Annotated in this window: 190 protein-coding genes and 4 tRNA genes; 79 read left to right on the top strand and 115 right to left on the bottom strand. The window is 42.3% G+C overall.

Annotated features, from left to right (window positions below; genetic code table 11):
- The 5 genes from J4E06_RS14350 to J4E06_RS14330 form a co-directional block, all read right to left on the bottom strand.
- Positions 1-637, bottom strand: a 637-nt coding sequence (locus J4E06_RS14350; protein ID WP_349524656.1) for a hypothetical protein, incomplete at its 3' end; no start/stop codon positions are given.
- Between the two features lie 141 nt (positions 638-778).
- Positions 779-1663, bottom strand: a complete 885-nt coding sequence (gene fabD, locus J4E06_RS14345; RefSeq protein ID WP_349524655.1) for an ACP S-malonyltransferase — start codon at positions 1661-1663, stop codon at positions 779-781.
- A gap of 129 nt (positions 1664-1792) precedes the next feature.
- Positions 1793-2308 carry a gamma carbonic anhydrase family protein gene (locus J4E06_RS14340; protein ID WP_349524652.1) on the bottom strand — a complete coding sequence of 172 codons (516 nt, stop codon included), beginning with the start codon at positions 2306-2308 and terminating at the stop codon, positions 1793-1795.
- Between the two features lie 58 nt (positions 2309-2366).
- Positions 2367-3098 (bottom strand): LytR/AlgR family response regulator transcription factor, encoded by a 732-nt coding sequence (locus tag J4E06_RS14335; protein WP_349524650.1) that lies wholly within the window; start codon positions 3096-3098, stop codon positions 2367-2369.
- Positions 3098-5314, bottom strand: coding sequence for a tetratricopeptide repeat-containing sensor histidine kinase (locus J4E06_RS14330; protein ID WP_349524649.1), 2217 nt, complete (start codon positions 5312-5314; stop codon positions 3098-3100). Before J4E06_RS14330 ends, J4E06_RS14335 begins: the two co-directional genes overlap by 1 nt.
- 198 nt (positions 5315-5512) lie before the next feature.
- Between J4E06_RS14330 and J4E06_RS14325 the strand changes: the two genes are divergently transcribed.
- Positions 5513-6682 (top strand): vWA domain-containing protein, encoded by a 1170-nt coding sequence (locus tag J4E06_RS14325; protein WP_349524648.1) that lies wholly within the window; start codon positions 5513-5515, stop codon positions 6680-6682.
- A 291-nt stretch (positions 6683-6973) separates the two neighbouring features.
- Here the strand turns inward: J4E06_RS14325 and J4E06_RS14320 are convergent, their stop codons facing one another.
- Entirely contained in the window at positions 6974-7969 is a 996-nt protein-coding gene (locus J4E06_RS14320) for a PorP/SprF family type IX secretion system membrane protein (RefSeq protein ID WP_349524647.1), read from the bottom strand.
- A 124-nt stretch (positions 7970-8093) separates the two neighbouring features.
- Between J4E06_RS14320 and J4E06_RS14315 the strand changes: the two genes are divergently transcribed.
- The 4 genes from J4E06_RS14315 to J4E06_RS14300 all read left to right on the top strand — a co-directional run bounded on the left by J4E06_RS14315 (position 8094) and on the right by J4E06_RS14300 (position 12336).
- Entirely contained in the window at positions 8094-8990 is an 897-nt protein-coding gene (locus J4E06_RS14315; protein ID WP_349524646.1) for a NifU family protein, read from the top strand.
- A gap of 73 nt (positions 8991-9063) precedes the next feature.
- Positions 9064-9264, top strand: coding sequence for a dodecin family protein (locus J4E06_RS14310; protein WP_127136558.1), 201 nt, complete (start codon positions 9064-9066; stop codon positions 9262-9264).
- Between the two features lie 67 nt (positions 9265-9331).
- Positions 9332-11437 carry a thioredoxin domain-containing protein gene (locus J4E06_RS14305; protein WP_349524644.1) on the top strand — a complete coding sequence of 702 codons (2106 nt, stop codon included), beginning with the start codon at positions 9332-9334 and terminating at the stop codon, positions 11435-11437.
- Positions 11438-11508: 71 nt separating this feature from the next.
- Positions 11509-12336: a mechanosensitive ion channel family protein gene (locus J4E06_RS14300; protein WP_349524643.1), complete on the top strand. Its 828-nt coding sequence runs from the start codon at positions 11509-11511 to the stop codon at positions 12334-12336.
- Here J4E06_RS14300 and tsaB read toward each other — a convergent pair.
- The 32 genes from tsaB to ruvB form a co-directional block, all read right to left on the bottom strand.
- Complete coding sequence (gene tsaB, locus J4E06_RS14295; protein WP_349524642.1) at positions 12333-13013, bottom strand: tRNA (adenosine(37)-N6)-threonylcarbamoyltransferase complex dimerization subunit type 1 TsaB; 681 nt, start codon at positions 13011-13013, stop codon at positions 12333-12335. The genes J4E06_RS14300 and tsaB overlap by 4 nt on opposite strands.
- Before the next feature lie 248 nt (positions 13014-13261).
- A complete protein-coding gene (locus J4E06_RS14290) occupies positions 13262-14611 on the bottom strand; it encodes a TolC family protein (RefSeq protein WP_349524641.1) in 1350 nt (449 codons plus the stop codon).
- Between the two features lie 45 nt (positions 14612-14656).
- Positions 14657-15772, bottom strand: coding sequence for an efflux RND transporter periplasmic adaptor subunit (locus J4E06_RS14285; protein ID WP_349524640.1), 1116 nt, complete (start codon positions 15770-15772; stop codon positions 14657-14659).
- Between the two features lie 40 nt (positions 15773-15812).
- Positions 15813-17069: an ABC transporter permease gene (locus tag J4E06_RS14280; RefSeq protein ID WP_349524638.1), complete on the bottom strand. Its 1257-nt coding sequence runs from the start codon at positions 17067-17069 to the stop codon at positions 15813-15815.
- A gap of 2 nt (positions 17070-17071) precedes the next feature.
- Positions 17072-18301 carry an ABC transporter permease gene (locus tag J4E06_RS14275; RefSeq protein WP_349524637.1) on the bottom strand — a complete coding sequence of 410 codons (1230 nt, stop codon included), beginning with the start codon at positions 18299-18301 and terminating at the stop codon, positions 17072-17074.
- On the bottom strand, positions 18294-18995 hold the full coding sequence (locus tag J4E06_RS14270) for an ABC transporter ATP-binding protein (protein WP_349524636.1): 702 nt from the start codon (positions 18993-18995) through the stop codon (positions 18294-18296). Before J4E06_RS14270 ends, J4E06_RS14275 begins: the two co-directional genes overlap by 8 nt.
- Positions 18996-19104: 109 nt before the next feature.
- Positions 19105-20205, bottom strand: coding sequence for an efflux RND transporter periplasmic adaptor subunit (locus tag J4E06_RS14265; protein WP_349524635.1), 1101 nt, complete (start codon positions 20203-20205; stop codon positions 19105-19107).
- A gap of 31 nt (positions 20206-20236) precedes the next feature.
- Positions 20237-21493, bottom strand: a complete 1257-nt coding sequence (locus tag J4E06_RS14260; RefSeq protein ID WP_349524634.1) for an ABC transporter permease — start codon at positions 21491-21493, stop codon at positions 20237-20239.
- A gap of 13 nt (positions 21494-21506) precedes the next feature.
- The gene (locus J4E06_RS14255; RefSeq protein ID WP_349524633.1) at positions 21507-22751 is read right to left on the bottom strand and encodes an ABC transporter permease; all 1245 of its coding nucleotides are present in this window, start codon (positions 22749-22751) and stop codon (positions 21507-21509) included.
- Between the two features lie 282 nt (positions 22752-23033).
- A complete protein-coding gene (locus tag J4E06_RS14250) occupies positions 23034-23246 on the bottom strand; it encodes a CAMCR motif-containing small membrane protein (protein ID WP_349524631.1) in 213 nt (70 codons plus the stop codon).
- Positions 23247-23252: 6 nt separating this feature from the next.
- Positions 23253-23789, bottom strand: a complete 537-nt coding sequence (locus tag J4E06_RS14245) for a DUF420 domain-containing protein (RefSeq protein WP_349524630.1) — start codon at positions 23787-23789, stop codon at positions 23253-23255.
- Positions 23786-24529: an SCO family protein gene (locus J4E06_RS14240; RefSeq protein ID WP_349524629.1), complete on the bottom strand. Its 744-nt coding sequence runs from the start codon at positions 24527-24529 to the stop codon at positions 23786-23788. Before J4E06_RS14240 ends, J4E06_RS14245 begins: the two co-directional genes overlap by 4 nt.
- Positions 24510-25142, bottom strand: coding sequence for a hypothetical protein (locus J4E06_RS14235; RefSeq protein WP_349524628.1), 633 nt, complete (start codon positions 25140-25142; stop codon positions 24510-24512). Before J4E06_RS14235 ends, J4E06_RS14240 begins: the two co-directional genes overlap by 20 nt.
- Before the next feature lie 70 nt (positions 25143-25212).
- Positions 25213-25596 (bottom strand): cytochrome C oxidase subunit IV family protein, encoded by a 384-nt coding sequence (locus J4E06_RS14230; RefSeq protein WP_349524627.1) that lies wholly within the window; start codon positions 25594-25596, stop codon positions 25213-25215.
- Between the two features lie 15 nt (positions 25597-25611).
- Positions 25612-26586, bottom strand: a complete 975-nt coding sequence (locus J4E06_RS14225; protein ID WP_349524626.1) for a cytochrome c oxidase subunit 3 — start codon at positions 26584-26586, stop codon at positions 25612-25614.
- 92 nt (positions 26587-26678) lie between these two features.
- Positions 26679-27260 carry a cytochrome c oxidase subunit 3 gene (locus J4E06_RS14220; protein WP_349524625.1) on the bottom strand — a complete coding sequence of 194 codons (582 nt, stop codon included), beginning with the start codon at positions 27258-27260 and terminating at the stop codon, positions 26679-26681.
- Position 27261: 1 nt separating this feature from the next.
- Complete coding sequence (gene cyoE / locus J4E06_RS14215) at positions 27262-28164, bottom strand: heme o synthase (protein WP_349524624.1); 903 nt, start codon at positions 28162-28164, stop codon at positions 27262-27264.
- 158 nt (positions 28165-28322) lie between these two features.
- Positions 28323-29027 carry an energy transducer TonB gene (locus tag J4E06_RS14210; RefSeq protein ID WP_349524623.1) on the bottom strand — a complete coding sequence of 235 codons (705 nt, stop codon included), beginning with the start codon at positions 29025-29027 and terminating at the stop codon, positions 28323-28325.
- Between the two features lie 63 nt (positions 29028-29090).
- Positions 29091-29414, bottom strand: a complete 324-nt coding sequence (locus J4E06_RS14205) for a VanZ family protein (RefSeq protein ID WP_502877352.1) — start codon at positions 29412-29414, stop codon at positions 29091-29093.
- Positions 29415-29490: 76 nt separating this feature from the next.
- On the bottom strand, positions 29491-29871 hold the full coding sequence (gene gcvH / locus J4E06_RS14200) for a glycine cleavage system protein GcvH (protein ID WP_349524622.1): 381 nt from the start codon (positions 29869-29871) through the stop codon (positions 29491-29493).
- Between the two features lie 103 nt (positions 29872-29974).
- Entirely contained in the window at positions 29975-37078 is a 7104-nt protein-coding gene (sov, locus tag J4E06_RS14195) for a T9SS outer membrane translocon Sov/SprA (RefSeq protein WP_349524621.1), read from the bottom strand.
- 5 nt (positions 37079-37083) lie between these two features.
- Complete coding sequence (gene ruvA, locus J4E06_RS14190) at positions 37084-37665, bottom strand: Holliday junction branch migration protein RuvA (protein WP_349524619.1); 582 nt, start codon at positions 37663-37665, stop codon at positions 37084-37086.
- Between the two features lie 21 nt (positions 37666-37686).
- Complete coding sequence (locus tag J4E06_RS14185) at positions 37687-39984, bottom strand: NADP-dependent malic enzyme (RefSeq protein ID WP_349524618.1); 2298 nt, start codon at positions 39982-39984, stop codon at positions 37687-37689.
- A gap of 124 nt (positions 39985-40108) precedes the next feature.
- Complete coding sequence (locus tag J4E06_RS14180) at positions 40109-41434, bottom strand: MFS transporter (protein WP_502877351.1); 1326 nt, start codon at positions 41432-41434, stop codon at positions 40109-40111.
- Positions 41435-41560: 126 nt separating this feature from the next.
- Positions 41561-42484 (bottom strand): tRNA epoxyqueuosine(34) reductase QueG, encoded by a 924-nt coding sequence (gene queG / locus J4E06_RS14175; protein WP_349524617.1) that lies wholly within the window; start codon positions 42482-42484, stop codon positions 41561-41563.
- A gap of 27 nt (positions 42485-42511) precedes the next feature.
- Positions 42512-42832 carry a GIY-YIG nuclease family protein gene (locus J4E06_RS14170; protein WP_349524616.1) on the bottom strand — a complete coding sequence of 107 codons (321 nt, stop codon included), beginning with the start codon at positions 42830-42832 and terminating at the stop codon, positions 42512-42514.
- 160 nt (positions 42833-42992) lie between these two features.
- Positions 42993-43355 carry a DUF4242 domain-containing protein gene (locus J4E06_RS14165; RefSeq protein ID WP_349524615.1) on the bottom strand — a complete coding sequence of 121 codons (363 nt, stop codon included), beginning with the start codon at positions 43353-43355 and terminating at the stop codon, positions 42993-42995.
- A gap of 88 nt (positions 43356-43443) precedes the next feature.
- Positions 43444-44550, bottom strand: coding sequence for a nickel-binding protein (locus J4E06_RS14160; RefSeq protein WP_349524614.1), 1107 nt, complete (start codon positions 44548-44550; stop codon positions 43444-43446).
- A 540-nt stretch (positions 44551-45090) separates the two neighbouring features.
- The gene (locus J4E06_RS14155; protein WP_349524613.1) at positions 45091-45504 is read right to left on the bottom strand and encodes a DsrE family protein; all 414 of its coding nucleotides are present in this window, start codon (positions 45502-45504) and stop codon (positions 45091-45093) included.
- A 3-nt stretch (positions 45505-45507) separates the two neighbouring features.
- Positions 45508-46188, bottom strand: a complete 681-nt coding sequence (locus tag J4E06_RS14150) for a Tat (twin-arginine translocation) pathway signal sequence containing protein (protein ID WP_349524612.1) — start codon at positions 46186-46188, stop codon at positions 45508-45510.
- A 13-nt stretch (positions 46189-46201) separates the two neighbouring features.
- Entirely contained in the window at positions 46202-47278 is a 1077-nt protein-coding gene (locus J4E06_RS14145) for a c-type cytochrome (RefSeq protein WP_349524611.1), read from the bottom strand.
- A 210-nt stretch (positions 47279-47488) separates the two neighbouring features.
- Positions 47489-48511, bottom strand: coding sequence for a Holliday junction branch migration DNA helicase RuvB (ruvB, locus tag J4E06_RS14140; RefSeq protein WP_349524610.1), 1023 nt, complete (start codon positions 48509-48511; stop codon positions 47489-47491).
- Between the two features lie 128 nt (positions 48512-48639).
- On the opposite strand from ruvB, the gene J4E06_RS14135 reads away from it, so the two are divergent.
- Positions 48640-50892: an acyl-CoA dehydrogenase family protein gene (locus J4E06_RS14135; protein ID WP_349524608.1), complete on the top strand. Its 2253-nt coding sequence runs from the start codon at positions 48640-48642 to the stop codon at positions 50890-50892.
- 3 nt (positions 50893-50895) lie between these two features.
- Here J4E06_RS14135 and J4E06_RS14130 read toward each other — a convergent pair whose 3' ends face one another.
- The 9 genes from J4E06_RS14130 to J4E06_RS14090 all read right to left on the bottom strand — a co-directional run bounded on the left by J4E06_RS14130 (position 50896) and on the right by J4E06_RS14090 (position 63626).
- Positions 50896-51720: a GIN domain-containing protein gene (locus J4E06_RS14130; RefSeq protein ID WP_349524607.1), complete on the bottom strand. Its 825-nt coding sequence runs from the start codon at positions 51718-51720 to the stop codon at positions 50896-50898.
- A gap of 118 nt (positions 51721-51838) precedes the next feature.
- Positions 51839-53662, bottom strand: coding sequence for a cytochrome c oxidase subunit I (locus J4E06_RS14125; RefSeq protein ID WP_349524606.1), 1824 nt, complete (start codon positions 53660-53662; stop codon positions 51839-51841).
- 39 nt (positions 53663-53701) lie between these two features.
- A complete protein-coding gene (locus J4E06_RS14120; protein WP_349524605.1) occupies positions 53702-54829 on the bottom strand; it encodes a cytochrome c oxidase subunit II in 1128 nt (375 codons plus the stop codon).
- A gap of 33 nt (positions 54830-54862) precedes the next feature.
- Positions 54863-56197, bottom strand: coding sequence for a quinol:cytochrome C oxidoreductase (locus tag J4E06_RS14115; protein WP_349524604.1), 1335 nt, complete (start codon positions 56195-56197; stop codon positions 54863-54865).
- Between the two features lie 17 nt (positions 56198-56214).
- Complete coding sequence (locus tag J4E06_RS14110; RefSeq protein WP_349524603.1) at positions 56215-56784, bottom strand: c-type cytochrome; 570 nt, start codon at positions 56782-56784, stop codon at positions 56215-56217.
- Between the two features lie 4 nt (positions 56785-56788).
- Positions 56789-57316 (bottom strand): DUF3341 domain-containing protein, encoded by a 528-nt coding sequence (locus tag J4E06_RS14105; protein WP_349524602.1) that lies wholly within the window; start codon positions 57314-57316, stop codon positions 56789-56791.
- 2 nt (positions 57317-57318) lie between these two features.
- Positions 57319-59070, bottom strand: a complete 1752-nt coding sequence (locus J4E06_RS14100) for a helix-hairpin-helix domain-containing protein (protein WP_349524601.1) — start codon at positions 59068-59070, stop codon at positions 57319-57321.
- A 33-nt stretch (positions 59071-59103) separates the two neighbouring features.
- Positions 59104-62223, bottom strand: coding sequence for a TAT-variant-translocated molybdopterin oxidoreductase (locus J4E06_RS14095; protein WP_349524600.1), 3120 nt, complete (start codon positions 62221-62223; stop codon positions 59104-59106).
- A 32-nt stretch (positions 62224-62255) separates the two neighbouring features.
- Complete coding sequence (locus J4E06_RS14090; RefSeq protein WP_349524599.1) at positions 62256-63626, bottom strand: c-type cytochrome; 1371 nt, start codon at positions 63624-63626, stop codon at positions 62256-62258.
- A gap of 235 nt (positions 63627-63861) precedes the next feature.
- Between J4E06_RS14090 and J4E06_RS14085 the strand changes: the two genes are divergently transcribed.
- Positions 63862-64239 carry an SPOR domain-containing protein gene (locus J4E06_RS14085; RefSeq protein WP_349524598.1) on the top strand — a complete coding sequence of 126 codons (378 nt, stop codon included), beginning with the start codon at positions 63862-63864 and terminating at the stop codon, positions 64237-64239.
- 53 nt (positions 64240-64292) lie between these two features.
- On the opposite strand, the gene infB is transcribed toward J4E06_RS14085, so the two are convergent.
- From infB to rimP, 3 genes are read right to left on the bottom strand one after another with little or no spacing between them, the layout of a single operon-like run.
- A complete protein-coding gene (gene infB / locus J4E06_RS14080) occupies positions 64293-67031 on the bottom strand; it encodes a translation initiation factor IF-2 (RefSeq protein ID WP_349524597.1) in 2739 nt (912 codons plus the stop codon).
- A gap of 42 nt (positions 67032-67073) precedes the next feature.
- Positions 67074-68306, bottom strand: a complete 1233-nt coding sequence (gene nusA, locus J4E06_RS14075; RefSeq protein ID WP_349524596.1) for a transcription termination factor NusA — start codon at positions 68304-68306, stop codon at positions 67074-67076.
- 12 nt (positions 68307-68318) lie between these two features.
- Positions 68319-68780: a ribosome assembly cofactor RimP gene (gene rimP, locus J4E06_RS14070; protein WP_349524594.1), complete on the bottom strand. Its 462-nt coding sequence runs from the start codon at positions 68778-68780 to the stop codon at positions 68319-68321.
- 331 nt (positions 68781-69111) lie between these two features.
- On the opposite strand from rimP, the gene J4E06_RS14065 reads away from it, so the two are divergent.
- From J4E06_RS14065 to J4E06_RS14050, 4 genes are all read left to right on the top strand, one after another.
- Positions 69112-72543, top strand: a complete 3432-nt coding sequence (locus tag J4E06_RS14065; RefSeq protein ID WP_349524593.1) for a PA14 domain-containing protein — start codon at positions 69112-69114, stop codon at positions 72541-72543.
- Between the two features lie 117 nt (positions 72544-72660).
- Positions 72661-73770, top strand: a complete 1110-nt coding sequence (locus J4E06_RS14060) for an adenylate/guanylate cyclase domain-containing protein (protein ID WP_349524592.1) — start codon at positions 72661-72663, stop codon at positions 73768-73770.
- A gap of 88 nt (positions 73771-73858) precedes the next feature.
- Complete coding sequence (locus J4E06_RS14055; protein ID WP_349524591.1) at positions 73859-74461, top strand: YkgJ family cysteine cluster protein; 603 nt, start codon at positions 73859-73861, stop codon at positions 74459-74461.
- Positions 74462-74626: 165 nt separating this feature from the next.
- On the top strand, positions 74627-77083 hold the full coding sequence (locus J4E06_RS14050) for a zinc-dependent metalloprotease (protein ID WP_502877353.1): 2457 nt from the start codon (positions 74627-74629) through the stop codon (positions 77081-77083).
- Between the two features lie 85 nt (positions 77084-77168).
- Here the strand turns inward: J4E06_RS14050 and J4E06_RS14045 are convergent.
- A tRNA-Gln gene (locus J4E06_RS14045) sits at positions 77169-77240 on the bottom strand.
- Between the two features lie 170 nt (positions 77241-77410).
- Between J4E06_RS14045 and J4E06_RS14040 the strand changes: the two genes are divergently transcribed.
- Positions 77411-80767, top strand: coding sequence for a glycosyltransferase family 117 protein (locus tag J4E06_RS14040; protein ID WP_349524588.1), 3357 nt, complete (start codon positions 77411-77413; stop codon positions 80765-80767).
- A 142-nt stretch (positions 80768-80909) separates the two neighbouring features.
- On the opposite strand, the gene J4E06_RS14035 is transcribed toward J4E06_RS14040, so the two are convergent.
- From J4E06_RS14035 to J4E06_RS14025, 3 genes are all read right to left on the bottom strand, one after another.
- The gene (locus J4E06_RS14035) at positions 80910-81209 is read right to left on the bottom strand and encodes a thioredoxin family protein (RefSeq protein ID WP_100817192.1); all 300 of its coding nucleotides are present in this window, start codon (positions 81207-81209) and stop codon (positions 80910-80912) included.
- 86 nt (positions 81210-81295) lie between these two features.
- Positions 81296-82528 (bottom strand): metallophosphoesterase, encoded by a 1233-nt coding sequence (locus J4E06_RS14030; protein ID WP_349524587.1) that lies wholly within the window; start codon positions 82526-82528, stop codon positions 81296-81298.
- A gap of 54 nt (positions 82529-82582) precedes the next feature.
- The gene (locus J4E06_RS14025; RefSeq protein ID WP_349524586.1) at positions 82583-83302 is read right to left on the bottom strand and encodes a copper homeostasis protein CutC; all 720 of its coding nucleotides are present in this window, start codon (positions 83300-83302) and stop codon (positions 82583-82585) included.
- Between the two features lie 40 nt (positions 83303-83342).
- Between J4E06_RS14025 and J4E06_RS14020 the strand changes: the two genes are divergently transcribed.
- From J4E06_RS14020 to J4E06_RS13990, 7 genes are all read left to right on the top strand, one after another.
- Positions 83343-84344: an isoaspartyl peptidase/L-asparaginase family protein gene (locus J4E06_RS14020; protein WP_349524585.1), complete on the top strand. Its 1002-nt coding sequence runs from the start codon at positions 83343-83345 to the stop codon at positions 84342-84344.
- Between the two features lie 229 nt (positions 84345-84573).
- Positions 84574-87408, top strand: a complete 2835-nt coding sequence (polA, locus tag J4E06_RS14015) for a DNA polymerase I (protein WP_349524584.1) — start codon at positions 84574-84576, stop codon at positions 87406-87408.
- A 415-nt stretch (positions 87409-87823) separates the two neighbouring features.
- Positions 87824-88384 carry a hypothetical protein gene (locus J4E06_RS14010; protein ID WP_349524583.1) on the top strand — a complete coding sequence of 187 codons (561 nt, stop codon included), beginning with the start codon at positions 87824-87826 and terminating at the stop codon, positions 88382-88384.
- Between the two features lie 102 nt (positions 88385-88486).
- Complete coding sequence (locus J4E06_RS14005; protein WP_349524582.1) at positions 88487-89671, top strand: MFS transporter; 1185 nt, start codon at positions 88487-88489, stop codon at positions 89669-89671.
- Positions 89672-89769: 98 nt separating this feature from the next.
- Complete coding sequence (locus J4E06_RS14000; protein WP_349524581.1) at positions 89770-90588, top strand: NIPSNAP family protein; 819 nt, start codon at positions 89770-89772, stop codon at positions 90586-90588.
- 24 nt (positions 90589-90612) lie between these two features.
- The gene (locus tag J4E06_RS13995) at positions 90613-90882 is read left to right on the top strand and encodes a thioredoxin domain-containing protein (RefSeq protein WP_349524580.1); all 270 of its coding nucleotides are present in this window, start codon (positions 90613-90615) and stop codon (positions 90880-90882) included.
- A 104-nt stretch (positions 90883-90986) separates the two neighbouring features.
- The gene (locus J4E06_RS13990) at positions 90987-92486 is read left to right on the top strand and encodes a serine hydrolase (protein WP_349524579.1); all 1500 of its coding nucleotides are present in this window, start codon (positions 90987-90989) and stop codon (positions 92484-92486) included.
- 48 nt (positions 92487-92534) lie between these two features.
- On the opposite strand, the gene J4E06_RS13985 is transcribed toward J4E06_RS13990, so the two are convergent.
- Positions 92535-93098 carry a hypothetical protein gene (locus tag J4E06_RS13985; RefSeq protein ID WP_349524577.1) on the bottom strand — a complete coding sequence of 188 codons (564 nt, stop codon included), beginning with the start codon at positions 93096-93098 and terminating at the stop codon, positions 92535-92537.
- Positions 93099-93278: 180 nt separating this feature from the next.
- Here J4E06_RS13985 and J4E06_RS13980 point away from each other — a divergent pair, with 180 nt between their 5' ends.
- Positions 93279-94016: a sulfite exporter TauE/SafE family protein gene (locus J4E06_RS13980; protein WP_349524576.1), complete on the top strand. Its 738-nt coding sequence runs from the start codon at positions 93279-93281 to the stop codon at positions 94014-94016.
- Here J4E06_RS13980 and J4E06_RS13975 read toward each other — a convergent pair.
- On the bottom strand, positions 94004-94459 hold the full coding sequence (locus tag J4E06_RS13975; RefSeq protein WP_349524574.1) for a MarR family winged helix-turn-helix transcriptional regulator: 456 nt from the start codon (positions 94457-94459) through the stop codon (positions 94004-94006). The two genes, J4E06_RS13980 and J4E06_RS13975, sit on opposite strands and share 13 nt — an antisense overlap.
- A 176-nt stretch (positions 94460-94635) precedes the next feature.
- On the opposite strand from J4E06_RS13975, the gene hppD reads away from it, so the two are divergent.
- From hppD to J4E06_RS13940, 7 genes are all read left to right on the top strand, one after another.
- The gene (gene hppD / locus J4E06_RS13970; RefSeq protein WP_349524573.1) at positions 94636-95769 is read left to right on the top strand and encodes a 4-hydroxyphenylpyruvate dioxygenase; all 1134 of its coding nucleotides are present in this window, start codon (positions 94636-94638) and stop codon (positions 95767-95769) included.
- A gap of 80 nt (positions 95770-95849) precedes the next feature.
- Positions 95850-97007 (top strand): homogentisate 1,2-dioxygenase, encoded by a 1158-nt coding sequence (locus J4E06_RS13965; protein WP_349524572.1) that lies wholly within the window; start codon positions 95850-95852, stop codon positions 97005-97007.
- Between the two features lie 100 nt (positions 97008-97107).
- Positions 97108-98331, top strand: a complete 1224-nt coding sequence (gene fahA, locus J4E06_RS13960) for a fumarylacetoacetase (RefSeq protein WP_349524571.1) — start codon at positions 97108-97110, stop codon at positions 98329-98331.
- Positions 98332-98429: 98 nt separating this feature from the next.
- Positions 98430-99299, top strand: coding sequence for a flavin reductase family protein (locus J4E06_RS13955; protein ID WP_349524570.1), 870 nt, complete (start codon positions 98430-98432; stop codon positions 99297-99299).
- Between the two features lie 70 nt (positions 99300-99369).
- Complete coding sequence (locus tag J4E06_RS13950) at positions 99370-99594, top strand: type II toxin-antitoxin system ParD family antitoxin (protein WP_349524569.1); 225 nt, start codon at positions 99370-99372, stop codon at positions 99592-99594.
- The gene (locus tag J4E06_RS13945) at positions 99591-99887 is read left to right on the top strand and encodes a type II toxin-antitoxin system RelE/ParE family toxin (protein WP_349524568.1); all 297 of its coding nucleotides are present in this window, start codon (positions 99591-99593) and stop codon (positions 99885-99887) included. The genes J4E06_RS13950 and J4E06_RS13945 overlap by 4 nt, the downstream gene beginning before the upstream one ends.
- Positions 99888-99901: 14 nt before the next feature.
- The gene (locus J4E06_RS13940; RefSeq protein ID WP_349524566.1) at positions 99902-100996 is read left to right on the top strand and encodes a pyridoxal phosphate-dependent aminotransferase; all 1095 of its coding nucleotides are present in this window, start codon (positions 99902-99904) and stop codon (positions 100994-100996) included.
- 302 nt (positions 100997-101298) lie between these two features.
- On the opposite strand, the gene J4E06_RS13935 is transcribed toward J4E06_RS13940, so the two are convergent.
- Positions 101299-103950: a DUF5916 domain-containing protein gene (locus tag J4E06_RS13935; RefSeq protein ID WP_349524565.1), complete on the bottom strand. Its 2652-nt coding sequence runs from the start codon at positions 103948-103950 to the stop codon at positions 101299-101301.
- Positions 103951-104198: 248 nt separating this feature from the next.
- On the opposite strand from J4E06_RS13935, the gene rplM reads away from it, so the two are divergent.
- The 10 genes from rplM to J4E06_RS13885 all read left to right on the top strand — a co-directional run bounded on the left by rplM (position 104199) and on the right by J4E06_RS13885 (position 114871).
- Positions 104199-104654, top strand: a complete 456-nt coding sequence (gene rplM / locus J4E06_RS13930; protein ID WP_349524564.1) for a 50S ribosomal protein L13 — start codon at positions 104199-104201, stop codon at positions 104652-104654.
- Positions 104654-105040 carry a 30S ribosomal protein S9 gene (gene rpsI, locus J4E06_RS13925; protein WP_100817171.1) on the top strand — a complete coding sequence of 129 codons (387 nt, stop codon included), beginning with the start codon at positions 104654-104656 and terminating at the stop codon, positions 105038-105040. Before rplM ends, rpsI begins: the two co-directional genes overlap by 1 nt.
- Positions 105041-105268: 228 nt before the next feature.
- A complete protein-coding gene (rpsB, locus tag J4E06_RS13920) occupies positions 105269-106423 on the top strand; it encodes a 30S ribosomal protein S2 (protein WP_349524563.1) in 1155 nt (384 codons plus the stop codon).
- Positions 106424-106502: 79 nt separating this feature from the next.
- Positions 106503-107327, top strand: coding sequence for a translation elongation factor Ts (gene tsf / locus J4E06_RS13915; protein ID WP_349524562.1), 825 nt, complete (start codon positions 106503-106505; stop codon positions 107325-107327).
- A 132-nt stretch (positions 107328-107459) separates the two neighbouring features.
- Positions 107460-108167 carry a UMP kinase gene (gene pyrH / locus J4E06_RS13910; RefSeq protein ID WP_349524561.1) on the top strand — a complete coding sequence of 236 codons (708 nt, stop codon included), beginning with the start codon at positions 107460-107462 and terminating at the stop codon, positions 108165-108167.
- A gap of 42 nt (positions 108168-108209) precedes the next feature.
- Complete coding sequence (frr, locus tag J4E06_RS13905; protein ID WP_349524560.1) at positions 108210-108764, top strand: ribosome recycling factor; 555 nt, start codon at positions 108210-108212, stop codon at positions 108762-108764.
- Between the two features lie 75 nt (positions 108765-108839).
- Positions 108840-111239: an efflux RND transporter permease subunit gene (locus J4E06_RS13900; RefSeq protein ID WP_349524559.1), complete on the top strand. Its 2400-nt coding sequence runs from the start codon at positions 108840-108842 to the stop codon at positions 111237-111239.
- Positions 111240-111329: 90 nt separating this feature from the next.
- Entirely contained in the window at positions 111330-112763 is a 1434-nt protein-coding gene (gene asnS, locus J4E06_RS13895; RefSeq protein ID WP_349524558.1) for an asparagine--tRNA ligase, read from the top strand.
- Between the two features lie 48 nt (positions 112764-112811).
- Positions 112812-114269 (top strand): RNA polymerase factor sigma-54, encoded by a 1458-nt coding sequence (rpoN, locus tag J4E06_RS13890; RefSeq protein ID WP_349524557.1) that lies wholly within the window; start codon positions 112812-112814, stop codon positions 114267-114269.
- Complete coding sequence (locus tag J4E06_RS13885) at positions 114269-114871, top strand: hypothetical protein (protein WP_349524556.1); 603 nt, start codon at positions 114269-114271, stop codon at positions 114869-114871. The genes rpoN and J4E06_RS13885 overlap by 1 nt, the downstream gene beginning before the upstream one ends.
- On the opposite strand, the gene J4E06_RS13880 is transcribed toward J4E06_RS13885, so the two are convergent.
- The 8 genes from J4E06_RS13880 to J4E06_RS13845 form a co-directional block, all read right to left on the bottom strand.
- Complete coding sequence (locus J4E06_RS13880; protein WP_349524555.1) at positions 114866-115567, bottom strand: porin family protein; 702 nt, start codon at positions 115565-115567, stop codon at positions 114866-114868. The two genes, J4E06_RS13885 and J4E06_RS13880, sit on opposite strands and share 6 nt — an antisense overlap.
- Before the next feature lie 71 nt (positions 115568-115638).
- A complete protein-coding gene (locus J4E06_RS13875; RefSeq protein ID WP_349524554.1) occupies positions 115639-116121 on the bottom strand; it encodes an ExbD/TolR family protein in 483 nt (160 codons plus the stop codon).
- A 12-nt stretch (positions 116122-116133) separates the two neighbouring features.
- Positions 116134-116739, bottom strand: a complete 606-nt coding sequence (locus J4E06_RS13870; protein ID WP_349524552.1) for an ExbD/TolR family protein — start codon at positions 116737-116739, stop codon at positions 116134-116136.
- Between the two features lie 14 nt (positions 116740-116753).
- Positions 116754-117191 (bottom strand): hypothetical protein, encoded by a 438-nt coding sequence (locus tag J4E06_RS13865; protein WP_349524551.1) that lies wholly within the window; start codon positions 117189-117191, stop codon positions 116754-116756.
- A 26-nt stretch (positions 117192-117217) separates the two neighbouring features.
- Positions 117218-117946, bottom strand: a complete 729-nt coding sequence (locus J4E06_RS13860) for a MotA/TolQ/ExbB proton channel family protein (RefSeq protein WP_119607592.1) — start codon at positions 117944-117946, stop codon at positions 117218-117220.
- A gap of 77 nt (positions 117947-118023) precedes the next feature.
- Positions 118024-118111 (bottom strand) — tRNA-Ser (locus J4E06_RS13855).
- A gap of 66 nt (positions 118112-118177) precedes the next feature.
- Positions 118178-119209, bottom strand: a complete 1032-nt coding sequence (locus J4E06_RS13850) for an asparaginase (RefSeq protein ID WP_349524550.1) — start codon at positions 119207-119209, stop codon at positions 118178-118180.
- A 4-nt stretch (positions 119210-119213) separates the two neighbouring features.
- Positions 119214-119981: a TatD family hydrolase gene (locus J4E06_RS13845; RefSeq protein ID WP_349524549.1), complete on the bottom strand. Its 768-nt coding sequence runs from the start codon at positions 119979-119981 to the stop codon at positions 119214-119216.
- A gap of 101 nt (positions 119982-120082) precedes the next feature.
- On the opposite strand from J4E06_RS13845, the gene J4E06_RS13840 reads away from it, so the two are divergent.
- Positions 120083-120523: a retropepsin-like aspartic protease family protein gene (locus J4E06_RS13840; protein WP_349524548.1), complete on the top strand. Its 441-nt coding sequence runs from the start codon at positions 120083-120085 to the stop codon at positions 120521-120523.
- A 214-nt stretch (positions 120524-120737) separates the two neighbouring features.
- Here the strand turns inward: J4E06_RS13840 and odhB are convergent, their stop codons facing one another.
- Both odhB and J4E06_RS13830 read right to left on the bottom strand, forming a co-directional pair.
- A complete protein-coding gene (odhB, locus tag J4E06_RS13835; RefSeq protein ID WP_349524547.1) occupies positions 120738-121958 on the bottom strand; it encodes a 2-oxoglutarate dehydrogenase complex dihydrolipoyllysine-residue succinyltransferase in 1221 nt (406 codons plus the stop codon).
- A gap of 22 nt (positions 121959-121980) precedes the next feature.
- Positions 121981-124779 carry a 2-oxoglutarate dehydrogenase E1 component gene (locus J4E06_RS13830; RefSeq protein ID WP_349524546.1) on the bottom strand — a complete coding sequence of 933 codons (2799 nt, stop codon included), beginning with the start codon at positions 124777-124779 and terminating at the stop codon, positions 121981-121983.
- A gap of 209 nt (positions 124780-124988) precedes the next feature.
- Here J4E06_RS13830 and J4E06_RS13825 point away from each other — a divergent pair, with 209 nt between their 5' ends.
- Positions 124989-126089 carry an acyltransferase family protein gene (locus J4E06_RS13825; protein WP_349524544.1) on the top strand — a complete coding sequence of 367 codons (1101 nt, stop codon included), beginning with the start codon at positions 124989-124991 and terminating at the stop codon, positions 126087-126089.
- 7 nt (positions 126090-126096) lie between these two features.
- Here the strand turns inward: J4E06_RS13825 and J4E06_RS13820 are convergent, their stop codons facing one another.
- From J4E06_RS13820 to J4E06_RS13805, 4 genes are all read right to left on the bottom strand, one after another.
- Entirely contained in the window at positions 126097-126429 is a 333-nt protein-coding gene (locus tag J4E06_RS13820) for a hypothetical protein (RefSeq protein ID WP_349524543.1), read from the bottom strand.
- Between the two features lie 65 nt (positions 126430-126494).
- A complete protein-coding gene (gene galE / locus J4E06_RS13815) occupies positions 126495-127511 on the bottom strand; it encodes a UDP-glucose 4-epimerase GalE (protein WP_349524542.1) in 1017 nt (338 codons plus the stop codon).
- Entirely contained in the window at positions 127511-128986 is a 1476-nt protein-coding gene (locus tag J4E06_RS13810) for a hypothetical protein (protein ID WP_349524541.1), read from the bottom strand. Before J4E06_RS13810 ends, galE begins: the two co-directional genes overlap by 1 nt.
- 64 nt (positions 128987-129050) lie before the next feature.
- Positions 129051-130208, bottom strand: coding sequence for a DegT/DnrJ/EryC1/StrS family aminotransferase (locus J4E06_RS13805; protein WP_349524540.1), 1158 nt, complete (start codon positions 130206-130208; stop codon positions 129051-129053).
- An 83-nt stretch (positions 130209-130291) separates the two neighbouring features.
- On the opposite strand from J4E06_RS13805, the gene J4E06_RS13800 reads away from it, so the two are divergent.
- The 3 genes from J4E06_RS13800 to J4E06_RS13790 all read left to right on the top strand — a co-directional run bounded on the left by J4E06_RS13800 (position 130292) and on the right by J4E06_RS13790 (position 133212).
- Positions 130292-131533, top strand: a complete 1242-nt coding sequence (locus tag J4E06_RS13800) for a 3-deoxy-D-manno-octulosonic acid transferase (protein ID WP_349524660.1) — start codon at positions 130292-130294, stop codon at positions 131531-131533.
- Between the two features lie 32 nt (positions 131534-131565).
- Positions 131566-132957, top strand: a complete 1392-nt coding sequence (locus tag J4E06_RS13795; protein WP_349524539.1) for a sugar porter family MFS transporter — start codon at positions 131566-131568, stop codon at positions 132955-132957.
- A 105-nt stretch (positions 132958-133062) separates the two neighbouring features.
- Complete coding sequence (locus J4E06_RS13790) at positions 133063-133212, top strand: hypothetical protein (RefSeq protein ID WP_349524538.1); 150 nt, start codon at positions 133063-133065, stop codon at positions 133210-133212.
- Here J4E06_RS13790 and J4E06_RS13785 read toward each other — a convergent pair.
- The 6 genes from J4E06_RS13785 to J4E06_RS13760 form a co-directional block, all read right to left on the bottom strand.
- Positions 133193-133834 (bottom strand): hypothetical protein, encoded by a 642-nt coding sequence (locus J4E06_RS13785; protein WP_349524537.1) that lies wholly within the window; start codon positions 133832-133834, stop codon positions 133193-133195. The two genes, J4E06_RS13790 and J4E06_RS13785, sit on opposite strands and share 20 nt — an antisense overlap.
- A 43-nt stretch (positions 133835-133877) precedes the next feature.
- Complete coding sequence (locus J4E06_RS13780) at positions 133878-134177, bottom strand: HPF/RaiA family ribosome-associated protein (RefSeq protein WP_349524536.1); 300 nt, start codon at positions 134175-134177, stop codon at positions 133878-133880.
- Between the two features lie 77 nt (positions 134178-134254).
- Entirely contained in the window at positions 134255-135574 is a 1320-nt protein-coding gene (locus J4E06_RS13775) for an ATP-dependent 6-phosphofructokinase (protein WP_349524535.1), read from the bottom strand.
- 13 nt (positions 135575-135587) lie between these two features.
- On the bottom strand, positions 135588-137204 hold the full coding sequence (pckA, locus tag J4E06_RS13770; RefSeq protein ID WP_349524534.1) for a phosphoenolpyruvate carboxykinase (ATP): 1617 nt from the start codon (positions 137202-137204) through the stop codon (positions 135588-135590).
- An 18-nt stretch (positions 137205-137222) separates the two neighbouring features.
- Positions 137223-139058, bottom strand: a complete 1836-nt coding sequence (locus tag J4E06_RS13765; RefSeq protein WP_349524533.1) for an SLC13 family permease — start codon at positions 139056-139058, stop codon at positions 137223-137225.
- Between the two features lie 19 nt (positions 139059-139077).
- On the bottom strand, positions 139078-139869 hold the full coding sequence (locus tag J4E06_RS13760) for a universal stress protein (RefSeq protein WP_349524531.1): 792 nt from the start codon (positions 139867-139869) through the stop codon (positions 139078-139080).
- 196 nt (positions 139870-140065) lie between these two features.
- On the opposite strand from J4E06_RS13760, the gene J4E06_RS13755 reads away from it, so the two are divergent.
- The 3 genes from J4E06_RS13755 (at position 140066) to J4E06_RS13745 (ending at position 142692) form a co-directional block, all read left to right on the top strand.
- Positions 140066-141028 carry an ROK family protein gene (locus J4E06_RS13755; RefSeq protein WP_349524530.1) on the top strand — a complete coding sequence of 321 codons (963 nt, stop codon included), beginning with the start codon at positions 140066-140068 and terminating at the stop codon, positions 141026-141028.
- Positions 141029-141290: 262 nt separating this feature from the next.
- The gene (locus J4E06_RS13750; RefSeq protein WP_349524659.1) at positions 141291-141851 is read left to right on the top strand and encodes a DUF2490 domain-containing protein; all 561 of its coding nucleotides are present in this window, start codon (positions 141291-141293) and stop codon (positions 141849-141851) included.
- Positions 141852-141963: 112 nt separating this feature from the next.
- Positions 141964-142692, top strand: a complete 729-nt coding sequence (locus tag J4E06_RS13745) for an energy transducer TonB (RefSeq protein ID WP_349524529.1) — start codon at positions 141964-141966, stop codon at positions 142690-142692.
- 51 nt (positions 142693-142743) lie between these two features.
- Here the strand turns inward: J4E06_RS13745 and J4E06_RS13740 are convergent, their stop codons facing one another.
- Together J4E06_RS13740 and J4E06_RS13735 are read right to left on the bottom strand one after the other, a co-directional pair.
- Positions 142744-143946 carry a M14 family metallopeptidase gene (locus tag J4E06_RS13740; RefSeq protein ID WP_349524527.1) on the bottom strand — a complete coding sequence of 401 codons (1203 nt, stop codon included), beginning with the start codon at positions 143944-143946 and terminating at the stop codon, positions 142744-142746.
- Between the two features lie 4 nt (positions 143947-143950).
- Positions 143951-145795 carry a glutamate-cysteine ligase family protein gene (locus tag J4E06_RS13735; protein WP_349524526.1) on the bottom strand — a complete coding sequence of 615 codons (1845 nt, stop codon included), beginning with the start codon at positions 145793-145795 and terminating at the stop codon, positions 143951-143953.
- 185 nt (positions 145796-145980) lie between these two features.
- Between J4E06_RS13735 and hemN the strand changes: the two genes are divergently transcribed.
- Together hemN and J4E06_RS13725 are read left to right on the top strand one after the other, a co-directional pair.
- Positions 145981-147339: an oxygen-independent coproporphyrinogen III oxidase gene (gene hemN, locus J4E06_RS13730; RefSeq protein ID WP_349524525.1), complete on the top strand. Its 1359-nt coding sequence runs from the start codon at positions 145981-145983 to the stop codon at positions 147337-147339.
- A 17-nt stretch (positions 147340-147356) separates the two neighbouring features.
- Positions 147357-148181 (top strand): universal stress protein, encoded by an 825-nt coding sequence (locus J4E06_RS13725; protein WP_349524524.1) that lies wholly within the window; start codon positions 147357-147359, stop codon positions 148179-148181.
- Between the two features lie 90 nt (positions 148182-148271).
- Here the strand turns inward: J4E06_RS13725 and J4E06_RS13720 are convergent, their stop codons facing one another.
- From J4E06_RS13720 to J4E06_RS13680, 9 genes are all read right to left on the bottom strand, one after another.
- Positions 148272-149540, bottom strand: coding sequence for an acetyl-CoA hydrolase/transferase family protein (locus J4E06_RS13720; protein WP_349524523.1), 1269 nt, complete (start codon positions 149538-149540; stop codon positions 148272-148274).
- Positions 149541-149555: 15 nt separating this feature from the next.
- Entirely contained in the window at positions 149556-150266 is a 711-nt protein-coding gene (locus tag J4E06_RS13715; protein WP_349524522.1) for a sulfite exporter TauE/SafE family protein, read from the bottom strand.
- A 2-nt stretch (positions 150267-150268) separates the two neighbouring features.
- A complete protein-coding gene (locus tag J4E06_RS13710) occupies positions 150269-150715 on the bottom strand; it encodes a FixH family protein (RefSeq protein WP_349524521.1) in 447 nt (148 codons plus the stop codon).
- 11 nt (positions 150716-150726) lie between these two features.
- On the bottom strand, positions 150727-152136 hold the full coding sequence (gene ccoG, locus J4E06_RS13705) for a cytochrome c oxidase accessory protein CcoG (protein ID WP_349524520.1): 1410 nt from the start codon (positions 152134-152136) through the stop codon (positions 150727-150729).
- 46 nt (positions 152137-152182) lie between these two features.
- The gene (locus J4E06_RS13700; RefSeq protein WP_349524519.1) at positions 152183-153157 is read right to left on the bottom strand and encodes a cbb3-type cytochrome c oxidase N-terminal domain-containing protein; all 975 of its coding nucleotides are present in this window, start codon (positions 153155-153157) and stop codon (positions 152183-152185) included.
- 4 nt (positions 153158-153161) lie between these two features.
- Positions 153162-153350, bottom strand: a complete 189-nt coding sequence (locus J4E06_RS13695) for a cytochrome C oxidase subunit IV (protein ID WP_067037876.1) — start codon at positions 153348-153350, stop codon at positions 153162-153164.
- A gap of 102 nt (positions 153351-153452) precedes the next feature.
- A complete protein-coding gene (ccoN, locus tag J4E06_RS13690) occupies positions 153453-155639 on the bottom strand; it encodes a cytochrome-c oxidase, cbb3-type subunit I (protein ID WP_349524518.1) in 2187 nt (728 codons plus the stop codon).
- A gap of 2 nt (positions 155640-155641) precedes the next feature.
- A complete protein-coding gene (gene ccoS / locus J4E06_RS13685) occupies positions 155642-155851 on the bottom strand; it encodes a cbb3-type cytochrome oxidase assembly protein CcoS (RefSeq protein WP_014033097.1) in 210 nt (69 codons plus the stop codon).
- A 59-nt stretch (positions 155852-155910) separates the two neighbouring features.
- On the bottom strand, positions 155911-158295 hold the full coding sequence (locus J4E06_RS13680) for a heavy metal translocating P-type ATPase (protein WP_349524517.1): 2385 nt from the start codon (positions 158293-158295) through the stop codon (positions 155911-155913).
- Positions 158296-158414: 119 nt separating this feature from the next.
- Between J4E06_RS13680 and J4E06_RS13675 the strand changes: the two genes are divergently transcribed.
- From J4E06_RS13675 to J4E06_RS13665, 3 genes are all read left to right on the top strand, one after another.
- On the top strand, positions 158415-159104 hold the full coding sequence (locus tag J4E06_RS13675; protein WP_349524516.1) for a Crp/Fnr family transcriptional regulator: 690 nt from the start codon (positions 158415-158417) through the stop codon (positions 159102-159104).
- Positions 159105-159184: 80 nt separating this feature from the next.
- Positions 159185-160090 carry a universal stress protein gene (locus J4E06_RS13670; RefSeq protein WP_349524515.1) on the top strand — a complete coding sequence of 302 codons (906 nt, stop codon included), beginning with the start codon at positions 159185-159187 and terminating at the stop codon, positions 160088-160090.
- A 55-nt stretch (positions 160091-160145) separates the two neighbouring features.
- Complete coding sequence (locus J4E06_RS13665; protein WP_349524514.1) at positions 160146-161081, top strand: threonine ammonia-lyase; 936 nt, start codon at positions 160146-160148, stop codon at positions 161079-161081.
- A gap of 3 nt (positions 161082-161084) precedes the next feature.
- Here J4E06_RS13665 and J4E06_RS13660 read toward each other — a convergent pair whose 3' ends face one another.
- The 4 genes from J4E06_RS13660 to J4E06_RS13645 all read right to left on the bottom strand — a co-directional run bounded on the left by J4E06_RS13660 (position 161085) and on the right by J4E06_RS13645 (position 164020).
- The gene (locus J4E06_RS13660; protein WP_349524512.1) at positions 161085-162545 is read right to left on the bottom strand and encodes a sensor histidine kinase; all 1461 of its coding nucleotides are present in this window, start codon (positions 162543-162545) and stop codon (positions 161085-161087) included.
- A 62-nt stretch (positions 162546-162607) separates the two neighbouring features.
- A complete protein-coding gene (locus J4E06_RS13655; RefSeq protein ID WP_349524511.1) occupies positions 162608-162997 on the bottom strand; it encodes a response regulator in 390 nt (129 codons plus the stop codon).
- A gap of 389 nt (positions 162998-163386) precedes the next feature.
- Positions 163387-163842, bottom strand: coding sequence for an IS200/IS605 family transposase (gene tnpA, locus J4E06_RS13650; RefSeq protein ID WP_349524510.1), 456 nt, complete (start codon positions 163840-163842; stop codon positions 163387-163389).
- 96 nt (positions 163843-163938) lie between these two features.
- Positions 163939-164020 (bottom strand) — tRNA-Leu (locus tag J4E06_RS13645).
- 97 nt (positions 164021-164117) lie between these two features.
- Here J4E06_RS13645 and J4E06_RS13640 point away from each other — a divergent pair.
- Positions 164118-165506: a dipeptidase gene (locus tag J4E06_RS13640; RefSeq protein ID WP_349524509.1), complete on the top strand. Its 1389-nt coding sequence runs from the start codon at positions 164118-164120 to the stop codon at positions 165504-165506.
- On the opposite strand, the gene J4E06_RS13635 is transcribed toward J4E06_RS13640, so the two are convergent.
- Both J4E06_RS13635 and J4E06_RS13630 read right to left on the bottom strand, forming a co-directional pair.
- Positions 165503-166081, bottom strand: coding sequence for a PhnA domain-containing protein (locus tag J4E06_RS13635; protein ID WP_349524508.1), 579 nt, complete (start codon positions 166079-166081; stop codon positions 165503-165505). The genes J4E06_RS13640 and J4E06_RS13635 overlap by 4 nt on opposite strands.
- A gap of 227 nt (positions 166082-166308) precedes the next feature.
- On the bottom strand, positions 166309-167511 hold the full coding sequence (locus J4E06_RS13630; protein ID WP_349524507.1) for an NAD(P)/FAD-dependent oxidoreductase: 1203 nt from the start codon (positions 167509-167511) through the stop codon (positions 166309-166311).
- Between the two features lie 160 nt (positions 167512-167671).
- On the opposite strand from J4E06_RS13630, the gene J4E06_RS13625 reads away from it, so the two are divergent.
- The 3 genes from J4E06_RS13625 (at position 167672) to J4E06_RS13615 (ending at position 170963) form a co-directional block, all read left to right on the top strand.
- A complete protein-coding gene (locus J4E06_RS13625; RefSeq protein WP_349524658.1) occupies positions 167672-168037 on the top strand; it encodes a BlaI/MecI/CopY family transcriptional regulator in 366 nt (121 codons plus the stop codon).
- Positions 168038-168039: 2 nt separating this feature from the next.
- Positions 168040-169758, top strand: a complete 1719-nt coding sequence (locus J4E06_RS13620) for a M56 family metallopeptidase (RefSeq protein WP_349524506.1) — start codon at positions 168040-168042, stop codon at positions 169756-169758.
- A gap of 104 nt (positions 169759-169862) precedes the next feature.
- Positions 169863-170963 carry a DUF4407 domain-containing protein gene (locus J4E06_RS13615; protein ID WP_349524505.1) on the top strand — a complete coding sequence of 367 codons (1101 nt, stop codon included), beginning with the start codon at positions 169863-169865 and terminating at the stop codon, positions 170961-170963.
- Between the two features lie 379 nt (positions 170964-171342).
- Here the strand turns inward: J4E06_RS13615 and J4E06_RS13610 are convergent, their stop codons facing one another.
- The 15 genes from J4E06_RS13610 to J4E06_RS13540 all read right to left on the bottom strand — a co-directional run bounded on the left by J4E06_RS13610 (position 171343) and on the right by J4E06_RS13540 (position 185059).
- Positions 171343-173112: a MutS-related protein gene (locus tag J4E06_RS13610; protein WP_349524504.1), complete on the bottom strand. Its 1770-nt coding sequence runs from the start codon at positions 173110-173112 to the stop codon at positions 171343-171345.
- Between the two features lie 8 nt (positions 173113-173120).
- Positions 173121-173480 (bottom strand): MmcQ/YjbR family DNA-binding protein, encoded by a 360-nt coding sequence (locus J4E06_RS13605; RefSeq protein ID WP_349524503.1) that lies wholly within the window; start codon positions 173478-173480, stop codon positions 173121-173123.
- Entirely contained in the window at positions 173477-173881 is a 405-nt protein-coding gene (locus J4E06_RS13600; protein ID WP_349524501.1) for a Dabb family protein, read from the bottom strand. Before J4E06_RS13600 ends, J4E06_RS13605 begins: the two co-directional genes overlap by 4 nt.
- A 2-nt stretch (positions 173882-173883) precedes the next feature.
- On the bottom strand, positions 173884-174507 hold the full coding sequence (locus J4E06_RS13595) for a DUF4230 domain-containing protein (protein WP_349524500.1): 624 nt from the start codon (positions 174505-174507) through the stop codon (positions 173884-173886).
- Position 174508: 1 nt separating this feature from the next.
- Positions 174509-174859, bottom strand: a complete 351-nt coding sequence (locus J4E06_RS13590) for a DUF4260 domain-containing protein (RefSeq protein WP_349524498.1) — start codon at positions 174857-174859, stop codon at positions 174509-174511.
- Positions 174860-175612, bottom strand: a complete 753-nt coding sequence (locus tag J4E06_RS13585; RefSeq protein ID WP_349524497.1) for a cyclase family protein — start codon at positions 175610-175612, stop codon at positions 174860-174862.
- Positions 175613-175812: 200 nt separating this feature from the next.
- On the bottom strand, positions 175813-176955 hold the full coding sequence (gene hemW / locus J4E06_RS13580; protein ID WP_349524496.1) for a radical SAM family heme chaperone HemW: 1143 nt from the start codon (positions 176953-176955) through the stop codon (positions 175813-175815).
- Positions 176956-176997: 42 nt separating this feature from the next.
- On the bottom strand, positions 176998-177354 hold the full coding sequence (locus J4E06_RS13575) for a four helix bundle protein (protein ID WP_349524495.1): 357 nt from the start codon (positions 177352-177354) through the stop codon (positions 176998-177000).
- A gap of 53 nt (positions 177355-177407) precedes the next feature.
- Complete coding sequence (gene ruvC, locus J4E06_RS13570; RefSeq protein ID WP_349524494.1) at positions 177408-177959, bottom strand: crossover junction endodeoxyribonuclease RuvC; 552 nt, start codon at positions 177957-177959, stop codon at positions 177408-177410.
- A 1-nt stretch (position 177960) separates the two neighbouring features.
- A complete protein-coding gene (locus J4E06_RS13565; protein ID WP_349524493.1) occupies positions 177961-178440 on the bottom strand; it encodes a hypothetical protein in 480 nt (159 codons plus the stop codon).
- 44 nt (positions 178441-178484) lie between these two features.
- On the bottom strand, positions 178485-179633 hold the full coding sequence (locus J4E06_RS13560) for a tetratricopeptide repeat protein (protein WP_349524492.1): 1149 nt from the start codon (positions 179631-179633) through the stop codon (positions 178485-178487).
- Positions 179614-181626 carry a TonB family protein gene (locus tag J4E06_RS13555; protein ID WP_349524491.1) on the bottom strand — a complete coding sequence of 671 codons (2013 nt, stop codon included), beginning with the start codon at positions 181624-181626 and terminating at the stop codon, positions 179614-179616. Before J4E06_RS13555 ends, J4E06_RS13560 begins: the two co-directional genes overlap by 20 nt.
- On the bottom strand, positions 181623-181985 hold the full coding sequence (locus J4E06_RS13550) for a BlaI/MecI/CopY family transcriptional regulator (RefSeq protein WP_349524490.1): 363 nt from the start codon (positions 181983-181985) through the stop codon (positions 181623-181625). Before J4E06_RS13550 ends, J4E06_RS13555 begins: the two co-directional genes overlap by 4 nt.
- A gap of 231 nt (positions 181986-182216) precedes the next feature.
- On the bottom strand, positions 182217-184442 hold the full coding sequence (locus J4E06_RS13545) for a TonB-dependent receptor (protein WP_349524489.1): 2226 nt from the start codon (positions 184440-184442) through the stop codon (positions 182217-182219).
- A 176-nt stretch (positions 184443-184618) separates the two neighbouring features.
- The gene (locus J4E06_RS13540; RefSeq protein WP_349524488.1) at positions 184619-185059 is read right to left on the bottom strand and encodes a hypothetical protein; all 441 of its coding nucleotides are present in this window, start codon (positions 185057-185059) and stop codon (positions 184619-184621) included.
- Between the two features lie 114 nt (positions 185060-185173).
- Between J4E06_RS13540 and J4E06_RS13535 the strand changes: the two genes are divergently transcribed.
- On the top strand, positions 185174-185686 hold the full coding sequence (locus tag J4E06_RS13535) for a DUF456 domain-containing protein (RefSeq protein WP_349524487.1): 513 nt from the start codon (positions 185174-185176) through the stop codon (positions 185684-185686).
- Here the strand turns inward: J4E06_RS13535 and J4E06_RS13530 are convergent.
- The gene (locus tag J4E06_RS13530; RefSeq protein WP_349524486.1) at positions 185683-186237 is read right to left on the bottom strand and encodes a nitroreductase family protein; all 555 of its coding nucleotides are present in this window, start codon (positions 186235-186237) and stop codon (positions 185683-185685) included. The two genes, J4E06_RS13535 and J4E06_RS13530, sit on opposite strands and share 4 nt — an antisense overlap.
- 190 nt (positions 186238-186427) lie before the next feature.
- Positions 186428-187315, bottom strand: coding sequence for a LysR family transcriptional regulator (locus J4E06_RS13525; RefSeq protein WP_349524485.1), 888 nt, complete (start codon positions 187313-187315; stop codon positions 186428-186430).
- A 244-nt stretch (positions 187316-187559) separates the two neighbouring features.
- Between J4E06_RS13525 and hutH the strand changes: the two genes are divergently transcribed.
- The 8 genes from hutH to J4E06_RS13485 all read left to right on the top strand — a co-directional run bounded on the left by hutH (position 187560) and on the right by J4E06_RS13485 (position 200772).
- Positions 187560-189137 carry a histidine ammonia-lyase gene (gene hutH, locus J4E06_RS13520; RefSeq protein ID WP_349524484.1) on the top strand — a complete coding sequence of 526 codons (1578 nt, stop codon included), beginning with the start codon at positions 187560-187562 and terminating at the stop codon, positions 189135-189137.
- 1 nt (position 189138) lies between these two features.
- Positions 189139-190365 carry an imidazolonepropionase gene (hutI, locus tag J4E06_RS13515; RefSeq protein ID WP_349524483.1) on the top strand — a complete coding sequence of 409 codons (1227 nt, stop codon included), beginning with the start codon at positions 189139-189141 and terminating at the stop codon, positions 190363-190365.
- A gap of 10 nt (positions 190366-190375) precedes the next feature.
- Complete coding sequence (hutU, locus tag J4E06_RS13510) at positions 190376-192379, top strand: urocanate hydratase (protein WP_349524481.1); 2004 nt, start codon at positions 190376-190378, stop codon at positions 192377-192379.
- A gap of 4 nt (positions 192380-192383) precedes the next feature.
- The gene (hutG, locus tag J4E06_RS13505; protein WP_349524480.1) at positions 192384-193352 is read left to right on the top strand and encodes a formimidoylglutamase; all 969 of its coding nucleotides are present in this window, start codon (positions 192384-192386) and stop codon (positions 193350-193352) included.
- Between the two features lie 411 nt (positions 193353-193763).
- Positions 193764-194978 carry a DNA polymerase IV gene (gene dinB, locus J4E06_RS13500; RefSeq protein ID WP_349524479.1) on the top strand — a complete coding sequence of 405 codons (1215 nt, stop codon included), beginning with the start codon at positions 193764-193766 and terminating at the stop codon, positions 194976-194978.
- A 79-nt stretch (positions 194979-195057) separates the two neighbouring features.
- Complete coding sequence (locus J4E06_RS13495; RefSeq protein WP_349524478.1) at positions 195058-198057, top strand: DNA polymerase III subunit alpha; 3000 nt, start codon at positions 195058-195060, stop codon at positions 198055-198057.
- The gene (locus tag J4E06_RS13490; RefSeq protein WP_349524477.1) at positions 198041-198466 is read left to right on the top strand and encodes a DUF7009 family protein; all 426 of its coding nucleotides are present in this window, start codon (positions 198041-198043) and stop codon (positions 198464-198466) included. Before J4E06_RS13495 ends, J4E06_RS13490 begins: the two co-directional genes overlap by 17 nt.
- A gap of 5 nt (positions 198467-198471) precedes the next feature.
- The gene (locus J4E06_RS13485; RefSeq protein WP_349524657.1) at positions 198472-200772 is read left to right on the top strand and encodes an FdhF/YdeP family oxidoreductase; all 2301 of its coding nucleotides are present in this window, start codon (positions 198472-198474) and stop codon (positions 200770-200772) included.
- 6 nt (positions 200773-200778) lie between these two features.
- Here the strand turns inward: J4E06_RS13485 and J4E06_RS13480 are convergent, their stop codons facing one another.
- A complete protein-coding gene (locus tag J4E06_RS13480; protein WP_349524476.1) occupies positions 200779-201957 on the bottom strand; it encodes an acyl-CoA dehydrogenase family protein in 1179 nt (392 codons plus the stop codon).
- A 43-nt stretch (positions 201958-202000) separates the two neighbouring features.
- A complete protein-coding gene (locus J4E06_RS13475) occupies positions 202001-202711 on the bottom strand; it encodes a tRNA1(Val) (adenine(37)-N6)-methyltransferase (RefSeq protein WP_349524475.1) in 711 nt (236 codons plus the stop codon).
- Positions 202712-202900: 189 nt separating this feature from the next.
- Between J4E06_RS13475 and J4E06_RS13470 the strand changes: the two genes are divergently transcribed.
- A complete protein-coding gene (locus J4E06_RS13470; protein ID WP_349524474.1) occupies positions 202901-203488 on the top strand; it encodes an outer membrane beta-barrel protein in 588 nt (195 codons plus the stop codon).
- Positions 203489-203545: 57 nt separating this feature from the next.
- Here the strand turns inward: J4E06_RS13470 and rimM are convergent, their stop codons facing one another.
- Positions 203546-204073, bottom strand: coding sequence for a ribosome maturation factor RimM (gene rimM, locus J4E06_RS13465; RefSeq protein WP_349524473.1), 528 nt, complete (start codon positions 204071-204073; stop codon positions 203546-203548).
- A 13-nt stretch (positions 204074-204086) separates the two neighbouring features.
- Entirely contained in the window at positions 204087-204662 is a 576-nt protein-coding gene (locus tag J4E06_RS13460; protein ID WP_349524472.1) for a 30S ribosomal protein S16, read from the bottom strand.
- 263 nt (positions 204663-204925) lie between these two features.
- On the opposite strand from J4E06_RS13460, the gene J4E06_RS13455 reads away from it, so the two are divergent.
- From J4E06_RS13455 to J4E06_RS13385, 15 genes are all read left to right on the top strand, one after another.
- Positions 204926-205381, top strand: a complete 456-nt coding sequence (locus J4E06_RS13455; protein ID WP_349524471.1) for a ferritin-like domain-containing protein — start codon at positions 204926-204928, stop codon at positions 205379-205381.
- A gap of 149 nt (positions 205382-205530) precedes the next feature.
- Positions 205531-209916 carry a DNA polymerase III subunit alpha gene (dnaE, locus tag J4E06_RS13450; RefSeq protein ID WP_349524470.1) on the top strand — a complete coding sequence of 1462 codons (4386 nt, stop codon included), beginning with the start codon at positions 205531-205533 and terminating at the stop codon, positions 209914-209916.
- Positions 209917-210018: 102 nt separating this feature from the next.
- Positions 210019-210336 (top strand): thioredoxin, encoded by a 318-nt coding sequence (trxA, locus tag J4E06_RS13445; protein ID WP_321414742.1) that lies wholly within the window; start codon positions 210019-210021, stop codon positions 210334-210336.
- An 82-nt stretch (positions 210337-210418) separates the two neighbouring features.
- A complete protein-coding gene (locus J4E06_RS13440; protein WP_349524469.1) occupies positions 210419-211348 on the top strand; it encodes a DUF58 domain-containing protein in 930 nt (309 codons plus the stop codon).
- Positions 211349-211474: 126 nt separating this feature from the next.
- Positions 211475-211548 (top strand) — tRNA-Asp (locus J4E06_RS13435).
- Between the two features lie 247 nt (positions 211549-211795).
- The gene (locus J4E06_RS13430) at positions 211796-212299 is read left to right on the top strand and encodes a pyridoxamine 5'-phosphate oxidase family protein (protein WP_349524467.1); all 504 of its coding nucleotides are present in this window, start codon (positions 211796-211798) and stop codon (positions 212297-212299) included.
- Between the two features lie 377 nt (positions 212300-212676).
- On the top strand, positions 212677-213120 hold the full coding sequence (locus tag J4E06_RS13425) for a GNAT family N-acetyltransferase (RefSeq protein ID WP_349524466.1): 444 nt from the start codon (positions 212677-212679) through the stop codon (positions 213118-213120).
- An 8-nt stretch (positions 213121-213128) separates the two neighbouring features.
- A complete protein-coding gene (gene rpsU / locus J4E06_RS13420) occupies positions 213129-213326 on the top strand; it encodes a 30S ribosomal protein S21 (protein ID WP_224835634.1) in 198 nt (65 codons plus the stop codon).
- A 34-nt stretch (positions 213327-213360) separates the two neighbouring features.
- Positions 213361-213552 (top strand): hypothetical protein, encoded by a 192-nt coding sequence (locus tag J4E06_RS13415; RefSeq protein WP_349524465.1) that lies wholly within the window; start codon positions 213361-213363, stop codon positions 213550-213552.
- Between the two features lie 39 nt (positions 213553-213591).
- On the top strand, positions 213592-214398 hold the full coding sequence (gene proC / locus J4E06_RS13410; protein ID WP_349524464.1) for a pyrroline-5-carboxylate reductase: 807 nt from the start codon (positions 213592-213594) through the stop codon (positions 214396-214398).
- Between the two features lie 3 nt (positions 214399-214401).
- Complete coding sequence (proB, locus tag J4E06_RS13405) at positions 214402-215178, top strand: glutamate 5-kinase (RefSeq protein ID WP_349524463.1); 777 nt, start codon at positions 214402-214404, stop codon at positions 215176-215178.
- Positions 215178-216377: a glutamate-5-semialdehyde dehydrogenase gene (locus J4E06_RS13400; RefSeq protein ID WP_349524462.1), complete on the top strand. Its 1200-nt coding sequence runs from the start codon at positions 215178-215180 to the stop codon at positions 216375-216377. The genes proB and J4E06_RS13400 overlap by 1 nt, the downstream gene beginning before the upstream one ends.
- A gap of 182 nt (positions 216378-216559) precedes the next feature.
- The gene (locus tag J4E06_RS13395) at positions 216560-216886 is read left to right on the top strand and encodes a YegP family protein (RefSeq protein WP_349524461.1); all 327 of its coding nucleotides are present in this window, start codon (positions 216560-216562) and stop codon (positions 216884-216886) included.
- Positions 216887-217380: 494 nt separating this feature from the next.
- Positions 217381-219543: a DUF5723 family protein gene (locus J4E06_RS13390; protein WP_349524460.1), complete on the top strand. Its 2163-nt coding sequence runs from the start codon at positions 217381-217383 to the stop codon at positions 219541-219543.
- 362 nt (positions 219544-219905) lie between these two features.
- Positions 219906-222666, top strand: a 2761-nt coding sequence (locus tag J4E06_RS13385) for a DUF8202 domain-containing protein (RefSeq protein ID WP_502877350.1), incomplete at its 3' end; no start/stop codon positions are given.

Below are 222666 nucleotides of genomic sequence, written 5' to 3'. Positions count from 1 at the left end.
TGTCCCAGTTCCCGTTGGTGAAGGTCAGCGTAGCCAAGTCAACGGTGCCCTCGTTCGTGTCGCCGGACACAACGTCAAAAACAACGTCTGTCGCAGGCTGGGTGTCCAGAACGACCGTAAAGGTATCCGTGGTGCCCGTCTCCGAGGTGGCCGTGGCACCGCCCTCCTCCACAATGGTGAACCCGGCTATATCGTCGTCCGCGTTGTCGACGGATACCGTTTGGGGGGCCAAACCATCAAAGGCATCGTCGCTGTTCGCGGCATCAACGCTTATCGTTATGTCATAGGTCTGGGTGCCGTCAACTATAATATCGTCAACGCCCGTGACCGTGACCGTCTGCGGAGTGTCCCAGTTCCCGTTGGTGAAGGTCAGCGTAGCCAAGTCAACGGTGCCCTCGTTCGTGTCGCCGGACACAACGTCAAGCACAACATCAGTTGCTGGTTGTGTGTCCAAGACTACCGTGAAAGTGTCGGTAGTGCCTGTTTCAGATGTATTGACACCATCTCCATCATCTATGACCATATCCTGCCCAAACCCCACACCAATACCAAGCAGTAAAAAAAGAACAAACAATAGTCCACCACGACCTGTGGTGGTCCTGGGTTTATTTGGGGCATTTTTATATAAGGTTGACATCACCAATTCAATCAGTTTCAATTAGTCCAAAAGCTACCTATAGGTCGGTGATTTGGGGCTACCAATATTACAAAAAAGGCAAGGAACATCCTTGCCTATTAGTTTAAATCTCAATTTATTCGGATAAAGTGTTTTCCCCTTTTAGGAAACTGCCGCAGAACTGGTTTCCGCCTCACGGTGGATTTTTTTCACTAAACCTTGCAACACCTTGCCAGGCCCCACTTCTACAAAAGAAGTGGCTCCATCTTTTACCATTTGTTGTACGCTTTGCGTCCATTTTACCGGAGCCGTTAATTGGAGTATCAAATTCTTTTTGATTTCCTCGGCATTGGACACGGCCGTAGTGGTCACATTTTGATAAATGGCGCAGTTCGGGGTCTTAAATTCCGTGGATTCAATGGCTGCTGCCAATTCCTCTCTTGCGGGTTCCATCAAAGGGGAGTGAAATGCGCCGCCAACCGGCAACAACAAGGCTCTTCTGGCCCCTGCTTCCTTCATTTTTTCACAGGCGACGTTTACGGCATCCACTTCACCTGAAATCACTAGTTGACCTGGACAGTTATAGTTGGCCGGCACCACAATGCCTTCCACTTCGGCACAGATTTTTTCCACCACCTCATCTTCCAATCCCAAAACAGCGGCCATAGTGCTAGGTTGAACTTCGCAAGCCTTTTGCATGGCAAGGGCACGTTGTGATACCAATTTTAAACCGTCCTCAAAATTTAAGGTGCCATTCGCGACCAAAGCAGAGAATTCTCCCAAGGAGTGACCTGCAACCATATCGGGTTTAAACGAATCTCCCAATACTTTGCTCAAAATAACGGAGTGCAAAAAAATGGCGGGTTGGGTCACTTTGGTCTGTTTGAGGTCTTCAGCAGTGCCTTCGAACATAATGTCCGTAATGGAAAAACCGAGGATTTCGTTGGCCCTTTCAAAAAGTTCTTGTGCTTCGGAGTGATTTTCGTAGAGGTCCAAGCCCATACCTACAAATTGTGCTCCTTGTCCTGGAAAAATATATGCGTTCATAGTTGTCGAGTTTTTTTAGGTGGGACAAAAATAGGGAATATTGGACTTATGGGTTGTTGGATTATTGGAATGTTGGATTTCTTGGATTTTTCGATAGTTCGATCGTCGGACCTATTGGATACTGAATCCTTATCCTTCCTTGAACCAGCTGGAATACTTTACATAATTGTTGGCAATCCGATCTATTTCCCCAGAGGAAAGTTCTGGACTGATGTCTTTGATTTTCTTGGCGGGCATACCGGCATAAATACTTCCAGTTTCAATGTGCGTGCCTTGAGTTACTACAGCTCCTGCCGCGATGATGGAATTGCTTTCCACCACACAATCATCCATTATAATACTGCCCATACCCACCAACACGTTGTCCTTGATGGTACAACCGTGCACTATGGCATTATGGCCTATAGAGACATTATTACCGATAGTGGTCGGGGATTTTTCATACGTACAATGAATTACGGCGCCGTCCTGCACATTGACCTTATTGCCCATTTTTATAAAATGGACATCGCCCCTGATTACCGCATTGAACCATACACTGCATTGGTCGCCCATACTTACTTCGCCCACAATCGTGGCATTTTCGGCAATAAAACAATCCTTTCCAAATTCTGGGGATTTGCCTCTCACGGGTTTGATAATCATAGATATAAAATTTAATTCTAACAAAGAAACGCATCTCGACTGCGCTGGATGTGACAATTTATTTAAAATACGATAATAAATCGGCTTTTTTTGATGCAGAAACCGAAAGTTCCTTACTGTTGGAAAGCACCACACTGCCCCCTTTTCCTTTTTTGTACTTCACTACTTCAGCGACGTTCACCAAATAAGATTTATGGATTCGGGCGAAGGAATAGGGCTTTAGGGCTTCCTCGAAATATTTCAGGGTTTTGCTCACCACTATTTTTTTCTTTTCCAGATAGATTTCTGTGTAGTTGTCGTCTGCTTTGCAGAAATAAATATCGGATACGTCCAGCACTTGAAAGCCATCTTGTTGGGGCAAGGTTATTTTACCTTCTGCACCAACATTTCTGGCTTGGAGTACTTGCCCTTCCAGAGCATTTTCTTTTTCCTTGATGGCCCTTACATAATCCACCGCTTTGATCAATTCGTCGATATTGATGGGTTTCATCAAATAATAGGCTGCATGATGGTTCAATGCATCCATTGCGTATTGATTGTAGGCCGTGACGAAAATAGTCTCAAAGTTTCTGTCTGGAATCCGGTCCAACAGGTCAAAGGCGTTGCCAAAAGGCATTTCTACATCCAAAAATACTAAATCCGGTTGGTACCTTTTGATAGCTTTCAAGCCTTCTTCAATGGTTGCCCCTTCACCTAGCAAGGTGACGTTTTCGCAATATTTGCCCAAATAATTCCGAAGGATTTCCCGACTATTGGCTTCGTCCTCCACAATGACCGCTTTGAGTTCCATTATTGCTTTTTGAGTTTTAAGGATACCCTTGTACCCGTTTGGTCGGAATTTAAATCGGAAATGGATACATCCACCCTGTTTTTATACATATCGTTCAAAATTTGAATCCGCTTTTTAATGTTTCCCATTCCTTTGGATTTCTGTTTCCTTTGATTGGTGGTCTTCAATTCGGCTGATTTTTTTCTGCCGATACCGTTGTCCTCGATACATATTTCGAGCATATCGTTGGTGACCTGTCGCACCTTGATTTTTAAAAATCCTTTCTCCTCCTTGTAGCGCAAACCATGCCAAATGGCATTTTCAATGTACGGTTGTAGCAGCATCGGTGGTATTTGAAAAGCATCAATATCGATTTTGTTGTCGACTTCGATGTTATAATCAAACTTGTCTGAAAACCTTGAATGTTCCAGTTTCACGTATAGTTCCAACAATTCCAATTCTTTGGCCAATGGTATAAAGTCTTCTTCGGAATTTTCCAGCACGCTACGCATCAATACAGAGAACTCGCTCAAAAAGCGGTTGGCACTCCGCTCGTCGCTCTTGGCAATATAATTGTTCACGGAATTGAGCGCATTGAAAATAAAATGGGGATTCATTTGGGTACGAAGCGACTTCAATGCCAATAGGTTGTTCGCCAATTTTTGCTGTCTGTTGCTCCGATAATATAAAAATGCGGTAATCGCCATCATGGCAATCCCAAAAATCAATGAATAAATGATCCATTTTTGGCGCTTGCTGGTTTCTTCGTACAGCTGCTGTTCGGTTACGGCCAAGCTGTACTTGCTTTGACTCAATTCCCTTTCTTGCTCCAAACTGGAAATGCGGTTCTGTGTATTTGCTATTTCCCGGTTAAAACGGGCCGCCCTTGAAATCTCCTGCTCCTTTCGCACATACAAACTGTCCACCACGGCCACATAATCCTGATAGGACTCCAAAGCTTTGGTGTAATCTCCTTTATAGCGATACACTTCGGACAATTTCCGGGTAGCGTCCTTTTGCACTACCAGATCATCGTCCCTGTCGGCCTCAACGATACTTTTTTCCAGATAGGGTATGGCTTCGTCCAATTTATCCTGTGCGATGTAGGCGTTGGCTATTTTATAATTGATACGCTGTGAGGTTACGGTATCCCTTGTGGAGATTCCCTGTCCCGTTGATGCCACACTGCCTCTGGCAAGCATTTCCAGTTCGTTTAAGTTTTTCTTCCGTAGTTGGATCTCATCATCGTAGCGGTTTTTTTTATTGTAAAAATCCGCAACCTTCTCACTTTCTTGAATGAGTCGTTCTGGAGCCACCTCTTTGGAAAGATTCAAGGAATTTTGATAAAACCCTTCGGCCTCCAATATCCGATCCTCTTTGGCAAAAGCTTCCGCTATTTTGGTGCTTAGGTCAATCTCTTTGGGTGAAATCTGGTTCTTTTCGGCGATGACCAGTCCTTGCTGATAATATTCTTCCGCTATTTTTAGCTTGGACAATTCCTTGTTTGCGTCGCCCAAGGCTTCAAAAAGCTCCACACGTTGATAGGGCACCATATTTTTCTCCATTATCAAAGGCTCCAAAATCGAAATGGCACTTTCATAATTTCCGTTCAGTACATACGCCTTTCCCAGCAATACTTTTGTTTTATTGGATTCTTGTGCGACCAAGGCATCCTTAAAATTGGTAATGGCCAAATCGTACTGTTCGTGAAACATATAGATTTCACCCAACATGCGAAGCGAAAAAGAAAGCTCTCGTTTGTTGCCCGCACTGCCAAGAAGTTCCATGGAACGAGCGATAAAATCAATACTTTTCTCCAGGTCGGTCTTTTTATATACATTGGCCGAATCCAAAAATCGCTGGTGGTCCGCAAGGGGGCTCCTTGAACCGGACGCTTCTTTCTTTTGTTTTCGTGAAGACCTGGAACCTCCATAGCCCTCCACCAGAACATCCACATCCTCATCGGATTTGATTCGGTAACGTACGGTTTCCAGTTCGGGACCTTCAACAATAAGTATATCCCCGATGGATGCTTTGATCGAGAATTCCCCCAAAGCATCGGTTCTGGTATATTGGCCTTTATCGGTAGAAACCTGGACCCCCGAAATTGGGGTATAGTTTTCCCTACCCTTCACCGAACCTTTGATTTCCATTTGTCCTTGGGTATTCCCAACCTGTGCCAGGGTACTCCATGTGGTCAACAAAACCAATACTGCTATGTATGCTTTTCGAATCATAACTTAGGTAAACATACTGCTTCCCAAGCATTTTAAAAAATCGACGGTTGCCCAATCAAGCTAAAAAACAAGGCTGTTTAACCCGTTCACGAAGTGTTACGGTCACCTTACTCATTTAAAGTACACTGTTGCTCATTCTGGGTTTTTATTGAAGAAGGTTGCAGATACATTTACCTCAACTTTAAAAATTATTGCATCATGAAACATATGAATTACATTTTGGGCGCAGCACTACTGCTATTTATGACGGGTACAACCTATGGTTGCAACCTAAAAGCACACGGCAAAGAAAGCACAGTTTTGACAACCAACTATACCGGCGAAAAACCTGCGAAACAATACGTGAAAATCGCCCTTTTACTGGACACCAGCAACAGCATGGACGGGCTCATCAATCAGGCCAAAGCCCAATTGTGGGATATTGTAAACGAATTTACCCATGCCAAATGTGGCTCCAATGTTCGTCCATCCCTTCAAATTGCACTTTATGAGTATGGGAATGACAACCTTTCATCACAGGAAGGATATATCAGACAGGTTTTGGGTTTCAGTAATGATTTGGATGAGATTTCGGAAAAATTGTTCTCTTTGACGACCAACGGCGGTGAGGAATATTGCGGGCAAGTCATCCACACCTCATTAAAACAACTGAAATGGGGCAAAAACGCCGATGACCTTAAAATGATTTTTATTGCCGGAAACGAACCTTTTACCCAAGGAAAATTAGATTACAGGGATGCTGCCACTAACGCCAAGGAGAAAGATGTAATTGTAAACACCATTTTTTGCGGTAATTACGACCAAGGGATTTCCACGATGTGGAAAAAAGGTGCTTTGCTAACAGGTGGAGAGTATATGGCCATTGACCACAACAGGCAAGTGGTCCACATCAACACACCGTATGACGATATCATCATCCAATTAAATTCCAAATTGAACAACACCTATATATCTTATGGCTCTATCGGGCGGCAAAAAAAGGAACTTCAGTCCATACAGGATGCCAATGCGGCCGAATTGGAAGAAGTGGTAGCTGTAAAGCGTGCTGTTAGTAAAAGTTCAAGGTTGTACAAAAACTCACAATGGGATTTAGTGGATGCTGCGGAGGACGACGAATCCATTATTTCCGAATTGAAGGAGAAAGAGCTTCCCGAGGAGCTTCAAGGAAAATCTGAAGTTGAGATCAAAGCTTATGTGAAACAAAAGAAAACGGAGCGCGAAGAAATCCAGAAGCAGATACAAGAACTCAATGCCAAGCGCGAAGTTTACATTGCCGAGCATCGCAAAGAAGAAATAGGAGAGCTTGAAAACGCCATGCTATCGGCCATTAAGGCCCAGGCTTCAAAGAAAAATTTTACTTGGGATTAACTCATAGTGTCTTTTGGTAGTTGCTAGTTTTATACTAAAACCGTCAGTTCGAGTTTTTTCAAAATAAAAAAGTATCGAGAACAAGGTTTATGTGTACAAAAATTCTTTTCTCGATACACTTTTTGACCTAAGGTTCAAAAAATCACTCGAAATGACGAATTTTTCATCAAAACCTAATGCGAGGTTTGAGATAAATAGATGGTAAATGTCACATCGAGCGCAGTTGAGATGTCGTAAAAGTTCTCAACTGCGCTCGAACTGACATCTGAACATTCAACAGGCTTCCAGAAATTAATTATTGGCCGCCGGGCAGTAACAATCGTAACGTTTTCCTTGATCGCTTTGACCAAAATCGTAACCCAGGGTAATTTGATGAAAACCGCCATTATCAAATCGAATGTCGCCCGACTGGTACGAATAGTTGTATGAGAACATAAAACGGTTCACATTCACTCCAATGATCGGCGTGAACAACTGTAATCTTTGCTCTCCAAATTCCCCATTGGATTGAAATTGTGCGCCATCAAAACTACGCCGGTACGACAAGCCCGCCCAAACGGTTCCAAAGCTCACATCGCGGTACACTTTCGCATTCAAGTCCACAGTCTTCTCTTGGGTAAAATCCGTCATCTGGAATAAAATCGATGGCTCAATTCGGGTAGTTCTTCCAAAAACATATCCTACCGAGAACAGATAGCGCCTTAAATTATCGAACTCCGCAGCGGTATATAAATCGCGACCGCTACCAAGCACATTTAATACTGCGGCATGGGTATAAAATTCCATGAAATTATAGGAAACCCCTAAATCAACGTTAAAATAGCTGGCCGTATTCTTTACTCCGGAAACGACCGGGTCGGGGATTACAGATACAAATTCGGTTTCGTCCAAACTGCTCAGGATAACTCCAGCACTCAAACCAAAGGACAATTGGTTCAGCGTTCTAAAATCACCTCCCATTTGTAAATGATGTGCGTAGGTGGCCTTAAAACCTGTTTGCGAATGGTAGCCATTGGAATCGTTGAAAAGTATGCCCCCTATTCCGCTGCGTTCACCAACTCTGGAATTAAGGTTCAAGGTTTGCAAACTTGGTGCTTCATCCACGTTGAACCACTGTTTTCGTGCGGTAAGACGAATCTTGGTACCCTCTGCAATACCTGCCATGGATGGGTAGACCAAGTAATAATTGTCCGCCAAGTAATCGAAATACACAGGGATTCCCTCCTGTGCCCTGGCGATGGACCCAAAAAACAGGGTTATGATAATTGAGGTCAAGATACGTCTCATGTGACGATTGGGGCTAATGGTTATTGAATACAATAAAACAATAAGATAACGGAAAGGCCAACACATTATTATAATATTTTGCTGCGCATCCTAACTATTGGTATTTTTGCAACAAAGATTCAAGATGAAAGAGTTCAATATTACGTTGGTTCCTACCAATAACCCCAAGATAATTAAGTTGGAGGCCAACCATTTTTTGGTAAAAGGCAACTACGAATATAAAAACATAGATGAGGCCAAGGATTCTCCTTTGGCGCAGCAACTTTTCTACCTCCCCTTTGTTAAAACCGTTTATATAGCCAGTAATTTTGTGGCTTTGGAACGTTTTGACATTGTGGAATGGGATGATGTGAAGGACGAGGTGGCCCAACAGTTGGTAGAATACCTGAATGCCGGCGAGCCGATCGTAAATGAAGTAGATGTCAAAAAAAAGCAGCCCATAACGGTTTATGCCGAGGTAACGCCCAACCCCGCGGTAATGAAATTCGTCTCCAACAAGAGAATTGTTCCCAACACTTACGAGTTCAAGAACATCGATGAAGCAAAAGATTCGCCCTTGGCCATTGAGTTGTTCCACCTCCCTTTTGTAAAAGAGGTTTTTATGGACGAAAACTATGTTTCCGTGACCAAATATGAGGTTGCCGATTGGGAAGAAATCAATATGCAGCTCCGAGAATTCATCAGGGATTATTTGGCAGACGGCAAGGACGTGGTAACGGCAGAAGCCATTCAAAAAACCAAGGAAACAGTGGAACAAGCTGCAACGCAGACCGATTACGACGATACTTCACAACAAATTATCGCTATTTTGGAAGAATACGTAAAACCGGCCGTTGCAAGCGATGGCGGAAACATTCTTTTTCAATCTTATGAAGAGCAAAGCGGTACCGTGAGCGTTATCCTCCAAGGGGCTTGCAGTGGCTGTCCATCATCTACGTTCACCCTTAAAAACGGTATAGAGACCATGCTGAAGAACATGATGGGCGAAAAAATTAAGGAAGTAGTAGCCTTAAATGGCTAATTAACTTGATTTCAATGTTGCATTCCCATCAAAATTTGTTACATTAAAGGGAAATCAAAAAAATACATTGACCATGGCAGTTTTAAAAGTTATTGAAGTATTGGCGAATTCCAGTAAAAGCTGGGAAGATGCAACCAACAAGGCGTTGGAGCAAGCCTCAAAATCAGTGAAAAACATTCGTTCCATCTACATCAACGAGCAAAGTGCCACGGTAAAAGATGGAAAGATTGACGACTACAGGGTAAACGTAAAGATTACCTTTGAAGTACAGTAACAACATTGAAGAAAATAAAATGCGTCCATTGAGAGACGCATTTTTTTATGTTTAAAATACTCGGTTGATGAAGAAAGCACCTGTCTATTTATTAATTGCCGTGGCAGTCCTGAGCTGCAACCAAAAACCTAAAGAAGTGACTCACGAATATACCAATGCGTTGATAGAGGAAAGCAGCCCCTATCTGCTTCAACATGCCCACAACCCCGTAAATTGGGAGGCATGGCGCCCCGATGTGCTGGAAAGAGCCAAAAAAGAGGACAAACCTTTGCTTATCAGTATTGGCTATGCGGCCTGTCATTGGTGCCACGTTATGGAAAAGGAATGTTTTGAGGATGAACAGGTGGCCAAAGTGATGAACGAGAACTTCATCAACATTAAAATTGACCGTGAGGAACGACCTGATGTGGACCAAATTTATATGGATGCCATCCAAATGATCTCAGGACAAGGAGGATGGCCGCTAAACATTGTTGCCTTGCCTGACGGGAGACCTTTTTGGGGCGCTACTTATGTTCCGAAGGACAATTGGATAAAATCTCTGGAACAGCTTATTGAACTGTATAATGAGGATAGGGCAAAGGTAACCAAGTACGCTACGGATTTGGCCAATGGCCTGCACGCGATCAACCTAGTGGAAAATGATAAGGACACTGATCTCTATTCCTTGAAGCAATTGGATGCCTCCGTTCAAAATTGGACTCAATATTTTGATACATTTTTGGGCGGGCACAAGCGGGCCCCAAAATTTATGATGCCCAATAACTGGGATTTTTTGTTGCACTATGCCAACGCGTCCGACAAGCCTGACATTATGGAGTTTGTGGATACTACGCTTACCCGGATGGCTTACGGAGGTATTTACGACCATGTGGGCGGTGGATTTTCACGATACGCCGTGGACACCAAATGGCACGTGCCCCACTTTGAGAAAATGTTGTACGACAACGGGCAATTAACAAGCCTCTATGCCAAAGCCTATGCCGTATCTAAAAACGAATTGTACAAGGATGTGGTGGAAGAAACCATCGGTTTTGTTCAAGAAGAGCTCTTGGACCCAAGTGGCGGATTCTATTCCTCCTTGGACGCGGACAGTTTAGATGAAAACGGCGAACTTGAAGAAGGTGCTTATTACGTCTGGACCAAAGAAGAGCTTACGCAATTGTTGGGTGATGATTATGAAGTGTTCCAGGAGTATTTCAATATCAATTCGTATGGCTTGTGGGAAGAGGGTAATTATGTTTTGATCAGAGATAAAAGTGATAAAAAAGTCGCTGAAAAGTTTAAGGTTTCCTTGCCCGAGCTGAAAACCAAAATAAACAAGAGCTTGGCACTACTCAAAAAAGAGCGAAGCAAACGCTCCAAACCCCGATTGGATGACAAAATTTTGACCTCATGGAACGGATTGATGCTAAAAGGACTGGTGGATGCCTACCGCTATCTAGGGAACGAGGAATATCTGAGTCTTGCTCTAAAAAATGCTGGGTTCATTGAGAGTCAAATGATAACACAAGACGGCTCCTTATTGCGAAACCACAAAGAAGGAAAAAGCTCCATCAATGCCTTTTTGGACGATTACGCTACAGTAATCGATGCCTATTTCTCGCTCTACGAAGTAACTTTTGATGAGAAATGGCTCAATCTGGCCAAAAACCTGCTCAATTATTCCAAAAAACACTTTTTTGATGATGAATCGGAAATGTTCTTTTATACATCGGACAAGGACGAATCCTTAATCAGAAGAACCATTGAAGTTGATGACAACGTGATATCTTCCTCCAACTCCATGATGGCCATAAACCTATATAAATTCCATAAAATCTACCCTGAGGAAACCTACGGTGATATTTCCGGACAGATGCTCAAAAATGTTCAAAAGGACTTTGACACTAGGGCACAAAGCTTTTCAAACTGGTTGCACCTGGTATTGTTCCAAAACCAAAATTTTTATGAAATTGCGGTCGTCGGCGATGATTATAAAACCCTGGGGCAACAAATCAGCAAGGAGTATGTGCCCAATAGTATTTTGGTTGGATCTTTTGGGGAAGGAAGCATAGATTTATTACAAAACAGGTCGGTACCAGAAACAACTTTGACCTATGTCTGTATCGAGGGAGCATGCAAGCTCCCTGTAACCAGTGCCCAAGAGGTGTTTGAGCAACTGAAACCTTAACATTTGTTTAAAAACCTTTGCTTTTATTTTATTTGAATATTAACTACGTTGTGAATTAAACCAGAACCATTATGAAAGAATTAGAGAATTACCAAGAATATGTAGACCAAGGCGTTGAGTGGGCCGTAAGTATAGTGCCCAATCTTATTACGGCCATAGTCATGTTTTTTGTTGGCCTTTGGGTCATCAAGTTTATAAATAAAATGACGCGTCGTTTCTTTGTAAAAAAGGATTATGATGAAACCTTGGAATCCTTTTTACAGAGTTTTATCAGTATCACGCTCAAGGCATTGTTATTTGTTTTGGTGATTACTCAATTGGGTGTTAAAACATCTTCTTTGGTGGCCATAGTGGGTGCTGCGGGACTTGCCATTGGTTTGGCCCTTCAAGGATCATTGGCCAATTTTGCCGGCGGTGTGCTCATTCTCATTTTTAAACCCTTTAAAGTTGGTGATTGGATATCTGCTCAAGGTGTGGACGGAGCGGTTAAGGAAATTTCAATTTTCAACACCAAGTTGAGCACTTTTGGCAACCAAATTGCCATTATTCCCAATGGACAACTGTCCAACGGAAATATTGTCAACTACAATATGGAAGATACCCGTCGCGATAAAATTGATGTGGGTATAGGATATGGCTCCAACATTAAGGAGGCCAAAGAAATTCTTTTGAAGATATGCGGGGATAACCCAGACATCAATACTGAGCCTGCTCCAGAAGTATACGTGGGTGCCTTGGCAGATAGCTCCGTAAACCTGACCTTGCGCTTTTGGGCAAACAACGATGTATTTTGGCCAGCGCATTTTTATGTAATCGAGCAAACAAAATTACGCTTTGATGCTGCTGGGATTGAGATTCCATTCCCACAAAGGGTTATGCACAAAGCAGAGGAAGATTAATTTTTCTTCTTTTTTTGCTGAAGTACAAAGTCTTTGAGGTAGTAAGGCTCAAAATAGGCCACATCCTCAAATCGTTTGGACTCATATTTCTTAAAGGCTATTGAGACCATATCCTTCGCAGAAGGAACTATAGCTTCATCAAAAATAAAATTGGGGTGTTGCAGAACACCCCTACATTTTTCTGCACCACTGCCCACAACATATACTTTATTATCGGAAACATACTCAGTAAAAGACTCCTCATTGACAATCTCTGCACGGGTCTCCCGTACTTCTTTATACTCCGAATCATAGACACAGGAGTAGACTTCCATGCGTCTGGCATCCAGCACAGGAATCACTACTTCATTAGGTTTTAAGCCTACTTGATGAGCCATACTTTGCAATGTAGGTACGGAAATCAACGGAACATCCAAGGAAAAGCAGAGTCCTTTTGCTGCCGATACGCCAATACGTAGTCCGGTGTACGAACCTGGCCCTTTACTAATGGCAACGGCATCAAGGTCCGAAAATGACAAAGAAGCCTCTTTCAAGGCTTCTTTTATAAATACATGCAATTGTTCGGAGTGCGAATAACTCGCTGCATTGTTCTCTTTTAGGACAACGATTTTATCATCCTTTGAAATACTTACCGAGCAATTGGTGGTCGCGGTTTCTAAATGTAATAGTATGGCCATAGCGGCCATAAAGATACTAGTTTAACCAGTAGTTTTAAAGCAGTACATTTTGATAATATTGCAGTCAACTGTCAGTTCGAGTTTTTTCAGAAGGAAAAAGTATCGAGAACAAGGTTTACACTTAATAAAATTCTTTTCTCGATACAATTTTCTTTGGTTTTGACTTTAGTTTATCCTGAGCATAGTCGAAGGGCTCAACCACCAAAAATTACTCGAAATGACGAATTTTTATCAAAATGCACCACGAGTTAGTTTAATGAAATGGGCAACCCAAAATAGAACTCCAATATTTTCAATCTAAAGATATAATCGTATTTGGTCCTGATCACATCGGCTTGGGCATTCTCCACCCTTGCTTGCGCTTGACTAAAATCGAAAGCATTCATTAATCCAACATCGTAACGCTCCTTGGCATATTCGTAGGACAAACGTCTAGCTTCCAAGGTTTTTTCCGCAGCTTTATATGCTTTCTCAAAAGTACCTACATCCACATATGCTTGTTGAATAGTGTTCTCCAAATCCAGCTTATCTTGTTTGAACTGCAATTTTGCTTTTTCCAGACCAATTTTAGATCGCATCACATTATTGCGAGTGCTCCATCCATTAAAAATGGGAATATTCAACTGCGCTCCATAACTGATACCGTCAAAAATCCATAACTGATCAACAAGACTCGGGGTATAGGGAATTCCATTACCATCTGGTATCTGAGTTACATCAGAATATCTTGTTCCGTACTGGAAAAAAGCGGATAAAGTTGGTAAATACGCGCCTTTTGCAATTTTAAGGTCTTGTTCGGCCAATTCCACATTAGACTCTGAAAATTTAATATCGTTCCTAAAACCCAAGGCTTTATCAAAAATAACCTTAGGGGAGTTTTTAAGGATATCGGAAGGTGGAATTTCAAACTCCTCCTCCGCAATATCAAAGTTCTCGTAATCCGTAATCTGTAGCAACTGGGCCAAGTTTACCCTTGAGATCAAAACCAAGCTTTCCCCATTGATTATTTGCTGTTCTTGATTGGCTGCAGTGGCCTCGATTTCCAAAAGGTCACCACGGGGAAGAACACCAGATTCCACCAACTCCTTGGTTCTTTTCAAATCCTGCTCCGTAACTGCATATTGTGCACGAAAGGTTTTAAGCTGTTCCTTATTGGACACCACTTGCAGATAGGCATTGGCTACGTTCAAGCGTATATCGTCCTTTAGGTTATCCAACCGATACTGGTTGGCAATGGCGTTCATTTTTGCCCTGTTTAATTGATTGATATTTCTTAATCCATCAAACAAGGTTATGCTGGACGTAGCACTAATATTAACATTATTTGCCGTTCTATTGGTAGGCAGGTTGTTCGTTGGATTAATGGAGAAACCCGTGTTACTCGACCCCGATGCATTTCCGTTTAGGGATGGGAGTAAATTTCCCACGGCATCGGATTTATCGATTTTGGCATTTTCCAGATCCAATTCAAATTGTTCTACGGTCAAATTGTTTTCCACTGCATATTCCACACATTCCTGGAGCGTCCATTTACGCATCTGTGCGCTCGAAAAAGTAACGGCAAACAGCAGTAGTATTATTGTTATACTATTTTTCATTCGTTTTTTGATTTTGGTCGTTATACTGATGGTTGGCATGGATTATTAATCGTCAGATTTCTTTTCGAGCTTGTTCCAAACCTTGATTTTATCATCTTCGCCGATGCCAGAAACAATTTCCACATCAATACCGTCACTAACACCCAATTCAAGGTCTTTGCGCTCAAATTCGTTCTCAGCTACTTGCACCTCCACATAGGGTTGCTCCGTCTCTTTATCAAACTGAAGCAAAGCTTCTTTTATGGACAGCACATCCTTTCTTTCCTCCAATACAATGGAAGCGTTGGCACTATATCCAGCTCTTACATAAGAAGTGCTATCACTTGGTTTTACATCCAAATCGCCTTCAATCTTAAACTGAACCGCCCCTTCTTCCTCTACACCTTTTGGTGCGATGAATTTTAGTTTGGCATCGAATTTTTGTTCTTCCAAGGCTCCGAGGCTAATTTCCAATGGCATTCCAACACTTAGTTTTCCAACTTCGGCCTCATCCACTTCACCTTCAAAAATCATTTTGGACATATCGGCGATGGTCGCGATGGTAGTACCTTCATTAAAGTTGTTACTCTGAATTACCTGATCTCCTTCTTTAACAGGAATCTCAAGGATGGTACCCGAAACCGTTGCCCTAATATTGGTGTTGGCACTGGCAGAACCTCCGGCAGAACCTTTTCTGATAATCTGATAATCGGCCTGAGCGTTTTTCAGCTCTTGCAAAGCCTGCTCGTAAGTCAACTTTAGGTTGTTAAAATCCTGATTGGAAATCACGCCTTTATCGAACAAGGTCTTGTTTCTATCGTATTCCAGTTTAGCATTGTTCAGCGCCAATTCGGCGTTACGCACACGACCTGCGGCTTGGTTCATGGATTGTTCGTTGGGCACCACTTTTATTATGGCAATAAGGTCCCCGGATTGTACCCTTACTCCTTCTTCCAAAAGGATCTTGTCGATAATCCCAGAGATTTGAGGTTTGATGTTGATTTCATCCTCAGGAATCACTTTTCCGGTAACGATCACCTTATTTACAATGTCCTTTCGTACTGCTGTTTCGGTTTTATACAGCTCTGTCGGAGTACTGTTCTGCTTTAAAAAGTAGACTACAGCGACCAAAATACCTACGATCACTATCCCTATCAATCCGTATTTTACATACTTGTTCATTCTTGCTTATTTGATTTCGTTATTTAATTGTAATTGATGATTATTCTTCTCTTAATGCATCTATGGGTTTAATTTTTACGGCCCTATTGGCTGGCAACAAACCAATAAGTACGCTCAGACCTATCATTAGAACAAATGATACGACAAACTGAGGTATACTGATCATTGGCTTTACGAACGGAAAATTTTCCCCGCTGCCAAAAAGCGCATCCAAAATAGACAACACCCCAACAGCAATGGCAAATCCTACAAGGCCTGCAAATGCCGTTAACACGATTGCTTCCAAAACAATCTGACGCTTAACAATTTTTGGTGTTGCACCCAAGGCTCTTCTTACCCCAATTTCTTGTGTACGTTCTTTTACAGTGATTAAAAGAATATTGCTGATGGCAATGACACCCGCCAATAGGGTAAAGATTCCAACGAAAAATGAAAATCCTTTAAGAACCGTTGTAAATGCGGTAATATTGTTGAATATCTCTGACATATCGAAGCTGCCAATAGCACGTTCGTCATCAGGGTGTATATCGTACTTGGCCTTTAAAATGCTCTTGATCTGCCTTTCCACAAAAGGAACCGGGGTGTTCTCTTCGACCGCAATGGCCATCCATCCCATCCTGTCCCCTGAATTAAAGGCTTTTTGAAAAGTGCTGAAGGGAATGAACACTGCATTTTCCCCATCAATATTAATATTGTTATTGGGTTTATAAATGCCCACAACACTAAAATAGACCCCGTTGATACGGATATCCTGACCAATGGCCTTCTCGCCCTTATCAAAAAGAAGTTTGTAGGTTTCTTCACCAATAACGCATACTTTTTTTGAACCTTCAATATCGGTCTGGTTCAAGAACCTGCCTTCAACCAGTTTCTTTTTGGTGATATTGTCTATTTCCGGAAAGTCCCCATAAACAGCCGAACCACTGGTTTGTCCATTTCTGTAAACGGTTACTACGCCTCTATGACTGCCCAGTTCAATTCGAGGGGCCAACACCTCGATTTCCGGAATCTGTTTTTTAAGGATATCGGCATCTTCAATTTTGTATCGAATCCTTCTTCCTCGCTCAAAACCTTTGTAAGGTTCTGAGGTAGATTGTCCCCAAACAAACAAGCTGTTCGAAGCTGTTCCCGCAAAAAGCTTGTTAAACCCATTGCTCATACCATTGGCCGAACCCAGTAACAGCACCAAGATGATCATAGCGAAGATTACCCCAAGCATGGTCAGGAAGGTCCTTAGCATATTCTTGCCAAGGGTATGAAAAATTTCAATCCACAAATCCTTATCTAATATCCACATAACTATTTATCGCTTAGTGCAACAATGGGTTTAACATTAGCGGCTTTCATAGCGGGCAACAGCCCTGCCAATACTCCCGCAATTACCAAAATAACTGTCGCTGTAATCACCACAGAAAGGCTTACCGATGGATTGCTAAAGGCCGGTGTCTCGATCATGGGACCAACGGCAGCCAATATCATCCAGGCAAATGACAGTCCAACAAAACCTGAGATTGAAGTAATAAATACCGACTCCAATAGTACCAAGTTCACAATTTGACTAGGTCTTGCACCCAATGCCTTACGCACTCCGATCTCCTTTGTTCTCTCTTTGATGGTAAATACCATTATATTTCCTATACCAACGATTCCTGCAACAAGTATTAAAAAACCGACACCAATACCAATTGCCTTTAAAACCGCGGTAAAACTGCTGATATTGTCAAAGGCCTCCGCATAGTTGAACACATATAAGCCAGATTGGTCGTCCGGGTCAATTTTATGTCGTCTTTTCATTAAATCCTCCAATCTGCTCGAAAATTCCAATGATGTGGCAAGATCATAATTTGGGTTGTATGTAAGGGCGATCATATTGATATCGTTGGTATTCCCATAAATGCGTTGATATGTGCTTACCGGTGCATAAATCCTTCTTTCCGCATTGTCATCGCCATCATCGGTAAAAATTCCAATTACCCGGAAAGGCAATCCATTGAACTCTACAAATTTCCCCAATGGCTCTTCATCTTTAAAAAGATCCTCTGCAACCTTTCTGCCGATTACGGCAACCTTGGACTTATTAATGATATCGGCCTCATTGATGTACCTACCGGCTACTACCAGAGTTTTTTCAATTGCTTGATGGTCGGGATGCGTTCCTTGCACCGAATAAGAACCTGTTTCACTTTTATATCTTGCGGTTGTATTGGCATAATATCTTGCACTGATATACTCAACATCCTCGGGAAAGCTTTGTTTGATGTATTCCAAATCATCATTCTTAAATTGGATACGCCTGCCTGCCTCAAAACCACCATATGCTTTGGAGGTGGTTCCTGGACGAACAAAAATGGAATTGGTTGCATCGTCATTAAACTGACCGGTAAAGCCGTTCTCCATACCATTTACCGAAGCCAACAGCATCACCAAAATAAAGATGGCCCACCCAACGGAGAAACCTGTTAAAAAGGTTCTAAGCTTATTGGTCTTAAGCGTGTTAAATATTTCCTGCCAAACGTCGCGATCAAACATACTGTCCTGCTCTTACTTGTTCGACTTTTTTATCTTCTACGATAACACCATCCTTTAAGTGCACAATTCGTTTGCACATATGTGCAATATCCTCCTCGTGGGTCACCACCAAAATGGTATTTCCATCATCATTGATTTTTTGGATAAGGTCCATCACCTCATACGAAGTTGTACTGTCCAAGGCACCTGTTGGCTCATCGGCCAAAAGCACTTTTGGTTCCGCGGCCATGGCCCGTGCAATCGCAACCCTTTGTTTTTGTCCACCGGAAAGTTCACTGGGCAAGTGGCCGGCCCATGGTTTTAAGCCTACGCGTTCCAAATATTGCATGGCTTTTTCCTGACGTTCCTTTCTGGGAACCTTTTGGTAGTACAAGGGAAGTGCGACGTTTTCGACGGCACTTTTATAATTGATAAGGTTAAAGGATTGGAAGATGAATCCCAAGAACTTGTTCCTATATTGCGCAGCTTTGGTTTCGCTCAAGTTTTTGATCGGCACACCATCCAAGGTATACTCACCGGAATCCGCTCCGTCCAACATTCCCAAAATGTTCAACAAAGTAGATTTACCCGATCCTGAAGACCCCATAATGGCCACAAGCTCCCCCTCTTCTACTTTAAAATTAATACCCTTTAAAACATGGAGGGAATTGCTTCCCATTTTATAGGATTTATGAAGATCTTTGATTTCTATCATGATTGGTGATGTTAGCTATCTTACTTTTGCCTCTGCTAGTAAGACATATAAGTTGTTAAAATGTTACAAGATTTTTTACTTTTTTTTTGCGAACGGTGTTTTTCACTCGTTATTCCTTGGCCAAGGCATTCCACACCTTGACCTTGTCAGTTGCCGCTATGCCTGACTTCACTTCTACAAAAATGCCGTCGCTAACGCCCAGTTCCACCTCTTTTCGTTCGAACTGTTGATCGGCGGTTTCCACCTCTACAAAGGGTTTTTTGGTCTCATCGTCAAATTGAACCAAGGCTTCTTTTACGGCCAAAACGCTATCGGCTCGGGCCAAAATAATGGAAGCATTGGCGCTTAGCCCCGCTCTTATAAAAACGGTGTCGTTCTTCTTTAAAGTTCCTTTTATTTCAAATTGTATGGCGCCGTTTTCTTCTTTTCCTTTTGGTGCGATGTAGTCCAGAACAGCATCAAAAACATGGTTTTCAATCGCTCCGACGGTAATTTCTAATGGCAGGTCTTCTTTTATTTTTCCCACTTCGGATTCATCCACCTTGCCTTCAAAAATCATTTTATCCACATCGGCAATGGCTGCAATCGTAGTTCCCTCGTTAAAGGTATTGCTTTCTATCACCTGGTTTCCTACTTCTACCGGTACTTCGAGCACCATTCCACTTACCGTGGCCCGGATCATCGTGTTGGCAGAGCTGCTGAGTCCGCTTGTGGTTCCCGTTTTTACAATATCGTATCGCTTATTGGCCGCGGCATAAGACTGCTTTGCCTGGTCATAGGATACTTGCGCCCGTTCTAAATCTGTTTTGGGGATTACACCCTTGCCAAAAAGCGTGGACTGACGTTCGTAGTTCCGTTTTTGATCATCCAGGTTGATTTTTGCCTCATCAATGGCATTCTTCGCATCATTTAGGGCAGAAAGGTTGGGCACTACCTTTATTTTGGCCAGAAGGTCGCCAGATTTTACATAATCCCCTCCTTCTACATAAATCTCCTCGATCACCCCGGAAATATTGGGTTTGATCAACACTTCTTCCAAAGGAAGTATGCTCCCTGTGGCCACCGCTTTTTTCACAATGGTCTGTTTGGTAGGTGTTTCCGTCTCATATACCACCGGATCCTCCGCATTTTTTTGGTACAAGTAATACATGGAGCCACCGAACACTACTACGATGAGCAACAAGATGACAATGGTTACCGATTTTTTCATTTTAATTGATGTTAATTGATTGATTATACTTTTATTCTGTTCGCAATGCTTCAATGGGTCTTACCCGTATGGCACTCTGCGCGGGTATGAAGCCGGCCAACAGTCCCGATACCATCAAAATTGTCAAGGCCCCGGTTACAACACCTACGCTCACACTTGGGCTCATAAACATATCCACCGGCCCTATACTTTCCAACAAGGAATTGATTCCAAAAATGACCAACGACCCAAATATGATGCCCACCATCCCTGAAATCAACGTCAGGAAAATGGACTCCATCAAAATTTGTTTTTTTATGGACCACGGTTGTTCGCCCAAAGCCCTGCGTATTCCAATTTCTTTGGTGCGTTCCTTTACCACAATGAGCATAATGTTGCTTACTCCGATAATTCCGGACAGCAGCACCATAACACCCACAATATAAGCGACGGCCTTTAGCGCGCCAAATAGACTCTCCACCCGATTGTATTGTTCGTAAAGATCAAAATAACCAACGGCCCTTGTGTCTTCAGGATGTACTTTGTGACGTTTCTTCATTACATCGACAATTTTATCCTTGAGCTGGGAAATGGAACTGCCGTCGTTTGCCGTAATGGCCATCCACCCCACGTCTTCTCCTCGGTTAAATGCTTGCGAAAACGAAGTGAAAGGCACAAATATTTCTTTTTGACCTTCTTCTCCCCCACCGCTATTGTTCTTTTTATAGGTCCCGATGACCATAAAGTTTACGCCTTGTATTTTGATGTAGGTTCCAAGTGCATCCTCATCCTTGTCGTACAGATCATTTTTTACCCCTTGACCAATAATGGCCACCTTTCGTTTTTCCCTGATGTCGTTATAGTTCAAAAACCGTCCCGAGGTAACCGCCATGGGATCTTGATTGATAATCTCGGGATAATCGCCATACACATTAAACGCTCCTGTGCGAATACCTCTAACTACATTGTTGTTTCCTCCAAAACCTCCCAGTTGGTTCCGGGGTGAAATAAACCGAAGGTTAGGCACATTATCGCGCAGTGCCTGGACATCATTTATTTTAAACTCAAAACTTCTTCCTTTAGGCAAGCCTTCGTAACTTTTTGTCGTAGCCCTTGTCCACATAAACATGGTATTGGTGGCAATGTTTCCAAAATCCTGTTTAATGCCATTCTCCAGCCCTTTGCCAGCGGCCAAGAGCACAATAAGGATAAAGATGCCCCAACAGACCCCAAAAGCCGTAAAGATGGTTCGCCACACATTAGTGGTTAGCACCTCTATAATTTCCCGCCATCTATCTTTATTGAACATATCAGCTTATCTGTTATTCATCTCTTAGAGATTCGATTACTTTAACTTTTGCCGCACGATAGGCTGGAACAAACCCGGCCAAGGTTCCGGCCACAATCAAAACGATTACCGTGGAAAATGCCACATTGAAGTTTACGGATGGATTCATAATATAGTCCACTTCTATATTGGGTCCCGCAATTTCTAAAAGGGCCATACTAAAAATTAGTCCACCAAAACCGGAGATCGCGGTCACAAAGATGGCTTCGTGCAATATCATTCCGATAATGGACCACGGTTTGGCCCCTAATGCTTTTCGTATTCCTATTTCGCGCGTGCGTTCTTTCACTACGATCATCATAATATTGCTTACTCCCACCACTCCAGCTATAATGGTGCATACCCCTACGAACCAAAAAAACAGTTTTATGTTGTTGGTGAGGCCGTAGTAGCGCTTGGCTTCTTCCATAGCGCTCCACACTTCGATGGCTCCTGTATCATCAGGGGCAATGGTGTGGGTTTGTTGTAGATATTGTCTCAGTCCGTTTTTAAAGTCAACTGCTTGGGCAACAGCCTTGTCAAAATTGTCAACGGGCGGTAAGGTAAAGGACATATTGTTTACTCGATTTCCTCCATTAAATGTTCTCTGGGAGGTGGTAATGGGAATATAGATGCGCTCTTCTTCGCGATCTTCCATTTCTTTGTACACTCCGATGACCTTGAAAGGGATGCCTGAGATATCGATGAACTCTCCAATGGGAGTCTCCACATCACCAAAAACGTCTTTTTTTATTTTATTCCCGATGATGGCCACTTTGCCATTGGAAACTTCATCTTGATAATTGATAAACCTTCCCTCGACCATATCGGCATTTTCTATAAATTGAAAGTCCGCTGCCACGCCCTGAACCCCATAAATAAGAGCTTCTTTGCCGTAGTTTACACTTACACCGCGCACAAATATTCTAGCTGAGCCGTGTTCAATATCCTCCTTGAACATGGCACTTGCCTTATCAAAGTTTTCGTTTACCAGTTGAATACGCCTACCTGGATTAAGACCTTTATATTCTTTGGAGGTTACTCCGGGCCAAACCCAAACGCTCGTAGATGCATCTTGCTTGAATTCGTTTTCGATACCATTGCGCATACCTTGGCCAAATCCTAAAAGGATGACCAAAATAAAAATACCAGAGGCTACGGAAAGCCCTGTTAAAAATGTTCGGAGTTTGTTCTTTCGTATGGTGTCAAATATTTCTTGCCACCGCTCTAGGTCGAACATAGGTTAGCGATTTTGATTGATGAGTAACGCAAGCGTACACCAATAAGACCATTAAAACACCGAAATGTTACAGTTTGAAGTAAAAAAATTATTGAATATCCGTTATCTGTAATAATTTCCTTTTGCATGTCATTCCGAATGTATTTCGGAATCTCATTACACTAATAATCAAAAGTCTAATGAGAACTTGGAACCTGTTTTTGCCGTCGGGCAGGCAAGTTCAGGTTGACGAAAGTTTTGTTTATAATAAAACCAGATAATCAAAAAAAATTTAAAAGGGTATTAGCCCCTCATTTTTCTGTAAATAAAGTAAAATAGCCCCGCCACAAGCACATAGGGTATGGCCATTAGGTAAACAATACCGTTGTTTATGGCTTCAGCGGTCTTTCCATCAGATTCACTTTCCACTACTGCGCGGCACATGGCGCACTGCGCTTCCGATACCGCTGGAAACACCAATAAAATGACTAAAATAATTAACAATTTTGTCTTCATAGGTCATTAATATGGATAGTAGGGTGAAATCATTAGATAGACCAAAACCCCTGTTACAGCGACGTACAGCCATATTGGAAAGGTGTATTTGGCCCATTGTCTGTGAGCCTCAAAATCATCGAGATACACTTTTGAATAAGTGATGAGCACCAAAGGAATCACAGAAATAGACAACACAATGTGCGTCATCAAAATAAAATAGTAAATAATTTTAATAGGACCCTCCCCGCCAAAAACAGTCGTTTCCGATGTCATATGATAGGCTACGTACATCACCAAAAACAACGCTGACAACACGATATTAGTCAACATTAATCTTTGGTGAAGGCGTTGCCTTCCATTTTTGATGGCCACTACGGCAATAACCAATAAGATTGCAGTCAAACCATTGATTCCTGCGTAAATGGGCGGTAAAAACGACAGCGGTTTTGCATTTGGAATTTTATATCCAAACAATAGAGCAACCACTAGTGGTACTGCTATTGAAATGACGGTAATCAATCTATTATACCGTTTTTCCTTTAATGTAATTTCCTCGGTCATTCTGCCAATAATTTTTTAATGTCCTCTTTTAAAATGGTAATCTGTTGGCTTTCCCCATCTGAATTCACTTCCTGTTCTTCTGTAATAGTACCTCGATAATAGATCAAAGGATTGCCAAATTCATCTTCACGGGAACGAATATATCCATTTTTATCAACCAATGCGAACATACCGGAATGCTCAAAACCTCCTGGAGCATCATCGTTTTCATTGGTGAATATGTAAAAGCCTTGTTGGGCCAATTCGTAAATCTTTTCTTGATCTCCGGTCAACAAATGCCAATCCGCATCCGTGATTCCATATTTTTTGGCGTACTCCGTTAAAACAGATGGCGTATCATATCTAGGGTTGATGGTAAAGGATGCAACTCCAAAATCCCCATCATCTTTAAAGGTATCTTGCAAGTCCACCAGGTTTTTGGTCATTATCGGGCAAATGGTGGGGCAAGTAGTAAAGAAGAACTCCACTACGTAGACCTTGCCCTTATAATCTTCATTGGTGACCAATACGCTGTCTTGATTGTAAAAAGAGAAGTCGGGCACCTTTCGCTTTTCCCCTTGGTTGACCACGAAGCCCACCTCAGTATTTTTGGCATCCATGCTCATACGATCTTTTTCCACCACCGTTCCGCTTTTTACGCGCTTGGTAATTTCGTAAACGGCAAAAATCCCAAAAATCAGAATGATTGCAGACACCCAAATATAGGTGTGTTTTCTCTTGTTATTTGCTCCTGTCGGCATTGTTCTTTTTTAAGGCCAAGCGATACTCTGCCAAGATTATCTTGACATCGTCCACCATTTTATTGTTAAGTTCCGCTACGGACGAGGTGTCAAATCCATATTTCAGACCTTCATCGTCATCATCTGTTCTACCTCTAAGGGCAAGATCCTTATCAATTATAAATACAAAGGGTGTGGACAAATCGTTGTCCAGATCAATATTGGATTTTAAGGACGTGAACAATGTTTTGATTTCTTCCTCGGAACCATAAACAAAGTGCCATTTATCCACATTGGAGAGCTTACCCAGCTCGTTTTTTAATTCTTCAACTTGCCCCTGTTTACCCTGTGGGACCACCATAACCATTTGAAAGTCATTAAACTCACCGAATCTTTTGTAAATTTTTTGATTAAGGTTGAAAGCATTGCCTTGCATGGCTTCCACATTATTCCCAAAAAAACCTAGTATGGTAATCTTGTTTTTCAACTGGACATTGGTGTCCATTTTGGAAATACCGGAGATACTTTTGGTAAGTATGGGCAAACGTCCAAAATTATTTACCCCGGATGCAAAAAATAAGTAAACCACCACCGGTAGTATAAAAAGGACGGCTAATACGATTTTCTTTTTCATAGTGTTTCAACCCTACAAAAATAAAAAAAGACGGTTGGAAAACCGCCTTTTTAACTTGTTAAATACTTTCTTAAAAGTCCCAGGTTATAAACCCATCGCTGAAAACGCTGTATATATAATCTGCTTCGAAAAGCAATATAAATATCAAATAACAGATCAAGAATATGGGGGTCCACACTATTACCCTTCTCAACGGGGTTTTTTCATCCCTAAGGTGCATAAAGTCCCACGCAATGTAATAGGCCTTCACCAAGGTTAAAATGATAAAAATCCAGTTGAGCAATTTCATGCCCAAAAAGTAACTTTGGGTAAGCGCCTTTGGTTTAATGATACCCAATGCGACCTCAATTGCGGTTACAATGGTCAAGAAAAGAAGTACTCCCCAAATTTTTTGAGTGTTCGACTTAAATTTTACAAGTCCTCTGAAAATCTCAAGTTTATGTTCGTGTGCCATTTATAATCAATGTTTTTATACCAAATAAAAGAATGTAAATACAAATACCCATACCAAATCCACAAAGTGCCAGTAGAGTCCAACTTTTTCTACCATCTCATAGTGGCCTCTGCGCTCGTAAGTACCGAGAATCACGTTAAAGAAAATGATAACGTTGATCATCACCCCGGAAAATACGTGGAATCCGTGAAAACCTGTTATAAAGAAAAAGAAATCGGCAAATAATCGATGTCCGTATTCGTTATGTATAAGGTTGGCCCCTTCCACTACTTGGTTGGCTTCCAAAATTTTCGCCAAGGACTCTTTACGGTCCAAAAGGGTCTTTTCGCCTTCTTCGTTAAGTTGCTCGGTACGAATAAGGATATTTGGTGTTGCTTTGAACCCTTCAACAACTTCGTTCAAGGAGTAAGAGGTTTTGTAACCTTCTCCTTCAAACCAAATACCTTGATTTGACTGGTGTTTTACTCGTTCTTCCGGTAAGGTTTCTGCAAAATCGGCCAAAGCTGCTCTCTCTCCTGTTTCGGCATTTACAAATTGAAGTATTCTGCCTGAGTTTGTTTCCAACGCCCCGTAATCACCTTTTATAAAAGTTGCCCATTCCCAAGCCTGTGAACCAACGAAAATGGCTCCACCGATAATGGTTAGGAACATATAAAGAATAACGCTTTTCTGTTTCATTTTATGACCTGCATCCACCGCCAACACCATGGTCACGGAGGACATAATCAAAATAAAGGTCATAAAGGCCACATAGTACATGGGATAATTTCCATGGAAAAAGGGTACGTGGGTAAATACCTCATCGGCAATTGGCCAAAGTTCAATAAACTTAAATCTTGAGAAACCATATGCTACCAAAAAACCAGAAAAGGTCAAGGCATCTGATATGATAAAAAACCACATCATCAATTTTCCATAGCTAGCGCCAAGAGGTCTATTTCCACCTCCCCAAACGCTGTCTTCTGTACCGGTACTTACCGTTGAATCCATATAAAAGGTCGTTTTATTAAAACTTTCACAAATTTACATTTTTTGATGTATTGTAAAAGACAAACTTGAATGAAAACTGCTCCAATCAAATTTTATTTCACGAAATACATAAATAGAATTAGATATACCCAAAGAAAATCCAAGAAATGCCAGAATGTGGCTCCTAGTTCCATCCCCAACATATTTTCCGGGGTATATTTTTTTCTGATCTGCTGAACCAGAACCACTAAAAGCGATATTAAGCCTGCCACTACGTGTGCAATATGAACGGCAGCAATCAAAAATACGTAGGACATTTTTATATTACTAGTGGGACCGGTAAAATAATAGCCATTCTCCAACATTTGGGAAAAGCCCACAAACTGAAGTGATATAAAGGTAATGCCCAAGACTAGGGTAACCAGCAAAAATACAGTCCCCATCTTTTGATTGTCCTTTGCCACCGCCTTTTTTGCAATTAAATAGGTGATGCTGCTCAAAATTATTATGGCGGTACTCAAAAAGAAAGCACTGGGCAATTCCAGATCACTTACCCAATCTTCCCTCTTACTACTTACAATGTAGGCACTGGTCCAACCGGCAAAGCCCATGATCAAACTCACAATACCGAACCAGAGCATCATCTTTTTTGCTCTTTTGTTCTTTTCTTCCGTTGTTCCCTGGGTTAAATCCATTTTAGCTAATAAACTTATCTATTACGTATACTATTTGAATCAATGATATATAGGTGACACTTGCCAACATCAACTTTCTTGCCGATGCATTGTCCCTGTTTTCATATAATTTGAATGCAAAAAACAACATGACCAACCCGGACAACAATACAATTACTGCCGCCGGTATGGAAAGATGCAATCTTCCTGTAAAACCAAAGACTGGAATTATGGAGATAACGATCATCCAAATGGTATATAAAATAATTTGCAATGCGGTGCCCTTGTCCTTTTTACCCGTAGGCAACATTTTGAAGCCTGCTTGTTTGTAGTCCTCGTCCAACATCCAGCCCAAAGCCCAAAAATGGGGGAACTGCCAAAAAAACTGAATCATGAACAAAGTTCCTGGCTCTATGCCAAAATCATCGGTTGCCGCTACCCAACCCAACATAAAGGGAATCGCTCCCGGAAAAGCCCCAACAAACACCGCGAGCGGCGACTTTGTTTTTAAAGGTGTGTAAACACTAGTGTACAAAAAAATTGATATGGCCCCGAACATAGCGGTTTTGGGACTTAGCGCCAATAGCGATAAAATTCCAAGCACCGTTAACGTCACTGCAACCATCATTGCGGTTTTCACGGACATTCTTCCCGAGGGAATCGGTCTGTTTCGGGTACGCTTCATCAAAGCATCCAGATCCTTTTCGATAATCTGATTGTAAGCGTTGGATGCCCCAACCATACAATACCCCCCGAACATCAACAACAACAGAGAAACTATATCAACTTGGTAGGCGCCCAAAAAATACCCTGCAATGGAAGAAAAAACCACGCTAACAGCCAATCTGGCCTTTGTAATCTCCTTAAAGTCAGAAAATAGCAAGGAAATGGTATTGTTTTTTACGGAACCTACGGCAGACTTCATCCACATCTATATTGGCTGGCAAAGATAACGCCAGCGCGTATCTTTTGCAACCAAAGCTAAAGTTTTATGATTCTTGGGGTTAAATCCACAAAAAAAGCCCGAATGAAATTTCATTCGGGCTTTTCTCATTCCTGCCTCGACAGGAATTTATATAACTTCTACTGCAACTTAAATGTAATTGGAATACTAAAAGGCACTTTTACTGGTCTACCCCTTTGCTTTCCTGGAGTCATTTTAGGTAATTTTTCAATAATACGCAAAGCCTCTGCTTCCAAATTTTTGTCGGGTCCGCGCATTCTAATGTTACCGATACTTCCATCTTTTTGGATAACAAAAATAACGCTTACCCTACCTTGAACACCCATTTCTTGTGCGATTTCAGGATAGCGGAAGTTTCTTCGAATATGGTCTTGCATTTTCTCTTGGAAACATGCTTTTTTATCGCTGGCTCCCTCACAACCTGGAAACACTGGAACATCCTCGATTACAGCAAACGGTACAGATATGTCTTCTTCCACCTCTTCTACTTCAACTTCCTCGATTTCGATAACCTCTTCCTCTTGGCTGGTTTCCGTAGACTCGATAATCGTCTCTTCAACTTCTTCTTCATCCTCCACAACCTCGATTACTTCGGGGGCAGCAGGTGGTGGCGGTGGTGGCGGAGTTTTAATTTGCTCGGTCATTGGCACTTCTTCGTCCAATTGATCTTCAACATTCATAGAAATGTCATAATCATTCGCCTTGTCATATTTTTTCCACTCCATGGCACCGTAGACCAATGCCAAAACAGCAGCCAATCCTATAACAAAATATAGTGTACTGTTTCTTCCTACGTCTGCTTTCGGGTTCTTTTTTGGTTCCATCCTTTTTCTCCTTTTCTAAATTTAGTGTTTGCTAATTTAATTATTAATTGGTTAAATAAACAATTAAAATTTCCATTTTAACGGGTTTTTCTTGGAAAAAACCCACCGAATCAGTGCAATTCCTGTAATTGCTCCTGAAGTATTCGCCAAAACATCGCCAAATTCGGCCATACGGTCCGTAGTGACCGTATATTGCAATAGCTCTATAAGTATACCATATAATATAGCAAAAAACAAGATGTAAATCAAGGTTTTGCCCAACCCTAGGTTTCCCGAGGTTCTTTCCCGTAAACTTAAGCATCCTATAAAACTGAACACCATATAAAATATAAAATGGGTGATTTTATCGGCATACGGAATATTTAAGTTTCCTGTATCCAAATCCATACTTGAGAAAGAAAATAAGCTGAGTATTGTAATTAACACCACCCAGCTTACAAATAATAAGGTGTATTTGTTTTTTCTAAGCACCAACCAATGCCTTGTAGTCGTCGGCACTCATAAGGTCATCAACCTCAGAGGGTTCGCTTATTTTAATTTTCACCATCCAGCCATCACCGTAAGGATCGGAATTCACTTTTTCGGGCTCTTCTTCCAAAGCTTCATTGAACTCTACGATTTCCCCACTTAATGGCAAAAACAAATCGGAAACGGTTTTTACGGCTTCAACCGTTCCGAAAACTTCTTCTTTATCCAATGTTTCGTCCAAAGTCTCCACTTCAACGTAAACGATATCACCAAGTTCGCTTTGTGCGAAATCCGTAATTCCTACGGTTGCGATATCTCCATCTATTTTGACCCATTCATGGTCTTTAGTATACTTTAATTCTGATGGTATGTTCATTATTCACTGTTTGAATTAGTCGATGGACAAATGTAACAGATTGCGGAAAGCTTTTCAAAGAAACTTTACGACAAAATTAAAGAAAAACGAATAAGCCTATAAACTAGTTTCCAAAGTTGTACCGCAAGGTAAAGCCCGCATTGATGGTTGTTTGCGGAAATGCTGTGGAAACCGCGAACTCCGAAAAGGAATGATCATAGAAGAACAATGCGTTCAAACTTTTGCTAAGGGCATAATCGGCCGTGAACTTGATGGACATTAATCTTTGACCGGAAGTAATCTGATTATTGTCAATGTCCAAATTACGGATGATGGTTATGTTATCTCTTAGAGAAAGGTCTGCTTTAAGATTTAAATCTCCTTTTAATCTTGTCTTTTCCCCTCCGATATTGGTCACAAACTTGACATCCTTGAAACGATAACCTAGTCCCAAGGTATACTCATTGCCATTGATTTCGGTCAAAAGATTGTTGTCAAAACTCAAGGATAAGGTTCTACTGGTCCGTACTTCGGCCAAGAAGCTAAAAGAGTTCTGCATTTCAAAATCCACTCGCATCAACGGACTGAATTCATCCGTAAGCACCACATTGTTGATGAGTGTTGCAGGGAGCAAATCCCCGGTTTCAGGGTCAACGGTGGTATTCTGACGCTCCAAATTGGTCTGAAACGAGTTCACACTGTAGGCGGCACGATAGCCATGACTCAATGAAAAGCGTTTGAATTTCTCTTTGAACCATCTACTCTTCATCAAACCTGTGTATTTGATATTCCAGTTCGGAATAGGAATTTCGCGGAAGGCATCCATATTTACACGCTCCACATCCTGCCCGGTATAAGCGGCGAAGAACGCGGGAAGCAACACATCTTGCTGTGTTTTCCCATAACGTTCTGGAAAACCGTCCTCATCCAATTCTCCGGGAGCTTCACCTCTATCGGACACCAATCTGTTGGCTATGGTGATCCTATTTTGTTTGAACTGCTCAAAGGTCTCGGAATCGAACTCATCACTTTTATTGAAAACGGTTCCGATCATCACCGTGGAAATACTAAAATTCCCCATCTCATTGATCAATCCAGGCTGCCCATTCATCCATTCCTCGGGACTGTAACTTTCTCGCAAGGAGTTCATATAGTTCCTATCAGCATTCAAATCTATCGTCAAATCTTGCGTAGGTTGTGCCGTTGCGGTAATGTTAAGCTGTTTGTTGGTGTTTTGCATATATTGGTTGCTGTACTCTGGATAATCGGTCAGCCATCCTCTACGTGCCGCTTCAAAACGCACATCGGCCTGGCTTCCGAACACAAAGCCCAAGGTTGGCCGCATCGTGCCGATAAATCCAACCGACTGGGTGTATCCGGGCAATACGGTTCCATTGTTTTCACTATAGTTAACATTCACCCGCTTCACCATGGTCAATATATCCACCATAGTGTTAAACCCTTTACTGGTCTTCCTTGGTCCATCAGCATCTTCACCATTGGCAGGATTGCCTGCTTTGTCCCTTCGAACAGCAGCCTGGTTTGCGGTTACCTTGCCATCTCTCTTTTTCAAACCAACAAGGTCGTAAAAGCGTTGCATGCTCATATTGGCGGTTAGACTATGGGTGTTGGCGTTCTGTACCGTATTGATGTTCTCCCCGGCCACTTCAAAAAGGGCATCTCCCCCACGCTGCCAATCAAAATTACTGGTGTAGCTGTACTGTGCATTTATAAAACTGAGGAAGGGTATTTTACCAAAGGGCAGTTCGTAATTCAACTGCATTTGTTGTGCATGCCGGTTGGGCTCTCCAAAATCAAAAAAGCCATCCCAAAGATCAAGAGTTTGATCGATTCCAGAGTCTTGGTCATCGTCCACATTGAAATAATTACGGACAATGTTATTGTTGGACCCTGTCAAATTTAACCGTAACGATTTTGTAATGCTGTAATTAAGGGCGTATTGCCAATTAAAAAGATAGTTCCGTTGCTGCAACAAGGGCAATTCCAAGGCATCCACACCGGGCTCCAATACATCCCTAAATCTTTGTTGATTAAAGGAACGATTGTAATTGGCGTTGACAGAAAGGCTTGTGGGCAGGGCATTAAAGTTCAAATCTTTCAACCATTGCCAATATTTACCAGTAAGCATGGAATCTTTCTTGGCAAAAGGTGCCACCGGTGCAGGTTTAAAGTTATGGTTGTAAACGAACCCAGTGGAAACGTTCTGGTCCCTCAGCTCGGCCACTTCAAAATCCCTGTGATTAGTTTCGTTATAGGAATAATTGAAGGTGAAGTTTTCGACATCGAAGAAATTTTCCTCGGCTTCATCCCCCCTGTTTTTTCGTACTCCTATTAAATTGATACTTGTGCGTTTGGTATAATCCTCTGCCTGTTCCTGTATCGTCTCGGCTTCTTCGGCTGTTGCCGCTGCAGCAATTCTGTCATCCAATCGTAAATCATCGTAAACAGGATCGAACTCTGGGGTAATAAGGGTTTCCGAAATTCCATAGTTGAACGGTAGCTGAAGGTTCCATTTTTTTGGAAACAATTGGCCTACATTTACATTGGTCACTACATCATACGAAATAGCATCTTCCAAAGAACGTTCTGTTGGACTCTGATCTATAGATCCAAAACCGGATGTACTTCTATTCCCCGTCGCGGTCACATTGGCAAAATCGGCCATATTCGCGTCCAAAGCGGCGGTAGCTGCCCAACCGCCGTTATTTTCCAAACCTGCCAATCGTAATTCGTTGAACCATACTTCGCCGCGGGCTGGAATGTCATCAATATTTTTAATTCCGACCATTGCGCCGCGTATACTTCCCAAGGAAGGGTTACCTCGAATCCCTATTCGAACCCTGCCCAAAGTGCGCGGAGCAAATTCGTCCACAAGAACAGCTTCCCCATCTATAATTTCATAATAATTGATATCGTTCAAAGTCTGATCTGATATTCCTTTGGATTTTACTTTGTTCAAATCGTTTAAGGCAATATCTATCTCGTTTACATCGGGCCAAACCTCTTCGGGAGATGATGCGCCGAAAGAAGTGAATTGAAGTGGCAGCTCTATCTGATAAAAGTTTTCGGAGAAATCGGTACCAATTCTAAGGAAACCCACCAAAGGCGTGTCGTTATCCGAATAATCCGTATTGAATATTTTTTCGGCATGCATGAACATTTTAATGCGTTCGTACTGACGCACATCAATATTCACATTTTTAAAAACTCCCCTGGCATCCTCAGACTCTAAATTTTCCACCACAAAGGACAAAGATTGTTCGTTCTGACGGATAATGGTGTTGTTGTTGTTCAATTGTTCCCGTACCACTCCTGGGGGCAACACATAAGGAATGGGCTGTCTTCCATAATTTTCTTCAATATTTACCGTGTTGACGTCCACAACGGTTGCATCATCCGAAGGATCGTTATCCACATCGGGCTGTAAAGAGTTGGTGTACGTTCTCCAATCTCCACGCACCAAATCCAAGGTGGCAAAACGTAGCACAACATCGTCCGAGAACCCGGTAAGGTACATACGCATAAAACTAATGGACCTAAAGTCGGAAATTCCACCAACGGCATCAGTAAAATCGCTCAATGGTATTTTATACTGGATCCATCGTCTATTCAGTTGGGTTCCATTGGGCAAGGTTGGCGTCTGCCCTTCACGGATATCCGTCACATATTGATCATCAATAGTGGTATTGGGTTTTATTTGGATACGGTATTCGTAATAACTGTTTACCGTATTCATGGTCAAATCCCTATCAATATCCTCAACATCGGGCAAGGTCGTGGAGCCCCTATTGGTGTTTGTCACGGAAACGGGTGAATTTCCTTGGGTGTTGTTAAAATCAAAATAACGCTCCAAGATGCCACCCTCCCTGTTCAGGTAGTATTGGTAATTATCCAAAGCTGGGTCTTCTGCCGGTCCATTATAAATGGCCGCTTCCGCAGCATCATCATATCCGTCCAATCCAAGATCTTGTGCGGTCCTATTTGCTTCATCGGCATCAAATGCATACACCAAGGACTGTGTAGAAGGCACTTGCCCCCATGGGGTTTCCCTTGGCACTTCGTTATTGGTACTGGCAGGCAATCCGTTTTCATATTGCTTTCTACCATCTTTTAAAATGTCTTCGGAAATGTTGCCCAAGTTGAATACAAGTTCCCCAGCGTTACCATCGGTTGTTTCACCATCGATATAAGGATCCAACACCCAAAACTGAACAAACTCTACATTGGATTGTTCAAAATTTGTACTGCTCAATGGTCGCATAATTCCACCCCACTTGGCATCCGGGGCTTCTGTTTCAAAACTTGGGTTGGCGTTGTAGGGTCCTTTATCGTTTGGATAATACACAATATCCAATGTGCTTTGTACTTGTGTTTGACCTTGTGCAATATCTGTTTCCGTAAAGACCTCATCAATAAAAACCCTACGGGTGGAGTTCAGGGAAATATCGTTGTCCGACATTCCCGATGGCCGCTGATTGGTATAAAAAATAGGGTCGATAGTGTACCAAGCCATTTTTGCGCGCTCGTAGCCTATATCAATCCCTGTTCTATCGTTTAAAAATTCCAACGGCGGGCTTGCCAAGGTCCACCCCAAAGAGGAACGAATATCAATCAAGGCCTGAGCGCCCTCAAAATCATCCAAATAGGTAGTGGTTTCACCTCTAAAATCCGCATTTTTTGGTGAATTGGGTTTCAAGAACGCCACTTCGCCACGTAATGATAGGTTGGACGGAACATCGGTATCAATGTTCGGCAGCTTGTTCGCAAGCCGGGTCAAAAAAGGGATTTCCGTACTAAAGTTTCCGTTCAGTCCAAAAATAGTGTTGTTAACGGGTTCTATCCCGTAATTTGATTTTTGGGTCAGCGGTCGCTCATTTAAATTGAGAAACGTACCGCCCAAAACAAATTTTTCATTGAATTGATGCTCCACATTTACCCCCGCAAATCTTCTGGTCTGTTGTCCGAACACCGCATTGTTCTCCACGGATATATTGATAGGGGTATTGGATGCTTCCAAACTGGGGTCAAGTAGCTGAACAGTTCCTGCTTGATAGTTCACGGTGTAATCGATACCTTCTTGCAACTGACGACCGCCTGCCGTAACCGTTACGGAACCTTGTGGCACATTGAAAGCCCCAATAGGAATCCCGTTATTGGACTGCGAGGTATACTTTCCTTTAATTTGAAAACGGTTTTTTTCCGCATCTTGCAAGGAGGCCGCCTTGGTCTTTGCGTACATATTACGGAACACATAGCGCGCTTGGTTAGGGTTGTAACCCTGATCGTTGTCCACATCATAGGTACCTCCGCCTAAAACGTCAAAAAGATATTCCCCAAAGGGTTCAACTTTTGTAAAGATGATTCGACCTGATTGGGAATCGACCGTAATTCCTTCCACATAATCAAAAAATCCATCCCCGCCAGGCTGCACATCATTATAGGTGTTCAGTCTGTCCAGATTAAAAACATTGAGCAATATCTGGTCCTGTAACCCTTCGGGCCAACCTGCATTGGGGTCCACTGGTGTAATATAGTTTCGTGGTGTTGGGTCGGAATAGAGTATGTTCAGTTTAAAATCCTCTTGGTTCAATTGATAGGCCCCCGTGGAATAGATGTTTTTCATCATCAAATCCCAAATAGGATCTTGAACATTGGTAATGTTACTTTTCAATAATTTTAAAACCAATGCATTGTTCTCTACAAAGTTGTTGTTGGCGGAAACCGTTGTGGCATCCACACTGCCATTGGCAAACTCTCCAACCTGATACACTTCTCCATTAAAGGTGTACTGAAATGCCACCCCCAAAACCTCATCGTTGCTTAAGCTCTGACTCAAAGAGATATACCCTAATTGAGAATCAAATTCATAATCTCTTCCCGCCTCTAGTTTCCTGGCATTCTCTAAAATAGCGTAGTCAAAACCTTGATTTACGGTATACCCAGGAATATTGAAACCAGATTCCACCGTTGCAATATCACGGATGGCCGGTGTTAGTGCACCACTCCCAATTTGATTGGGGTCGTAGGCATTGGCACTGTTCTGAGGAAGTCCTGTTGCCACAGCTTGTGCATTAAAAAAACCTGCCGGGTCTCCATTGTTGACACCGATACGAGTATTGTCGGAGATGCCTTCACCCAAATCCTGGATGGCGACAACATTTCTAACGTTTTGGGTTATCTGGCTTCGGTTAGTAACCCAAACTTCCAAACGTGTAATTTGCACCTGGGTTTGGATAAAAGGATAAAACTCCAGTGCACGATCGTAGTTATCGCGGAAATAATGTGCCAAGAAAAAGTGTCTATCCTCATCATAATCCAAAGCTGTTAAAGAGAATTCACTAACGGTGCCACCTCCTTGGGCGACTACGGTATTGTTTTGCGAACGCTGTTCGGAAAAAACGGCGGTCACCGAGGTTTTTCCAAACTGAAGCTGTGTTTTTACCCCGAACAAACTTTGTGCCCCCGTTATCAAAGAGCTATTGAGCGGCATGCTTACGTTACCTACTTCAATTTTTTGAATGATATCATCCTCGGTCGGGGTGTAGTCCAGTTTTACCAGGTTCTGGAAGTCGAATGTGGCTTCGGTATCATAATTCGCCGTTACTTGAAGACGCTCTCCTACTTTCCCCAATAAACTCAAACTGATACGTTGATCAAAATCAAAGGAAAGATTGGTTCTGTTTCTGGGTGAAAGTGCGGGATTGTCGTTCTTCTGCCATAAAATCCCCAAATCCATCGCTACCGAACCTTGTGGGATCACCTCAATAGTGTTCCCGCCAAAAATGGTCTCAAAAAAGTTACTGTTTACGTAAAAATTGGGCAAAAGATTTTTTCTGGCTTCCTCACTCCCCGCCTTCTTCCCAGCATAGGCATCAGCCTTTTGCTTAAAATAAGCTTTCATTTGTTCCTTTTCGACCAGGTCGTAGTATTGTTCTGGAGTAAGAATTACAGGGTAATTGACATTGAAGTCGCCAATGCTTTCCGTGTAAACGTATGTGTTGGTTTTTGGGTCGTAGGTGTATTTTGCAACAATGCTATCGGGATTTTCCAAGATAAGGCGGCCAAGCTCAACTCCCGTTTTCACAGAATCTTGAGCCTGTTCGTTGGTTTCCTGCGCCATCAGGTTGGAAATGGACAGTAAACAAACAACAAAGAAGATGTACTTAAAACGTGCTCGTTTAAGTATTGGTTTTGCCCCTTTTTTCAAACTAGTTACAAATTTTTCAGCGCCTGTTTTATAATGTTCTCTACGCTTAACGAAGTGTCTTGGGAAAGTACCTTGTCCACCACCTTTTCAGATTGCTTTCTGGTAAAACCAAGAACCTCTAAAGCAGATAACGCTTCTTCTTTATTTGTATTGTTTGATTGTTGTGAAACTTCGCCTATGTCGTAGACTTTTAAAATCTTGTCCTTCAAGTCCAAGATTACTCGCTGCGCTGTTTTGGCCCCAATCCCTTTCACAGACTGGATTGTGGGCACATCGCCATTGGCTATGGCATCCCTTACATCTGATGGTGAAAGCGAGGATAACATGGTACGCGCCGTACTGGCACCGACCCCTGAAACCGAGATCAATAAACGGAACACTTCGCGCTCCGCTCGCTCCGCAAATCCGAACAGGGTATGGGAGTCTTCCTTGACCAATAAATCGGTATAAATAAATATATTTTCCTCATCCGTAAGCAGGGAAAAAGTGTGCAGTGAAATATTTAAAAAATACCCCACCCCATTGCATTCCACAATGGCATATGTTGGATTTTTCTCTACTAGTTTTCCTCTTAAATGGGTAATCATTTTTAATCGATTTGATTTTGATCAATCCCTTTGCATTTTGGCTATTTTCCTTTTCTCCCGTTCTTGGGCGTCTATAACGGCAACGGCAGCCATATTTACCATTTCGTCCACGCTGGCACCCAACTGTAAAATGTGGGCGGCACGGGTCAGCCCTACCATTATTGGCCCAATGGAATCCGCGTTGTTAAGGCCTTTCAAAAGTTTATAGGTGATATTGGCCGATTCCAAGTTCGGAAAAACCAAGGTATTCACTTTTTTACCCGATATTTTGGAGAACGGGAAGTTGTTGTTGCTCAATTCAGGGTCCAATGCAAAATCGGTCTGAATCTCCCCATCGACCACCAAATCGGGGTTTCTTTCGTGCAAGATTCTAACTGCCTCTTTCACTTTTCTCGCATTCGGATGACTTGATGAGCCAAAGTTGGCATACGAAAGCAGTGCCATTACCGGATTAAAACCAAAGGTTTTGGCCACATTGGCCGTCATCTGGGCAATTTCCGCCAACTCCTCGGCATTGGGATCAATATTAATGGAGGTATCCGCCAAAAATAGGGGGCCTCTATCCGTAATCATAATATTGACGGTGCTTGCGTTTTGTACATTTTTGGCTCTTCCCAAAACTTCAAAAACAGGGCGAAGCACCTTGGGGTACGATCTTGAGTATCCGGAAATCATACCATCGGCATCGCCTTCCTTGAGCATCATGGAACCAAAATAATTCCGTTTGCCCATATTCACCCTTGCACTGTACTTGGTCTCACCCTTTCGTTTTCTGAGTTCCCAAAGTTTCAATGCGTATTTGGTTCTCATTTCGCTAAACTCATCGGAACGGGGGTCTATAATGGGCACCTCGGCATCAAATTCGAGTTCTTCCTTTAAATTTTCTATGGTTTCCTTGTTCCCCAAAAGTATAGGGATTGCGATTCCTTCATCATGAACAATTTGGGCGGCCTTCATTACATCCAACAGTTCGGCTTCCGCAAAAACAATACGTTTGGGGTTTACCTTTGCCCTGTTGTGGAGCAAACGGACAACTTTGTTGTCGTTCCCGGATCTTTGGTAAAGTTCCTCCTCATATTTTGCCCAATCCTGTATGGGGAACTTTGCCACCCCGCTTTCCATGGCAGCTTTGGCCACAGCAGGTGGAATTTTGGCTATCAAACGGGGATCAAAAGGTTTTGGAATGATATAATTTCTGCCAAACGTCAGTCTAGTGGCATCGTAGGCAATGTTCACCTGCTCGGGAACCGGCTCTCGTGTTAGATCGGCCAAGGCCCTTACCGCGGCCATCTTCATTTCCTCATTGATCTTGGTGGCTCGCACATCCAAAGCTCCTCTAAATATAAAAGGGAAGCCCAACACATTGTTTACTTGGTTGGGATGATCGGAACGGCCGGTTGCCATGATGACATCCTCCCTTGTTTTGCAGGCTAAATTGTATTCAATCTCTGGATTTGGATTAGCCATCGCGAAAACAATGGGGTTTTTGGCCATGGAATTCAACATCTCCGGTGACACAATGTCGGCAATAGACAATCCAATGAATACATCAGCGTCTTTCATAGCCTCATCCAAGGTATCAATCTTTCGATCGGTGGCGAACTCTTTTTTCTCCGCGCTCAAACTTTCCCTGTCGCTTCGGATTACTCCCTTGCTATCCAGCATTACAATATGCTCTGCCAATGCACCAAAGGCCTTGTAGAGTTTTGTACAGGAGACGGCCGCTGCGCCCGCTCCGCTCACCACAATTTTGACCTCCTCTATTTTTTTCTCGGCAATTTCCAAAGCATTCAACAAAGCGGCCGCGGAAATAATTGCGGTCCCATGCTGATCATCGTGCATAACGGGAATGTCCAGTTCCTCCTTTAACCTGCGTTCTATCTCAAAAGCCTCGGGAGCCTTAATATCTTCTAAATTGATACCTCCAAAAGTAGGCGCAATGGTCTTAACCGTCTCGATGAACCTATCCACATCTTTAGTGTCCAGTTCAATATCCATTCCATCGATATCGGCAAAAATCTTGAAAAGCAAACTCTTCCCTTCCATAACAGGTTTAGAGGCCTCTGGACCTATATCACCCAAGCCAAGTACTGCTGTTCCATTGGAAATTACAGCAACAAGGTTTCCTTTTGCGGTGTATTTGTACACATCATCCTTGTTCTTTTCAATCTCCAAACACGGTTCTGCTACCCCTGGAGAATAGGCCAATGCCAAATCCCTTTGCGTGGAATACGGTTTTGTTGGAACAATTTTGATTTTACCTGGTTGTGGTTTTGCGTGGTAGAGTAACGCTTCCCGTCTTTGCTTTTCCTTGCTCATATAGTCGAAAATGAATTGGTAAAGTTAGGACATTCATTGGTTTTATCTTAAGATCCAATGAATCAATTTAACCATGACCGCAACTAAAAACAAAGAATTGCCCAACCTTTTGCTTTCGCATCCATTAGGAATCCAAGGGATACTCTTTTTTCGCTTTTTTCACATTAAGTCGCATGGCCAAAATAGCGGCTATCGCAAAAAACACGGCAGCAAATAACATCGCATTGACCGAATTGGAGCCCAAGAGATTTTTAAAGATGGGTCCAAATGTGAGTGTTTCAATTCCCATGGGAATCACGATCATCATATTCAATATGCCCATATATACGCCCCTTCGTTCCTGTGGGACCACCTTGGAAACCATACTGTAAGGAATCCCCATCATCGCCGCCCATCCTATTCCAAAAAGTACCATAGGGAAAAGTACGTAGATAGGGTCTTGAATATAGGGAATGGTAAACAGTGCCGCTGCTGTGCCCAACAAGCTCAATGCATACACTTTTTTACCTCCAAATCGCATGGTCAACGGAACAAGGACCAAGGCGACAACCGCAGTAACAATATTGTATGTGGTACTCATTTTTGCTGCTTGTGCTGCGGCCTCAGAAGTATCATAGCCTAACGAAACCCTGAACAAGGGTGTAATAAATTGCCAGTACACAAAAAGTGCATACCATTGAAACAAATACACTGCGGACAACTTCCACATAAATTTGGGCATGTCTTTTACGGCATGGGCTATCTCCACGAAGGGTACTTTGAAACGCTCAATAAACGGGAGCGCTTTATGCTTGTTGATTTCGGCCAACTCCGCATCCGTAGGTGGAATTTCAGGAGTTTTTAAAACAGACCATAAAATGGTGGCTATGGAAAGAAACGACCCAATAAAAAAGGAATAATACAACCATTTTGGAACTGTCCCCTCAACCTCTTGACCTCCACCGAACCAATCCTGAAACAAAAAAATAGAAGCATTGGCCAAAAGAATCCCCGCACCTACAAATAAACTCTGCATCTGATACCCCATACTGAACTGTGATTCGGGCAATTTATCGCCAACAAACGCTCGGTAAGGTTCCATGGCCATATTGTTGCCCACGTCCAAAATCCACAATAAACCTACTGCAAACCAAAGGGCTGGACTTAAAGGAAAGGCAAACAGACATATACTGCCCATTAAGGCACCTATTAAAAAGAAGGGTTTTCTTCTTCCCCATCTCGGGGACCAGGTTTTATCAGATATGGCGCCAATAATCGGTTGCACTATCAATCCGGTTATGGGGCCTGCTATATTTAAAATGGGCAATATTTCTTCTTCCGCGCCCAAAAAGAGGAATATGGGATTAATGGCGCTTTGTTGTAGTCCAAAACTATATTGGATTCCAAGAAACCCAACGTTCATATTAAAAATTTGCCAAAAACTTAATTTGGGTTTTTTAATCTTAATCATGTTGTCTGTTTAGCTGGTCATCAATATTGATGTAGAAAAAATAGGAATCTTTCAAAAAGATGGTTCAATATAGTGTTTTTTCTTTTTGACCAAGACAAACAAACCGAATGAATCTTTACAAGAAACTTATTCTTTTAAGAAATTGACATTTCGTCGAAGCCCTGATAGCTTTGTCCTTTTTACGGCTGATTTCTTAAATATCTTTTTGAAGACATCTTCCGTAATTTCTTCCCAATCTTTTTTGTTGAAAGACAACAACTCTGGATGTGGATTAAAAAGAGGTTCGCTATGCGATTTGGAAAAACGGTTCCAAGGACATACATCTTGGCACACGTCACAACCGAACATCCATTCGTCCAGTTTTCCATCAAATTCAGAAGGGATTTCATTCTTCAGCTCAATGGTTAAATACGAAATACATTTGCTGCCATCCACCACGTAGGGTTGCACAATGGCCTCGGTTGGACAAGCATCAATACAAGCGGTGCAAGTACCGCAATGGTCGGTCACAGGTGTATCGTACTCAAGGTCCAAATCCACGATGAGTTCGGCTATAAAATAAAAAGAGCCTACTTGCTGGGTAAGGAGGTTGCTGTGTTTTCCCATCCAGCCCAATCCGCTCTTGGCAGCCCAAGCCTTATCCAAAACAGGGGCAGAATCCACAAAAGCCCTTCCGTGAACCTCGCCTATTTCTTCTTGAATAAAGTGGAACAAACTTTTGAGTTTGTCCTTTATCACAAAGTGATAATCCATACCGTAGGCATATTTGGAAATTTGATAGGAATCTGGATTTTGCTCTTCGGATGGGTAATAATTCAGCAATAGGGAAATAACGGATTTGGAGCCTTCGACCAACTTGGTAGGGTCCAACCGTTTGTCGAAATGGTTTTCCATGTACTGCATTTCGCCATGCATGTTTTGGTTGAGCCACTTTTCCAGTCGGGGTGCTTCTTCTTCCAAGAATTCCGCTTTGGATACACCACACGACAAAAAACCGAGGCGCTTAGCTTCGGTTTTTATTAGATTAGTATGCTTTTGCTTAGAACCCATCTGTCATGCTGAGCGCAGTCGAAGCGCTTATTTTTTCAACGATTGATATTTAAAGTGCGTTGCATTTCTGCATTCCGATAAAATCTTCAACATATCGTAATCCCCATTTATCAAAGCTAGCTTTTTTGCCCTAGTCCACCACTTGATTTTTTTCTCAAAATAAATAGCCTGTAAAACATCATTGAACTCTTGTTGAAACTTTAATGTCAGGGGTCTCCTTTTATAGGTATAGCAATACTTATCAATTCCATGCTGATGTTGGGCAAGTCGAATGGCAATATTGTTTGTGATTCCAGTATAATATGAGCCATCACAACATTTTAGTATATAAACGTGGTAGGTGTACATGGGAAACCAAATATAGGGCTTTATCTGCTCATGGCTTCGACTGCGCTCAGCCTGACAAAGAAAAACCGAGGCGCTTGGCTTCGGTTTATATGAGTTCTGTATTTTTTTCCTTATTGTACATTTCCTTGTCTATGCAAGGAACGAAATTAACAGATCGGAATCAATTGGCAGTTTTTGGACCAATAACCGATCCTATTTCCATAATCGAAGTAACGGGAAACCCTGCATCTTTTGCGTGTTGATTGATCAGTTCCGGAGTTGTCGCCCTGTACAAACAATATACTTTATTATCCATCACATAACTGTTCACCCATTCTATATCCGTCATTGTTTCAAGAACAGAACAGGACTTTTTGGAAATTCCTTCGAGTTCTTCTTGGTTGAGTTGTCCAGCATTAGGAATATCCCTCTCGATCAAATAGGTTTTTAATTCTTGCTTTGTTTTGGCCTCTTGGGCTTGACCTGAAATTGAACAGAACATCATTACCATTACAATTGCTGCCATTGCTTTTACATCTTTCATAGTTTTAGAATTTTAAATTACACTCCAAAACTACTGATGCCCCGACTGCAGGACTAAAACAAACAAGTTTTAAAATGTAAAAAATGGTTCAAAATGACTCAAGTTGTTTAACATAAGACAGTGGTGCCATACCGAAACGTTCCTGAAAACATTTAGTGAAATATGAAGGGCTTGTAAAACCAACATCGTAGGAGGTCTGCATGATATTTCTTTCCGTTTTTAACAAGTTCAAGGATTTGAGCAATCTGTGTTCCCTGAAAAGTTCGTTAGGCGACATACCAATAACCTGAGTGCATTTACGGTACAGTTTGGACTTGCTCATTGCCATTTTTTGACAGAAATCCGAAATGCCACAATTCGGGTTCTTTAGGTTTTCATTTAGTAAGTCCATCATATTCAAAAGAAAGCTCTCGTCTTCGACCTTGATAGTCTTAACCTTTTCCCCTTGCGAATTCCCATCAATGTCACTCTTATATATTTCAGCAACAAGGGAAGATAAGAACATTGGCCCACCGCTTTTGATATTGCACAGGTATTTCGCCATTTTAACCGTATCGCCGAACAACACATCACTTTTATCCACTGGCATCCCTGCATGCATTCCTATTTTTAGCTGTATTAATTCCCCAGCCACATGTAGTCTTTTTTGAATGGACTTTGCGCAATCAACAGCTTGGGTCACAGAAACAAAAGAAGTAATAAAACCTTGTGCTTCCGACTCTACCTCCCGCCCCTCGAACCGTTGTTGCGCTTCCCTGTAAATCTCTCGATAAAGCGAGAACAGCTGTTCTGCCCTTTCCCTCCCAAATTGCTCTTGGAGCAATACAGGGTTCATGGTCTGGGAAACCAAAATAATCCTAAAAGCAGGATCGTTGAATATCTTAAGGTTGGGGTCATCGGCATCATAGAATCCTTCGGGGTCATTTATTCTTCCCAAGAAGGCCTCGACCACATTGCTGTTTACTTGAACAATTTCATGGGGAACCAAACCATGCGACCTTCTGTGCATTTCCTCCACGGCCTCTTTATTGGGTGCATCTATCAAACAAAAAGCGGAACCATTTTCTTCATCCACCCAATAGGTCATGCACCTGCAACCATATTCTTCCTGAATCAGCAAATCCTCACAATGAGCCTTGGCAGCATGTTTAGCTTCAATTCCCGGTACAATATGTCGGTCCATGTATATGGGCATATATTTCAACTCTCTAGTACAAATAATTCATTATTGATGTTAAACCATTAATAAACAGAACAATATAGTTTCAAAATATAAAATTTGATTCAAAAAATAGCAAAATTGGTTCATTATCAACACCTTCCAATAACCCCATAGGTACCACAGTGTTTATAAATAAACCACTATGGATTTGAAATCCATAGTATTAAAGAAAAGAATAAAATTCTTTGCCATCTGGTATCAGGTCCTCCCTTGATCCCTCCAAAGGAGGGAAACTTCTCTCCTTGGGGGAGACTGGAGAGGAGATAATTTATAGAAACTAAAATAACTGCTATTAAACCTGAATGCCGTCAAGTTTGCAGGCCTGTTGGCAAAGGCAGGGTTTTAAACCTTTAACTTGACAAATAAAGAGGTCTAAAAAGCAACAAAATTTTGATTTTGTCAGGTTGAGCGCAGTCGAAACCCATTGATTATCAAATTGACTTAGGTTCTCGACTGCGCTCGAACTGACAGGTAACAAGCTTTTTAGCCTCATATCCACTAAAGACAAATTGATCACTGAGCTTCTTTAATATAACCCCAGCCTTGTTTTTGCTTTATAATGATTTCATAAATACCATCGGGCACGGAACCTACGCCTGGAATAAGGTCGTCCATGGTCATTTTATGCCGTTTCATGGTCTGTTGGCAAATCACTATGTCCACATTATCTCTGTTTATAATGGCCGACAAGGTTTCACCGGCAACAGATGATTTTTTATCCACCATTTTAAAGGCGCCGCTATAAATCACCAATTCAAACTCCGATTCCGGATACGCTTCGGCCATCAATCTTAAATGTTTGGCTGCTGTCCTGTGTACATCGGGATTACTGCTGGTTACATCAAATACTACTTTGATGGGTTCGTTTTGTGCCAGGATCAATCCCGACACCATCATCATTAAAAAAAATAAAACTGTCTTTCTCATCTTTTAAATGGTATTTCCTGCAAAAATGTAACCGCATCCTTCTTCTTGCGCTCTTCCCAATGCCCACACTCCGGAAGGTACAATCTGAATTCCAGGTAACACAGCTGCTTTCCACTCTTCGTAAACTTCATTCGGGTCCTTGCCCATTTGTTGTGCAACGGCACCACTGTAAACATTTAGTGCCAGATTGCACACGCAAAACATAGCTCCCCTACCTTGCATATCCTTAATTCCCTGGATCATGGGAAGTGGAAAATCACCCTCTTGCGGTTCATAATATGGATTACGGTCGTATGGGGCACCGTCTGCTGTTTTTACATGGAACATTTCTCCCAATGGGTATTTTTCCCATAAATCGTCGTGCAATGCAAAGGGAATGGCATCATGGCGAAGAACGGTCATTGCCGTAACATCATCATCTGGTGAGCCCATTTCATTGTTGGACAAATAATAGGCCCAGTTCCAAATAATTGGAAATCCTTTGTGCGGATAAGAGCCATCATAAACAATGCGGTGTTCTCCCTTAATTGTCTTCATCCAAGCCTCTGCATCATTCATTTCTGAATGTGAAAAATCTGTCATTCCCCCTAAAATAGGGTTGGTAAAAGCCGATAATGTTGATGCAGTTGCACCCAACATCATCGCTCCCATAAACTTTCGTCGCGATGTTGCATTTGTTTCCATTGTTACTTATTGTTTATTTAGATTTACGTATTTGATGTTCCTTTTGGTAGTAGTCCATAATAGGCTGGAACGGGCCCAATTGGTGCTGCTCTATTGTGAAGGGGTCCACGTACGGACCATAGGGGGTAGAAACTGGCTTTTTAACCAGGTCGGGGAAGTCTTTTTCTCTGTTGGGTTTTGTGGGTCGTAGTTTTTGATTGATGTATCCTGCTACATCATAAGCCTCCTCATCGGTAAGTATGGGATTACTATAAGTAGTACCATAGGGCATATTGCCTTTGATGAATTGGGCCGCTGTAATCACACGGGTCATTCCCGCGCCATTATTATAAGAATCCCGACCCCATAACGGCGGGTATAGATAAAGTCCGTTACTATCTTGTTTTTGACCTTGTCCATCAGCACCATGGCAAACAACACAATGCTTGGTAAATACTGCTTCGCCATGAGCTAAATCAACAGCCCTTGGTGGGATTTCCACTTTAAGAAATCCCTGCCCCTCAATTTTTCCGTTGGATGGTGCTGCCCTGCCCAACCAATCCATATAAGCGATAAGCGCTTTCATTTCTAGACTTGATTCCGGCATCATTACCCCGTTCATACTGCGCTCCATACATCCATTAATGCGTTCCTCGATGGTTCCCATTTTGTTTTCGCGCCCTCGAAACTGAGGAAAACGTTTTACGACTCCGATCAAAGGAGCCGCATAGGGCTTGGTTCCACCATTTAAATGACAACTGGCACAAGCCAAATTGTTCCCTGAAAACATTTTTGTGGAATCCTTTTGTTTGGGACCTATGTGCAAGGGTGTATTCCTGAATACCTCGAACCCTAATTTTACTATTTCATTTTTTTTGGAACTGGAGAGATTGTAGACGTTATAGTCCATATAAAATACATCATCCGGATACGTCACCTGATTATGACTCTTTGAGCTGAATCCGAATCCAATTATGACAACGGAAAACGCCAAAGCAATGATCAGCCCCATGCAAATACTTATTTGCGTGCAGAGTTTTTTTATCTGACGAGATAAGGACTGGGCATCGCCGCCTTGAGGTGTAGTTGTCTTTGTAGAACCTTTCTTCATTGTTTCCCTATAATTTACCAATAGCGCAGAGGAGCCTTAAACTATTTCCATGGCAAACATTTGGGCGGTTTAATATATCATCAATGGTTATGCAGGGTAGGGCAATATATTGTAAAAAACCTTTATAATCAAAGAAGCCTTTTAAGTTACGTAAAAGTAATGGAACAGTAAATTTATTATCACCAAGAACCTACAAATAAGACAATACAATTAAAACAATCCTCCTTGCGCACCCCCTTTTACCTTACCCAAATGGGTATACGCGAGTTCAGTTACTTCGCGACCTCTGGGAGTGCGCATTATAAAGCCTTGCTGAATAAGAAAGGGTTCGTATACCTCCTCCAAAGTTTCGGCGCTTTCGGACACCGCAGTGGCCAAAGTGGTAATGCCAACAGGGCCCCCTTTAAACTTGTCGATGATGGTGGTTAGAATCTTGTTGTCCATTTCATCCAAGCCATGGGCATCTACGTTCAGAGCCTTGAGTCCGAATTGGGAGATATCCAAATCAATACTTCCGTTGCCTTTTATTTGTGCAAAATCCCGGACCCTGCGCAGCAACGCGTTACATATTCTGGGCGTTCCCCTGCTACGTCCTGCAATCTCTATTGCCGCATCATTGGTAATAGGTACCTTCAGGATTTCAGCACTACGTTCAACGATGGTGGACAATAATTCGGTATGGTAATATTCCAACCGACTCTGGATACCAAAACGGGCACGCATCGGTGCGGTTAGCAACCCTGATCTTGTTGTGGCCCCGATCAAGGTAAAGGGACTGAGATTAATTTGAACAGTACGGGCATTTGGCCCTGTCTCGATCATAATATCAATCTTATAATCCTCCATAGCGGAATACAAATATTCCTCTACTATGGGGCTCAACCTATGTATTTCATCAATAAAAAGTACATCCCGTTCATCAAGGTTGGTCAAAAGTCCCGCTAAATCCCCGGGTTTATCCAAAACAGGGCCAGAGGTAACTTTTATGTTCACCCCGAGTTCGTTGGCCAAAATATGGGCCAAAGTGGTTTTCCCCAGTCCGGGAGGACCGTGGAACAGCGTATGATCCAAGGCTTCCCCCCTAAGATTTGCAGCTTGCACAAAAATCTTAAGGTTTTCCAATACTCGCTCCTGCCCCGTAAAATCATCAAAACTAATGGGCCGCAAAGCTCTTTCTATATCGAATTCTTCCGGAGAAAGGTTTTCGCCTGTTGGGTCTAAATTTTCGTTCATCGTTCAACAAATATAGTTGAAAACGCAAACCACCTAAACCATATCCACTAAAAATACCATTTGGGTCATTTCTTAAAAATCTAAGCCTTAACTTAGATATGTTTTAAAATTTTTCAATTCATCCTTGTATGATCACCTCAGATTATTCCTTTGGAATTTTACAATACATCCCATTTTTCTATGTTATTTGGTCCGACGACCTGCTCTCTGCTTCCGAAATTTCGGTTGTTCAAAAAGCCATTGCACAGGATGCTTCCCTTACTTCAAACGAAAAAAAGCAATTACAAAAATGGTTGGACCGGGAAAACCCACCTGTTGATGATGAGATAAAAAACTGGAAGCAGACCATCGACCACTCCTACGTGAAACTCATTGAGAGTGACACCTACCCCCTTACTTCGCTGAGCCAACGGTTGGTAAACAATGACAAGCTGAACGAGCAACTAAAACACATTGAGGTCCATTTGGGCATACAGCCCAATCATTACAATCACTTGTTTGACGTGGAAGTGGTCCATGAAAAAACTTCGAATGAATATGATGCCACGATTCTGGATGGCATTTTGAAAGGAGAGCATGGAAAGGTGGTGGATGTCTTCCGAAACTTTGTAGACCAACCCGATTTTGAATGGCAAATCATAAGAAACAAAGAAGATTTTAGAAATCGGATTTTAGAACAAGTACAGCTTTTAGGCAAAAATGGATATGGTGCGATGGCCTATCCTCCCGAATATGGCGGAACTGGAAATATGCCAGCCTACGCCGCTATTTTTGAACACTTGATGTTCGTGGATGGCAGTTTGGCCGTAAAATTTGGTGTTCAGTTTGGACTTTTCGGGGGAAGCATACAAAAACTCGGCACCAAAAAGCATCACGATCAATATTTGACCGATGCAGGAAAAACCAAGTTATTGGGTTGTTTTGCCATGACAGAAACTGGACATGGGTCCAACGTTCGAGGCATCAAGACCACGGCCACCTATGAAAAAGAATCGGACTCCATTGTCATCCATACCCCAGGAAAAAGCGACAACAAAGAATATATCGGAAACGCACTGCATTCCAAAATGGCGACTGTGTTTGCCCAATTGATCGTAAATGGCAAAAATGAAGGTGTACATGCCATTTTGGTTCCTCTAAGAAATGAAAACCATGAAGAGCTGGAAGGGGTGACGGTTGAGGACAACGGATACAAATTGGGGCTCAATGGGGTTGATAATGGGAAAATTTGGTTCAACAATGTAAAAGTACCAAGGGAGAATCTCCTTAACAAGTATGGGGAAATAAGGGATGATGGCACCTACTTTTCCTCCATAAAAAATCCGAACAAACGATTTTTCACCATGCTGGGCACTTTGGTAGGCGGACGTATTTGTGTGGCCCGTGGTGCGCTTGGAGGCAGTAAAATGGCATTGGCGATTGCTGTAAAATATGCGCTCAACCGAAGACAGTTCAATGATAACGTCAAAATACAGGAAGACCTTATTATGGACTACCCAACGCACCAATTAAGGCTCACCCCTGCCATTGCGGGTGCGTACGTGTATCATTTTACGTTGGAGGAACTGATGAAACGCTATAGCGATGATTCCCAAACTGACAAAAGAAAGATTGAGACGCAAGTGGCAGGCTTAAAATCCATAATCACATGGTTTGCCAATCAGACCATTCAAGAATGCCGAGAAGCATGCGGGGGAAAAGGATATCTATTGGAGAACCGAATTGCGGATTTAAAAGGCGATGTGGATATCTTTACCACTTTTGAAGGAGACAACACCGTATTGCTGCAATTGGCAGCCAAAGGCATTCTTTCCGATTTCAGGGCCGAATTCAATAGTGCTGGTTTTGCATCGGTGTTGAAACTGTTGCAAACCCAACTTTCGGACAAGCTTACTGCTATCAACCCATTATATTCCAACAAAGTTGATGCAGAGCATTTGTACAATCCAAAGTTCCATAAGCATGCTTTCAGCTATAGGACGAGAAGATTGACCTATACGTTGGCCATGCGTATCAGAAACTATATTAAAAAGGGAGTTCCGTCCTACCAAGCATTCCTTAAGGTACAAACCCACTTATTGGCCTTGGGAAAAGCGTATAGCGTGGAACTGGCCTATATTACCTTTTGCGATCATTATGAAAATATTATGGACCTAAAATATAGGGGTTTGATGGAGAAAATCGGGTGTCTTTATGCTCTTGACCAAATCAATTCGGATGCCAGATGGTATTTGGAGCAAGGCTACATCGGGAGCACAAAGTCCAAGGCCATTCGTCAACGTGTCGAGCGGCTTTCCACAGAACTGAGACCACACATTGAAGTTTTGGTGGATGGTTTCGGCATCCCGGAACATTGCCTTACCGCACCAATTACGAAGTAATGGTTATTCTTGCTTTTTGATGAGCTGAGCGGTATCCAAAAACTCATCAATCGTAATCTTTGGCGTGCCATAAAGGTAAATAACGGCATCACCGGTAGCATTGATTTGAATATCTCTAAATGCATGGACGCGAGCATTGGCCTTTCCGGTAATCGTAAGTTTACAGGACCCTATTTGCATGGCTTCACCTTTATACTTGGCATCTTCCAACAAATTGACCTGAAAGCTATCGGATGTACCTTCCATGGCCAAGGATGAATTCCCCTCCAAATCCAGAGCTCCCGTATTAATTTGGGCATAGACGTAGGCTTGTGCCCTTTTGTTCAGGTTGACGTTCAAAGAGTCGGCCTCCAAATGAAAATCACCGCTGCTGGTATCTTCCAAATTGATATCCATCAATGCTGCATTGGCCTTAATATCAAATTTGGTATTATTGAACCCGTCCACAAACAATTCATTGGACTCGATGATGTCTTTGGAAACCATGCTTCCGTTTTTTAAAGTTATTGCTTTAAGATCGGTGTAGTTAACGGTGATGTCCAACTGCTTTTTGGCCGTAACGTTGTAGTAAGCGCTTATCACCAAGGTATTGTCTGTGACCTCAAACTTTAGAATGTCAATCAAATTATCATCGGCGATAATATGATATCCTGGTACGGATGATTTTTCAAGTGCAATCTCAAGGTCATCGTTCAGTACAACAGCATTGAACGGGGGTAGCTCTTCGCTCACCTCGGCAACGATACGACTGCCCTTTATTTTGGGTTTACGCTGGGCCGTGGATATAATAGGGGACAATATCAGGACTAGGATAAGTAACTTTCTCATGTTGTTCTCTTTGTGATGGGAAAAAATGCCATTTAAAGATATGCAATTCGCTCCAAAAACGCTTCCAACAAAAAAGCCCATCCTAAGGGACGGGCTTTTCGTTAAGAGAAATGTATTCTTAATGGTTGAGTTCTTCCTCGTTCTCTTGAAGCGGAACGTTTTGCGGAACAAAATCCTGTCCTGCAATTATGTACTCCCCATTTTCGTATGTTTTGCTGTAGTCGTAGGCCCAACGGTAAACATGTGGAATTTTACCTGGCCAGTTTCCGTGCATATGCTCTTGTGGCGTGGTCCACTCCAATGTATTGGAACTCCATGGGTTTACAGGTCCTCTTTTACCGTAGAAGATACTTGAAATAAAGTTGTACACAAATATCAACTGGGCCAAACCTGCGATAATCGCGAATACGGTCATCAATACTTGTACGTTGGTCAACTCATCGAACATTGGGAATGCCGTATTCTGATAGTAACGTCGTGGAACTCCTGCCATTCCAACAAAGTGCATTGGGAAGAACACCCCATAGGCACAAACTGCTGTAATCCAGAAGTGGACGTAACCCAAGTTTTTGTTCATCATACGTCCTTGGAACATTTTAGGGAACCAGTGGTAAACCCCAGCGAAAAGTCCATAAAGGGCCGATATACCCATTACCAAGTGGAAGTGAGCTACCACAAAGTAGGTGTCGTGCACGTTGATGTCCAAAGTACTATCCCCAAGAATTATTCCTGTAAGACCTCCTGTAATAAACGTTGAAACCAAACCTATTGAAAACAACATCGCAGGATTGAGCTGCAAATTACCTTTCCAAAGTGTGGTTATATAGTTAAATGCCTTGACCGCAGATGGTATCGCAATCAAAAGTGTTGTAAATGTAAATACAGAACCCAAAAATGGATTCATACCAGAGATGAACATGTGGTGTCCCCAAACAATGGTAGAAAGGAATGCAATCGCCAAAATAGACGCAACCATTGCCCTGTATCCAAATATGGGTTTTCTTGCGTTTGTTGACATTACTTCGGACGTGATACCCAAAGCTGGCAATAATACAATATATACCTCGGGGTGACCCAGGAACCAGAACAAGTGCTCATACAATACCGGAGAACCTCCTTGATAATGCAAAACCTCACCTTGGATAAAGATATCCGACAAGAAGAAAGAAGTACCAAAGCTTCTATCCATAATCAACAGCAATGCTGCAGACAACAATACCGGGAAAGAGATTACACCGATAATCGCAGTTACAAAAAACGCCCAGATAGTCAAAGGTAAACGTGTCATGGACATTCCCTTTGTTCTTAGGTTGATCACGGTTACAATATAGTTCAACGACCCCAATAATGAAGAAGCGATGAATATAGCCATGGATACCAACCAAAGTGTCATTCCCATTCCGGAACCAGGCTGGGCCATTGGTAATGCACTCAGGGGCGGATAAATGGTCCAACCCGCAGCGGCCGGTCCAGCTTCCAAAAACAAGCTAATCACCATAATTACCGAGGAAACGAAAAACAACCAATAGGAAACCATATTCAAGAATCCCGAGGCCATATCCCTGGCCCCAATTTGAAGCGGAATCAAAAGGTTACTGAAGGTACCACTCAGTCCTGCTGTCAATACAAAAAATACCATAATGGTACCGTGAATGGTCACCAATGCCAAATAAATATCGGCATCCATTACCCCATCTGGGGCCCATTTTCCCAAAACAGCTTCAAAAATTGCAAAAGATTCACCGGGCCAAGCCAATTGCATTCTAAACAACAGTGACATGGCAATACCTATGAATCCCATTATAAGACCGGTAATTAGATATTGCTTGGATATCATCTTGTGGTCCTGACTGAAGATGTATTTTGTTATGAAAGTTTCCTTATGGTGATGTCCGTGATCATCGTGGTGATCATCGTGATTTACATGGGCTACTTCAGACATATTCCAATTAATTTTTCGTTATTCTTTTTTTTTGTTTTTTTATTCTTCCGAAGAGGTTTCTTCCATAGCAACGTCATTGCCATCCTCTGAGTTAAATGCCTGTGCTTCGGACTCATCGACCATTACGGTTTCTTTGAAAGTCTTTTGTTCGGCAAGCCATTTATTGAACTCCTCTTCGGTTTCCACTATAATCTTCATCTGCATGTTATAGTGGGATTTTCCACATATCTTATTGCACAGCAAAACATAATCAAATTCCCATGGATCGGAATTAGGGTCTCCTTCTGCTGCTCTTTGCGCTCTAATGGCATTAGTTCTTTTTACCTTGTCAACCACATCCGGATTTAAACGCATTTCTTCGGTGGTAACGGTAGGTGTGAAGGAAAACTGTGTAACCATTCCGGGAACGCAGTTCATTTGTGCCCTAAAATGGGGCATGTAAGCAGAGTGCAACACATCCTGTGACCTCATTTTAAAGTTTACCTTTCTTCCAACAGGTAAGTGCAGTTCTTTAACAATAATGTCATCTTCGGCATTGGGGTCGGATTCATTCAATCCAAGTACGTTGGCGTTCGCTATATCGATCAATCTAACATTGGCTTCTCCAAGTACGTTGTCGTCTCCTCCATATCTGGCGGTCCAGTTAAATTGTTGTGCATAAAGCTCAACAATCAACGGGTCATCGTCCTCATTGATATCCATTATATTGGTCCAGGTGTACAAGCCCCAAAGAATTAAGCCTGCAAGCACAATCACCGGGATAATGGTCCATATAAATTCCAATCTATCATTATCGGCGAAGAAAAGTGCTTTTCTGCCTTTCTGCCCTCTGTATTTGTAACCGAAGTAGTGCAGCAAGGCTTGCGTTATTGTTTGCACGAAGAATATAATGGCCATGGATACCCACATCAACTGGTCGTACTCACCACCGTGTTCTGATGCAGCTTCGGGCAACAGTACTTTGGTATACTTGGCAAAACTGAAAATAGTGATTCCGTAAATAAAGATCAGAAAGGCAAACAACAGGTAGCCGTTGTTCTTGTTGTCGGAATCGTTCGCAATTTCATCGCGCTCTGTCTTAGTTTGCGATAATTCAAAAATTTTGGTCATTTGCCAAATTGCAATCGCAACTAATACTAAAACAGTAAATGTTAATAATGCAGTCATCGTATATCTATCTAAGACTTAAATCGTATTGTATTAATAATGAAAATGTCTACTCTCCTCAATAAAGGGGTTTCGTTTGGGCTGCAAAGGCGCCTTGGTCAAGGCCGTGAACACCCAATACACAAACAAACCTCCGAAGAACAAAATACCACCAATCTCGGGCAAGCCAATGTACCATTGGTCACCGACCGTTGCAGGCATTATCATATTAAATATATCTAAATAATGGCCAAAAAGGACCACAATACCGGTCATAATAACAAACCAGTTGATTCTTTTGTAATCACTGTTCATCAGCACCAACAATGGGAATATAAAGTTCAAGGCCAACATACCAAAGAATGGCAATTTGTAATCTTGAAAACGAGCAATATAATATGTTACCTCTTCGGGTATATCTGCGTACCATATTAGCATAAACTGGGAAAACCAAAGGTAGGTCCAGAATATACTGATACCGAACATAAACTTGGCCAAATCATGAATATGGCTGTCGTTAACTTGTTCCAAATACCCTTTTGATTTTAGGTAAACCGTAACCATGGCTATAACCGTGATGCCGGAAACGAACATACTGGCAAAAACATACCATCCGAACAGTGTACTGAACCAATGGGGGTCAACACTCATGATCCAATCCCAGGACATCATGGATTCTGTAATTAGGTAAAATACCAAGAATCCTGCTGACCATCTAAAGTTTTTCACAAAGTTGGAGTTATCATCGGACTCGTCTTGAGCCAAGGACAATTTTCTTGAATACTGACGGTAGAAAATCCATCCTCCCAAGAATATGGCCGCTCTAATCAAAAAGAAAGTCGGGTTTAAATATCCAGCTTTACCTTGCAACAGTTTATCGTGCGCTACGGTTTCTGCATCCATCCAAACGAACATATGGTTCATGTGTAATGTGGATAGCAATAAAATTACAAATACAATGATTCCACCTGGCACCAAGTAAGCCGTAATTCCTTCCATAACCCTAAAGAGCAATGGCGACCAACCAGCCTGTGAAGCGCGCTGTATGGCATAAAAGGCCAAAACACCCAACGAAATCATAAAGAAAAAGAATGCAGCTACATAAAGTGCAGACCAAGGTCTGTTCTGTAATTTGTGCAACAAATGAGTATCGTGGGATGCGTCATGCTCCGCCCCGTGAGATGCTTCTGCAGCGTGACCCTGTTCTTCTCCATGGTCCGTTGCCTCTTCTGCATGCCCACCGCCATGACCATCGTCATGTACCGCTACCATGGCCTTGGCCTCTTCCACAGTTGATGGGGCCGATAAAAAACCAATTGCAAGGAAAATAAATCCAAGCCCCATGGCTATGAAAGATCCTATTCTAAGTTTGTTTGAAAAGGTGTACATAGTTTAGTCTTATCCTATTATTTTGTTAGGTCTTCCTTTAACTTCATCACATATTCGGATACTTGCCACATCTCTTTTTCATTGGCGAACTGGGAGGCGTATGAGCCCATAGAGTTCAATCCATAATAAACAGCGTGGTATGTAGTTCCTACCGTAATATTTCTGGCTACATCATCATAGCTGGGAACACCCAATATTTTTTCTCTTTTTACAAGATTTCCTTGTCCATCTCCTTTAGGACCATGGCATATGGCACAATAAATTGCGTAGAGCTCTGCTCCTTTAGCCAAGTTTTCTTCACGGTTCAAAGAGTCCAATGGACTAGTGTTCAATCTTGCTAGTTCTTTACCTTCCGGAGTGTTTTCGAACTCATAGGGCATATATCCTCTAGAGATGGTTCCCTCTGCGGGCAATAGTGCCTCCGTGCCATCAGGAAACAATCCATTGTCCACGCCTTGGTAGGTTTCATATCCTACGGGTTCGTACATGTCTGGCATGTATTGGTAGTTTGGACTATTCTTATCTGCACATGAGGCAGCTAACAGCACCAAGACCAACGCAACACTTATTTTACCTAATTGCTTCATATTATTAAGACTCCTTTTCTGTAACTTTTACTTCTACCGCACCGGTTTCCCACAACAGCTCGGCAAGTTCATTTTCGTTATCGCTCAAGCCAATTTCCATTAAAAAATGGTCGTCAGTTGTACGTTTATCGGGATTTTCCGCTTTTTTAAAAGGCCACATTCTACTTCTTAGATAGAAGGTGATTACCATTAAGTGGGCGGCAAAGAAAACCGTAAGTTCGAACATGATAGGCACAAAGGCCGGCATATTCTCCAAGTAACTAAAACTTGGTTTACCACCGATATCTTGGGGCCAATCCTCGATCATGATATAATTCATCATAACCACGGAAACCGCCAACCCTAAACATCCATATAGGAAAGAGGTAATAGCGATACGGGTATCCGCTAAGCCCATCGCCTTGTCCAAACCGTGAACAGGAAACGGCGTGTACACTTCTTCTATATGATGGTGCTCTGCCCTAACCTTTTTTACGGCATGCATCAACACATCGTCATCGTTGTAAAGTGCCTGTATAACTTTTGATGCCATAATTATTTTTTATTGTTTAACAACTTTGCTTGTCCTGCCCAATCGTCTCTCTGTGCACGACCTGGGAACCTTCCGGTTATAGAATCCAGCAAATCATACTCCTTTTCGGTCATTCTAGCGACTTGGGCATAGGTAAATATGCCAATTTCGTTCAAGGTACGCTCCATTTCGGGACCAACACCTTTTATTTTTTTCAAATCGTCTGGGGTTTCTGTAGCCGCATCGAAAGTACCAATGGAACCAAGCAACTCGGACACTCCCACTTTATCACCAACAGTCGGTTTGGGCTCACCCATCAAAACGTCATCGGTTATAGGCGCATCGTAGCTCACAACTTTGTTGACATTCGTTGGCATTTCATAAAGAGGCTTACCAGCATCCCTTAATTTTTTATATTTCTCACCGGATGCTTTCAAGATGGATTTTACCTCTGCCTGCGCAATTACCGGGAATGTTCTCGAGTACAACAGGAACAGTACAAAGAAGAATCCAATAGTTCCAATAAAGATTCCGATATCCACAAAGGTTGGGGAGAACATCGTCCAAGAAGACGGCAAGTAATCCCTGTGCAATGAAGTCACAATAATCACAAAACGCTCGAACCACATTCCTATGTTCACCACAATGGAAATAAAGAAGGAGAACATGATACTGGTACGCAGTTTCTTGAACCACATAAACTGTGGCGAGAACACATTACAGGTCATCATGGACCAATAAGCCCACCAGTAAGGTCCTGTTGCCCTGTTCAAGAACGCATATTGTTCGTACTCCACACCGGAATACCACGCAATAAACAACTCCGTAATATAGGCACACCCAACGATGGAACCTGTAATCATGATTACGATGTTCATCAATTCAATGTGCTGTACCGTGATGTATGCTTCTAAGCTACACACTTTACGCATAATGATCAAAAGTGTGTTCACCATGGCAAATCCAGAGAAAATCGCACCAGCAACAAAGTATGGCGGGAAGATAGTGGTATGCCATCCTGGAATTACCGATGTAGCAAAGTCAAAGGATACAATGGTGTGTACCGAAAGTACCAAAGGAGTAGCCAAACCGGCCAATACCAAAGAAACTTCTTCAAAACGTTGCCAATCCTTTGCACGACCTGTCCAACCAAAGCTCAACAGGCTATAAATTTTCTTTTGGAATGGTTTTACCGCCCTATCACGAATCATGGCAAAGTCAGGCAGCAGCCCGGTCCACCAGAAGACCAATGATACAGAAAGGTAGGTCGATATCGCAAACACATCCCAAAGCAGCGGTGAATTAAAGTTTACCCAAAGCGAACCAAATTGGTTCGGAACGGGAAGTACCCAGTAAGCCAACCAAGGACGTCCCATGTGAATGATAGGAAACAAACCGGCCTGGATCACCGAGAAAATGGTCATCGCCTCAGCTGAACGGTTAATGGCCATTCTCCATTTTTGACGGAAAAGCAATAGTACCGCTGAAATCAGTGTACCTGCGTGACCAATACCCACCCACCATACAAAGTTGGTGATATCCCAGGCCCAGTTAACGGTTCGGTTAAGACCCCAAACCCCAATACCTGTGGAAATGGTATAAATGATACATCCTAGACCCCAGAGGAATGCCACTAATGCAATGGAGAATACAATCCACCAATGTTTATTGGCCTTTCCCTCAACCGGACGGGCAATGTCCACGGTTACATCGTGGTATCCTTTGTCTCCGACCACTAAGGGCTTTCGAATAGGTGCTTCGTAATGCGACGCCATAATTTATCTTCTAGTTACTTCTTTTTTTATTGATTAAGCCTCGTTGGTATTTCTGACCTTAACATGGTAGAACACGTTTGGTTTTGTGCCCACATGCTCCAACAAATGGTACATTCTGTCATCCTCCTTCAGCTCCGCCACTTTACTGTCGTGATCGTTTATGTCACCAAATACCATGGCTCCACTGCTACATGCCGCAGAACAAGCTGTTTGGAACTCTCCATCTTTAATGACCCTGCCATCTCTTTTGGCATCCAAAATAGTTTTCTGAGTCATTTGGATACACATGGAACATTTTTCCATAACACCTCTTGAACGAACGTTAACATCCGGGTTGATTACCATTTTACCCAAATCGTTGTTCATGTTAAAGTCAAACTCGTCGTTGTTGTTGTACAAGAACCAGTTGAACCTACGAACTTTATATGGACAGTTGTTGGCACAATATCTTGTACCTACACAACGGTTGTATGCCATATGGTTTTGACCTTGTCTACTGTGCGATGTCGCAGCAACAGGACAAACTGTTTCACATGGTGCGTGATTACAGTGTTGACACATTACTGGCTGGAAAGCCACTTGTGGATTGGCAGATGGGTCTTCCATTTCCCTGAATCCCCCGAGAGAACCATTATCTCCCCAAAGACCATCCATTTCTTCCTTCTTCTCGTTATCTCCTTCAAAAGTCTCTTCGGAAGAATAATATCTATCTATTCGCAACCAGTGCATATCTCTGGAACGACGAATTTCGGCCTTACCCACCACTGGAACATTGTTTTCCGCATGGCAAGCGATTACACAAGCACCACATCCAGTACAAGCGTTCAAGTCGATGGACAAGTTAAAGTGATGCCCAATACTTCGATCAAACTCCTCCCAAAGATCGGCGTCAGGTGATGTCACAGGGATTTCCTGATGATTCAAAGACACGTGTGGCATTGGGTTCCATTCCGAATGGTCTTTCGTATTGAAAATCTCCAAGGTAGTTTCCTTGATGATATCCCCTCTACCCATCAATGTTTTCTGTGATTGCACACAGGCAAACTCATGTACTCCAGAAGCTTTTTCCACAGTTACGGATTGCACATTAGAGAAGTTGCCATACAAGGTATAAGCATTAACTCCGGTTGCCATCTCTTCCTGCATCCCAGCTTTTTTGCCATAACCAAAGGATAAACCAACGGTTCCGACAGCTTGACCTGGTTGAACAATAACAGGTACATTTTCCAGAACCTTACCGTCAACAGTCAAGTTTACATAACTACCATTAAGTCCTCCATCGGCCACGATGGTATTTTCAAGTCCCCAAGATTCAGCATCCGCTTTGGAAACGGTCACATAGTTATCCCAAGACACCCTTGATATTGGATCAGGGAACTCTTGCAACCATGGGTTGTTGGCCTGACGTCCGTCTCCCATCCCAACTTTGGAATAGAGCACCAATTCGGTTCCTTGACTTGTTGCATTCACCAAAGAACGAATTGCCGAAGCAATCGGAACAATCTCTGGCTGCTCTTCTTCCGAATCAGCGGAAGTCGTTTCCTCAACATCCTCAGCAGCTATAGCAGGTGCTGCAAAAACACCATCCTGCAATGCTTGGTTCCATGACCCACCTTGAAGCACATCAGTGCCCCAGGTTTCTTTAATGTATTCATAATACGTTTTCTCGATGCCCATCCACGTTAAAAGTGCCGTTTGAAACTGTTTCGTATCAAACAACTCACGAATGGCTGGTTGCATCAAGCTATATTCTCCTTTTTTAAATTCAGCATCACCCCAAGACTCCAAGTAATGCGAAGCTGCCGCCACGTAGTTTGAAGCTTGAGCTGTCTCATCATTAGTGTATGCAAAGTCAACGGAAACATCCACTTGCTCAAGTCCCGCAAGGAATTCCTCAGCATTTGGCAATGTATATGCTGGGTTAACCCCATCCATAATCAACGCACCTACGCGACCTGCGTTCATATCGGCAATCAACTTGCCTACTTTTGCAGCATCTCCTTGGCGCACATATTTTGGCTTCTCAGCTTCAAACGCTTCACTGCCCAATAATTTATTGATTGCCAAAACAACAGTCTGGGCGTTTTCGTCATTAAGACCACTTACCACAACTGCTTTGCTTCCTGCTCTTTTGATTTCAGCAGCTACTTTGTCAACAGCTTCATCCACATCAGAAGTTCCACCACCAACGCTACTGCCATTTAACTTACCATATAACTTGGCAAGAGCAATTTTTTGTTGGGTCGGGGTCATTGGATAACGCTTGTCAGCATTTGCACCCGTTAAAGACATATTGGACTCCAGCTGCACATGCTTGGACATTTTCCCGTTTTTGGGAACACGACCCTTAGCATAGCCAGAATCATATCCACCTCCTTGCCAATCACCAAGAAAATCTGCACCGAAAGAAACTATCAAGCCAGCTTTCTCGAAATCGTAATCGGCCAAAGCTCGCTCACCGTAAGCTTTCTGATAAGCATTCAATGCGGCATCTTCAGAAATAGCATCGTAAACCACATGATTTACATTTTCTCCATAGGCCGCCTTAAACTCAGATATCAATTTAGTAGTCGAAGGGCTGGCATAAGTTTGCGTCAACAATACCACTTGCTTGTTGGAACCTTTCAAGGCATTCAACTTTGCTTTTACCGTAGCATCCAACACCTTCCATTCAACGGGCTCACCGTTGGCCATAGGCCCTTGAACCCTCTTACTATCGTACAAGGTCAAAACAGAAGCTTGCACTCTTGCATTGGCCCCTCCATTGACTTTGGCATCCGTGTTGTTTTCAATTTTGATGGGCCTACCTTCTCTGGTCTTTACCAAGATACTGGCAAAATCAAAGCCATCAGCAATGGTAGTCGCATAGTAATTGGCCACACCGGGAACAATACTATCCGGCTGGACTACATAAGGTATAGATTTATGAACAGGACCCTCACAGGCTGCAACCGTAGCTGCCGCTGTACTGAAACCTACATACTTTAAGAAATCCCTACGGGATGTATTGGAGGATGACAAGTTTTCCTTGTCGCCCAAAAAGTCATCAACGGGAATCTCCTCGGTAAACTCGTTGTTTCTTAGCGCCTCAACAATGGAATCGTTCGGATTTAACTCCGCTTCACTTTTCCAATATTTTTTGTTTGATGCCATACGATATATCTGAGATTATCTTCTTTTAATTCTTAATAGTGACACTTTCCACATTCCAAACCACCCATCATTGCAGCAGTCAATTCCTCAACACCATACTTTTTGGACAACTCCTCGTGGATTGCTTCGTAGTATGCATTGCCCTCAACCTTGACATTGGTCTCGCGGTGACAATTGATACACCATCCCATGGTCAAAGGTGCATGCTGGTACATAATTTCCATCTCTTCTACTGGACCGTGGCAGGTTTGACACTCAACCCCGGCTACGGAAACGTGCTGTGAGTGATTGAAATAAGCGAAATCCGGCAGGTTGTGGATTCTCACCCACTCCACTGGCTGTGTTTCACCCGTGTAACTTTGATTTTCTTCGTCCCACCCTACTGCTTTATATAATTTTTTGATTTCACCCGTGTAGAATTCATTGGTATAGCCATTCGCCAAATCCTCAGCAGAAGGACCTTCTGGATTACCGGTGTATTCGTAAATGGATTTATGACAGTTCATACAAACATTTAAGGAGGGGATTCCCGAATGCTTGGAAGTTCTGGCAGAAGAGTGACAGTATTTACACTCAATCTTATTGTCTCCTGCATGAATTTTATGGGAATAATGAATAGGTTGTACCGGAGCATAACCTTGGTCCACGCCCACTTGCATCATCCAGCCATAAGCGAAATAAGCACTTGCCAACAGCAAGAACACTACACTTACCAAAACCAAGAATTGGTTTTGAACGAATGCCTTCCATAGCGGTAAGCGTTTTTCTTTTTCTTTTTCAAGGATAACACCATTGGCTTCAGCAATTCTGCGCAAGGTCTTGTTCACCAAAATCAACATGATCACCAAGAGACCAAAAACAAGCGCTAAAGCCCCAAGTATCATCTCATTGGATATTCCAGAGCCCGAACCTTCGGACGCTCCACCTCCAGCAGCCGTCGCCGCAGCAGCTGGTGCCGGTGTTGATGGTGGCGCAGCAGTGTAGGCCAAAATATCATCAATGTCTTGATTTGACAAGGTTGGGAATGCCGTCATCGCAGCCTGATTGTACTCTGCGTAAATCTTGTTTGCATAGGCATCGCCAGAGGCGATCATGCCGGCACTGTTTTTGATCCACGCATAAAGCCACTCTTTATCCAAACCTTCATCCTCCGCCAATCTCGTTTCCACATTGGCCAATGCAGGACCCGTCATCTTACGTTCCAATGCGTGGCATGCAGCACAATTTTGATTAAAAAGTTGCTTACCCTTTACCGGATCTCCTCCAGCAGCATCGGCAGTTTCCTCTGCAGCTACCTCAGCAGCGGCTTCAGCTTCTTCCTGTGCATAAAAAGATGTGGAGAACAATAGGAGCGATAAACCTAAAACTTTAGAAAATAAATGGCGGTATAAAACCTTTTTCATATTCGTGAAATTTCAATCGAAATCTTTGGCATGGTTCTTTCTATTGAGTTTGAGAGCAATAGCTTTTTACCCCACCAAGAATGGCAACAAAAGTAAGACATACAGTCATTTTTTGAAATCTTAAGGTATTCATAACTTATAATTTATAAAGATTCTAAATAACTTGACCCCAACTTGTTTAATCCAGAATAATCTACATTTGCACAAAGCTTATATTTCAAAATACTGGAACTATATGAAAACAACAGTGTTTACGGCAATTTTAATTGGTTTGACAGCTCAGGTTTTGGCTCAAGATGGACAAGTCACGATTCAACAAGACCCTAAAATAAACGAATTGGTAAAACTTTATACCAATGTTCATGCGAACAGTGGATTTTATCAAATTCAAGTAGGTTTTGGCAATTTTAAGAAGGCGCAGGACCTACTGGACCAAGTAGAGATAGATTTCCCAAACTGGTATTCCAAAATAGAGTTTGAATCACCAACCTACCGAGTTAGGCTTGGAAGATTTAAAACCAAACTGGAAGCGGAAAGAAAGTATTTGGAGGTTCGAAAAAAATATCCGGATGCCATGCTTTTAAAGCCAGACGAAAGAGAAAACAAATCATAAAAAAATCCCGCCTTTTGAGCGGGATTTTTTATTTATCTAATTTAATTTATCCTTTACAGCTTTTTCTTCACTGCAACTTCTTGGAAGGCTTCGACAATATCCCCTTCCCTGATATCATTATAGTTCTTGACCTGTAGTCCACAGTCGTATCCCTTAGACACTTCTTTTACATCATCCTTGAATCGCTTCAACGAAGCTAATTCACCGGTATAGATGACCACACCATCCCTTATCAATCGAATACGTGAGTTCCTGAAGATTTTTCCACTGGTAACCATACAACCTGCAATGGTTCCGATTTTGGAAATCTTAAAGGTCTCCCTGATTTCCGCGTTACCTGTGATTTCCTCTTTCATCTCTGGAGACAACATACCCTCCATCGCATCTTTTAGATCATTGATGGCATCATAGATAATCGAGTATGTTCTGATGTCGATTTCCTCTTTGTCAGCAATAGATCTTGCATTGCCCATTGGCCTAACATTAAATCCGATAATAATCGCATCGGAGGCACTTGCCAACAACACATCGGATTCCGTAATGGCACCTACACCTTTGTGTATGATGTTCACCTGAATTTCATCGGTAGAGAGTTTCTGGAACGAATCGGTCAACGCTTCTACGGAACCGTCCACATCACCTTTAAGGATAATGTTCAGTTCTTGGAAGTCGCCTAATGCAATTCTACGTCCAATCTCATCCAAAGTGATATGACGTTGCGTTCTTACGGATTGCTCACGCTGCAATTGCGAACGTTTTGCGGCAATCTGTTTTGCTTCACGCTCATCTTCCAACACATGGAATCTATCACCTGCTTGTGGCGCTCCATCCAATCCTAAAATTGAAATTGGCGTGGACGGCCCCGCACTTTGTATATTGTTTCCTCTTTCATCCTGCATGGCTTTGACCTTACCGCTGCAGGTACCTGCCAATACATAATCTCCTATGTTCAACGTACCGGTCTGCACCAAAATCGTGGCCACATAACCTCTACCTTTATCCAAGAAGGCCTCTACAACCGTTCCTGTTGCCAGTCGGTCTGGATTTGCTTGCAGCTCCAATAATTCGGCCTCCAACAATACCTTCTCCAACAACTCTTTTACGCCTTGACCTGTCTTCGCTGAAATATCGTGGGATTGTACTTTACCTCCCCAATCTTCCACCAATAAGTTCATACTGGCCAAACCTTCTTTCACCTTGTCCGGGTTTGCTGTTGGCTTATCAACTTTGTTGATTGCAAATACTATCGGCACTCCCGCTGCCTGTGCGTGACTTATAGCTTCTTTTGTTTGCGGCATAATGTCGTCATCAGCAGCAATTACAATTATGGCAATATCGGTTACCTGGGCACCACGTGCACGCATGGCGGTAAACGCTTCGTGACCTGGTGTATCCAAGAATGTGATTCTTTGCCCATCTTCCAAAGCAACACTATAGGCCCCAATGTGCTGGGTAATTCCACCACTCTCACCTGCGATCACATTTTCTTTCCGGACATAGTCCAACAAGGACGTTTTACCATGATCAACGTGGCCCATCACCGTAACGATCGGGGCACGCGGCACTAAGTCTTCGGGAGTATCTTTGACTTCCTCAATCGTCTCCTCTATTTCAGCAGTAACGAATTCAACTTCGTAACCAAATTCATCGGCAACAATGGAAAGTGTTTCGGCGTCCAAACGCTGGTTCATAGTTACCATAATACCGAGCGACATACAGGCCGAAATAATTTGTGTGGTCGAAACATTCATCATGGTAGCAAGCTCGTTAACCGTGACAAACTCGGTTACTTTAAGCGTTTTGCTGTCCATTTCTTGCTGCTCAAGATCTTTCTCCGTTTGTTGACGGTGCTGATCTCTTTTCTCCCTACGATATTTGGCTCCTTTGCCCTTACTGGATTTACCTTGAAGTTTTTCCAAGGTTTCCCGTACTTGTTTTTGTACTTCTTCTTCGGTAGGCTCTACCTTAGGCGCGGATGAACGCTGTCCTTTTCTAGCAGCACCTCCTCGAGTATTTCGAGCTCCACCAGATTGCGGGCCGTTCTTAACTATTCTTCTACGGCGTTTTTTACGATCCCCGCTATCGGACGAACTTCCTTTACTGGATTTTTGAGTGTCCTCTTTTTTCTTTTTGACAGGCTTTTTAAACTGTGAAAGATCAATCTTGTCACCAGTAATCTTGGGGCCTGAAAGCTTTTGGTATTTTGTCTTTATGGTTCCGTCTTCGGTTCCTTCGGACTCTTCTTTAGCATCGGCACCTTCTTGTTTGGCCTCTTCTGCCTCTTTTTTCTCAGGAGCTTCCGTCTTTTCAGACTTTTCCTTAGCCGGCGCTTCTTCCTTTACTTCTTCCTTAGCTTCAGCTTTTTTGGGCTCAACTTTTGGAGTTTCCTCCTCTTTTGGCTTCTCTTCCTTGGGCTTCTCCGATTTTTTGTCTAAATCAATTTTGCCCACGGTCTTGGGCCCAGAAAGTTCAGCTTTGGCTTTTACCACATGCTGCTCTGCTTCCTTTTTCTCTTTAGCCAACCTGCGCTCTTCCTGTTCTTTCTCCATTCGGATGCGAATAGCCTCCTTCTCCTTGCGCTTTTCCTCACCAACTTCCTTGGAAGCGACCTTTTTGCTCTTATCCGTTTGGAACTCATCCAACAGAACTTGATACACCTCATTGGATATCTTAGTGGTGGGTCGTGCTTCTACCTCATGCCCTTCCGAGGAGAGGTAATCGACTGCCCTATCCAGTGAAATGTTCAATTCTCTGAGAACTTTGTTAAGTCGTATTGTTGGATTTTCTGCCATAAATAATTTTACTTGCCCTAAATTTTCGCTGCTAATATAAGCCTAATCTTCAAATTCTTCCTTGAGGATGCGAACGACCTCTAGGATTGTTTCTTCTTCTAGATCGGTTCTCTTTACCAAATCCTTTGCATCTTGTTCCAAAACGCTGCGTGCGGTATCCAATCCAATCTTCTTGAATTCTTCGATAACCCAGCTTTCGATTTCATCGGAAAACTCGGTCAATTCCACATCTTCCTCCACGCCTTCACGGAACACATCTATTTCGTAACCAGTCAATTGACCTGCCAATCGTATGTTATGCCCTCCTCTACCAATGGCCTTGGATACTTCCTCTGGCTTTAGGTATACCTGAGCTGTTTTCTTTTCATCGTTCAACTTAACGGAAGATACCCTTGCAGGACTCAATGCACGGGTCACCATTAATTGTGGATTGTTCGTCCAGTTGATCACATCGATATTCTCATTGCCCAATTCGCGGACAATCCCGTGGATTCTAGACCCTTTCATACCAACACAGGCACCTACGGGATCAATTCTATCGTCATAGGAGTCCACTGCGACCTTGGCTTTTTCACCAGGGATACGAACTGCCTTCTTTATGGTGATCAAGCCATCGAACACCTCTGGGATTTCCTGGAAGAACAATTGCTCCAAGAAAAGAGGTGACGTTCTGGACATTATGATGGAGGGCTTGTTGCCTTTAAGCTCCACACTTTCTATAATTCCACGGACGTTGTCTCCTTTGCGGAAAAAGTCGGATGGAATTTGCTTTTCTTTTGGCAGAATGATCTCGTTCCCTTCATCATCCAACAAAATTACGGCACGGTGTCTAATATGATGCACCTCGGCCGTATAAATTTCACCTTCCAAGTCCTTAAACTGCTTGTAGATGGTGGTATTGTCATGCTCGTGTATCTTGGAAATCAAATTTTGACGCAATGCCAAAATAGCCCTTCTTCCAAGATCTATCAATTTAACCTCTTCCGAAACATCTTCCCCTACTTCAAAATCGGGTTCAATTTTTCGTGCTTCGGTCAACGAAATCTCTTCATTTGGCTCTTCTACTTCGCCATCTTCCACAACGATTCGGTTTCTCCAAATCTCCAAATCCCCTTTGTCCGGGTTGATAATGATATCAAAATTGTCGTCAGAACCAAATTTTTTCTTGAGCGCACTTCGGAAGACTTCTTCCAAAATCGCCATAAGGGTCACCCTGTCAATAAACTTATCGTCCTTAAATTCCGAAAAGGATTCGATGAGCGCTAGGTTTTCCATTTTCTACTACAATTAAAATTTTAATTTAACTTTTGCTTCTTGAATATCAGAAAATGCGATTTCCTGCTTTTTCTGCACTGTAACTTTTCCTTTACCTACCGGTTTGGGTTCACGTGCCTTCCATTCCAAGGTAATACTATTTGTCGAGGTCGCTACCAGTGTTCCCTCCAGTTTCTCGGAGCTGGTCCTAACCTGTAATTTTCTTCCAATATTTTTATTGTACTGACGTGGCATTCGCAGTGGTGAAGCAGCTCCAGCAGAGGTAACTTCCAGAGCAAAATCCTCTTCTTCACGATCCAAATTATGCTCAATCGCCCTGCTGACGTTCATACAGTCCTGCAAGCTAACACCTTCATCTCCGTCCAATACCACCTTGATGCTATTGTCTCCGCCAACTTTGAAATCAACCAAAAACAGGGAAGAATATTCTTCCAAGGCCTTGTTAAGCAATTGCTCCACTTTATCCTTCAACATAAAAAATCAGTAATAAAAGAGGGGACTCAAGGTCCCCTCATGAATACTTTTATATCCGTTCAGTTTTGCAAATATACAACAAATAATATCGCATCTGCAACCCATTTTAAAACAAATAAAGTGCTTTCCTTACCTATTTTTCAGTGAATTACCCTTGGCTTATTCATCACAAGCAGTATAAATAGCTGTCAATGGCATCTTCAATTAAGTAGGAGCAAAAGCGACAATCCTTACATATTTATGGGGTTAACCCCCGTTTTACCTTCTTTCACAACAAATATTTTGAACCTAGGTCATACCAGTTAATTTTGCAACCAATCAACTTAAACACATGGGCAAAACCTCGTTCTCCAATAAGAAAATGAATCATTTCCCAAATGGATGGATGCTGATCTTGGCATTTTTTCTTTTAGGAACATTCCTTTCGTTTTCGCAGACAACTACTATTTGGAGCGAAAATTTCAACAGCTATGGAAATGGGACCGAAAATGGAACTGCTACTGGGCCATCCTCATCCGGCTGGACAACAACGTTGACAGGTGATGTTTGGGTTCAAGGAAACCGTCTTGAAGCCAATAATTTACCCTCCGAAGGAATTTGGCAAACGAGTCCCATAAATATCTATGGATACCAATCTGTTAATTTCAGTTTAGATGTGGCCACTCAGGCACAAACACAACAATTTGAGGCAGGCACCGATTATTTTATTGGAGAGTACCGAGTAGATGGCGGCTCTTGGATCGAATTTGAAAATGCATCAGGGGATTCCAATCCTTCTGATCCGCTAAATTCATCCTACACTGTCAACCTCCCCACAACGGGTTCAACACTAGAAATCCGAATACGATTTTACAATACCGCAGGCAACGAATATTATTACATCGACAATATCGATGTACAAGGAACCCTTGATCTTTGCAATGGCGAGGTCGACTTTGAATTTTACGACAGTTCACCATCCGGCAGTACGGTGGATAATATACCTACTTCGGGCTTCCAAGGTTCTGGTACATTTACAAGTTTCGATGTGGACGCCCTTCAAAATCAAGAAGACCCTGGTGACACCAATAATTTCAGTATACGATATAGTGGATACATCCAAATAGATACCCAAGGTTCCTACACTTTTTACACCTCATCCGATGATGGTTCCAAACTTTTTATTGATGGAACAGAAGTAGTGGACAACGATGGCGCTCATGGTAATCAAGAAAGGTCTGGAAATATTACCCTGACTGCAGGGTTGCACGATATAACCGTGCTGTTTTTTGAAAACAGTGGAGGAGAAACATTGACCGTGCAATATGAAGGACCGTCCATATCCAAACAAAACGTACCGTTTTCAATTTTATACTCCACTTGTAGTGCTTCCAGTGCCGACCTTGACGGGGATGGCGTTGACGATGTTACGGACATTGATGACGACAACGATGGTATTTTGGATGTGGATGAATGTGGCGGAGCCAGCGGGAACTTTGTGCAAACAGCAACCAATGTTCAGTTTTTCAATAATCCTTCAAATGCAGAGGGAGACCCCGGCACCAGCTATGCTGCCAATGCAGTTTCTACTTACCAAGGAGCATCTGAATTATTGCTACAGTTTGCTCAACCTATCACCGTGGGGACTACGGTGAGCGTTTTTTTGGGTGCTGATCCAGCTGTTACTAGCACCAATATGCAGATACAACGCTCTTCTGCAGCCGGTGGAAACAATGGTTGGTTGGCTAGTGCAAATGGTACCACACCAGGTTCTATCCGAGAGGTAACATTTACAGTAAACGGAAGTAGTTTACAATATATCAAGGTAATTGCTTGGCAACTGGGTGCAAGAGTGTACGGAGTCAGTTACGGAGGCTCTGTGGATTGCACCACCGTAGATACAGATGGTGACGGCATACCCAATTACCAAGATTTGGATAGTGATGGCGATGGCATACCCGATAATGTGGAAGCTCAAACATCCTTGGGCTATATAGCACCTTCAGGAATTGATGCGAACAACAACGGACTGGACGATGCTTACGAAAGTGGTGGGATTTCAGCCGTAGATACCGATGGCGATGGAACTCCTGACTTTATGGATACCGACAGTGATGATGACGGGACACCGGATACAACGGAGGCAATCCTGACACTTTCTGGTTCGGATAGTGACAATGATGGACTGGATAATACAACGGATATAACAACGGGGTATGGTGACCCTGGAGGTGAAATTGACGACCCAACCAACACATCTGGCGGTTCATTAATGTTACCCGATTCTGATGGTGATCTTGGCTCAGGTGGTGATCTTGATTTCAGGGACGATACGTTCGATGATAACGAACCTCCATCTATCACTGCTACGGGAAATCAAATATTTTGTCCAGGAGACACGATTCCTGTGGTGGACAGCGTTGAAATTACCGACCCTGACAGTAGCACAATGGACGCCGTCTATGTACAGATTACTTCAAATTACGATGTTTCCGGCGATGTTTTGAGTTTGACGGGGACACATCCGAACATAACGGCCAGCTATGATACTTCCGAAGGGAGACTATTCTTGGAAGGGCCTGCCACCTTGGCCGAATTTGAAGCGGCCATTAGTGCTGTAGTTTTCCAAACTACCGCCACCGTTAGCAGTGGAGATACCAGAACCTTTTCCGTGGTGTTGAACGAGGCTAACTACTTGGAATCAACAGGACATTACTATGAGTATGTCCCAGCAGAAGGAATTACTTGGACAGTAGCCCGAGATGCCGCTGCCTTGAGAACCTTTTATGGACTTCAAGGCTATTTGGCGACCATTTCTTCACAGGATGAATCCGATCTTCTAGGGTCACAGGCACCGGGAGCAGGTTGGATAGGCGCAAGTGATGCCGCAACCGAAGGAGATTGGTATTGGGTTACCGGTCCGGAGGCAGGAACTCTTTTTTGGAGAGGAACTGCCGGCGGAACTGCCTTTGCTTATGAATTCTGGAATTCTGGTGAACCGAATCAATCTGGAGATGAAGATTATGCCCACATTACGGCACCTGGTGTTGGATTGCCAGGGTCCTGGAACGACCTTTCCAATACCGGAGCAGCTAGTGGCGATTATCAACCTAAAGGTTATTTGGTCGAGTATGGCGGTATGGCAGGCGACCCACCTTATCCCGACTTGGCAGCAACAACTACCATTACTGTAGAATCAACCGCACCAACGGCCAGCGCTCCGACCCCAATTTCGGTAAACTGTGCTGCGGACATCCCTACACCGGATGCAACCATAATTACGGACGAAGCTGATAATTGCGACCCAAGTCCAACTGTAAGTTTTGTAAGCGATGTAAGCGATGGTGGAAGCAACCCTGAGATCATTACCCGAACGTACAGAATCACTGATACTGCCGGAAATTCTTTGGATGTAGAGCAAATCATAACTATCAATCCATTTACCATATCCACGCAACCTGCCGACCAAACCGTTGTAATTGGGAACAATGGAGCCTTTTCGGTTACCGCGAACAATGCAGACACTTATCAATGGCAGGTAAGCACAGATGGCGGAAGCAACTTTGCCCCTATTGTTGACGGGGCTGAATATTCGGGAACCCAAACAGCAAACCTAACGGTAACCTCCCCGGATTCCAATAAGGATGGTTATATCTACCGTGTATTGGTGTCCAACTCAAGTGGAAGTTGTACTCCGCTGACATCAAATCAAGCAACCTTGACCATGAAAGCGGGCAGAGTGGTTACTAACCGAGGTATTACCTACAGGGTGAACAAAAACTAGCCCACAGTAGAAAAATCTAATTCAGATTGTTCCTTGTATTTGTTCCCAGGCTTTGGATGATTTAAAGGTATGCTAAATGAAACTCGGCATAAGCCTTCAAAATCATATCTTTAGTGCATGAAGCTTTTTCGAAATCCGAAACACAATCATTACCTAAAGCGCATCTTACCTTTCGGGATTATTTGGCTTGTATTAAGTTGGTTTATTCTGCTTATCGAGTCAATGGCCACGGAATATCAGAATCAACGACCGGAAACTGACATTACCGTCACTTGGGATATTTTTCTATTCGCTTCCCTTGCCGTTTTTTTAGTGGGAATTGCTGTTGGTGCAGTGGAGATTCTTTGGTTGGACAAGCTTTTCAAACACAAAGCATTTTGGCAGAAGATCTTATATAAAATGGGGTTTTACCTCTTGTTTATGCTCGTCATAAATCTGGTAACATTTCCCGTTGCGGCAAGTATTGAACTTCAATCCTCGATTATGGATACAGAGGTGTGGAACAAATTTTCAAATTACATCATTAGCCCAACTTTTTTGAGTACCATGGTCTCACTTTCCTTTAGCATTTTTGTTTCGCTGCTCTACTCTGGAATTAGCGAGCATCTGGGACATAATGTATTGCTCAATTTTTTTTCGGGCAAATACCATCAGCCTAAAGAAGAGTCCAGGGTGTTTATGTTTTTGGATATGAAATCATCCACATCGCTTGCGGAACGGTTGGGACACAAGAAATATTTTCGCTTTTTAAGTGACTACTATAACCAATTGTCCAATGCCATCATTCAATATAGTGGTGAAGTATACCAATATGTCGGGGATGAAATTGTAATCACTTGGAAAAAAGACGATGGTTTGCAAAATCATAACTGCATTCGTTGTGTTTATGCCATGAAACAAAGTTTACAAAAGAGGTCAACCTATTTCAAAGAAACCTATGGAGTAATGCCCTCGTTTAGGGCTGGGTTACATTTGGGTCGAGTGACCACAGGTGAAGTAGGCGCCCTTAAAAAAGAAATTTTCTTTACCGGTGATGTACTGAATGTTACCGCTCGCATTCAAAAATTGTGCAAGCCGTTAAATCAGGATGTGGTTGTTTCCGAGCAACTAGCCGCACAGTTAATGACTACGGAGTTCAATTTTGATTCATTAGGCAGCTTTGAGCTCGAAGGCAGAAAAAAATCCGAGAGCCTTTTCGCCCCTAAGCCAACTTCTCCCGTTTTGTAGAGTCAGTCCAGCGTATCGGCTTCAAATGCGTTATATGAAAAATACTTTATCCTGCTATTCAAATAAGACCTAACTTCGGTGCAGAATAATGACACTGGAAAATAAAGTCCAATTGGTTGAAGGTTTATTTGATCGGTTGGAGAAAGAAACAAATCAATTCCAGCAAACATCTGGAATTAGCTGTGTTTCTGGCTGCGGAAAATGCTGTACTCACCCCACTATTGAAGCTTCTCCTTTGGAGTTTTTACCCTGGGCATTTCATCTATTTTTATCTGGAAAGGCCGAAGACATGCTTGTCAAGTTAGATAATGAGCCGGGGGCATCTTGCTTTTTGCTGACTCCTGTTTCCATTCTTAGCAAAGGGCATTGTGGAGATTATAAATATCGCGGTTTAATTTGCAGGTTGTTCGGCTATGCCGCCAATAGGGACAAGTTCGGAAACCTGCGATTGGCGACCTGCAAAATCATCAAGGAAGAACAGGCTGAAAATTATCACGCGACCAACGAAGCAATTGCCAAAGGCTTGTATGTTCCTGTATTTACCGATTATTACATGCAATTGAACCAAATCGACTTTCATTTGGGCAATAAAATAATGCCCATCAACAAAGCACTTAAAGCAGCCCTGGAAGAAGTCTTGCAATACTACACCTACCGACCGATTCCGAGCTCTGAAAAACAATGCATTTAACCAAGCAAAGCGCACCCTACAATCCTTATTCTCTAAAACAAGGACCTCACTTTTTCGCAAAAAAAATTAATAAGGGTTCACTTGTTAATCTTTTATAAAATGAAAATCGTTTCAAATAGTTTTTCCTACTTTGCCAATCCTAAAATTCAAAGCGAACCAACTATGATCAAAAAACTTCTGATTTTTGCAGCTTTTTCACTTTTCTTGTCCCACACTTCAAGTGCCCAACTTTTTGGAAAAAAAAAGAACAAAACCAAGAATGAAGCTACCAAAGGAGCATCAAAAAAAGACAAAGGCGACCTTAAAAAGTATAGTGAGGTAATCAATGAAGATGCCGTGACAGATGACGGCCTTTTTAAGGTGCATAAAATCGATAAAGATTATTTTTACGAAATTCCATTTCAGTTGTTCGAGAAAGATATGTTGTGGGTGAGCCGTATTTCACAAATACCCGACAATCTTGGAGGCGGCTACGTTAATGCGGGATCCAAAAGCAATGAACAGGTAGTCCATTGGCAGCGGTATCAGGACAAAATACTGCTTCGGGTAAAATCCTATACCAATATTGCCGACAGCGCAAAGGCCATCAGTAATTCTGTTAAAGTAAATAATTTTGAGCCCATTCTCTTCGCTTTTGACATTAAGGCGTACAACCCGGATTCCACGGCCGCGGTCATCCAAGTGGACGAACTTTTCACCACGGATGTTTTGGCCATTAGCGGGTTGTCCTCACGACTCAGAAAACGATACAAGGTCAGGAAATTGGACGAATCACGAAGTTTTATCAATACCATTAAAAGTTTTCCTGAGAATATTGAGGTCAAACAAGACCTGACCTACGATGCATCCGAACCACCTTCCTTTTCCGATACGGGTTCCATAAGCCTTCAGATGAACCAATCGATGATTTTGCTGCCGGAAAACCCAATGACTCCGAGGTTGAACGACCCTAGAGTAGGCTTTTTCACGGTATCTCAGATAGATTATGGCAGCCCAAAGTTAAAAGCTGATGAAAAACGATATATTCGAAGATGGCGAATGGAACCCAAAGACCCAGAAGCATATGCTAGGGGCGAGTTGGTAGAACCTGTTAAACCTATCGTCTATTACTTGGATCCGGGAACTCCGGAAAACCTTCAAAAATACATTAAACAAGGCATAGAAGACTGGCAGAAACCTTTTGAAAGTGCTGGTTTCAAGAATGCGATCATCGCCAAAGATGCCCCTACTCCCGAAGAGGATCCTGAATTTAGTCCCGAAGATATTCGTTACTCGGTAGTGCGCTACGTGGCAAGTACCACCCGGAATGCCATAGGACCCAGTGTATCCGATCCACGAAGTGGGGAGATCATTGAAAGCGATATCATTTGGTACCATAACCATCTGCGCAGCTACCGGAACCGATACCTTTTGGAAACTGGGGCCGCAAACCCGTCCGCACGCACCTTGGACACACCGGATGAGGAAATAGGTGAAATGATGCGTATGGTGATAGCCCACGAAGTGGGACACGCACTTGGTTTCCCGCACAACATGGCCGCGAGCTACGCATATCCTGTGGACTCCCTAAGAAGCGGCAGTTTCACACAAAAGAATGGGATTGCCGCAAGTATTATGGACTATGCCCGATACAATTACGTTGCCCAACCTGGTGATGAAAATATCCGTTTCATCCGCCAAATGGGGCCGTATGATCATTATGCCGTCAACTGGGGCTACCGATGGCTGCCCAACATCACAGCACCAGAAGATGAAAAGGACATCCTAAACTCTTGGGTTCTGGAAAAAGCGGACGATCCCAAATTCAAGTATGGCAAACAGTCCAGTTATTTTGACCCGCAATCGCAAACAGAGTGTATTGGTGACGACCCCATCAAAGCAAGCACCTACGGCATCAAAAATTTAAAATATGTAATGACCCAACTCCCTTCGTGGACATCGGACCAAACCAATGATTATGATGATTTAGAAGAGTTATATGGCGAATTGTTAGGTGTTTTTAACAGATATGTTCGTCACGTAAGCAGAAACATTGGAGGCGTTTATGAAAACACCAAAACTCCAGAACAAGTTGGCACTGTTTATTCCAACCTAAGTGCAGAAGAACAACACAAATCAATGCAATGGCTGCAGGAAAATATATTTGACACCCCAAACTGGTTGATTGACACGGCTGTTTTACAAAATATAGACCATACCGCTTATTTTGAGAAAGTACGAAGGGTACAGGCCAGACAATTGTATCAGCTAATGGCATTTGAAACTTTGGGAAGATTAATTAATTCCGAAACCATTGATCATGATAACTACAGTGCCTATGAAATGTTGAGTGATTTGCGAAAAGGCATTTGGAAAGAGGCCTATCAGAATAAAAATGTTGATTTGTATCGTAGAAACCTACAAAATACTTATTTGGAAAGAATGGCACATCTACTAGAGGATGAAAGTTCTGCCAGCTACGATATCGAAACATCGGATGTTAGGGCTTTGGCGAGAGGCGAGCTCAATACACTGAAAAGAACCTTGAACAGGGCTAAAAATACCAACGTAAACACGATAACAAAGTATCATTATGAAAATGCCATTGCCGAAATCGAAGATTTGTTTGGTGATGACCAATAGAGTTTAAGCACCAACCACAGGTGCTAAAAAAAACAATACCCTTAAAAAAACAAGCCCCGCAAATTTGCATTTGCGGGGCTTTTTGTTGACCCACTAGGACTCGAACCTAGAACGACTGGACCAAAACCAGCTGTGTTGCCAATTACACCATGGGTCAGTGCCATATTTGAGCGTGCAAATTTAAAACAAACTTTGGTTTCAACAAATATTTTTGACAAGAATGCACGCTATTTTTGTTTATCAAGGGTGTTAAAGGTTTTCCAAAAAGGGTTAGGCTTCTGTTCTAGATTTACTAAATTCGCCACAATTCGGTTAATAACCAACTCTATGTTTGCAAAAGACTTCAAAAAATGGGACACCATCCTTGGGTGGGTTTCCTTCGCCATCGCGTTTATAGTTTATGCCCTGACCGTTGAACCCACAGGAAGTTTTTGGGATGCAGGGGAATACATTTCCACCTCGGCAAAATTGCAGGTTGGGCATCCACCAGGGGCTCCATTGCTTCAAATGATAGGGGCCTTTTTCGCCATGTTTGCCTTGGGCAATGAGACCAAAATAGCACTTATGGTAAATGCCGTTTCCATCGTTTCAAGTGCTTTTGCCGTATTGTTCACCTTTTGGACCATCACCAATCTGGTGGGGAAAATGGTTTCCAAAAAGACTGAAATCAACAATAGCAAAGCTATCGCCATCCTTGGAAGTGGTCTTGTAGGGGCGCTTGCTTTTACTTTTTCAGATAGTTTTTGGTTCAATGCCGTGGAGACCGAAGTGTACGGTATGGCCAGTTTGATCATGGCACTATTGCTTTGGTTGGGCTTAAAATGGACGGACAATCTGGGCGACCCCAGAGGCCACCGTTGGCTTATGCTTATCTGTTTTGTAATCGGACTTACCTTCGGGATTCAGTTTATGGGCTTCTTGGCGATTCCATCCATCGGATTGCTGTATTATTTCAAAAAGTATAAAACCACCACAGTAAAAAACTTTCTGCTCGCCAACATTGCAGTGATTGCAGTTCTTATTTTGGTCTACAAATTCTCTTTGACCTATGTATTGGAGCTCTTTGGTTGGAGCGAAGTGTTCTTTATCAATGAAATCGGGCTTCCTTTCAATTCAGGTTCCATCATTATGGGGCTCATCTTTGTCGCCGCTTTCTATTTTGGATTGAAATACACCAGAAAACACAATTACTACAACGCGAACATTATTGTGCTTTGTCTCATGTTCCTCTTCCTGGGGTTTTCATCTTGGCTGATGCTACCCATTAGAGCAAACGCCAAAACCGTTGTAAACGAAAACAATCCGGCCGATGCCAGGGCCCTGTTGGCCTACTACAACAGAGAGCAGTACCCTGGTACGGACAGTCCCGTTTATGGAGCTTATTACTCAGACACCTTTGCCCCTGCCGGTGAGGACAGGGACGATAGCCCCAAGTATGAAAAAGACTTGGAATTGGGCAAATACGTCATCGTAAACCATTATAAAGGTGCAATCCCAGGACCCAATGAAAAGCATGTGGGCATTTTGCCCAGAATGTGGAGCGATCAACATGCCGAAAACTATATGCGTTACTTTGGCGCCCTGGAATTCCGGATAAAATCGGAATACATCTCCAACAGCGATCTCAGAGACGCTGTAAATCAATTTAAAACAGCCTATTCCCAAGGAGAACTGGATACGGAACAATACATTCGTTTTTTACGTGAGTTTGGAGAATACATCGAGGTGCACCCCCCAACATTGGGACAAAATCTAGAGTACCTTTTTGATTTTCAGTTCAGTTATATGTACATGCGCTACTTTATGTGGAATTTTGTCGGAAAGCAAAATGACAAACAAGGGCGATACGATGAAAACGGAAATTGGCTGAGCGGCATCAATTTTATCGACAATATTCGATTGGGAAGTCAAGAAAACCTGCCCAGCGACTGGAAAAACAACAAAGGTCGGAACACCTATTTTTTCCTGCCTTTACTGCTGGGAATCTTGGGCATTGTGTTTCAGGTATCCAAAAATCCCAAACAGTTTTGGGTACTGTTCGTATTCTTTATGTTCACTGGACTCGCCATTCAATTTTACACGAACCCTTATATCTTTCAACCACGAGAAAGAGATTACTCCTTAGTGGGGTCATTCTATATCTTTTGTATTTGGATAGGAATCGGGGTATACGGACTGTTTGAAGAGTTTAAAAAGCTGATTTCGGCAAAAATCGCGGCACCTGCCATTACAACCCTATGCTTATTGGCAGTGCCTTTATTGATGGCATTCCAAAATTGGGACGATCATGATAGATCGGATAGATACACCGCACCGGCAACTGCAAAAGCCTATCTCGACTCCTGTGAAGAAGATGCAGGTGCAATATTGTTCACTATTGGGGACAATGATACTTTTCCCATTTGGTACGTGCAGGAAATTGAAAAATACCGAACCGATGTCCGAGTCGTCAACACAAGTCTTTTCGCCACCGATTGGTACATCGACCAAATGAAACGTAAAGCGTACGAAAGCGACCCTATCCCATCGCAACTCACTCACGACAAGTACAGCTATGGAACCAGGGATGCGGTTTATTACAATAATGCCGACCAAGTTCTTGGAAGCCCCGTTTCCCAAAGACGGTGGTCAATTAAGGATTTTATTAATTGGGTTGGCAGCGACAAACCAGAGACAAAATTTAAGTTCATTTTAGAAAGAGGCGGTGCTGATTTGAGCAATTACTCGGAAAGCACCTTGGACATTGTGTACTATCCTACCAATAAAATCAGGATTCCGGTCAACAAACAAAATGTGCTGGAAAGTGGTTTGGTCAAGGAAAAAGATTCCGCGCTGATTGTAGATTATATTGATATCGACCTACCACAGAGCGCTCTTCCCAAAAACAGGATATTAATGTTGGATTTGATTGCCAACAACGATTGGAAGCGCCCAATCTATTTCTCCGGGGGAAGTTTTGACAGTGCCGAATACATTTGGATGAAGGATTATCTTCAGCTTGATGGCTTAGTGTACAAACTGGTACCCATTAAAACCCCAAACCGAAATTCCTTTGAAATGGGCCGTATTGATTCCGAATTGATGTACAACATTGTAAAAGATTGGGATTGGGGCAATGCAGGAAGCGACAACATTTACCATGATCCACAAACACGTTCACAAGGCCTCTCCTTTAGGAGCAATTTGGCCCGCTTGATGGAAACCCTGATCGAGGAAGACAAAATAGACAAGGCCAAGGAAGTGATCAACATTGCCATGGACAACATGCCCATTGATCATTATGGTTTTTATGCCTTTGTAGAACCATTTATGGATGGCTACTACAAAGTAGGTGAAACCGAAAAGGCACGTGAACTGTTCGGCAAGCTCAAAAAGGTATATCAAGAGCACTTGGAATATTATGCCAACATTCCTTTGGATGAACAATACGATAAAATTGACGACATCCTATCCGATATGCAAGCCTATCGCAGAAACATTGACATCCTCATAGAAAATGGCGACAAAGAACTCGCAGAGTCTGAAACGGTTATTTTCAACGAGTATATTGATATGTTCTCGCAGTTTGTGGATGAAGAAGAAGATATGTTGGACGAACCTATGCCCTTAGATCCGGATATGGAAGATTCCATGCTGCTGGATACCATAGAAAGTGTTCCGGATTCAACACTTCCTGAAGAATAAAAAACATAAAGAGCCTGTTTAAAATATCGATTTTCGTCAACCTGAACTTGATTCAGGTTCTCATAGCGATTTGTTTCTCAGTATGATGAGATTCTGAAATAAATTCAGAATGACGTGTTTCAATGCTTTATAGCCTCTTTCTTTATTGGATATATTCGTTTAAGATACCGATAAGTGTATTCGCATCCTGCTCTCCACTTTGTCGCCAGACCATCTCGCCTTTTTTGTAGATCATTAGAGTGGGCAGCCCCTTTATGCGGAGCGCTTGGGAAAGTTCCTTGTTCTTGTCCACATCAATTTTTATCACTTTTCCCTTATCCCCAAGGGCAGCGGCCACATCACTCAAAACAGGATGCATGGAAGTGGACTGCTCGTTCCATTCCGCATAAAAATCTAACAATACAGGGACTTGTAAATCTATAAGTTCACCAAATTTGGACATGTATTCTAAGGTTTACAGTCAAAAGTAAGAAAAAATGTGAATGTTTTTACAGCCTTTCAATCCTTTAGTCCATACTGTGGAAAAACTTAGGTCAGTCCCTTCTTTTTGAGCGTAATCACCGAAATCTCGGGCCAAATACCAAAACGGCCAGGGTAACCAATAAATCCGAATCCTCTGTTAACGTTGATGAACTGTTCCATTTCCTTGTAGATGCCCGCCCAGTATTTATAGCGCCATTTTACAGGACTCCATTTTACCCAACCAGGGATTTCGACCCCAAACTGCATGCCATGGGTGTGCCCGCTCAAAGTCAAATGAAAATGGTAGTCATCATGTATCACCACATCTTCCCAATGCGAAGGGTCGTGGCTCAATAATATTTTAAAGTCTTCTTTGGAAACACCTTCTTTGGCCTTTTGTAGGTCACCTGCTTTTTTAAATCCACCACGTCCCCAATTTTCTACACCGACCAAAGCAATTTTATGTCCGTCTCTTTCTAAAAATCGGTTGGAATTGAGTAATAAATCAAAGCCCATTTCCTTTTGCATAACTTTGAGGTCCTCCAAGTTTTGTTCCTTCTCTTCCTCAGTGTCCCATACGGCATAATCTCCATAATCGTGGTTGCCCAAAATGGAAAACACCCCATCCTTGGCATCCAAACGGGAAAAGACATCTTTCCATGGCTCTAACTCATCCGAACGATTGTTTACGATATCACCTGTAAAGAAAATCACGTCGCTCTTCTGCTGGTTTACAAGGTTTACACCATACTCCACCTTTTTATAATCATCAAAACTGCCACTGTGCACATCGGATATCTGGGTTATTTGATAATTGTGGAACGCGTCGGGAAGGTCATCAAACTCCAACTCGTATTTTAAAACCTGATAGTTGTATTTTCCGCGGTACATACCATATAGCAACGCCCCAAATGGTAGAGCCGCTAAACCAAGGGCAATACCACTAATAAATTTTCTTCGTGAAGGAAAATATCCTGCATCAGGATTGGAAACTCCAACAACTTTGTTATACCCGTAGCCAATTACACGTACCACATCTTCCAACAACAAGAAGAACCCCAACACCATGGCCAATAAAAAGAAAGCAGCAAAAATGGTCCCAGCGATAGCGGCCGTACCTTTGAACCCATCTCCGGGATCGTAGGTAACCACTTTGATGGTCAAAAAAATTAAGGCGCCCAAGAATACCACAATATAAGCCCATTGCATTAGCGGACTCTTGAACAGCGTACGGAATGCTTGGAAACCATACGCGGCCACTACTAGATAAAGAACTGCCAAAATGATAAATCGGGACATACAATTTTTTTACAAAATTAGCGCTAATCTGCTATTTAGCAGTGCCTTTTAATTTTATTTAACGGCTTCAACAACAGAGGCAAGCGTTTCCAAGCCAGAAATGGCCACCTTATCTTCCACCAAATGTTTTGCAGAATTCATACTGATTTTACCTTCTAACGAAATATGCTTTCCAAAAGAAGTACCCGAACAATGGATGGCGCGCAGACCAATATCCTTAAATTTTGATGCATTTTTAGGGGAAACCCCTCCACCAGCCATGATGGTGAGCGATGTTTGTTTTTGCCAAGCGTCAAGATGGTTGATTCCTTTTTCAGCTGATGGCGCTGCACCGGAAGTCAGAACAGTCTGTACACCAAGCTCTTCAAGCTGCTTGATGGTTTCCAAAGGTTCCGCCACCCAATCAAAAGCACGATGAAAGGTAAAATGCAACGGCTTTGCCAAATCCACCAACGCTTTGGTTCGTTCCACATCCACCGAAAAATCATCCATCAAAATACCAGAGACAATACCGTGCACGCCTAATGCCTTGCAAGCCAAAATATCAGCTTTCATCACCTCAAATTCAGTATCCGAATAGGTAAAATGACCACCTCTAGGGCGAATCAAAACGTGAAGAGGGATTTGAAGCTCCTTTTTCACCAATTGAATCAATCCAGCGGATGGCGTTACCCCCCCTACTCCGAGTTCCGAACAAAGTTCAATTCGATGTGCTCCTGCCCTTTCTGCATTCCTTGCTGATTCCAAAGAATTGGCACAAACTTCTACTAGCATATTGTATCTTTATAACCCTTAAAATTAAACATACCAACCCATGGAACGACGCAAATTTCTTAAAAATTCCAGTCTGTCTGCCGCTGGACTGGTTTCCGCCTCCACACTGGTCGCTTGTAAAACCGAGCCAAAGCCCGAAACAGCCCCAGCTGCAACCATTCCTACCCCAAATCCTATAAAACCCATCGTAGTTTGCACTTGGAACTTTTTCAATGCATCGGAAAAGGCATGGGAAGTCTTAAAGTCGGGCGGTAATGCCCTGGATGCCGTGGAGCAGGGCGTTAGGGTAGAGGAAGCGGACGAAACCAATGAGACGGTGGGCAAAGGTGGTCGTCCCGACCGTGATGGCAACGTGACTTTGGACGCTTGCATTATGGACAAGGATGGAAATTGCGGCTCGGTGGTCTGCTTGCAAAACATTGTACACCCCGTTTCGGTGGCCAGAAAGGTGATGGAAGAAACCCCACACATTATCTTGGCGGGCAAAGGCGCGGAGAAATTTGCTTATGAGCAAGGCTTCAAAAAAGAGGATTTGTTTACCGAAAGTACTCGAAAACAATATGAAGAGTGGTTAAAAACCTCCAAATATGAGACCACCATTAATATAGAAAACCACGATACCATTGGTATGTTGGCCATTGATGAAAATGGTGACATTGCCGGAGCCTGTACCACAAGTGGAATGGCCTATAAAGTAGCTGGGCGTGTTGGGGACTCCCCCATTATTGGCGCGGGACTGTTTATCGATAATGAAGTGGGTGGTGCCACCGCAACAGGTGTAGGCGAAGAAGTGATACGTACAGTGGGTAGCTTTTTGATCGTGGAATTGATGCGTCAAGGCAAAAGTCCGCAAGAAGCCTGCGAAGAAGGTGTAAAACGCATTATGAAGAAAAATAAGGGTCGAAGAGATTTCCAAATCGGATTTTTGGCCATCAATAAAAATGGGGAAACTGGCGGCTACTGCGTGCATCCTGGGTTTACCTATCGGGAGTTTTCCGATAATGGGCACGAGAATCGAGAAGTCGTGAGCTTCTACGAATAGATATCAGAACCAAGAGCGCTACGCTTTTAGAAAAAAGGCACAAGACCGCTTCGCTGTTAGATTCAAGAATCAGGACAACTCAGTTCAACTATCATTGCTCTTGGCTCCTGTTTCTTGGGTCTGAAATCTTATATCCCCCATCTTATATCTTTTAATCAGCAATTCGTACTTTTAAACCTGCCTTTTATTATTGCTTATTGAACATTGCTAACTGACAACTGAAAAATACATGTCCGAACAAAAACGACTTTTTTTACTTGACGCCTACGCACTTATATTTCGTGGTTACTATGCCTTGATCAAAAATCCACGAATCAACTCCAAGGGAATGGATACTTCCGCAATCATGGGGTTCATGAATTCCCTTTTCGATGTAATCAAACGTGAACAACCCGACCATTTGGCGGTTGCTTTTGACAAAGGAGGCAGTGTGGAGCGTACCGAAATGTTTGAAGAATACAAAGCCAATCGAGATGAAACCCCTGATGCCATCCGTATTGCGGTGCCGTATATCCAACAAATTTTGGAGGCCATGAAAATTCCTGTTGTGGAATTGGAAGGCTACGAAGCCGACGACCTTATCGGCACCTTGGCCAAACAGGCCGAAAAAGAAAACTATAAAGTCTTTATGGTAACCCCCGACAAGGATTTTGGTCAGTTAGTGAGCGAAAACATTTTTATGTACCGCCCAGCCCGAATGGGCAACGGCATTGAGATTTGGGGCATACCCGAGGTACAAAAACGCTTTGGGGTAAAACGCCCCGAACAGGTAATCGACTATTTGGGGATGATGGGCGATGCCAGCGACAATATCCCTGGACTTCCCGGAGTGGGCGACAAGACCGCCAAAAAATTCTTGGATCAGTTCGATTCCATGGAAGGCTTGCTGAGCAACACCGACCAGCTCAAGGGCAAAATGAAGGAAAAAGTGGAAGAAAATGCCGAACTAGGACGACTTTCACGAAAATTGGCCGAGATCAAAACTGATTGCGAAGTACAATTCCATGCGGAGGATTACGAAATGTGTCCACCCGATGCTGAAAAAGTACAGGAAATCTTCGAAGAATTGGAATTCCGTAGGCTGAAAGATCAATTTATCAAAATCTTTTCGGGCGAAGCGGAAGCCAGTACCCAAGTAACGAGCACCAAAACAGCCAAAGAAGAGGCCAAGGTAGCGGGTAGTGGGCAGTTTACCTTGTTTGGCGGAGACCCATCCGAGTCCGCAGCCACCATCAAAGATGTAAACAGTCGCTTGACCATCGGAGATGTGCCGCATTTTTATCAGAATGTTCAAGATGGTTTGGGTATGGAACTCTTTTTGAACATGTTGATGAAGCAGTCTTCCGTTTGTTTTGATACCGAGACCACTTCCCTAAATCCTTTGGAAGCGGAACTGGTGGGCATCGCCTTTAGCTGGTCCCCCGGCAAGGGATTCTACGTTCCCTTTCCCGATAATGAAAACGATGCCAAACCCTTGATTGAAAAACTACGTCCGTTTTTTGAATCGGAAACCATTGAAAAGGTAGGGCAAAACTTGAAGTACGACATCAAAGTGATGCAAAACTACGGGGTGGAAGTAAAAGGCAAGTTGTTTGACACCATGTTGGCCCACTACCTCATCAACCCCGATATGCGCCACAATATGGATGTACTTGCGGAAACCTACCTAAACTATACGCCTATTTCCATTACGGAACTCATCGGAAAAAAAGGCAAGAACCAACTCAGCATGCGTGATGTTCCTTTGGAAAAGCAGACAGAATATGCGGTGGAAGATGCTGACATCACTTTTCAATTAGGGTTAAAATTCACACCAGAACTCAAAGAAGCCCATACCGATAAATTGTTCGATGACATTGAGATTCCTTTGGTTCGTGTATTGGCCGATATGGAATTGGAAGGCATCAATTTGGATAAAGATTATTTGAACGGCCTTTCCGAACAATTGGACATCGATATAAAAGAACTAGAGCAAAAAATATATAAAGAGGCGGGTGAAGAATTCAATATTGCCTCCCCAAAACAGTTGGGCGAGATTCTTTTTGGCAAACTGAAGCTGGTGGACAAACCAAAAAAGACTAAAACAGGGCAATTTTCCACTTCGGAAGATGTGCTCTCCTATTTGGCGAAGGACCATGAGATTATCCAAAATGTGTTGGATTACCGAGGGCTTGCCAAACTAAAAAGTACCTATGTGGATGCACTGCCCAACGAGGTTCAACAAAAAACCGGTCGCGTGCATACTGATTATATGCAGACCGTAGCCGCTACGGGCCGTTTGAGCAGTAACAATCCGAACTTGCAGAATATCCCCATAAGAACGGAGCGTGGACGACAAGTGCGAAAGGCTTTTATCCCACGGGATGAAAACTACGTTTTACTGGCTGCGGATTACTCCCAGATAGAATTGCGCATTATTGCAGCATTGAGCGAGGAAGACACCATGATTTCAGCCTTTAAAAACGGTGAGGACATTCATGCTTCTACGGCATCCAAGGTTTTTAACGTACCCATAGATGAAGTGACCCGTGAACAGCGTAGCAATGCCAAAACGGTAAACTTTGGAATTATTTACGGGGTTTCGGCCTTTGGGTTGAGCAACCAAACGGATTTGAACCGTACCGAGGCCAAGGAACTCATTGACACCTATTACAAAACCTACCCGAAATTGCGCAATTACATGAGCGAACAAGTAGATTTTGCCCGTGAGCACGGATATGTACAAACGGTTTTGGGGCGTCGTCGCTATTTAAAAGATATCAATGCAGGCAACCAAGTAGTGCGCGGAGCTGCGGAACGTAACGCCGTGAACGCGCCCATACAAGGAAGTGCCGCAGACATAATCAAAATTGCGATGATCAACATCCATAAAAAGCTTTCCGAAGGCAAGTACAAGACCAAGATGTTGCTACAGGTACACGATGAATTGGTGTTCGATTGCTACAAACCGGAACTGGAGGAAATGAAGGAACTCATTAAAACCGAAATGGAGCACGCCTACGAGCTCTCAGTTCCGTTAGATGTGGAAGTAGGTATTGGCGAGAATTGGCTGGAGGCGCATTGATGAATTGGCAAAAGAGTCAAAGAAGTTAATCCCATATTTAGATGATGGTTTTTGCATACCTTACGGTTTTGATAACCCTTGTATTTGGAGTCCAATGGCTTATCAATATTCGTATGCTATCAAAATGGAAACACAATAAACTTCTTTTTACATTAAATGCTACGTTGTTTATCATCTATATGTTTTATTTGATTTATGGCAACCCGCCGTTCATTGGTCAAGATGAATATGGCATTCAAAGGTTATGGTTCATCATATTCATTCCTATAATGCATATTGTCATCAACCTTCTCCTTATCTTGATTATTAGTTGGAGATATAAATAAGGTGGAATTCAAATAAACTTTTAACAAAACCCAATTTTGTTATTTGCAGGGTGTCATACATAAAATCATTAATAGTAACTTTAGTTTAAATGGAAAATATAATAACAAAAGGCACTGGATTTTCTGAATATGAAGCTAGGATTAAAGTATTGGTTTTATCATCTTCAGTAAGATTTGAAAACTTGGCAAGTATGTTTTTGAGAACAGTTTTAAAACTCGAAGATTCAGCAATATCAATGGGAAACACAAGTCAAGCTTTATCAATGAATCAAAAAATGATATTGCTGCTAGACTCTAAATTACTCGACAAGGAGTATAAGAAACATATCAAAGCGTTTTTTGATATACGAAATCAATTTGTTCACAATGCCTCAGCTAAATCATTTGAAGATTGTTTATCATTTTTGAATGGAACTGAGAACTTTCTGGAAAAAAAATACAAGGAAAAGAAAACTGCAAATGAAAAAGCAGGTGGAGAAAGAGCTGCTAAAGAAAAAGCTGATGATGAAATTAATAATAAGGAATTACTTTCATTCAATATAAGTGATAAAGAAAAGCTTTTATACAAATATTGGGTTTCCTTAACAGAAGATGTGATAATTGGATTCGAAAAAATGATGGCTAAAATTCATCTATTGAATGATAAATAACAAAAAACAACCACCAACACCATCTCCAACCTCCCCAAACAAAAATTCCACCAGATGCTTTCCCTAATCTTTGGTGCAATACCCATAATTGAAAAACTCTAAATGAAACCCTCCAAACTCATCCTCCCCATCATCGTGTTTTCGCAGTTTTGCTGCACCTCGCTTTGGTTTGCAGGCAATGGGGTCATGCGTGACTTGGTAGCCACCTTTGGGTTGAGCGAAAGTGCTGTGGGACACTTGACCTCCGCAGTACAATTTGGGTTTATCGTGGGCACCTTGGTCTTTGCCATTTTATCGATTGCTGACCGCTTCTCCCCATCCAAAGTATTTTTTTGGTGCGCCGTTTTGGGAGCACTTTTTAATTTAGGGGTGATTTGGGAAGACAATGGGTTGGCCAGTATCCTTTCCTTCCGGTTTTTGACGGGCTTTTTCCTCGCGGGCATATATCCCGTAGGCATGAAAATAGCGGCAGATTATTATGAAAAAGGCCTTGGTAAATCCCTGGGATATTTGGTGGGGGCATTGGTGGTCGGTACCGCATTTCCGCATTTGTTAAAGGAGATGACGCACACATTGTCGTGGAAAACGGTTCTGATGGCCACTTCATTTTTAGCGGTTTTAGGCGGAGCTTTAATGGTCGGTTTGGTGCCCGATGGCCCATTCAGAAAACCGAGTCAAAAAATCCATTTATCCGCTTTTTTAAAAGTGTTCCAGAATGGCAACTTTCGCTCGGCGGCCTTTGGCTATTTTGGTCACATGTGGGAACTCTATGCGTTTTGGACCTTTGTCCCAATCATGCTGCAAACCTATGAGCTAATCCACCCAGCAGCTACCTTCAACATTCCGTTATTGTCATTCTTGGTCATTGGTATCGGTGGTTTGGCTTGTGTATTGGGCGGCTATGTCTCACAAATGGTAGGGACCAAACGCGTGGCTTTTATGGCGCTCTTACTTTCCTATGCTTGTTGTTTGATATCTCCTATAATTTTTGCTCAAGAATCTGGAGGACTGTTTGTTGCATTTCTTATTTTTTGGGGCATGGTCGTCATCGCAGACTCTCCCCTATTTTCCACCTTGGTGGCACAGAATGCATCGCCAGAAATAAAGGGTACCGCCTTGACTATTGTAAACTGCATTGGTTTCGCCATCACCATCGTCAGCATTCAATTGCTCAATGAAATGCGAATCTGGACAAGTTCCAATACGGTTTACATGATTCTGGCCGTGGGTCCGATGCTAGGTTTGATTGCCTTGGCCTCAAAAAACAAAGCACCGAAGACCACATAATCAATCATACAATCACCAAATAAATCCCTATCTTGGAATTTCGTTCTCGAATCAGCTTCTAAAATCCATAATATCATATCAAACTAAATTGCATTATAATGAAAATCATCAAACCTCTTTTGCTGTTGTTTGCAATAGCATTGGCAAGCTGTGGCAATCCAAATCCCGAAAAAGTAGCAACTGCAGAACCCTCCGAGCCCGTTCAAGAGGAAAGGGAATTTTATCAGCTTAAAATCTATTCCTTTAGTACCGAAGAACAGGTCGCTACGGTGGACAATTACCTCAAAAATGCATTCATGCCCGCAGTAAAAAAACAGGGCATCGACAAAGTCGGAGTGTTTAAATCCCGACTATCCGAAACCGATACGGTACAGAAAATCTTTGTGCTGCTTCCCTTCAAAACTTTGGAGCAATTCAAAGAGCTGGACAATCAGCTACTGGAAGACGAAACACATACCACAGCAGGCAGCGAATACATTAATGCGAATTACGATGACCCACCGTATACTCGTATTCAATCCATCCTTTTACAGGCCTTTCCCGATATGCCAACGATGAAAGTTCCCGATTTGGACGGCCCAAGGTCTGAACGGATTTACGAATTGCGCAGCTACGAATCTTCTACGGAAAAATACTATCGCAACAAAGTAGATATGTTCAATGCAGGTGGGGAGGTGAAGCTTTTTGAGCGTTTGGACTTTAATGCCGTATTTTATGGCGAAGTACTTTCAGGAACCAAAATGCCCAATTTAATGTATATGACCACCCACGCAGATATGGCTGCGAGAGAAAAAAATTGGGAAGCCTTTGTAGATTCACCGGAATGGAAGGAACTCATTGCCATGCCCAAGTACGAGAACAATATGTCGCATATTGATATGTGGTTCTTATACCCCACCGAGTATTCGGATTATTGATGATCTACCTCAACCTTTTAATAAATGATCGAATTCTTATACTTTACCAGTAAAACCTGTGGGGTCTGCAAAGTGCTAAAACCGAAGTTGCTGGAAGCCATACGGGAAAACTTTCCAAAAGTGAACATCCGCGTGGTGGATGTAGAGGAGGAGGTTGAATTTACAGGACAATCCATGGTGTTTACCTTGCCCGTGGGCATCCTCAAGGCAAACGGCAAGGAAATGCAACGCTTTGTACGAAGCTTTTCGGTGTATGAGGTGTTGGAGAAAATAAAACGGTTTAGTGATAATTAACCGCATTGACGGGGTTGAAAGCAACTGTATGTTTTTGATGAATCACTCAGCTTTAACTTGTTAATCGTTGTATATTAGTGGACTAACCACCAACCTATTAAACAATGAAAAAAACAACACTGCTCCTAGCCATTCTTCTATTTGCATCACCAATAGTTTTAGCACAAAAAACAAAAAGCATGCAACTGGATGCCATGATCCAAAAAGGCATGACTGATTGGGAAATCCCAGGATTGGTCACTGTAGTGGTAAAAGATGGCGAAACCGTGTTTCAAAAAGCCTACGGTGTTAAAAATTTGGAAAGCAAAGCCCCTGTGGATGAGCACACGCTCTTTACTATGGCCAGCACCACCAAGGCCATTGTTTGCCAAGCTCTGGGTATTTTGGTGGATCAAGGCAAATTGAACTGGACGGACAAAGTCCGTGAACACCTGCCCTATTTTAAACTTTCCGACGCCTATCTTACCGAAGAGGCTCGTATACAGGATTTACTAACCCATAATCTCGGGATCGAACAAGCTGATTTGCTTTGGGCCATTGATAGTGTTTCCACCAAGGAAACACTAAATAGATTCGCCTTTTCACAAAAAACCTATCCGGTCCGGGCAGGATTTGATTACAACAATATCATGTACGCTGCCGCCGGGGAAGTGATTAAAGCAGTTAGCGGCCAACATTGGACAACTTTTGTCGCAGAAAACATATTTGAGCCGGTTGGTATGGATGATGCCGTGGCAAAATCCGCCGATATTTTTAAGAAAGGAAACTATACAACACCATATCTCAACGATTTGGATGATGGGATTATCAAGGTAGATTACAATCTTTCGGACCAAATCGGGGCAGCGGGGATGATCTGGTCCAGTATGTCCGATGTTACCAATTACCTCAAGTATTTGGTAAACGATGGTGTCGTGGGAAATGACACTATTTTATCCAAAAACACCTTCGATTATCTTTTTAAACCACATGCATTTGTAACCGATGCCAGCTTCTACCCCACACAACAATTAACCAAGCCAAATTGGAAAACCTATGGTTTGGGGTGGTTTCAGCAGGATTACCGCGGTGAAAAACTCGACTTTCATACGGGCAGTATCGGTGGTTTGATTGCTATTTGCGGGATAATCAGGGATAAGAATGTGGCCGTTTATGTATTTGCCAACATGGACCATGCAGAATTACGGCATGCCATACTGTATAAATCCATGGACCTTTTTGTTTTTGATGATGACAGTAGGAATTGGCACGAAGAAGTGTTTGAACTTTATTCCAGGTTTAAGGAGCAGGAAAAAGACTATTATCGGAAACTACGGGATGAAAAGGTGCCAGATACAAAAACAACATTACCTCTTGAAAAGTACGAAGGCGAATATAGCCACCCTATGCTGGGCAAGGTCACCGTAAAAAATACAGTCGCGGGATTAATCATAAATTTCAATGATTTTTTGATGTTGCCCATCCAGCATTGGCATTACGACACCTTTATGTCTACAAAAGAAAATCCTTACCGTGCACAAATAGATTTTAATTTTAAAATTGGCACTGATGCCACCGTAAAGTCTTTTGATGCTTTTGACGAAACCTTTACAAAACAAAATTAAAAAAGGCACCGATCGGTGCCTTTTTCATTCCTTTTCATAGTGTAAAAATCAATTGCCAAAACTATTGGCCAATCGTGGTTTTTGACTTTTGCTCCCCATAAACAAATCCGTAAGCGGTTTAAAGTGTCGCTTCCACTGGTAGGGAGCAAAGTCAAACCACAATTTAACTTCGTGGACGTTGTCCTGCTCAATCGTAAAACCATCTTCAATGGTAAAATCCAGACGGTCGAACGAATTGGCGGATTCTTCTATCCCATCCTTATAAATAAACTGATTGCCCCAACCTGCTACGTAAAAACGTATTGTCTTGTATCTGCCTTCGGGCAAAGAAAGTACACTTTTGGAGCGTATAAAGTTTCCAGAAGCAATACCCTTAAGGGTTACCGGGTTCTGACCGGGAAAATCTATAATAAAGTGTTCATTACCGTGCTCGTCTATTGCTGAGAATTTGGTAATGTTAAGTGCCATTTCAGAAACATTGAGCGACCTGGCCATCTCATTTTTCAAAATCAATTCGGCCTCTTTGGTATGTGCGCCATACCTGCCCACCATTACACTTGGGGTATAATAGGTTGTAGACCATATCGTTGGATAAATATTTGTTGTTTTCATAGCTCTTGTATATCTAAAGTTATACGGGTACAAAGTTGAGGTTGTTTTACTGTCCCTACGTCCAATAGATTATCCAGTTTATGTGCTCAATTAACCTAAAATCCATATTTTAAGATTTTTTTAGGGTAAAATGACACAATATCGATTGCTGTACAGAATACAATGCTATCTTTCTTTAATATGAAAGTGAACTATATATTTTTGTTGCTTGCACTGGTTGCGGAAATCATAGGGACCATTGGTGGCTTCGGCTCTTCGGTGTTTTTTGTACCCTTGGGCAATTTTTATTTTGATTTTTACTCTGTCCTTGGAATGACGGCCATCTTCCACCTTTCCAGTAACATCAGCAAAATTTTTCTCTTTAAAAAGGGATTGGACAAAAAACTGTTGCTTCACATCGGAGTGCCATCTGTCCTTTTTGTAATCATTGGTGGATTTCTGTCCAAAGTAGCCGATACCGTCGCCCTTGAAATTATTTTGGGAGCATTTTTAGTGGTATTTAGTTTACTGTTTTTGATCAAAAGTGAAATTATCGTACTTCCCAACAAAAAAAATTCTATTATTGGGGGGGGCTTATCGGGGTTCTCCGCAGGACTTTTGGGAACAGGAGGTGCGATACGAGGACTTACCATGGCGGCCTTCAATTTGGAGAAAAGTGCTTTTATTGCCACATCGGCCTTTATCGATTTTATGATTGATTTCTCCCGAACCTTCGTCTATTACGGTAATGGCTACATTGGAAAGCAGGAGTTAATGTATCTGCCGTTTTTATTTGCCATTGGTTTGGTGGGCACCTATTTGGGGAAAAAGATATTGCATTACATCCCACAGGAAAAGTTCCGTAAACTCAGTCTGATTTTTATCTTACTCATCGGACTGGCTACGATTACCAAATTGGCCTTCGATTATTGGGGCTGATCTTCTTCGTAGTTTCCTCCAATTTTGTTCAACACCTTTAAAAAAGTTTCAAATTCTGATGCTTCCACATCTTTAATGGCCAATTTTCGTAAGGCCAGGGCACTTGGCAGGGTAAGGTCCAAAATCTCCTGTCCCTTTGGGGTCAACTCCAATTTAAAGCGCTTTTGGTCACCATCAAAACGAGTTTTTGAAATCCAACCTTTGCGCTCAAGTCCCGCGATTACCCTTGAGGTTGTGGCCCTATTCCGAAAGTTTTCGTCCACGATGTCGCGCTGACTTGCATGATCGCCCAACTGATAAATTTGATGGAGAATCACCCATTGCTCAATGGTAGTATCCACACCAAGCTCATCAAACTTGCGTATATACGCTTTTTGAATCTTACGGAGCACCAAATCCAAATGGAACCCCATCCCTTGTATTTCATCTATACGATTGAGCATTTTTTTTAAGAATTGTCACAAAAATAGGGATTCCCGATTTTTCCAAACACCTTTAAAACAATAGAGGTCAATTTTAACTCAAATTTCTGTTGCGAAAACCGTCTTGGTGTATCAAATTTATTATTTTTGTTGTTGATGCAACAAAATAGAACTGAACAATAAAATCATAAAAAATTATGGAGACGTCAACACTTCAAAAAAAATCCAATACTTCCGAAGATTTTATGCCCATCAATGGGACCGACTACATCGAATTGTATGTAGGGAATTCCAAACAAGCGGCACACTTTTACAAAACCGCCTTTGGTTTTCAGTCGTACGCACAAGCTGGCTTGGAAACTGGATTAAAAGACCGTGAGAGCTATGTGGTGGTTCAGGATAAAATACGATTGGTACTTACTTCTCCCCTTAAAAGTGGAACAGAGATCGGAAAACATATCGATAAACACGGCGACGGGGTAAAAGTGGTAGCCCTTTGGGTAGATGATGCCACCCTAGCCTACAACAACGCTATGGAACGAGGCGCCACATCTTATATGGAGCCTAAGGTTGAAGAAGACAAAAACGGAAAAGTGGTACGTTCCGGAATTTACACCTACGGGGAGACCGTTCACATTTTTGTGGAACGCAAAGATTACAATGGAACCTTTTTACCGGGCTTCAAAAAATGGGAAACTCCTGATTATAACCCTGAACCTGCTGGCCTAAAATTTGTAGACCACATGGTTGGTAATGTTGGATGGAACAAAATGAACCATTGGGTAAAGTTCTACGAAGACGTTATGGGATTTAAAAATATCCTCTCTTTTGATGACAATGATATCTCCACCGACTATACCGCGTTGATGAGCAAGGTAATGAGCAACGGGAACGGACGCATCAAATTCCCGATCAATGAACCTGCCAAAGGCAAGAAAAAGTCACAGGTGGAAGAATATTTGGATTTTTATGAGGATGAAGGCGTACAACACATTGCCGTTGCCACAGATGACATCATTAAAACCGTTCGTGATTTAAGAAGTCGTGGCGTCGAATTCTTAAGAGTTCCGGCAACGTATTACGATGCCGTTACCGATCGTGTAGGCGAAATTGATGAAGATATCGCCCCGTTAAAAGAACTGGGCATCTTGGTAGACCGTGATGATGAAGGATACTTATTGCAGATTTTTACCAAGCCTGTAGAGCCCAGACCAACAATGTTCTTTGAAATTATCCAAAGAAAAGGCGCACAATCGTTTGGAAAAGGTAACTTTAAAGCATTGTTCGAAGCCATAGAGCGAGAGCAAGAGCTTCGAGGCACACTGCATTAATCATAGTTATGAGTGAAGAGTGTTGAGTTATGAATTCTTTTAACTCTGAACTCTGAACTCCTAACTCTAAATAGAGAAAAATGCCTATTTATCATAAACTCGGAAAAATTCCGCCAAAGCGGCATACCCAATTCGAGAAACCTAGTGGCGGGCTATATTACGAACAGCTCTTTGGCACTATCGGTTTTGATGGGATGTCCTCACTTTCCTACCACGTTCACAGACCTACGCAGGTCAAGGAGATAGGGAAAGCCTTGGAGGCAAGCCCAAAAATTGCCGTAGAAAAGAATATCACCAGCCGAAAATTTATTGGTTTTGATGTGGCACCCAAAGATGATTTCTTGGAAGCGCGCGAACCCTTATTGGTGAACAACGATGTTCACGTGGGCTTGGCAGCACCTAAAAAATCGGTTACCGACTATTTTTACAAAAATGCCGATGCGGACGAAATGCTCTTTATCCACAAAGGCTCAGGAACCTTAAAAACCTTTTTGGGCAATATTCCGTTCGAATACGGGGATTATCTCATCATTCCACGTGGGATGATTTACCAAATAGAGTTTGATACAGAAGATAACCGTATTTTATTTGCGGAATCCTTCCATCCTATTTATACCCCGAAACGGTATCGGAACTGGTTCGGACAACTATTGGAGCACTCCCCTTTCTGTGAGCGCGACTATAAATTGCCACAAGATCTTCAAACCTTTGATGAAAAAGGAGAGTTTTTGATGAAAATCAAGAAACAGGGTATGTTGCACCAACTTGTCTATGCTACACATCCTTTTGATGTCGTAGGTTGGGACGGTTACAATTTCCCTTACGGATTTTCCATCCACAATTTTGAACCAATAACGGGACGTGTGCACCAACCGCCACCTGTGCACCAAACCTTTGAAACAGGTGCTTTTGTGGTTTGTTCGTTCTGTCCAAGGTTGTACGATTATCATCCCAAGGCCATTCCCGCTCCTTATAACCATTCCAACATAGATTCTGACGAAGTGCTGTATTATGTGGATGGTGATTTTATGAGTCGTACAGGAATTGGACCAGGATATATTTCGTTACATCCAGCTGGTATTCCTCACGGACCGCACCCTGGCACTTACGAAGCTAGTATCGGTAAAAAAGGTACGGAGGAATTGGCAGTGATGATAGACACCTTCAAACCCTTGCAGATTACCGAGAATGCACTTAAGATTGACGATGGCAAGTACTATAAATCGTGGTTGGAATAAAATAAATTCATTACGGCCTTCTATCATTTCGAGCGCAGTCGAGAAAAGAAGGCCTAAGTATTGCTCTCGACTGCGCTCGAGCTGACATATTAACCATCAGATGATTATAGAAATACCTGAAAACTCAGATTTTTCGATTCACAATATTCCCTTCGGGATTTTTTCCACCAAGGATAGAAGTCCGAGGGTAGGTGTTGCCGTTGGCGAACATATTTTAGATTTGGCCGCTGTGGCCGAATTGGATGTGTTCGATTTCAATACCGCATTGCTGGAAAAAGACACCTTGAATGATTTTATTTCCCTCGGGAAGGAAATCACCACTCGGGTACGCAAAAAGATTCAGTATTGGCTAAAGGATGATGATTCCGTTTTGGCCGGAAAGCCAGAGCTCTTCGTGAAACAGTCCGAAGCACAAATGCATATGCCCATTGCGGTAGGTGATTACACGGATTTTTATTCAAGTTTGGAACACGCCACCAATGTTGGGAAAATGTTCCGGGACCCAGAAAATGCCCTTTTACCCAATTGGAAACATATTCCTGTGGGCTATCATGGCAGGGCGAGTTCCATTATTGTAAGCGGACAGCCCATCTATCGACCCAAGGGTCAGACCATGCCCAATTGTGGAGAAGCTCCCGTTTTTGGTCCTACGCGACGTTTGGATTTTGAATTGGAAATGGGATTCATTTGCGGAAAAGAGACGCCATTGGGCGAATCTATTTCTACAAAAGATGCCGAGGATTATATCTTCGGGCTGGTATTGTTCAACGATTGGTCGGCTAGGGATATCCAAAAATGGGAATATGTGCCGCTTGGCCCTTTTTTGGCCAAGAATTTTGCCTCGTCAATTTCTCCGTGGGTGGTGACTTTAGAAGCACTGGAACCCTTCAAACTGGCAGGTCCCAAACAAGAACCTGAAGTGTTGCCTTATTTGCAATTTGAGGGCGACAAGAATTATGACATCCATTTAGAAGTTGGCATCACACCAGAAAAAGGTGAGAAAACCACCGTTTGCTTTAGTAATTTTAAACATATGTACTGGAACATGACCCAACAATTGGCGCATCACACGGTAAATGGATGCAACATCAATATTGGGGATATGATGGCTTCCGGAACCATTTCAGGGAAGGAAGAAAACAGTTTTGGCTCTATATTGGAATTGTCCTGGGGAGGCACAAAACCCATCAAACTAAAAGATGGAAGCGAACGCAAATTCATTGAAGACGGCGATACGGTGACGATGAAAGGTTACGCACAAAATGGCGATATTAGAGTCGGATTTGGCGAAGTGACCACTACAGTGTTGCCAGCTAAAGAATGAATACAATTTCAGATGTCACATTGAGCGCAGTCGAAATGTGATCTGAAGTTTAACCATATCTCGACTGCGCTCGATATGACAAAACAAAATCAATCTTAATGATCAAAACCATAGACCCAACTACAATACCACAACCAGAACTGTATACCATTTTATCCACTGCGGTGGCCCCAAGACCTATTTGCTTTGCAAGCACGGTGGATGCCGAAGGCAAGGTAAACCTGAGTCCGTACAGTTTTTTCAACGTCTTCAGTTCCAATCCGCCTGTGATGGTATTTTCCCCAACGAGAAGCGGCAGGGACAATTCCTTAAAACATACGCATCAAAATGTGGTGGAAGTGCCCGAGGTGGTCATTAATGTGGTGAACCACAAAATGGCGGAGCAGATGTCGCTCTCCAGTACGGCGTACGATAAAGGCGTAAACGAATTTGTAAAAGCTGGTTTTACCGAAGTACCCAGCGTGAAGGTAAAACCGCCACGGGTGGGCGAGGCACCCGTATCTTTTGAATGCACGGTTTTGGAAGTAGTGGAAATTGCACAAACCCCAGGAGCAGGAAACTTAATCATCGCTCAAGTGGATATGATTCACATCAATGACGAATACCTAACGGATGGTGTCCTAGATACCGAAAAATTGGACTTGGTGGGCCGTATGGGTGGCAATTGGTACATCCGAGCCATTAAAGAATCCCTGTTTGAGATTCCAAAGCCCATCCGTACCCACGGCATTGGCGTGGATGCTTTGCCCAAGGGCATTAGAGAAAGTGATATACTTACAGGAAACAATTTAGGGCGATTGGGAAATTTGGAGCAATTACCTTCCCCAAAAGACATTGAAACCATTATTGAGGCCGAGGGAATACAAGATAAATCCAAAACCGAACTGCACACCTTGGCCAAACAGTTCTTGGAAGATGGGAATACCGAAAAGGCGATGGCCTATTTATTGTTCGGGGAAAATATGTAGTACGAAAATGTCCATTTTTGCTAAATATGGACATTTTATATATTTTTGAATAATCATTAATAGGTTTGTCATGAACATCAGTTTCACAAAAAAACAGGAAGAATATATTGCTCAACAAGTTGCGACTGGAGAATATCAGAACAATAGCGAAGTTATTCGCGACGCTTTACGTTTGCATAAAGTGTATAGGGAAAAGGTCATTAATGATCTCAGAAATGAGATAGAGAAAGGTTGGAATGCACCTGACAGCCCAAGAACCATGGAGGAAATCATTGTGGCAAAAAAGAATGGATGACAGCCAGCTACGTTCTATCCCAAGAAGCAGATAATGATATCGAGGGTATTTTCGAATATGGCGAACTCAAATTCGGCACTTCCCAAGCCATTGAATATTTAATCGGCATGAACAGTCACTTCGAAGTGATAGCCAAAAATCCAACTATTGGAATAGAAAGAAAGGAAATCAAGAATGAATTGTTCAGTTTCCCCTATAAATCACACGTAATATTCTATCGTAAGATGCGCGGATATGTACGTATCATACGAGTCATATACGGAGGAAGGGATTTAATAAAAATCTTGACTTGATGTCAAATGAAAAAATGAAAAAAAACATAACATCCATTTTCAAACCCCATTTAGTACCCAAAGAGGTGTATAAAGGCGGAAAAAACATTCCACCATCAAACAAAAAAATTTACAAATTGTCATCCAACGAGAATCCGTTGGGTGCATCACCAAAAGCGGTTGCCGCTATGAAAGCTGCGCTGGACAACATCGACATTTACCCCGACCAGACCGATATCCGTTTACGCGAAGCCTTGGTCCAAGATTTTGATGGTCGGTTGTACGCTGACCAATTCTTGTGCGGGAATAGCGGTTCGGAGGTTATCGATATGCTGCTTCGAGCTTTTATCAACGAAGGGGACGAGGTTATTTTTTCCAACCCCTGCTTTCTACCCTACTCCGTTTTTTCCAGATGGTACGGTGCCAGCCAAGTTGATATTCCCCTATTAGCCCCTAACTACGATTTGGATGTGGAAGGTATCTTGAACGCTATCACAGAGAAGACCAAAATCATTTTCTTGACCAGCCCCAACAATCCTACGGGGACGTATATTCCAAAAGCGGTGATGGACGATTTTATGGCGCGTGTTCCCAAAAATATTGTGGTGGTGTTTGATGAAGTCTATCGCCACTTTGCCGATGCAGAAGATTATGTTACCGCATTGCCTTATATATTGGAAGGTCACAATGTGGTTGGACTCAACAGTTTTTCCAAAACCTACGGATTGGCAGGACAGCGCATTGGGTACGGCTATACTACAGCCACCATTGCCAATTATGTACGTTTGATCCACAAACCCTTTTTATTACCCCTGACTTCCATTGAAGCGGCTATCGGAGCATTAAATGATACCGAGTTTATCGAAGAAACTGTAAAAACCGTTTTGGAAGGCAGAACTTTTATTGCCAAAGCATTTGATGAACTAGGCATTACATATTGGCCAAGTCAAGCGAACTTTTTTATCATTGACCCACCATTCCCCGAAATGGAGTTCACGGACAAAATGATGGAACAGGGCATTATGGTACGTCCTGTTTCGCAGTTTGGTGCCCCAGGAAAAGTTCGTATTACCATAGGTAATAAAGAGGCGAATGAAGCACTTGTTAAAGCACTTCGGAAAATTAAATAGCCTTAATCTAAATTCGTCAATTCGAGTGGTTTTTGGAGTGAAACGAAAAAATTGTATCGAGAATCAGAATTTTAATAACATGAAACAAGTTCTCGATACTTTTTCCTGAAGGAAAAAACTCGAACTGACAAATTTATTAAGCGGATTACGAATCACGCTTCGACTTCGCTCAGGATGACACTTCGGTGTTAATCCCGTCAAGCTGAATTTATTCAACAACTCATCTAATTCTTGCCTAAAAATTCAATCAGATTCCGACTTATGCTTCGACTTCGTTCAGCATCCGTGAGAAATGACAAGGATTACAACACAAACCGATAGGTAGCTTTCAATAAAAAAATGTTTTGTGGTTTTTGACCAAAAATGTTGTCGCCCAAACTGGACAACAGTCCATTGGTCGGGTCGCCATTCCTTGACACATCTTGCGACCATACCAAGAAAATTTCCGACCCTGGGATGTACTCCCATCGGATGACCAAATTGGAACGGAACTGCACAAAGGAAAAGTCTGGATTGTCAAAACTAAAATCGGTTATACCATCCAAATCTTCATCAATGGTGTAGGTACCCTCGGCAAGTTCAGTCTGTTCAGACGTGTATTGCACAAATCTATCCGCAAAGGTCTTGGCAACCGGGTCCGTGATATGCTTAAAATTGGAATAGCGTCCTCTCGAAATAAAGGGTTGTCCCCAATATTGGATGGTCAAATTGGGGTTGATGGTATAGTTTAAACGCACCGACATACTCAAGGTACGCTGATTAATTTCCCCGTTCAGGTAGCGCGGCGAACCATTGACATTATCAAAATTATCAATATACTGTAATTTATCGTGATTGATATCCAAAGAAGGGAATACGGAAATCCGTAATGCATTTAAGGGCTGATAAACAAACCCTCCTTCCATATAATAGCTTTTTATGGAGTTGTCCAGCGCTTTTCTACCATTGTGAAAAAATGAGAATCGCAATTTCCTCCTGTAATCCGTATTGATACTGTTCCAAAAGCTCACCCAGGGCGATTGTCGCAATCTTGGGCCACCTCGCAAGGCAAAATTGGAATACTCGATAGGGGCAAAATTGAACCCGATATTGGTGTTCCAATTGTCCTTCCAGTTTTGCCAGCTATTGGTATTGAACTGCAAATAATTATGATTTCCCATAAAATCCCAAGCCGACCAATGGTTGTAGTTGATGCCCACTCGCCTAAAGGTACTGTCCGGCTTTAAGGTTTGATAGCCTATCCAAGTATAATGCCGTACATCGTCAGCCTGACGCTGAAACCCGATATCGTTGAGCTCCAATTCGGGCGATCGCCAAGTAGCTCCGGACTCGAAGCGCCAATGTCCATTGCCTATCTTTCCAATTTGCACGTTGCCCCCAGTTCCTGTCAATGATGTTCTAGTGGTGTCCACGGCGACGTGGTCTGCCCCCACCCTATCGAACAAATGGGTGATGGATTCTTGGGTATTGGTGATGGCTTCTTCGCTCCCGCGCACATGGCTCAAAGTGATGTTGCCGCCAACATACCAATCCCGGTTGGCCCATTGGTGTTTAAAATCAAATCCACTGGTGTAGGCTGCACTATGCAAAAAATTGAGTTGTTCCGGTAAGTTTTCTCGGTTCGTGGCCGTAAAAATGCCCCCGATATACGAATTTCGTTCATTAAAGTCCTTTTGCAACCTCCCTACAAAGTAATTGGTCAGGGGTTCTACCATTTCCGTTCGGGTATCCCCATTACCATTTAATATGGTTGCGGTTCGCTGAGCGGTGACGCTCTCGAGTACGCCAATGGCCCATCCGTCTTTGGTCTTACCACTGAACTTTGCCGCACCAATCATCGGGGTGTTGTCCGGCTGATCCACAAACTCCCCGTCCAAAGTATTTGGGTAACCTTGGGGACTACGCCCAATTCTACGGGAATAAAAAATATTGTCCGAACCAAACGTATTACCGGCTTGGGATTGCGATACACTGAAATCAAAAATGTTTTTGTTCTCCACAAAAAATGGGCGCCGCTCTTGAAAAAATATCTGAAAACCGTCCAACGCAATGGCAGATGGGTCGGCATCCACCTGTCCAAAATCGGGATTGACCGTCAAATCCAAAGTCAGGTCGTTGGTGATTCCTATTTTGGCATCCAGTCCTGCCGTGATGTTACTTTCACTTCCATCCCTAAAGGGATTCCCTTCCTCTGCCTCGTAGGTTTCGGTTTTTGCCACTGTATAGGGCTGAATTTCCAATTGTTTTTGAGGTTCAATATTTTTTAGACCGTGGAGCTCCCCGAACTCGCTCACCCAACCGGGCTGGTCTACTGGTTTGCGTTGCCACACGGAGCGTTCTTCATTTCTAAAAAAGCGTCTTGTGGACTGAAAACCCCAAACTTGTTCTTCTGCACTACCAAATTTCAATTGACTTAAGGGGATACGAAGTTCCGCGGTCCACCCCTTATCATCTACATGGGCCTTAGCATACCAAATAGGGTTCCAGCTCGAATCCCAATTATTGCCATTGTTAGATATAAACTCATCACCTTTTACCCCTGCTGCTGTAATGGTAAAAGAAAATGCAGTACGTTTATCAAAATAGCTATCTATATTGAATTCTATCCAGTCACCATCAAAACCATCCCTTCGGGACAATCTTTTTACAATTTTATCGGGTTCGGAATCATAACAGCGCACACCTATATATAGGTTCTTGCTATCGTATAGTATTTTAAACTTGGTTTGGTGGCTGGGCGGGGTGTTCTCATCGGGCTGCCATTCAATATAATCACCGCCCCATTCTACAAGATTCCATGCCTCATCTTCCAAAATACCGTTAATGGTTGGAGCGGCATATTCCCCCAAAGCTTTGGTGGTATATTTTTTTTTGATGACGACCTCTGTGGAGTCTTGGGCTTGAAGGTTATAAACAAAGAAAAGACTAAAGAAAACCAGAACTAAGTTTCTCACGGATTCGTTTTTTGATTAGATAGATGTATTAAAGACCTGTGAAAATGGCAAGAGTTACAGTCGACGTTTTTTTTAATCTTTTTTTAACATTTTCAACAAGCTATATTGCAGGACCTTTATAAAGCCTCCAATTGGAATTTAAAAAAGTGGAAAAATATTCCCGATCAACCGTTTGTAATTCAATCTAATAATTGTACATTTGCAGCCCGTTATTCGGGATAGGTTATTAAATCAATAATATTCGAGAAGTGGATACATTAAGTTATAAAACTATTTCCGCCAATAAATCTACTGTTGACAAACAATGGTTATTGGTTGATGCTGAAGGACAGACCTTAGGAAGATTGGCGTCTAAAGTAGCCAAAATACTTAGAGGGAAATATAAGACCAACTTTACCCCCCATGTTGATTGTGGAGACAATGTCATTGTCATCAATGCTGAAAAAATCGATATGTCAGGCAACAAGTGGGATGAGAAAGAATATCTAAGATATACCGGTTATCCAGGTGGGCAACGTTCCGCTTCTGCTAGAGAAGTGTTGGAAAAACATCCCGAGCGCATTATCGAAGGTTCTGTAAAAGGAATGCTTCCAAAAAACAAACTTGGAGCCGATTTGTTCAGAAACCTAAAGGTATATGCCGGTACTGAACACGGACAAGAAGCGCAAAAACCAAAAGCTATAAACTTAAACGACTACAAATAATGGAAGTGGTTCATAAGATAGGTAGAAGAAAAACCGCTGTGGCAAGAGTATATGTTTCCGAAGGATCTGGAAACATCACAGTAAACAAAAGAGATCTTAACGATTACTTTACCACAGGGACATTACAGTACAAAGTGAGACAGCCTTTCACTTTAACTGAAACCGATGGCAATTACGATGTAAAAGTAAATGTCTTTGGTGGTGGAATCACAGGTCAGGCAGAAGCTGTTCGTTTGGCTTTGTCCAGAGCAATGTGCGAAATAGACGCAGAAAACAGGGCGGTTCTTAAACCAGAAGGTTTATTGACAAGAGACCCAAGAATGGTGGAAAGAAAGAAATTCGGTCAGAAGAAAGCCCGTAAGAAATTCCAATTCTCCAAACGTTAATATACTTTGGGTGCTACGGCATTCAATTATAGATAAGTTCATTGAAAACCCTGAAATTATGTACTATACTTTCAGGGTTAAATTTTTAACCAAGTTGTCGTTGTTCTAAAAAGGATAATGTAATCGACTTTTTGGAAACTAGTTTAGCATCTAAATGGGTTGGGCGAACAAAATTTTGTGACCACCAACACATTGCTACTACAACGGAACGTAAACTAAGTACAAGAAATGGCAAGTAAAATTGAAGTAAAAGACTTACTGGAAGCAGGTGTGCATTTTGGGCACCTAACAAGAAAGTGGAATCCGAACATGGCCCCTTACATCTACATGGAGCGTAACGGAATCCACGTAATCAACCTCTACAAAACGGTTGCAAAACTTGACGAAGCCAATGAAGCTCTCAAGAAAATTGCATCATCAGGAAGAAAAATCCTATTTGTAGCCACAAAAAAACAAGCAAAGGACATTGTCGCGGACAAAGTATCCAAAGTGAACATGCCGTACATCACAGAAAGATGGCCAGGTGGTATGTTGACCAACTTTGTAACCATTCGTAAAGCTGTCAAGAAAATGGCTGCTATCGACCGCATGAAGAAAGACGGTACCTTCAACACGCTTTCAAAAAAAGAAAGATTGCAAGTAGACCGTTTGCGTGCCAAGTTGGACAAGAACTTAGGTTCTATTGCCGATATGACCCGTTTGCCAGGTGCACTTTTCATCGTTGACACCATGCGTGAGCACATCGCAGTAAAAGAAGCTCAAAAATTGAACATTCCAATTTTTGCGATGGTTGATACCAACTCCGACCCTCGCGATGTTGACTATGCCATCCCATCCAATGATGATGCCGGTAAATCCATTGAAATCATTATGGAATCAGTAACCCAAGCAGTTGCTGAAGGTTTGGAAGAGCGCAAGAGCGAGAAAACTGGCGAAAAAGACAAAGAAGAAGCTAAAGCTGCCAAAACAGAAGAAGCCTCTAAAAAAGAGGATAAAAAAGCTGAGGCCGCTCCAAAAAAGGAAGAAAAAGCCACTGAAGAAAAGCCCGCAAAAAAAGCTGAGGCCGCTCCAACCAAAGAAGAGAAACCTGCTGAGGAGGAAAAGCCTGCAAAAAAAGAAGCTAAAGCAAAACCTGACGACCTTACCAAGATTGAAGGTGTTGGACCTAAAGCCGCCGAAGCTCTTATTGCCAGCGGAGTAAAAACTTACGCCGAACTTGCCGATGCAGATGCCGAAAAAGTTAAGGAAATCTTGACCGAGGCCAGTTCAACTTTAGCTCACTTGGACCCAACATCTTGGCCAAAACAAGCAAAAATGGCTGCCGAAGGAAAGTGGGACGAACTTAAAGAATGGCAAGATAGTGTTAAAGGAGGAGTTGAATAACCCTACTGATTTAACATTGTCCTAAACAAAAACACTTGCATAGTGTTTTACTTTACGTAAAATTTAAAAAGAAAAGAAAATGGCAAAGATTACCGCCGCAGAAGTAAATAAATTAAGAAAGGCCACTGGAGCTGGAATGATGGATTGCAAAAAAGCTTTGGTTGAAGCCGAAGGCGATTTTGATCAAGCAATCGAGATCCTTAGAAAAAAAGGCCAAAAAGTTGCTGCAAAAAGAGCTGACAGAGAATCATCTGAAGGTGCAGCCATTGCAAAAGTGAATGATGACAACACACAAGGTATAGTTATCTCCTTGAACTGTGAAACAGACTTTGTTGCCAAAAACGACACCTTTGTAAAACTTGCAACGGATTTAGCCGATCTAGCACTAGGTTACGACAACAAAGAAGACTTTCTTGCTGCTTCCTTTGGGGGAATGACCGTGGCAGAGAAATTAACAGAGCAAACCGGTGTTATCGGTGAGAAAATCGAAATCGGTAGCTTCGAGAAATTGAACGCTCCTTTCGTAGGATCATACATCCACGCAGGAAACAAGATTGCCACTTTGGTAGGTTTGTCCGCCAATGTTGATGGTGCTGCCGAAGCTGCAAAAGACGTAGCTATGCAAGCAGCTGCCATGAATCCTGTTGCATTGGACGAAGAAGGGGTTGATCAATCCATTATCGATAAGGAAATCGAAATTGCAAAAGATCAATTGCGTGAAGAAGGTAAGCCTGAGGAAATGTTGGACAAAATCGCTCAAGGTAAATTGAAGCGCTTCTTTAAAGACAACACTTTGGTGAACCAGGCTTTCATTAAAGACAGCAAACAAAGTGTTGCCCAATATGTGAAGTCTGTAGATTCCAGCTTGGAAGTTACAGGTTTCTCAAGAGTAGCATTGGGTTAATTCACCACAACAATAAATTCAGAAAACCGCTTCCCGACCGAAGCGGTTTTTTTATGTTCCTATCAAACCCATAATTCTTCATTTCCCGTAAATAATTTTGATTATTTTTGTCCGGACTTCAAGAAACTCTCAATGCATTACAAAAGAATTTTATTAAAATTAAGTGGAGAAGCCTTAATGGGCGAACAACAATATGGTATCGATGCCAAGCGATTGGACGAATATGCCGAAGAAATACAAGCTGTTATTGAAAAGGGTGTTGAAGTAGCCATTGTAATCGGTGGAGGAAACATTTTTAGAGGTCTCGCCGGCGCTAGCCAAGGTATGGACAGGGTCCAAGGAGACCACATGGGAATGTTGGCCACGGTAATCAATGGATTGGCATTGCAGAGCGCCCTAGAAATAAAAGGAGTACAAACAAGATTGCAATCGGCCATCAAAATAAATGAGGTCGCGGAGCCATTTATCCGAAGGAGAGCCATCCGGCATTTGGAAAAAGGAAGAGTCGTCATCTTTGGCGGTGGAACGGGAAACCCTTATTTCACAACGGATTCTGCCGCAGTATTGAGAGCCATCGAAATAAAAGCAGATGTAATTTTAAAAGGAACCCGTGTTGACGGCATTTACACATCTGACCCGGAAAAAGATAAAAACGCCACTAAATTCGATTCCATTTCCTTTAACGAAGTACTTTCCAAAGGACTTAAGGTGATGGATACAACAGCGTTCACATTGAGTCAGGAAAATGAGCTGCCCATTGTGGTGTTTGATATGAACACACGAGGTAATTTGATGAAAATAGTTTCCGGAGAAAATATCGGAACCGTGGTCAATGTTTAAATTGACGAGCACTTTGGTTTTAGTTTTTTAAATTTGAAAGTTATGGACGAAGACGTAAAATTTATTCTTGATAGTACAAAAGAAAGCATGGAAGCAAGTATTGAACACTTGCAAAAAGCATTGACCAAAATTAGGGCCGGTAAAGCAAGTCCCATGATGCTGTCCACCGTTATGGTGGATTACTATGGGTCACAGACCCCGCTTTCCCAAGTATCCAACATTAATACTCCCGATGCACGAACCCTTTCCGTACAGCCATGGGAAAAAAACTTGTTGGCCGATATTGAAACTGCCATAACAAATGCCAATTTGGGCTTTAACCCCATGAACAATGGTGAAATGGTAATCATTAACGTACCACCGTTAACGGAAGAAAGAAGAATACAATTGACCAAGCAGGCCAAAGCGGAAGCCGAAGATGCCAAGGTGAGCATCCGCAGTGCTAGACAGGATGCCAACAAAGAATTAAAAGCGTTGGATATTTCCGAGGACCTTTTAAAGAACGCCGAAGTCGATGTACAAGAATTGACCGACACCTATAGCGATAAAGTTGATGACATATTGACCCACAAAGAGGCCGAAATAATGAAGGTGTAAAACTTCGATTTTGACCGGATTCTTTCCTAGGAACACAACATATCATTTTCTACCTTTGCGGCCAACAAAACCCATATGGTAGCAAAGCTCACTAAAGGATTTTGGCCCAAGGTCGCAGGAATCATACTCCGCAATAGAATACTTATTCTTTTGGGGGTTGCTGCCTTTACTGTTTTCCTTGCTATGCAATGGAAAAATATGCGGTTTTCCAATACGGAAGCCAATATCCTCCCTGACGACCATCCAGCCAGTATTCAGTACAATGCGTTTACCAAAATATTTGGAGAAGAGGGCAATGCCATAGTCTTGGCCATTAGGGATTCTGCATTGTTCACCCCAAAAAACTTTAACCAATGGAACACGCTGAGCAAGCAGCTCGATGCTTTTCCCGAGGTTGAATATGTTATTTCGTTGGAGAACCTAAAGGAGCTAATCAAGGACAACGATACCCAAACGTTCTCCATGGAACCTCTAATAACTACTCCTCCAACGACCAAAACCGAAATAGATTCGCTGACAAACCACCTTTTCAAAGAACTTCCTTTCTACGATAATCTGGTATACAACGCTAAAAGCGGCACCATCCAAACCGTTGTTTATCTTGACAAAGATATTATGAACACAGCGGTAAGAAACGAGTTTATACTCAATGACCTTGCTGAGCTTGTAGAAGATTTTGAGCAAGAGACCGGAATGGATGTCCGTATTTCCGGAATGCCTTACATACGCACCTGGAACACCAAATCCATTGTTGATGAAATCGGTCTTTTTATCGTAGGTGCACTTTTGGTCACCTCTATTATTTTCTTCTTTTTCTTTAGAAGTTTCAGAGCTACTTTCATCTCTATGTGCGTAGTGATCATAGGGGTAATGTGGGCCTTTGGGATACTGGGCCTCTTAAAGTACGAAATTACGATACTTACCGCTTTGATCCCCCCCTTGATCATTGTAATCGGCATACCCAACTGTATTTTTTTGATCAACAAATATCAGCAAGAGGTCAAAAAACATGGAAACCAAGCATTATCGTTACAACGGGTAATCTCAAAGATTGGTAATGCCACTTTAATGACGAACATTACCACTGCTTCTGGTTTTGCCACCTTCATAATTTTGGACAGTGACCTGCTCAAAGAGTTTGGTATCGTCGCTTCCATCAACATTGTTGGAATATTTATCTTATCCCTCTTGATCATACCCATCATTTACAGCTTTATGCCGCTTCCAAAGACCAAGCACTTAAAGCACTTGAACAAAAAATGGATGGACATTTTTGTAAACTGGATGGAAAATATGGTGAGAAACCATAGGATTGCGGTTTACATTACCACAGTGGCCGTCTTGGTATTAAGCATTATCGGAATTTACCAAATGCGTATTACGGGAAGTAGGATTGAAGACCTCCCTAAGAAAAGTCACTTTTACAAGGACATCCAGTTTTTTGAAGCTGAATTTGATGGTATTATGCCTATGGAAATCGTAGTGGATACCAAACGTAAAAATGGGGTAATTAAACCTGCCACCTTAAAACGAATGGACGGATTGGGGACCGTAATCGATGAAATTCCGGAACTCTCGAGACCCATTTCCGTTGTTGATTTGGTAAAGTATTCCAAACAGGCTTTTTACAACGGAATACCTAAATACTATCAACTGCCCACCAGCCAAGAGAATACATTTATAATGAATGCCGTTCAAAAATCGTCCACTGACGGAACAGACCTTTTGCAAAGCTTTGTGGACAGTACTGGCCAAACAGCACGATTGACTACCTATATGCGCGATGTAAAAATCGACCGAATGGAGGAGATTGAAAAGGACCTGCAAGAAGCTATTGCAAAACAGTTTCCATCGGAGCGATACGATGTTTTTATGACGGGAAAAGCCCTTTTGTTCCTAAAAGGCACGAAGTACTTGGTCAAAAACCTGTTGTTGTCCCTAGCATTGGCCATAGGCTTGATCTCGCTTTTCATGGCCTACCTGTTCCGATCCTATAAAATGGTCATCATTTCCCTAGTGCCGAACTTATTGCCATTGGTTATTACCGCCGGGGTCATGGGCTATTTGGGCGTACCCATTAAACCATCCACCATACTTGTATTCAGTATTGCCTTTGGTATATCGGTAGATGATACGATTCACTTTTTGGCCAAATACCGCCAAGAACTTACAGCCAATCGTTGGCACATTAAAAAATCGGTGTATGCAGCTCTAAGAGAAACCGGGGTAAGTATGTTCTACACTTCCATCGTTTTGTTTTTCGGATTTTCGGTCTTCATCATCTCCAGTTTTGGAGGAACCAAGGCATTGGGCGGATTGGTTTCGGCCACTTTGTTGTTCGCCATGTTGTCCAATTTGATCTTGTTGCCATCACTACTGCTGTCCTTGGAAAGAAGTATTGCCAACAAACAGGTGCTTAAAAAACCTCAAATCGATATTTTACCTCAGGACGAAGACAACCTCAAGGACAAATAGTGTCCGCCATCGATATAAATTAGAGCTTTCCATTGCCATCGTTTTTTATCAAAAACCTATCTTTACCAATTAAATTAAGATAGTTTTAGAATGATGTCTTATTCCATAAAAGAATTGCTGGAAAAGCAACCCATAGGAGATTCCGTTGAAGTAAATGGATGGGTAAAAACATTTAGAAGCAACCGATTTATCGCATTAAACGATGGTTCGACCATACATAACCTGCAATGTGTCGTAGATTTTGAAAATTTGGACGAAGGATTGCTCAAACAAATTTCAAGCGGTGCCGCACTAAAAGTCACCGGAACTTTGGAAGAAAGCCAAGGCCGGGGACAACGTGTGGAAATACAAGCAACGGATATTTTTGTGCACGGTACCGCAGACCCGGAAACCTACCCTATTCAACCCAAAAAGCACTCGTTGGAGTTTTTGAGGGAAAAGGCACACCTTAGGGTGCGCACCAACACCTTTTCCGCGGTAATGCGGGTTAGGTCGGTACTTTCGTTTGCGGTTCACAGCTATTTTCAGCAAAACGGGTTTTATTATATGCACGCACCCATTATTACGGGTTCCGATGCCGAGGGAGCGGGAGAAATGTTCCGCGTATCCACTTTGGACCCCAAGAATCCACCACTAAATGACTCTGGGGATGTAGATTATTCCGAGGACTTTTTTGGAAAAGAGACCAACCTGACCGTATCAGGTCAGTTGGAAGCAGAAACCTACGCCATGGGACTGGGCAAAGTGTACACTTTTGGACCCACTTTCCGAGCAGAGAACTCCAACACATCACGTCACTTAGCAGAATTCTGGATGATTGAGCCGGAAATGGCTTTCTTTGATCTGGATGCCAATATGGACCTTGCCGAGGATTTTATCAAATACATCATCCAATACGTGCTGGACCATTGCCAAGACGACTTACAATTCTTGGAGAAACGTTTGTTGGATGAAGAAAAGACCAAGCCACAAACCGAGCGCTCCGAAATGGCTTTGATCGAAAAGTTGAAATTCGTAGTGGAAAATAACTTTAAAAGAGTATCCTACACGGAAGCCATTGATATTTTAAAGAACAGCAAGCCGAACAAAAAGAAAAAGTTCCAGTTCCCTATTGACGAATGGGGAGCGGACCTACAAAGTGAGCACGAACGTTTCTTGGTAGAAAAGCACTTTAAATGCCCAGTGATTCTTTTTGATTACCCAGCAAACATCAAGGCATTTTACATGCGCTTGAACGAAGATGGCAAAACCGTACGTGCCATGGACGTGCTTTTCCCCGGTATTGGCGAAATCGTGGGAGGATCCCAGCGGGAAGAACGCCTGGATGTACTGGAACAAAAAATAAAGGAACTGGATATTGATGCCAAAGAACTATGGTGGTACCTCGATTTAAGAAAGTTTGGTACGGCGGTGCACAGTGGTTTTGGACTAGGTTTTGAGCGTATGGTACAATTTGCCACGGGAATGGGGAACATCAGGGACGTTATCCCTTACCCTAGAACCCCGCAAAATGCCGAGTTTTAATTTGATTTTGTTATTTTAAGAAAGTAAGATTGTAAATTATCAATCCGTATGCTGAAACAACATCTACAGTTTAAGCTTTCCCAAAAACTGTCTCCGCAGCAGATTCAGCTCATGAAGCTTATTCAATTGCCCACACAGGCTTTTGAACAACGATTGAAGCAAGAGCTAGAGGAAAACCCTGCATTGGAGAGCGGCAAGGAGGAAAGCGATGCTCTGGATGACATGTACGAGGACACCTATGATGATTCAGCGGACAATGAGAACATTGACACCGAAGAAATCAATATTGATGATTACTTGAGCGATGATGAAATTCCGGATTACCGCACCCAAGCCAACAACTATAGTGCAGACGATGAGGACAAAAGGGTGCCCTATGCCGCAGGAACATCGTTCAACCAATATTTGATCAACCAACTGAACACGACTTACCTAGATGATCAGGAATGGGCCATTGCCGAGTTTTTGGTAGGCAGTGTGGATGAAAGCGGTTACATCCGAAGACCACTCCCAGACATTATGGACGACCTCGCCTTTACACAAAACATTTACGTGGAGGAAGATAAAATCGAGGAAGTTCTAAAAATAGTCCAAGATTTGGACCCACCAGGTGTGGCCGCACGTTCATTGGACGAGTGTTTGATCATTCAATTAAAGCGTAAAGAACAAAAGCCTTCGGTTGAGCTGGCCATTAACATTCTGGAAAGGTCTTTTGATCATTTTACCAAAAAACATTACTCCAAACTTATACAAAAGCACCATATTTCTGAGGAAGAGCTAAAAGCCGCAATCTCTGAAATCGAAAAACTCAATCCCAAACCAGGAGGCTCTTATGCCGGGAACACCCGTATAATCGAACATATTGTTCCCGATTTTTCCATAAAGATCGTCGATGGTGAACTGGAACTTACCCTAAATGGAAGAAATGCCCCGGAGCTTCATGTTTCCAAAGATTACAGCAATATGCTGGAAGGCTATAAAAACGCCAAGGAAAAGACCAAATCACAGAAGGATACGGTAATGTTCATCAAACAGAAATTGGATGCCGCCAAGTGGTTTATAGATGCCATTAGGCAACGTCAGCAGACGCTCTTTATCACGATGAGTACTATCATGGAATATCAAAAGGAATATTTTATGACCGGGGACGAACGAAAATTACGGCCCATGATCTTAAAGGACATTGCCGATAAAATAGATATGGATGTTTCCACGGTTTCGCGTGTTGCCAACAGCAAATATGTGGATACACCTTATGGCACCAAACTGATAAAAGATTTCTTCTCTGAATCCATGAAAAACGAACAGGGGGAAGATGTATCGACCAGAGAAATTAAAAAGATATTGGAGACCGTTATTCGTGATGAAGAGAAAAAGAAACCACTTACGGATGCCAAACTGGCCAAAATCCTAAAAGATCGAGGCTACCCCATAGCTCGCCGAACCGTGGCCAAATATCGGGAGCAACTAGGCATACCTGTAGCAAGGTTAAGAAAAGAAATTTAATGCGGCACGTATACCACATTATCTCTTACCTCTTTCACCCATTGTTCATACCGATTGGAGGTACGATAGTGTATTTTATGGTGGCACCCTACAGCACCTTGGAGACCCAAAGCGGGAACATACTTCCCATTTTTATACTTACTGTGATCATTCCGATTATCTTTTTTTTGATACTAAAGAATCTGGGGATTATCAGCTCCATATTTCTACCGACCGTCCAAGAACGCAAATACCCGCTTTTTATAAGTTGTATCATCTTTTTGATGATATTGATCAAAGTAATCCCCAATAACTACGTACACGAGCTCTTTTACTATTTTACCGGGCTTTTAACAGCGACATGTGCAACGCTGATTTTACTCTTCTTTAAGTTTAAGACGAGCATGCATTTGTTGGGCATGGGAAGCATCTTGACTTTTATGGTTGCCTTGAGTATTCATTTTGAAATTAATATTACCATTGCCATAAGCTTGTTCACGCTCTTTACGGGGCTGGTGGCCACCTCTAGATTATACCTTAAGGCCCACACTAAAAACGAGTTGCTGATTGGCTTCCTTTTGGGGTCCTGCTCTCAATTGATTATTTTGAAATATTGGCTATAGGATATAGAAAATCAACCCAATCCGCAAAACCCTAAAGTCCAACGGCACCCCATTTAAGATGGTATTGTCCTTAAGCAAGGGATTTAAGCTATAATAGGTATGGATGTTCCAGGTGTTGAATCCAAAATTGAGCATCAAGCCATATTGAAAGGCTTCAATATCATCGTTGGAAAATGAACTATTACCGTTGTCTGTCACCAATTTTGATCTACCTGAAAACACATAGCCCAATTTTGCACCGGCATATATCCTCCAAAACGAATAATCATCCGCCGTAGAGGTTCGCCATCTGATTTCAAAAGGAAGCTCTATGGAATGTGTTTCAAACTTGCTTCGATTGAAATCGGAGTCCGCCAGAATTTGATATTGGTTTCCATTGGCTCCCTCCGCAGCACCCATATTTGTATAATAGGAATTTGCCGCATAACCTAAGCCAAGGCCAATCCCAAAATTACGTCTTTCGTTAAAAGGGATATCCTTTATGAACCCAGCTTGCAGGTTATAGGAAAAGTTACGTTGACCAACATCCTCCGGAGTATCGAATAAAATATTATACCCCACCCCAACATAAAACTGATCCTCCAAATAACGATTGTCCCATGGTTGTATACTATCTACCGTGGTTTGGCCCAAAACTGGTACCCAAACCACCAAACACAATACAATGATTATTAATTGATGTACTAAACGAATCATGTGACAATTTAAAACAAAAAACGCCCCAAATTAAAAATTTGGGGCGTTTCCCACTAAATCTAAGCTATTGCCTACTGTAGATTGTTAAAAGCGTCACCTTCATAAGTGGTATAATTCACTTTAAGGGCATTCACTTCTCGCAATTGTTGTTTAATGTCGGTAATAAGGCCCATATTGGCATCCTTATCCACCTTCAAAGCAGTAGTCAATACGTTTTGAAGTTCTTGCGGTTTATTTGCACGTTCTGCCAAAATAAATGAACCAACTTCGTCCACATTGGCAAATTTGTCATTCAATTGAATTTTTGGTTCTGTACCAAAAACCTTTTGATATTCTTGAGTAGGTGTTCCTACATAAATGTAAATAACACGATCCTTCTTTTCGAGCTTCTTGATTTCGGAAGCGTTGGGAAGGGTATTGGCAACCATTAGAGAACTATCTTTCATCGTGGTCACGGTCATAAAGAAGAACAGTAGCATGAAAACGATATCAGGCAACGAAGCTGTTGACACCGCTGGCAAATCTCCTTCCTTCTTTTTGGTAAACTTAGCCATATTGAATAGTTTTTAATCGGTTGTTGTTTCTGCCTCGGAAAGTTTTTGTGGGAACATATCCTGGATACGCTTCACCTTTTCTTTCAATTCGTCTCTTACACTTGATGGTGTCTCAGGATTCAGATATTCCGCCTCCATTTTTGTAAAGTCTCTACCATACAAGCGTTGTGCTTCACGGTTACGCAAGTCATTGTATGCACCAACCAATTCGTTCTGAACCGTAATATACGTACTGTACTTGGTTTCCCTATCATTCTTTAACGAGATAATGGCTTTGGTGGGGTTATCTGATGACGAAGGATCTTTTTTACCTTTACAGTAAGTACAGGTACCATCTGCACCGTTCTCCAAAAAGGCGGTGGCAGCTTCCCTCAAATCTTTCATTTCCATCAAATTATCTTCAACCAAAAGTTGTCCATTTCTGTTGATGTTAACCGTAAAAATGTTCTTCTGCTTTATAATAACATCCTGATCTGGCGGCTCAATCGGCGGTAACATACGATCCAAACCTGCATCTGTTTCTATGGTGGTGGTCACCAAGAAAAAGATTAGCAAGAGGAAAGCGATATCCGCCATGGAACCGGCATTTACTTCCGGTGCTCCTTTTCTTCTAGGCATAATTCAACTTTTTTTTACTTAACAAACATTCTTTTCAAACCTGGTACTATCATTAAAATAACCGCAATTACGGTCAGGATAAAAAATACATTCAATCCCATTCCAATGTTTTTCACAGTTGCCTCGGTGGTCTCAACGCCTCTTTCGGACATTGTTTCCACCACGGACATATTATCGGATGAAAGCCCGTAAGATATAGCCACGATTATGGCCAATCCGCCAATGGCGAACAGTGCTTTCTTAATGCTACCCTTAGTGGTGAACAATTTTGCCAATCCAAATACTAATGAGGTGATTACCGCAATAGCCAGTAGGATGTACATAATTATGAACATAAAGTTCATTGCTCCACTGTTGATGGCACTTGGATCATCGGCAGACGGCAGGGAGAACCAAAGAACGGCAGCAACCAATCCGATGACGATGAGTAATATTTTTACTATTTTATTCATGATTCTCGATAGTTTTTGATTCGTAATTATTTCTTATGGGCAGCCAACATGTCAATCAATGCAATTGAGCTGTCTTCCATGTCATTTACGATACTATCGATTTTAGCAATAATATAGTTGTAGAAAATCTGAAGGATAATCGCAGTGATCAAACCAAATACGGTTGTCAACAACGCCACCTGAATATCCCCTGCAATCAAGGAAGCACTTAAGTTACCTACAGCTGCAATTTTCTGGAAGGCCGCGATCATACCGATTACCGTACCCATAAATCCAAGCATGGGAGCAATAGCGATAAACAAAGACAACCAAGAAACGTTTTTCTCCAATTGACCCATTTGCACACCACCGTATGCGACTACAGCTTTCTCAGCAGACTCGATTCCTTCATCAACCCTATCCAAACCTTGGTAGTAGATAGAAGCAACAGGTCCTTTTGTGTTTCTACAAACTTCTTTGGCAGCTTCAACACCACCGGAAGCCAATGCGTCCTCAACTTGTTGCTTCAACTTAGTGGAATTTGTAGTTGCCAAATTCAAATAAATGATTCTTTCGATGGCTACAGCCAATCCCAAGATCAAACAAAGAAGTACGATACCCATAAAGGCAGGCCCACCTTGTATAAATTGTTCTTTCAAAACTTGGGTGAAACCTTTGCTGGCTTCAGCTTCTTCTTGCAACATTGCTGCAGATGCAGTTGTAGTTCCCATCACAAACATTCCGGCAGCAGCCAGAGTAAAGGATATTTTTTTCATTTTACTTAAACTTAAATTTAGTTAGTTAATAATATAAAGATATAAAAATTTTACAATTGAAAAACTAAAATACCTTGCAGAGAGGAAGGGATTCGAACCCTCGATGCACTTTTGGTGCATACACACTTTCCAGGCGTGCGCCTTCGACCACTCGGCCACCTCTCTATTATTCCATTTAGGCCGACCAATAAACAAAAAAATAATTAGTTATAGAAATTTGAGGCGTTAATTTTACACCATTTCACCACGGAGTGGTGTCTCAAAAATAGTCTTGAACAATTTGGGCGGAACGCCCGTCCCCAATAGGTACATTGCTTTTGTTATGGCGGCTTCGGTTGTAATATCCTTTCCGTTAACCAGTTGCATCTCCTTGAGCTTTTCACTGGTTTCATAATGCCCCATAAAAACACTCCCGCCTGAGCACTGGGTTACGTTAATTATATGCAATCCTTTTTCCACGGCAATTTTTATCGCATTCAAAAACCATTCGTCCATCGGAGCGTTTCCTGCACCGTATGTTTCCAAAATAAGCGCCTTTAAATCGGGAATGTTCAATACTGATTGCAACACATTTTGATTTATCCCGGGAAACAATTTTAAAATCGCCACCCGATTATCCATCTTTTTATGTACCTGAAGTGACTTGTTTTTGGTCACTTTTTTGATCAAATAATTATGATGTACATTTAAATGCACACCAGACTCCACCAAAGGCGGATAGTTTAGAGAGTTAAATGCTTCAAAATGTTCAGCATTTATCTTGGTCGTTCGATTGGCCCTGTACAATTTGTACTCAAAATACAAACCCACCTCTTGTACCACAGGTTTTCCTTTTTTCTGAAGCGCCGCAATCTCTATGGAAGTGATCAAGTTCTCTTTGGCATCGGTGCGCAAATCTCCAATGGGCAATTGCGAACCGGTAAAAATTACCGGCTTTTCAAGGTTTTCCAACATAAAACTCAATGCCGATGCAGAATAACTCATCGTGTCGCTACCGTGCAGCACCACAAAACCATCATTATCTTGGTAATGCTCTTCAATAATCGACGCAATCACCGCCCAATAACCGGGGTTCATATTGGAGGAATCGATAGGGTCTTCGAATGAAATACCTCTCAGGTTACAGTCCAATTGCTTCAGCTCTGGGATATTTTTGACGAGTTCCTCAAAATTGAAGGCCTTGAGTGCACCCGTTTTGTAATCCTTTACCATCCCGATGGTTCCCCCGGTATAAATTAACAGTATGTTGGTTTTCTTTTTCATACAATCAGATTCCGAATATTTTTTTGGAGTTTTCGGTAGTGATAGCAGCAATTTTTTCTTCAGGTATGCTATATATGGAGGAAAGCTTTTCCAATACCTTTACTATATAGGAGCTTTCGTTTCGTTTACCGCGATAAGGCGCCGGTGCCAAATAGGGTGCATCGGTTTCCAAAACTATGTGTTCTAAGTCGATTTGGTTCAAAAATTTATCGATTTTGCCATTTTTAAAGGTAGCTACGCCCCCAATGCCCAATTTCATATTGTATGACATAGCTTGATGGGCCTGTTCCAAAGTTCCCGTAAAACAATGAAAGATTCCGAACAGGTCATCTCCCTTTTCTTGCTCCAATACTTCGAAAACCTCATCAAAAGCATCACGACAATGAATCACGATCGGCAATCGATGCTTTTTCGCCAATTGAATTTGATAGGCAAAAGCCTCTTGTTGTTCTTTCAAAAAAGCTTTGTCCCAATACAGGTCCACCCCTATTTCACCAACAGCGTAGAACTTTCTTTTGGTCAACCACCCTTCCACATGCGCCAGTTCATCCTTATAATTTTCTTTTACGTGGGTGGGATGCAAACCCATCATCAAAAAAACATTGTCAGGATAATTGGATTCCAAATCTAGCATGGATTGCGTATACGTGGAATCGATAGCTGGTATAAAAAAACGTTCCACTCCCGCATTCAGGGCACGTTGCATCATTTCACTTCTATCCTCGTCAAAGGCTTCACTATATAAATGGGTATGGGTATCGGTTATAATCATATCGCAAAAATAGGCTTATCTTAGATGTCCCAAAACTTTGTTTCTAAATTATACCATAGATGCTTCGACTGCGCTCAGCATGATATCTCCAAATTAACAATATGGCATCACTCAAAAAATTACTCAAATCCAAAGACTACATTAAAATACCTTTGGCATTTACCGAAACCAACCACTTTGAACTCGTAGCAACCATCAATGGGGTTACGGGAAAGTTCATCTTGGACACGGGCGCATCCAACACTTGTGTGGGGATGGACAAAATCGAGTTTTTTGAAATGGCTTCCGAGGCTACGGACATTAAAGCTGCTGGAGCCGGCGCCACCGAAATGGAAACTCTGATCTCCAACAAAAACAAAATCCAGATCGGGGATTGGAAAAAGAAAAAGCAGAAAGTGGTCCTTTTTGACCTTACCCACGTGAACCAAGCTTTGATTGCACATAATGCATTGCCCGTAGATGGCATTATCGGTGCCGATATCCTTAAAAAAGCCAAGGCCGTAATCGACTACAATAAAAAATGCCTCTACTTAAAAAAGTAAAGGCATTTTCCAGTTGGATATCCTCAATGTTTGTTGGGTAAAACCGTCAGTTCGAGTTTTTTCCTAAAGAAAAAGTATCGAGAACAAGGTTTTTCCAATCTGATTCTCGATACAATTTTTCGATACTATGCATCAAAAAATCACTCGAATTGACAAGTTATTGCCTAAATCAGTAATTTATTAACCTCTCGACAACGTTCGAGGCAACATTATCTTATAGTTCCAACGCTTTTTTCACGTTGCCGTCCATCAACAATTCTTCTGGACTTTCCAAGGCTTCCTTAACAGCAACCAAGAATCCAACGGATTCCTTACCATCAATAATTCTGTGATCGTAAGATAGCGCTACGTACATTACCGGTGCAATGGCAATCGCTCCATCTCTAACAATGGCACGTTCCACAATATTGTGCATCCCCAAAATTGCACTTTGCGGTGGGTTGATGATCGGAGTGGACAACATGGAACCGAATACCCCCCCATTAGTAATGGTAAAGGTACCTCCCGTCATTTCATCCACAGTGATTTCACCTTCCCTGGCACGGATAGCCAAACGTTTTACTTCGGATTCGATTCCTCTGAACGTCAAGTTCTCCGCATTTCTGATTACGGGAACCATCAAACCTTTAGGCCCGGACACCGCAATACTGATATCACAGAAATCATAGGTAATCATTTCCTTGCCATCGATCATCGAGTTCACGGATGGATACATTTCCAAAGCCCGAATCACAGCTTTGGTAAAAAAGGACATAAACCCAAGACTCACACCATGCTTCTCCTTGAACTGTTCTTTGTATTCGCTACGCAATTCAAAGATGGCGGACATGTCCACTTCGTTGAAGGTGGTCAGCATCGCGGTCTCGTTCTTTGCAGAAACCAATCGCTCGGCCACTTTTCTGCGCAGCATCGACAATTTGGAACGGCTTTCACCACGATTGCCCCCTGTTGGTGTTCCCATAGCAGGTTTTGCCTTTACAGCATCATCCTTGGTGATACGCCCATCTTTTCCACTACCGGAAACCGATGATGGGTCAATCCCTTTTTCGTCCAATATTTTCTTTGCCGCTGGTGATGGCGTCCCAGAAGCATAGCTTTCCTTTTTGGGCTCCTCTTTCTTAGGTGCTTCCTTTTTAGGTTCTTCCTTTTTTGGCTCTTCTTTTTTACCGGATGAGCTTGATGAACCTTCGGGTTTTTCAGCACTTGTATCGATGAGGCAAACCACCTCGCCAACGGCTACGGCGTCCCCCACTTCGGCCTTAAGGGTAATAATTCCACTCTCCTCGGCCGGAAGCTCCAAAGTTGCCTTGTCCGAATCAACTTCGGCTATGGCTTGGTCTTTCTCTACATAGTCACCATCCTCAACCAACCAATCGGCGATTTCAACCTCTGTAATGGATTCCCCTGGTGAGGGAACTTTCATTTCTAAAACCATTCTGTTATAGTTTATACTTGAATTATCTTAATTTCATATTATCCTTGCTCTTGTCAAAAACGTAGTCCAACACCTCGGCATGACGTCTTTTTGAGCGCACGGCACTACCTGCTGCCGGAGCGCCATAAAATCTGCGGGATGCCACCCTAAATTGTTTGGCCTCGTCCAAATGCATCAGCATATGGCTCCAAGCCCCCATGTTCCGTGGTTCTTCTTGGGCCCAAACAATATCGTCGGCATTCTTGTATTTTTTAATAATGCTTCGTATTTCCTTTACTGGTAACGGGAACAATTGTTCCAAACGCACCAAGGCCACATCATCTCTTTTCAGCTCTTCCTTTTTATCTAAAAGGTCGTAATAGAATTTACCGGTACAGAACACCAATGTTTTTACTTTGGTCGCTTTGGCCCCTGCATCATCTATCACCATTTGGAAACTTCCCTTGGCCATTTCCTCCTTGGTGGACACCACTTTTGGGTGCCTCAACAAACTTTTAGGCGTAAATACCACCAATGGCTTACGGAACTTGGCTTTCATTTGTCTACGGAACAAGTGGAACAGGTTAGCTGGCGTAGTCACATCTGCCACGAACATATTATCCTTGGCGCAGAGTTGCAGGTATCTTTCCATACGAGCTGATGAGTGTTCCGCTCCTTGACCTTCGTAACCGTGAGGCAATAAGAGCACCAATCCGTTTTGCAACTTCCATTTGTCTTCTGCAGAAGATAAATATTGATCTATGATAATTTGGGCTCCATTACTGAAATCCCCAAACTGTGCCTCCCAGATGGTCAATGTATTTGGACTTGCCATGGCGTATCCATAATCAAATCCCATTACGGCGTATTCTGATAGTAGCGAGTTGTAAATATGGAACTTTCCGTTTTGGTTATCTCCCATTTCGTTCAACAATACTACTTCTTCCTCGTGCATTTCGGTTTTGATGACGGCGTGTCTGTGCGAAAAGGTTCCTCGTTCCACATCTTGTCCTGTCATACGAACATCGTAACCTTCTTCTATCAAGGATCCATAGGCCAAAAGTTCGCCCATGGCCCAATCGAGCTTATTGTCCTCAAAATACATTTTGTGGCGACCTTCCACCAATCGCACCAATTTTCTCAGAAACTTTTTATCCTCCGGAAGCTTGGTAATGCTTTTGGCTACTTCATCCAATTTTTTGAGGTCGTAAGAAGTATCCATAGGTTTCAACATCACCTCTTCGGTAACTTGTTCAAAACCTTCCCACTCATCTTTCATGAAAGGGGTAATTCTGGTCTTCTCTATTTTACGGGAATCCATAAGATTTTCCTCAAGATCGTTCTTATATTTTTCTTCGAGCTCCTTTACGTAGTTCTCGTCAATAACGCCTTCTGCTATCAACTTCTCTGCGTAGATATCACGAGGGTTCTTATGCTTGGAGATGGATTTGTACAAAAGTGGCTGGGTAAACTTAGGTTCGTCACCCTCGTTATGCCCATACTTTCTATAGCCCAACAAATCCAGGAAAATATCACGCTTGTAACGCATCCTGTATTCCAACGCAAAGGTGGTGGCATGCACTACGGCCTCGGCATCATCGGCATTTACGTGAAGTACGGGCGATAGCGTTACTTTCCCGACATCGGTACAATAGGTGGATGACCTTGCATCCAAATAGTTCGTGGTAAACCCGATTTGGTTATTCACTACAATATGAATGGTTCCGCCTGTGGTATACCCATCCAAACGAGCCATTTGAATCACTTCGTACACGACTCCTTGGGCAGCAAAAGCGGCATCCCCATGGATTAAGATCGGCAGCACTTCAGAAATTTCATCACTGTGATCTCGATCTTGCTTGGCCCTGGCTATACCTTCAACAATAGAGTTTACGGTTTCCAAATGCGATGGGTTCGGGGCAATGTTCATATTGACCATTTTCCCGGAATCAGTCTCTCGTTTTGAAGTCCAGCCCAAATGATATTTTACGTCACCATCAAAAATGGTCTCTTCGTAATCCTTACCATCAAACTCGCTAAAGATATCTTTGGGTGATTTCCCGAAAATATTGGTCAAAACGTTCAAACGACCTCTGTGGGCCATCCCTACCACAAATTGTTTCACACCTTTATCGGCTGCTTTTTCAATGATTACGTCCAAAGCAGGAATCAAGGATTCGCCACCTTCCAATGAAAACCGTTTTTGTCCCACATATTTGGTATGCAAAAAGTTTTCGAAAGAAACGGCCTCGTTCAATTTTCTGAGAATATTCTTTTTCTCCTCTGCGGTGTAATTGGGGTGATTATCGTTCTTATTGAGCCAATCCTGAATCCACTGGATTCGTTCAGGGGTTCGGATATACATGTACTCCACTCCAATCGCATCGCAATAGATACTCTCCAAGTGACTGATAATTTTTTTGAGCGACGCCGGGCCAATGCCCAATATCTTTCCTGCATCAAAAACAGTATCCAAATCCTCTTGGCTCAAGCCAAAATTGTCGATGTCCAAGGTAGGGACATACTTTCTTCGCTCCCTAACCGGATTGGTTTCGGTAAAGAGGTGTCCACGGGAACGGTAACCATCGATAAGTCGAATTACCTGAAACTCCTTTTGTAGGGCCTCCGGCATTTCCACTTTCCTGCCATTGGAAAGCACGACCATTCCGCCTTTGTCAGATTCAATTCCCAAATCTTCGAGGGAACCTTCCAAACCAAAATCAAATCCTTGAAAAAAAGCCCTCCAACTGGGCTCTACATTATCGGGATTCGTTAGATATTTTTCGTATTGCTCCGCAAAAAACGAGGTGTGCGCAGCGTTTAAAAATGAATATTTGTCCATTCTTTGTGTTTCTCCAAAACTTTATGGAAAATTTTGTCAAAAATACGGGTTTTAGCATTTATATGCTTGTATTCCCTTTAATTTCTTACTCAAATTTACAACTATATCACAGAATAAACAGCAAAGCAATAAAAATGAAATTTTTAACTGAAATTAACAGTGAAAACTAAAAATAATTTAACTTGGACATCCAGCTAAACCAACTGAACATGTCCAAACTTAAAAATCGATACCTTTCCCTTGATGTTTTCAGGGGCTTGGATGTTGCTCTAATGATCATTGTCAACTCACCCGGCAACTGGTCTACCACATTTTCACCATTGTTGCATGCCGAATGGAACGGTTTTACGTTGACCGATCTTGTTTTCCCCACTTTTTTGTTCGTGGTGGGAAATTCCATGAGCTTCAGCATGAAAAAGTATGAAAGCATGGGCAACCCTGCTTTTTTTAAGAAGGTTCTGAAGCGAACTGCCATTATCTTTTTATTGGGCTTTTTAATGTATTGGTATCCGTTTTTTGATGATGGCCAGTTAAAACCATTTTCGGAAACTAGGGTTTTCGGGGTTTTGCAACGTATTGCCTTGTGCTATATGTTCGCATCCATAATCCTTCACTTTGTGAAGACCAAAACCGCTATATGGCTGAGCGTTACCTTTTTAGTAGGCTACCATCTTATTTTAATTGGTTTTGGCGACCTAACCTTGACCGGGAACGCTGTTCTAAAATTGGACGAGTGGCTTATCGGCGCCAACCATATGTACCATGGAGAAGGTATCGCTTTTGACCCCGAGGGATTTTTGAGCACACTTCCTGCCATAGTCAATGTCATCATCGGTTACTTGGCGGGTAGATTTATTCAGAATAACGGTCAAAACTTTGAAACGGTAGCCAAATTGATGATGTTCGGGTTTGTACTGGTCTTCGCAGGCTTGGCATGGGATCTTGTTCTGCCCATCAATAAAAAACTTTGGACAAGCTCCTTTGTACTGCTCACCTGTGGTATCGACCTTTTTGCCATTGCCATACTTATTTATATCCTTGATATGAAAAAGGCGAAAAGCTGGAGCTACTTTTTTGAAGTGTTCGGTAAAAATACCTTGTTTATTTATCTATTATCGGAACTGTTCATCATCACTCTTTTTGCTATCGATGTTAACGGGGAATCGCTTTACAGATGGATTGCCGACAATGTTTTCATATCGTGGTCAGGCGGCCACGTGGGCTCATTATTATTTGCCCTTTGGATTATGCTGACTTGTTGGCTCGTGGGTTACATTATGGACAAAAGAGGCATTTACGTGAAGGTCTGACCAAAGGTCAACTGCTATATTTGGCTTTGTACCATACTTTTTGCCATTCCCTTTTCAATAATAAAAAAGATACCTCCGCCGAAATATCAACGACATCCGACGGGGTTATTTTTTTTACCTCGCTCTCCGCTATATCCACTACATATAATAGGTTGAGATATTCCGGGAACTTTTCCACGATCAAGTAATAAACCTTTTCGTGGATGGTACTTTTAAGTTGCTCGGGAGTAATGTCCAAGGGAATATTGATGGGCACATTGGCCAATTCAAAATCCTTTTTTAATTGTTGCAACAATTTTAGATAGAGTTGTTCTTTCTGGACTGCTTCCAGCAACTCCATACTGGTTGTAAAGTTGGATAGCATACCCTATTTACGTGAAAAATACAGTTTGGGATTATGGCGCCCTAACTTCTTACGATTTTTTCCCACTCCCAGGCAGATTTCATAGCGTCATCGAGACTGGATTTTGCTTTCCATCCCAAGACCTCGTTTGCTTTTTTAGTATCAGCATAAGCCTGGATTACGTCCCCTGGTCTTCTGTCCACTATTTTATAGTTCAACTTTTCACCGGAAACGCGCTCAAAACTCTGGATGACTTCCAACACTGAACTTCCTTTTCCGGTACCCAGATTGAACACTTCGTAATTGCTTTCATTTTTACCCTTCAGAAGGCGCTGTAATGCGGCTACATGTGCCTTTGCCAAATCTACCACATGGATATAATCCCTTATACAAGTGCCATCTTCGGTAGGATAATCATCTCCAAAAACAGAAAGTTGCTCACGCAGTCCAATCCCGGTTTGGGTAATAAAGGGCACCAAGTTTTGTGGTACTCCAATGGGAAGTTCCCCTATTTTCCCCGATGGGTGCGCGCCTATCGGATTAAAATAACGTAAAGCGATGGCTTTCAAATCTGGGTTCACCTTGCAAGTATCCCGAATGATTTCTTCGCCGACTTGCTTGGTATTGCCGTAAGGCGATTCGGCAGGCTTTACAGGAGCAGCTTCGGTAATCGGCATTGTATCGGCTTGCCCATATACAGTGCATGAACTACTAAAGATAAAACTTGCCCTGCCTTTTTTCTTTAACTCTTGAAGAATATATACCAACACCCCAAGATTGTTCTCGTAATACAAAAGTGGCTTTTCCACACTTTCACCTACCGCTTTTGAAGCTGCAAAATGAATTACCCCGGCAACATCGCTGTGCTTTTGAAAGAAATCTTGCACCTTGGGTTTATTACGTAGGTCGAATTGCTCAAAAATCGGTTTTTTGCCTGTGATGGCCTCGATACCATCCAATACATCAAGGGAGGAATTGGAAAGGTTGTCCACAATGACCACCTCAAATCCTTCATTTTGCAATTCAACAACGGTGTGCGACCCTATAAAGCCCAACCCACCTGTTACAAGTATTTTCATCAATAGGATTTTTTTATTAAACGAATCTTTCGCTTGATATTTTCATTCTCAGGAGAGAACTTCATTCCTCGGTTAAGGATATTAATGGCACTTTCTTTTTGCCCGTTTCGATAAAAATAGGCCCCAGCTTCACCGTAAGCCTCTCCAATGGCTCTATGGTCAAAATCGGTGCTCTCTCGGTTTTCATCTCCCAAAATTCCTTCCAATTGAAGAAGATATCCCTGCGCAGCATCATTTTTGTTGTTATGAAAACTGTTGGCAGCCAAAAAAGAATATAAGTATACCTGATACCTTTGGTAAATGCCAAACTCCTCTAAAAAAGGATACTTCTCCAACAATTCATCAAGCTCTACGAGCCTTATTGCCGAAACGTTCTTGAGGGCCATTTTTTCAATCTCAGCTAGGGCAATGTAATTTTTGGCATCAATATCATCAGGGCTGATTTTATAAATTTTTTCAGCATACATAAGGGCTTCTGAAGTTCTTTGGTATTTATGGGCTCTTTCCGCTTCATAGGAGTACAGCACAACCAACAGCTCGTTCCTTAATTTTAAATCATAAATTTTGTTCAATTTGGATTCAACGCGCTCTAAATTATCCTCTTCCCAATTTTCATTGGATAAAATGTTATGCAATTTATATTTCAAATAATCAGTATCATCAGAAATTTTAGCGTATGAGACCAACCACTTAAAGTTTTCAATATCTGAAAAATCCACTTGATCCATTAAAAGGCTCAAAACACCTTCATTGAATATTTCTGTTTTTTTGTTTTTGTAAACCACACTTGACTTGAGCATATTCTCGTATGCCAATTCAAACTTTGAATCATTAAGGAATATAATACCTTTATTATAATATTGAATCCCGACCAAATCCTTTTTAGTTATATTTTCATCTCCATAATAATAATCATTGTAGGCTTTGTTGTAACCTATAGAGCTAACTTGTTCGGCAGTGTAAATCTTCAAATCCACTAATTCATCCACCGCTCTTTTCATCATTGACTCTGATGGCACATATGAGCCCGCCTTGCCTGGCAGTGTTGTTTCAACAAGAATATTATATTCTTGGGGGTATGCCACCAAAAAGACATGGATTGGTGTTTCTTTAATTTGATACGGAACCCCAAAAAAATCAAAAGCATAAGCATAAAGAGCTGTTCCCGACACACAATTATAAGTCGCTGACTCAAAAATGTCCGGGAAATAGGCGTCTAATTCGTATTTTCTAAAAAAACGGTCATGAACCTTATTAAAAATATATTTAACCTTCTTCTTACTATTATACCTATCTATTCTTTCCTTTAAGCCAATGAGATAGTCATCAATTTCCATCTTGATTTCATTGGATTTCTCAAAGGTCATTGTGGAATCGATAGCAAGCAAAACCGTTATGAAATCCTTATTCGGTTTGTCCAGAGCGTAATGTTCAAACTGTTCTTTCTCAAAAACCGAATTGTAACCCAGCTCCATTGAATCCAAAACAGTTTGGCTTGACAAAGCAAAGCAGATAAACAAAAATAGAATAAGAAAGTAATTACGCATTATTTACAAACTCAATCACCAAACTGGTTATGAAATCAATTTGCTCATCATCCAACTCTGTATGCATCGGGAGTGAAATCACCTCTTTCACCAACTGATTGGTCACAGGGAAATCATCTTCATTGTAACGTTCATCGGCATAGGCTTTCTGCTTGTGCAATGGAACTGGATAATAGACACCACAAGGAACGTCATTATCATTTAAATGTTTTACGAGCTCGTCACGTTTACCGTTGGTGATTCTCAGGGTATACTGGTGGAAGACATGACAGTCACAAACACTTTTTTCCATTTCGCAACCACAGGATATTTTAGGCACCACAATATGCTCCTGGCCTTTGAACGCCTTGGTATATTTTGATGCAGCCTCCCAACGTTTTTGGTTGTAAAAGTCCAATTTGGGCAATTTTGACCTTAAAACAGCAGCTTGGATGGAGTCCAGACGAGAGTTTACACCAACTACATCGTGATAATATCGTTCGTACATACCATGGTTAACAATGCCCCGAATAATATGGGCCAGGTCGTCATCGTTGGTAAAAATGGCACCGCCATCGCCGTAACAGCCCAAATTTTTAGACGGAAAAAAAGAGGTTGCTCCCACATGGCCAATGGTCCCAGCTTTTTGCTTGGAGCCATCTTTGAAAAAATACGAGCCTCCAATGGCTTGGGCATTGTCTTCAATTACATACAAATCGTGCTTTTTCGCCAATGCCATAATCTCGTCCATATTGGCGCATTGGCCAAATAGGTGAACGGGCACGATGGCCTTTGTTTTTGATGTGATGGCCTTTTCAATGGCTTTTACATTTATATTAAAGGTATCTGGCTCCACATCTACGAGCACAGGCGTCAATTGCAACAGACCGATCACTTCTACGGTGGCAGCAAAAGTAAAGTCGGCCGTGATTACCTCATCACCTGGCTGCAATCCCAGTCCCATCATACATATTTGAAGCGCATCGGTTCCATTGGCACACGGAATCACATGCTTTACATCCAAATACTCCTCCAACTCATTTTGGAACGCCTTTACGTGCGGGCCATTTATAAATGCCGAAGAATCCAAGATATCCAAAATAGCTTCATTGACCTCGGTTTTTATACCTTCATATTGACCTTTTAGGTCAACCATTTGTATTTTTTTCATCCCAATAAATTAATACGTCAAAATTAAGAAATAAAGATGCCATAATGGTCTCTGACCGAAAGAATGTATTTTAGCAAAAAATGATGCCCTTGCGTTTACTTTACAACATTCTGATCAACATAGCTTGGCTTGGCCTTAAAGTGGTGGCACTTTTTAATGCCAAGATCAAATTGTTCGTGCAGGGCAGAAAGCAAACTTTTTCAATTCTTGAGGAGCGACTCAGATATGCTGACAAGACCATTTGGATGCACGTGGCCTCCTTGGGCGAGTTTGAGCAAGGTCTGCCCATTTTGGAAAGATTGCGAACCGAATACCCCGAACACAGGCTGGTCCTTAGTTTTTTTTCGCCCTCGGGCTATGAGGTAAAGAAGAATACCTCAGTTGCCGATGCGGTCATATACCTACCTATGGACAGCAATTACAAAGCGAAGCGTTTTTTGGAGCTTGTAAACCCGGAACTGGCCATTTTTGTGAAATACGAGGTGTGGCCCAATTACCTTCACCACCTCCAAAAAAGAAACATTCCGACCCTTTTGGTATCCGCTATTTTTTCCGAGAGACAGGTTTACTTTAAACCTTTTGGTGGATTTATGCGAAAGAGCCTTGGTAAATTCGACCATTATTTTGTGCAAGATGAAAACTCCAAAAAGCTTTTGGCATCCATCGGGATAAAAAAAATCACGGTCAGCGGTGATACCCGGCTAGATCGCGTTTCCGAAATTCTGAAGCAGAACAATCAGTTGGATTTTATGGATCGCTTCAAGAACAATCAATTATGCTTAGTAGCGGGAAGTACATGGCCCGAGGATGAGCAAATCCTCATCAACTATATCAACAATACTAACGAAAAGGTAAAAGTCGTCATCGCGCCCCACGAAATAAAGCCTGCCCACATTGCCAAAATCACCTCGGCCCTCAACAAAAAAACGCTGTGTTATTCGGATTTAGGGAATCAAAATTTAAAAGAAATCGAGGTTCTTATCATAGATACCATTGGGCTTTTGACCAAAATTTACAGCTATGCCAACATTGCTTATGTAGGTGGCGGCTTTGCTACTGGTCTGCACAATACCATGGAACCTGCCGTGTTTGGCATTCCCATTATCATCGGGCCACAATTTCTGGGTTTTAAGGAGGTGGAAGACTTGGTAAAAGAAGGTGGCATTATGCCCATTTCCAACCAAGATAGCTTTAACAACTTGATGGGCGACCTGTTGAACAATCCTATTTCCATTAGGAATATTGGGGATATCAACGCTAATTATATCAATTCCAACAGAGGTGCTGCCGACCTGATCATGAAGCATATTTCCAAGATTATGTAAATTTTGGTTAGCTTTAGCAAAATTCATCCTGTATGGACAAGCGTATTTTCAGAATTTCATTGACGGCGGCCCTAGCGGGCTTTTTGTTTGGGTTTGACACGGTGGTCATCTCAGGGGCCAATCAACCCATAAAAGAAATTTGGGACACCAACTGGTTTTTGGGCGATTCCATTTTTACTTTCCATGGTATTTTTATTATGTCCATGGCACTATGGGGAACGGTTTTGGGTTCGCTGGTCGGCGGTATCCCTACGGATAGGCTCGGCAGAAAAAAGACCTTGTTCTGGATAGGTGTGTTGTATTTTGCATCGGCCCTCGGTTCTGCCATTGCCCCAGAGCCTTTAAGTTTTTCGCTCTTCAGATTTATCGGAGGTGTTGGCGTTGGCATCTCTTCCGTGGCTGCACCGGTCTATATTTCGGAGATTTCCACTGCCCAGACACGGGGAAGGTTAACGGCCATGTACCAGTTCAACATTGTTTTTGGTATTTTGGTTGCTTTTATATCCAATTACCTCATTGGCATCATGTTCGACGATAGCATAGCTTGGCGCTGGATGTTGGGCGTTGAAGCCATCCCAGCGCTTATCTACACCATTATGGTCTTTAAAATACCGAACAGCCCTCGATGGTTGTTAATGAAAGATCGAGCGGACGCAGTAGTTATGGAATCCATAACCCTTTTGGGCATTGCAAAGGACAAGGCCTCCCTGCACTTGGAACAAATTAAAATTGCCATTGTCGAGACTAAGGGAAAGAAAAGTGAAAGCTTGTTTTCCGGGCGATATAACAAACCGCTGATGTTGGCCTTTCTGATTGCATTTTTTAATCAGTTATCGGGTATAAATTTTGTGTTGTACTATGCCCCTGAAATATTGGAGCGGGCGGGCCTTGCTTCTGGTGAATCACTTTTTAGTTCCATATCCATAGGCGTAATTAATTTGATTTTCACCTTTGTGGGCATTTCATTGATCGACAAACTGGGAAGAAAGCAATTGATGTATATTGGCTCTATTGGCTATATAGTGAGTTTGGCCATGGTGGGCTGGTGCTTCTATTCCGGGGCCAGCTCCGTGTTGCTGCTCACGTTTATATTGATTTTTATTGCATCACATGCCGTGGGACAGGGCGCCGTTATTTGGGTATTCATTTCTGAAATATTCCCCAACAACGTCCGCTCCTACGGACAGTCCTGGGGGACGGGTACACATTGGATTTTTGCCGCCTTGATCACCTTGTTGACACCGACCTTTTTAGATGCCGAAATTGGTATATTCAAGGACAATCCGTGGCCTATTTTTATCTTTTTTGCCGTAATGATGGTGCTTCAATTGCTTTGGGTGATTTTTATGATGCCCGAGACCAAAGGAATCACCTTGGAGGAACTTGGAAAACTACTGAGCAGAAAGCAAAATGAATCCAATTAATTGGTTTACAGCATATGCCAAAAAAACATCCGTTAATCGATCAGTGAACCGTACCGTAATGGAAATACGCAAATAATTCCTTAAATTGATGCAAATTACACTATTATGGCAAATGAAATTAGCATAGGAAACAAACTCATGGTCGGGTTTTTACGAATCATGGTTTTTATATTGATCGTAATATTGATAGCAATCCCTGTTTTGATTGCACTGGACTTTTTAGGTGTTTTGGAAGCTATGGGGCTTTCGAATTAAAAATCACATCCTCTTTACCCATTGACTTGGTCACCACCTTTACGTAGGAATCGATTGTCCTGTTAATATTTTCAGGCTCGGTGACATCCACCTCACCTCTCCAAATTAGTTCTATTTCTTTTCCGACACAAATGCAGTATAAAGAGGTCTCTGCATGGTAAATATTGAAGCTATCGTAGTATTCCGGATCGTAGTATATATCTTGATGTTCCAAATAATCGTTGCTAAAACGAACAAGCATTTTGTCCACATCATTAATATGCTCCTTGAAGGTTCTTCTATTCTCGGTACCGACCACTTTAGTGAATAAAATGGCATCAAACCCTTTATCCAATAATTGTTGCTCAACTTCCAACAACTCCTCTTCGGATCTTTGGGAAGAAGTAAATTCAACATCAAAAAGGTCGATGCTGCGCACGGCATCCACACCCTGGTTCTTCAAAGCATCTACAAACCTGCTTTCGAACTCCATCCTTGTATTGTCATCCTGTATCATCCCAACAACCAAAACCTGGTAGGCATCAAAAATTACGTTATCTGGATTTTTCCAAGTACTCACCAATCTAGTGGAGGAACACCCCATAAGGAGCAGTAGGCCTATACTAATCAATTTAAGTTTCATCACCGTGGTTTTATAGATTTATGCGCAGCATAGATCTAATTTATTAATGTGCAGTAAATGTAGCTTGCCTTTTTTCAAGCTGCCTTCTCAAATCCTCTATGGTTTTGGACATCGACTTTTCAAAATCATCGGTATCGGACTTGGCAAAGATTCTGGGCCCTGGGGCACTCAGTTCAATTTCGCAAATCTTGCCTTCCCCAGTTCTATCGTTCTCGGTTTTAAAAAGCACGTTGGCTTTTATCAACCAGCTATATTTAGTCTCCAATCCCTCCAATTTTTTCATCAACAATTCGGTTAACGAATCACTGGTCATCATCTTTTGATATTGAACATGTACTTCCATAATTATTGTTTTGATTATTTTCAAATCTATGACTAGTAAAGATAAAATTTAATGACAATTGTCATTAAATATCGTTCTTACCCCAAAGAAAATGGTTGTCCGGTACTCTGTAGCACAGAGAACCAGAACTCCCCTTCCAAGTCAATTTTCTTTCTTTTTTTGGTCACTTCGGAAATAGGCACATAAACATATCTGTTATTTACTTTGCTGACCACACATTTGGTTTTTCCCGCCATGGCTCCATGCACTGCATGATAGGCCAATCGGCTACAGTAAACACTGTCCCTGGAATTGGCAGGTGCACATCTGATGATATAACTTGGGTCTATATATTTTATAGTTACTGGTATTTTACCTTTAAAGTGCTCTGATATTTTTTCCTTCAGGAAAACACCGATATCCTGGTGCTGTACATTTCCGGATGCATCCGTAACGACCTTCTTATCTTTGAACAGTTGCTGCCCCGCACCTTCTGCCACAACGATCACGGCATGCTTTTTTTGACTCAGGCGTTCTTCCAGAACTTTTAAGAAACCTCCTTCTCCATCGAGGGCAAAATCCATTTCCGGAATCAGAACAAAATTTACCACAGGCATGGCCAAAGAAGCTGAAGCTGCTATAAAACCACTGTCCCTTCCCATTAATTTGATAATGGAAATACCATTATAAGCCCCTGTAGCTTCATTATGGGCATCTCTTAAGATAGGACTGGCCACATCAAAAGCGGTCTCAAAACCAAAGGACTCATCGATTAGGTCAATATCGTTATCGATGGTCTTTGGAATCCCCATCACACTGATTTTGGCATTTCTCTTGGAAATTTCATCTCCCAAAGCGTTTACGCCCTTTAAAGTTCCATCACCTCCGATGGCAAATAGCATATCCACCATATTATCTTGCAGTGTATCGACCATCACAGAAACATCTTGCGCACCTCGGGACGAGCCTAAAAAAGTACCTCCGAATTGATGGACATCCTTTACTTTTTCCGGCGTCAATTCTATAAGTTCATGTCCTTTTTCAGGATTCAATCCTTCATAACCATATGGTATCCCAATGATTTTTTTAACCCCATAAAAATAATGCAAGGCCATTACCAAACCTCTGATCACATTATTGATGCCAGGGCATAATCCACCGCAAGTGACTATGGCAGCTGTCGTATTCTTGGTATCAAAAAAAATGTCCTGTCTTGGACCTGCCTTTTCCATACAAACAGGTTCCTCCCCATCATTTAAACATTGATTGTAGTATTCCATGGAAAGATCGAACACCAATCGGTCCGTCTCGCTCACAAAGTTGAATATATGATCTCCCTTTACAGTACTAAGTTGAAGGGGCGACTTGTATTCAGACGCCCCTAAACTTTCTATGTTAAATCTGTTTATATTGCTCACTTTTGTTAAATCTTTATAGATGTTCTGTCAAGCTGTGATGCGAATCAATAAGCGGTCCTCCATTTATGATTTCGTCCGACGCCTGACTGGCGAATTTATCAAAATTTATATGAAACGAGTGCGCCAACTGGATGGCCTTGCTCACGTAAGCTCCTTTTTGCAACCAAGTGTTCATTGGGTCCAATAACTCTACCGGCACACCTGGACAATATTTTGGCATGAACAGCCCAAAAATAGGGTGCGTATGAAATTCCACATCGTCCAATTTACCTTCGAGAATTGCAGAAATCATGGCTCTTGTATATTTAAGCTTGATTCTGGATCCCACTCCATAAGGCCCCCCACTCCAACCTGTGTTAATCAACCAAACGTTCACGCCAGATGCCTTCATTTTTTCACTCAACATTTCTGCATAAACGGTTGGGTGCAAGGGCATAAATGGTTCTCCAAAACATGCGGAAAACGATGGGACTGGTTCGGTAATACCTGCTTCGGTCCCTGCCACTTTAGCCGTGTAGCCCGAAATAAAATGGTACGCTGCCTGACCTGGTGTCAATTTGGATACCGGAGGCAATACACCAAAGGCATCACAAGTTAAGAAAAAGATATTTTTGGGATTGGAGGCGTAGGATGGCTCCTGAATGTTATCGATATGGAAAATAGGATAACTGACCCTGGTGTTTTGGGTGATAGTACTATCAAAATAATCCACTTCTTTGGTTCCTTCCTTGAACACTATGTTCTCCAACAAGGCTCCAGGCCGAATCGCTCGATAAATATCGGGCTCTTTCTCCTCTGTAAGGTCGATTACCTTTGCGTAGCAACCTCCTTCAAAATTAAAAATGGTGTCTTCCTTGGTCCAACCATGCTCATCATCCCCGATAAGTTTTCGGTCCGGGTCGGCCGACAAGGTTGTTTTACCTGTTCCGGAAAGCCCAAAGAAAATTGCAGTATCCCCATCCTCGCCCACATTGGCGGAGCAGTGCATAGGAAGCACTTCCTTTTCGGTAGGGAGAATAAGGTTTAATGCGGAAAAAATACCTTTTTTCATTTCTCCAGTATAGGCCGAACCGGCTACCAATGCAATTTTCTTGGTAAAGTTGAGTATGGAAAAATTTCCGCTCAATATGCCGTATTCCGATGGATTCTTTGCTTCATAACCGGGAGCACATACTACCAACCACTCTTCCTCAAAATTCTCGAGCTCGCTTTCGTCCAAGCGCAGAAACATGTTTTTGATGAAGTAGCTGGACCATGGGTATTCTGTAATGGTCCTTACGTTCATTCTATATTTTGGGTCGGCGCACACATAGGCATCCCGAACAAAAACTTCTTTTCCGTCAAGATATTTGGTTACCTCATCATACAGTTTATCGAAGTTTTCTGGAGACACCGGTTTATTGATTCTTCCCCACCAAACTTTGTCCTTGGTGTAATCATCTTTTACCAAAAAACGGTCTTTTGGCGACCTTCCGGTAAACTTCCCGGTATTAACACTTAGGGTTCCGTTTTCGGTCTCTACCCCCATGTCCTTTTCCAGTGTTAATTTTTGTAACGTTTCGGCATCAAGATTCCATTGTGCCCGGACATTTTTTATTCCATACTTACTGAGGTCTTTGGTTGTGCTCATATCTGTTGTTTAAAGTGGTTAAAAGCTCCATATCCATGGAACCAATACTAATGTTGCTATAAAGAAAAGTAGGAGCAAAGGCCCGCCTACTTTTACGTAATCAATAAATCTATACCCGCCAGCGGCCATCACCATGGCGTTGGTGGTCGTCCCAACCGGGGTCAAAAACGCGGTGGATGCGCTTACGGCAACAGCGATCATAAAAGGCTTTGGCGAAATTCCCAAAGTCATGGACGCCATAATAGCTATCGGTGCCATCAACACTGCCGTTGCCGAATTGTTTATCGCTTGACTAAAGGCTGCGGTCAACAGAAAAATACCTGCCAGCAAAGCTACCGGGTGTATGCTCCCCAAGGTATCCACCAGACTGTTGGCCGCCAATTGTGCCACTCCTGTTTTTTGCAGAGCCAATCCCATTGGAATCATAGCCGCAATCATAACTACACTCGTCCAACTAATTCCTTTGTATGCCCTTGAAATGGGCACACAGCCCGTCAACATCATGATTCCCGCACAAACCAATGCAGCTATGGCTCCCGGCAATATATTAAGCACCAAAAGCAAAACCATCAGTACTAAGGTGCCCAAGGCAATGTAACTTCTTGTAGTCAATTGATCTACATTTTTTGACAATGCTTCGGGACTTCCTGAAATGACCAGGTTTTCGTACATGGATTTCAGTGCAATGATATTTTCCCATTGTCCACGAATCACAAAAGCGTCTCCCGCTTTAATCTTTATTTTTCCAGTTAATGGAGCGTTGTCTCGAGACACTGCCAAGAGTTGTACCCCTGCCTGACGAAGGTAATGGCCCAAATTAATGGTCTTGCCCACAAAGACTGATTTCGGGGTAATAATCATCTCGGCCATACCTACTTCTTGGTTAATGAGTTCCTTTTTGAGCATATCCTTTTCCGGTTTTAAAGGAATTATGCCCAAATGAAACTTCAATACCAATTTATCTACATCCTCTGGCTCACCTTTTACCGTAATGATGTCGTGATAGCGCATTTCGGTATCCAACCCCGGCATTTCGACAAACTGCGGGATTCTATGCAATTTGTTAGGGTGCCTGCGCTTTAATCGCATTACGGAAACCTTATGTTCGCTCTCAAAATTCCAATCGCCTATTTTGGTGTTTATCAATTGTGACATCGATCGGATACGTAACCGGTACAGGTTATCACCAATACTGTAATTCTCTATCCATTTGTGCATTTCTTGATCTATGGCCATGGGCTTGTTGTTCGTCCTATGGCTAGGCAACAACCTGTATCCCACATATCTAAAATAAAGTACGGAAATGATGAGGAGCGGCACACCGATCAATCCAAATTCAAAGAACGAAAAACCTGTAAATTCATTCTGCACCAAGGCGTTGCTTACAATAATGTTCGGGGGCGTGCCTGTTAATGTTAGCAAACCACCCGTATTGGAACCGAAGGCAACGGGAATCAATAATTTTGATGGCAGCGTGCCTGCGTTCCAGGCAGCGGTTACCGTAACCGGCAGTAGTGCTGCAACGGTTCCCGTATTGCTCACAAATCCGGATAACAAACTCGAACCCAAGGTAACGATCACCAATAATCGTGATATGTTCCTTCTAGCCCATTTCACAAAAAACTGTCCTGCCATGGCCGTCCAACCTGTTCTGGAAAGACCCTCTCCTATGATAAAAAGGGCAGCGATCATGATTACCGTTGGATTGCTAAAACCTGCCAAGGTCTCGCTCAAATCCAATATTCCCGTAAGAAAAAGAGAGAGCATAGCCATAAGGGCTACGACGTCCGGAGGAAACTTCCCCCATATAAACAGTAAAATAGTAATACCTAAAATAATCAGCAGTGGCAGCATGCTTTAAGGTCCGTCAAGGTTAGTCCAGGGCCAGTACCGGTATCTCCGAGTGCAGGGTCAACAGTTTTGTCAATCTGCCCTCCGAAGGAGTGCTCTTTTCGGTATGGTTACGTGGCAATATGGTTAACAGGTCAATATTTTTTTGTTTGATGTAATCCAGGATACCCTGCTCTACATCTTTGCTCTTCCTGAAAGTGTGTTCGGCATAAAAATGCTCCAAATAGTACTCCAAGAGCTTTTCGTTGGACTCCTTGATGGCTTCTTCATCATACACCGAATCTTTGTAAATGGTAAGCACATGAACCCTCGCATTAAATGTCCTCGCCACATCCAAAAGTGTTTCCAAGACTTCCTTATCATCAATTTTCTCGCCGCCCATCACCAAGGCAATGTTCTTGGGTTCCTGTATACTTGTTCCATAAGGGATTGAAATAACGGGACAGTTGGCCTCCAACACTAATTTTGATGTATTGGTAATGGCCTCATCGGTGATTTTATCCCCCATGGTGCCCATCATGATCAAGTCTGCATTGCTCCTTTGTTGGGCGGATAGAATGGTGCTGATCACCTCTCCCGTATCCGTAATGAACTTAGGAGTGGTCTTTAACTTAACATCAAAGGAATCCAACAATTTTAAAAAATCCTTTTCCAGCTTTTCGTTATCAGATTCACTAATCGGCATTGTACCCACATACAGACCCAAAATGTTTATCGGTCTTTTGTCTCCTACAAAATTGACTGCGTACTCCAAACCGTTTACCGATGCTTCGGAAAAATCAAAAGGAATTAATATTTTATTTAAACTACTCATACCTAATATATTTATTGATTTCAATTCTACACCAAAAATAAAGTTGTCCCATCACCTAAAATATGACAGAAATCAGGGTTTTCTACTTTTCCACTTTAAAATACCATAAAATCAGCCCCCATAAAAATTTGTGTCGTTATTTTATTGCTACCATATTGGTTATATTTAGAAACCGTAAACCAATGCCACTTTAAATATGGATTTAGTAATAGGAATTGATATAGGAGGAACCAAAACCAAGATAGGTTTGGTGGATGAACATGGCGAATGCTACGAAAAAACATTTTTTAGGACCAAGGAATATCCCAATTTAGATAATTACCTGGATAAAATAAAGTCCACCGTCGACGAGCTTTTAGAGCAATTTGGAGAAGATGCCAACGTAATTGGTTGTGGTATCGGTGCTCCCAATGCTTCCAGTAAAAACGGAACTATTGAAAGAGCTAGTAATTTGGCATGGAAAGGCAGTGTACCGCTGGTAAAGCTTTTAAAACAACGTATGGACATGCCCATTCGCATAATGAACGATGCCAGTGCAGCTGCTTTGGGCGAAATGCTTTTTGGGGGTGCCAAGGGCATGACCGACTTTATTGTAATAACCTTGGGCACCGGTTTTGGTGCCGGCATTGTGGCCAATGGACAACTTATTGATGGATATGATGGATTTGCCGGCGAGCTTGGCCATGTGGACATGACCATGGGTGACGGCAGGTTGACCGGACTAGGTGTTAAAGGAGGGCTGGAAGCCTACGTTTCGGCCACTGGATTAAAACGAACAGTAATGTATATGCAGAGCAAATATTTGGTAGATAGTAGGTTTAGGGATATTGCCTATAATGATCTTCATGGAGAGGACATTAGCCAAGCTGCCGAAGAAGGCGATGAAATAGCCCTAAAAGCTTTTGACTACACCGCACGGATCATGGCCCAAGCTTTGGCCAACTTTACGGCTTTTACCCAACCCGAAGCCTTTATTTTAATGGGCGGACTTACCAATAGTGGAAAATGGATCATGACACCACTGGAAAAATATTTCAATGGTTTCCTTTTGGATGTGTATAAAGGGAAGGTAAAGCTACTGCATTCCAGTATGGAGGGAAAAACAGCTGCCATTTGCGGCGCTGCGGCCCTTATTTGGGAACAAAAAAAGAAAAAATAGCCCGAGAACAGGATTTTTTTGTCAAAAAACCCATTCTATGACAACAGTCATATTATCTGGTTGATTTTAATGAAAACCTTTGTACTCCAACAATCATAAAGCACTGATTATGGGGTTTACAAGGTATTTTTCAGGCTTGCTTTGTTCTATAGTATTCACTATCCTTTTAGCTCCAGACATATATTCCCAAAATTCAGAGGAAAATGATTACGGGTCGTGGTTAGTGCTGTGCGGTGAAGCCAAAATACACTAGGATTGGAGCATACCCGCTGTTGGAATTATTCGGCACCACCATATGCTGGACAAGTACGGATTTTTCTTTTTTAGGACCGGTGCCTCATACAAAATAAGCAAAGCTTCAAGATTTACGGGCGGGTTTGCCCTGCTCAATTCCAACTCCTATTTGGAACCCAACGATGTGGTAAATACCAACCAATTATGGCTATACGGCGAGTATACGCTCAAGACAAAGTTCAATCAAAATACGCTTGCACATCGTTTTCGTTTTGAAAACAGGAGACTTATCAATACGGAAGATTCCAAAGTCAACAATAGAATAAGGTATCGTCTTCAATATACCAGACCTGTTTATAGGGATATTTATTTTAAGGCCTTCAATGAAGTTTTTCTAAACCTGGAAGGAAAGGCATATAGCCAAAACAGAATTTTTATTGGGGTGGGTCGTGAACTCTCCCCCAGTTTAAAAGTGGATATTGGGTACTTTAACCAAAGTTTTAAAAACTACAGTGAAGATATGATCAGGTTGGGGCTTTATTTCAATATTGATCTTATCAAAAAGGATTTGGCTTTGAACATACATTAACTACCAAGTATTTGATAGTCCAGTTTTCTACCAACTTCCTATAAACCTGATTATTATCATATTTTCTGATGTTTAGGCAAGTTACCTTTAACATAGTTAAATAGTAGAAGTCATGAAACCAAAAAAGAACCCAAACGCAGAAATTGGACGCAACAGCAGTCTCTATTTTATGATAGGACTTACTTCGGTATTGTTCATGACATGGCAATCCTTTGAAGTAAAGTTCTATGAAGAAGAATCCAAAGTTTCGGAAGTTGTGCAAGTAACGGATGAGCTTAAGGAAGATGTTCCCATTACGGAAATGATCAGGACCACTCCTCCCCCGCCCCCACCATCCGCACCGGATGTAATTGAAATCGTGGACGATGTGGAAGATGTAAAAGAAACCATTATAGAAAGTACCGAGAGTAGCCAGGAAACCTTTATCGAGGATGCCGTAGTGCGAATCGAGGATGTGGACGTAGAAGAAGTGGAAGAAGAGGTTGTGGTACCTTTCGCAGTAATCGAATATGTGCCGGTTTTCCCTGGATGTGAGGATCTACAGACCCAAGCGGAGCGCAAGGAGTGCTTTAACCAAAAGGTACAAGAGCATATCAAGAATAATTTTAAATACCCACCATCCGCCCTAGAAATGGGAATAACAGGCAAGGTTTACCTACAGTTTGTAATCGACTCAAATGGTCGGGTCACAGGAATTCAAAAAAGAGGACCGGACAAGCTTTTGGAAAATGAAGCGGTACGTATTATCGCTTCCTTGCCCAAAGTGAAACCAGGAGAACAACGCGGTAAAAAAGTCAGTGTAAAATATAGTATACCGATAAACTTTATCATGCAAAACTGAAAATACCGAACATAACCCTAAAAGAGGCCCTGGTTAGTTCTTGGGTCTTTTTTATGAATCGAACCAAGCAATACCGTTGTATTGTTCGTGTTTTGAAGCGCTCTCCCTGTTCTTGGCCATTAAATGGGCTTTATCGTATTTTCTCGCCCTATAACCTAACAGATGAAGAAAAGATTTGGCAAAGAAACGGGCAATTCGTTGATCTACAACCAAGGTGTCTTTTTTATCGTCTGCCCATTGCACACCGGGCAATTTCACTAAAATATGGTCTACCTTGTACCTTCTGAGTTTCTTGGACAACCACAAAACTATTTTGGGGATTGGTCTGATAAAGTAGAACCCCTCATTCCCCTGCTTTTGATACAAGGGCATAAAAATCTGCCTCTTTTTGGTTGTTTTCAGTCCTACACCATCAATTATGGCCAGTTGTTCCCCTTTTGGTATAATTTCAAAATTGGTGAACCCAGGGCACATCTCAAAGGTTGTTTCCGAGCCAATATCGTGCTGATGGTATATTTCGTAAAATGTATGGGTGTCCCGCCCCGCATCGAAAATCTTTTTTCTCAGTGATTCCCTTTCCTTTTCGGAAGCATCCACGGATTCCGTCAAAACCAAAGAATATCGTATAAATTCCACGCAGTTTTGCACGGCCTTGTCATCATCATGTTGACCACTCTCAAAACCAAGGGAAACATAACCCAGTTCGTTGATATAGCTCAACAGAGCCCCTTTCAAATATTCCTCGATCCCTAAAATAATGGGCAAGGGGTAATTGGAAGCATACTTTCGGTTGAGCAAGCTATCGTTGAGCACCATAAATGGTGAAGTATCGCTGGATGTAGTATGAAGGTCCAAAAAATAAAAAGGTGGGGTTCCCTTGCCCAGAATGTCCTCAAGTAGCAGGTACAATTCATGGAGTTCCTTCTCTTCGTGATTATGAATTGTTTTTTTTTTGACAATCCTTTCTATACGATCGGGAAGCCAAATCCTGTTCAAGTCTTCTATTTGAAAACGTTGTTTGCTTTCCAAGGCACCCAAGTTTCCGGATACTGCATACACCTGTCCATATATTGGTGTTTTCTTGGATTTTATTTCATCAAAAACCTTCTTAAGTGCAAAAACACCCGCCGTTTCATTTCCATGTATACCGCCAAAAAAAACCACCGTGGGCCCTCCTTTTTTTCCATGGATATGGTCAATGATTCTTTCAACTTTTACTGTTTCATTAAGCGCTGTGCTATGAACTATTGGCATATTTTTATAAATCAACTTTACTGATTATACCCACAATATGGGTATCCACACATATCGGCAAACAACCTATTTTGTGTTTCTCCATCATTTCCTTTGCCTCCTCGATCTTTGTTTTGGGCTTCACGCTTATTACATCCTTCACCATAATATCGGATACCCTGGCCTCTTTCTTATCCAACTGCTCAAACTTTTCGATATGGCTCCAAGTAAGTAAGCCCACGAGTTCTCCCCTTCCATTTTCCACAGGGAGGTGGTGAATGTTGTTCCATTGCATTATGGCCAAGGCCAAATTGGCATAATCGTCTTCGTAGAGCTTCATGAGCTTTGTGGACATAATCTGGCTCACCCATTCAAAGGATTCCTTTGTCTCGGACATTTTATCGATTGGCCGCCATTGGTGAACAGGCTTGCCGGTTTGCTGGTTTTTGTACATGGACCTGGTTAACTGCACAATGGCACTGTCCAACTTCATTTGTTTTCTCAACTCCCTAAAATTGTTTATCTGCCACTCGGCACCCGTTCCACCTTTGGTGCGTTCCTCTATAACGCCCAGCAGCCTTAAGATGTCTTTCTCATCAATATTGAATTTCCGTAATCCCTTGTAAGCAATGGGCAACAATTCTTCCCTTACTATTTTTTTGGCGGTCATGGCTTTGCCCATCCAAGAAAACATAGCATGCCTGCCACTCGTGGCCGCCCTTAAAAAATTGAGTTTCGCCGTTCTAAAGTCCATTAAACTGGGCATGTCGTCGTACTTTTTGGGTCTTCCTGCCATTAATCCAACCCAAAAGGCAAAATTGGCCATTTCGTCCAATACTGTGGGGCCCGCCGGTATATACCTGTTCTCAATTCTTAAATGGGGTTTTCCGTTACCGACGCCGTAACAGGGACGATTCCACCGATACACCGTACTATTGAACAAGCTCAGCGCCTCCAATTTTGGTGTTTCACCTTTTTGAAGCTGCTCCAAAGCGTTTTTTTTAATTGGTTTAGTCAATAAAATACGGTGGGTAGAAATGTCCTGCTTAAAAGTTTCGGCTACCGATTTCTGCTGCCATCGCTGACCGAAACCAACCCTGGCGACCTCCTCCCTTAAGGCCTTGGTCCAAATCCGGGTATCCAAACTTTGTTGAAACAATGCAATTCGGGTCTCTCGCCATAGTTCTTTCCCCAAAAGTAAGGGCGAGTTACAGCAAACCCCCAAAACGGGACCGGAAATGGCCTGGGCCCAATTATAGCTTTTGATAAAATCTTGTGGTGGTATTTGAAGATGGAGTTGAAAACTGGTATTGCAAGCTTCAAAAAGAACGGAATCGTGATGGAGCGATAGTTCGTCCGCACCTTTTATCCGCACGGTGAAATCATCTCCCCGCCAAGTTTTTAAAATACTGTTTATCCTATAATATCTGGGGATTGGGGTCATATAATCCATACCCAGTTCATCTTTACTGATGGTGGGAAGGATTCCGGTCAACAAAATTCTTGTATCATGTTTTGAAGCTGCTTTTGTTACTTTTTCCACTAATTCCCGCAATTGATTCTCCATGGAAGTGAAACAATCTTTCTCCAAGGTATAGGGGTCAAGATTGGCTTCCACATTATAGCTTGCCAGTTCGGTGGTAAAGTGAGGGTCATCCACGGTTTTGATGATATCCAAGGACTTGGGAGCGGGCCTATAGTCCGGGTTGATCAGGCACATTTCCTGCTCGGCACCGATGCGGACGATATCGTCCTCGATCATACCCTGATCGATCATTTGCTCCAAAGCTTGAATATCATCAATAAGATGTTGGACAAAGGCCTTACGCTCCTGTTCATTAAATATGCTTTCTTGGATATGTTCTCCCATCAAAATAAAGTTTAGTCATACTACATCATTCTATAAAAATACGATGTACAAGTATGCCAAAATATGATAGACGTCAGGGTATAAATGGGAGTCTTTTTCTTTTTAGATGGCCATACTGACAATTATCATGTTTTTTGCAAACCATCAAAAGTACTTTTGAAATATAATGTAAAGTTATATAGTTTATGTGCGGATTAGTCCAAAAATATAATATCCCAGGCCCCCGGTATACGAGTTATCCCACAGTGCCCTATTGGGACATTGAAAGTTTTTCAGGTAAAAAATGGAATTCCAGTTTGCTCAAAGCATTCCAGGAAAGTCAGGAAGAAGGTATCAGTATTTATATACATCTTCCCTTTTGTGAAAACATGTGTACTTTTTGTGGATGCCACAAAAGAATTACAAAACGACATGAGGTAGAAAAACCGTATATCAAAGCCGTTTTAAGGGAATGGGAATTATATGTTGACCTGATGGAGTCCAAACCCATGATAAAAGAACTCCATTTGGGAGGTGGGACCCCTACCTTCTTTTCTCCGGAAAACCTTAAAATTTTGATTGAGGGCATTGTTCGCCTCAGTAAAAAAACGGATGAAATTGAGTTCAGTTTTGAAGGTCATCCCAACAATACCCAAAAAGAGCATTTGCAAGCCCTTTACGAGGTTGGGTTTAGAAGGGTGTCCTTTGGTGTACAGGATTACAACCTCACTGTTCAGCGTGCAATCAATAGAATTCAGCCCTTTGAAAACGTGAAAAACGTTACCGAATGGGCCAGGGAAATTGGATATACTTCTGTGGGGCATGATATTATTTATGGTCTTCCGTTTCAAAAATATTCGGATGTAGAGGAAACTATTTTCAAGACCAATGCCATAAAACCCGACAGAATTGCTTTTTATAGTTATGCACATGTTCCATGGTTAAAAGGAAATGGCCAAAGAGGCTATAGTGATTCGGACTTACCATCTTCCGTTGAGAAAAAAGCCCAATACGAAATGGGCAAAAAAATGCTAACAGAATTTGGTTACAAAGATGTTGGAATGGACCATTTTTCGCTACCAACGGACAGTTTGTACCAAGCGTTGGAAAATGGAACCCTACACAGAAATTTTATGGGCTATACACCGTCAAAAACCAAACTCATGGTCGGTCTGGGAGCGTCGAGCATCAGTGACAGTTGGTATGGTTTCGCCCAGAATGTAAAAAACGTGGAAGAATATCAGAATTTGGTTTCGCAGGGCGTTATCCCTATTTTTAGGGGACATATCTTGAATGAAGAGGATGAAATATTGAGAAAGCACATCCTTAATATCATGTGTCAGTTCAAGACCACTTGGAACGCCGCCGAGAAGGAAGTAATCGATTTTGAAAATATTTTGGCCCACCTATCTGAACTAGAAGCGGATGGGTTGGTGGAAATAAATGACAAAAACATAAAGGTTACAGACAAAGGAAGACCCTTTGTTAGAAACATTAGTATGGCCTTTGACCTAAAAATGCACAGAAAAAAACCAAATACCCGAATATTTTCCATGACCGTTTAACCTAAAAAAGTAAAAAAATGAAAAGTATAATTGTACCTGTTGATTTTTCAAATCAATCTGAAAAAGCCCTTAAAGTTGCTGCTTCCTTGGCAAAGGAACACAAGGCAGAATTATTAGTGCTCCATATGCTGGAGCTTTCTCCCTCCATTATGGGAGAATCAGGATATATTTCACAAGAACAGGTAGTCCACCTTATTAAATTAGGCGAAAAAAGGTTTTCCGACTTTTTGGACAAACCCTATTTGAAAGATGTCCCAGTTGTCCCCGTGATTAAGCACTATAAGGTCTTTAGCGAAATTTCCGAGGTGGCTGAAAAACATAAGGCAGACCTAATTGTTATGGGCTCCCACGGTGCCGACGGCTTACAGGAGATTTTTATTGGTTCCAATACGGAAAGAGTAGTAAGAACTTCCGATATCCCCGTTTTGGTAATCAAAGGGAACGAGGTTGATGATTTTAACCCCAAGAATTTTGTGTTCGCCTGTGATTTTGAGAAAGAAAGTATCCCTGCCCTCAAAAGAGCCGAACAAATGGCCGAGCTCTTGGGTTCCAAGCTACACTTGGTCTATATAAACACGCCTGGGGATGAGTTTATGAGCACCAATGATGCACATAAAAAAATATCCGAATTCCTGAACGAAGCCAAAGTTGGCATGGAAGTCGAAATATTTAACGATTATACCGTTGAAAAAGGAGTTCTCAATTATAGTGATAACGTATCGGCCGACCTTATCGGGATTCCAACACATGGAAGAAGAGGTCTATCGCACTTCTTTATGGGAAGTATTGGTGAAGATATTGCCAATCATTCCGAAGCACCAGTGATTACCTTTAAAATTTAGTGAATTGCATTTTTGATTGGTTTCATGTAATTCGAAAAAAAGAGGGGCAGTTTAAAAATTGCCCCTTTTTTTTGCTTTTGACAAACATGACTAGCCATGGAACCTTTCGTATGCAGCTTTCTCTAGATCTTCCCTATGGTCAGGGTGTGCTATGGAAATCAAAGCTTTGGCTCGCTGTTGAAGGTTTTTCCCAAAAAGATTCACCACACCATATTCAGTGGCTACGTAGTGCATATGGGCCCGTGTAGTGGTTACCCCAGCGCCTTGCTTTAAAAATGGTGTTATTTTGGAAACACCTTTTTTGGTAGTGGCCGACATGGCAATAATGGGCTTCCCGCCTTTAGAAAGCGAAGCTCCTCGCATAAAATCCATTTGTCCACCTACTCCGGAGAATTGGTATCCGCCAATGGTATCTGCACAAACTTGTCCAGTTAAATCAATTTCTATGGCGCTGTTAATTGCCGTCGCTTTCGGATTTCTGCGGATTCTGGCCGTATCGTTGGTATACCCAGAGTCTCTAAAATCACATATCGGGTTATCATCTATAAAATCATATAGTTTTTGCGAACCCACAGCAAAACAACTAACAATTTTACCTCGTTTTACCGCTTTTTCTTTTCCATTGATGACACCACTTTCCAACAAAGGCAATACCCCATCAGAGAACATCTCGGTATGGATTCCCAAGTTTTTATGGTTTCCCAAATTGGACAAAACCGCATTGGGTATGTTGCCTATTCCCATTTGTAGGGTTGCGCCATCCTCAATCAAGGATGCCACATGCCTGCCGATTTTATGTTCCACTTCGGATGGTTCGGTAGGTAGATGTGCATGAATCGGTCTATCTACCTCAGTAGCAAAGACTATCTCATCGACATGAACAATTCCTGTGCCGTGGGTTCTGGGCACTTGTGGATTGATCTGTGCCACGATTTTTTTGGCCGTTCGAATTGCTGGCAATGCCACATCCACCGATACTCCCAAAGAACAATAACCATGCTTGTCCGGCGGGGATACTTGTACCAAGGCCACATCCAAGGGCAAATATTCATCGGCGAACAACCAAGGTATCTCGCTTAAAAAAACAGGGATATAGTCGCCCATATAAGTATTCACAAAGGTTCTTACATTGCCCCCGACAAAACATGCGTTCAGGGTAAAGGCATCGCAATACGGTTTTCTGGTGTACTTTGCATCCCCTTCCGTATGGATCGAAACAATTTCGACATTTTCAATTTCTTTATGCCTATCACATAGAGCATCGATTAATTCGTTAGGAGTCATAGCGGCCCCTTGAAAAAAGACCCGGTCTCCAGATTTTACGATTCCTACCGCTTCTTCTGCTGATGTTATTTTCATTATGGATTTGATTTTTTAAGGTTGATGGCATTCAATGGCGGCCGATACTGTATCTGTAGGTGCAGCTTTTGGGGAAACATAGGGGATTCCCAATCCTAGCCCACGTACAATGAACAAAACACCAATGATGACCACGAACACCGGTATCAATTTTTGTATTTTGGATTTAATGGAAGTACTGAACATTCCTTTGGAATAGACCACCAATGACATTAAAGGTACGGTACCCAAGCCAAAAATCATCATATAAAGACCACCTTCCAAAGGACTCCCCATGGCAATGGCTCCCAAAAGGGCCATGTACACCAGACCACAGGGCAAGAAACCGTTCAAAAAACCAATGGTCAAAAAAGTGTCGGGTGTCTTCTTTTTGAGTTCGGCCCCCAGTTTGGACTTCACCTTGCCGATGATCGAGTAAATTGGAGACAACATTTTATGTCCGTTAAGGTACTTTCCCGGAATCAATACAAGAGCGATCATAAGCACCCCTATTCCGATAGACAGTTTTTGCTGAATGCCGAACAATGACAATCCCTTGCCCAAAAGTCCAAACAACAAGCCAATCATCCCGTATGCCAATAGTCTCCCAAAGTGGTAGATGGACAATTGTGCTGTCTTTTTTACACCATTGTTTTGGTCCAAGGGCAGCATAAAGGCTATTGGCCCGCACATGCCCAAGCAGTGCAGGCTTCCAAGTAGTCCAAGAACCAATGCAGAGGTCAACATGATCAGTATACCAATTTTTGTTTATGCAAAAAGGAATTACCTTCGTATTCCCAGTTTATGGAAATGTCCCAGCGACCGTCTACCAAGCGATTGTCAGGTATGAGCAAATGTGTTTTGGACAAACTTATAGGAAAGTCTGTGTCCAAATGCTTGTTAGACGGTCTATATAGGGACACTGTTCCACTTATTTTTTTTGGGTCGAAACGTTCTGGAAAATAAATCATCAAACCTTTATCCGTTTTTTCAACCTTTAGGTTGGCATCCATTTCCGTTGCCGTTTTTGATGCATCTATCTCTTGCTGATAAGACAATTCTTTTTTATAGTATTCCTCCGTCACCAAATCGTGATTGGCGCTATCATCCGTACTCATCCTAACTACAAAGTATAGGATAAAGCTGATGAAGCCAATAAAAGCCAACACGATTCCAGTTCCCCAATTAATTTTCATATCAATCCTTTTTAGTTGTAACTCCTTGGTGCCAAAAATTGGGTCACCGTAGTTTCTATGAGCTTATCTCCGCTATATACACCTATCTTCAATTTATCCTTGTCGCCGTTCAATGCCGAAGCGTTTATTTCTATAAACAATGTCCCTTCTGCCATTTCTTCCGCAGAAACGGTAAATTCATCTTGGGAAACCATTTTGATTTCTCCGTTGTGCGACATCAGTTCGAAAGATACATTTTCGATATCCTTGGTGGTCTTGTTCACCAATTTATAAGTGTATACATTACTGATAATGTTGTTCTCCTTACGTTCGTAAAGTTGGCCGGGCAAACGCAGTATGTTTGCTTCAACCTCGTTTCGCATAAACAACATTCCAATCAAGATGCCTATCAATACCACTAGTACAGCGGTATATCCTTTCATACGGGAAGTAAACTTAAACTTGTTCTTCTTGGTTATCTCATCTTCACTGGCGTACCTGATCAAACCTTTAGGTTTGTCAATGCTTTCCATAATGTGATCGCACTCATCAATACAGGCCGTACAGTTTACGCACTCCAACTGTGTTCCATTACGAATGTCTATTCCGGTTGGACAAACATTGACACATTGAAAACAATCGATACAATCACCATGTCCCAGTGCTTCCCTATCCTCATTTTTTCGAAACTTTTTGCGTCCGTTATCACCTTCCCCACGTTTGTGGTCATAGGCCACAACAATGGATTTATTATCCAAAAGCACCCCTTGTAATCTACCATAAGGGCAAGCAATGATACATACCTGCTCCCTGAACCAAGCAAAGATGAAGTAAAACACCGCTGTAAAGATCAGCAATGGAATCATAGTGCTCAGGTGCGCCATGGGACCATCTGTTATATATGACAATAGCTGATCACTCCCGATCAAGTATGCCAAGAACACATTGGCAATAAAAAAGGAGATGATGAAGAAAATAAGCCACTTCAATACTCTTTTCCTGATTTTTTTACCCGTCCAGGGCGCTTTGGCCAAGCGCATTTGAGCACCTCGGTCACCATCTATCCAATATTCGATACGACGGAAGACCATTTCCAAAAATATGGTCTGGGGGCACATCCATCCGCAGAAAATACGACCATAAGCGACCGTAAACAGTGCAATGAAAATTACCCCTATGATCATGGACACGACCATCAAGTGAAAATCTTGAGGCCAAAATGGAAGTCCGAATATATTGAAACGTCGGTCCAATACATTGAACAACAAGAACTGATGCCCATTGATTTTGACAAAAGGAGCTGCAATCAAGAAAATTAGCAGAAAATAACTAACATACTTACGGTAGTTGTAGTACCGTCCACTGGGTTTCTTCGGAAAAATAAAATTCCGTTTTCCATCTTCTGTGATTGTGCCTATGGAATCCCTAAAGTTCTCTTCCATCGTTTTTATTTGTCAATTCATACTACCATAGACGTCCCCAAAAGGGTTAATTCATGGCTACGTCTGTTGAATCAGTGGCCTGCTCCATTGCTTCTGGTGCAGCTTCTTTCGTTTCAGATTCCGTTCCATTGGACTCTTCGGGAGCATTGGGGTCTACCCATATTTCCCCCTCGGGTTCCTTTGGATTGGCAGGTGTGGTGCCGCCCAGGGTCATTACATAACTGGATACCTGAGCCATTTCTACAGGCTTTAAGGTTTGTTTCCAAGCAATCATCCCTTTGCCGTCGCGACCACCTTCGGAAATTGTGGTAAAGATGTTTTTGATGCCTCCTCCCAATATCCAGTATTTGTCGGTAAGGTTTGGACCAATTCCACCCCCACCGTCGGCCATATGACAGGCTACACAATTGGCCTGAAATATTTTCTCTCCCGCAGCCAAATCCGATTCATCGGATAGGAACTCAACGGTACTGGCATCCACCAAGTCTTTGGCAGTTCTTTTGTACTCTTCAATGGCAATTTGCGCAGCAGCAACTTCTTGTTCGTATTCAAGTTCTTGATCGTATTCACCGATAACATGGAAACGAACTAAATAAACCACTGCAAAAACAATGGTCGCATAGAAAAGATATACCCACCATGGTGGCAGCACGTTGTCCAGCTCACGGATGCCATCATAGTTATGATCCAGAACAATCTCACCTTCTCGTTCTATGGAGCGGCTTTTGGTAAGTCGTTTCATTAAGTTCTTGGCCCAAGTCCATTCAAACTTTTTGTCTTTAGCTTCCAAGTAGCGCTCCTTTCCTTCTTCTGAAAGGGTTTGGAACATGATATTCTCAATGGAAGCTAAAATCAGTTCTATGGCAATAAGGATCATCAATACCAACAGCATAAAAAACTGTGTGATGGGATATTCAAGTATTGCGGGTTTGTCACCGGAGTCTATAAAGAATTCCATCAATCCGAAGATCAAAAAGAATAAAACGGGGACTCGTATCCACCAAGGTGTTCTTGTGCTCATAATGTTATAGTTTGTTTTGTTGATCATCGTTATCCAATGGCAGTTCGGACATCTCCCTTATGTGTTCTTTGGTAGCGGTAAACACCCACCAGAACAAGAGAACAAAAAACACAAAGAAGATGAGCAGGGAAACCATGGGATAGTTCGCTATCCCATCAATGGTTTCCATATGTTCTTTTACAAATTTCAACATGGTTATGTTAGATTTTAGAGACTAGAACCAAGACGCTAGACCTTTGAAGGTCTTTGTCATTGGATACCTTGGTTCTTGGCTCTTGATTCATGATTTCTTTTTCTATTTTTCGGCTGTATCGGTAATCTTAATATCGGTACCCAATCGCTGCAGGTAAGCAATCAAGGCTACGATTTCACGATCTTGCATTTCCACAAAATCCAAGCCGTTTTCCTCAGCATATTTCTTATCTGCTTCATACGTTTTTGCGAATTCTGGGTCTGTATAGAGACTCTTCTCTATCTCGGCTGCTTGCTCTTCCATAGATTGTGGAGCGTTGGCAATATCCTCTTCGGTATAGGGAACACCAAGCTTTGCCATGGCCTCCATTTTAGCTTGAATATCGCTACGGTCGTGTTCGTCCGTAACCAACCATTCGTACGATGGCATTATGGAACCGGCCGAAGTACTTTGTGGATCGTACATATGGTTTAAGTGCCAACTATCGGAGTATTTGCCTCCAACTCGCAACAAATCGGGACCAGTACGTTTACTGCCCCACAGGAATGGGTGGTCGTACACAAATTCACCTGCCTTGGCGTACTCACCATAACGTTCTACCTCACTACGGAACGGCCTGATCATTTGTGAGTGACAACCCACACAACCTTCTCGAATGTAAAGGTCTCGTCCTTCCAACTCCAATGGCGTGTAGGGTTTAACACTTGTAATGGTCGGGATATTGGATTTTACCAATATGGTTGGGACAATTTGAACAATACCCCCGATCAAGATGGCTACGGTGGCCAAAATGGTCAACTGAACCGGTTTTCTTTCCAACCAGTTGTGGAAGGTTTCGCCAGCCACTCTTCGTTTTGCAACGCGTTCCAATGCTGGAGCTTCTGCTGCTTCATCTTCAACCTTGCTACCAGACCTAATGGTCATCACCACATTGTAAAGCAACACAAACATACCTAGGATGTACAACGAACCTCCTATGGCCCTCATCCAATACATAGGGATGATCTGGGTCACGGTTTCCAAGAAGTTACCATAAACCAAGGTACCATCTGGGTTGAATTCTTTCCACATCAAGGCTTGGGTAAATCCTGCTACGTACATCGGCAAGGCATATAATACAATACCCAAGGTGCCAATCCAGAAGTGGAAATTGGCCAATCCTTTGGAGTGCAAATCTGTTTTGAACATTCGTGGCACCAACCAATAGATCATACCAAAGGTGAGGAATCCGTTCCAAGCCAAGGCTCCCACGTGAACGTGGGCAATGATCCAGTCACTAAAGTGAGCAATTGCATTTACGTTTTTCAAGGAAAGCATTGGGCCTTCAAAAGTGGCCATACCATAACCCGTGATAGCTACCACCATAAATTTTAATGTGGCATCGGTACGCACTTTGTCCCACACACCACGAAGGGTCAACAATCCATTGATCATACCACCCCAAGATGGTGCTATCAACATTATGGAGAATACCACACCTAGATTCTGTGCCCAATCTGGTAACGAAGAATATAACAAGTGGTGAGGGCCTGCCCAGATATAAATGAATATCAACGACCAAAAGTGGACGATGGACAATCTATAGGAATAGATGGGTCTGTTCGCCGCCTTGGGAACAAAGTAGTACATCAAGCCCAAGAAAGGCGTGGTCAAAAAGAATGCCACTGCATTGTGACCATACCACCATTGTACCAAAGCATCTTGCACACCAGCGTAAACAGAATAACTTTTTAGTGCAGTTACCGGTAATTCCAAGCTGTTAAAAATGTGAAGCACGGCTACCGTAACAAAGGTGGCCAAGTAAAACCAGATGGCCACATACAGGTGCCTTTGTCTTCTTTTTAAGATGGTACCGATCATGTTCCAGCCAAAAATCACCCACACCACTGCAATGGCTAAATCTATAGGCCATTCCAATTCGGCATATTCTTTGGATGTTGTGTATCCTAATGGTAACGTCAATGCTGCTGCGACAATAATCAATTGCCAGCCCCAGAAATTGATGTTACTTAGGGCATCACTGAACATTCTTGCTTTAAGCAGACGTTGCAGTGAGTAATACACCCCTGCAAAAATCGCGTTCCCCACAAATGCGAAGATCACGGCATTGGTGTGCAATGGGCGCAAACGGCCAAAACTCAACCAAGATATACCCTCTGTAACGTTGGGGAACAAAAACATAAAGGCCAACAAAAGACCTACTGCCATACCCACCACGCCCCATAAAATGGTAGCGTATAAGAACTTTTGTACGATTTTGTTATCGTAACGGAACTGTTGTATTTCCATATTTATTGGTTTGTACTTTTAGTTTGTTTGATTTCCTTTTTATTTGGGTTTGATTTTTCCTTGTCCTTAACCACCTCATCCTCGAACAACATTCTTACCGATGGGGTATAGGTGTCATCGTATTGTCCGCTTTTTACCGAGAAAACAAAGGCTACAAAAAAGATTACGGCCACCGTTATACTAATGGCCAACAACACATAAATAACACTCATACCTACCTGAATTTAGGGGTAAAACTACTATGATGGTATTCCTCAAAAAATGACATATATCAGCTTTCTAAAGTTTTTAATTCTTTACCGAGATAATTTGTTGCCAAAGTAGTGAACACCACAATACTGATGGAGCTCAATGGCATCAAAATAGCGGCAATAACGGGTTGCAACTGACCCGTAACGGCAAAATACAATCCTACTACGTTGTAGCAGAGCGACAACAAAAAGCTCATTTTTATGATTCCAATGGACTTTCTTGACAGTCTCATGAACTTGGGCAGCATTCGCAACTTGCTCGCATCCAAAATGCCGTCACAGGCTGGCGAAAACACGTTGATGTTCTCCGAAACGGCCAAACCTACATCGCTTTGGGCCAAGGCTCCGGCATCGTTCAAGCCATCACCCACCATTAAAACTTTGTGGTGTTCCTGTAGGTTTTTGATGTATTCGAGCTTATCCTCTGGTTTTTGATCAAATAGCATTACTGTCTTCTCTGGAAGCACTTTTTGCAATTGCGCTCTTTCTCCATCATTATCACCAGAGAGAATTCCCAGTTCCAAGTCCTCGCCCAGCTGCGTAAAAATTTGGCTCATACCATCGCGGTAGGTGTTTTTGAACACGAACCGTCCCTTAAAATCTTCATCGGCACTTACGTAGACCGAGGTATTGGTCAATGCATTGGATTTGCTTTCACCCACATAAGATGCCGAACCTACTTTTATGGAGTGCTCCTTATATTTGCCCTCGATACCTTTTCCTGTATGTTCCTGGAATTCTTCCAAGGTCATTATGGAGTTGGATTTTAAAATATCATAAAGTGACCGGCTCAATGGGTGATTGGATGCCCGAAGGGTTGTCTTTAAAAGTGCTGTTTCCTCTTCGGTCAGTTCCATCCCTTCGTAGTGGATGGTGTCCTTCACATTTGTAGTGAGGGTGCCTGTTTTATCAAAAATAGCGGTATCTATCTTGGACAATCTTTCGATCACATTGGTATTCTTCAAATAGAATTTATGTTTTCCAAAAATGCGGAGCATATTTCCCAAAGTAAATGGGGCCGCCAAGGCAATGGCGCAAGGACAGGCAATGATCAATACGGAAGTGAACACATTCAGGGCCAAACTCGGGTCAAGAATCAACCAAAAAATAGTAGCTATAGCGGCAATGCTTAAAACGGCAATGGTAAATCGTTTTCCAATGCTATCCGTAAGGGTCTGAAATTGACTTGCCTTGTCTTTGGAAAATATGGAGTTGCCCCACAACTGTGTCAGATAACTTTGGGAGACGGATTTCAGCACCTCAACCTCCAAAACTCCAGAAAGCTGTTTGCCACCCGCAAACAACTTTTCACCAGATTCTTTCAATACGGGTTCGGATTCGCCCGTCACAAAACTATAATCTATCTCTGCGTTTCCTTTGATGAGGATACAATCTACAGGAATAATTTCATGGCTTCGGATCAAAACCCTATCCCCTACTTCGATATTATAAATTTGGATGTTTTCTTCTTCCCCATTTTGCTTCAAACGGGTGACGGCAATCGGAAAATAGGATTTGTAGTCACGCTCAAACGAGAGATAGGCATATGTTTTCTGTTGAAAGAATTTCCCCAACAACAAGAAGAAGACCAAGCCCGTGAGACTATCAAAAAAGCCTGAGCCCAAATCAAATAGAATATCAACCGTACTTCTCAGAAAAAGGGTCAATATCCCCAGGGCGATGGGCACATCAATGTTCAGCAGTTGGGAACGGATGCCCTTGTAGGCCGAGATAAAGTAATCCTGCGAGGCATAAAATACCACGGGCAGGGAAAAGGCGAACATCAACCAACGGAAAACCTGCTTGTATTGGTCCAACCAAAATTCTTCTACCTCAAAATACTCGGGAAAGGAGAAAAGCATCACATTGCCAAATGCAAAACCCGCAACACCCAACTTATAGATTAGGGAACGGTCTACTTTTTTTGCTTTTTTGTTGTATTCCTCCAGGGAGATATAGGGTTCATAACCGATGCTCCCCAACAAAAGTACCAATGCTTTTAGGGAAAAATCCTCTGTTTTATAGGTAACCCGGATGGTTTTTTTTGGAAAGTCGACCTGAGATACCTTAATGGCCGAATGTAGCTTGTTCAGGTTTTCCAACACCCAAATGCAGGAACTGCAATGAATGGCAGGAATACTCAAACTGACCACTTGCACACCTTCTTCATTAAACTCCACGAGTTTCTGTACAATTTCTTGGTTGTCCAAAAAATCGTATTTCTGTCGGATTTCGTTAGGTGTGGTTCCCGCCTTGCCCTCTATTTCGTAGAAAGTGGACAATCCGTTCGATGTAAAGATTTCATAAACGGTCTTACAACCATTACAACAAAAATCCTTATCATCAAACTGCACATAACTTTTACCGCACTCGTCTCCACAATGATAACAGGTTAGGTCTGTCATTTCACATTTGCTTTACCTGATGCAAATTTGTAATACTCTTCCTCTTAAAAATATGATATTTATCAGTAATTCGTAAATGTTTAACCCTTAAGTTTGTCAAATCAGGTAAATTAACCACTATGGAAAGCAGGTGTGAAAATTGTATCGTCCGACAGTTCAACTCCCTCCGTGCCATGAGCAAAGAAGAGTTGAAACAAGTTTCGGATTCTAAAACTACCAGGACCATAAAAAAAGGAGAACCCCTTTTTGAGGAAGGTGACAAACTTAATGGAGTATATTGTGTAAGGAACGGAGTATCCAAGCTTTCCAAATTAAGTGCTAACGGAAAAGATCAAATTGTGAAATTGGCCAGCAAGGGCGAAGTCCTTGGCCAACGTTCGGTTATTTCCCAAGAAAGCACCAATCTTTCGGCTGTTGCCGTGAATGATATGGAAGTCTGCTTTATTCCAAAAGAAAGCATCAATAATACCCTTCAAAAAAATCCAAATTTCACTTTAGAGGTGCTACGCCATATGGCCCACGATCTAAAGGAGGCTGATGATGTTATTGTCAATATTTCCCAAAAAACCGTGAAACAACGAATGGCAGAGGCATTTCTTTACCTTCAAAACAATTTTGGGGAAGATGCCGATGGGTTCTTGGCGCTTACACTTTCAAGGGAGGATATCTCCAATGTGGTGGGTACCGCTACGGAATCGGCCATTAGAATCATTTCCGAATTCAAAAAGAAAGGCTTGATCCAAACATCGGGCAAAAAAATCGGCATTAAGGATGAGCGTAGGCTTCATGAAATAGTCGAGGGCTTTTAGTCCAATTTTCCAAACCTGACATTTGTCATAGTATCCCCTAGCCCTTAGGCCTAATTTTATTGCATCATAATTCTAGTCCGATGCAAAAGATATTAATACCTACCGATTTTTCGGAAAATTCATGGAATGCCATTGATTACGCCATGCAATTGTTCCGTAACAGACGTTGTACATTTTATTTGCTCAACACCTATACCCCTGTTATTCCCAGCAGCCGATTTATGGCCAAAATGATTGATGGGGTTCGCATTGTGGATGCGGTAAGGGAAAATTCAGAACAAGGACTGCATAAAACGGTGAAGCGTATCAAAACCAAATACGGCAATCCAAACCACAGTTTCGAGACCATCTCTTCTTTTAATTTGTTGGTGGACGAGGTAAAGGACATTGTGGAAACTTTTGGCATCAATTTGGTAATCACTGGAACTAAAGGAGCTTCGGGTGTGGATGAAGTATTTATGGGCAGTAACACGGTACGCATTATTAAAAGCGTCCGAAAGTGTCCTGTTTTGGCCATTCCATACCATTTTGAATATGTTACCCCTTCGGAAATTGCCTTTGCCACGGATTTTAATCGATTTTATACCTCATCCGAATTATCGCCAATATTGGATATGGCGGAAATGTTCAATGCCACTATCCGAATTGTACACGTTCAATACGGTATAAAAGCGTTAACGGAACTACAACAATTTAACTTGAACATGTTGCGACGTTATCTTGGCGAGGTGGAACATTATGTGCACACGGTTTCCGAACTCAATTCGGTATCCCACACTTTGGAGACCTTTTCCAAGGAACTGGGCATCCATTTGCTGGCCATGCTGAATTATCAGCATAGTTATATGGAAAAAATGACCCGCGAGCCCATCATTAAAAGAACAGCGTTCCACACTCAAATACCATTATTGGTAATTCCAGAGCTGGGGATGGAAGGCATTTCTCCTAAAGTAAAAGAAGAGGAGGAAATAGAGTCGCACAATTAACCTGCATTGTTATCTTTATGCCACATTTATTTTAGAATCTGGCATTAAGTAACCCATGGACAAACAACAATTGATTGACTGCCACGAGCGGATAAAACCTTTTATCCACAACACACCAGTGCTCACATCTCGACTTTTGAACGAGATATCGGATGCCAATTTGTATTTTAAATGTGAGAACTTTCAACGTATGGGCGCTTTTAAAATGCGCGGGGCAGCCAATGCCATAATGCAGCTTACGCATGAACAAAAAAAGAACGGTGTTGTGACCCATTCTTCGGGAAATTTTGCCCAAGCTTTGTCACTTTCCGCAAAAAGCTTGGGGGTAAAGGCCTATATTGTAATGCCGAGTTCTGCGCCCCAAGTAAAAAAAGAAGCAGTGAAGGGCTACGGAGGCATTTTGGTTGAATGTGAACCCAACCTGGCTGCCCGAGAACTTGCATCCGACCAAATTGTGCAACAGCATGGAGCTACCTTTATTCACCCTTCGAATGATGACCATGTGATTTTAGGACAGGGAACCGCCTGCAAAGAACTGCTGGAACTTCAACCGGACTTGGACTATGTGGTAGCGCCTGTTGGCGGTGGTGGATTGATTGCAGGAACGGCCTTGTCCGCTCATTATTTTGGAAACCATTGCAAGACCATCGGTGGGGAACCTTATGAGGTTGATGATGCCTATCGGTCCCTCCAGAGCGGTAAAATAGAGACAAACCGCTCTACAAATACCATTGCCGATGGATTAAAAACTCAATTGGGTGATAGAAATTTCCCCATTATCCAAAAACATGTGCAAGAAATTGTTCGTGTAACGGAAGAAGAAATAATTGCTGCGATGCGATTGATTTGGGAGCGTCTAAAAATCGTATGCGAACCCTCCAGTGCAGTGGCTTTTGCCGCTGTAATCAAAAGAAAGGAAAAGCTTCGTGATAAGAAAGTGGGTATAATTATATCTGGTGGCAACGTAGATATTAGCCATTTACCTTTTTAAAACTTATAATGCTTTGTTGGGTAGCGATATGGTAAAGGTAGTGCCTTTTCCTATTTCGCTTTCTACACCTATTTTACCATCCATGGCCTCAACTTGGGTCTTTACCAAGTAAAGTCCAAAACCTTTACCTTCTGTAGCGCCACTCAATCTCCCGTACATATCAAATATTTTTCGTTCCTTTTCGGGCGTAAGCTCCATACCAATTCCGTTGTCGGAAAATCTTAGCACTACATTTTCCTCTGTCTTCTCCGTAGCAATTTCAATCTTGGCCGGAACACCTTCCTTACCATAATTAATGGCATTGAGAATAAGGTTGTAAAAAATATTGACCACATAGCTTTTGGCTCCAAACACAACGTCAGCTTTTGAGAAATCGGTCTTGAGAATGGCCTTATGCTTGGCGATTTCTTCCGCCAGCAGTCCGTCCACGTCTTTAATCACCTCTTTAAGGAACACTTCCCTAAACTTTTCTTTATCGGCCGATTTTAAGGATAGGGATAAATGAAGATCTTTTATCGTCTGGTCGAGAGCTTCTGTAGTATGCTCAATCTTTTTCACAATATCATCGTTCACTTCGTCCTTGCCCCATTCGTATATTTTGGATAGCATTAAAAGATTTGAAATAGGCCCCCTGAGGTTGTGGGATATGATCCGAACAAAATTTTGAAGTTCGTGGTTTTGCTCCACTATTTGTTGGTTGACCAAAACATCCTTGGTAACATCTTGGGTTGTACCGCTCATTCGATAAGCTTGGCCTTCCTCATTGTAATACGCCCTTCCTTTTTGATGCACATACCTATGCTCTCCATTGCCTACTACAATCCTATGAACAATATCATGAAGGGTATTTTCCTTGATACATTTGGTCACATCTTCGTTAAAAGCCTTCCTGTCTTCGGGATGTATAATCTCGACCAGAGATTCGTAGTTCGCATTAAAGGTTTGTGAATCTTGATTAAATATTTTATAAAGCTGGTCGGACCAGGTAATTTCATTTTCGACAATGTCCCAGTTCCAATGCCCAACATTGGCAACTTCTTGGGCCTCTCGATACTTTTGCTCACTATCGAGCAACCGATGGTTGTTGTCCACTTCTTGGGTAATTTCCTTTTGCCAAACGCAACATCCAACGACATCGCCGGAACTGTTCATGAAAGGTTGAAACGAAAATTCATGCACCACAGTATTCCCATCCTCAACAAATGTATGTTTTGATGTTGTTGCATAACGGTTGAGCGCCCTTTCGCAACCCTGCTCGCAAGGATCGAAGAAGAAATCGGATTGATAGACTTCTATAAGGTCCATGCCCCTTTCCGCTTCTCCTAAACCATTTTGTTTAAGGCGCGTTTTAAAGGACGTGTTAAAAGCGGTGAGCCGATAATGCTTATCCATGGCCCAAACAAGGTCCGCCCTATCCTCTACAATTTCAATTTCATTCTGAATAAAGACTTGTTTCCGTTTCACAGGGGTAATATTTATTCAGAATAAAATTAAGGAAGTTAAATTAGGTTAAGTGATATTGGCCATTATTTATTGGCACTTTGCAAATAATCCTCTAAATGCTCAATCCGTAAGGGCTTTGTAATGAATTCTTTAACATATTTCTCATACTTTTCCGCCTCTTCTTTGTCCGCATCCGATTCTGAAGAAGTCACCAATAATACCTCATTGGATTCGGGAAAGTCCTCTAGCATCATAAACTCCAAAAATTCAAAACCGCTCATTTCGGGCATATTGATGTCCAGTAAAATTAATGTTTTTGTTTTTGGGTCATTTCTAAATCTGAGATCATCCAGAGCCAATTCAGGATTGGTAAAGCTCTTAACCCTATCCTCCATACCCATTCTTCTAAAGTGAATAGCGTTGACGGTATTCACGAGGTCTTCATCATCGACCAAGTATATTTCCTTGTACATAGCGTTGTTGGCCTTTAAATTAAGTTAGTTTAAGTTTGGTTTTACAATCGTAAAAATTGACAAATATCAATATTCTACAATTGTTAGAACTACAAATAAGTGTATTTTATTGTAAAAAAAATCCAACAATAAAAACAACAGGGTTTAAAACATTAATACATCTAAAAATTTATGCCCCCCTTTTAACTTATCCGCTTGATCTAAATTTAGGATTATTCTTTAGATTTAACAAAAAATCAATAATCATTTTTATTTCTTGTGAACAATGTGCCTTTTTGAATTTTTTTTTATCAATTATTGAAACTCCTATTCAACCCGAAACGACCTTACTGCACTTGTACTTCTTAAAAGTAAATAATCCCCGGGGCAAGCCCCGAGGCATTAATATTTCAAAATAATTTCAATTGTCCATTCTCATGTAAAATCTCATATTCATCTTCTTTACCTTGATTCTTTACGTATTCGGTTATGACCTTTTCATTACCGTGACGGCTTACACTATTGATATAAAAACCACTCCCCCAGAATGAGCCTCCCCACAAAGCACGCTTGACCCCGGGTGCATGAAAAAATATTTCGCGAGCGGTCAAACTCTTTATCGTCCTTGCTATCTTGGTCGGACTGTAAGTAGGAACGCTTTGTATCAAAAAATGTACGTGGTCCTTGTCCGTTCCTATTTGAAGGAAATGAATCTCGTACCTGTATTGAATATCCAAACAAGTCTGTTTTAAAATCCTATCCACTTTAGGACTCAGCACCAATCTTCTATATTTGGTCGAACAGACCAAATGATAGAGCAACATCGAAACGTTATGACGCTTATGTATATGTATACTTGGGCTCACGCCCAAAGATTACAGCTTTTTTTCGTACGAGGCAAGCCTCGAGGTATTTAACCCTATAGTGAATAAAAAAGCCCTTCAGTTTCTGAAGAGCTTTTGTGCGGGTGAAGGGAGTCGAACCCCCACGCCTTGCGGCACTAGATCCTAAGTCTAGCGTGTCTACCAATTCCACCACACCCGCGAATTGGAGTGCAAATATAAATCAATTTTCCGATTTGCAAACGAGCACCCTTTAAAAACTTGTTTTTTGTACTTTTAGGGTCCTTTTTAAATTATATATGAAAGACATCAATAATTACATCAACACCAACAAGGACAGATTTATCAACGAGTTGATCGAGCTTTTAAAAATCCCCTCCATCAGTGCCGATAAAGCATATGCTAAGGATGTTTTGGAAGCGGCAAAAGCCGTGAAAAAGTCATTGGAAGACGCAGGTTGCGAAAACACCGAAATTTGCGAGACAAAGGGATATCCCGTAGTGTATGGCGATAAGATTATAGACCCCAACCTTCCCACCGTATTGGTTTACGGCCATTACGATGTGCAACCGCCGGACCCAATGGGCTTATGGGATTCTCCTCCTTTTGAGCCAGTAATCAAAAAAACAGAATTGCACCCCGATGGAGCCATTTTTGCCCGTGGGGCCTGCGACGACAAAGGTCAGTTCTTTATGCACGTAAAGGCAGTAGAGTACATGATCAAAAACAACACCTTGCCCTGCAACGTAAAGTTTATGATCGAAGGTGAAGAGGAAGTGGGCAGCGATAGTTTAGAGGATTTCCTAAAGGAAAACAGCGAAAAACTTAAAAACGACATTATCCTAATCTCCGATACCGGTATGATCGGCAACGACACCCCTTCCATCACCACCGGACTGCGTGGACTAAGTTATGTGGAAGTGGAGGTAACCGGGGCCAATCGTGATCTCCATTCTGGGATTTACGGGGGTGCCGCGCCCAATCCCATCAATATTTTGGCAAAAATGATTGCTGAGCTACATGATGAAAATAACCATATCACCATTCCCGGCTTTTATGATAAGGTAGAAGTCATTTCAGATGAAGAACGTGCCGAAATGGCAAAAGCCCCATTTGACCTGGAAGCCTACAAAAAGTCTTTGGACATCGCTGATATTCATGGTGAAAAGGGCTACTCCACAGGGGAACGTTTTGGAATCAGACCTACTTTGGATGTCAACGGAATCTGGGGAGGGTATACCGGAGAAGGTGCCAAGACCGTAATCGCCAGCAAGGCCTATGCTAAAATCTCCATGCGCTTGGTGCCCAATCAAGATTGGCACGAAATCACGGAATTGTTCACCAAGTATTTTGAATCCATCGCACCAAAAAGTGTGAAGGTAAAAGTTTCTCCGCACCATGGTGGTCAGGCTTACGTGACCCCAATCGACAGCGATGGCTACCAAGCTGCTTCCAAAGCCATGGAAACTACCTTTGGTAAAACCCCGGTCCCACAACGAACTGGTGGAAGCATTCCCATTGTGGCATTGTTTGAGAACGTTTTTGACAGCAAAACCATTCTTTTGGGCTTTGGGTTGGACAGTGATGCCATCCACTCCCCTAACGAACATTTTGGGGTTTGGAACTTTTTAAAGGGCATTGAGACCATCCCTTACTTTTATAAATATTACACAGAGATGAAGGCTTAAATCTTTTTCACATATTTGGTGATGATCACAATTTGTTGACCATCTACCTTGCCTTCAATATATTCCGCATTTTCGTGATCCAGGGAAATTCGTCTAACGGCGGTTCCCTGTTTTGCGACCATGCTAGAACCTTTCACTTTTAGGTCCTTTACCAGCACAACGCTATCTCCGTTTTCCAAAATATTGCCATTTACATCTCGGTGGATAATTTTTTCACTTTCTTCTTCTCCTTCTCCAGTCGCTTTGGCCCACTCCAAAGTTTCATCATCCAAATACATCATATCCAACAAGTCTTGTGGCCATCCTTCCGGTTTTAAACGGTTGAGCATTCGCCATGCCACTACTTTTACGGCATCGTGTTCGCTCCACATACTATCGTTAAGGCATCGCCAGTGGTTGGAATCAACATTATCGGGATTTTCTATCTGATCAATACAGGTGGTACAGCCCAAAAGGCTTCCATCAACACCACCAGTGGACACAGGAGGGACTTCATACACCATTAAATTTTCTGTTGACCCACATAGTTCGCAGGTATTTCCGCTTCGCTCTTGTAATTGTTCCAATACCGACATGGCTGTTAATTTTATAATCGCTGCAAACTTAGAACTTTTCTGTTTAAGGATTTTTGAACGTCCACTAGTAAAAGAGGCTCTAAAAAGCAGTCTACCTTTCAGTTCGAGCGCAGTCGAGAACTTAAAAACACATTGATAATCAATGGGTTACGACTGCGCTCAACCTGACAAAGTTCAAATATTACCGCTTTTTAGACATCCTCTCGGCTTAGTGAATGTCTACTTTTTTAAGGTAATTGAGAATACCCGTGTCTGGTTTTCCAAAGGAAATATTTCTCGAACAACACCTTATTGAAATCATAAAATATATTGGGTATCATAATGGCAAAGTTCCGTGGCTTGAACAAGTGATCACTAATAATGATTACTTCCTTTTTACCGGCATCCATCACACATATACCCGGTATTTTGCCCCATGCCTTCTTCTTCAACTTATCCTTGCCTTTGGTGACCCTGATGATGTTCTCGGCCACTATTTTACCGGTTTCATCTGACGGGTATCCGGTTTTTGGGCCTGAAAAAGGCACTTTTCCTGGCGCAAAGGGCAATTTTACATCCACAGCGATTCCTGCAGACCAAACATTCGGATATTTCAGGTGTCGGTAATCATCTCCTACGGGTAGATATCCAGCAGCCGTTGCTTCCAATTTTGGGGAGTTGACCACAAAGTCGACCCCTATGAATGGGGGCATCAACATGGTAAACTTGCTGGGCAAAACCTCATCTGAGGTGAGCATAACACTATCTTCGGTAACTTCCTTCACCCCTACTTCCGTCCTGTAATGAATATGGAACATTTTCATGAAGGATTTGAGCATGGTCTCTCCACCAGTAATTCCATCGATACCAAAGTGGCCCAAAAAAGTTTCTGGAGTAATCCAGTATAGATCTACTTTTTTTCTGATTTTCTGTTCTCTTAACCATTTTTCCACATTGAACAAAAATTCATAAGCAGCCCCCATACATCCAGCATTTTGGGTGGCACCAATAACGATTGGACCAGGATTTTTCTTGAATTCCTCCAACGCCTGTCTCGTTTTCATGGCGCCATTGGGCGTGCCAATATAGTGTGCGTGTTCCTGAACTCCCGGAGCAACATCGTATTTTACCTTGGGGCCAGTGGCAATCACCAAATGATCATAGGCAAAGTCACCCTTGCTGGTGTGCACCATTTGGGCCTCTGGGTCTACATGTAGTGCTTCAGCTTGCACAAAATCTACCCCTTTCTTTTCAAGAACAGTATCTTTCCTGAACGAGATATCCTTGATTTCCCGTCTTCCAAACGGCACCCATATCAGTGATGGGATGAACAAAAACAATGGTGATTTATCAATGACCAAGACCTTATGGTCCTTTTTCCCTTTTCTTTTGATTTCCAATGCGGCGGTCATTCCTGCAAAATTTCCGCCAATGACTACTGTGGTTTTCATGATTGTTGGATTTAATACTATAAATGTACCACCCTAATCTCTCTTGGTCAGTAACTTAAGGCACACAAAAAACCATAAATGCCACATAAAAATTACTCTACATTTGTAGAATGTAAATATTTATTCTATGTTTGTAGAGCAACTGATAAAAGAGTACCCAATGCAACTGTCAAAATCCGAAGAAGAGTTGATGAACATCGTTTGGAAACTAAAGAAGGCCTACATGAAAGACATATTGGATGCCTACCCCGAACCCAAACCAGCGACCACGACCGTGGCCACGCTTTTAAAACGTATAGCGGACAAAGGTTTTATAGCGTACAACAGCATAGGTCGTAGCCGAGAGTACTACCCCTTGGTTATGAAAAAGGACTATTTTTCGAAGCAGGTGAACGGGCTCATCAAAAACTTCTTCAATGATAGTGCAAGTCAGTTTGCGTCCTTCTTTACCAAAGAAACCAACTTGAGCAAAACCGAGTTGGAAGAATTGAAAAAATTGATAGACAACGAAATCAAAAAGAAATAATAATGCTCATCTTTCTTTTAAAATCTACGGCATGCCTTACCATTTTTCTGGTATTTTATAAATTGATGCTGGAAAGGGAAAGCGTTCACCATTTTAAGCGATACTTTCTTTTAGCAGCTCTTGTTGTCTCTTTTGTTATTCCCAACTTAGTGTTTGTCGAGTACATTGATACCGTTGGGCCAACGATGAGTTCTTTATCTCCAAATATGGACGGACTCATTGAACAGCCAGTTCCACAACACTCCGTTTTTGATTGGCAATTATTGTTTTGGATGATCTATGTATTGGGTGTTGTTGGATTCGGACTGCGTTTTCTTGCAAATCTTTCACGAATCCGTTTGCGCATCAAAAAACACCCCAAGTTCAAGGACAACTTTGTGACCAAGGTGCTTTTGAGTCAATCCCTCCCACCGCATACATTTTTGAACTACATCTTTTTAAACCAAAAACAATACAAGGAAAACAGCATTCCACAACAAGTTTTGTTGCATGAGGAAACCCATGCCAAACAACGACACAGTCTGGATATCATTTTTATAGAGCTCGCTCAAGTGGTCATGTGGTTCAATCCATTGATCTACTTTTTTAAATCGTCCATAAAGTTGAACCATGAATTTTTGGCGGATAACGCCGTCATCAAAAAAGAACAAGATCATTCACAGTATCAAAACACCATTCTGTCGTATTTATCAAACGAAACATATCAGTCGGTCGGCATCGCAAATGCCATTAATTATTCATCAATCAAAAAACGTTTTACAGTCATGAAAACAAACACATCAAAAAAATCATTTGTATTGAGAAGCTTTTTGCTTCTGCCACTTACGGCCCTATTGTTGTTCGGGTTTAGTGAACATCGTCAAATTGAAAGGGAAAGTTCTTTTGACCAAATCATCGAAATGGACCTTCTTGAAAACGGCAAGGTAGCGCTGGGAAACAAACATTTTCAATTTAATGAAATCCCAAAAATGCTACGCCAAAACTATCTCCAAAATTATGATGCCAAGGAGACCAAGGTCGAAATTAATTCGCTTCGACCCGTACATTACAACACGATCACACATGTATCCCAGGGCATAAGAACAACGGGCATTGATGCCATTGAAATATTTGCAGAAGAGGTAGTAATGGATAAAACTCAGTTCGAAGAAAACATTCCGATTACCTCAAAAACGACTCTATTAAATGCCAACCAAATGACGTTAGTTGGGAATGAATTACAATCACAACAAAGTGCCACCCGAGAGGAAATGAAGGAATACAATGCGCTGGCCAAAAAGTACAACGACATGGACCGTGACCACATGGTCATCCAAAAGAAAGAGGTGATGCGATTAAAGGAAATCTATGGGAAAATGTCCAAAAAGCAACGGGCAGACGCAGAACCCTTTCCGGATTTCCCATCTCCTCCGCCAGCACCACCAGCGCCCGGAGCCACAAAACCTCCAATGCCGCCTTCGGCCGTTAAAAATGTAAAAGAAACAAAACCTGTGGCTCCACCTGGTCCACCAGCACCTCCTGTACCACCAAAACCAGTAGAGCATATCAAGAAAATGGCGGCCAAGGGAGCAACCTTCACCTTGAACGGAAAAGAAATATCTGGTAAAAAAGCCCTTGAAGTGGTTCAAAAAAAACAATTTATATCCATGCTTACCATGGGAGCAAATGAATCCAACCCTGTTGTTGAACTATCCACGGAACCCAAAGTCATCGATAACTAAGTTCGTGTTATAAAAATTGTTAAAAGCCCCTATTTTGGGGTTTTTGATGTAACAAATCACCCAAAATCACGTTCTAATACCCTATCAATCAAAGAGAACACGATATGTTACAACGCTTTTTCATCTTCTGCTCAGGAGCGGATACCCACATTTTAGAAACTTGTTCCAACGGGGAACGCAACAAATACGCCGGCATCGGTGCCACGGTATTCTTTACCGCAGTAATGGCTTTTATTGCCTCTGGCTATGCCCTTTACACCGTTTTTGATAATGTATATACTTCCATTTTCTTTGGACTGATTTGGGGCTTGCTCATTTTCAATTTGGACCGATATATTGTTTCCACCATCAAGAAGAGAGACAATTTCAAGGGGGAATTGCTTCAGGCAGCTCCTCGGATTGTGTTGGCCTTGATAATTGCCGTGGTGATTTCCAAACCGCTGGAGATGAAGATTTTTGAAAAGGAAATCAATCAGGTCTTGTTGGAAGAAAAGAATGCCATGACCCTTGAAAACAAGGAACAATTGGCACTCCAATACACTCCAAAAATAGAAAGTCTTAATCAGGACATTACCAACCTCAAAAATGAAATTGCGACCAAAGAGGCGGAAACCAACGCACTCTACGACACCTATATTTCTGAAGCCGAAGGCACCGCTGGAACGGGTCTGTTGGGAAAAGGTCCGGTTTACAAAGAAAAACGCGAAAAGCACGATGCCGCACTTGCGGAATTAAACACCTTGAAGCAAACCAATAAGGATAAAATTGAAAACATCGAAGCCCAGATTGCGGCCCTGCAAACCGATTATACTACCGCGGTCAGCAATTCACAACCTATTATTGATGGTTTTGATGGGTTGATGGCGCGCATCAATGCCTTGGGCAAATTGCCCTGGTTTCCATCATTTTTCATTTTTTTATTGTTTTTGGCCATCGAAACCGCACCTATCATTGCCAAGTTATTGGCGCCCAAAGGCGAGTACGATTACAAGTTTGAAGAACAGGAAAGTGTTGTCGCCACTTGGGTGACCCAAAAAGTGGAACAGCGTAAATTATTATTGTCCACCGATGGGGAAATCAACAAGCAAATCTATGCCGACATAAAAAATGAAGAAGAGCTTTATCGCTACAAAAAGCAAAAAGCAGAGGAATTGCTGCGCCTTCAGGCCGATTCCTTCCATAATGTGCAGGTAAAGGGGCTTTAAAATAAAAACGATTAAGACCATAGACCGCTACACTAAAAGAAACAAGACTTGATCATAGCCAACTGACAAACAGCTTGGCCTTTGTTTCTGTTTCAAAAAAGAAGGACATGTACTGCATTTTCAAAAGTAAAGCCAATAAACCAACTATCCTTTTAAAGCTTCTTTTACTGGGTTTACAAAGAGTTGTAAAAAGTTATTGGATATCCGTAATGTGTCATAATATCACTAACATCACCCTGAACTTGATTCAGGGTCACATGAAGATGCTTATATTCAGCAGAATGAGATGTTGAAACAAGTTCAACATGACACCAATACACCCATTATGACATTAAACCGCGAATCAGAAAAAGTTTTACTGGAAACTAATGGCAAAAAATCAATCCACAATACCCATATTTTTTAGTAGGAAAGAGGCATTCATGTTTTGGCAAACCCCCACTTTGAACTTGTAATCAAAGAACAGTTCTCCGTTGACGATCTGGGCATCAAAATATCGATTTTCCACCTCTGGAAGTTCATCGGCAAGGGTGCAGAGGCTTAAATCGTGGGTGGCCACCATGCCCGTAGATCCATTTCGCACCAAACGCTCAACAAATTTTTTAGAACCTTCCGCCTTGTCCACGCTGTTGGTGCCTTTCAGTATTTCATCCAAAATGACGAAACAGTTGTCCTTTTCCAGTTCTTCCACAATATATTTTAGGCGTTTGAGCTCTGCATAAAAATAGGAAGTCTCGTCCGCTAACGAATCCGAAGAACGCATACTGGTCAACAATCGGACAGGAGTATATCTTACATCGGTTCCTTTAACGGGCATGCCCATATTCGCCATCACTATTTGCAGAGCCACAGCTCTCAAAAAAGTGCTTTTTCCGGCCATATTGGCCCCTGTAACAATACAGAAACGGCCTTTTCCTATTTCAAAATCATTGAGGACATTCTTTTTGGGGTCTACCAAGGGGTGCCCCACTTCTTTTGCCTTCAATACCGTATCGCTTTGCACTAAATTTGGATAGGTATGATCCGGATGGTTAAAGGCATAAGTTCCCAATGTGATGTAAGCATCTAATTGGGCAATGGCAGCAAACCATTTCTCAGCTTCCTTTCCATATTTTTCTATCCAAGATTCAACTCGATAGGCATAAAATAGACTGTACAACCCAAGACCTTGACCAAAAAAAGATACGATCAAATTGAACTGTTGTTCCAACATCGTCGTGCTTTGGGAGAATCGTTTTAATATTTTCGACGTCTTTTCACCTTTGACATCTAATTTTTCTTGAAGTTCTTGCAGCAATTCCGAGCTAAAAGTGTGTTCCTCCAATTCGGAAATCAAGCGTTGGTGCTGCTGAATGGTTTCCTGTGCTTCCGATACTTTAGCAGTAAATCCGATAATATTCTTGGCAAATCTGCCCACAATTCCCACGCCCAAAAAATACCAAAACAAGACCAAACTTTCCGGTACCCAGCCCATAAAAGTCAAGCCAATCATTAAAATGGACAGCAACCCAAAAATCGGAGGGACGATTCCCGCCCATTTGGGCATAAACCGTTCATGGTTTTTCAACCAATCAGAAACCACATCGGGTGATACTTTTGGTTGGGTCTCGCCGGCCAAAGCCGAAAAATGTTGTCTCCACTCGGGCAACTGGGTCAACTCTTGAATGGCTTCTTGTTTTTTGGCAATATCCTTAGGATATCCATCCAACAAAAGATTCGAAAACACCTCACGTCCTTGTTGCAATGTGGTTCTATTGGTGTATTGATAAAAAGAACCTCTACCAAAAAGATCAAGATCTTGCGCGTATGGATGGTCAAGTTCCAAAAACTCGCTCCCATCGGGAAAATCGTGGAAACGTCGATTCAAAATTTGCAATTCCTTATTGTTGATGTCAATAAGCCTTCCCAAATACTTTTTATGACGTTTTACATTACTGAATTTCGCTATTAAATAAAGGAATAATACAATTAAAAGCGGCAATACCACAACTAATGCGCTAGCGTTCCAAAACAAATAGATCGCCAACCAAAAAGCCACAAAAATCGTAAGTCGAAGCGTTGCTAAAAGAGATAACTTTTTCTTTTCACGCTGTTGCTCAACTAGATAGGCATTCCTTTGATTGGTATAAAACTCCTTTAATTTCGTCATCTAAAAAATCAATCTAACGATTTAAGCTCCTGCTGTAGTTTCTTTGCGAGACTTTCCACAACTAAATCATAAGAATGATCTATAAGGTCTTTGATCAATTGGGGAGGGAGCTGTTCCAAGAACAAGGTGTTCCAATGTGTTTTGCTCATATGATAGCCCGGTATAATCCGACCATCATATTCTTCCCTAAGTTCTTCAGCCCTTTCAGGGTTGCATTTTAAATTGCATTGTGGAGGTTGCCGTTCCAAGGACATCAGGGCAAACATTTTGCCCATCACTTTAAATACCAAAGTGCTCTCATCAAACGGAAAACCTTCAGTTACACCTTTTTTGGATAGGCAAAGCTCCCTAAGTTCCTCTACATTCATTGCTCAATACCCTGCGAGTCGTAAACGATGACCTTTTCCCATAGGTCCTCGCACTCTTCAATAAACACCATATGTGGAGGTTCTTCCTGGTAAGCGGCCTGATCTTCGGCCGATTCAAAGGATAGAATCAAAGAATAAGTAAAAGAATCATCCACCACATCGCGTGTCGCCTTTGGTGGTTTCCCAATGAACTTTGTTTTGGCATATTGGGAATTGTTCAAAAATTTGGTCAAGGAAGCTTCAAAAGTAGCCCGGTCAGCCTGACTATCAGGATTTTTGAACCAGAAATAAACCACATGTGCAAAAGTGTGGTCGAAATTATTACTCATATCGTTTTTGATTTGTACACAACTGGAGGCCAATACACCTACCAAAAGTAAGGTTACAATTTTTGTTTTCATATTTACGCTTCTATAGATTGTTTTTTGCTATTTGATATTTCCAAGGCAGAATAATCCAATGTCCATCCGATGGTCTCTACAATTTTCTCCACGACCAAAACGGCTTGTAAAGCTTCATTTTTTGCGGTTTCCATCAATCCGCTCTCTGGTATTCTTTTTCTGATATGTTCTTTGGCCTCTTGGTTGAGATTGGTTAGATCTGTGGGTGAAAAGCTATTGAAGATTCCATTTTTGATATCATAAAACTGCAAATCGGGCTCTATGGACAGTACTTCGGGTTCTGGAAAATGACTCAAGATGACCTTCTTCTTATCATTATCCGCTTTCATATCGAGTTTGTTCAGGTCGTATCCGATATGGGCCTTCGCCTTGATCACGATCAATGCCTTTTTTTTACTCCGGAACAGACTCATAAAACTGTCCTTGGTATTTTCGTAGTGATAAATCTCGGCAAAATCACCTTCCACCGAAACCAGTTTGCACACGCTGCGTATCTTGTTCAAGATTACCGTGGATTGATGCTCCGTAATCTCCTTGTTCTTCTTTTTTCGAAACAGGGAATAGACCCAATACATTAATATTGCGCCCAAAATCAGTCCCAAAACTATATTTACAACTTCACCCATGTTACTTGCCTATGTCACCCAAATGGGTAAACTTAAATCCTTTGTCATATTTTAAGCCGTAGCCCAACATCCTGTCCAAGGCCGAATGTGAGAACAAAATTACACCGATCAGCTGGCATAAAGGTATTGAAAAGTATATACCAGCAAGATAAATTAATAAGGCCACTCCTTTATGATGGAACAGGTTATATGAAAAGGCCCCGACTTTGTTTCCAAAAAGATACCCGAACATTCCAATATCCGGGGTTAATAGCAACACCAAAAACCACCACCAAGCATAATCCAATAAACCGAAAAGATAGATGCCCAGCACGAACATCATCAATTCTTCCAATTTTAGCGTTGTTTTCATCTATTTGTTTTCAATTTTATAAAGTACAGGCCTGCTAGGGCTGGCATCGTTCTCAAAAGGTGCCACTTGAAGGTTCAGAAAATAAGTGCCGTCCTCCACAGGGTTGGGCACATAAATTAATTCTGTAATGGTTGCTTTTGTTCTCGGTTTTCCGCCCATATTCCAAAAGGCCTTGTGCGCCAAAAGTTCTCCGCCATCCTTTTCCTTGTCCACCGAAGGTAGGTCAATTAACAAATGCTCTACTCCTTTTTTTACCAAAAACTTGGCCGCTTCCTCGGTTAAATAGGTGGGATTGGTATCGGAGTATTTTTTGGAACGCTTGTACCCCAAATTGGGTATGGTCCTGATGACGACGGCCTGTCTTTTTTTGTTGCCCAGAGCGTATTTTATTTGCTTTTCGGAGATGATAAAATCTTCGCCCAACTGTTCAGGCGCTACCGTTATCAACTCGGCCAAAAAGAAAAACTGCTTCAACTTTTTGTTGATGGAGTTGAACTCCCTGGATATATGTCCCAAACATTCGGTATGTGTTACGTGCGAATGTGGATTGAACCAAATATCGTTGAAATTAACCGGAGAGCCTTCCGAAACCTTTCCCACAAAACCATCTTGTTTGTGCGGTGCAATTTTTGGCGGATCCAAATACCACGCATTCACATTTTTGTCCCCATCCTGCAAAGCAATGGAGATATCAAGAGGCTTGGTGAGATCTATTTTATAGTTTCGAGAGTTGTGTTTTATTGAGGCGATCATTTATGATAAACTAGTTTTGAGTAATTACGTTAATTCATTTGATAAATCCAATAAATCAGGTTTTTTTGATGAAAATTGTCAGTTCGAGTAAAATTCTGGAAGAATTTTGTAGCGAGAACTGTTTTGATTTGAAATTCTGGTTCTCGATACAATTTTTCCAAAGAAAAATCACTCGAACTGACATATTAAAAAATTATTGGCTATCGTAAGTAAAACAAATCACTTGCAATTCCATCGGCCAAAAATTTGCCTTTTTTGGTGGTGAGCAGTTTTCCATCTGCTATAAACAGAAAACCCTGTTCCAGAAATTTAGCCGCTTGTTGGTTGAGATACTTTTGGTAGTTCGCTCCAAATTCCGATGCTATCCTATCCAAATCCACGCCCCAAATGGTGCGCAAGCCTGTCATCACATATTCGTTGTACCTGTCCGTTTTGGAAAGGGTTTCAATTTCCGAAGGTAATTCACCTTCGTTTATTTTTTTGATGTAAGTTGGATTGTTTCGAATGTTCCAGCTTCTGTGTTTGCCATCAAAAGAATGTGCCGATGGGCCAACTCCCAAATAAGTCTTGCCCAACCAGTATGCCGTATTGTTTTTGGAGAAAAAATCGGGTTTCCCAAAATTGGAAATCTCATAATTCACAAAACCATGAGCTTCCAACATATCGACCAAAATATGAAACTGCTCTTGGGCCTGTTCATCATCCACATCGGGGACAATTCCTTTTTCTATAAACTTTTTCAGGGCCGTTCTAGGCTCCACGGTCAACGCATAGCTAGAAATATGGAACAAGCCGAAATCCAATGCTTTTTGAATATTTGATTTCCAGCGTTCGTTGTCCATTCCAGGGATTCCGTAGATCAAGTCAATGGTAATATTATCAAAATACTGCGTTGCTTCTTTAATGCATTGTTCAGCTTCTTCTGCATTGTGGGCACGGTTCATCAGTTTTAAATCTTCGTCGAAAAAAGATTGAATACCGATGCTGAGACGATTGATGCCAGCATTTTGGTATTCCAAAAAGAGATCTCTCGACTCCGCTCGAGATGACACTAGATCATCGGGGTTGGCTTCCAAGGTGATTTCTGGGCGGTCAATTACTTTGTAATTCTCATATACCGCTTGAATCAATCGCTCCATTTCTTCCAAGGTAAGCAACGATGGGGTTCCTCCGCCAAAATAAATGGTTTCCACTTCATCATCCACCTCTGATTTCCTCAACTCCAGTTCTTTGGCAATGGCATTGACCATAGCTTCCTTTTTTCCCAATTGTGTGGAAAAATGAAAATCACAGTAATGGCAAGCTTGCTTGCAAAATGGGATGTGAATATAAATTCCGCTCACTCAGTTGACAATTATCAGTTATCAATTAACAATGTACAATTATCATTTGGCTCTTTTTGTGGTTTTTAAGATGGAAAACATAATTTTGGAAAGTTCATCTGCGCGTTCTATCAATTGATTTGCTTTTTCTATTTTGATGTATTCTGAATCCTTCAAAAGCGATATCCAGTACTTTACTTCCAAACTTTCTTTATAGGCTAATGAGATTTTGGCTGAAAAATCTGCTGTTGAAATTGCCCCGTTCGCCTCAGCAATGTTTGCTCCGATTGATGTGCCAGAACGAAGCATTTGTTTAGATAGTACAAACTCACGTTTTGAAGCAACAATTCTCTTATACAATCTAACTGTTTCTAATGCGAAATCATAGGATTTCTTCATCAAGGGATTCTCTTTTTTCAAAATGTAGGTTCATTTAAGTGATTTGGTAATTGTAAATTGTTTATTGAACATTGTTATTTGATCTTATCTGGGTTTTGTTTGATGAAAGCCTCCCAACCCGTATAGCTTTTTCCGACCTCTACCCTGCCTTCGTTGTAAAAATGGCAAACGGCGGCGGCCAATCCATCGGTGCTATCGAGGTTTTTGGGCAAAGACTTTAATTTCAGGACGCTCTGGAGCATTCGAGCAACCTGCTCCTTACTGGCATTTCCGTTGCCAGTAATGGCCATTTTTATCTTTTTGGGCATATACTCGGTAATCGGAACTTCTCTGGATAACCCAGCAGCCATGGCCACCCCTTGGGCACGGCCCAATTTTAGCATCGACTGCACATTTTTTCCATAAAAAGGGGCCTCAATAGCAATTTCATCGGGATGATAGGTATCGATGAGCTCCAGGGTACGCTCAAAAATAAGTTTGAGTTTAACATAGGGGTCATCATATTTTCGCAGCATCAGCTCGTTCATTTGCACAAAGTGCATCTGTTTGTTGATCACCTTAATGATGCCAAAACCCATAACAGTTGTTCCCGGGTCAATTCCTAAAATAATTTTTTCTGTTGCCAAATTAGTAGGTGTTTAATACCAACGGAAGCCTAAAACGCAAGCTTACCGGGTTTCCTCTTTTTAATGCGGGTGCTACTGTGGTCAAATCGTTCAAGCGTTCGGAGATTTTGATGTTGAAATCCGATATTTCGTTGAGCACGGAGGTCTTTTCTTCGACGCCCAACACAGAAATAAATCCGTGTTCATCTATCAAAAAATCGATATAGACCGTATCGTTCATATCATTTCTGACTTGAAAATTGAGTCCTGCCAAAGCTTCGGAAAAATATTCGGTAATCACGTTTTGAAAACACTCTTGTTGGGCATCTTTGGGTGCGGTTTCGTCGCAATCCTCAAAAAGGGGGTATTGGTCAACATCGTTCCAATCGATGGCCAAAAGTTCCTCGTTCACCAATTTTTGGGTCTTGTCCTCCTTGGACTCGAACAGCTCGCAGGATACGAGCAACCCCATAAAAATGATCAACAAAACAAACTTCTGCATAACAGCCCCTATAATTTGGCTGAAATTACGATATTTTGAAGAAATCAGTTGCCCACGAAATGGATTTCCTCTTTTATCTCGGTAATACGATTTTTCACCCGTTCCTCGAGCCAAGGAACCAAATCAGGGTACATTTCCAGCAACTTTTCATAATAGTTCAGTCGAGTTTTGGGATCCTTGTAGTATTCGTCCGCCAAAACACAGACTTGATAATAATTGTAATAATTCTCCTTGTTCTCCTCCCAAGCCTTTACATAGTAATCCATTGACTTTTTGGTCTGTCCCTTTAATCGCGCTATGCGGCCAAGACTTGCATATTCCCGTGGAAACAAGGCCATGCGCTCTTCAATGGATTTTTCAATGTAGAATTGCGCACTATCCAACTCCTTTTCCTTAAAATATACGTCGCCCAATCCTGCATAGGCGACCGCCAATTTATCCGGAAAAGATGTCAACTTATGATAAGTGTCCAACGCTTTTTCCGGCTCCCAGTTCCGGAAATAACAATAGGCCAATTTCTCATAAACAAAGGGTTTTTCCTCGCCCAATTCCAACAATCGCTCAAAATGGGGGATGGCCAGTTGGAATTGTCCATTGTTGTAAAAAGCCAACGCCTTTAAATTGATCATGGCCACATCGTTTTCATAAAACTGCAGGCCTTTATCAATATAAACCAATGCGGAATCCTTTATTTCTTGGCCTACATAATACTTACCCAGGGCGTATAAACTTCGTAAATGGGTACTGTCCATTTCCACAGCGTTCTTGAATGCCTTGTTCGCATTCCCCGTTTGGTTTACTGCTTCGTAAGTCCTGCCCAAATAATAGAAATACTCAGGATTTTTTTCTTCTGATGAAACCAAAACATTAAACATTTCCATAGCAGGTTTAAAGTTTTTGGTCTTCAACAACAGCTTGCCCAGCTCAAACCGTGCCAAGTCAAAGTTTGGGTTGCGCTCCAAAATGGATGTGTATTGGGCAATGGATTTGTCATAATTGCCAATGGCATTATAGGCCCGTGCAATGTGAAGGTTTGATTTTTTGTCTCCGACCTTTGCATACGCGTTGATGGCCGAGGCATAATTACCCAAAGCAAATAGACTATCTGCAACGGACAAAGCCGATGTTTGTGCACCGGCTTGGAATGAGAACAAAATCAAAAGTGATAAATACCTAACCTTTGTTTTCAGCATCTGCAGTTTCCATCAAATCCATTAAAAAAGTCTTTTTTTCTACTCTGACCAACTTGTTGGGAAGTCCTATATATTGGAACTTCAAGGTCTCATCTTCATTCACAGCTATTTTGAAATAACCATCAAAGTTTGAAACAACACCTCGCCCCTTACCATCAACGGAAATATTTACCCCGGGTAATGCCATAGATGTTTCGTCCGTTACTTTACCGATGAAGTAGGACACATTGTTTCTATCTGCCAAAATACCCCCAACTTTCATACCCTCTTTCTGTGGATTGTCTTGCTTAGGTTTGGATTTAGCTTCGGTTTGATTATTGAGCCTAAATGTTATTGGAATAGCAAAAGGTACTTTTACCACTTCTCCTTTATGTTTGCCGGGCTCCATTTTGGGCAAACGTTCTATGATTCTAACCGCTTCATTCTCCAAGACTTCATCGGGGCCGCGTTTTTTGATCGAAGAAATTTCGCCGTTGGTGCCTATGGTGAACAAAACTGAAACCCGACCCTGAATTCCCATTTGTTGGGCTTCTTCCGGATATCTAAAATGTTTTTTGATATGCTCCACAATCTTTTCATTAAAACATTGCCTTTTATCCGCAGCATTTTCACAACCAGGAAAAACAGGAACTTCATCGATGGTGGCAAAGGGAACTCCAATTCCACCCTCTTTTTGTTCATTGACTTCTTCTTTATCATCATTGCCCTCTAACCTAAATGTTATCGGAATGGAAAAAGGTACTTTTACAGCTTTCCCTTCATGCTTTCCGGGCTGCATTTGTGGTAATTTTGCCAAGATTCGACCCGTTTCATTTTCCAACAGCTCGTGCGGTCCTTTCATCCTGATATCTACAATGTTTCCTTCTGTATCAATAATGAATATAGAGGAGACCCTGCCTTGGACACCTAGTTCTTGGGCCTCTTCAGGATAATGGAAGTTTTTACGGATATGCGCCTGAATTTTTTCTTGAAAACAAGCTTTTTTGTCAACGGCATCTTCACATCCAGGAAAAACGGGAACCTCATCGATAATTCCAAAGGGAATCTCTCCTTCCTTAGCCTTACTTGCTCCGTAACCTACAATTGTTATTTCCTCAATCGGTTCTTGGGCTGTACTTTCAGCATCGGTTGGTTTTTCATTTTCACAGGAAGTATAAACCAACATTCCTAAAATAAGGGGCAACAACAATACATACTTTAACTGCCATACGGCTTTGGATTTCTGTTTTTGTAACATGACTATTCGTTTTTTGATTAATGATTTACTGAAAAATTGATTGACAAAACTGATGTTCTGTGTATGGAACGCCTCGGACAAGAGCATCTCGAAATGCGCTGCCTTGTTTTGTTTAACGGCTTTTTCATCCGCAATGAATTCATGAAGTTCGGCAAGCCTGTTTTGGTAGATGTACACCAAAGGATTGAACCAGAAGACGATTCGGGCCAGCTCAAAAAAGAGCAGGTCCAAGGTGTGCCATTGCTTTACGTGCACCAGTTCGTGGGCCAGAATGTTAGCTTCTTTGTCCTTTTTGATTTCTTCTCCCATAAAAATGTTTCGGAAAAAAGAGAAAGCAGAGGTACTTTTAGGCACTGTGATTTTCGTGAACTCTTTATAATTCTCCACAACACTTTTGTGACGTAGCCTGTTTATTTGAATCAACTTGTATACAAACCAAATGGTGGCCAACATACTTCCCACGGCCAATACCAAATACGGCCAAGGGATGCGTTCCAGCAAACTGGTTTGCTCCACGCCCGGGCCAAGCACCACTCCGTTCAATTGTGCAAGAAATACCGTTGTGGTCTGCAACTCCTGTGGCATAGTGGTTTGGAGCGCTTGAATCTTTACCCAAGGCAATATGAGGGAAAGCGCAAACGTGCCCAACAGGTATGCACGGTTCCATTGAAAAAAGGTCTCTTTCTTTAGAAAAAGGTCGTACGCCAACAAAAACACCAGTTGAAACGCCAAGCTTTCCAATATATAAGTAATCATTGCTCCTTGTTTTTAATGTTCTTCATAATCTCTTCGAGTTCCTTCAAGCTGATATCGTTCTTCTTCATAAAAAAAGACACCATACTCGTAAACGATCCTTGGAAATACCCATCCATCAGCTTATTAAGGCTCTGGTTGCTGTACTCTTCTTTTTTCATCAAAGGAAAGTACACATGCCCCTTGCCCACTTTTTCGTGTGATACGAAACCTTTGTCCTCCAAAATCCGAACAATGGTGGACACGGTATTGTAGGCTGGCTTGGGCTCTGGCAATTCCTCTAAAATTGCAGCTACGTTCCCTTTTTCAATTTTCCAAAGGAGCTGCATTACCTCTTCTTCTGCTTTGGTGAGTTGTTTCATTTGACACGTTTTAGTTGTCATTCCCGAGAAATCGGGAATCCACTTATTAATATTTTAAATACAATTCAAATCTTTAATTACAAGCTAGATTTCTCATCTTGACTTCGACTGCGCTCAGTCTGACAATTCGAAATGACACTGCTAATATAACTAAAAAATTAGTTTAAACTAATTTTTTAGTTTAAAAGTGAATAAAAAATCCGCCAGCGTAGCATACTGGCGGATAGTTGTTTAAAAAGTTACGGTCACCTTTCCTCTTAAATAGAAAGGTGTGCCTGGGGTAAAATGGATTTCTTCAAACGAATTCGGCTCATTGAACAAACGACTCTCGGTTGCGAACTGTGTTTCGTTCCATTCGGTGTCGAACAGGTTCTCCACAATCAGTCCAAACGTCCAATTCTTCACACTATAGTTAAGGGTGGCATCGGTTACAAAATACCCTTCGGCTACGATGGAATTATCTTCATTGGCGGGTCTATCGTCAATATATCGATAATTGATTCCGCCCGAAAAGCCCTGGTTGCCTCCCAAGGTAACTCCTCCTGCCAAAGTGAAATCGGGCGCCAAAGGAATGTAATCTTCTCCATCGGCGGCTTCAGTACTTCGTGCATGTGTGTAATTGGCATCAGTATACAGGTAAAGCCAATCCAAGGGTTGATACCTCGCCCCCACTTCAACTCCCATCCTTCGGGTTTTTCCGCTGGGCTCAACAATACCTGCATCTCCTACATACACAAACTCTTGATCTAGGAACAAAGTCCACAACGTGGCGTTCAAGACCAACTTATTTATTGGTTTTATGATGGTTCCCAAATCAACACCGTAGGCGGCAGGTAGAATCTCCTCACCACCATTCGCAACCACTACCCTAGTGTCGTTGGAGTGAAAACCAATGCCCGTTTTCAAGAAAAGCTGAGTGTTTTCTGTTGGACTGTAAACGGTATTGAACTTTGGGCTAAAAGCCACTTTTTCCTCGCTTCGGCTATCGTACAGTTCACTCATTTTATCAATGTAATCGAACCTGAAATAATCCAAACGAACAGCGGGCTCAAACGTAAATTTACCTGATTTGAATTCAGCGCCCGCAAAGGCATAGCTGTTCACCTCATCCACATCGCCATAAGCCAAACGCTCCAGCAATTCCTGACGGTTCAGGGTGCGGGACAATTGGTTGTCGTCCACATTGTCGTATCTAAAACCAATTCCTGCATTGTATTTGAAATCCATACCGCCCAAATTGGCCGAACTGTTCTGAAAAACGGTTTTCGCCCCTGCCATCAGTCGGTCTTCAAATTGTCTGATCTGATCTCCGTTCACAGGATCTTCCAAGAAAAAGGTAAAGTTGGAATACAATTCAAAATCGTAATGGGTCACAAAAGCCATTGTGTTGAGCGATTTCCCAGTTCCCATATTTTTGTTGTGATTCAATACAAAGTTGGTTCTGCTGGTTTGCCCACCCTCAGTATCGTCAATGGCACCAAAACGACCAATCAGACCCTGGTCCACGGCTCGTTGCGGTATTTGGCCCGATGCATCCCACTTGCTTGAAAAGTGCGAGGCGGTCAACAGCAACTCTTGATCGCCCGGCAATGCATATCGGTATCTTCCCAAAATATTGATACGATTAAAGTTCTGCGGCGATTCAAACGGACCATCGGTCAAATACAATTCGGAAGCCAAATAAGCATTGCTGTTTTGGTTGTCCAAAACATTGAGCATTCCCATAAATCTTCGTGCTCCAAATTGCCCTACTTCGGTAGACAACATACTTTTGTCCAAACTTTTTCTCAACTTTAGGTTTACATAACCCGCCGTATTAAAATTCCCTTGGTCGGCATAATAGGGTCCTTTTCCAAAATTTACGTTCTCAATGGTCTCAGGAATCACAAAATGAAGGTCTGCGTACCCTTGTCCGTGAGCGTGCGACACCATATTTACCGGCATACCGTCCACATTAATGGCGACATCGGTACCGTGGTCCACGTCAAAACCTCTCAAAAATATCTGCTCGGCCTTCCCTCCTCCAGCGTGCTGGCCAATAATCAATCCTGGTACCTTTCTTAAAATTTCTTGCGATGATTTTACGGGATTCGTTTTTACATCCACATCCACCACTCTGCTCAAAGCATCCACTTCGGAAACCAAAACTACTTGATCCAAAGAAATGGAGCTTTCTACAAGAATTATGGTAAGCGGATTCTGTAAATCACCCTGGTTGACCACTCTGGTCTGTGTGGCATATCCCAATCTGGAAAAATAAATGGTATCGTTGACCGAGGTCCTATCCAGAACAAAATGTCCCGTACCATCCGTATGGCTATGTTGTCCGCTGGTTTTGTTAAAAATTCCAGCATCCTCTATTGGGGAACCAGCTTCGTCCACCAGTTTCCCGTTTATGTTTTGTGCAGCAATTGTGCCCATAAAAAGTATGGACAATGCCGTCATAAAATATTTCATGTCGTTGTCTTTAAAATTTGATTTGTGTAAAAACTTATCCCTCTTGTACATCAAAAAAGCACATGAAGTGTCATGCTGAACTCGTTTCAGCATCTCACAACCAATGTTCTGTTCAATGGTGTGACCCTGAAACAAGTTCAGGGTGACGAATTCAGAACTTTTCCGATAAATTAATTTCAGCTATGCTGGGGAGGGGGCGTGGTTACCCCTTGGCACCAAAAAGAAGTTATGTTTTGGTATGCCCAAAGACGATTGCTGTCTATTAAAGTATTGATTTCAGGTGCAATTTGAATTTCTTCAACGAAATGTTTATCCAATTTAAGGCTGATATCATCCTTGGATTTTTGCTCATCTTGTTGATTGGCCTCCAATAAATCCTTTAAAGCTTCTAACGCTTCGTGCGAGTGACCTGCCATAGCCTCTAAAGAAGAATAATCGATAGTTTCGTGGTCCGAGGCAAAGGTATGGTGGTGTGTTTTTGGGGACATCAGGTGCGATACTTCGTGCAGGGCTTCGAGCACCAATCCATTAAAAAGTCCAAACAAATAAAACATTGCCAAAAGAGCATACCCTATCTGAATGAATCTTGGTTTTGTATGTGTTTTATTTGCTTTCACGACAGTTTCGTAATTGGTTTCAAATTTACCTACGAAATTTTTAGGGGTAGGGTTTTATTTTGATTTTGTTTGTAACAATTGTCTGCTACATTTGTCTAACAGTAAAACACAACCATGGACATTACATTACTCGTTTTGGGGTTCCTTTTGATGCTTGTGGGTATATTGGGCAGCCTTTTGCCCGTATTGCCAGGTCCGCCCATAAGTTGGGTTGGATTGTTACTGCTTTATTTAACCAAAGCCGTGCCCGATAATTGGTGGGTTTTGGGAGTCACCTTTGTAATAGCTATAGCCATCACCATTTTAGATTATGTGATACCCGCTATCGGCACCAAACGGTTCGGCGGCAGCAAAGCTGGAATGTGGGGAACCATCATAGGATTATTGGTTGCCATCTTTGTTCCGATTTTTGGTCCATTGGGAATCATCATTTGGCCTTTCATTGGAGCCTTGGTCGGCGAATTATTGAACAAAGCCAACAAAGAAACCGCCATGAAGGCGGCTTTTGGTTCGTTTTTAGGATTTTTAACGGGCACTTTTATGAAGTTTGTCGTGACGGCCCTGTATGCTGTTTTTTACGTTTATATCTCAATCAAGTACGCTGGAGACCTGTTTACCTTTAGTTAGTCCAACCACTCCACTTTTTCGGAAATAGGAGTTCTTGCAGAAGGGATTACCTCACCATCAAAATAACCCATATAGAAAAAGCCCAAGCATTTTTCCCCCTCCTTCAAATCGAAGAACTCATCCATATGCTTAATGAGTCCGGGAGAAGACCAATAACTGCCAATACCAAGTTCGGTGCAGCACAACCACATATTTTGCACCGCCATGGCCACTGAAGCAATTTCCTCCCATTCGGGTAGGCTCTCCTTGGGGTCGCGTTGCATGCAAATGGCAATCACAGCTCCCGAATTGGACGGGTTAAATTGTAGTTTTTTGATTTTCATCTGCTTTGGTTTGGGGTCCACTTCTTGGTATTTGGTAGATAAAAAAGCACCCAGTTCCTGTTTCTTGTCTCCCGTCAACACCTTAAAGCGCCAAGGTTCGGTTTTTTTATGGGTAGGCGCCCAATTGGCGGCTTCCAAAATCTGTTCAATCGTTTCTTTGGCGATGGGCTTATCGATATACTGTGCAGGAAAAATGCTTCTTCTTTCCTTGATCAAATCAAAAATCATAATTGTATATTAAGTTGAACGTTCTTCCATTTTTAATCTAGATAACAAAAGAAAAGTCAGTTCGAGTTTTTTCCTTTGGAAAAAGTATCGAGAACAACGTTTTCTATATTTCAATTCTCGATACAATTTTCTTCGTTTCACTCCAAAAATCGAATTGACAAATTCAAAGTTACTCTCCAAAAGGTTCACATCATAATTTCATAAGCAAATCCATACATTTTTGAAGAGCAGGGTTTCGGTTATCCCTTTTCCAGACCATACTCAATATGGCACGCTGCTTAATTTTTTTCATCTCGATGAACTTTACCTTCATCTGAAACCCATATTGAAGGGTCGTTGGCACAATGGCAATACCCAGTTTATTCTCCACCAATTTAAAAATGGTCTGTGCGTGTACGGATTTGTGCGAAACACGGGGCACAAAACCGCTGTCCTCACAAATGCTGAGCACCGTATCATAGTACATCGGGCTGTAATCTTGAGAAAACAAGATGAAATCCTCATCCGCCACTTGATTGATGTTCTTAAAGTTCTCCTCATCCAAAGGATGCTCCGCTGGCAGCACCAAAGAAAACGTATCCTCAAAAACAGGTTTAACCTCGAGCCCTCTAGGCACGCGCGACAATCTGACGAAGCCCAGGTCCAATCGGTCGGCTAAAATAGCGTTGATCTGTGCCCGATTGGAAAGTTCTTCCAAGGTGGTATGAACCGTTGGATGTTTTTCCTTCAACCCCAACAGCAAATTGGGCACTACATTTTGCATGGCCGAACCCAAAAATCCGATGCGTACCTCCCCCAATTGGCCTTCTCCGATAAGTTTCACCTGTTTTTTGGTCTGCTCCAAATGGTTCAAAATGAATTCCACCTCCTTCTTCAAAAACTCGCCCGCTGGAGTAAGGCTAACCTTTTTCTTGTCCCTCACAAACAGTTGAGTGTCCAAAATTTCTTCCATCTGTTTGATTTGCGTGCTCAAACCAGGCTGGGAAATAAATAGTTTTTCAGCGGCCTTTCTATAGTGCAGTTCTTCAGCCACGGCCAAAAAATAGACAAAATGTCGTAGTTCTATTTGATAATTCATACTTATTGATTATTACAAAAATAAGTATTGGTAATTATTAAACCTAATCGGTAACTTTGGATAGCCGTGATTAATCATATAAACAAAAAGTTGTCAGGTCGAGCGCAGTCGAGACCTCATTTTTAAGACTTTGAGTCCAATAACTTCTCGACTTAAGTTCATCTTGAGCGTAGTCGAAAGACTCGGAGTGACAGTTCACCATGTATTGATTACGGACAATCAGTTAGTAAATTAATTCAAAAGTATGGCAACAGACCGAACATTTCAATTTGGTGAAGACCATTTAACCGCGAGCATAGCTTTGGGCTTGGCACATGGCACCATAAAAGGTGTTTTCTCCGAGGAATGCCTGCAAAATGTAAATGCAAGTTACCAACGAGTTCAACGCATTGTTGAAAAAGGTGATATGGTGTACGGCATCAATACGGGGTTTGGCCCATTGTGCAATACCAAAATATCCAAGGAGGACACCAAAATTCTTCAATCCAACATATTGCAGAGCCACAGCGTAGGTGTGGGCCAACCTATTTCTACGGAATTGGCAAAAATTATGCTCATTCTGAAAATCCATGCCTTGGCAAAAGGCTATTCGGGTATTGCCGAAACCACTTTACAGCGTATGCTTTGGCATTTGGAAAACGATGCAATTCCCGTGGTGCCCTCGCAAGGTTCGGTGGGTGCATCAGGGGATTTGGCTCCGCTATCCCATTTATTTTTACCACTAATAGGTTTGGGCAAAGTAGAATATCAAGGTAAAACCATCCCGACCCAAACGTTATTTGAACAAACAGGATTACAACCCTTGGAATTGGGTCCAAAAGAAGGACTTGCCTTGATCAATGGAACCCAATTTATCGCTGCACACGGAGTGATGGTCGTCCACAAATTACAGCATTGTTTGCGACACGCAGATATTATCGGAGCGATGATGCTCGAAGGGCTACAAGGTTCCATGAAGCCTTTTTTTGAAGAGTTACACGAATTACGACCCTTCAAAGGGAACCAGCACGTAGCGGGAAGAATCCGCACCCTACTGCAAGGTTCCGAGATTTTGGAAGATCATATCGATTGCGAACGGGTGCAAGACCCCTACTCTTTGCGCTGTATGCCGCAAGTGCACGGGGCATCCCGAAATGCGTGGCTCCACCTCAAGGAATTGTTGGAAATCGAACTCAATTCAGTAACGGACAATCCTGTCATTATAAATGATGAACTGACCATTAGCGGTGGTAATTTTCACGGGCAACCCTTGGCCATGGCCTTGGATTATGCCGCATTGGCCGCTTCGGAAATTGGGAACATATCCGACCGACGCATCTATCTGGCCTTGGAAGGCAACAGCCCCGGAGTTCCTAAGTTGTTGATGAAGGATACGGGCATCAATTCAGGCTATATGATTTTGCAGTACACCTCGGCCGCATTGGCCAGCGAGAACAAAAGCCTGTGTTTCCCAGCCAGCGCCGATAGCATTCCCACTTCATTGGGACAGGAAGACCATGTGAGCATGGGTTCCATCAGTGGTAGAAAAGCCCTCAACATTATTGAAAATGTGGAGAAAATATTGGCCATCGAATTGTTGACTTCTGCCCAGGCATTCGAATATAGAAAACCCTTAAAATCGGGCATTCTGTTGGATGAAATCCATACCTTCCTGAGAACCAAGGTTGCTTTTGCCGAAAACGACCGTGTTTTTGCCGACGACATCGAAAAAGGAATCGAAATCATCCAAAACGGGGAAATCATCAATTTGGTAGACCGTGTGATGGATGAGAAACAACTGAAGTGGAACACCCCACATCTTGATGAATTTGAAACATACTAGCATGAACAGACCACTATTGATAGGACCCTTTGCCCAACTACTTCCCATGACGGGACTCCCATTAAAAGGAGCGCTCAAAGATGAGCAACTGCCCATCATTGAACGTGGGGGCATTTTGGTTTCCGAAGGAAAAATTCTCAAACTCGGTGTTTTTGACGAGTTGAAATCCGATGATGTCGACATCCACCCAATCGAAGGTGCACAGGTTTGCCTACCCGGTTTTGTGGATTCCCACACCCATATTTGTTTTGGAGGCACCCGCGCTCGAGATTACGCCTACCGTAATGCAGGAAAAACCTATTTGGAAATCGCCAAAGCCGGTGGCGGTATCTGGGACACGGTGACCCAAACCCGAAAAGCATCACAAGATGAATTGGTTGAAGGCATTATTTCCAGAAGTAAAAAACATCTCAAAAACGGTGTAACCACCATTGAGGTGAAAAGTGGTTACGGCCTTTCCGTAGATGAAGAATTGAAAATGCTACGCGCTATCAAGCAGGCCAACGAAACATCAAATGCTTCGTTAATCCCCACTTGTTTGGCAGCCCATATGAAACCAAAAGATTGGAATCAGGACAAGGATTATCTCAATGTGATCATCAAGGAATTGTTTCCCATCATCAAAACCGAAAACTTGGCCCATCGAGTTGATGCCTTTGTGGAAGAAAGTGCTTTTTCACAGAAAGAAATCAAGCCCTATTTTCAAAAAGCAAAGGAAATGGGATTCGATATTACGGTACATGCCGACCAATTTACCACGGGCGGCAGTCAAGTTGCGGTAGATTTTGATGCGGTAAGCGCCGACCATTTGGAGGCCAGCACCGAAAAAGAAATCCAATTATTGGCAAAGAGCAACACCATTGCGACCGCTTTGCCCGGGGCGTCCATTGGTTTGGGGTGCGCCTACACGCCAGCACGAAAAATTTTGGATGCAGGTGGCGCTTTGTCCATTGCCAGCGACCATAATCCAGGGTCCGCTCCCATGGGCGACCTACTGACCCAAGCCAGTATTTTGGGCACTTTTGAAAAATTGTCCAACACCGAGGTTTTGGCAGGGATTACTTCAAGGGCAGCAGCAGCTTTACGGTTGACCGATCGAGGTAAATTGGAAGCAGGAACGCAGGCGGACTTTGTTATTTTCCCTACGGATAACTATCAAGAAATCACCTATCACCAAGGGCAATTAAAACCCAGCGAGGTTTGGAAAAAAGGAACGCCCATCCACTAAAAATTGAATCATGACTGAATTTCAGCAACAGATATTACAAGGTATACCAAAGCAACTTCCCGCAAAAAAACCATATCCCAAAAATGGAAATCCGGCCCCAAAACGGAAGGACATCCTTTCCAAGGAAGAAAAAAAATTGGCCGTACAGAATGCGCTACGGTATTTCCCCGAAACTTGGCACGCAACACTAGCTCCGGAATTTGCTGAGGAGCTGAAAACTTACGGCCGTATTTATATGCATCGGTTCAAGCCCGATTATGAAATATATGCCCGACCTATTTCGGAATACCCTGCCAAAACACATCAGGCAGCGGCAATTATGCTGATGATTCAGAACAATTTGGACCCTGCCGTAGCACAACACCCTGAAGAACTTATTACCTATGGAGGCAATGGAGCGGTTTTCCAAAACTGGGCGCAATATCTGCTCACCATGAAATATTTGGCGAAAATGACCGAGGAGCAAACTTTGAATATGTATTCGGGTCATCCGATGGGTCTTTTCCCATCATCCAAAGAAGCTCCACGAGTGGTCGTCACCAATGGCATGATGATTCCCAACTACTCCAAACCCGATGATTGGGAAAAATACAACGCACTTGGCGTAACACAATACGGACAGATGACGGCTGGTTCCTATATGTACATTGGCCCACAGGGCATTGTGCATGGTACGGCCATTACGGTCATGAATGCGTTCCGAAAAGTATTGAAGCAAAATGAATCCCCCGAAGGCAAGATTTTCTTGACTGCCGGACTTGGAGGAATGAGCGGTGCCCAACCCAAAGCCGGAAACATTGCTGGAGGTATTACCATTTGTGCCGAAGTCAATCCCGAAGCTGCCAAAAAAAGACATGACCAAGGTTGGGTGGATGAATTGTTGGTCGATTTAGATCTGTTGGTGGTTCGTACCAAAGAGGCTGTGGAAAACAAGGAAGTTGTTTCCTTGGCCTATATCGGTAATGTGGTGGATGTTTGGGAACGTTTTTTTGAAGCGGACATTTTTATTCATTTAGGTTCCGACCAAACCTCTTTGCACAACCCTTGGGCAGGTGGCTATTATCCTGTTGGACTTTCGTTTGAGGAGTCCAATGCTTTGATGGTAGAAAATCCAGAAGCCTTTAAGGAAAAAGTGCAGGAATCATTGCGAAGACAAATCAACGCCATCAACAAGCACACCGCAAAAGGCACCTACTTTTTTGATTATGGCAATGCCTTTTTATTGGAAGTTTCCCGAGCGGGGGGTGATGTAATGGCCGAAAATAATATCGATTTCAGGTATCCGTCCTACGTGCAGGATATTTTGGGACCCATGTGTTTTGATTATGGCTTTGGCCCATTCCGATGGGTCTGTACATCGGGTAATCCAAAAGACCTTCAAAAGACCGATGCCATTGCCTTGGAAGTAATGAAAAAGATAAAATCCGAAGCGCCAGAAGAAATCCAACAGCAGATGCAGGACAACATCAAATGGATTTCGGAAGCGGAACAGAACAAATTGGTAGTAGGCTCACAGGCTCGAATCCTCTATGCTGATGCTGAAGGACGAAGCAAAATTGCCGATGCCTTCAACACGGCGATTGCCAAGGGAGAAATTAGTGCTCCCGTGGTATTGGGTCGTGACCATCATGATGTAAGTGGAACGGATTCACCTTTTCGAGAAACCAGCAACATTTACGATGGCAGCAAGTTCACTGCAGATATGGCCATTCAAAATGTGATTGGTGATAGTTTTAGGGGAGCCACTTGGGTTTCCATCCATAATGGTGGAGGTGTTGGCTGGGGAGAAGTAATCAATGGCGGATTTGGAATGGTACTCGATGGTTCCGAAGAGGCATCCAACCGATTGAAGAAAATGTTGTTCTTTGATGTAAACAATGGTATTTCCCGAAGAAGCTGGGCACGGAACAAGGAAGCCCGTTTTGCCATTGAACGGGAAATGAAACGCTCTCCAGATTTAAAGGTAACTTTGCCCCATCTGGTGAAATCCGATATTTTGGACAATCTTTTTTAATACCATGAAAAATTACCACCCCCCGAAACAAGGCCTCTGGACAGGCAGAATCTCCAATAAATGGCTGTATCTGCATGAAAAAGTGCATTGCACACCCTTGGAGGAACTTCCCGAGGCCCAGAAAAAATCCATTGCGCTGTTAGGCTATGCCTGTGATGAAGGCGTACGCCGAAACCAAGGTCGGGTTGGGGCTGTTGAGGGTCCCGATGTAATCAAACGTAGTTTTGCCAAAATGCCCAACCATTTGGGCAGCAATGTGCTTTTGCACGATGTAGGTTCCGTTGTTTGTGACGGAGGCGATATGGAGTCTGCCCAAAATCAGCTTACCGAAGCGGTCAAACTACTTTTAGAAAGAAAACAATTCCCTATTGTTTTGGGTGGTGGGCACGATATGGCTTATGGTCACTATAACGGTATCAAAAAATATCTGGATGCCAAAAAAGAGGGACAAACCATCGGTATTATCAATTTTGATGCGCATTTTGATTTGCGGAAAAACACGGAAAAAAGTAATTCGGGCACCCCGTTTTATCAGATAGCCAAAGACTGCGAAAAGGAAGGCATCGATTTTAATTACCTCTGCCTCGGTATCCGAAAAGATGCCAACGATAGAAATTTGTTTCAAACAGCCAAGGATCTTGATGTCATTTATGTGATGAACGACACCTTTCAAATTCCTTTATTGAATGAAATCACGACCTGGATCAATGCCTTCGCCAAAAATGTGGACCATATTTATGTGACCATCGACCTGGATGGGTTCTCTTCTGCTTATGCACCCGGGGTCAGTGCCCCTTCGCCCATGGGCTTTAGCCCGTATATGGTTCTGGAATGTTTAAAAACGATTATTGGCTCTGGAAAATTGATCAGTCTGGATATTGCCGAAATGAACCCCAAATATGACGTGGACGGACAAACAGCAAAACTCGCTGCTTCTTTAGTGCACCACACGGCACACCTTGTTTCTCAATAAAGCTTGTCATTCTGAACGTAGTGAAGAATCTATTGTTTAGGAAAAGATAATTGGCTTGGGCTCGACATGAATTGCACGAATTATCATAAATGCCTTATGATTTGTCAGGTCGATAGGGGTTGAGACCTTTGACAATGAGACTTCTCGACTGCGCTCGAAGTGACATCCATTCTTATTTTGCTCTTTCCACCACAAACAAAAAAAGCCTTCCAAAAGGAAAGCCTTTCATTGGTGAACATCGATTTGATGTTTCAACCTGATTCCAATCATCGCGACTGGAATCCAACACAACGGCACAAAGATAGGATGATTTTTCGGAAAAAATAACAGCACGGGTTGTTGATATTATTTTTTGGATTATTTCCATTTTATAGGAATATTTCCATAATTTAGCTTTCCTTCAACTGAACAATGGAAAAGACGATTTTGCATCTTGACTTGGATACTTTTTATGTATCCGTGGAACGCATCATCAATACAGAGCTTAAGAACAAGCCCTTATTGGTAGGCGGCACCAGCGACCGCGGTGTGGTAGCGGCCTGTAGCTACGAGACCCGTGGGTTTGGGGTGCATTCTGGTATGCCGATGAAAATGGCCAAGGAGCTTTGTCCCGAAGCCGTAGTGATTCGTGGAAACGCAGGCACCTACAGCAAGTATTCGGATGTGGTCACGGAAATCATTAAGGAACAGGTCCCTATTTTCGAAAAATCAAGCATTGATGAATTTTATGCCGACCTCTCAGGTATGGACCGCTTTTTTGGCTGCTACAAATACGCCACGGAAATGCGCCAGAAAATCATTCGGGAAACGGGACTGCCCATTTCGTTTGGTTTATCGGTGAACAAAGTGGTTTCCAAAGTGGCCACCAATGAGGCCAAGCCCAATAATCAGCTTAAGATAGATTTTGGTCTGGAAAAGCCTTTTTTGGCTCCCCTTTCCATCAAGAAAATTCCGATGGTGGGCGATAAAACCTATCAAACCCTCAGAAATTTGGGAATACGGCAAGTAAAAACCGTTCAGGATATGCCCATGGACATCATGCAACGGGTGCTGGGCGCCAATGGCGGGGTGATTTGGAAAAGGGCCAATGGCATAGACAATACGCCCGTGATTCCGTTCCACGATAGAAAGTCCATCTCCAATGAAAGGACTTTTGACCGAGACACCATCGATGTTACAAAGCTGAAAGGCATTTTGATCGCCATGACCGAGAACTTGGCCTACCAGTTACGAAGAGGCGACAAATTAACGGCCTGTGTTGCTGTGAAAATTCGGTATTCCGATTTTAACACCTATTCCAAACAATCGCGCATTCCCTACACGAGTGCAGACCACACCCTTATTCCCAAAATATTGGAACTGTTCAATTCCTTATACAACAAACGGATGTTGGTTCGTCTCATCGGGATTCGATTCAGCCATTTGGTCTCGGGCAACTACCAAATCAACCTTTTTGAAGATACCGAAGAGACCCTGAACCTTTACCAGGCCATGGATCATGTCCGGAACCGGTTTGGAAGTCGGAGCGTGTTGCGCGCCTCTGCCATGGGCGCAAAGACCATCGGGAGCATGCACAACCCTTTTAATGGGGAACCGCCTGTGGTTTTGGCTCATAGAAAACAGTGAACTTGACAATAAACAATTTCCAATGAGCAATGAACAGTTGGTATTTGGCAATTGATAACTGATAATTGACTATTGATAATTGTACCTCAACTGCCACACATATTACAGTTTGCGGTTCGGGACCTTCTCGGAGGTTGAGCTATTGCAGTTGGCACAAGAAAACCATGTAACCCAATTGGTGCTCACCGACATCAACAATACCTCTGCGGGATTAAACTTTGTTCGAAAGGCACCAGAATTTGACGTAAAACCGATTTTGGGTATCGATTTTAGGAATGGGGTCCAGCCCTGCTTTATCGGAATTGCCCAAAACAACGAGGGATATCTGGAACTGAACGACTTTTTGTCCCACCACCTTCACCATGAATTGAAGATTCCCGATCGGGCACCAGCTTTTAAGAATGCGTTTGTGGTATATCCGTTTGAACAGGTACTGCTCAACGAACTGGATAATTTTCAGGAGCATGAGTTTGTGGGAATCTCCATCAAGGACTTGCGAAGGCTCCCCTTTTCCAAACTGGCTTCCCTTACCCATAAATTGGTGGTACAGCAGCCCGTTACCTTTCGGAACAAACAGGATTTTAATGCCCACCGATTACTGAGGGCCATCGACAACAACGTACTGCTGAGCAAACTTCCAAAGGAAGAGGAGGCCAACGAGGAAGAAAAAATGTATCCTATCCAAAATCTAGCTGCGGCATTTTCGGAGTTCCCCTTTATTCTGGAAAACACGGAAAAACTGCTCAACAAGTGCTGTATCCATTTTGATTTTTCAAAAGACAGAAAGCCCCAAAACCTAAAAACATTTTTGGGCAGCGTGGAAGAAGATGAACAACTCTTGGACCAACTCTGTGCCGAAGGACTCCCCTATCGGTATGAAGAAGTGAACGATTCCATCAAAAACCGATTGAACAAGGAATTGGAACTCATCAAAAAAATGGGTTTCGTTTCCTATTTTTTGATCAATTGGGATATTATATCCAAAGCAAGGGAAAAGGGTTTCTTTTACGTAGGACGAGGGAGTGGTGCCAACAGCATTGTAGCCTACTTGCTCCGCATTACCGATGTGGATCCCATGGAACTTGACCTCTATTTTGAGCGATTCATCAATCTATACCGTGCCAATCCGCCCGACTTTGACATCGATTTTTCATGGAGAGACCGCCCCGCCATGACCGAATACATCTTTGAACGCTTTGAACACGTTGCCCTACTCGGCACCTACGTCACTTTTAAGGAGCGGGGCGTTATCCGGGAATTGGGCAAAGTTTTTGGGCTGCCACCACAGGACATTGATTTTTTGCTGGCAGGAAGATATAACCTTGACCAACTGGACCATGTGTCCAAACTCGTACTAAAGTACGGCAGCTTACTCAAGGGTAAACCCAATTATTTGAGCATTCATGCAGGGGGGATTTTGATCAGTGACAAACCCTTGCATTGGTTTTCTGCCACTCATTTGCCACCGAAAGGCTTTCCCACCACGCAGTACGATATGGTCATTGCCGAGGATGTAGGCCTGTATAAATTCGATATTTTGGGACAGCGGGGTTTGGGCAAGATTAAGGAGGCGTTGGAGATTGTTGCTTACAACCAACCCGAAAAATATGGCGATATCGATATCCACGACATCAAAGGGTTTAAAAAAGACCCCGCAATCAACAACCTGATCAAAACCGCACAGTGCATGGGCTGTTTTTACGTGGAGTCGCCCGCCATGCGCATGCTGCTCAAAAAACTACAGGTCGATAATTATTTGGGATTGGTGGCCGCTAGTTCCATTATCCGCCCAGGTGTAGCCAAAAGTGGTATGATGCGAGAATACATCCTCCGCCATCGCAATAAAGGCAGAACCGAGGAAAAGGCACATCCCGTGATGTTGGAAATAATGCCGGACACCTATGGTGTAATGGTCTATCAAGAAGATGTAATCAAAGTGGCCCACCATTTTGCCGGTCTGGACCTTGGCGAGGCCGATGTTCTCCGCAGGGGCATGAGCGGGAAATTCCGTTCGCGGGAAGAATTTCAAAAAGTGCAGGATAAATTTATTTCCAATTGCAGAAAAAAAGGCTACGCGGAATCCTTGATTTCCGAAATCTGGAACCAAGTGGCCAGTTTTGCAGGCTACGCTTTTGCCAAGGGGCATTCTGCATCCTATGCTGTAGAGAGTTATCAAAGTTTATTTTTGAGGGCCTATTTTCCTTTGGAATATTTAGTGGCCGTACTCAACAATGGTGGCGGGTTCTACCGTTCGGAATTCTATGTACACGATGCCCGTATGATGGGTGCCACCATCCATCCGCCCTGCGTGAATAAAAGCATGGTCGTAAACCGCATTTATGGCTCTCATATTTATTTGGGGATGATGTACCTCCGCGATCTGGAGAGCAGGGTCATGGAACGCATCCTGAAAGAGCGCATGCTCCACGGAAGTTTTTCCTCTTTGGAAGATTTCTTGGACCGCGTGTTCATCCGAATGGAACAACTTTCCATCCTTATCCGTACCGATGCCTTTCGCTTTACTGGAATCAACAAGCATGAACTGCTCTGGAAAGCCCATTTGATGCTTTCAAAAAACGACCGAATGGAACACCCGAAGCTTTTTCCGCCGAGGCATCAAAAATTTCAAATGCCCCAACTGAACACTACGGCATTGGAGACCGCTTTTGAGCAATTGGAACTTTTGGGATTTTGTCTTTGTAGTCCTTTTGAATTGCTGGAGGAAACTCCCAAAAACAGCAACGGACAAAAAGACTTGGAACGGCACCTCAACAAGTACATCGATATTTATGGGTACTTGGTCACGGTAAAAAACACCTCCACCCATCACGGCAAGCGCATGCACTTCGCCACTTTGGTAGACCAGCACGGCGAAGTATTCGATACGGTACTCTTTCCTCCTGTTGCGGCCAAATATTACTTTAGGGGAAAGGGTATTTATCGCTTTTATGGTAAAGTCGTGGAAGAATTTGGGTTTCTGAGCATCGAGGTCATCAAAATGAAGAAGGAAAATTATGTGCAAGACCCTAGATATGCCGATATGAGGATGAGCAAAAAACTATTTGATTCGAAGAAGTGAGCGGAATGCCGTAACTTACGAAGAAGAATTGTACCAATACATGAAAATCAGAATCAAAGGAAATTCCATACGGTTTAGATTGACCCAAAGCGAAGTAAAACAACTGTCCGAAACGGGTTCGATAACGGAAAACACCGAATTTGGTTCCAATGTTTTTCACTACCAAGTTAAGCTGGCATCTTCCGTGAAAAATTTAGAGGCTTCTTACTCCAATGATAAAATAGTGATGTTAGTGCCCGAAGTAAATGGAAAAAATTGGTTCCACAACAACACCGTTGGCTTTGAACATGAGATGGAGCTTCCCAAAGGGAAAAAGCTGCATCTGTTATTGGAAAAAGACTTCACTTGCCTCGAGAACCGGGCGGAAGACCAATCGGACAACTATCCCAATCCAAAATTGCAACACTGACCATGATGGAGAACGAAACAAAACGAAACGTTTCCCTCACTGGGGACATCAAATTTACAGGGCTTCGCCTTAAGGAGCCCATGCAGACCTCAGCCGGTATTTTAGGTGTAAAAGAAGCTTTACGACACAGTTTTAAAGAAATGGGAATTGTCCGTTCCATGCGAAGCTTGCTGGAAATGAATCAGGAAGACGGCTTTCGCTGCCCCAGTTGTGCCTGGCCCGTCCCGGAACATCCGTCCAAAATTGCCGAGTATTGTGAGAACGGTGCAAAGGCATTAGCCGACGAAGCCACCAGACACCATATTGGCGCGGAATTTTTTGCAGCACACTCCGTAGAGGAACTTTCAAGATTAAGCGATTTTGAACTCAATAAATTAGGAAGAGTCGTAGAACCGATGGTCCTAAAACCAAATAGTGTGCATTACGAGCCCATTACGTGGCAAGATGCCTTTGAATTGATTTCGGAGGAATTACATCGTTTGGACAATCCGAATGAGGCGATATTTTATACTTCGGGTCGATCCAGCAATGAGGCTGCCTATCTCTATGGCATGTTTGCCCGTGCTTTTGGCACCAACAATATGCCGGATTGCTCCAATATGTGCCATGAATCATCGGGTGTGGCACTTTCCGAAACTTTGGGGATTGGAAAGGGTTCCGTAAAGCTGGACGACCTGTACGGAGCAGAGGTGATTTTGGTCGTAGGACAAAATCCCGGTACCAATCATCCAAGAATGCTGTCGGCACTCGAAAAATGCAAAAAGAACGGGGGAAAAGTCATCAGCATAAATCCATTGGCGGAAACCGGGTTGGTCAACTTTAAAAACCCACAGAGTGTTTCGGATATGTTGGGGAACGGACAACCCATTGCCGACATCCATCTACCGGTAAAAATCAATGAGGACATTGCCTTGGCCAAGCTCATCTTAAAAAAATTGGTTGCGCTCGATGCCAAAAATTCCAATGTGCTCGACCACGAATTTATTGTAGAGTATGTGGATGGTTATGATGATTTATTAAAAGATTTGGACCGCTACGAAGAGGAAAGTCTTCAACGCAGAAGTGGGGTCTATATGCACAAAATTGACAAGGTTGTGGAATTATTGGCCGAAAACTCCAAGATTGTTATCTGTTGGGCCATGGGAATTACCCAGCACAAAAATGCGGTGGATTGCATCAAGGAATATGTGAATATTTTGTTGCTCAAGGGTGCCGTGGGCAAACCCTTTGCAGGGACTTGTCCCGTGCGAGGGCACAGCAATGTGCAGGGGGATCGCTCTGTGGGCATTATGCACTACGTGAGCAAAGGATTAAACCAGAAAATCCAGGAACACCTCAATTTTGACCCTCCCACTGAAAAAGGGTACGATACAGTCGAGGCTATCGAGGCGATGCACGAAAAAAAGGCTAAGGTCTTTATATGTTTGGGCGGTAATTTTGTTATGGCCGCCTCGGACACGAAATATACCGCAGAGGCCGTTCAAAATTGTGATTTGACGGTACAAATAAGCACTAAACTGAATCGAAGCCATTTAGTAACCGGAAAAACTGCTTTATTATTACCCACTTTTGGGCGTTCGGAGAAAGATGAAAAAAATGGGGAACTCCAATTTTTGACGATGGAAAGTAGTACGGGCAAGGTTCGGCAGAGCAAAGGACTGCTTCAACCTGCTTCGGAACATATTAAAAGTGAACCTGAAATCATTGCGCTTTTAGCACACACTTATTTTAGGGGCAACCACTCCATGAACTGGTATGAATTGGGACAGGATTACAACCTTATACGAGAGCTCATTGACAAAACGGTAAAAGGATTTGAAAAAACCAGCAAGCAATCCAAAGGGTTTGGGTATTATTTGCCCAATAACGTTCGCAAGCGTGATTTTCGCATGCTTCCCAATGGAATGGCGCAGTTATCCATTACCGCATTGGCGGACCATCAATTAAAACCAGATGAATTATTGCTGATGACCATACGCTCCCATGACCAATTCAACACCACCATTTATGGACTGAACGATCGGTACCGTGGTATTCACAACGAGCGACGTGTAGTTTTTATGAATATAGAGGACATGGCTGAAAAGGAACTTACCCAACTGGATGTGGTCAATTTGCACAGTCATTATGATGGCATCCAACGAACGGCTGAAAAATTCTTGGTGGTGACCTACGACATCCCCAAGGGAAATATGGCCGCCTATTTTCCAGAGACGAATATGTTGGTGCCCCACAACCATTTTGCGGACAAGAGCCAGACCCCAATTAGCAAATCGATTAGGGTTACTGTGGAAAAAATTTCTTAAGTCCTTCTATTTGAAGGCTTGGATTCCCGTGATATCCGCACCGGTAATCAACAAATGGATATCGTGGGTGCCTTCATAAGTGATTACACTTTCCAAGTTCATCATGTGGCGCATAATGCTATACTCTCCGGTGATGCCCATTCCGCCCAACATCTGTCTTGCTTCACGAGCAATTTTGATGGCCATTTCCACATTGTTACGTTTGGCCATGGAAATCTGTGCGGTAGTCGCCTTTCCTTCATTCTTTAATTGCCCCAAACGAAAAGCCAACAACTGAGCCTTGGTGATTTCGGTAATCATTTCGGCCAACTTCTTTTGCTGAAGCTGAAATCCGGCAATGGGTTTCCCAAACTGCTCGCGCTCCTTGGCATAGCGTAATGCGGTGTCGTAGCAATCCATGGCGGCACCTATGGCTCCCCATACGATACCGTATCGGGCGGAGTCCAAACAACCCAGTGGGGCACCCAAACCGTTTTTACCTGGTAACAAGTTTTCTTTGGGAACTTTCACATTATCAAAAATAAGCTCCCCCGTAGCAGATGCCCTTAGCGACCATTTGTTATGGGTCTCTGGTGTAGAGAATCCCTCCATACCACGTTCAACAATAAGTCCATGAATTCTACCTTCTTCATTTTTGGCCCAAACAACGGCCACATCGGCAAATGGCGAGTTGGAAATCCATAATTTGGCTCCATTCAACACATAATGGTCGCCAGCGTCCTTGAATTTGGTTTCCATCCCCCCCGGATTTGATCCATGGTTGGGTTCAGTGAGCCCAAAACAACCCATCCACTCCCCTGTTGCCAATTTGGGTAGATATTTTTTACGTTGTTCTTCGGAACCATAAGCGAATATGGGATACATTACTAAGGACGATTGTACTGAAGCCGTGGAGCGAACCCCACTATCGCCGCGTTCAATCTCCTGCATGATCAATCCATAGCTGATTTGATCTAAGCCAGCACCTCCATATTCTTCGGGAATATACGGTCCAAAAGCACCAATTTCGGCCAGTCCACCAATAATTTGTTTGGGAAACTCCGCCTTTTGGGCATATTCCTCTATAATGGGAGATATATCGCGCTTTACCCATTGGCGTGCGGAATCGCGGACCAGTTTGTGCTCTTCCGAAAGTAAATCATCAAGGTTATAGTAATCTGGGGCTTCAAATAAATCAGGCTTCATCAATAATAATTTTTAGTAAATATAACATTTGATTCACGTATTGTTACATTTTTAAATAAAAAGCTTGGGTCAATTCAACATATTCTTTGGTGTATTGATGTCTTCCTTCCTCAATGATCAAGGTATCGATTATCGGTTCATTTTGATGGAAACTGAATTCCATCAAACTCCTTTTAAAATCAGTGTCGGGATTTCCCTTTACCCTGGTGATTCGGTTAGGAAACATTCCAACGTGTTCAGCTAACCCAACAAAGCTTTTCTCTTCTTTAAAAGGAATAATCACTGCAAAAATGCCGTCTTCGGTTAAAAACTTTGAAACTCCTTGAACCAATTCATCAAAAGGCAAGGAATTGCTTTGCCTTGCCTTGTCCCTAAATGGATTTCCGCTTGCAACATCTTCAGCATAAAAAGGTGGATTGGAAACTATTAAATCGTACTTATGGTCCATTTCATCCACGAACTCATCAAATCCTGCATGGTAACAGAACAGTCTGTCTGCCCATGGTGATGCTTCAAAATTGGCTACGCACTGCTCGTAGGCTGCGTCATCCAGTTCAATGGCATCTATGGTTTCGGCATAGGAGCGCTGAGCGAGCTGCAAAGCAATGAGTCCCGTTCCTGTACCGATATCCAAAATAGATTCGGGTTGTTTGTCCAACGATGCCCAAGCGCCTAACAATACACCATCGGTTCCCACCTTCATGGCGCATTGATCTTGGTGAATGGTAAATTCTTTGAATCTGAAAGGCTTCATGGCTTCAAAGATAAGATAATGACATGTATCCAATTTACGATCATCAATTCAAATAAGGCATTCGTTAGATCATATGGTGCATCCATTAATCCACAGGATGATAACTCAACTTAATATAGTTATTTCGCCAACAATTTAAGGGGAAAGGCCCCAATAAAATCATTACCAAATTATCTAAACTTTATGATTATGAAGAAAATCTTTTTTGCATTCCTACTTATGCTAGCCGTGGTTCAAGTATCACAAGCCCAAGAAGAAGGTAAATTCCGTGTTGGACTTGAAGCAGGTTACACCATGCCTAGTGGTGGTGGTGGCGTTCTATTTGCCGTTGAACCTAAGTACAACATTGCGGACAACATGAACATTGGTATCCGCTTTGAATCTGCCGCCATGGCCAAAAATGTCGATGTCGGACCTGCCTCAGCTGAGGCAAGTTTAACGGCTAGTGTATCTTACTCAGGTACTTTTGATTACTATTTCAACTCTGGTAGTTCTTCCTTTGCCCCATTCTTTGGTGCAGGTGTGGGCTATAGTTCTTTGGGCAGCATTGGTTTTGACATAGACGATGTTGAAGACGTTGAGGGTGACGCAGACGTTGAGGTCGATGGAAAATTCGGTGGTCTTATCAGGGCTGGTTTTGAAGCAGGTAAATTTAGATTGGCCGCAACCTACAATCTAATTGGTAAAACCGACTTAGGAGAAGGAGCCGAAATCAAAAACTCCTACTTGGGCATATCACTGGGTTTCTACCTTGGTGGTGGCAAATGGAAAAAATAAAATTTCGTCTAGTTTTGTTAAGTGAAGAGGGGGCAATATTGCCTCCTTTTCGTTTTTTTAACTTAGATAAAGATCTACTAAACCTTCAGGGGTTTTTACGTGGATTGTTTTGTTCTCTCGATCAACCTTGGTAATAATATCATCGTTAACGGGAATAAACAACTCTTTGTCTACTTTCTTGACTTCAAAAAGGTCTTGGGAAGCATTATCGTTTACCGATTCAACAACACCAATATCCCCGTACACCTCATCCATAATTGTGAAGCCTATTACTTCGTGATAGTAAAATTTGTTGCCTGTAAGTGGCGGAAGCATTGTTAGCGGCAAGTAAAGCTCGGCACCGATAAGTTTATCGGCCATGGGTTCATCTTTTACCTCCTCAAAATCGATGCGAAGCAAGTTGGATTTGTGCAGTCGGCATCTATCAATAAAAAATGGAACCAGATTGTTTCCCAATGAAACAAGTACTGATTCCATATTTTCGTAGCTACTGGGTTCATCGGTGTCCAATTTAATCAACACCTCTCCCTTAAAGCTATATTTTGAAACGACTTTGCCCAGATAGAAGCAATCTTCCTTGCGCATCGTCCTTCGTTTTTTATTCTTCTTCCTTGGCAGCTTCTTCTTCGGCAGCAGGAGCCACTTCTTCGGCTGGTGCTTCTGCGGTAGCTTCCTCAGTTGCAGCTTCAGCAGTTTCCTCCGCAGCCTCTTCGGCTACTTCCTCTTCTGGCAATGCGGCGGCAGCTCTCTTGGCGCTAACTTCTTTTTCAGCTTCCAAAGCTTTGGCTCTAGCTTCAGCTTCCGCTTTGCTTAAACCATCTTTCTTGTCTTGGATTTTTTGTTTTTTCTCCTCCAACCAAGCATTGAATTTTTCTTCAGCTTGCTCTTCAGTCATTGCGCCTTTGCGAACACCTACTGCTAAGTGGTGTTTCATCATCACACCTGAATAAGAAAGAATAGCTCTGGCGGTATCCGTTGGTTGTGCACCGTTCTGCAACCATTTTACGGAACCATCTATATCAAGATTGATTGTGGCTGGATTGGTGTTTGGGTTATAAGTACCCAATTTCTCCAAATATTTTCCGTCTCTTTTCGCTCTTACATCTGCAGCGACTACCCAATAGAATGGTTTACCTTTTTTACCGTGTCTTTGAAGTCTAATTTTAACTGGCATATCACATTAATTTGTAGGGTGCCCGACCCTGATTATTAATTCTTTTTAATCGCTTATCAGTTAAGCGGGTGCAAATATACATTTATTTGTTTATAGCACAGCGTTCAAAGCAAAAAAAGTTAAATGCCTTTAACAACTGAGGCTCACAACGTTAAACCTTTGATAAACTACCTTAACCCTTTGGTATCCCACTCATTATCTGTAGTTTATATATGGATGTCGTCGAAAGCCGACGGCCGCTAACCTAAAAATGAAGAGAGATTATGAAGTATACCGTAGAAATGTCGAACAAATTGAACGAACTTTTGGAAAAAACCTACGACGCTGAAAAAGGATTTAAACAAGCAGCTGAAAAGGTAGACAATAAAACCATCAAGCAATTCTTTATCGATAGCGCCAAGAAAAGATACAATTTTGGCCAAGAGCTGAAAGCTGAAATAATGTCCTTTGGACAAACTCCGGAAAAAGGAGGAAGCACTAAAGGAACCTTGCATCGATCTTGGATCGATTTTAAATCGCTGTTCATCACCAATAATGAAGAAGCTATGCTTGAAGAAGTACATCGAGGCGAAAAAGAAGCTATCGCCACGTACAACGATATATTGCATGATAAGGATTTTGTATTGCCACCATCCACAGAGAGCCTACTGATGAAGCATAGAAACGCCATCAGGGAGACCTTAGAGACCGCAAACATATTTGAAACAGCAGTATCGTAATTCCAAAAGTCACTAGATACAATCAGAAGAAAAAGCTGGGATTTATTCCCGGCTTTTTTTAGTTGATAACTCATCACAACTCTTTTTTACCAAATCTATCTTCTTCCGTACTTTTATCTATTCTTTTTTTTGACCGAGACAGATAGCTTATGTATTTAATTTTTGATACGGAAACCACAGGTTTACCCAAACGTTGGGATGCCCCGATCACCGACACCGATAACTGGCCAAGATGCGTTCAGATAGCATGGCAATTGCACGATGAACTCGGTAATTTAATAGAACACCAAGACTTTTTGGTGAAGCCAGAGGGCTTCAACATCCCTTACGAATCGGAACAGATACACGGCATATCCACTGCATTGGCAGAAGAACAAGGCGTTCCTCTAGGTGAGGTTCTGGAAGCTTTCAATCAAGCATTGCAGCAAACGAAATTTGTGGTGGGTCAAAATGTAGGATTCGACATTAACATTATGGGATGCGAATTCCATCGCGAAGGTGTAGAAAGTCCAATGACCGAACTCCCCGTACTCGATACCTGTACCGAACACACCGCAGAACTCTGTAAAATACCTGGCGGTCGTGGTGGCAAATTCAAATTGCCCACCCTTACCGAATTACACGAATTCCTATTTGGCGAACCTTTTGCCGAGGCTCACAATGCAACGGCGGATGTTGAAGCGACCACACGCTGTTTTTTGGAGTTGATACGTAAAAAGCAGTATTCCTACCAAGAACTCGATGTTCAACCCGACTATTTTGAACGATTCTCCGAAGCCAATCCAAAGGAGATAGAGTTAATCGGTTTAAACCATATCAATCTAAAAGCGGCATCCAAAGAAATTGCGGATGCCCTTTGGACTGAAGATACAGGAGGTGTTTCCGATGAGGAAATCAAAGAAAACGTGGAAACGCTGGAGGAGGAACCTTTTGTCCACCTGCACAACCACTCGCAGTTTTCAGTGCTTCAGTCCACCATCAACATAAAAGATTTGGTCAAGGCCACTGCCAATCACGGTATGCCCGCCGTCGCCCTCACCGACCACGCCAATATGATGGGTGCTTTTCACTTTGTGAAAGAAGTCATGGGGCACAATAAATCGGTAAAGGCAAAAAATGAAGACCTAATCGCCAATGGCGAGCAACCTACGGAAAAAGAAATCACCCCCATTGTAGGTTGTGAATTTTTCGTCTGTGAAGACCACACCAATAAAAATGTAAAGGACTACGGACATCAAATTGTGCTCTTGGCCAAAAACAAAAAAGGGTATCACAATCTGGCCAAAATGTCTTCCATTGCTTATACCAATGGATTTTACTACGTGCCCAGAATCGATAAAAAAGTTGTTGAGCAATACAAAGAAGATATAATCGCCCTCACTGGAAACTTGTACGGTGAAGTGCCCAACAAAATTTTGAATGTTGGCGAAAACCAGGCTGAAGAAGCCCTTTTGTGGTGGAAAGAGCAATTTGGTGATGATTTCTATATCGAAATAATGCGCCACGGCCAAGAAGACGAAGACCGTGTCAATCAAGTTTTGGTGCGAATGGCGAAAGACCACAATGTAAAACTGGTCGCTACCAACAACACTTATTATTGCGATAAAAAAGACGCTGAGGCACACGATATTTTGTTGTGTGTAAAAGACGGGGAAAAACAATCCACCCCCATTGGGCGAGGTAGAGGTTACCGCTACGGATTGCCCAACCAAGAGTACTATTTTAAGTCTTCGGACGAGATGAAGGAACTGTTCAAGGATTTGCCCGAAGCCATTCTGAACATCAAGGAAATCGTGGACAAAATTGAGCCCTACGACCTTGCAAGCGATATTTTGCTGCCAAAATTCAGTATCCCAGAAGAGTTTAAGGACCCTGAAGATGAAGTTGATGGTGGCAATCGCGGCGAGAATGCCTACCTGAGGCACATCACTTACAAAGGCGCCGAAAAACGATACGGAGAACTTACCGAGGAAATCAGGGAGCGGATAGATTTTGAGTTGGAGATCATAAAAAACTCAGGATACCCCGGATACTTTTTGATTGTGGAGGACTTTATCCGCGAAGCCCGAAATATGGATGTTTCGGTGGGCCCAGGGAGGGGTTCCGCAGCAGGTTCCGTGGTGGCGTACTGCTTAACGATTACCAACATAGACCCCTTGAAATACGATTTGCTTTTTGAGCGGTTCCTTAATCCAGACCGGGTGTCCATGCCCGATATCGATATTGATTTTGATGATGAAGGCCGGAGCCGGGTGATGGACTACGTAATCAAAAAATATGGTGCCAATCAGGTGGCACAAATCATCACATACGGTACCATGGCGGCAAAATCATCCATTAGGGATACCGCCCGTGTACTGGATTTGCCCTTGAGCGACGCCGACCGTATTGCCAAGTTGATTCCCAATATGTCCAAGCTCAACAAAATATTTGGGGTTGACGAAGCTGACCTCAAGAAAAAGTTCCGTGCCGATGACTTGGAAAAGGTGCATGAACTGCTCAACATTTCGGAAACCGATGATTTGGAAGGGCAAACCGTAAATATGGCCCGTGTACTCGAAGGTTCACTCAGAAATACGGGAATTCATGCCTGTGGGGTCATCATCACCCCGGACGACATCACTAATTTCGTACCCGTATCCGTAGCCAAGGATTCCGACCTGTACGTTACCCAGTTCGATAACTCCGTAGTGGAGAGCGCCGGACTGCTGAAGATGGATTTCTTGGGATTGAAGACCTTGACCTTGATCAAGGACACGGTAAAAATCGTAAAAGCACGTACTGGAACAGATTTGGTTCCAGATGATTTTCCATTGGATGATGAAAAGACCTATGAACTTTTCCAACGAGGGGACACGGTAGGGATATTTCAATACGAATCCCCGGGGATGCAAAAGCACATGAAAAACCTAAAACCAACGGTTTTTGATGATCTTATAGCCATGAACGCCTTGTACAGACCAGGGCCGATGGAATACATTCCCAGCTTTATTGCCCGAAAGCATGGTGAAGAGGAAATCACCTACGACCTCCCCGAAATGGAAGAATACCTGCAGGAAACCTACGGGATTACCGTCTACCAAGAGCAGGTGATGTTACTTTCACAAAAACTGGCCGGGTTCTCCAAAGGTGACGCGGATGTTCTGCGAAAAGCCATGGGTAAAAAGATTTTTGCCCTTCTGGAAAAACTAAAACCCCAGTTCTTGGACGGTGGGGAGAAAAATGGTCACCCACGTGATGTGCTGGAAAAAATCTGGAAGGACTGGGAAGCATTTGCATCTTACGCCTTCAACAAGAGTCACTCCACCTGTTATGCCTATATCGCATATCAAACAGCTTATTTAAAAGCCCACTACCCTGCTGAATATATGGCCGCCGTGCTGTCCAACAACATGAACGACATTAAGCAGGTGACCTTTTTTATGGAGGAGTGTAAGCGGATGGGACTGGAAGTTCTGGGACCGGACGTCAACGAATCCTACTACAAATTTGCCGTAAACAAGGACAATGCGGTACGTTTTGGCATGGGCGCCATTAAAGGTGTGGGGCGTTCTGCGGTGGAGACCATCGTGGAAAACCGCAAGGAAGAAGGCCCATACAAATCCATATTTGATCTGGCCAAACGGGTTGATTTGCGGGCGGCCAATAAAAAAGCATTCGAAAACCTGGCATTGGCTGGAGGGTTTGATTCCTTCGGGGACACGCACCGCGCACAATATTTTCATGATGATGGTGATGGCATTTCTTTCTTAGAAAAGGCAGTCAAGTATGGTTCCAAGTTTCAGGAGAACCAAAATTCATCCCAAGTAAGCCTTTTTGGTGAAGCTAGTGAGGTTCAAATTCCCGAGCCCATTGTACCGCCTTGCGAGGAATGGGGCACCATGGAAAAGTTGCGTCGCGAAAAAGAAGTGGTCGGTATTTATATTTCCGGTCACCCCTTGGATGACTTCAAAAAAGAAATCAAGGCATTTTGCAAGAACACAGTGGCCGATTTCTCTCGTTTAGAGGAGCATGTGAATCGTGAGTTGACCGTAGCCGGTGTAATTACCGATGTACAACACCGAGTCTCTAAAAATGGCAAAGGCTGGGGACTATTCACCTTGGAAGATTACAATGAATCCTACGAACTTCGGATTTTTGGTGAAGAGTATTTAAAGTTCCGTCATTTTTTAATGATTAACTCGTTCGTGCATGTACGTGCCTATGTGCGCGAGGGCTGGGTAAACCGGGATACGGGCAAAAAAGGAGACCCAAGGCTTCAGTTCAACGATTTTAAACAGCTTCAGGACGTGATGGATGCTTTTGCCAAGAAACTTACCATCAAACTGAACATAGATCGTTTGCAAGAGCAACGGATTCAAACCTTAAAAGATACTTTAACATTACATAAAGGTGATCATCCGATAAGTTTTGTAATTTATGAAATGCAGGAGGAAATCAAACTCAAATTATCGAGCCGAAAACAGAAGGTTAAGATAAACAGCGAGTTGCTTTCTGAACTGGAAGCCCACGAAATTCACTACAAGTTAAATTAGACCATAATAAATACCAATGGTACAATAATTAAAACGAATATGTTGGATGTAAGTTATGTGGGCATTATTTGACTAACTTTGCATAATATTAAAATAAATAAGATGGCACTAGAAATAACAGATGCAACTTTTGACGAAGTAGTTTTAAAAAGTGACAAGCCTGTCCTAGTAGATTTTTGGGCAGCATGGTGCGGACCTTGTAGAATGGTGGGTCCGATTATCGAAGAAGTAGGACAAGAATACGATGGTAAAGCTGTTGTTGGTAAGGTAGATGTTGATGCAAACCAGCAGTTTGCCGCCAAATATGGTGTACGTAACATTCCAACTGTTTTGGTTTTTAAAGATGGTGAGGTAATTAACCGTCAAGTAGGCGTGTCTCCTAAAAAAACCTATACGGATGCCATTGATGCAGCTCTGTAATAAGAATTAGGGAATTAGATTTTAAAAAAGGTTTGGCACTTGCCAAGCCTTTTTTATTTTATCTTGTCTGCAGAAATGAATTATGGACGTACGATCGGAACTTAGCAAAGCAACCCTTTTCCAAAATTTAGAGCTTTTGGCCCACCAAATTGTGGAAGGGTTTATCAGTGGAATCCATAAAAGTCCGTTCCACGGGTTCTCCGCTGAGTTTGCGGAACATAAAATTTATAACCCAGGGCAAAGTACCAGACATATTGATTGGAAGCTCTTTGCTCGAACAGACCGCTTATATACCAAACGCTTTGAAGACGAAACCAACCTTAGATGCCATATGATCTTGGACAACTCAGCGTCTATGTACTACCCCGAAGTGAAAGAGTATTCCTTGGAGAACCTCAACAAAATTGGTTTTGGGGTACTTTCCATTGCGGCATTGATGCAGGTTTTGAAGAAACAACGGGATGCCGTTGGCTTGAGCATCTATTCGGACACCTACGATTTCCACGCTTCGGAAAAGAACAGTGAACGACATTTTCAAATGTTGTATTCCAAATTGAACGAAGTCGCTGCAAACAAAACAAACACAAAAGAGACCAAAACATACACGTTCCTGCATCAAATTGCGGAGAAAATACACCGAAGAAGCTTGATTTTTCTGTTTACGGATATGTTTCAGACAGAAACGGAAGAGGAAAAACTTTTTGAAGCACTGCGACACCTTAAATACAATAAACATTCGGTGGTGCTATTTCACCTGTTGGACAAGGAACGCGAACTCAACTTTGATTTTGACAATGCCCCCAAACGGTTTGTTGATGTGGAAACGGGCGAGCAAATAGATTTATATGCGGACTCCATTAAAAAGGCGTATTCGGAAAAAGTATTGGAATACCAGAACGACCTCAAGCTAAAATGTGGTCAATACAACATAAAATATGTGGGTGTGGACATTAGTTCGAACTTCTCCCAAGTACTGAATTCTTTTATGATCGAGCGGCAAAAATTTGCTTGATCATTTTTTTAAAAAAATGTTTTGCCATATCCGAAAGGAGAGTGTATATTTGCACTCGCTTTAAAAAAGCAAATGAACAAGATTTGAATCCGACTGTTGTCGGAGTCTTATTAAGATAAAATCATTGGTCTGGTAGTTCAGTTGGTTAGAATACCTGCCTGTCACGCAGGGGGTCGCGGGTTCGAGTCCCGTCCAGACCGCAAAAAGCTTCGAGAAATCGGAGCTTTTTTGTTTTCCGATATATTTTGCCTCCTTATTTCTTCCCTTTAAAAAGAGTAAAATTACCAAAGGTACGCCCACACTTCCATCAAACCAATGTGCCAAATTCCATCTTGTGACATCTAAGAATTCATTCGATACCGTCAAACATCATTCCTTTTGAGCAAAGCATACTCGCTTTATTCATTTATATTAAGAGTAGCTGAAACGAATTAAATAAAGATAAAGATGGACAAGAAAAATTATATGAAAAATCCCGAAGGATTACGACAGATAAGAACGTTGATTGATGAACAAAAAACCGTGATGATGGCCAGTCATTTGGACAAAATTCCTTTTTCCATATGCCCAATGACGTTGCAACAAATGGACGAAAAAGGTGATTTGTGGTTCTTTGCTTCTCAAGACAGTGACCTTTTTAAGGACATTGCGAAAGATAATAGAGTTCAAATTATCTACACCGATAATCAAAAGCAGACGTACATATCAATTTTTGGGAATGCCACGCACATCATAGCGAATCAAAAAAAAGAGGAACTATGGAATTCCAACCTTCTTAACTGGTTCAAGGGCAAAGATGATCCAAATTTAGCATTGATCAGTGTAAATATGGAAAACGCTTATTATTGGGATAATGAGAACGCCAAATTAATTTCCTTTTTTAAAATTGGGAAAGACGGGTCGGTTAAAGAAAGCTCTGCTTCCAGCGCTAAAGGGTTTGTAAATCTTTAGTGAGCAAATCGGAATCCATTCAATAAGGTTTAAGGTATCCCTACAACGTTTTCATGCCTTTAAAACACCGATCTAAAAACGTTATAAAAAACATAAACACCAGTATTATTGGGATTTAAGGGCTACAATGCTTACCTTTGCCTCGATGAACGTTAAGCTCCACGAGAGAAAAAATTGCAGAATCCTGAGTTTTAATTATCTGGTATTCAGAAACCAGCCAGATAAGTTTATACCGCCTACTCGATAATTACCTTCCCCTAACTTGGGAAGTTGACCCTATTCCTTGGGATTTCACGGATGAAAATTTCCGTTTTTCCATTTCGCCCTAATTGAAACCATTAACAAAAATTAAATCCATTATCGTTCAAAACAAAAGCATGGTAATCAAGACCTACGATGCCTATACCAGGCTTTCTACTATGGAAGCTGACCGATTTGCCAAATTCCTTTTTAATCACCAAGAAGGGAAGAAGGCCACTAAGAAAGCGATCAGAAAGGCTATACAATATTCCACCAAGGATATTCCAGGATTGGGCGGATATGTGTTTGCCATGGAAGATAAAGAAGAAATTTTAGGTCTGGCGGTTGTGAACAAAACAGGTATGGGAGACTACATCCCCGAAAACTTTTTGGTGTTTTTTGTAATACATAGGGACCATAGGGGTGATGACATCGAGCAAAAGTTGTTGGACTACACCCTCCAATATTGCAAAGGGGACGTTGCCATTCATATTACAGATGAAAATCAATATCCGAACAAAAAATTTTTTGAAGGAAAAGGGTTCAATGCAACCCATTTAGAAATGAGATTGAACAGATAAACCATTTTATGTTAAAAATAGAAGTAAAGCCAGGCGAAAGTATTGAAAGAGCTCTAAAACGCTACAAAAGAAAATATAGAAACACAAAGCGTTTGGACCAAATACGAAGCCATCAAGAATACACAAAAAAATCGGTAGAGCGTCGCAAAACATTGAAAAAGGCGCAATACAAGGAACAATTCCTGAACGAACAGGAAGACCAATAACATCAAAAAACAAAGTATCAACAATAACAACAAAATGAGACTTTCAAGAATCAAAAGGGAAACCAGATATGAAAAACGCTACAGCGTTAAAATGGGGGAGCTTACCACCCGTGTCACGTACATTAGAAGGTATATTATGGGACTTCCCGTCCGCACTTTGCACAGGTACCGTTCAACTTATTACGGTAAGGTCAAAGACTGCAAAGAATGTAATGTCTTAGCATAAAATCACCAGAATTTTTTATATAACCCTTTAATAAAACAAATGAAAGTATTGGTTATTGGCGCAGGTAACATGGGGCTTACCTATGCCACAGGAATGTCCAAATCCAAATTGTTGAAAAAACGCAACATAATGGTACTGGACAAATCAAAAGAAAAGTTGCAAGAAGTTGGTAAAATTGCCTATTTCGATGCCATTGACAAAATTGAAGACTGTGTTCCACAGGCAGACATCATTTTTTTGGCCGTAAAACCCTATCATGCCGAAGAACTTTTCGAACGCATGAAAAAATTGGTGAATCCAGAACAATTGTTCATCTCAATTATGGCGGGAGTCACCATCAACTATATCCAAGAGGCTTTGGGAATCAAAAAAGTAGTGAGGGCAATGCCGAACCTTCCCGCGCAAGTAGGTAAAGGACTTACCAGCTATGTTTCCGCAGATGAAGTATCACGACTGGAATTGTTCATGGTAGAAAGCCTATTGGACACTACGGGAAAATCACTTCGAGTTAAAAACGAGAAGTTCATTGATGCATCCACTGGAATCTCAGGAAGTGGACCGGCATATGTATTCTATTTTATGCAAAGCATGATGGAGGCAGCCCTACAAATGGGATTCTCCGAAAATGTATCCAAGGTTTTGGTAAGCCAAACCTTTACGGGTGCGGTAGAGTTGTTCAACCAGAATAATCTAAACCCGGACACTTGGATGGAAATGGTTGCTTCCAAAGGAGGCACTACCAGAGCCGCTTTGGACTCCATGCAGGACAACAATGTAAACGAATTAATCAAAGAAGCCGCCTTTGCAGCGTTCGGAAGAGCTGTGGAACTTGGTGAAGAATACTAAATCATGTATAAAGAACTAGTGGTCATTAAAGTGGGAACCAATGTGATGACCAATAAAGACAACAGAATTGTAAGACCCGTGCTCAACAGTTTGGTGCAACAAATTGCGGAGCTATACGAACGAGGCATCATGACCATATTGGTCTCCTCTGGATCGGTAATTGCCGGTAAAGAGGTTTTGGGCAAGGCAAAAATCAAGGACAAAACACAGCGTAGACAGGTCTATTCTGCCATCGGCCAGCCCAGAATGATGAGACATTATTACAACATTTTTAACGATTATGGGATGAAGTGTGCCCAGGTACTCCCCACCAAAAGGGATTTTAATCCAGGTGTACACCGCGACAATATGATCAATTGCCTTGAAGGTCTCCTTTCCGAAGGAGTTATTCCAATAGCCAATGAGGATGATGCAGTTTCCGTTTCCATGTCCATGTTTTCGGACAACGATGAGCTAGCAACCTTACTGGCACAATTGATGAGAGCCGACAAGTTGATTCTAATGACGGATATCGATGGGCTTTACGATGGACATCCGGAAAAAGAGGAATCCAAGGTAATCGATAAGGTTGAGCCCAAAGAAGACCTCGATAAATATATTGAAGAGGGAAACAAACAAGAAGGCGAAGGCCGAGGCGGTATGGGCTCAAAATTGAGCTATGCCCAGAAAGCTGCAGCCGATAACATTCCATCCTACATTGTTAATGGTAAAAAAGAGAACATCATAATAGATATTCTAGAAGGAAAAAACGTAGGAACAGAAGTTTCAAAACCAGAGTAATGAAATTATTAAAAACAGATTTAAAAAATAAAGTATTACAAGATATGGAGCGAATCCTCGATAAAAATCGAGATGAATTGCTCCAGGCGAACAAAAAAGATTTGGACGCATTTAACCGCGACGACCAAGCGTTGTACGATCGTTTGGTAGTAGACCAGACGAAAGTGGACCAAATGATTCAGGCCGTTAAGGAAGTGCGTTTGCAAGATGACCCCGTAAACAAGGAAATCTCCACGAGAGAGTTGGACAACGGATTAAAAATCATCAACCGCACAGCACCGTTCGGGACTATTATGATTATTTATGAATCACGTCCGGATGTAACCGTAGAGGCCGCTGTACTTGCATTCAAAGCTAACAATAAAATTTTGCTAAAAGGTGGTAAAGAAGCCTACCATAGCAATAAGGCCCTTGTTAAGTTTTGGCATCAGGCGTTGTCCGAAAATGGATTGCCTGAGGATTTTATCCAGTTCTTGGAAATGGACAGGACCCAAACCCAAGACTTTTTAAGGAATCCAGACCAAGACTTGGACTTGATTGTTCCCCGTGGAGGTGAGCGTTTGATCGCTTTTGTAAAAGAGCACGCCAAATGCGCCGTTCTTATTAGTGGTAGAGGAAACAATTTCCTATACGTGCACAAAGAAGCGGATTGGGAAAAAAGTTTAAAAGTGATTTTAAACGCGAAAACCCACAAAATTTCGGCCTGTAACGCATTGGACAAAATTTTGATGGACACCCAAATTGATGGCTACGAGGATAAGCTCAAGGAATTGCAGCAAGTTCTCACCGCGAACAATGTGTCCATTACTGTGGATGATGAAGTCAAAAAAGTCTTGACGGATGAAGACACCATTACAGATGAATCCATTTGGCAAGAGGAGTTTTTAGCCATGAAATGTGTTATCGGTGCCGTCAATAATATTGATGAAGCCATAGAAAAGATAAACAAAAACTCGGGCGGGCACTCTGCCTCCATCATGACAGAAAACAATGATGTGGCAAAGACCTTTATGGAAAATATAGATTGTGCAGCAGTATACCAAAACGCCTCCACCCGATTTACCGATGGTGGTCAAATGGGAGTTGGTGCAGAATTGGCCATTAGTACGGATAAATTGCACCACCGAGGTCCACTGGGACTAAAACAATTGGTCACCAACAAATACTATGTATTTGGAGACGGACAGATAAGGGTATAAATCCAGATGATGATATAATTGAAAGGAGGCGAAATGTCTCCTTTTTTTATGCCCAAAACCCTCTTGGCATTGTCATTCCTCATTTAAAAAGAACAAAACCTTGTTTAATTGATGATTTTAGTCTCTTTTATTGGTCAAATTTTAAGAAAATCTCTAGATTTATTACTTAAAACAGATTAAGTATGGGAAAATTTGAGATTAAAACGGATAAAGCCGGCAAGTTTAGGTTTAATTTAAAAGCTGGGAACGGCCAAGTAATTTTAAGCAGTCAGGGATATTCCACCAAAGCTGCTTGCGAAAATGGTATCGAGTCTGTGAGAACACATTCACAGGACGATGGGAATTTTGAGCGAAACACCGCAAAGGATGGAAGTCCATTCTTTAACCTGAAAGCATCCAACGGACAAGTTATTGGAAACAGTGAAATGTATTCCAGCGAATCTGCAATGGAAAACGGGGTTGCTTCTGTTAAAAAAAATGCTCCTGATGCATCTGTAGAGGAAATTTAACTTGCAATACCATTACAATAAAAATACTGAACAGCCCTTTTAGGGCTGTTTTTTTATGTCCAATAATTGCTCCGTCAAATCAAAAAGGGTATTCGTTAGTTGAAACAGGGCATCCGTGAATCGGGCTCCTTTTAATCCATTTTTTGCTTTTATGTTTGTTGGGCATAAGCGTTAGTGCATATTGATAAGCAAGATCAATTTAACGCATGCACATATAGCAATTCACTTTAGACTGTTGGTCATAAAAGTGTTTAGTTTAGTTGAGGTTTCCGTTACGCCAAGGAACTATAATAGTTCCTTGGTTGTAATGGTTTTTTTGTTTTTGGAGCAATCTGTAATCGTAAGAATATTCTTAATTCAAAAAAGCCCCGTAAATCCAATTAACCCATCCGTCAACTCAAAAGCCCCTTTCGTTTATTAGCCCCTTCATGTAATTATTTTTTATGCTCTATTTGTGCTTTTAAAACGTGAAAACCAAACCCAAATAGTAGATCATGAGAAATAAAATGTTGCTTTTAAGGAAACTGGTAGTAGCCCTATTACTGATTTCGACAATCAATGTAATCCAATCTCAATCATATGTTGGATTTTTAGAAGACAATTACAACGGTGTGCATGGTATTATATCCAACCCTGCCAACATCGCGGATTCAAGATTAAAAATGGACATAAACCTGTTCGGTGTCAGTGCACTTTATGGCAACGATTATATCGGGCTTAATCTAGGGGATGCTTTTTCAGATTACAGCTCGGTTTTTGACAATGCCGATACATTTCCGTCAAAAGATAATTTTTTGGCCTTCAATATTGATGTCATGGGGCCGTCGGTAATGCTCAGCATCAATAAAGAAAGCTCTTTGGCCATATTTACACGAGGTAGAGGTATTTTCAACGTGAATGAGGCCAATGGCAATCTTTTGGAAAAGGAAGGCGGCTTTGATGAAAATGAAGATTTTAATCTAGTCGAAGACGATATTTATGGGGCATTCACTGCATGGGGAGAAATTGGAGCTACCTACGCCAGAGTGCTTTTAAATGATGAACAACACTTTTTGAAAGGAGGACTTACAGGAAAAATGCTTCAAGGTTTGGGCAATGTTTATATCGAAGGGTCCGACATCTCTGTTGATTATAACTCTGATACCAGAGAAGTTACCACAACAGGTGAATTACATCTTGCAGACACCGGCGATATTAATGAGACAGGCAATACTGGAGAAGCTTTAGATTTAAACAATGGTTTCGGTATTGGTGCAGATATAGGTTTTGTTTACGAATGGAGACCTGACTATGCCAAGCATACCAAAATGCAAAGTGATGGGAGTACCATTGCAAACCGAGGTGCAAACAAATACAAGTTAAAACTAGGAGTGTCCGTTACCGATATAGGCAAACTATTGGATGTGAAAGGTAGCGATCGCCTATACGACCTGAACAAAACGCAAGACATTGACAACTTTGATGGCGATGTTCTTGAAGAGGCTTTGCTCGATAATTTTGATCAAATTTCAAGTACCCAATCCAGGGATTATACATTGCCCACGGCATTACATACCAATGCAGACCTAAGTCTGACTTCCAAGTTTTACCTTAATCTAAATGCAGATATTTCCCTAACGTCTAGAACTAAAGCAAATACCGGAAGTATATTAAATCAATATAGGCTTACCCCAAGATATGAAAGCAAGTGGTTGGCTATCTACTCCCCCATTAGTGTTATGAGCGGTGTAGGTTTTCAATGGGGAGCTGGGTTTCGAGTAGGTCCTTTATATATGGGGTCCGGAACAATTTTCTCTTCTTTGATTGGAGAAAACACAAAAGGCATAGACCTGTATGCAGGTGTTAAAATTCCAATATATCAAAGCAAACTTCGAGACAATGATAACGATGGCATAATCAACAAAGAAGATAATTGTCCCGATATGGCAGGCCCTATTGAAAACCAAGGATGTCCATGGAAAGATACCGATGAAGATGGAGTTTTGGACAAGGATGATGAATGTATTAACGAAGCAGGTCCAGAAGAAAACAATGGATGCCCTTGGAAGGACACCGATGGAGATGGAGTTTTGGACAAAGATGATGATTGCCCAGAAACCCCTGGGTTGGTAGAGTTCAACGGATGTCCTGATACTGATGGAGATGGGATAATAGATCAAAAAGACCGTTGTCCAAAAACGCCGGGAAGCGAAGAGAATCACGGATGTCCAGATTCCGATGGTGACACATTGGTAGACATTGACGATGAATGTCCAGATGTAGCCGGACCTGTTAGCAATAATGGATGTCCAGAAGTAACACAAGAAGTTCAAAAACAGTTGAACGATTATGCCAGAACCATCTTGTTCGACACTGGTAAAGCAACGATCAAGCCAGAATCAGTTTCCGTAATGGTAGATATCATTCAAATACTGAACGAATATCCAAATGCCAAGTTTACAGTGGAAGGCCATACCGATAGCGTAGGAAGCAGCGAAAGTAACCAAAGACTGTCAGAAGCTAGGGCCAATTCGGTTCTAAACTTCTTGATAAACGAAGGAATATCAAGCAGTAGACTAAATGCCATTGGTTTTGGTGAAGAAAAACCAATAGCTTCCAATGCAACAAGAGCCGGAAGGCAACAAAACCGAAGAGTAGAAATCAATCTGATCAAATAACCATCTCTCAAAATTCTCTTAGAACTAGGTTTGGTGTAACGATTTAGTTCTTCAGTTGCAGAGATAGTTTGGGCCGCCAGGATTATTCTTGGCGGCCTTTTATTTTGTTGATCCAACAATAGGGCTACGAACAGACAAATATTTCAATATAAATTTTTTACAGGAAACACCCTACAAAATTGACTTTTCTCAAAAACAGGCGATTTCTCATCCGTAAATCCATTTGGGGCATTCATCAATTATAAACCGTCATAGATTAATTCACCTGCGCTAATCCCTTCATTTATAGCTTATTTTATAATAACCAAATCTATACCTGCTGTTTTCTTACAAAGAAAATGATGCCTTAAAATCACTTGCTTATGATAAGATTTTTACTTTCCATGTTTCATAAATCAAAAACTGAAAAGCATTTTTCAGTTCTAGGGTTTCAACAATTGTTCCGTTGTGCACTCATCTTATTAATGATTTTATTTGTACAACAGGCCTCCGCCCAACAACTGGATACTTGGTTAACTGCGGATAGAGCCATCAACGTTAACCCAATACCTGTAGGAAGTGTGCATCTTTTTACACCCTATGCACCAGCAGATGGCACCCCTGTAAATATTTGGTATGATTTTATTGATTTTACGCCGCAAGATGGTGTCCCACATCCCAACCCAGTAGACTACCCTTTGGCTTCTCCAGCAGGATTTGACTATCCATTTGGCACAAATGGTATAGATTTTTTGTCTCCCACTGGATCTCAAGCAGGAATTCCAACATTAAGAAGGGATATATTCAACTTTAATCCAGCCGTTGAATTTGATGGAAGCGGAAACGGAGAAGCCCTACACTTCCGTTCAAATTCAAGGAATGAAGTTGCTGTATTCATCGTATTTCAAGGCGCTGGAGCAGGAAATAATGCAGAAGAACAACGACTCTTATTCGGGGGAGATATAGATGTTCATCCAAACAGCCTATCCAACTTATCATTGGGGGTTTCTGCAGGAAATAGATTTTCAGTTGGTAGGACTTGGGACTCTGATGGTGGCGGTTACTTTCAATCTGGTTCTATCGACTTGCAACAAAGACCGACCATTGCCACATTTGTAAGGGATATTGTTGAACCTTTAGGCTCAGAACAAGAGCAGCTCGAAACTTGGGTGAATGGTCTTCCTGATATAAATATTACTAGAAATCATGCTACTTCAGAAAGCGAGTTGTTTATATACAATCGATTGGGAAAGCATTTCAACAGTAACGATTCTAATAGAAATTTTACCGGATACATTGCTGAAGTCCTTCTGCTTGATACTCCCGCAGAGATTAATATGGCCAATGCAATCGAAAGAACCCAGAGCTATCTGGCCATTAAATACGGTATCACACTAAATGAGATTGGAGGGTTGGGTAGTATCAATGGAAACAATTCTTTTTATTATTTAGCAGCTGATGGATCCGTTATATGGGATTGGGATATTAATAGCCCGTATAATTATGACATAGCTGGTATAGGGAAGGATAGGTTTGATGATATAGACAATACACCTGGGCCATATGACCCTACCGATAGCTACTTAGACATAAAATATCGCTACAATTTATATCAACGTATTTCAAAAAGTATTAATCCTGAAGCAATAGTCACTGTTTCTACCAATTCAAATTTCACCTCAGATAATTTGGATGATACCAGAACTGCAATAGACACAGGGCCTTCATCATTTTCTACACGTCATAATTATCTGATATGGGGCAATGATCGGGCCAGTATACTTTCTACCAATGCCGAACTCCCTGATGGTGGAACCACGGTTACTGAAAGAATCTCTAGGGAATGGAAAGTTCAAATGTCCAGATCTAGCCTTGCAGATGATCCTATACAAGGGGTGAGCGTTCGAGTGGAGCTTTCGGGTTCAGATATTCCCTTAACAGATCCATGCGCATTACATTTAATGATAGATACAGATGGTGACGGCGATTTCACAACAGGCCTCATTACTTACATTCCAGCAACAAGTATTATAGGTACAGATGCTTTTTTTGATAATGTCGATTTTGAAGATAGGGATGTCTTCACTATTGGTTTTGGAGACTTTACCGACCCAACTGCAACCAACCCAGACCCCATTACCGTTTGTGATTCAGCTCCTGCACCGAACCCTAACGATGTAGATGATGAGGATGACAACTGTGCTGTAGACATGGTTGTTCATATAGACGATGTAAGTGATGGCAATACAAATCCCGAAACTATTACCCGGACATACAGAATTACGGATACATCAGGTAATTTTATTGATGTTGAGCAAATCATCTTGGTCTACACAACACCCGATGTTGACGATATAGCCAATGTAATCTCCTGTGGGTCGTACCAGCTTCCAGAAATTACTGGTTCCAACTTGACTGGAAACGAATCCTATTATGATACACCAGGCGGACCTTCAGGTGGAGGAACATCATATGCTGAAAATGATGTGATAAATTCCGATATAACACTTTACATTTATGATGAAACAGGAAGCACTCCTAACTGTTATGACGAAGAAAGTTTTACAATTACCATAAACCCAACCCCTGCTGCACCAGCAGCCATCGATCAGTCATTTTGTGATACCCCTACCCCAACAGGCGACGACTTAGTGCCGGATATCAACCTAGCTGCTATAACATGGTACAGCGACCCGGCACTTACCACAAAAGTATTGGCTACCGATGCCCTTTCGGCACAGACCTACTACGTAACCCAGACACAAGGGGGATGTGAGAGCGTGCCAACAGCTATTATCGTAACCATCGATGCGGCCGTTGTGGCGGACGATCCCGCGGACGTGGCCAACTGCGGGCCCTATGAACTCCCGCCACTGACCAACGGCAATTATTTCGATGCGCCCAACGGGGGAGGCAACGCCCTCTCCGCAGGGGACTTCGTCAACGCTTCGACCACGCTATACGTATTCAGCCCGGCCAACGGGTCGTGCCCCGCCGTGGACAACTCCTTCGACATCACCATCGATGCGGCCGTTGTGGCGGACGATCCCGCGGACGTGGCCAACTGCGGGCCCTATGAACTCCCGCCACTGACCAACGGCAATTATTTCGATGCGCCCAACGGGGGAGGCAACGCCCTCTCCG

The sequence above is a fragment of the Allomuricauda sp. NFXS6 genome, from assembly GCF_040148835.1.
Lineage (GTDB): Bacteria > Bacteroidota > Bacteroidia > Flavobacteriales > Flavobacteriaceae > Flagellimonas.
The sequence above is the reverse complement of the archived record's forward strand: the minus strand, read 5'-3'. Positions and strand labels throughout refer to the sequence as shown.

Excerpts from the sequence above, each read along its gene's own strand:
- fabD (WP_349524655.1), bottom strand. The coding sequence starts at position 1,663 with ATGAACGCATATATTTTTCCAGGACAAGGAGCACAATTTGTAGGTATG.
- J4E06_RS14340 (WP_349524652.1), bottom strand. The coding sequence starts at position 2,308 with ATGATTATCAAACCCGTGAGAGGCAAATCCCCAGAATTTGGAAAGGAT.
- J4E06_RS14335 (WP_349524650.1), bottom strand. The coding sequence starts at position 3,098 with ATGGAACTCAAAGCGGTCATTGTGGAGGACGAAGCCAATAGTCGGGAA.
- J4E06_RS14330 (WP_349524649.1), bottom strand. The coding sequence starts at position 5,314 with ATGATTCGAAAAGCATACATAGCAGTATTGGTTTTGTTGACCACATGG.
- J4E06_RS14325 (WP_349524648.1), top strand. The coding sequence starts at position 5,513 with ATGAAACATATGAATTACATTTTGGGCGCAGCACTACTGCTATTTATG.
- J4E06_RS14320 (WP_349524647.1), bottom strand. The coding sequence starts at position 7,969 with ATGAGACGTATCTTGACCTCAATTATCATAACCCTGTTTTTTGGGTCC.
- J4E06_RS14315 (WP_349524646.1), top strand. The coding sequence starts at position 8,094 with ATGAAAGAGTTCAATATTACGTTGGTTCCTACCAATAACCCCAAGATA.
- J4E06_RS14310 (WP_127136558.1), top strand. The coding sequence starts at position 9,064 with ATGGCAGTTTTAAAAGTTATTGAAGTATTGGCGAATTCCAGTAAAAGC.
- J4E06_RS14305 (WP_349524644.1), top strand. The coding sequence starts at position 9,332 with ATGAAGAAAGCACCTGTCTATTTATTAATTGCCGTGGCAGTCCTGAGC.
- J4E06_RS14300 (WP_349524643.1), top strand. The coding sequence starts at position 11,509 with ATGAAAGAATTAGAGAATTACCAAGAATATGTAGACCAAGGCGTTGAG.
- tsaB (WP_349524642.1), bottom strand. The coding sequence starts at position 13,013 with ATGGCCATACTATTACATTTAGAAACCGCGACCACCAATTGCTCGGTA.
- J4E06_RS14290 (WP_349524641.1), bottom strand. The coding sequence starts at position 14,611 with ATGAAAAATAGTATAACAATAATACTACTGCTGTTTGCCGTTACTTTT.
- J4E06_RS14285 (WP_349524640.1), bottom strand. The coding sequence starts at position 15,772 with ATGAACAAGTATGTAAAATACGGATTGATAGGGATAGTGATCGTAGGT.
- J4E06_RS14280 (WP_349524638.1), bottom strand. The coding sequence starts at position 17,069 with ATGTGGATATTAGATAAGGATTTGTGGATTGAAATTTTTCATACCCTT.
- J4E06_RS14275 (WP_349524637.1), bottom strand. The coding sequence starts at position 18,301 with ATGTTTGATCGCGACGTTTGGCAGGAAATATTTAACACGCTTAAGACC.
- J4E06_RS14270 (WP_349524636.1), bottom strand. The coding sequence starts at position 18,995 with ATGATAGAAATCAAAGATCTTCATAAATCCTATAAAATGGGAAGCAAT.
- J4E06_RS14265 (WP_349524635.1), bottom strand. The coding sequence starts at position 20,205 with ATGAAAAAATCGGTAACCATTGTCATCTTGTTGCTCATCGTAGTAGTG.
- J4E06_RS14260 (WP_349524634.1), bottom strand. The coding sequence starts at position 21,493 with ATGTTCAATAAAGATAGATGGCGGGAAATTATAGAGGTGCTAACCACT.
- J4E06_RS14255 (WP_349524633.1), bottom strand. The coding sequence starts at position 22,751 with ATGTTCGACCTAGAGCGGTGGCAAGAAATATTTGACACCATACGAAAG.
- J4E06_RS14250 (WP_349524631.1), bottom strand. The coding sequence starts at position 23,246 with ATGAAGACAAAATTGTTAATTATTTTAGTCATTTTATTGGTGTTTCCA.
- J4E06_RS14245 (WP_349524630.1), bottom strand. The coding sequence starts at position 23,789 with ATGACCGAGGAAATTACATTAAAGGAAAAACGGTATAATAGATTGATT.
- J4E06_RS14240 (WP_349524629.1), bottom strand. The coding sequence starts at position 24,529 with ATGCCGACAGGAGCAAATAACAAGAGAAAACACACCTATATTTGGGTG.
- J4E06_RS14235 (WP_349524628.1), bottom strand. The coding sequence starts at position 25,142 with ATGAAAAAGAAAATCGTATTAGCCGTCCTTTTTATACTACCGGTGGTG.
- J4E06_RS14230 (WP_349524627.1), bottom strand. The coding sequence starts at position 25,596 with ATGGCACACGAACATAAACTTGAGATTTTCAGAGGACTTGTAAAATTT.
- J4E06_RS14225 (WP_349524626.1), bottom strand. The coding sequence starts at position 26,586 with ATGGATTCAACGGTAAGTACCGGTACAGAAGACAGCGTTTGGGGAGGT.
- J4E06_RS14220 (WP_349524625.1), bottom strand. The coding sequence starts at position 27,260 with ATGGATTTAACCCAGGGAACAACGGAAGAAAAGAACAAAAGAGCAAAA.
- cyoE (WP_349524624.1), bottom strand. The coding sequence starts at position 28,164 with ATGAAGTCTGCCGTAGGTTCCGTAAAAAACAATACCATTTCCTTGCTA.
- J4E06_RS14210 (WP_349524623.1), bottom strand. The coding sequence starts at position 29,027 with ATGGAACCAAAAAAGAACCCGAAAGCAGACGTAGGAAGAAACAGTACA.
- J4E06_RS14205 (WP_502877352.1), bottom strand. The coding sequence starts at position 29,414 with ATGGATTTGGATACAGGAAACTTAAATATTCCGTATGCCGATAAAATC.
- gcvH (WP_349524622.1), bottom strand. The coding sequence starts at position 29,871 with ATGAACATACCATCAGAATTAAAGTATACTAAAGACCATGAATGGGTC.
- ruvA (WP_349524619.1), bottom strand. The coding sequence starts at position 37,665 with ATGATTACCCATTTAAGAGGAAAACTAGTAGAGAAAAATCCAACATAT.
- J4E06_RS14185 (WP_349524618.1), bottom strand. The coding sequence starts at position 39,984 with ATGAGCAAGGAAAAGCAAAGACGGGAAGCGTTACTCTACCACGCAAAA.
- J4E06_RS14180 (WP_502877351.1), bottom strand. The coding sequence starts at position 41,434 with ATGATTAAGATTAAAAAACCCAAATTAAGTTTTTGGCAAATTTTTAAT.
- queG (WP_349524617.1), bottom strand. The coding sequence starts at position 42,484 with ATGGGTTCTAAGCAAAAGCATACTAATCTAATAAAAACCGAAGCTAAG.
- J4E06_RS14170 (WP_349524616.1), bottom strand. The coding sequence starts at position 42,832 with ATGTACACCTACCACGTTTATATACTAAAATGTTGTGATGGCTCATAT.
- J4E06_RS14165 (WP_349524615.1), bottom strand. The coding sequence starts at position 43,355 with ATGAAAGATGTAAAAGCAATGGCAGCAATTGTAATGGTAATGATGTTC.
- J4E06_RS14160 (WP_349524614.1), bottom strand. The coding sequence starts at position 44,550 with ATGCCCATATACATGGACCGACATATTGTACCGGGAATTGAAGCTAAA.
- J4E06_RS14155 (WP_349524613.1), bottom strand. The coding sequence starts at position 45,504 with ATGAGAAAGACAGTTTTATTTTTTTTAATGATGATGGTGTCGGGATTG.
- J4E06_RS14150 (WP_349524612.1), bottom strand. The coding sequence starts at position 46,188 with ATGGAAACAAATGCAACATCGCGACGAAAGTTTATGGGAGCGATGATG.
- J4E06_RS14145 (WP_349524611.1), bottom strand. The coding sequence starts at position 47,278 with ATGAAGAAAGGTTCTACAAAGACAACTACACCTCAAGGCGGCGATGCC.
- ruvB (WP_349524610.1), bottom strand. The coding sequence starts at position 48,511 with ATGAACGAAAATTTAGACCCAACAGGCGAAAACCTTTCTCCGGAAGAA.
- J4E06_RS14135 (WP_349524608.1), top strand. The coding sequence starts at position 48,640 with ATGATCACCTCAGATTATTCCTTTGGAATTTTACAATACATCCCATTT.
- J4E06_RS14130 (WP_349524607.1), bottom strand. The coding sequence starts at position 51,720 with ATGAGAAAGTTACTTATCCTAGTCCTGATATTGTCCCCTATTATATCC.
- J4E06_RS14125 (WP_349524606.1), bottom strand. The coding sequence starts at position 53,662 with ATGTCTGAAGTAGCCCATGTAAATCACGATGATCACCACGATGATCAC.
- J4E06_RS14120 (WP_349524605.1), bottom strand. The coding sequence starts at position 54,829 with ATGACTGCATTATTAACATTTACTGTTTTAGTATTAGTTGCGATTGCA.
- J4E06_RS14115 (WP_349524604.1), bottom strand. The coding sequence starts at position 56,197 with ATGTACACCTTTTCAAACAAACTTAGAATAGGATCTTTCATAGCCATG.
- J4E06_RS14110 (WP_349524603.1), bottom strand. The coding sequence starts at position 56,784 with ATGAAGCAATTAGGTAAAATAAGTGTTGCGTTGGTCTTGGTGCTGTTA.
- J4E06_RS14105 (WP_349524602.1), bottom strand. The coding sequence starts at position 57,316 with ATGGCATCAAAAGTTATACAGGCACTTTACAACGATGACGATGTGTTG.
- J4E06_RS14100 (WP_349524601.1), bottom strand. The coding sequence starts at position 59,070 with ATGGCGTCGCATTACGAAGCACCTATTCGAAAGCCCTTAGTGGTCGGA.
- J4E06_RS14095 (WP_349524600.1), bottom strand. The coding sequence starts at position 62,223 with ATGGCATCAAACAAAAAATATTGGAAAAGTGAAGCGGAGTTAAATCCG.
- J4E06_RS14090 (WP_349524599.1), bottom strand. The coding sequence starts at position 63,626 with ATGAAAAAGGTTTTATACCGCCATTTATTTTCTAAAGTTTTAGGTTTA.
- J4E06_RS14085 (WP_349524598.1), top strand. The coding sequence starts at position 63,862 with ATGAAAACAACAGTGTTTACGGCAATTTTAATTGGTTTGACAGCTCAG.
- infB (WP_349524597.1), bottom strand. The coding sequence starts at position 67,031 with ATGGCAGAAAATCCAACAATACGACTTAACAAAGTTCTCAGAGAATTG.
- nusA (WP_349524596.1), bottom strand. The coding sequence starts at position 68,306 with ATGGAAAACCTAGCGCTCATCGAATCCTTTTCGGAATTTAAGGACGAT.
- rimP (WP_349524594.1), bottom strand. The coding sequence starts at position 68,780 with ATGTTGAAGGATAAAGTGGAGCAATTGCTTAACAAGGCCTTGGAAGAA.
- J4E06_RS14065 (WP_349524593.1), top strand. The coding sequence starts at position 69,112 with ATGGGCAAAACCTCGTTCTCCAATAAGAAAATGAATCATTTCCCAAAT.
- J4E06_RS14060 (WP_349524592.1), top strand. The coding sequence starts at position 72,661 with ATGAAGCTTTTTCGAAATCCGAAACACAATCATTACCTAAAGCGCATC.
- J4E06_RS14055 (WP_349524591.1), top strand. The coding sequence starts at position 73,859 with ATGACACTGGAAAATAAAGTCCAATTGGTTGAAGGTTTATTTGATCGG.
- J4E06_RS14040 (WP_349524588.1), top strand. The coding sequence starts at position 77,411 with ATGTTTGCAAAAGACTTCAAAAAATGGGACACCATCCTTGGGTGGGTT.
- J4E06_RS14035 (WP_100817192.1), bottom strand. The coding sequence starts at position 81,209 with ATGTCCAAATTTGGTGAACTTATAGATTTACAAGTCCCTGTATTGTTA.
- J4E06_RS14030 (WP_349524587.1), bottom strand. The coding sequence starts at position 82,528 with ATGTCCCGATTTATCATTTTGGCAGTTCTTTATCTAGTAGTGGCCGCG.
- J4E06_RS14025 (WP_349524586.1), bottom strand. The coding sequence starts at position 83,302 with ATGCTAGTAGAAGTTTGTGCCAATTCTTTGGAATCAGCAAGGAATGCA.
- J4E06_RS14020 (WP_349524585.1), top strand. The coding sequence starts at position 83,343 with ATGGAACGACGCAAATTTCTTAAAAATTCCAGTCTGTCTGCCGCTGGA.
- polA (WP_349524584.1), top strand. The coding sequence starts at position 84,574 with ATGTCCGAACAAAAACGACTTTTTTTACTTGACGCCTACGCACTTATA.
- J4E06_RS14010 (WP_349524583.1), top strand. The coding sequence starts at position 87,824 with ATGGAAAATATAATAACAAAAGGCACTGGATTTTCTGAATATGAAGCT.
- J4E06_RS14005 (WP_349524582.1), top strand. The coding sequence starts at position 88,487 with ATGAAACCCTCCAAACTCATCCTCCCCATCATCGTGTTTTCGCAGTTT.
- J4E06_RS14000 (WP_349524581.1), top strand. The coding sequence starts at position 89,770 with ATGAAAATCATCAAACCTCTTTTGCTGTTGTTTGCAATAGCATTGGCA.
- J4E06_RS13995 (WP_349524580.1), top strand. The coding sequence starts at position 90,613 with ATGATCGAATTCTTATACTTTACCAGTAAAACCTGTGGGGTCTGCAAA.
- J4E06_RS13990 (WP_349524579.1), top strand. The coding sequence starts at position 90,987 with ATGAAAAAAACAACACTGCTCCTAGCCATTCTTCTATTTGCATCACCA.
- J4E06_RS13985 (WP_349524577.1), bottom strand. The coding sequence starts at position 93,098 with ATGAAAACAACAAATATTTATCCAACGATATGGTCTACAACCTATTAT.
- J4E06_RS13980 (WP_349524576.1), top strand. The coding sequence starts at position 93,279 with ATGAAAGTGAACTATATATTTTTGTTGCTTGCACTGGTTGCGGAAATC.
- J4E06_RS13975 (WP_349524574.1), bottom strand. The coding sequence starts at position 94,459 with ATGCTCAATCGTATAGATGAAATACAAGGGATGGGGTTCCATTTGGAT.
- hppD (WP_349524573.1), top strand. The coding sequence starts at position 94,636 with ATGGAGACGTCAACACTTCAAAAAAAATCCAATACTTCCGAAGATTTT.
- J4E06_RS13965 (WP_349524572.1), top strand. The coding sequence starts at position 95,850 with ATGCCTATTTATCATAAACTCGGAAAAATTCCGCCAAAGCGGCATACC.
- fahA (WP_349524571.1), top strand. The coding sequence starts at position 97,108 with ATGATTATAGAAATACCTGAAAACTCAGATTTTTCGATTCACAATATT.
- J4E06_RS13955 (WP_349524570.1), top strand. The coding sequence starts at position 98,430 with ATGATCAAAACCATAGACCCAACTACAATACCACAACCAGAACTGTAT.
- J4E06_RS13950 (WP_349524569.1), top strand. The coding sequence starts at position 99,370 with ATGAACATCAGTTTCACAAAAAAACAGGAAGAATATATTGCTCAACAA.
- J4E06_RS13945 (WP_349524568.1), top strand. The coding sequence starts at position 99,591 with ATGACAGCCAGCTACGTTCTATCCCAAGAAGCAGATAATGATATCGAG.
- J4E06_RS13940 (WP_349524566.1), top strand. The coding sequence starts at position 99,902 with ATGAAAAAAAACATAACATCCATTTTCAAACCCCATTTAGTACCCAAA.
- rpsI (WP_100817171.1), top strand. The coding sequence starts at position 104,654 with ATGGAAGTGGTTCATAAGATAGGTAGAAGAAAAACCGCTGTGGCAAGA.
- rpsB (WP_349524563.1), top strand. The coding sequence starts at position 105,269 with ATGGCAAGTAAAATTGAAGTAAAAGACTTACTGGAAGCAGGTGTGCAT.
- tsf (WP_349524562.1), top strand. The coding sequence starts at position 106,503 with ATGGCAAAGATTACCGCCGCAGAAGTAAATAAATTAAGAAAGGCCACT.
- pyrH (WP_349524561.1), top strand. The coding sequence starts at position 107,460 with ATGCATTACAAAAGAATTTTATTAAAATTAAGTGGAGAAGCCTTAATG.
- frr (WP_349524560.1), top strand. The coding sequence starts at position 108,210 with ATGGACGAAGACGTAAAATTTATTCTTGATAGTACAAAAGAAAGCATG.
- J4E06_RS13900 (WP_349524559.1), top strand. The coding sequence starts at position 108,840 with ATGGTAGCAAAGCTCACTAAAGGATTTTGGCCCAAGGTCGCAGGAATC.
- asnS (WP_349524558.1), top strand. The coding sequence starts at position 111,330 with ATGATGTCTTATTCCATAAAAGAATTGCTGGAAAAGCAACCCATAGGA.
- rpoN (WP_349524557.1), top strand. The coding sequence starts at position 112,812 with ATGCTGAAACAACATCTACAGTTTAAGCTTTCCCAAAAACTGTCTCCG.
- J4E06_RS13885 (WP_349524556.1), top strand. The coding sequence starts at position 114,269 with ATGCGGCACGTATACCACATTATCTCTTACCTCTTTCACCCATTGTTC.
- J4E06_RS13880 (WP_349524555.1), bottom strand. The coding sequence starts at position 115,567 with ATGATTCGTTTAGTACATCAATTAATAATCATTGTATTGTGTTTGGTG.
- J4E06_RS13875 (WP_349524554.1), bottom strand. The coding sequence starts at position 116,121 with ATGGCTAAGTTTACCAAAAAGAAGGAAGGAGATTTGCCAGCGGTGTCA.
- J4E06_RS13870 (WP_349524552.1), bottom strand. The coding sequence starts at position 116,739 with ATGCCTAGAAGAAAAGGAGCACCGGAAGTAAATGCCGGTTCCATGGCG.
- J4E06_RS13865 (WP_349524551.1), bottom strand. The coding sequence starts at position 117,191 with ATGAATAAAATAGTAAAAATATTACTCATCGTCATCGGATTGGTTGCT.
- J4E06_RS13860 (WP_119607592.1), bottom strand. The coding sequence starts at position 117,946 with ATGAAAAAAATATCCTTTACTCTGGCTGCTGCCGGAATGTTTGTGATG.
- J4E06_RS13850 (WP_349524550.1), bottom strand. The coding sequence starts at position 119,209 with ATGAAAAAGAAAACCAACATACTGTTAATTTATACCGGGGGAACCATC.
- J4E06_RS13845 (WP_349524549.1), bottom strand. The coding sequence starts at position 119,981 with ATGATTATAACCGATACCCATACCCATTTATATAGTGAAGCCTTTGAC.
- J4E06_RS13840 (WP_349524548.1), top strand. The coding sequence starts at position 120,083 with ATGGCATCACTCAAAAAATTACTCAAATCCAAAGACTACATTAAAATA.
- odhB (WP_349524547.1), bottom strand. The coding sequence starts at position 121,958 with ATGGTTTTAGAAATGAAAGTTCCCTCACCAGGGGAATCCATTACAGAG.
- J4E06_RS13830 (WP_349524546.1), bottom strand. The coding sequence starts at position 124,779 with ATGGACAAATATTCATTTTTAAACGCTGCGCACACCTCGTTTTTTGCG.
- J4E06_RS13825 (WP_349524544.1), top strand. The coding sequence starts at position 124,989 with ATGTCCAAACTTAAAAATCGATACCTTTCCCTTGATGTTTTCAGGGGC.
- J4E06_RS13820 (WP_349524543.1), bottom strand. The coding sequence starts at position 126,429 with ATGGAGTTGCTGGAAGCAGTCCAGAAAGAACAACTCTATCTAAAATTG.
- galE (WP_349524542.1), bottom strand. The coding sequence starts at position 127,511 with ATGAAAATACTTGTAACAGGTGGGTTGGGCTTTATAGGGTCGCACACC.
- J4E06_RS13810 (WP_349524541.1), bottom strand. The coding sequence starts at position 128,986 with ATGGAGCTGGGTTACAATTCGGTTTTTGAGAAAGAACAGTTTGAACAT.
- J4E06_RS13805 (WP_349524540.1), bottom strand. The coding sequence starts at position 130,208 with ATGAAAAAAATACAAATGGTTGACCTAAAAGGTCAATATGAAGGTATA.
- J4E06_RS13800 (WP_349524660.1), top strand. The coding sequence starts at position 130,292 with ATGCCCTTGCGTTTACTTTACAACATTCTGATCAACATAGCTTGGCTT.
- J4E06_RS13795 (WP_349524539.1), top strand. The coding sequence starts at position 131,566 with ATGGACAAGCGTATTTTCAGAATTTCATTGACGGCGGCCCTAGCGGGC.
- J4E06_RS13790 (WP_349524538.1), top strand. The coding sequence starts at position 133,063 with ATGGCAAATGAAATTAGCATAGGAAACAAACTCATGGTCGGGTTTTTA.
- J4E06_RS13785 (WP_349524537.1), bottom strand. The coding sequence starts at position 133,834 with ATGAAACTTAAATTGATTAGTATAGGCCTACTGCTCCTTATGGGGTGT.
- J4E06_RS13780 (WP_349524536.1), bottom strand. The coding sequence starts at position 134,177 with ATGGAAGTACATGTTCAATATCAAAAGATGATGACCAGTGATTCGTTA.
- pckA (WP_349524534.1), bottom strand. The coding sequence starts at position 137,204 with ATGAGCACAACCAAAGACCTCAGTAAGTATGGAATAAAAAATGTCCGG.
- J4E06_RS13765 (WP_349524533.1), bottom strand. The coding sequence starts at position 139,058 with ATGCTGCCACTGCTGATTATTTTAGGTATTACTATTTTACTGTTTATA.
- J4E06_RS13760 (WP_349524531.1), bottom strand. The coding sequence starts at position 139,869 with ATGAGTAGTTTAAATAAAATATTAATTCCTTTTGATTTTTCCGAAGCA.
- J4E06_RS13755 (WP_349524530.1), top strand. The coding sequence starts at position 140,066 with ATGGATTTAGTAATAGGAATTGATATAGGAGGAACCAAAACCAAGATA.
- J4E06_RS13745 (WP_349524529.1), top strand. The coding sequence starts at position 141,964 with ATGAAACCAAAAAAGAACCCAAACGCAGAAATTGGACGCAACAGCAGT.
- J4E06_RS13740 (WP_349524527.1), bottom strand. The coding sequence starts at position 143,946 with ATGCCAATAGTTCATAGCACAGCGCTTAATGAAACAGTAAAAGTTGAA.
- J4E06_RS13735 (WP_349524526.1), bottom strand. The coding sequence starts at position 145,795 with ATGGGAGAACATATCCAAGAAAGCATATTTAATGAACAGGAGCGTAAG.
- hemN (WP_349524525.1), top strand. The coding sequence starts at position 145,981 with ATGTGCGGATTAGTCCAAAAATATAATATCCCAGGCCCCCGGTATACG.
- J4E06_RS13725 (WP_349524524.1), top strand. The coding sequence starts at position 147,357 with ATGAAAAGTATAATTGTACCTGTTGATTTTTCAAATCAATCTGAAAAA.
- J4E06_RS13720 (WP_349524523.1), bottom strand. The coding sequence starts at position 149,540 with ATGAAAATAACATCAGCAGAAGAAGCGGTAGGAATCGTAAAATCTGGA.
- J4E06_RS13715 (WP_349524522.1), bottom strand. The coding sequence starts at position 150,266 with ATGTTGACCTCTGCATTGGTTCTTGGACTACTTGGAAGCCTGCACTGC.
- J4E06_RS13710 (WP_349524521.1), bottom strand. The coding sequence starts at position 150,715 with ATGAAAATTAATTGGGGAACTGGAATCGTGTTGGCTTTTATTGGCTTC.
- ccoG (WP_349524520.1), bottom strand. The coding sequence starts at position 152,136 with ATGGAAGAGAACTTTAGGGATTCCATAGGCACAATCACAGAAGATGGA.
- J4E06_RS13700 (WP_349524519.1), bottom strand. The coding sequence starts at position 153,157 with ATGAGCACAAGAACACCTTGGTGGATACGAGTCCCCGTTTTATTCTTT.
- J4E06_RS13695 (WP_067037876.1), bottom strand. The coding sequence starts at position 153,350 with ATGTTGAAATTTGTAAAAGAACATATGGAAACCATTGATGGGATAGCG.
- ccoN (WP_349524518.1), bottom strand. The coding sequence starts at position 155,639 with ATGGAAATACAACAGTTCCGTTACGATAACAAAATCGTACAAAAGTTC.
- ccoS (WP_014033097.1), bottom strand. The coding sequence starts at position 155,851 with ATGAGTGTTATTTATGTGTTGTTGGCCATTAGTATAACGGTGGCCGTA.
- J4E06_RS13680 (WP_349524517.1), bottom strand. The coding sequence starts at position 158,295 with ATGACAGACCTAACCTGTTATCATTGTGGAGACGAGTGCGGTAAAAGT.
- J4E06_RS13675 (WP_349524516.1), top strand. The coding sequence starts at position 158,415 with ATGGAAAGCAGGTGTGAAAATTGTATCGTCCGACAGTTCAACTCCCTC.
- J4E06_RS13670 (WP_349524515.1), top strand. The coding sequence starts at position 159,185 with ATGCAAAAGATATTAATACCTACCGATTTTTCGGAAAATTCATGGAAT.
- J4E06_RS13665 (WP_349524514.1), top strand. The coding sequence starts at position 160,146 with ATGGACAAACAACAATTGATTGACTGCCACGAGCGGATAAAACCTTTT.
- J4E06_RS13655 (WP_349524511.1), bottom strand. The coding sequence starts at position 162,997 with ATGTACAAGGAAATATACTTGGTCGATGATGAAGACCTCGTGAATACC.
- J4E06_RS13640 (WP_349524509.1), top strand. The coding sequence starts at position 164,118 with ATGAAAGACATCAATAATTACATCAACACCAACAAGGACAGATTTATC.
- J4E06_RS13635 (WP_349524508.1), bottom strand. The coding sequence starts at position 166,081 with ATGTCGGTATTGGAACAATTACAAGAGCGAAGCGGAAATACCTGCGAA.
- J4E06_RS13630 (WP_349524507.1), bottom strand. The coding sequence starts at position 167,511 with ATGAAAACCACAGTAGTCATTGGCGGAAATTTTGCAGGAATGACCGCC.
- J4E06_RS13625 (WP_349524658.1), top strand. The coding sequence starts at position 167,672 with ATGCAACTGTCAAAATCCGAAGAAGAGTTGATGAACATCGTTTGGAAA.
- J4E06_RS13620 (WP_349524506.1), top strand. The coding sequence starts at position 168,040 with ATGCTCATCTTTCTTTTAAAATCTACGGCATGCCTTACCATTTTTCTG.
- J4E06_RS13615 (WP_349524505.1), top strand. The coding sequence starts at position 169,863 with ATGTTACAACGCTTTTTCATCTTCTGCTCAGGAGCGGATACCCACATT.
- J4E06_RS13610 (WP_349524504.1), bottom strand. The coding sequence starts at position 173,112 with ATGACGAAATTAAAGGAGTTTTATACCAATCAAAGGAATGCCTATCTA.
- J4E06_RS13605 (WP_349524503.1), bottom strand. The coding sequence starts at position 173,480 with ATGAATGTAGAGGAACTTAGGGAGCTTTGCCTATCCAAAAAAGGTGTA.
- J4E06_RS13600 (WP_349524501.1), bottom strand. The coding sequence starts at position 173,881 with ATGAAAACAAAAATTGTAACCTTACTTTTGGTAGGTGTATTGGCCTCC.
- J4E06_RS13595 (WP_349524500.1), bottom strand. The coding sequence starts at position 174,507 with ATGGGTGAAGTTGTAAATATAGTTTTGGGACTGATTTTGGGCGCAATA.
- J4E06_RS13590 (WP_349524498.1), bottom strand. The coding sequence starts at position 174,859 with ATGAAAACAACGCTAAAATTGGAAGAATTGATGATGTTCGTGCTGGGC.
- J4E06_RS13585 (WP_349524497.1), bottom strand. The coding sequence starts at position 175,612 with ATGATCGCCTCAATAAAACACAACTCTCGAAACTATAAAATAGATCTC.
- J4E06_RS13565 (WP_349524493.1), bottom strand. The coding sequence starts at position 178,440 with ATGCAGAAGTTTGTTTTGTTGATCATTTTTATGGGGTTGCTCGTATCC.
- J4E06_RS13560 (WP_349524492.1), bottom strand. The coding sequence starts at position 179,633 with ATGCTGAAAACAAAGGTTAGGTATTTATCACTTTTGATTTTGTTCTCA.
- J4E06_RS13555 (WP_349524491.1), bottom strand. The coding sequence starts at position 181,626 with ATGATTACTTATATATTGGAAAGCTTGGCGTTTCAACTGGTGTTTTTG.
- J4E06_RS13550 (WP_349524490.1), bottom strand. The coding sequence starts at position 181,985 with ATGAAACAACTCACCAAAGCAGAAGAAGAGGTAATGCAGCTCCTTTGG.
- J4E06_RS13545 (WP_349524489.1), bottom strand. The coding sequence starts at position 184,442 with ATGAAATATTTTATGACGGCATTGTCCATACTTTTTATGGGCACAATT.
- J4E06_RS13535 (WP_349524487.1), top strand. The coding sequence starts at position 185,174 with ATGGACATTACATTACTCGTTTTGGGGTTCCTTTTGATGCTTGTGGGT.
- J4E06_RS13530 (WP_349524486.1), bottom strand. The coding sequence starts at position 186,237 with ATGATTTTTGATTTGATCAAGGAAAGAAGAAGCATTTTTCCTGCACAG.
- J4E06_RS13525 (WP_349524485.1), bottom strand. The coding sequence starts at position 187,315 with ATGAATTATCAAATAGAACTACGACATTTTGTCTATTTTTTGGCCGTG.
- hutH (WP_349524484.1), top strand. The coding sequence starts at position 187,560 with ATGGCAACAGACCGAACATTTCAATTTGGTGAAGACCATTTAACCGCG.
- hutI (WP_349524483.1), top strand. The coding sequence starts at position 189,139 with ATGAACAGACCACTATTGATAGGACCCTTTGCCCAACTACTTCCCATG.
- hutU (WP_349524481.1), top strand. The coding sequence starts at position 190,376 with ATGACTGAATTTCAGCAACAGATATTACAAGGTATACCAAAGCAACTT.
- hutG (WP_349524480.1), top strand. The coding sequence starts at position 192,384 with ATGAAAAATTACCACCCCCCGAAACAAGGCCTCTGGACAGGCAGAATC.
- dinB (WP_349524479.1), top strand. The coding sequence starts at position 193,764 with ATGGAAAAGACGATTTTGCATCTTGACTTGGATACTTTTTATGTATCC.
- J4E06_RS13485 (WP_349524657.1), top strand. The coding sequence starts at position 198,472 with ATGGAGAACGAAACAAAACGAAACGTTTCCCTCACTGGGGACATCAAA.
- J4E06_RS13480 (WP_349524476.1), bottom strand. The coding sequence starts at position 201,957 with ATGAAGCCTGATTTATTTGAAGCCCCAGATTACTATAACCTTGATGAT.
- J4E06_RS13475 (WP_349524475.1), bottom strand. The coding sequence starts at position 202,711 with ATGAAGCCTTTCAGATTCAAAGAATTTACCATTCACCAAGATCAATGC.
- J4E06_RS13470 (WP_349524474.1), top strand. The coding sequence starts at position 202,901 with ATGAAGAAAATCTTTTTTGCATTCCTACTTATGCTAGCCGTGGTTCAA.
- rimM (WP_349524473.1), bottom strand. The coding sequence starts at position 204,073 with ATGCGCAAGGAAGATTGCTTCTATCTGGGCAAAGTCGTTTCAAAATAT.
- J4E06_RS13460 (WP_349524472.1), bottom strand. The coding sequence starts at position 204,662 with ATGCCAGTTAAAATTAGACTTCAAAGACACGGTAAAAAAGGTAAACCA.
- J4E06_RS13455 (WP_349524471.1), top strand. The coding sequence starts at position 204,926 with ATGAAGTATACCGTAGAAATGTCGAACAAATTGAACGAACTTTTGGAA.
- dnaE (WP_349524470.1), top strand. The coding sequence starts at position 205,531 with ATGTATTTAATTTTTGATACGGAAACCACAGGTTTACCCAAACGTTGG.
- trxA (WP_321414742.1), top strand. The coding sequence starts at position 210,019 with ATGGCACTAGAAATAACAGATGCAACTTTTGACGAAGTAGTTTTAAAA.
- J4E06_RS13440 (WP_349524469.1), top strand. The coding sequence starts at position 210,419 with ATGGACGTACGATCGGAACTTAGCAAAGCAACCCTTTTCCAAAATTTA.
- J4E06_RS13430 (WP_349524467.1), top strand. The coding sequence starts at position 211,796 with ATGGACAAGAAAAATTATATGAAAAATCCCGAAGGATTACGACAGATA.
- J4E06_RS13425 (WP_349524466.1), top strand. The coding sequence starts at position 212,677 with ATGGTAATCAAGACCTACGATGCCTATACCAGGCTTTCTACTATGGAA.
- rpsU (WP_224835634.1), top strand. The coding sequence starts at position 213,129 with ATGTTAAAAATAGAAGTAAAGCCAGGCGAAAGTATTGAAAGAGCTCTA.
- J4E06_RS13415 (WP_349524465.1), top strand. The coding sequence starts at position 213,361 with ATGAGACTTTCAAGAATCAAAAGGGAAACCAGATATGAAAAACGCTAC.
- proC (WP_349524464.1), top strand. The coding sequence starts at position 213,592 with ATGAAAGTATTGGTTATTGGCGCAGGTAACATGGGGCTTACCTATGCC.
- proB (WP_349524463.1), top strand. The coding sequence starts at position 214,402 with ATGTATAAAGAACTAGTGGTCATTAAAGTGGGAACCAATGTGATGACC.
- J4E06_RS13400 (WP_349524462.1), top strand. The coding sequence starts at position 215,178 with ATGAAATTATTAAAAACAGATTTAAAAAATAAAGTATTACAAGATATG.
- J4E06_RS13395 (WP_349524461.1), top strand. The coding sequence starts at position 216,560 with ATGGGAAAATTTGAGATTAAAACGGATAAAGCCGGCAAGTTTAGGTTT.
- J4E06_RS13390 (WP_349524460.1), top strand. The coding sequence starts at position 217,381 with ATGAGAAATAAAATGTTGCTTTTAAGGAAACTGGTAGTAGCCCTATTA.